Source organism: Alteromonas naphthalenivorans (assembly GCF_000213655.1).
Lineage (GTDB): Bacteria > Pseudomonadota > Gammaproteobacteria > Enterobacterales > Alteromonadaceae > Alteromonas > Alteromonas naphthalenivorans.
In genome coordinates this window covers 4,556,052-4,786,737 of the sequence record NC_015554.1, presented here as the reverse complement: position 1 = coordinate 4,786,737, position 230,686 = coordinate 4,556,052, and the positions used below count along the sequence as shown (strand labels likewise).

Below are 230,686 nucleotides of genomic sequence, written 5' to 3'. Positions count from 1 at the left end.
AAAATTTTGAGAAATACGATGTTAGCGACGCCATTGTAAAGGCAGGTCCTGGCAACTAATTCTTGCTGCGTTTTTTTAGGGCGCAGTTAGATGTTAGGGGAGGCAACCCTTCCCTTCCCAACCTTCATCACACTCAACGTGATTGATGTTTTGCCCGCGCTTAGCCGCGGGCTTTTTTCGTTTCCTATCTTGCGCGAGTTATACTAAAGGCGTACTGTAGCGTCCTTGGTAGTCGATAACGTTCTCACGTTAAAATACGCTCCAAACAAAAAATCAAAAAACGTTGTAGTAAGTCTCTTAACTACAAATCATGCCCTGCTACACCAATATATTGCACTATTTCGTTTAGAACCCTGTTTGTAAAGGAGCATGGATGAGCCGTCGTCCTATTACTGTTGTTATATTTTCCGGTTTTTTCTTACTGGGTATGTTGTTTATATTATGGGGTATTTTACTGCCAGATATTGCTGCCGACCTGCGTATGTCAGAGCTGGTAAGTGGTTTGTTCTTCTCGCTTTTCTCTTTGGGTATGATGGTGGGAGCCGTAGTTGGCGGTAAGTACGTTAGTCGCTTTGATTACATGCCATTGTTAGCATCGCTATTGGGTATAAACGCTGTTTTATTGTTGCTTATATCGTCATTACACGGGTGGCAATGGGTATTAGTGGTGGCCGTCGTTATAGGCATAGTGAGTTCCTCAATTTTTACTATTGGGCACACCTTAATTGCCCGCTTGTACGAAGAAAAGCGCTTTACCATGATGGGGCTGATGGACTTTATGTTCAGCCTAGGCACATTTGCTGCTTCGTTTTTTGTTACCTTGCTTTATCTTCAAGAAGAAAACTGGCGTAGACCAATTCAAGTGCTTGCACTATTTACGCTAGCCCTGTCGGCGTATACCTTTATGGCAGCGCACTCTCAAGCCAAATTGCTCCGAGGCCAACCAAAAGCGCAGCGTAAAACCCTCAATTTTGGTGCGGTAATTAAACAACCTATCTTTATATTTATGGCGCTGCTTAGTTTTGGCTATGGCGCGGTAGAGTTTGGTAACGCAAATTGGTTTGTAAGTTATGCGCAAAACGGCATTGGGTTTACCGGTGAACAATCTCGAAACCTACTTGCGTGTTTTACTGCAGGTATGGTTATAAGTCGGTTGGTTTTTCCTTTCTTACTGCGATTTATGTCGGTGCATCGGCTCATTGTCATATTGGCTACAGCGTCGTTGTGCGGCGTATTTGCCATTAAACTTACCACTGACCTGTACAGTATGGGCGCAGGTAACTTACTGTTAGGGCTTGGCTTAGGTGGGTTATTTCCACTTATGTTGTCAGCAGCCATGAATATTGATAGTGACAATGGCCCAGTATTATCTGGCATTTGTATTATTGGCAACTCTACCGGCGTGCAAGTGGCCTCTTTTTCTACCGGGTTATGGGCAAACTATGTCCCCCTTACTACTGCGTTTTGGGTAATACCTATGGGTGGATGTATGTTGTGGGTTGCTGCGTGGGCGTATAGCCGAATGGTAAAACAGCACGGTTACTCATGAAGGGGTAAATAGAACTCTGCTATTAAACCTTGCTGCGGGTGATTGCGTAGCTCCACACCACCATCATGCGCTTCCACAATACGTCTTATAATTGATAAACCTAAGCCAGAGCCCGATGTACTTCGGGCTTTGTCACCTTGCGCAAAGGGCATAAACACATGCTCTAATTCTGCCGCGGGAATACCAGGGCCAAAGTCGCGTATTTTACAGTAAACCCGTTTTTCATTACGGTTATAAAATGTGGAGATCACGATATTGTCGGAGCCGTAGCGAAAGGCGTTCTCGATAATATTATCGATAACCCGCTTCATGGCCACGCGGCGTAAATCAAGTAAGGGAATATCATTAAGCTTCAACGCGATATGATGCTTCTCTTCAATATGCCGCGCTTGCGCTAATTCGATAATAAGACTGTTTAGGTCGGTATTTTCTTTTATTTCTTCTGTGTCGTAGCGGGCGTAGTCGATAAATTGATCGATAATCGCATTCATATCTTCAATATCGTTAACAATGCCATCTTTTATCCAGTTTTGAGATTCAGGCAGCATTTCAGACGCAAGACGAATGCGTGTCAGCGGAGTGCGTAAATCGTGAGATATACCTGCCGTCATCAAAGTCCGATCATGTTCTAGCTGCTTGATGCCTTGATTCATGCGGTTGAAGGCGCGGGTAACTTGAATCATTTCCGTGCTGCCTTGCTCTTTAAGTGGCGCGGGGTGTTCACCTTTACCTACCGCTAATGCGGCTTTTTGCAAAGAAGACAGTGGCATGGTCATACGCCGCACAAATAGCCACCCACCTGCTACGCTGAGAATCCCAATCACCATCAAATACATGGTTAACGGTGAAATATTCGCTTCGTTTAAGCCGGTTATGGGAATAGCAATCCAGGTGTCGGGGTAGCGAGACAACGAGATCCAGACCGTATAAGGTGCGCTGGCGTCGGTTTTTTGCGAAACCGTACTAATTCGAACATCGGCAAGTTGCTCAATTTGTTTGCTTACTTGCGATGACATAAACCCATAATAAACCGCGCTTTCTAAACCTTTGGTTCTCGCTTTGCTGGCATCGAGTATTTGAATGTCGGTTTTGTCGTAATAGCGGGCTCTGCTGTCGTTATTGCTGACTAGCAAGTCTTCTGCTAATACCGATTTCACTTGCGTGGCAAGTAGGCTGTTGATTTGCTGGTAACTAGGTTGAATAAAATAATAAGTAACAGACAGGTAAGAAACGACTTGGTTAATAAGCAAAAGTACGCCAATCAGCATTACGGTTTGGCCAAATGCACTTTGAGGAACCAGACGCACTACTTCACCAGCCTATCTAAACAACCCATTTTTCCCATGGTTATTTATGCCTGCTCACCATCGGGCACGAATACATAGCCTAAACCCCAAACGGTCTGAATATACCTTGGGTTAGCGGGGTCTTTCTCTAGCATTCTACGCAGTCGAGATACCTGAACATCAATACTACGCTCAAGCGCGCTGTAGTCTCGCCCGCGAGCAAGATTCATAAGCTTATCTCGTGATAATGGCTCTCTAGGGTGGGTAACTAAAGACTTCAATACCGCAAACTCGCCGCTTGTGAGGGTAAGAGGGGTAGTACCCGCAGTCATTTCTCGGGTAGCCAAATTCAGTTTGTATTCGCCAAATTCGATAACTTGAACGTCTTTAGAAGGCGCGCCTGGGGCTTCACTATTGCGACGACGTAATACCGCCTTCGCACGTGCAAGTAACTCTCGGGGGTTGAATGGCTTAGGTAAGTAGTCATCGGCACCCATCTCAAGGCCAATGATTCTGTCTACTTCATCGCCTTTTGCGGTAAGCATGATGATAGGAAGTTCGTTGCCCATCTGTCGTAATCGACGACAAATAGACAAGCCATCTTCGCCAGGAAGCATTAAATCTAACACCATAAGGTGAAAGTTCTCGCGTTCAAGCAATCGGTCCATTTGCTCTGCATTTCCAGCGCTTCGCACCTGGTAGCCTTGCTCCACTAAATAGCGTTCAAGTAAGCTACGAAGGCGCATATCGTCATCGACAACGAGAATTTTAGACGTTTCCTGACCCATGACATGCCTTTAATAGTAGTTTTCTTCACTATAACGACTCGTCACCAAATACAAAAGAGAGGAATGCATGAAAGCCTTCCCCTCTTTGTTACAAATAGTGTCTGTTAGCAACTACTCAAAGCGAACGACATTAAGTGCTTTGGTGTCGGCGGTGCCGTTTAAGGTGTCGGAATATAAGGCAACAATTTGCTGAGAGCCTGTGTGTTCTTGCTCAAAAAAGGTATCTTGAACTTTTCCTGCAAACCCCTTCCAGGCCTTTGCGTATTTTGCTAAAAATGCCTCGTGCCCCCATTCCTGCTGACGTTGCTTAACTCGTGCAGGCGCAAAAAATATTTCAGCATCTAAGGCTTTCTTATTGGGTTTTTGCTCGGCTTTCCAATCGGTGGCACCAATAAGGGTTACTTTGGAAAGTTTATCACCAAGGGCGTCGCCAAGTGATGTGATCAAAGCACCGTTAGCAGCAAAATCGAGCAACCAGTATTGCTGATCTTTAGACAGTGTTTCTACATCGTCGTAGCTAAATACGTGGTCGTAGCAACCTGACGCTTTTACCATGTCTACATTTGACGCAGAGGTTAACCCAATGACTTGATAATTAGCATGTCTGTGAACTTTTTGATCTTTAAGCAGTTGAGCGGTGCCCAATGCAGTTTTGCTAGATGCACTAGAGAGCAATAATGACTCACCTTTGCTAAATTCATCAACAAAATCATCCAGCACAAACGAGGTCATATATAACGGACGGAAATTTAGCTGCCAAGCTTCACGGCTTTCATCATATCCAGGGTCAACGGCGCAGCGCAGATATTGGTCGTACACCGGGCTAATACTTTTACGATTTTCGTGAATATCAGAAAAACCATGGGGGGCGACCTTTCCGGCTTTGATTACCCAGTGGCTTGCCATAGGCAGGTAACCAAACACTTTTTCACCTGCTTTAATGTCAGCGTGGTTTGATGCCACCACAGTGGCAAATCCCCATACAGGTACAATGCCGTAACCTTCATCAGCGGGGAAAAACCCCCAGTAGCCCATGGTAAAGCCCAGCGCGGCATAAGTAATATTATTGGCTGAAAAACCAAAACTGTCAGTTTTAAGCAAAACCTCATCTTCAGCTAAGTCATTGGTAGACATGGTTTTGTCTACTACTTGGGTGGAGTCTATTTTGTCTTGTTTCACCCATATCTGCGTACTGGTTACGGTTGTCATGGCGTCACCTTTCATCTCATTTTAATAGACTACGATGCCGTACTTTGTATGGTTTTTCGACTTTAGGTTGTAAATAGATTGTTATAGGGGCGGCGAATACACTAAGTCGCAGGCATGCTTTTTTTCGATATAGCTGCGGCAGTATTGCGAATTTTCCGCTTTCGGTTAGCGTTCACCGCGAACGCAAGAAAGTAAAAACGACCACCACTGATAATCGAAAGCGGTGGTCGATGTTTTCGCTAGAAAGAATAGCTAAACATGACTGAGCCCGTTCGGCCCTCAGAAGGCTTAACCACTACAGAGTCGAACAAGTCGGCAGACGTGTAATACTCCTCTTCAAATAAGTTATTTACGCTGAGTAGTATGCGGTAGTTTTCAGCGTAACCGTTCACCAGGACCCTATTGACAGTTAAAAATATTTATTTTTAACGATCTCGGGGATCCTATTGATTGATCCCGCCAGTCTGTCAGCGTGGTTTCATGCCACGAAACAAGCAGCCAACAAAGCCACCCGTCGCCACTAATCTCGATGATGCCAATGAGCTCATTGGTGCATTGTGGGATAGGCTTAATGACCTCGAAGACCGACTGAATCAGAACAGTCGCAATTCATCGCGCCCGCCATCTTCTAATGGTCCGAACGTAACTCCATCTGCGCCAGCCAAAAAGCCGACGGGCCGCAAGCGCGGTGCGCAATCCGGTCATAAAGGTAGTAAGCGGATGCTGGCCGACAACCCGGCCACATGAAACAAACCTACTTTTGGCGCCTATACGGTGACAATGATGAAGTGGCCTTTACCTAGAGTCACAGCCAGGGCATGTTGCATGCCAAAGCCCAGTTACAGGACTTTACCGGTACCTTGCTTACCGATGGTTATACCGCTTATACCAAAACCGTTGAGCAGTTAAACCAACACGAACAACAGATTGTGCACGCTGCCTGTTGGGTACACATGCGCAGAGGCTTCGAAAAAGCCCTCGACAGTGAGCCTCACAGCGCGCAACAGGCCCTGGATATTATCGCCACACTCTACCGGCAACAACACAATGAGCCCCTCGTGACTGGCTTCGTCCGGTGGGTCTATCAACAGCGGCAGCGCACCGATTTACTGCCCAAATCTCCCTTCGCCAGGGCGCTCCATTGTGCGCATGAGCGGGAAAGCCAACTCAAGGTGTTCCTGAGTAACCCGGCGTTACCTCTGGACACCAATCATCTGGAGCGGGCACTGCGGGTAATCCCCATGGGCAGAAAAAACTATTTGTTCTGTTGGTCTGAACTCGGGGCTGAACAACTGGGCATATTACAAAGCCTGATGGTGACTTGCCGCCTACAAGGCGTGAATCCCTACCACTACCTCGTGGATGTATTGCAGCGTGTGGCATTGCATCCGGCCAAAGACGTTCTAGACCTCACCCCCAGAGTGTGGAAAGATAAGTTTGCCGATACGCCACTCGCATCCGATGTACAACAACACCGAAATCAAACACGCTCATGAATATCAACGACCTCACTCTGGAACAGCTCTACCAGCTCAACGACATGGTCTGTCAACGCATTGACCAAATACGCGCCCAACAAGAGCGAGAAGCCATCGCGCGTATTCGACCCGGTATGAAAGTGACTATCGAAGGGCCTGATGGACTAATCTTCGGGATTGCCCAGAAACTTAATCGTAAAACCATTATCGTGGCATCTGAAGATGGACAGCGGCAGTACAAGGTGGACGCTGGGTTGATAAAGCCTGTCAACGATCTGAATTAAACGCCTAACGGTCTATATTGATCGCTTACACTTAGCCTTATGGAACGGAATTGAAAACCCATTAGAAACGTTTTTCGATGGGCGATTTGAGCAATGGCAGCAAGCTCAAACTAAGCGCAATTTTGGCCGTAAATATATTGTTTCGCTTATCAAATTACCCGGGGTTTGCGAGTGGCTATTTGCCGGTGTTTATTTATCAGAAGGCATTTCATCGTCGAGCAGTGACGGAAAATGTCATTACAATGACACTGAGCTTACTGCCATAGGCGAGAACCATATTGGGCGGCTGGTAGTTCACTTTAAACGTACAGGGCGTAATTCGTATCCCACACCGGTGAAACCCTTTCTGGTAGAGCAACGATTCACTCTATTCTACCAGAGCCAATGGCGTTCCAAGATTTCTCCGACTTCAAGCGTGTATGCCTATCCCGAAGTGAAATAGAAATGCTATATCGACACCAATATCCCTCATGGGAGACAACGCTTTTGTTCTTAATTAGAAAATTGTTTCTAATTGATAAATGTAAAGCAGTATGTCGAATCTACTATCGGAGTGATGTTCCACAAATTTTTGATAGTTAGATATTCCAAAGTAACGTTAGCTTTACATTTTTGCGCTAGTTTTTCCCTTTAACCTCCAGACATAAGAGGAAACATTTTCTAAATTTGTATGCGTAATTTTCCAACTTCGTTTAGAAATCAAGGGTGACACTCGTTGTACAGAGGTCGCGGTAAAATTTAGAATTTGGCCTACAAAGTATTGATAAAGCGCTCTATGGTGTCTAAAAATCCGTCCGCAAATGCCTCATCCTCTAACAAAATCAACCTTAGCCAAAATAAAAAGTTAATTTCTCCATCAAATTCAGGATATTTGAGCAATCCATGCGTTGCATCTTTAAGCAAAAATACTTCTTGCTTTCGAGCGGGATTTAAGACCTTTTTTAGATGTCTGTACGTTTTTGCAACATCAGTGTTCCTGTCTTTTTGACCCAAAAGAACCAGTGTAGGCTGAGATAAAACAGAGAGTGGCTGCCTCGAATCAGATTTATAATTCCTTAGCAAAAAATGATATCTTTTTTCACTTACTACTTCGGATTTTTGAGAAGTTTCACGCAAATAACGCTCGTAACTTGGTTTTTCTTCAAGTAATTTAAACTCGCTGATGTGGTTTTGATAAGACCTTCTAATTTTACTTATCGAAGCTTTTTCCTGTTCAAGCTGTGTACGAGTCAGATACCAACTTTGCTCCTTCCAATTCAGTGCAATCCCAACTCCGATAATAAATCGAAGTCGCTTATGTTTATTGGCTACTTGCGGGATTACCCAACCTGCTTGACTAAAACCGATGATCCCGATTTGATCGATAGTAAAACCATATTGATGTCGCAATAATGAGATTGCGGATTCAACATTTACTTGCCGGTCTTTCATTGATTGGAATTGCCAGTCTCCCTCGCTATTTCCAACACCAGGCTTATCCCAGCTTAATATTGCATAACCGTTGTCCAAAAAAAGCTCCCAAATAGGGCGATAATACCCTTCAGCGTCAAAGTTCAATGGGCCGTCTCCATGGACAAAGATAGCAACTCCCTTTGATTTTAAGTCGCTCTGAGTTGGAATATAATGACCAGCCAACTTAGAATGTCCAGTATCGATCCATACTTTTTCAGCTTTACTTGAAAGCGAAACTACAACTGCTATTAAGAAGAGCATCAACTTTGAAACCATCGTTAATTCCGTTTTGTTGAAGAGAGAGAAATCATGAAAGAGCCATCATCGTCCTCGCCGGAAACTTGAACGAGAAAAGGAAATTCTTCACTCTTCTCATCAATAAATACTTGTAGCGGTGGACGATTCTCAGTTGATAATTGAATTTTTAAAAGTTCTTCACTGTCACTATCAAAATTTTCCGATTGAGGTAATTTAGTGATCTTGTAATTTATTGGTCTCTGCGCTTCGATATCATAGATTGTTACCTGACTAGGTACACCGTTTTGTTGTTTTAACCAAATAGGCAGGTGCATCAACGTTGTGTCAAATTTACTAATTGTTTGAAGAGCAGGGCTCTGACATTCTTGAACACTCGCAAAGAACGTGGACCCCAGGGAGAATGCCTCGCCTAAACCGGGAATCATAAGTACTGAAAGGTCACCGATAATCTGCTCAACTTCATCGCTTCCTTTCTCCTCTGCAGTTTTTGCTTCAGAGCAGAATGTGAAGTACTCTTGTCCCAATAGCTCCAGCTTTTTCAGATAAATTACGCCATTGATCTGTTTTTTTTCATTTGCGTGTAACAACCTCAAATCGCTCGAAAAAACCTCATTTACGATTGATGACACTCTTGAATCCTCCAACCATGACTCGGTTTTTAAATCATAGCTTTGCTCAAAAGCAATCTTTTCGGAGGACAATTGTGTCAAACTAATATTCGCGAAACCGATATGATCATTTTCGGAATAAATTTCATAACGTTTAACATATTGTTTGTTAAGATTATTTGAAAACGTACAGTTGGACGCGAGCAAGCTTAGTATTATCAATGCTCTGAATGTTTTAAGCATGTTTTGAGCTGTTGGTGATTTCATCGTGGCAATTACAGTATTAATAATATGATCGTTCATATTATTAATACTGCGCAATGTTCATTAAGTCAATATTTTAGGCGTTGTTGATCAAATAATTGCTTCTGTCCCTTTGGTGTCAGGCGCTCCAGCCAAGTAATCAGTTTCCTGACGAACAGGCATACCAAGCCCAATGACCTTATTCATTATCTTAACCCCAATTAACATTTCTGCGACCTGAGCATCATGACATCGTAGGCTCAATCGGTTACTGACTAAGGTTTTGTAACGATACATCGCGGTTTCTGAAAGCGAGCGTTGATGGTAACCACTTTCCTGTTTCCACTCTGCTAGCGTCAGCGCCGTCAGCGCTGAGTAGGCCTATCTTTCATCGAGGCGGGTTCTATAATGTTGGCAATACCTGATTGTCGCCGACATTTTCCAAACTCATTTGGGCAGCAATGACTTCGTGCGTGTCGCTGTCTACGGCGAGATGAAGTCTGCGCCAGCGACGTCGTTTCTCTCTTCCATGTTTATGGGCGTGCCATTCGCCTTCGTCATAAATTTTTAAGCCTGTGGCATCAACCACCATATGCGCGATGGGGCCACGGGAGCGCCTTTTATAACTCACTTCCACTGTCTTAGCTCGCTTGCCCAAACAGCTATAGCCCGGTGAACGGCAAGGCACATCCATTAACATAAAAACCGAATTTAAGAATCCCTCGGTCGCGCGCAACGGCAAACTCAATACCGCTTTTATTGTTAGGGCCGTTTCAATCGCCGTATCGGAAAAATGAAACCCTCGACCCCGACCGCCGTGATGCGTTTCGCAATGCCAACCATTAATGGCTTTATCATCTATCCAGAACGTTATCGATCCACGATTGACCAGCGCCTTGTTGTACGCCGACCAATTAGGTATCTTATTTTTCGCCTTGCCAATCATCATTCGCCACCATGAAATATGACGATCTGATCAGGTAAATGCAGCAAAGTTCAATTTAGGCAATAACGCCAATATTTTAGGAAAAAACAGTGAGAACAATAAATCACGAAAGACGAGCCAAAAAGAAAGCAATGATTGTCGATGCGGCATCGCATTGCTTTCGCAATCGCGGATTTCATCAAACTGGTATTTCTGACATCACGGAAGCAGCTAATTTGAGCGCAGGTGCGATATACGGTTATTTTGCTTCAAAAGACGAAATAATCGAAGCTGTAGCTCAACAAAGTGTTCTTGAAGTATATGAGTTTGTAAGAATTTTAAGTGAGTCAAAGAATTCGATTGCTCTACTTATAGAGGCTGCAAGATCAGAGGTTAGTTCTTTTCCCGACGCGCTTGAAGTCGAGCTTTATTCAGAGGCTATGAGAAACCCCTCAATCATGAAAATCTTTCAGGCGGCAGATACGGCATTTCGAAGCAAAATTGAAGAGATATGTATCGCTTATGGCCATTCAGCTAGTCATTCGAATACTATAGCCAACTATATATCTCTGGTCTTTGATGGGCTTAAGTTGCGTAATGCACTTAATCCACAAACAAATAAAAAGCAGGTCATCAAGGTTTTCGAGGAAATGCTTAAGTCAATGATTTAAAGATGAAATGAATGTCTCAAATTGAAGTAGTGAAGAGATATATTAAGTTTACAATAATTCAATCGTTGTGCGGTAAATAATAAGCTCCAACGGTCTTCTGAATATTGTTTTATGTAGTAACTATAGGATTTTAAATAATGTGTATGTTGATTAAAGCCTTACTTCTATCAACTTTAAGAGCTTTGAAATAAGGGGCCAGGAAATCGCATTTTTAAGTTAAATAAAGCTACTTTGCTTTCTCTTGCTAACTGTAGTGTCTAGGGAATATCGATAGCTTTTGCAAAAGAAGCGGTATTTGAAGTTTCGGGAGAGTTAAGTATTATTTTTTATATTAGGTAATGACAGCATTAACAGCAATAGCGGTAAACGTTGAATGAACATCTGACTAACTTTTTGGGTAGCGAAATTTCTTTAAAAAATGGCAAGGGCTATTAGCAAACCGTCTTTCGTTAAACGAACAACTTGTCGCAGGTTATTCAACTATTACGAGATTAAAATTATATGCCTTTAAACTGGTTTCCGGCTTCGTCTGCGCAGCGAACCATTTTCGCGTTTATAGTTTGTGTCTAATGGAGTCATTTTGAAGTTAAAGCGATGGGGAAATGTAAGCGGGCGTAAACTCAGGGCAACCGCATGAGTGCTCACTAATTAATCATGCCACTAAAACCCGCAGTTAGCACAGCTTCCAGATAGCTGGCTTTCATCCAAGCCCGTTTTTGCTTGGCGGGTATGCTGCCTTTTGATGACTCTGCCCGCAACATGTTTAGCGCTAAATGGCGTAGCATCGACCAGTTTTCGGCACCGTGATTCTGGTGTATCTGGCAGTCGTCTTCACCCATGCTGACATCCAGTACCCAATGCAAGCTGTTCTCTACAGCCCAGTGAGAACGTACTGCTTCGGCTAGTTGCTTCTCACTTAATGGTGCGGAGCTGATATGGTAGCGATATGTCAGTTCAGGTGCTTTGCCTTGTTGTTGGCGGAAGCTCATGCTCATGCCAAGCGTCTTTAACTCAGGCCATTGCGGGAACGCTTTGCTCACGTCATCAGCACTTAACACATGGTATGTCCGGGCTTCTATGCGACCCCGCTTTTGCTCGAAGGTTAAGCCACCAAGTGGTGCTTCCCGTGTCTCAGTAAACGCATCCTCGACTGCTTTACAGAGCTTGCCCTGATTGCTTTTGAGTGTGAACAGGTAATCACCACCTTGCTCGACTATTTGCTCTGCGATGCTGGTCTGGCAGCCCATAGCATCAATTGATACCAAGGTGTCCTGAACATCAAGTAACTGAATAAGCTCAGGGATCGCTGTAATTTCGTTCGACTTCTCTGAGGTTTTAACCTGACCTAAAACGACTTTATTGGTGCAGGCAAACGCGTTGACCATGTGTATCGTTGATTGGCGGTCACCGCGCTGGTAGGAGCTTCGCAGCGTTTTACCGTCAATCGCAATCAATTGTCCTTCGGTGCTTTCATGTACAGCCTGCATCCAGTTGATAAAGCAAACTCTAAACTGCTCTGGGTCGATACGCGAAATGGTACGGGCAATAGTGTCATCAACGGGGACGCCATCGCGCAAGTAACCATGTTGTTGGAACCAGCCAATATGACCGTCGGCATAGTCCCGGATATCGCTCCACCCTTCGGCTCCAGCGACGACACCACACAAGGTGATAAACAAAATATCCTCAAGTGGATAGGTCACTTTTGCTGATTGACGCGTGTCAGATAATTCCCCAAAGTGGGTGGTGAAGGCTTCGATATACATGGTTTTACTCCCCAAAAAGAGAGTATAAGATCACGACTAAACCGGATCGTCAAACTGATCGTTTAGTTTCCGCCAACTGGTCAATAAATATTCACGATCTCACCCTGGGCGTAAACTTAACCGAATAGAGTAGTTCTTGGCCAACGGCGTAAACATAGAACTACTATAAATCTTAAAAAAATCGACGTCATCCATCTATTAAAATAGTGAGTTTATCATCGTATGACTACTGAGTAATGAAATAGCAAGAAGCTTATTGCTCGCTATTTTATTGATGTATTTATGCTCAGCTAACCGCAAGCACACGCTCCTTATTTGCTCCGGCGATGTACTAAAGGTGCGTACTCAGAAGAGTTAACAATGGCCGTACTCACTGAATGTGAGCTTAGCCTTTCAGCTTATTCTTAATTTTCTTATGTCACTTCAATCTGATTAACCGTTTATTAACCTTATCTTGTATACAATGCGTCCAATTATTAAGGTACTTGCAATTTAGTTGGGATAGATATGTCGGTAAGGGAAGAGTTAAAGCAAATTTTATCAAATGTTCTAGAAATTGAAACAAGCCAATTCAAAGCTAATACGCCATTATTTGGCGCAATTCCCGAGTTTGATTCTATGGCTGTTATGTTGTTGCTCATAGAGTTTGAAAGAATATTTTCATTTGATATCGATAACGCTGAGTTATCAGCAGATAGTTTTTCTTCATTAGGTCAATTAGAGAACTTAATTATCCAGAGTAGAGCTGCAGCTTAATGAAACCTAGTTTCAAGCACAGGGCTATCAATAGTCTTATCACTCTTATCATCAAAGGCATTAAGAAGTTAGAGCTCCACCAGCGGCGGTGGCTGACGGAAAAGCTGGCGACATTAATTTTAGCTACTTCTTCTAAAACTCGTACAAGAGCTATAGCAAATATAAAGCGCGCATTTTCTAACCTTAGTAATAAAGAGGCTAGAGCGTTAGCAGTTAGTTCATATCAAAATATAGTGTATGGTGTTTTTGAGTCGTTTTGGTTAGATGAAATTGAAACCCACTTTGATATTGATGATGACGCAAAGATGTTGTTGTTATCAGGTGAGCCCCTTAGCGTCGCAACGATGCATATGAATTGCTATGAAATGGTGCCTTTTGCGCTTCAAAATCTTACTGATCGCTCTACCACTCTATCCAATATACCAGAGTTTTTACTATGTGCAGACGAAGTCTATACAAAGCATGGCATACGCTATTTTAACAAAAAGAATGGTAAGAGTTTTATTCAGTTACTTGGTGCTATTCGTAGTAATAAAGTTGTGAGCTTGCATAGTGACCATTTTTCAAACGATACTCAGGTCGAGTTTTTTAATCAAATGACAGGTGCGCCGACAGGTGTCGCTATGTTATCGGCTATTGGTCGAACTCCCGTTCTATTGGCGTATGCTGTTGCAGAAAGGTCAAATAGGTACCGTGTTTGTATTGAAACTATTTCAATGCAACCAGTCGAAAAATCCCCAATAGCTTTACAGAATATCATGCAGAAAGTCTATCATCGATTTGAAGATATTATTACTGAACATCCAGACCAATGGTACTGGTCATATAATCGATGGCGAAAAGCAAAATGTTGAAGCTATTAACGTCAACAAGCGACGGGAGTTTGCTCCGCTTATTGGCATACTTAGTACCACACAAACAACATTTACTCATTATAGCTTCTAGTTTGTTAGTTTTTAGCGCTGTTGATGCGGGTATGATTTATTTCATAAAGCCACTGATTGATGACGGTTTAGCTAAAACTGATAGTAATGTGTTGCAAGTTGGTGCGGCATTAATTTTTGCAATATTTCTTTTACGAGGGGCTGCAAGCTTTCTCGCAAATTACAGTATGGCGTATGTAAGCAATAGCGTAACTTATAAAATTCGCAATCAAGCCTTTGTTCATTTGATGAGTCTACCCTTGAGCTATTTTAGTCAACATCCAAAAGGCAAACTTATTTCAAAGATCACCTATGACGCTGAGCAATTAGCCAAGGCGACTTCTGAGACATTAGTTATTTTAATAAGAGAGTCCTTAATTGTATGCATCTTATTGGCTGTAATGTTTTATACCAGTTGGCAACTATCTCTGATTTTTTTGATTATTGGGCCTGTTATCGCTTGGGTCATTCATCAAGTTAGCGGGCGCTTTAAAGTAGTCAGTAAAAGTGTTCAGACAGCTATGGGGGAAATGACAATACGTTGTGAACAGGCAATTAACAATCATCAACAAGTTTTGTGTTTGGGGACTTTAGGAATTGAAGCGGAGCGTTTTGATAATATTAACAATAGTAACAGACGCCAAATGATGAAGTTGGCAAGCGCAGAAGCATTCAGTAATCCAGTTATTCAGCTTATTGCCTCACTTGCTATTGTTTTTGTTTTACTGTCATCTAGCATCCCCGGAGTGCTAAATACTCTAACCCCTGGGACTTTTACTACCATACTTGTCGCGATGGGCTCTTTACTACGCCCATTAAAACAGCTATCTAAGGTTAATTTACTATTACAGCGGGGCATTGCTGCTGCAGAGAGCTTATTTCAGTTGCTTGATGAAAACCCAGAAGTGGACTCAGGTGCCAAGGTTATCAAATCGCTTAAGCAGGGGATTTCATTTGAGCATTTAAGTTTCAATTATGTAAATAGCAAAACTCCGACCTTGCGGAATGTATCTCTAAGCATTCGCAAAAACACTTTTGTTGCAATTGTTGGTCAATCCGGCAGTGGAAAATCAACATTAGTTTCACTTCTATTGCGTTTACATACAGAAAATAACCCCAGTATTCTGATTGATGGTCAACCCATAAATGACTTTACGCTAAAAAGTTATCGAAAAATGTTTGCACTTGTTTCACAAAACGTCCAATTGATAGACGGAACAATCGCTGAAAATATTTGTTATGGCTGCACAGAGCAAGTCAACAAAGATGATCTTTTTAGAGCAGTGAAGCAGGCTTCTCTTTGGGATTTTATACAAAAACAGCCAAACAATATTGATACACCTGTTGGTGAAAATGGCTGCTTGCTGTCAGGGGGACAAAAGCAAAGAGTTGCAATTGCCAGAGCAATATTAAGTAAAGCGCCGATTCTAATTTTCGATGAACCTACTTCTGCTTTGGATGCCGCAAGTGAACAAAGAATTTTTAAAACACTTAATACGCTAGCTGAAGATAAAACCATTATTATGGTGACACACAACCTGGGTTTAGTTAGTCAGGTAGACCAAATCTTCGTGATGTCTAACGGAGAGCTAATTGATTCAGGAACACATGAGCAATTAATCAATAGATCTCGTCATTACTCATTGTTATATCAGCAGCATAATTCGGGGGGGGGAAGCAGGGTGAGATCGTGAATATTTATTGACCAGTTGGCGGAAACTAAACGATCAGTTTGACGATCCGGTTTAGTCGTGATCTTATACTCTCTTTTTGGGGAGTAAAACCATGTATATCGAAGCCTTCACCACCCACTTTGGGGAATTATCTGACACGCGTCAATCAGCAAAAGTGACCTATCCACTTGAGGATATTTTGTTTATCACCTTGTGTGGTGTCGTCGCTGGAGCCGAAGGGTGGAGCGATATCCGGGACTATGCCGACGGTCATATTGGCTGGTTCCAACAACATGGTTACTTGCGCGATGGCGTCCCCGTTGATGACACTATTGCCCGTACCATTTCGCGTATCGACCCAGAGCAGTTTAGAGTTTGCTTTATCAACTGGATGCAGGCTGTACATGAAAGCACCGAAGGACAATTGATTGCGATTGACGGTAAAACGCTGCGAAGCTCCTACCAGCGCGGTGACCGCCAATCAACGATACACATGGTCAACGCGTTTGCCTGCACCAATAAAGTCGTTTTAGGTCAGGTTAAAACCTCAGAGAAGTCGAACGAAATTACAGCGATCCCTGAGCTTATTCAGTTACTTGATGTTCAGGACACCTTGGTATCAATTGATGCTATGGGCTGCCAGACCAGCATCGCAGAGCAAATAGTCGAGCAAGGTGGTGATTACCTGTTCACACTCAAAAGCAATCAGGGCAAGCTCTGTAAAGCAGTCGAGGATGCGTTTACTGAGACACGGGAAGCACCACTTGGTGGCTTAACCTTCGAGCAAAAGCGGGGTCGCATAGAAGCCCGGACATACCATGTGTTAAGTGCTGATGACGTGAGCAAAGCGTTCCCGCAATGGCCTGAGTTAAAGACGCTTGGCATGAGCATGAGCTTCCGCCAACAACAAGGCAAAGCACCTGAACTGACATATCGCTACCATATCAGCTCCGCACCATTAAGTGAGAAGCAACTAGCCGAAGCAGTACGTTCTCACTGGGCTGTAGAGAACAGCTTGCATTGGGTACTGGATGTCAGCATGGGTGAAGACGACTGCCAGATACACCAGAATCACGGTGCCGAAAACTGGTCGATGCTACGCCATTTAGCGCTAAACATGTTGCGGGCAGAGTCATCAAAAGGCAGCATACCCGCCAAGCAAAAACGGGCTTGGATGAAAGCCAGCTATCTGGAAGCTGTGCTAACTGCGGGTTTTAGTGGCATGATTAATTAGTGAGCACTCATGCGGTTGCCCTGGGGGGGAAGAAGCACTGTCTGAACGCCATGCAACTATTACTACTTCACAACAGGAAAATATAACGGATGCAACAAGCAATACTTCAGTCATTACATAGCTTGCTATTTGCTCAGGCGAATATTCGCCCCAATGATAGAGCTCTTGGTGATAGTTCTGGCTGGCTGAGCTATCAAGCGCTGCAAAATCATATCAAAAACCTAGCAATGTCGTTCAGTTCTATCGACATAAGCAAAGGAGAGCGAGTAGTAATTTATTTGCCAAAGTCTAACCAAGCGGTGATGTGTATGTTCGCAACATCTGTCTCGGGGGGAGTGTTTGTTCCAATTAACCCTGTGTTAAAAGCGAAACAAGTGAATCATATCGTTGATGATTGTCAGGCAAAGGTGTTAATTACAACCCAGCAGCGGTATCAAACACTGTCAGAATCACTACCTAACTCAGTAGAGCATATTATCTTGATTGATAGCTGCAGCGCGGTGTTTGCGCAATCCATTCTAAGCCCATGTTATGTTCGAGATGAAACTTCTGCCTATAAACCTAAGGTATGTTTTTGGGAGCAATTTCTAACTTTAGCTAATGATTCTGTTGCGTTACCAACTGTGATTTCAACAGATATTGCTGCTATTTTTTATACATCAGGCAGTACAGGGGCACCAAAAGGTGTTGTCTTATCACACCAAAATCTAGTGGTAGGAGCTGCAAGTGTTTCACAGTATTTGGCTATAACCCCGTCTGACAGAGTGCTTGCTGTTTTGCCGCTAAGCTTTGACTATGGCTTTAGTCAGTTGACGACATCATTTTTTGCAGGTGGCAGTTGTTTTCTGATGGAATACTTATTTCCGCAAGATATTATTAACTCACTAGAACAGCACTCAATTACTGGTTTGTCGTTAATTCCTACCCTATGGAATAAATTATCAGTGATGAACTGGCCTGAAAGTGTTACTAAGCAGCTTAGGTATTTTTGTAATTCTGGAGGCGCAATGCCGAGAACTACGTTAGATAAATTGCTAGATAAACTTCCTACAAGCAAACCATTTTTAATGTATGGTCTAACAGAAGCGTTTCGATCTTGTTATCTCCCTCCAGAAGAGGCGACGTCTCGACCTAACTCATTTGGAAAAGCCATTCCCAATGCGAGAATATACGTCATAAATAGTCTCGGAGAGGAGTGCGAACCAGGGGAAGAGGGTGAGCTAGTACATTGTGGACCACTTGTCGCACAGGGATATTGGAATTCTCCCGCAAAAACAGCGCAACGTTTCAAAGCAGCACCATTTTCTAGATCCGAATTGAACCGACAAGAGTTAGCTGTTTGGTCAGGAGATATTGTTAAGAAGGACGCTGACGGATACCTTTACTTTGTATCTCGCAATGATGATTTGATCAAAACTTCTGGCTACAGAGTCAGTGCAACTGAGGTTGAAGATGTACTTTATGCTTGCTCCCAAGTTGAAGAAGCCGTAGTTGTTCCTGCAGATCACCCTGAATTAGGACAAGCTATTGTCGCTGTCGTCGCGGTTTCAGAAGATTACGACTTATTTGCGACAAGGCGTGCTATTGGTCGACACATTACTACCGAACTGCCTAACTTTATGAGGCCTAAATTTATCGACTTTTGGCCAGAACTACCTAAAAACCCCAATGGGAAGTTCGATAGGGCGAAAATTAAATCTAAATATAATCACTTTTTTGAGTAGTTGATTCGCAATGAATATCAATCAAACCGACTTTCAAGAGCTAATTGTCAACAATCAGCTAGTTTTTGCAGGCAAAACCGCTTCAGAAATTATTAACATTGCTGGTGACAGCCCTTGCTATATTTACGACCGCCACATGATTAGCCGAACGATTGAGCAGGTAAAAAGACTTTTACCAAACCGAGTTCACTTACATTACGCAGTTAAAGCAAATCCAATGTCTGCGTTAGTTTCTCATATTGCCAGCCAAGTCAATGGATTGGATGTTGCTTCGCATAAAGAGCTAATGATTGCATTATCTTCTGGTATGCCAGCAAATAAAGTGAGCCTTGCAGGACCTGGCAAGTCTGATAAAGAGTTAGTCGCTGCTCTAACCGCTGGTGTTGTAATCAATGTAGAGTCAGAATCTGAGCTGGCTCGAGTATCTGTCCATGCCAAAGAAATAGGCAAGAAGGCTAATATCGCTTTACGTGTGAACCCTGCATTTCATATTAGAGGTGCAGGCATGAAAATGACCGGTGGTGCCAAGCCATTTGGCGTAGATAGTGAAAAAGTTCCTAAACTTATCCAATCAATAAATCGTGAATATTGCCATTTTGTTGGCTTTCATATTTTTTGTGGCTCTCAAATATTATCTGCTGAACTATTGAGTGATGTCTATCAGCGTACCATTTCGCTAGCTGTTGAGTTATCAAATGCCGCGAAAGTTATACCAAAACAAATCAATATTGGCGGTGGTTTTGGTGTTACTTATTTTCAACACGAAAAGCCGTTAGATATTGCCAGGGTTTGCTCAAACTTAGCTATATATATTGATAAGTTACCGCCAGCGTTTACAAAAACGGAATTTCACTTGGAATTAGGAAGATATTTAGTTGCGCAAGCGGGCCTTTATTTGACCAAAGTGATCGACAAGAAAGTTTCAAGGGAGAAGAAGTTCCTCGTATGTGATGGCGGCATGCATCATCATCTAGCAAACTCAGGAAACTTTGGACAGGTGATCAGGAAGAATTACCCAGTGTTGATAGCTAATAAGGTTGATAGTAAATTCAAAGAAGAGGTGAATATTGTTGGGCCCTTGTGTACACCTTTGGATATCATTGCCACCAATATCAATATACCAAGTGCAAATGTTGGAGATCACATCGCTATATTAATGTCAGGTGCTTACGGAGCAACTGCAAGTCCCCAATCGTTTCTAAGTCGTGAACAAGTAACTGAGTTATTGCTGTAGTCATGCTTAAGTGAAGGAATTTGATGAATACCAGAGTCTTATTAATAGAAGATAATGTTGATTTGGCCAAAACCATTATTCAATTTCTAACCTTAGAAGGGTTTGATACCGACTATGTCGGTAATGGGCACGCAGGCTTTAATTTTGCCGTCAAGAATAAATATGATGTGTTTATCTTAGATATTAATCTACCTGGTTTAGATGGCCTATCCGTTTGTCAGAAATTAAGAAGTCAGGGAATTGATGCGCCAATATTAATGTTGACTGCACGTGGTACTTTATTTGATAAATTAGCAGGATTTGATGCAGGCACAGATGACTATTTGATTAAGCCGTTTGCACTAGATGAATTGTTAGCTCGTTTAAGAGCTTTGGCAAAAAGAAAAAGTGGCCAGAGTTTAAAACTTCAAGTTGCGGATCTTTGTATGGATATAGAGCGAAAAAAAGTAACTCGAGCTAACAATGAACTGATACTGACGCCAGTTTGTTGGACTATATTAGAATTCCTCCTGAGAAAAAGTCCAAATGTAGTTGATCGTAACGATTTAGTACAAACAGTATGGGGGGATGAGCCCCCTGGCAGTAATAATTTAAAAGTACAAATACATAAACTGAGAAAAATTGTTGACGGTGATAGTAAAATCTCATTGGTCGAAACAGTTAGAGGGCATGGATTTGCGATAAGGGAGCCCAATGAAATTCCAGAAGAGTATCCGTAAATTCATTTTGTCAATTCAGTCGACAATATTGATCGTGTTATTTATTGTTTACAACAGTGTTGCTATTTTAATGTTGGGTGAAGGCACTGAAATAACAATTGTTTGGATGCTCGATGATGAGATTGAACGATACAATATCGCTTATCAGAAAAGCAACAATGCAAAGTTACCACGTGATGAAGGGGTAATATTTACTAAAAACCCAGCTGACTTGCCTAATGAGTTATCAAACTATTTTAAAAAAAATGTAGAAGAGCCAGGTTATCAAAATATAGAACTTCAAGGTATAAGCTATATTATTGGTCTCAAATATTTACATGATAACAGTCCTATTTATGTCGTATTTGAAAATGATGAAGATTGGGAACAACTTAGCGAAATTTCTCATGAGATTACAACCTATATACTCGATACTGCAAGTCCGCTGCTTTTTGTGTTATCGCTTTCATTAATATTCGCTTTTTTCTTTATAACATGGATGGTACTACACTTTCTACGGCCTTTAGGCAAGCTAGAGCTTTGGGTTCGTAATTTGTCAGCGAGTAACATGCATGATGCGATTCCAGATTTTTCTTTTAAAGAATTAAACACGGTTGCCATCCCCTTCCAGCAATCGTTTATAAATATGGAAAATATTGTCTCAAAAGAGCAATTTCTATTGAAAACCACTAGTCACGAATTGCGAACCCCGATTGCCGTGGCGGGTATGAATGTAGAACTATTAAAGCGTTATTTATCTCAATTGATTATTTCCGATGATTGTCAAGAGACAGTACACCGAATAGAACGTGCCATTAAAGATATGAAAAAGCTTACGGAAACCGTACTCTGGCTCGGCTATGAAAATAGTGAGCCATTTCCAGAGCAACCGATTGCTTTAGATTCAATAATTACGGATATTATAACCGATAATTATCATTTAGTTGAAGGCAAAGATGTTGATATTAATTTATCCCTAACTCCATGTGTGGTGACTTTGCCAATAACACCGTGTCAGATGGCGATTAGCAATGTTATTCGCAATGCAATGCAATACACCCAAGCTGGATATGTCTTAGTTGAGCTTACAAACGGTAAAGTGACGATAAAAAATGAAGACAGTTTCGATTCAAGCTATGATAAATCAAGCTCTGACTATGGTTTTGGCCTTGGTTTAATCTTGGTAGAGCGAATTTGTTCTTTGATGCACTGGCATTACACCAATCAAGAAATATCTGGAGGGCGATTAGTTAAAATAGACTTTTTAGTCAATACCTAATTGGTAAGTGTCAGCCGTAGCTTTCGCTTAAGTATGTTAATTTGTTCCGAATACTATTGTTCTGGCTGGTTCTTTTCGAAAGAAACAGGTAGTTCGCATTTTCGGTGATGATTTTGTAGACTTCAAACTGACGATGGATGCTGAGCCGTCACTACTTTTGTTGTGTTAGCGAGCTTGGGCATAGGCTTGCTGATACAAAATTATGGCTAGGTCGTAGCTAGAAAACTGCTTTTTGAAAGCCACTTTTTTATTTGCCTTAGGTATGCCAAATCTACTGATATTTATTGATTACTATCGATGTTTTTGATGCTAACTACCTGCTACTACATGAGATCCTAGACTATGATACTGGGTGGAACTGGCTGACATTTTCCTATGTCTACTTGTTTACATTTGAAGGCTACATAAGGCGTCTATTATTTAGTGGTTGGCAACCCAAGCTGTCTTGGATGAGCTTTTTCGCTATCAAAAAGACTATTAGCAATAAGCCGCTAACTATGCAATGTTATTAAGGCCTTTTCGTGCTCGATAACCGTTACATATGATCATAGGTTATAAACTGGATGCGTTGTGGTGCAGGAGTTGATGACCAATGACATCGTACCCTAATAACGGCCGTTATAGCTGTTTTTCACTGATGTGCAGTGGTTGACATTCTGTTTCGACAGGTCACTGAAATCGATGCCCCTATAGTCGCTTGTACCAAGTGCGAAGTCCGTCTTATCCCAATATTGCATTTTGACTATATCGCGTTTTTCTATTGCAGTAGACAAACAATGCATTGCGAACCGGATTAAGGTCCATATCCTGCTCAACAACGACAATTAAACTATCGATTTGCTGAAGTCGACGGTATCCATGTATAGACGAATGTCGGCAAATTTAACAAATATCTTCACTCGTCCAATGCCTTCAACTAGGCAGCAGCCCAGCGGGGACCGCTGCTGTTTCCCACGATAAGTAAAGATGCCACTGCCCTACTAAGTCTTAGGAGAGTTTTCGTGCTCCAAAGCCGAAGCTCAGTAATAGAGTTTGTTGGCTTCATCTATGAACACCTTGTCAAGTGAGTAGTCGATTTTAGAGTAGTTTAAACATCTTTGTAACGCTAACAAATTTGACATAGATAGTGTCATTTCCTGAGTTATATAAGGCGACTAATTCATGCGATTAGAAATTTCTTTGAGCCGAATTAGTTGTTGAATGAAAAATGGTAAGGTAACGACTTTCTCACTGTAATCTAACACATAAATGAACAGGGCTAAAATAGTTCCAACTTTAGGTACACTCTTAGCTCCATCTATGGCTAACAACGGTGTTGCTATCAACAGTGCAATGGTACCTAACCAAATAATCCCAAAATTCAGTGTTTCTATATCTGACAACTTTACATTCCAACGCATCAGGTTAAGAAAATGGCTGCGCACCGCTGCATTTGTTCTCCCACTCAGGAAGTCTACTCGTTGCTCGAGTATTTGATTGTAGTGACTATGATACTGATATTGTTTACCTCCGGTTAAAAAGTACATTGTCGTCATCAAAAGCAGCAGACCTAGGCAAGCAAAGAATATCTCAAAATTTAGTGTCGCAATAACCGCCAAGGCACCAACTACACCAATTAAACTAAGGAAAATACCTGAAATGGAATGTTCAAAGAACTCTACAAGCTCAGTTAGCAAACTGCTTCGTGCACTGATTTTAGAGACAGACAAGCCTTGTTTCCTTCCACTAGATACCACTCTCGACGCTGTTTCACTGTATATCCCACTGTAAAGACGTGTATCGTAGAAGCGTCTAGCTGAGCCAATAAATAAACTGGTTATACCTAAAACCCCCAACATGACTAAACCTTTAAATTCACTGTTAACCAAATCATTGACTGCCCAACCGATAACTAATGGAAATAAAAGATCTAATAGAGATTCAGACACCACCAGAAGAAGTGTAAGTGTTATACGAAATGGATAGCGCTTAAATATAGCCTTTAATGAAAACAGTTCCTCAATCATTATCAGCTACGCCGGCGCAAAAACTTTCAAATGCCAACTTGGCGGCATCGGCATGCGGTATATTATGCTTTGCTACCATTTGCCAAGAGGCAATAAATAAGCCGTCTAACAACGCCATTAACCAATCAATGGAAAAATCTTTTCGAATACTGTTTTCCTTTTGACATTGCTTAAGCATCTCGCGTAACTCTTCGTCTTGTTGGCGATAAAGATCTTCAAGACTGAAATTATCCTCAACCAATGCATCAAGCTTCATAATAAATGTAAGCTCTTGGTGCATTGGCATTACCTTTTCAAACATCAAACGAATGGCATCGAGATAAGACGAAGCAGTCTTCTCTATTGAAGCTGTCACTGAATTGAAAGCTCCAATACATTGTCTTGCAACTGCTTCTATAAGCTGTTCGCGAGTGTCAAAGTGTCGGTAGAGTGTTGCTCGTCCTACTCCAGCAGCCTGCGCAACATCTGACAAACTAGTATTTTTGTTTTCGGCAAGTAAAACCATACCCGCTTGGATCAGGGCTATTCTTGAGCGTTCTGAGCGAGCATCAATTGTTGAAGTCATAGAGTCTCCTCTGCAATGAAGATAAAAAAAGCGTGAGACACACTTGTATCATAAAGTGTATGTATTTATGATACAAGTGTGTCTCATATTATGTAAAGCATTTATGTGTTGGAGAATAGTGTGTTTATAAATCGTAGATTGGTTCAGATTGGCGCATCGGCGTTGTTTATAATGACAGTACTCTGGATGCTCACCGAAGATGCGGTGGAACCCAATGATTTAGCAAGTCAGCAACCGATTCTTAAGGTTAGTACACTGGAAGTAACACCGATGGTTTATCGTGTGAAAGAATCCGTGGTAGGTGTTACTCAGGCTAGATGGCAGATTGATCTAATTTCTGCAGTAGAAGGGCGCGTAACTACCTTGAGTCAAGGAACTAAGCCAGGAGATTCGGTTGCACTTGACACTTTATTGGTAGAAATCGACGACACAAATTATAAAGCTCACTTAGCCAACACTGATGCCCAAGTAAAACAAGCGCAGCTGGAATTGGCGCGCTTGAAACATGAACAAACCGTCGTTGAGCAAGTTTCTGTGGGAAACAAGGTCTCGGATTTCGGACGCTTTGAGCCCCACATCGAAGCTGCAAGAGCCAATTTGCAAGCAGCAATTAATGCACGTGAACAAGCTCAACATCGCTTGACCGAAACCCATTTATATCCTCCATTTGAAGCAATAGTGTTTGAGCGTCGGGTTGTTCTTGGTCAGTGGGTTAATTCTGGCGATAGGCTTTTCACATTAATCGCTAGTGACAGTATTGATGTGCACATTGAGTTGTCACCTAGTCAAAAGAAGAAGTTGGGCACTTTGGATGATCAAACCGTTGTTTTTGTCATCGACCAATTAAAGCAAAAGTGGGAAGCGCGCTTACGCTACGAGATGCCTTCTAACTCTGAACTTACTCGGCAGTCACAATTGGTGTTATTTATTGAAGAGCCTTACGGAAAAGACAAGTCTCTTCTTCCTAATAGTATGGTTAGCGTAACCCTGATCGGACAGGAAATTGACCATGTTGTGTGCGCTCCAGCAACTGCGCTGACACCTGATGGTTATGTTTGGATAGTAGAAAATGGTCGTCTGGAAAAATCGCAAATTCGGATTCAAGAGCAGTTTGATGACCGCGTTTGCTTCCAATTTTTTAAACAGCCTGAAGCAACTCGTGAGATAGTGCGTTACCCGATTAGTACAATGTTGATCGGTCAGCAGGTAGAGCCCGTGACGGAAGATAGTCGAGGAGGTACGTTGTGAAGTGGTTAACTCGCTGGTTCCTTGATAATCCGGTAGCAGCCAATTTATTAATGGCTTTTATTCTTGTTTCCGGATACTTGACCATTAGTAATATTCGCGTGGAGAGTTTTCCTCAAACTTCTCCGTCGCGACTCAATATTTCTGTAGTTTACCCAGGAGCCACTCCTGAGCAAATTGATAGTAGCATCACACAGCGAATTGAAAATGCCATTAGCGGCGTGGCGGGGATTAAAAGCGTAATGAGCGCTTCTCACGCGGGGTATGCTGAAATTACTGTGCGTAAAACGTCAGGAACTGACTTGGATAAGCTGATAGAGAACGTGCGAAATCAGGTTGAAGCCATTGTCGGCTTTCCTGACAAAGCCGAACGTCCTAGGATCATCCCCGATGAATTTGGCAATTTGGCTTCATTTATAGTTGTTCACGGTGACGTAGATGAGAGCACCCTGCAACAGGCGACTAACCAGATCCAAAAGGCGTTAAAAAAGCATCCCGCGATCTCCAAAATTACTAATTTAGGTAAAAAGAAGAGCAAATTGTCGATTTGTCCAGATCCACACAAACTTCAACACTTCGGTTTAACTCCCGAGTCTTTAGCAGAGCAAATCTCCGAATGGTCACTCGAGTATCGAAGCGGAGAATTAAAAACTGAAAATGGCCGGATCACTTTGCGAGGCGATGGTTTCGCTGATAGCCTAACACGTTTGACGCAATTGCCTATTATCACTTCAGCGCAAGGAAAATTAGCTCTACGAGATATTGCGGACGTTGCGCGTATTCATCAAGAGGATGACAGTGTTGTTCGCTTTGCGGGTAAAGAAGCTGTTGCTCTAATGGTAGAGACCAGTAGTGAAGACAATTTGCTCAAGGTTAGTGAAGCAACTAAACACGTGCTCAGCGAAGTTCAACCACTGCTACCGACCAGTATTGAAGCCACCGTGATGGCAGATATGGCACCTTATATCACAGAGCAACTGGATTTACTCAGTAACAACGCCATTCAAGGCTTAGTCATCGTATTGGTTATACTCGGTATTTTCTTGGAACTACGCTTAGCTTGTTGGGTAGCGTTGGGAATTCCCGTTTCTCTCTCTGGTGCATTGTGGTTAATGGATTTACCACAGTTCAATTACAGCATTAACGACATTACTTTGTTCGGTATGATTTTAGTATTGGGTGTACTTGTTGATGATGCCGTGGTCGTCGGTGAGAGCATTCATGATGCGCGAAAAAAACATAGCGATCCTAAACAAGCAGCATGGCATGGCGTTAATGTTGTCTCAACGGCGACTACATTTGGTGTATTAACGACTATCGCAGCATTTTCGCCGATGTTGTGGATAGAAAATGAACTCGCGGAGATTCTCGCTGGGTTTTCCGCAGTTGTGATATTTGCTCTAATTTTCTCGTTGATAGAAAGCAAGCTAATACTACCATCACACCTTAGTTTTGTGTCACAAAAAAAATACGTGCCGAACTTGTTTGGTCGTTTTTTTATGGCGTTGCGTGAAGTTTGTCAGCGTGGACTGCAGTTGTTTTCTCAAAATCTCTTTGAACCTTCGCTCAAGTTCGCGCTTAGACATCAAGCCACGACTCTAATGTTATTCGGATCTGTTATGCTAATCGCTTGGGGAGGACTGGTAAAAGGCACTATTCCTGCGGTGTTTTTCCCCGAGATCCCAGGGCGGTATGGAACTGCAACCGTCATAATGGATCAAGATGCTTCACCAGAGTTGACCAATCGGAACGCAATACAAATGGAATCAGCAATAGCCTCAACCAACTATCGGTTGCAAAACAAATTTTCATTTGATCAACCAGTAATAACTAAAAGCTTGGTGGCCGTTGATAATGGCAAGAAAATCGAGGCAACTATTGAATTATCCAAGGCGGCTTTGCAGGGTATTCCCAGTCAGTCAATACTCGAAGCTTGGCAGCTAGAGACCGGATATGTTGAAGGCCATTATTCGATCGATTTTAGTTTAGCAGATGAGCCAGCGGGTGGGACTGCAATTGCTATATCTGCTAATACAAGGGAAATTGCTAAACAAGTAGCCGAGCAACTGAAAGGACACATCGAATCATTACCGGGTGTTGGAAACCCCTTTGATGACAGTCAAGCGGGTCGACGGCAACTCTCCGTGACCTTGAATGAGAGAGGCCAACAACTTGGACTTACTCAACGCGATCTGGCTGTTTTAGTCGGAGGGGCTTTTGGCGAAATAGAATTGCATCGTTTATTAGATGACGGTGAAGAAGTTTCTGTCATCGTGGCATTGCCAGAGCAGGCGAGGAAATCTGTTTCGCAGCTAAAAAGTACCAGGGTAGCTTTGCCGAATGGTGGGTTCGCCAGTCTTGGACAGGTAAGTGACATTAAATACAGTCGAACCCCTGAGGTGCTTTACCGTCGCAACCGCGATGAAGTGGTTACTATACAGTGGCGTCATAACAGGGATGTTAGTTCTCCAGAGTCTGTTTGGCAAGCGTTGGAAACTAGAGTATTACCAAATTTACTGCTCCAATATCCAGGCGTTAAAGTTACTCCTGTTGGAGAGTTTGCAGAGATTACTGAAGTGCAATCGGGATTTAGAAAAGCGTTAGTGATGACGTTATTTCTTATTTATGTATTGCTTGCTATTCCGTTGAAATCTTACTTTCAACCGTTGATCATTATGTCAGTTATACCTTTTGGTTTTGCGGGTGCGGTGTTAGGGCATGCGCTAATGGGCGTGAGCGTTAGCATATTGTCGTTGTTTGGCATGATGGCGATGACTGGGGTTGTGGTGAATGACTCTTTAGTACTGATGACACGGTTCAATCAACTTCATCGCGGTGGTATGCCTTTAACTGAATCACTTTTTGAGTCGGGTAAGAGTAGAATGAAAGCCATTTTCCTGACCACAGTAACTACGGTGTGCGGGTTGTTGCCGCTGCTGATGGAAAACTCAGAAACAGCTCAATATCTCAAGCCAGCGGCTATTTCGTTAGTTTTTGGCGAATTATTTGCAACGCCGATTACACTCATTTTAATTCCTGTTTTACTCGGATTAGGTAAGAAACTAAAGCTAACCAAAGCAGCCAAAGGAAACATAGATAACACGTTGGCGAGTTAAATTCTTAGTTGGGCTTGGCTTCCTGTACTAGTATCGAGGTTTGTTGCTTATAACCTGAAATATCAATTGAGTTTGCAGGTTGTGAATCGACCAGACTTCTCTAGACACTTAATTGCTTTATAACTATGTGTACTAAGGAGAAAAGATGTCTCAGCGATTTACAGAAGAATTTAAAATACAAGCCGTCAAACAAGTTACCGACCAAGGTTATTCGGTGGCAAGCGTTTCTGAGAGGCTGGGAGTGACTAGCAGTTCGCTGTATAACTGGATAAAAGCCTACGGCCCAGAGAGTGAAGAACATAGGCAGTCTCAAGAACAATCCGACCGAATTAAGCAGCTAGAGAAAGAACATAAACGCGTAACAATGGAACGCGACATCCTAAAGGAAACCATATTTTTCGCGGGCGAGTCAAAGAAAAATACGCGTTCATAAAAGCTAGGCTCAAGAATTACCCAATAAAACTAATGTGTGAAGCACTTTTAATACAACGAAGTGGCTTCTACGCATGGGTGGATAAACCGAAATCAAAGCGACAGTTAGAAGATGAGCGCCTGATGGGGTTAATTAAGCATTCTTGGCTAGAAAGTGGCTGTGTCTATGGGTATAGAAAAGTCACGAGTGACCTTAAGGATTTAGGCGAAGCTTGCAGCAAACATCGCGTAGCTAAATTGATTCGATTACATCGAAATGTTTTATAACTCTAGACGGAAGCATGGTGAAGCGAATAATATGCCTTCACTGGCTTATGAAAAGCTAGAAGAATTCAAACGAAAATCTGTCTAGTAAAGTCTGGTCGATTCACTTGTTAATTTTGAGCAACAACATAAATAAGTGAAGTTATGAATAACGCTTTGAATTTAATTGTTTTAATAGCATTTATATCTTTAATATAAAATTAAAGCAGGCAAGAGATGGCGTTTGAGGAATAAATATCAAAAAGAATTTGGTACGTTCTAAGTAACCATTTTAGTGCAATGTTGATAAGGAAAAATAGCATTTAAAATTCAAGAATTAATACTTTAGTCTAATTTCTTGTGTTATCTAAAATAATTAAATAAGGCTTCCTAGAAAGCCTGTTTTGAAATTTTTTAATGTTATATAAAATCTGTTAGAACTAATTATTCTTGAGAATTCAACCAATCCATTTGGTGGCCAGCACGACGCTTTCTATTTAGAATATCTTCCAATAGTGGAGTAAGAATAAGCTCCATGGCTAACCCCATTTTACCGCCAGGTACTACGAGTGTATTAATACGCGACATAAACGCGCCATCAATCATTTGCAGTAAATAAGGATAGTCAACATGCTTCATTTCACGCCTGAAGCGAACCACAACAAAACTTTCATCTTGCGTAGGGATTTCACGAGCACTGAAAGGGTTTGAGGTGTCTACAGTAGGTACACGTTGAAAGTTAACATGGGTTTGAGAGAACTGGGGCGTGATGTATTGGAAATAATCATCTAGCCCACGCACGATGCTACTCATTACCGCTTCACGTGAATGGCCTCGGTCGGTGGTATCGCGCACAATTTTTTGAATCCACTCAAGGTTTACAATAGGCACCATGCCTACCAATAAATCCACATGCTTGGCTACATCATTTTCTTCGGTCTTTACGCCGCCATGCAAGCCTTCATAAAACAGTAAGTCGGTATTTTGTGGTAAATCTTGCCATGGGGTAAAGGTGCCCGGCATTTGATTAAAAGGCACGGCTTCATCAAAGGTGTGCAGGTACTGGCGGAACTGGCCTGAACCCGAGCTTCCGTATTCTCTAAAGAGGGTTTCGAGTAATTCGAAATCGTTGGCCTTCGGGCCAAAGTAACTAATATGTCGGCCCTGTTCTTGGGCTTTGCGAATTTCCACTTCCATTTCCGGGCGAGTAAATCGGTGGAAACTGTCGCCGCCAACCACTGCTGCGTTCACATTTAAGTTTCTGAAAATGTGGCGTATAGCATTGGTTGTCGTGGTTGTTCCTGCCCCTGACGAACCGGTAATGGCAATAATTGGATGTTTTACAGACATAGAAATTCGTTTGAGAAATGACGGGTACTAGTTATAAGCCCACTGTCACCATTAATCAAGAGTTAGACTTAAGTAAGGGGTCGAGTGAGCAATTACCCAGCATATTTTAGCTATCTTTTTCACGGCTGTCGTTTTTATGATGATGTTGCAGTAAGCGAATGATTAGTCGAGCTTCTTCTTCATCTAAATCAAGTAGTGCTCGCATTCGCTCCAAGTGATTAGCATCGTGGTCGCTAAATTTCCCATCTTCCAATGCCGTACGAACGGTTTCTTTAAAGCGGTCTCTTTTTAACTGCATTTGAGCGGTAAAACTAGACGACAAAATACCTGCTGGAAGGGCATAAAAGCAGATGCCTAAAATGGTGATTAAACCACCAAAAAGTTTGCCCCCAGGCGTGATGGGAACAATGTCACCATAGCCCACAGTAGTGAGTGTTACCACTGCCCACCATAGTGAAGCAGGTATACTGCTGAATGCCTCAGGCTGCGCAGTGTGTTCAATGTAATAAATGCAGGTGGCAGCAATAACGGTAAACAACATCAGCACGCTGAGTGCGGCAATTAATGCATGAGACTCGTTTCTTATGGCAGTAATCAGCGTTTGCATCGAGCGCGAGTAGCGCCCAAGTTTTAATATTCGCAGCACTCTGAATACCCGTAATATCCGTAAATCTAGGGTAACAAACATGCTTAGGTAGAAAGGTAATATGGCAAGCAAATCAATCAGCGCCATAGGACTTTTAAGATAGTACCAGCGCTTTTGCCAAGGCGTATGCAATTGAACGTCTTTTGACGATGCTAGTGCCGAAGGCGGTGCTGCGCCACTACTCCAAATACGAAGTATGTACTCAAGGGTAAAAAGGCAGACAGAAATCACTTCAATAATGTGTAACTCTGTACCCCATTGTGAAGAGGTACCCGGCACGGTAGATAGCATCATAGTAGCGATATTAATCACAATGACAGTCACGAGTATCACATCAAAGTACTTACTTGTTTTGTGATGTGATTGAGCATCTTTATAAGAAGCTAAAATATTGTAGCAAGTGGTCTGAAGTGACATAAATGCCTTTGCGTTACAGGTGCAGTTTAATACTCTACCAAGAATCGGCAGGTAAGCAAAAATACACCGTTAATAAAATAAGGATTAACTATGAAAGCATGTCATTGGCTGGCAGTGGTAATGTGTACAGCTACGGTAAGTGTAAATGCAGATGAAGCACTGCATACCGAAGCTGCACCCACTATTGATGGGATAGCGAACGAGGCACTTTGGCAAGGGGATGATTGGTATCCTATGAATGAAGTGATCATTGGTGATACACCCTCTGCCAGTGATTTTACAGGAAAGTATAAACTTCGCTGGAACGAAGATGCCCTGTATTTGTTGGCTGAAATTCGAGATGACCATTTATCTGACACCTATGCCTCGCCCATAGAGCGTTATTGGGATGACGATTGTTTAGAGATATTCATTGATGCAGACGGCTCAGGTGGCGACCACTTCAACAACTACAATGCTTTTGCATACCACTTAGCGTTAGACAACCAAGTGGCGGATATCGGCCCAAGCATGGCAACAGAAAATAAGGGTGAAGCTGTGCCACAGCTTTATAACGACCATGTTGATAGTGCGTGGAAACGCCAATCAGACGCCCCGTTTGTGGTGCATTGGGAAACCGCAATAAAAGTGTATGCTGATGATTATGTGCACGGTGAATCCAACACCCCTGTAACGCTTAAAAAGGGCATGAAGCTAGGTTTTATGCTGGCTTACTGTGATGCCGACGGAGGCGATAGAGAGCACTTCATGGGGTCTCACCCTATAATCCCAATAGACGGGGATAAAAACCAAGGATACAAAGATGCGTCTGTATTTGATGTGCTTGAGTTAAAGTAAGCACGGGTTAATACAAACAAAAACGCCGCCGAAGTATAATTAGCTTAGGCGGCGTTTACATGAGCTTTTACTCAGCGTTTCTCTTAACAAGAGATTAAATAAGAGGCTCAATAAGACATCTACATGGCATCTATAAGCGCTTCGTCGGCACTAGACTCACGGGCAATGGCACGGTAGCCAATGTCGGTGCGAAAATACGCGTCTTTGAACTGAATTGCATTTACAAGCTCATACGCTTTTTGCTGCGCTTCAGTCACGTTATTACCCATGGCAGTGGCGCACAATACGCGGCCACCGTTAGTCACCACTTTGCCGTCTTCTAGTGACGTACCGGCGTGAAAAACTTTGCCGTCTAATTCGGCTGCATGCTCAAAGCCAGTAATTTCATCGCCTTTATCATAACTACCAGGGTAACCACCTGCCGCAAGAACCACGCCGATGGCGGCACGTTCATCAAACTCAATCGTTTGGCTATCAAGCTCGCCCTTACAGGCCGCTTGGCACAAAGCGACAATATCAGATTGTAAACGCAGCATAATAGGCTGGGTTTCTGGGTCGCCAAAGCGGCAGTTATATTCAATCACTTTGGGCGTACCATCGGCCATAATCATTAAACCAGCGTACAAGAAACCCATGTAAGGATTACCTTCTGACGCCATGCCTTCAACCGTTGGCATAATCACTTCTTTCATCACGCGATCGTGAATTTCTTGTGTTACCACTGGGGCAGGAGAGTATGCACCCATACCACCTGTATTAGGGCCTTTGTCGCCATTTGCGGCGCGCTTATGGTCTTGGCTTGTGGCAAAAGGAAGCACGCTTTTACCGTCTACCATAACGATAAACGAGGCTTCTTCACCATCTAAGAATTCTTCTACTACAACGCGGCTACCAGCTTCACCAAAGGCATTACCTGCTAGCATGTCGCGAATGGCATCTTCTGCTTCTTGTAGCGTCATCGCTACAATTACGCCTTTACCTGCTGCTAGGCCGTCTGCCTTAATTACAATAGGCGCGCCTTTTTCACGCACGTAAGCGATGGCTGGGTCAATTTCAGTAAAGTTCTGATATTCAGCGGTAGGAATATTATGGCGAGCTAGAAAATCTTTAGTAAAGGCTTTAGACCCTTCAAGCTGCGCGGCAGCTTGTGTAGGGCCAAATATCATTAAGCCTTCGTTAGTGAACGCATCTACCACACCTGCAACCAACGGCGCTTCTGGGCCAACAATGGTTAATTCAACATCGTTACCTTTAGCAAAAGACAGTAAACCAAGAATATCGTTTACATCAATTGCTACGTTTTCTAGCTTAGGTTCTATTGCGGTTCCAGCATTACCAGGGGCAACAAACACTGTTGAAACATCAGAAGATTGCGCTGCTTTGTAAGCTAGCGCATGCTCGCGGCCACCGCCGCCAATTACAAGTACGTTCATTAACTATTCCGTTTTAAGGTTTTGGTTTTACGACTTAGGTTTTATAAACTAGGCTTTTTAAACTTAAGCGTCATGCGATTACTCTCGCCAATGGCAAGGTACTTCTCACGATCTTGATCTTTTAATTTGAGGCTAGGAGGAAGCGTCCATACACCGCGCGGGTGGTCGGCTGTATCTTTAGAGTTTGCATTGATGTCACTAGCTTCTTCAAGCTCAAAGCCCGCTTTCTCGGCTGCAGCAACAACGAAAGAACGCTTCATATAGCCACTTTTCTTCATCGCTGCATCGTCAGCAGATTCAGGGAGTTCATGTTCTACCACACCTAGCACGCCACCAGGTTTAAGGGCTTTAAAGAAAGCACCAAATGCGTTGTCGATGCCTTCTTCACCTTGGCCCATGTACCAGTTATGAATATTACGGAAAGTAAGTACCACATCGGCACTACCAGGCTCTGCAATATCAAGGGCTTTGGTTGGGTGAAAAGCAGTGACTTTTACACCTTGATAAGGCGCGCTGTCTTTTACTTTTTGATTGAAGTTTTCTAGCGACTTACGGTAATAATCGTTGGTCGACTCGTCAACGAAGAAGTGAGCAGCAATGTACTGACCTTCTTTTTGAACCAAAGGCGCAATAATGTCGGCATACCAGCCGCCACCTGGTGAAATTTCAACTACTGTCATGTCTGGCTTAACGCCAAAGAATCGTAATGTTTGCTGAGGATTACGGAATTCATCACGTACTTTGGCTTGTGCTGAGCGGTGTTCGCTCATGGCTGCATCTGATATAGCATCGGCGCTAGCATAGGTTGCTGACATGCCAAGCGTGGCTGCGAGTACTAATTTGGCTAACTTCTTCATTGTTATTTCCTTATTATCATCGAGGGTAACGGCGATTACGTTAACTGCTAATACTGATAAACACCAGTTTCAGATTAAGCTTAACAACAAACTATGACACCTACCCGACACCCAACATGCTAAATCTGTACTCTGCCGTTTTGCTTTTTCTTGCTTCAGAGCTGAGAGTGAGAGTAGAAGGCATTCAAAACACGCGGTAAACCCATCCATGGGCACTCTGCCACAGCATCCATGCTGTGGAAGGTTTTGAATGCCTTCTACTCTCACTCCTATCAACCGGCGTCATGCTTATTAAGTACGAGATCAGTTTGCATTTAAACACGCGGTAAACCCATCCATGGGCGCTCTGCCACAGCATCCATGCTGTGGAAGGTTTTGAATGCCTTCTACTCTCACTCCTATCAACCGGCGTCATGCTTATTAAGTACGAGATCAGTTTGCATTTAAACACGCGGCAGACTCATCCATGGGCGCTCTGCTAAAGCATCCATGCTGTGAAGGTTTTGAATGCCTTCTGCTCTCACTCCTATCAACCGGCGTCATGCCTATTGGATTGTGAGTTTTAGCGTGTTCCGCACTTTTATTCAATGGCAACTGTAGAGCCTAGCTATCAAAAGAGGGGAAGTGAATGCCAGTACTAAACCCTCTGCGGCAAGGATGCCATAGGTAACCCTTCACCCATCTCTAACCAGCTATCTGTTTCCAAAGCACGGCACGCAATAAGCTAGCAAGATGTAGTAGTGAGTACGAGGGCGGAGCCCCCATGGACGGGTTTACGGCGTGCTCCAAACTCGTACTCGCTTACTGCATCATCTATTTTAATGGCGGAAGTGGCGCATGCCAGTGAACACCATGGCGATGCCGTGTTCGTCGGCTGCATCAATCACTTCTTGGTCGCGCATTGAGCCACCAGGCTGAATAACGGCTTTAATGCCAGCTTCTGCGGCAGCATCAATGCCATCGCGGAATGGGAAGAAAGCGTCAGATGCCATTACAGAGCCTGCTACTTCTAGGTTTTCATCAGCGGCCTTAATACCTGCAATTTTTGCAGAATATACGCGGCTCATTTGACCTGCGCCCACACCCACTGTCATACCGTCTTTACAATATACAATGGCGTTAGATTTTACGTATTTGGCAACTTTCCAGCAGAACATCAAATCACGAAGTTCGTCATCTGAAGGCTTAAGTTTGGTGACTACTTGAAGGTCTTCCATTTCAACCATGCCAAAGTCGCGCTCTTGAACTAGCAGCCCGCCGTTAACACGTTTGAAGTCGTAACCGTCTGTTAGTTGACCAGCCCAATCACCACACGCTAATAAGCGTACGTTTTTCTTTGTGCTGACAATGTCTTTTGCTTCGTCGCTAACGATAGGTGCAATAATCACTTCTACGAACTGACGATCCACAATCGCTTGTGCCGTTTTCGCATCTAACTCGCGGTTAAACGCAATAATGCCGCCAAACGCAGAGGTTGGGTCGGTTTTAAACGCGCGGTCGTAGGCAGACAAAATGTCTTCGCCAATAGCTACACCACAAGGGTTAGCGTGCTTAACAATAACGCAAGCTGGCTCTTCGAATTCTTTAACGCATTCTAGGGCAGAGTCGGTGTCGGCAATGTTATTGAACGACAATTCTTTACCTTGAAGCTGAGTGGCCGTAGACACTGACGCTTCTTGAATATCGTTTTCAACGTAGAAAGCAGCGCTTTGATGGCTGTTTTCACCGTAACGCAAATCTTGTTTCTTGCTAACCTGAACGTTGAATGTACGTGGGAATTCGCTGTGCTCATGTCCGCAGTCGTCTTCGCAATCGGTAGCATCAATACGTGCGCCAAAGTAGTTAGCAATCATGCCGTCGTATTCAGCAGTATGCTCAAACGCTTTAATCGCTAGGTCGAAGCGGGTTTTGTAAGTCAGTGAACCTTCGTTTGTTTCCATTTCAGCTAGAACGCGGCCGTAGTCGGCAGCTTTAACAACAATGGTTACATCTTTATGGTTTTTAGCCGCAGCGCGAACCATGGTAGGGCCGCCAATATCGATATTTTCAATAGCGTCTTCTAACGTGCAATCGTCGTTAGCCACTGTTGCAGCAAATGGGTAAAGGTTCACTACCACCAAATCGATTGGAGCAATGTTGTTTTCGACCATTACCGCTTCATCAATACCACGTCGAGCCAAAATGCCGCCATGAATTTTAGGGTGAAGGGTTTTTACACGGCCAGCCATAATTTCTGGGTGACCTGTGTGGTCAGACACTTCTGTTACTGGCAAGCCAGCTTCAGCGATGAGTTTAGCAGTACCGCCCGTCGACAGAAGTTCCACCCCAGCGTTATGCAGCGCGGTGGCGAAATCGAGGATACCGGTTTTATCAGAGACACTTAATAGAGCACGTTTAATGGGTTTTGGTGTTTGCATAAAATATAAGCTTCAAAGTTAAGAGTGGTGAAACAAAAAGAGCACCTGTAGGTGCTCTTCGGTGGGCTAGGCCCGGTGATTTTAGTTCATGCCGTACTGCTTCAGCTTTTTGCGAAGCGTGCCACGGTTGATTCCCATCATAATGGCAGCGCGGGTTTGGTTGCCGCGGGTGTAAGTCATAACTTCTTCCAGCAGCGGGGCCTCAACTTCGGCCAGTACCATTTCGTATAAATTATCGATGTTGGCGTTGTCCAGTTGCTTCAAGTATTTATTAACCGCTTGCTTTACTGAGTCACGAAGTGGCTTTTGTGCTTGCGTCTGAGAAGGCGTAGTTACTGTAGTAGTAAAAGGTGAAGTCACGTTTTGATCGAACATAATACTGTCTTGCTCTTAAGTTAGTCATTACTATGCTGCAGGAGAAATCTGTCGGGTTTCTCGATTCTGCAGCGCTTCAAAATAAGCGTTTAGTGCTTCAAGTTGCGCTGACGCATCCTCGATAGCGTTGAACGATTTACGAAATTGACGATCCGTATCGTGTTCCGAGAGATACCAGCCCACATGCTTGCGGGCAATTCTTACACCGGCGACTTCACCGTAGAAGCTTTGTACATTAGCGACGTGCTCGTGCAAAATCTCATACTGTTCAGACAATGGTGGTGGCTTTAGGTTCTCGCCAGTTTCTAGGTAATGCAGGATCTCTTTAAAAATCCAAGGATTGCCTTGAGCACCGCGACCTATCATCACACCATCTGCACCGGTACAATTCAGTACCTGTTGTGCTTTTTCAGGAGAGGTAATATCTCCGTTGGCAATTACGGGTATCGAAATTGCCTCCTTTATACGACGGATAGTGTCAAACTCCGCCTCTCCTTTGTACATACAAGCTCGCGTTCTACCGTGAACAGCCAGTGACTGTATGCCGTTTTGCTCAGCAATGCGGGCTATCTCAACCCCATTGCGGTTATCGGTATTCCAGCCGGTACGAATTTTAAGTGTTACAGGAACATCTACAGCATTAACCACTGCTTTAATGATTGATTCCACCGTGCTCGGGTACTGAAGCAACGCGGAACCTGCCAGTTTCTTATTCACCTTTTTGGCTGGACAACCCATGTTGATATCGATGATTTGCGCACCGTTCTCAACATTAAATTGTGCCGCTTGGGCCATAAGCTCTGGATCAGCACCTGCAATCTGTACAGAACGAATACCTTCTTCGCCCTCATGATTCATTCGTGCTTGTGATTTTGCGGTATTCCATACCTTTGGATTGCTTGAAAGCATTTCCGACACCACAAGCCCCGCACCCATACGTTTACATAGTTGACGAAATGGACGGTCAGTCACGCCAGCCATTGGAGCCAGCATCAAATTGTTATCTAACGTATAGGAACCAATTCGCATATTTCGCCATCTAGAACTGCACAGAATTTATACACCCGGCTAAAACGGGGCGCTAAGTGTACGTGTTTTCGCAATACTTGAAAAGGCTAAAAATCACACAAAATTTCACTCTATGGGCTTGACAGTGAAAAAAAACTGTAACATTAGCCATCTATCACCGTTTTGCAGAGTGAATTTTAATCAAATCTCTCAAAGGCCGCGAATTGAAAGGCATTGAAAGACAAAAAATTTACATTTAGGCGAGTTTTTTACCAGACACTCGCGCCCATTCTCCATCAATCGCGCTCTCATCAAGGGCAAAATCGCGGGTGTAGGCAGCTTCAATTTTGGTTACTTGTTCAGCAAGAATGCCGGAAAGGACGAGTAAGCCCGACGGTTTACAGTAAGATGAAATAACATCTTGAAGCTCTAGAAGTGGGCCAGATAATATATTCGCCATTACTACATCGGCCTCTAGCGTGGGTTGGTCAGCCGGCAGATAAACATCAAGCCTGTCTTCAACGCCGTTACGGCGGGCATTTTCTTGTGTGGCTTGAAGCGCTTGTGGGTCGATATCAATGGCGACGACTCGCTTAGCGCCTAATTTAAGTGCCGCTAGGGCTAAAATGCCTGAACCACAACCAAAATCCACAACCACTTTATTAGCAACGTCGATACCGTCTAACCAACGTAAGCACAGGGCAGTTGTAGGGTGAGTACCCGTTCCAAAGGCAAGGCCTGGGTCTAGCATCACGTTAACGGCATTAGGGTCTGGCACATCACGCCAGCTCGGGCAAATCCATAAGCGGGTACCAAATTGCATAGGGTGGAAATTATCCATCCACTCACGTTCCCAGTCTTTGTCTTCAAGTGGCTCTAGTTTGTATTTAAAATCTGAACCTAGAATGCGCGCTTTGCCTAATCGTTTAATGATGGCTTTCATGTCATCGGTGGCTTCAAACAAGCCCACCACTTGCGTGTCGGGCCACAGCATAATTTCACCAGGCTTAGGCTCGTACATAGGCGTGTCTTTCGCATCTACATAGGTTACCGCTTGCGAACCGTTAGCGCTTAGCATATCGCCAATTGATTCAGCGTATTCTGAGGAGGTATTTATTCGTAACTGTAGCCAGGCCATATTCAAACATGTTCAAAGGGTTTGGCCATATTGTACCGCTTGGCTAGTTAAAGCGAAATCATAATGCTGGTAGCAACCCGTCAATTTCCCGTTCGTTTTCCCGCTTTACACAATAATTTTATGTAAAAGTGCCTTTTTTCATCAAACTTAAGTCTACATTTAACTTTTATTAGCCATTGTTTTTAAAGGGTTTATATAATGGTTAAGTCTTTTGGAGAATGGTTATTTATTGGCAAGTGTTTATAGTTAATAGGTGTTCCATTACTATTTCACCTTATGCACTATATTGTCGTACTTTTTATTATTTTGTTCTCTTCCAACGCCGCATTTGCAAAGCAAATTGAGGTGGTCGTGGGCTGGACAAAACCTCCCTATGTTATCTCAGAGCAAGATTCCGGCTTTGAGTTAGAACTCGTGCGGGCAATATTGCTTGAAATGGGGCATGACATGGCGCCGATTTACGTTCCTTTTGGACGCACCGCCAGCATAATGAAAAAGGGGGAGGTGGATATTGGACTAACCTTAAATCCAGGTCACGATATTGACCCCGCTATTCTGACTGATGCATACGTTTATTATCAAAATGTTGCAGTAAGCCGCACTGACAGAAACTTTGAAATTCACGAAATACAAGACTTAGTCGGGCATAGCGTGATTGCTTTTCAAACGGCAATATCGGTATTGGGTGAAGAGTTTAAAGACACGTTAGCCCATCAAAAAAACTATATGGAGCTTGCACAACAAGACCGGCAGGTTAGTTTGCTACTGCTTGGCAGCGTAGATGTGGCTGTGATGGATAGAAACATTTTTCAATACGTTAAACATCAGCTGCCTGTCGAAAAGCAACACGACACAACAATACACGAGCTGTTTCCCGTTTCCGCCTACAGTGCGGCTATTTCTGACGAGAAACTAAGAAACCAGTTTAATGAAGTATTGGCGCTATTCATAAAAGACGGCCGGTACCAGTCTTTACTTGATCAATTTGGTCTATTTAATTTTATTGAAGATCAGCCCATGCAACCGGCTAAAAAGTTGAATTAAGCTAAGATGAGTTTTTGAGTCTTGTGGCCTACCACTTCTAACGTACTACCCTTTTCCTTCAAATTTTTAACCTAATGTCTCTGTCCGAAACGCTTATTTCTAGCGTTTATCGCTTTTTTTGTGTCTTCATGGGTCGTGTTTGCCGAATAAAATGATACTTTGAACCTAGTTACTCACATGTTGCGTAGAAGCTGTAACTACGAATGACCCAATTATGGACATGACTTTAAACTGAGCATAACAGGGCTTTCACTATATGGCCTCGTGTCCATGGCGAACGTCGATATAAGGCCCTCTTCATACACTTTTTTGTCCATGCCATTGATGGATTGGTATTTCGTACCCCAAAAACGTAGCCCACTATTGCGGTCTAAAGGCACTGCCTGTTAGAACCATCAATTGACAGCTACGAGGAAAATAAAATGTCCGGGCCTAAACAAAAGGAAACACTCAATGGACTTATGGCCTCGATCCCATTTCGGTTCCGCAAATGAGATTTTCCTTGTTGACGACAATATTTGAACAACCATTGGTTTCGGGATCTTAAAAAAGCAGATGGAAAAGGAGAAGGTGGCCGCGATCCAGAAGCCGACATAAAGCTTTTGGCCTGGAGCGGGCTAACTTCGAACTAAGCCTGACTGTTGGTGCATATTCTCATGCATCGCGATCACCTAATACCATCTAAGCCGATCACCTAATACTATCCATCGCGATCACTCAATACCATCGATGCAGATCACTTTTTGGTCAAAATGGTATTGAGTGATCGGCTTGAATGGTATCGTTCAATTTATACTCATTTTTGTCTATCCAGTAGGTGTTTTTAACCGTTATCCTTTTCATTTTTGATGATGAGAATAACCATGCCAACGGCACCTATTTCAATGCGTAAACTTAAAGAGATTTTAAGACTAAAATACGACTGTAAACTCAGTCATCGAAAGATAGCAAACAGCTTATCTATTTCACCTTCAATTGTTTCTAAATATGCCTGTAAATCAGCAGAGTTAGGTATCACTTGCTGGCCACTTGATGAAAATGGGATGATCATTCTCTGCAACGAGCATTCTTCAAAACAAAGCCCCGACTAAAAGGCTTTAGTATTCCTGACTGGTTGTTAGTTCAGCAGGAGCTGCGACCCAAAACCATGACGCTATTGCTGCTTTGGCAAGAATACAAAGAGCGACACGAGGAAGGATTTTACAGTTACACCCACTTCTGCCGACAGTACAAGGCATGGCTTAAATGTCAAAAACCGTCCATGCGACAAAACCATAAAGCAGGTGAAAAACTGTTTGTTGATTACTGCGGCCCAACTATGAATATTGTTGATGCTAGTACAGGTGAATACCGTACAGCTCAAGTGTTTGTCGCAGTTATGGGCGCATCTAATTATACGTATGCGGAGGCAACGTATAGCCAAAAGCTAGAAGATTGGGTGATGAGTCATGCTCGTTGTTTTGAGTTTCTTGGTGGTGTGCCAGAGCTGGTAATCCCTGACAACTTAAAAAGTGCGGTAACTAAACCTTGTCGATATGAGCCTGATTTAAATCCAACCTACCAACAATTGGCGACACACTACAATACGGTCATTGTGCCTGCTAGACCTTATAAGCCCAAGGATAAAGCCAAAGCAGAAGTGGGTGTGCAAATTGTCGAACGCTGGATAATGGCACGGCTTCGCAATGAAAGCTTCTTTAGCTTGCGCCAATTAAACCTAAAGATACAAAAACTGCTTGTCGACTTAAACCAGCGGAAAATGAAGAAGCACCCTGGTTCAAGGCTCAGTCAGTTTGAATCCATTGATAAACCTGCTCTCAAACCACTACCCACACAGGCTTACAGTTACACCTTAGTCAAACAAGTAAGCGTGCATATTGATTATCATGTCGAAGTTGAAAAACACTACTACTCAGTACCTCATACCTTGATCAAACAAAAGCTTGAAGCCCATGCCACAGGTCAACTGGTGACACTTTACCATCAGGGTGTTCAAGTAGCCGTTCATCCAAGATCACACCGAGAAGGTGCACACACTACGCTTGATCTACATATGCCAATAGCTCATCAAAAGCAGCAGCAATGGACACCACAACGGTTCGAGCGTTGGGCAGCTAAGTTCGGTGGTTCAACGGAGCAGTTTGTTATGCAATTGATGCAAGACTAAAAAGCATCCAGAACAAAGCTACCGTGCTTGTATGGGGTTATTAAGCCTAGGTAAGAAGTTTACTGACCAACGTCTTGAAGCAGCCTGTCATCGCGCATTAGCCACAGGTGTTACTCGCGTAAAACAAGTAAAAAACATTTTTAGAAAAGGGCTTGGATAAGCAACCCTTGCCACAAGCTCAAGGTGATTTACTACAAGATATTGATCATAAAAATATCCGCGGCAACAACTATTACCATTAATCAAAACTAACAAACCAAAGGAAATCTTATGCAAAATATCAATCAACAAGTCAATAACCAGTTAAGTAACTTAAAGCTAAGCGGTATACGTGATGCACTATTGCAGCAATATGAGCAACCCAATCTATACGTAGAACAAAGTTTCGAAGAGCGGCTAAGTTTATTGCTTGAGCATGAAATAACACAGCGTGACCAGCGTAAAATTGATCGCTTAACTCGTCAAGCAAAGTTCAGAGTTGGCGGCACACTGGCTCAACTAAACTATGGCGCAGCACGACAACTCGATAAAACTCAGATCCGTTCATTAGCACAAGGTGAATGGCTTCGCCTTCATCAAAACATCTTGATCACGGGCGCAACGGGGTGTGGCAAAACTTACCTCGCTTGCGCGCTTGGTCAAAACCACTGCCAACAAGGGAGTAGCGTTTATTATTTTAGGCTTAAAGAGCTATTAGAAAAGATGTTCTTAGCGCAAGCCGATGGTAGTTATCGAAAACTGATCAACAAGCTTAGCTCTGCCAATTTACTGATCCTAGATGATTGGGGATTAGAGCCATTAACAGCTCAACAACGCAGTGATTTACTGGAATTAATTGATGCGAGATATGACACAAAATCGACCTTAATTGCCAGCCAATTACCGATAGAAAATTGGTATGAAATGATCGGAGAATCGACACATGCTGATGCGATCCTAGATCGGCTTGTTCACGGAGCAATAAAGTTGGAATTAAAAGGCGAATCGATGCGAAAAAAACTAAATTCCTTGACTGATGGCGATCACTCAAGTTAGATTTTACTAAGGTCTACTGGCAGACAAAAAAGTGATCGGCTTGAATAGTATTGACCGATCGGCTTCATGGTATTACGCAGTTGGAACAGTTTACAGGTGTAGAGAGGGGGCCTTGGTAAGAAAGGATAAAATTTACGACGGTCTACATGGCGAATTCTCAAAAACCTCAACCAAATAGTCGATCATCGCTCTTACTTTGAGGGGTAACCGACGATCCGGCGCGAACAGCACATGCAGGCCGCCGAGATCCAGTGGAGGGTGATCCAATTCGAAAGCAACCAGAGCGCCACTGGCCAATGCCTCGGACACGATAAAGTTGGGCTGATATATGATCCCTTGGCCCTTAACGGCGGCAGCAAGAAGTGCGTCGCCATTGTTGGACATGAGGTTGCCTGTTACGGGCACCTGGATCTTACCATCTTGGCCGAATGCCCAGGTGCCGCCGCGTTGCGCTGAGGAAAGGCTGTAGCTCAGGCAATTGTGGTTTGAGAGCTCGGCAACACGGTTAGGGGTTCCATGTTTTTTCAGATACTCAGGCGAGGCACAAAGTCGCATCGGGCAATTGCCGAGACGGCGGGCCCTGAGGTCGCTGTCAGCGAGGTGTCCGATGCGGACAGTCAGGTCCCAGCTCTCTTTCAGCAGATCCTGTTGAGTGTCGCTCAGGCCAAGATCCACCTCCACCAGTGGGTAACGATGGGTGAATTCCGGTATTAACGGTGCAATGAAGCGTGTGCCAAAGGATAGCGGTGCATTCAGACGTAATCGACCCATGGCCTGATGCTGCTGGGAAGATACTTCGGACTCCGCTTCTTCAAGATCCTGAAGAATGCGCTGACAGGCCTGCAGGTATTCCCGTCCGGCATCTGTCAGTGATAACTGTCGAGTGGTGCGATGAAGCAGTTTCGTGCCGAGCCTGGTTTCCAGTGAATCCACATGTTTTGTGGCCATTGCCGGCGACATGTTCAGCTCCCGGCCGGCGGCAGACAGACTACCTCTGGACGCTGCCTGAACGAATACCTGCATGCTTGTGTATCGGTCCAGCATTTTATTTCCTACCTTTAGTTAAAACAGTTCCTTTTTTAAGTCCGTTCTCCTTTCCTGAGTATCAGTATAACCTGTTCATTGTGATATCTGAACTATTCAAACCTATGGAGGTATGTCGATGTCCACGCAGCCAAGAGTGCCTACCAGACAACCGGTATTTTTTATTCCCCACGGCGCTGGCCCTTGTTTCTTTATGGACTGGAGTCCCCGCAATACGTGGGACGGTATGGCCGACTTTCTTCGAAGCGTCATCGGGCGTTTGCCAGAAAAGCCGACGGCCATCCTCCTGGTATCCGCCCACTGGCGCACTCAAGAGTTTAGTGTGACCGCCGGCAGCCAGCCCGATCTCATTTATGACTATTTCGGTTTTCCGGACCACACCTATAAATTGACTTATCCGGCTCCAGGAGCGCCGGCATTGGCGCATCGCGTGAGTCGTCTACTGGTTGGGGCACAACAGAACACCCTGGAGGATTCCGGGCGTGGGTTTGATCACGGTATGTTTATTCCGCTCAAGGTGATGTTCCCCGAGGCAGACATTCCTGTGGTTCAGCTGTCGTTACGGCAGGACCTGGACCCCGAAGCACACCTGCAGGCAGGCAGAGCTCTGGCGCCACTGCGTGACGAAGGTGTGCTGATTCTCGGCAGTGGCATGAGCTTCCACAACATGCGTGGCTACGGCGACAAGCGGTTTACACCGCTCTCCGAGGCGTTCGATGACTGGCTGACGGACACTGTCGAAGGTGACTCCGGAATTCGTTATCAGCGATTGAGGAAATGGGTTCAGGCACCCCACGCCCTCGATTGTCATCCGCATGGAGACGAGGAACACCTGATTCCATTGCTCGTGGCAGCGGGTGCAGCGGGCGAGGAGCCCGGCAAGAAGGTTTATTCCGAACGGGTGATGGAAACCCAGTTATCAGCGTTTCAATTTGGTTGAGTGGGTGACGTCCCCTCAAAAATCAATGGCAAGAGGAATTAAATGATGAAAATTGAACTCACGGGCAAACAGTCGTTGGTCACCGGCTCTACCGCGGGCATCGGTTTGGCCATTGCCCAGGGGCTGGCCGAGGCCGGTGCCTCGGTAACTATCGTGGGTCGTGACCAGGCCAAAGTGGATAAGGCGCTGGCCGAGATAGCCAATGCCAGCGGTCGGGACGATGCAAAAGGCATTATCGCGGACCCGGGTACCGCGGAAGGTTGCCGGACCATCATCGAACAGCTGCCCGAGGTGGATGTTCTGGTCAACAACCTGGGTATTTATGGCGGCGTTCCATTCTTCGATATCGACGATGCTGCCTGGGAAGAGATTTTCCAGGTCAATGTGATGAGCGGTGTTCGACTTGCCCGGCATTACGCAACTGGCATGAAGGCTCGGGGCTGGGGGCGTATCCAGTTCATCTCTAGTGAATCGGCGTTGAATATTCCATCGGAGATGGTGCACTACGGGGTGAGCAAGGCGGCGCTTCAAGGTGTATCCCGGGGTCTCGCCAAGGTTCTTGCCGGAACCGGTGTGACCGTGAACAGCATCCTTCCCGGTCCGACCCGTACTGAAGGAGCCAAAGCCATGATGGCTGACCTGGCGGCTGAGCGGGGAGTCTCCCCGGAAGCAATGGAAACCCTGTTCCTGGACGAAAACCGGCCTTCCACGCTGCTCCGACGTTTTGCCGAACCGGAAGAGGTCGCCAGCCTCTGTGTCTACGCTGCGTCTCCCCAGGCCAGTGCCACCACAGGCGCCGCCCTGCGTGTTGAAGGTGGCATTGTGGAAAGCATTGCCTGAAATCGCCGGCCGGGACCACCCGGCCGACTCACCCACTGACAGTTGTTTTTTGAGGGAGGCATCATGAGTCTTCAGAAGAAACCCCTTGGGAAGTCCGGTTTGGAGATAGCCCCACTGGTATTTGGCGGAAACGTGTTTGGCTGGACAGCCGATGATAACCGCTCTTTTCAGCTACTCGATCGGTTTGTGGAGCAGGGCTTCAGCGCCATTGACACGGCCGACGTATATTCTGCGTGGGCACCGGGCCTTGAAGGTGGCGAGTCGGAGGCAGTTATCGGACGATGGCTGAAAAAGCGGGGACGTCGTGATGACGTCATTCTCATGAGCAAAGTCGGTATGCTGGAGCGTCGTAAAGGGCTATCTGCAGCCAACATCGAAGCTGCAATTGAGGATTCCCTGTCACGTCTGGGCACCGATTACCTCGATGTATACTTCGCCCACATTGATGATCAGGAAGTCCCCTTGGAGGAAACATTGGGCGCGTTTGACCGGCTGATCAAGGCCGGTAAGGTGCGGGCCATCGGCGCCTCCAATTATTCGTCCGATCGATTGGAACAGGCGCTGGCCGTGTCTCGTGATCATGGGTTCGCGCGCTATGAGCTGATCCAGCCCCTCTACAACCTGCATGACCGGGCCGATTTCGAGTCGTCGCTGGCGAAAGTCGCCAGCGAGCACAATCTTGGCGTGGTGAGCTACTTTTCTCTGGCCAGTGGATTCCTGACTGGCAAATACGCTCAGCTTTCAGACCTGGAAGGCAACCCTCGGGCTGACTTTCTCAACGGTTATTTCAGCGATCGTGGTCAGCGCATTCTGGATACCCTGATGGCCGTTTCGCAGGAGGCTTCAGCAAAACCATCCCAAGTGGCACTGGCCTGGCTGCTCCACCAGCCAGAACTGACCGCACCGATTGTCAGTGCAACATCGCTGTCTCAACTGGATGAGATATTGGCTTCGGTGAAATTGTCACTACCGGAAGAGATGCTTTCCAGGCTGGACGCCGCCAGTAGGCAGTGATATGAAGATGAGGCTGGAATGAGTGTGCATTCTGGCTTCATCCTCTTTGGTAACACCTTCAATGGTAATGAAACCCGCAATACGGAGAACCCAATCATGATCCACGATTCTCGTGAGCGGTATGGCGCTCTCACCAAACTGCTGCACTGGTCGATGGCCCTACTGGTGTTCTGGCAACTGCTCAAGTTTGGTGATCGAATCTTCGACGGAGAACACTGGGTCGGACAAACGCTGGTGCCCTGGCATGTCTCTATAGGTTCGCTGATGTTGCTGCTGATTCTGGTACGCTTGGCCTGGGCCGCTGGCCAGCGTCATCAGCGCCCGCAGCAAGATCCGGCGCAGGCTCTGCTGGTCAAGGCCGGTCATGGGGCGTTGTATCTTGGCCTGTTGCTGATGCCGATAACCGGGGTAATGGTCATGCTGGGTGGTGGCCACGGGATTACGGCTTTCGGTATCGAGCTTTTTGCTGAAGGCGAGGAAATTGCCTGGGCCCAAGCCCTGGGACAGCTCCATTCGCCAATCGCATGGATTTTGACCGTTTTGATTGTTGGTCATATTGGTATGGCACTGATTCATCACTTCGTGAAAAGAGACGATACGCTTAAACGTATGGTGTGATGAGGCAATCTCCAAAACCAAAAATTCTCGTTATTTCGCGACTTGATTGCGGAAACTCCGAATAGATCAATGAGGCAAACGGTTATTAGGCTAACTATATCTTAAGCTATCCAATTTTGTCGGAGGTCAAGTGCATCAGCGCTTATCCAGAGTAAAAAGTCGATCAGCTGCAATCCGGTTTCTGCTATCGCGGGCACAGTTCAAAGAGTGCTTTGCCGTAGTTAATCAGCCTGGCTTCAGGAACTCGGCACTGGCCGGACTACAGGTGGCTATCGCGGCGCTGGTTGTGCTTCCGCTGATCGAGCTATCCGACTTTTCGCACCTGATTGGATTTGCTTCGCTGGGTACATTGGTGGCTTTGTTTGGCCGTTTTGCGGCCCCGGAACGCCGGGGCTTTACGGTTTTCCTTTGTTTGCTCTGCCAAACCGCAACCGTTTTTGTGATGTCCCTGGTGGCCTGGCTGGAGTTGCCCATGGTTGGTCAGCTGGCCATTCTGGCGCTGTTGTGCGGTACGCTGTTTTACATCGTCACCGTTGGTGATTTCGGTCCGCCAGGTGCATTGATCTTCATATTCGCCGCCAGCGTTTCAATGGGCCAAGTGGATACCTTTGCCTCTGTCCTCGAACGTACGACTGCGACCGCAGTGGCCGCTGCTCTTGCCTGGCTAGTGGTGATGATCACCGACGTGTTCCGCCACGATACACCGGCGGCACAGGATTGGTTCAAAAGCCGGCCCGCCAGTCACAAGTTGATCGCCGTCGCGCGCATGGTGTTGGGCTCTGCCGTGGCGGCTTATGTTGCTTATGCGTTTGGCGGTCAGCACGCCGGTTGGGCGGCCATGGGCGCTGTCGCCGTGTTACAGGGTAGCCATTTGCATATCAGTATGAGCCGAGCCCTACAGCGCACCATAGGCAACGTACTCGGCGCTCTCCTTGTGGCTTTGGTGCTGCTAAGCCAGCCCTCTGTGTGGACCATTATTGGGCTGGTGGCGTTACTGTCGTTCGCTACCGAGACCATCATCGGATCGAATTATGGACTGGGCCAGGTTCTGGTTACGCCCATGGCTCTGTTTATGAGCTATCTGGCGGCACCAGACCTTGCTGGCATGGCGATGGTGCAGGAGCGGGTAGTAGATACCCTCATAGGGACCGCTGTCGGGATCTGTTTTGCGATTCTGTTTTCGACCCTGGACGACCGAGCTCATTTGCTAACTCATCACATAAATCGCGGAAGGTAAGTTGCAGTCACGGGCTGTTGGTTCTCGAACGCCTATCAAAACCTTGGTCTGTCCCAGATGCAAGAGAGCCAGTTTATGGGTAGTTCATAGGCCCTGAGTATCACTGAGAATGAATCGGACGCGGCGTTTTGGATTAGAGACCGCAATACGAGTGTGGGTTTAAGAATACGAGCGGGAGTGCCAGTTACTGGATCGGGAAAGAGATCACGGCGGCTTCAGTTGACCGATTCAATAAGCTCCCTTGTCACCACATCTTGGGGCTGATCTCAGCATAAATACAACCTTCCCTCATCACTACAATGTGGTTGGCACAGCGACAGGCGTTGGCGAGATCGTCGATAGCTATGGCAATGGTTTTGCCCCCGGCGACTCAGTTCCCGGATAAGATCGAACCCCTCGACCTAGCGGCCAAGATCCAGGGCTAAGGTCGGTTCATCGGGAAGGACCAATTGCGTTTCCTCGACAACGGTCATGGTAATCCAGACCCTTTGCTTCGGGCCTCCGGATAGCGCGTCCAAAGGGCGCTCTATCGGTTCTGACATGTTCACAACCCCGACTGAATCCGAGAATTACCCCTTTAAGCACGACATGCCCCTCAGCCTCAATGGACTTACCCCGATGCGTGTGACACACCGTAGCCTCAAATTGAACCCCTCGGACTCGGCCCTGAATGTTCGCTTTGCGACCCGAGCGGCCAAATTGTGGTAGCATCATTTGGGTAGCAAATCGGAAAAGCGTAACCTGCTATGCGTCATTGAATATCATGAGCTTACCGGAATATTACGTGTAACCGGAGGGCTAAAAGCGTGACACCCTCCCGGCCTTCAACCGCTCAATCTCATCCAGAAGCTCTTCGATAGTCGAATTCTGCGCCGCCACAATAGAACTCAGGCGATCAATCTGCTTGCGATAGTCTGCGATCTTCTGCTTATCGGTTCTTGCCCTGTTGTCTGTAGTACGCTTGCTGCTCCTCTTTTGCTCCGACTTAGAAGTTATGTAGGCTTGAACCTCAAGTATCAGCAAAGGGTACCTGTCCTTTTTCAAAGCTGAGGGATCTCGTCCCGCTTCTCTCGCAACGTTGTTTTGGGTAACAGCTGCCCCCAAAGGAAGGCGGATTGTCTTACCTTTTTTCAGCCGATCAAATGCATCCCTGAACTCTTGCTCTGCCGATTTCTTAACCGTTGACGACACTGAGATACACCTCTATCGCATAGATTTCTTTTTTCAAAGCGTTGAAACGTGGACTCTCGGAGGTCAGCGACTCGATTTTCTTTTCGTGAGCAGCCTTTAGTCGTCTCAAGGCTGGCCCATTTTCACGCTTAAAAATCGCATCTGTGCAGATGCCTCCGCCATCAGCCCCAGCACACTGCGCCATTGACTCAATACCACCATACTCACAGACCCCAGCCTTCATGCAGAATCCGGCCAGTGTGCGCCGACAACCAATATCGCCTTTGGCTATTAACTTCGTAAGCTGTTTTTCCTCCCCAGCTTCTACAAGATTGACAACCTTAATCGGGATCATCTGCTTAGAATGAGGGCGCACATTCTCAAAGCTATCTTCCACCACACTTGCAATCTGCCGGTAAATTGCCTTGTAGGACTCGACTATGACGGAAGTTTCAGCATCCGAGTTGAGTCTCAAATTAGTGAAATTGCGGCCATAGTAAAGCGTCATTTTTTGACTCACATGCTTCATGAGCCACTGTAAGCTTTGATCAGAAACCATGTTGGAGGCGAACATATTGACGTTGGTGGTGCGTCGCAACTGATGCGCCGCTAAAGGCCATTGAAGCCCGATGCCAAATCCTTCTCTATTGCCAATATTCGGGGTCATAGACACCGCAATTTTCCAATCCTCTTCTGTCACTGCCATCTCTTCTGGATCGAAAAAAAGCGGATAGCGATCAATGAAGGGACCCAGCCTTAATTGCCCTATAAGTTCGTTCTTGGAGTTTCGGTTGTTACCCTTTACTGGAAGCCACGGCTCCGTTCCGGCCAACGCGAGCGGCACAGAAGAACTATCCCATTCAGGCGCAGACTCACCCCCTGGGAAATACTTCAGCCTCCATTTAGCAATGGTGCTCGCCGCATCAACAGCCTTCTTAACGGTGCTGGGCACAACCCATCGAGCATCATCATCAGGATCAGTTTTCGTGGTTTCCCCAACCAACATTGCGATATCCCCCAACCTCTCGTCACGCTCGATGAGAAAGCAATCAGACCTGAGCGAGTTCACCTCATTCAGGCGCTGAAGGGAGAAGCTCATGATGTAAAATAGAGCCGCCTCTTTAACCATATTGAGATAGGCCGTAAAGCGGGTACTCCTGTAGATGAGAGGCGGTACGCCCAGCCATTTCTCGAAAAGCCCTGAAAGTCCATACTCCACAGAAAATCCTTCAAACCCTCCTGCAAACAGCACTCTTTTTTTGTAAACGTGCGGCTCATAAAAGGGTGAATGGTATTTAACATCCTTTACGCAAGAGGCGTTATACGTATACGCTTCTGATAACCAGCTGAATGCGCTTCCCAGCGCTTGCTCATGCTCGAAAAAATCGTCCAGGCACTCATTCAACCTCTTAACCTGGTACGCCCATATTCTGGGTGGAATATATGGAGTTTGAACCTTCTCATGACCTTTTATCTGCGACGCCAGGAGCGCCAAACCTCTCCCTCCGAATACCTCAAAGCCAAGAACATCTGATTGCAATCTCAATCTATGTAGAAAGTTGACGTAAACCTTAAAACTGGCGCACTGAAGAGCATCAGCAATCTCCTGATGAATCGCCGGAAACCTCTCAACGTCCGAGATCAGCACTCCCTTACTATCGCAGACGCTTGCAATCTTTGTCAGGGCTCCAAACGAGTAAACACAACTCCTAATTCGCCCAGGAAAAAGTCGCGGATGATAAAGCACCAAGAGCACAACCTGCTTGACAAGAAAGACATTCTCATCAGAAATCCCGTCCTTTTTAAAATTGAAGGTCGCAGAGCGCTCGAACGCCCGAAAGTCCCAGAAATCATCACCATATAGGGACAGCGGGGCACCTTCGCTGTCGACCGATACCGCCCAATCTCTGGGTGGCGGAAAGCATGGCGGTCGATACAACGGCGAGTCGACCGTAACCAACGTGGATGGCGACATAAAGCGCAAAGTGTCAGCGTTCATTACTGCTCCAGAAGCTCAATAATTGGGGCCCAATTAGGGTGGTAATCACCCTCTTCAATCCGCTCCTGCGCTTCTGACACCCAGCCAGCACGCCTGGAACTAGAGTTCTTAAACCACGACAATTTTTCGGATAACCGATCAACTACGACGTCAGAGGGCACCTCTTCACGACTCAGCGTCATGCTTGCCTCAATCGTCTTGAGATGCCGAAAGGAGGAAATGGACCAGATATAGTCTTCACTATCTACATCGCGATGATGCTTGCACCACAGGCAACCAGATGGATTGACACAGTTAGGTTCAACTATCCCCCCAGGTCTATCGGCCACCGATTCTGGGTCACCATTGCAACTGCTGGAAATCACCGACGCCTTGAGATCCTTTTGCTTGATAGGGTCGTGCTTGCTCCAAAACCGGGCAACCTCAACCATAGCTCGCTGCTGACTAGGTCGCTCGTATTGGTCCTTTAACACCTCCCGAGTATGCTGAGCCATATCTGCCGTTAATTCAGGGTCTCCTGAGCGGCGCAAAAGCCAATTCACCCTGGTGTTTCTCAGTTCTCGTGGTGTAACCCAAGCAAGTCCATGTGCTTCAAATAACTGCCGAAACGCCACAAAGTGAGTAAGCCCCGTTCTCGACACACTCTCTCCCTTGCCATAATTATCAAACTGAGGGAAAAAGTTTGGAGAATCAGGAAAGAAATGGTTCACAAAGGCTCGAAATCGCTCAAGAAAGGGCTTGTAAGACTTGTAAATTCGAAAGCTTACCTCACCTCCTCTCCTGTTCTTGTAACACCTTACCTGCCAGCTATCGCCGAGCGGCTTATACTTCAAGGCTCCGCGCCCCAACTCTCTAGCCTGAGTCAAATTCATGCCTGTCTGAGCAAGGAAAATCAGAAACTCTGCCTGGACTCGCAGGTTCACCAGGTGCCACCTTTTCGCTCCGCCCCTCCGGGGAGAAATATCACTGACCGCCTCTCGTCGCTTTAACGCTTCCCGATAGAGGACCTTTTTCTGATATGCCCAGCCAGGCTTGGGAGTAGCTGCCAACTCAAGCTCTTGCAATCCCGCATGGAGCAACACCTCATTGCCCTCAACCAGACCGGCTCGGATTGGGATCTCTAGGGGCAGGGGCCCATAAACAGCTTCCTTAGACAATCCTTCCGCGATATCGACCAGGAAATTCCCCTGCTTGAAGGTAGCCTCCAAGTTTTTCTTCTCAGCAATCCGACTGACCGCTTTTGGCGCTTCCTTGACGGCACGAAGGCGAGTCCTATTAATGAGGCGGACGGTTTCCGGTATGGAAAGAATGGAACCAAAAATCGACGACAGCGTCGCAGCCTTTATGTAGGCTGACTTCGGGCTCAACTTCGAACCCTTCTTCCTAGACTTAATGAACAAATACTCGGCGTACTCCAGGAAGTTGAATTCCAGCTTTGCAAGACTGAACGAGTGCTGGCCCTCATCCAGGAATCTCATAAATCCCACGAACGTAGCAAGGTAATGAGGCACCGACTTCTCCGATCGGCCAGCGTAAAGTCTATTCTCAAGCTCTTCTTTAACAGCTTGTAAAAGCTCCAACCTCTCTGTTCGAATCGCCCCTAGCGCTCCCACGGCAATTTTTTTGAACGCCAAATCCGCTCTCAAGCTCGCGCCGCCCCGATAAAGGAACCGTGTTAAATCTGACCTTGAACCATATCGGGGCGCATTCTCCTTATCTAGATACTGGATCAACAAATCAGGCGTCGTCATTGAATGTAACCTTATCGATTAATGTTTCGACGTTGCCAACTTTGCCGACATACAAATTGAAAAATTCGTCCGACAGCGCCTCCTTTACAGGCTCTTTTTCGATGAACTTCACATATTTCCAAGTTGTCGCCTCATCCTTGTGGAGCATGGCATCCCTAACAAAAACGATGGCATCGACCTGGCTCGGAAGGGCGCTCATTGCGAGTCGCATTAACTGGGTGCCAAAAGTGGCTCGTGTTTGGTGAAATTTAAAATCCCTAAATTGATCAAGCCCTGCCTCAGCCAGCTTTTCACGCAGGTAGCTGATTAGTTTTGTAAAGGACGTCTCGGAGTAGGCGTTTCCTCGCTCAGACAGAAACAGCAAGGTTCGATCTTCTTCGGAGGCCCTCGCCTGTCGACCAAGGCGTCGCGCTGAATAAGCATATCGCTCAAGCTGACGAACAAGCTCGGCAGGAAAGAGCAGCGCACCACTCACATCGTACTTGGTTTCAACACCTGTTCCAGGCCCCACCGCAATGCGCTTCATTGAGGGAATTGTCGGATCATCCAGGGCGTTATCGATGCTTGATAGACGCAGGGTGCGAATGGTCTCACTCCGAGCCCCAGTAAAGAAGCCAATCATGGTCATCAGGTAAAGCTCTACTTTCCCACGCTCGAAAAGAAAAGTAAGTAGCGCCGCTCGATTCTCATCCGTTAGAGGGGTCAGCCCATCCTCCAATGCCGCACCAACCCGCCTTCGATTCGGAATGGCCAACTCGCTTGAAGTCACAGACATCGTCCGAGAGAAGCCGACAGAGGTATAGAACTGGATCGTTTTAGACTGATCCTCCCACATGGACTTACGGTCAACCCAGCCATAAACCTGGGCCCAGCGGTAGAATTGAATGATCGCGCCCATTCTCGATGTGGCGGTGCTGGAGCTAACCAATCCGGCCTTCCGCTGTTCAATGAGAAATCCTCGGTACTGGAAAAGACAACGATCTTTCTTTCTCTTCGGAAAGTGTCGCCAATCCACCCCATGATCTTCTAGCCAGCAAGCGTAGGCTTTTAGGTGACTCATGTTTGAGGCCACTGTTTTGATATCGTTTCCTACAACGGAGTCTAACTTGTGGAGTGCATAAGCATTGGCCGCGAGCCAAGGCTCTCCGTCATCGAAGAATATGTGTGGCACCTTTGGCACTGGCTTTGAGCGACTGACCGGAACCCAAGAAACCTCCTGAGAACCCTTGTCGGTATCGAGAGCCATAGGCGTAATACTGACTCTTTCGAGCATCGCCATAATGAAGTCCTTGGTTGATCGATTGCCTACCCAATCCGGCTTGCAGCCAGAAATGTCGCATCCAGAGTCTTAAAAGTTCGCAGACTTACTCTTTGAAAGTCGAGCACCTCACAGCCGCCACCCTTTCGCGAAAATTGCAGCACCAGCCTTCAACCAGGGGCGCTCTGGTGATCATTACTGACTTCAGATTTCCGCAATCAAACAGCAACCGAATGTCCGCCTCTTGCATTTTCCCTATTTCGCCTCATCACTTTTCTGGTTTTGAATATTCCCAAGAGACGCCAACAGGCCCCGAATAGATCGAAGACCTAATCGCACCTCTCTATCGGCTCTGAGGTTTGCCTTAAGGTTGGGGAGATCACAGGGCTTTGGGAGCTGAACCCCAAGAACTCGGGCTACTTTAAGGGATAGGGTTTCCTGTTACCTGGCAGATCTTTGATAGCTTTTATAAGCCGTGACTCACCGAATCGCTGTAAAAGGTACAGCCACTCTCTTTGCCCTCTTTCATTGGTAATCAGAGCGGAAATTCTTCCTACCAGGGGCGGGCCTGAGGGCCCTCTGGCCGTGAGCGGCTAGCCCACTTCCTTGTCTATTTCTGGAAAGAAACTTAGGGTAGGCTCATTCCAATGTCAATAGTTACCACAGTATTTTGTATTCGTCATATGCTAGCATTCGTATGTATAATCGTTTCAATCCACTACTAAGATATTTAAAACTAAAATGTAGATATCTTAGAAACTTGGGGACAAACCACATGAAGGCTACGCTACTTTACGCTGCCGTTATTTTACTTTGCACCGCGTGTGCACCATCTAAGCCGAACACAAAAAATGCATCTGTTGAGCGTTCAGACGACAGGGCTTTTTCAGTAGCTGTTGAGGCTTGGTTAGATAAATCTGCACTAGAACAAGCGCAGGCTATAGCAGCAGGTGAGTTGTCATCCGAGGCGTTAGTAAAAGGCTATCTCGCTAGAATCGAAAAGCTTGATGGTGATGTAAATAGTATTTTGGCACTTAACCCCAATGCCATTGAAGAAGCCAGAGCGGCTGATTTAGCACGTAAAAATAGAATGCGTAAAGGGCCGCTGTTTGGTATTCCAGTGTTACTGAAAGACAATATTGAAACCAGTGAGCTACCTACTACCGCAGGCGCGATGGCACTTGTTGATAATGACACAAAGCGAGATGCCCCCATTGTAGCTCGCCTTAAAGCCGCGGGCGCCATTGTGTTAGGTAAAACTAACCTCTCTGAATGGGCTAACTTTCGGTCTGAATCTTCTATTAGTGGTTGGAGCGCCGTAGGTGGGTTAACCCGAAACCCGCATATGTTATCTCGTAGTGCTTGTGGTTCTTCGTCGGGTTCAGGTGCTGCTATGGCATTGCGTTTAGCGTCGTTAGCCGTGGGCACTGAAACCAATGGTTCTATTATTTGTCCTTCTTCAATGAACGGTATTGTAGGATTTAAACCCACAGTTGGGCTGTTATCTCGTACGCACATTGTCCCTATCTCATATACCCAAGATACCGCAGGTCCTATGACCGCAAACGTTAACGATGCATGGTTAATGGCATCAATCATGGCAGGTGTAGATACAAAAGATAGCGCAACGCTAGAGGCTAGCAAACACATGCTTAATGCACCGCAGCAAAGTATGTTGGCGACCGATTTAAAAGGCGTGCGCGTAGGCGTTGTGCGTTACCGTCAAGGGGATAACCCTCATGTGCTTTCTACTTATGAAAAAGCCTTAAATAGCCTAACTGCCGCAGGCGCTGAGCTGGTGGAAATTAGCGACTTCAAACAACCTGAAAGTTTTTGGGCCGACTCTTATCAAGTGTTACTTAGCGAGTTTCATTACACATTAAACGAATACTTAGAAGGCAGTCCAGCGGACATTCCTGTGCGCAGTTTGTCGGAACTTATTACTTACAATCAAGCAAGCTCTCGAGAACTTGCGCTCTTTAATCAAGATATATTCGAAAAAGCAGTGAATACAGATGACATTAATAGCCCAGAATACGCTTCGGCTCTAGCCTTGGTAAGAGAAACTGCGAGAGACAAGGGTATTGATGCCCTAATGGCACAACATAAAGTTGATGTACTTGTGGCACCCTCAAATAGCCCGGCTTTTCTGATTGATGGCGTGTATGGCGATCATTCCCCAATGGGGTTTATTGGAATTGGGTATTTAGCGGCCATTGCAGGTTATCCGCATCTTACTGTACCGGCAGGAGAAGTGAAAAACCTTCCGGTGGGAATTAGCTTTATTGGCAAGCAATGGGACGATGAAAAAGTGCTACGCATTGGCAGTATATTTCAAGCAAAGCATGGGGCCTATATAAAGCCTGGTTTGTTACCGAGCCGACTACATAACCCCGCATTGTTAGACGCTGTGAAGGGGCTGTAACTCGTTATAGACCCTTATCTCAAATGCATAAAAAAGCCCCAGCACACGTGAGCGAGACTGGGGCTTTTTTGATAATTCGAGTTACTAGCCTGGGCGTTTAACCCATGCACTACACCAACCATTGGCGTTAACCAATTTGTTAGGGAAGATGGCGCAAGGGCGGTGTTGTTCGCCGTCGGCACCTTGAATGTACATGCAGTTGTTACATTTAGCACCGTCTACAGTAGACGCCGCAGTGTAGTTTAATGCTTTCGCGCTTGGATCATCTGCTTGTAGTTGTTCTTGCGCATTCGCACGTAACGCAACGCTTCCTAACGTTAGGCCTATCAAAGATGTACCTGACAATTTCAGAAAGTCACGACGGTTTACAGACTTCATAATTCTCTCCAATTGAGATAATAACGATAATGATTCTTTTTTACTCAGCGCCTAAAACGCAAAAACCTGCCGCAAGGCAGGTTTTGAATGTTAATAATTATACTATAACCCGTGGCGTTTGGATCTAACACAAAGCAATAAATATTTGTTGATCTAGATTAACGAGTTTCACCTGAACAGCTAGCAAAATCAATGTCCTATAGCATCAACGCAACATTAGTTTGCGCGCCACTGGCAAAACATGAATTATTTTTTAGTTACGCTCGCCTGTGTTAAAGGCACATCGGGTTTTGCGTAAGCATATTGGGCTATCTTTTGCGTACTATGATAAGTGTCCAGACCCGAGATACATGAGGTTTGTAGTGATTCAAGATCTATATACCCATCTTCGGCAATAGCACTTTTTGCAATGTCATCTCCTGTAGTGCTGCTGCCCGCAATAAAGACCTCTTGGATTTCACCTATAATCATTTCCGTTTGATTACACAACGTAAAATGCTGTTCTACTTTAAGCCCCATCTTTATCGCGCTTTCTTTAACATAAGGCGCGCTGAAGTTCTGGCTAAACCAAGGCGTTAGTCCAACCTCATCGAACTCACTCACACCATTATCATACCGCGCAGATGTTTGATGTGCTTTGTCAGTCCAACTTGTATGAACATGATTTAAAGTGAACATACCTTGCTGCTTAATATTAGTCAGAGAATCTCGCTGTGCAGTGTGTGGGCGCATAATAATACCCAGCAATGGTGGGTTAGCCCCTACATGAACCACAGAACTAATAATAGCTAAGTTGTTAACTCGGCCATCGGTGGTGCCTAACAGTGAGGAAGATTTAAAGCCAGATAGACTATTCACAAAGTTGGCGCGATATCGTTGCGGCAAAGCATTGATATCCTGCAACGAAAAATGGGTACCACTATCAGCCATTTTCCTGCTCCGCAATAATATTTAAGTCTTCGCCTTGCTGATAGACGCCAAGTTCAATAGGTTGGCAACATACTTGGCAATCAAGTACCTGCACCTGACCCACATCATTAACCTCGTCAATTTCTACATCATTGGCTGCCATGCAATATGGGCAAGAGAATTCCATCGATCTCGTTAAGCTCATGATTTCCTCGTATGTGAATTACGTTGTGATAGTTATTACGAGTAAAGTAGAAAACTGGATTGACTGCCAATTAAGCCAGAATGACTTTACAAGCTACTACGCAAGCGCCTGTGCACCTACGCATGAAATAAAAAGGGAAAAGGTTGAATAATAGGGCTGTATAAATATACACTAATTAGTGTATGCAATAGTTTGGTTTTATAATGCGAAAAGATTTGCCACCACGATATTACTTAGCCCACTTTTTTGAGTTCTTAGCGTTCTTTAAAGGGGCGAATGCTGCGTTGTTAAGTGATGACGCTCATGGTTTTATAGAAAGCTTTAACCAGCTAGATGCTGACAAACAATGCATCATTGTGCGTGCGGCTAATCGTAAATATGCGGTAATTGACAGGTCGCAGTTTTCTTATGCAGAAATAGCTAACCCTCAACAGCAAATTGACGAGCTGATTGAAGCTAAGTGGTTCGGCGATTTGCACCATGCTTCGCTGCAAGATATTGCAGGCGTACTGACTAAAGACGCTATTTTAAGGCTGTTAAGTGAATATGGTGCAACCCAAGGTTTGGCATCATTAACCAAGCCCGTGCTTGTATCGCGCTTAGAAGCCTGCATTAATCAGCATGGGTGGCCTGAAGGGCTAAATGAGCATACCTACTTAGTGTGTTTGTTTGATGCACCGCTAAAATACCTACTATTCCTTTATTTTGGCAATACCAAAGGTAGGCTAAATCAATTTTCTATGCGCGACTTAGGCGTTATGCGTACACGCGGCGATTCAGTATCAGATATTACCCGTTTCGACAGTAAAGCAGATGCTGAAGCAGCTTGGTTTTATGCCAGCCAATTAGAAAAGCTTCCTTTCCTCTCTTCAGCGCAAGCTAATACATTAGCCAAAGAAACCTTCCCCAACAGCGATGGCGTATCAGCCATGTTTTATCGCGATCAGTTTCTTTATGCATTAGCGTTAAAATTATTAGACGAGCACCGAGAGCAGGCCCTTCTTTTGCTATACCAAGCCCAAAGCGATAAAGCGAAAGAGAAATGGATAAGAGAAAGCTATAAAGATGGCAACATTGATAGTGTAAAAGAAGTACTAGAACACATTATCGACTCACCACCTTCCGATACGCTGCTGGCCTTTGCTGAAGATTTCTATGCGAGGAAATACCACAAAAAGCGCACCAGTGCGGTGACGGATATGTTAAGAAATGCAAGCCGTACTATTGATATTGATGTTAGCCAAAATCAACAGGTAGAGCGTGGCGTGTTAGCTCATTATAAACGCTTAGGTATTGCCGGTTGGCGCACCGAGAATCGGTTATGGCGTAGCTTGTTTGGGCTAACCTTTTGGGCACAGCTATATGAAGAAGATACGCTGGTCACTGAGTTTGATAGACGGCCTCTATCGCTTAAGCAAAACAACTTCTACGCGCGTTTTGGCAGCAGTATTGAAGCCTTATTTGAAAGGTTAAATAGCGAAGATAAGTTTCGCCACCACGTGCATAAAATGGCGACCGCCCACTATGGCAAGGTGAATAGCTTATTCATGTGGAGCAGCCATTTGCTTGAACCTATCGATGCCCTAATCAAGCACGGCGAGCTTAGCGCCATTGTTAACCTGCTTCGAATGATGAGCGAAGATTTTGCCTCTTTAAGCGACGGCTTCCCTGACATCATGATCTTTGATGAAAAGTTGCGCTTTGAAGAAGTGAAAGCGCCAGGCGATCAGTTAAGACGCAATCAGTTGGTGTCTATTCAGAGGTTGCAACGTGCAGGGTTTGAGGTTGCCGTTACTTCGGTAAATTGGCATCGCGACCCTAATCAGCCGTATGTTGTGGTTGATATTGAAACCACTGGGGGCAACAACAGCTACAACCGGATCACTGAAATTGGCATGGTGAAAATTGTTGCGGGTGAGGTGGTCGATACCTATCAAACTCTAATTAACCCCCAGCGACGAATTCCGGCTACCATCACACGTCTTACTGGTATTTCTGATGATATGGTGGCTGATGCTCCATTATTTGTTGAGGTGGCTGAACGTATTGCTAGCTTCACCGACGAGGCGGTATTTGTGGCCCATAACGTTAACTTCGATTATGGCTTCATTAAACAGGAATTTGCACGATTAGAACTTCCTTTTAAACGCCCTAAGCTTTGTACGGTGAGAGAAATGCGCAAGGTGAATCCTGGGTTACCCTCATATTCATTGGCTAACCTCACTCGGCATTTCGACATTAAAATGGAGCAGCATCACCGTGCGCTCTCTGATGCAAAAGCGGCCGCTGCACTACTTGATATCATTCTAACGATGTCGGCTGAAACAATTAAATAAATGTAAGGTTAGGTAAGGCTAGAGAAGGTGAACATTTTTTCTAAATTGGCGTAATAGTAGTGTTAAATAACAAGAGCCGGAACTATGCGAGATACCGAAGAGCAACTTACACAAGAGCAGTACACAAAAGAGCGTCACTTTGAAAAAGGCCGTATTTCAAAAGAGCATTCTTCAAAAGAGCATGTCTCAAAAGAGCCCTCGTCAAAAGATTATCCATCAGAGCTCTATCCCTTAGAGCGCCATACTGAAGGGCATCTCACTGAGGTTGAACAATCTCGCGTCATTGAAATGGCGTGGGAAGATAGAACTCCTTTTGAGGCAATCGAAGACTTGTATGGCTTACCTGAGAAAGAGGTTATTAATCTGATGCGCCAGAATTTAAAGCACAAAACTTTCAAAAATTGGCGTGCAAGGGTGTCAGGGCGTAAAACCAAACACAAAACGTTACGCCCAGCAGGCGTAGAAAGAGGGTACTGCCCGTCTCAATATAAACCTCAGAGTGCGAATAAGTAACCTTCTATTGTGCTGGCTATTCTGTAGGTTTCAATGGCTTCACGGTAGTGACAGGCAGTAGCAGCATCATAAGTTGCTGGCGCCAAGGCGTGGGGAATAACTGGGTAGTGCTGTCATCTGCAGGCGTAGCTTGTGAATTTGTTGTTTATAGGCTTTATAGTAAGGGCAGCTTTCTTTAAGGCTTTCAATGCGACTTAACACCGAGTCGATAAAAATAGCAGGGCTACGTTGGGTGTTCTGCTTTAAATCTAATACTAGTTCACGTAACACATAGGCTTCCCACTCAGAGCGGTATTCTCGTTCTAGCTTGCTGGGCTCGCGAGAAAGCTCAGTGATTTGTTGGTGTAACTCCACGTCGTTTTCAGGCTTGTCGTAAAGCACACGCAAGGCAAGCAATACGTCGATAGACAGGCGTGAAACAGGGATTTGAGATTTTAGTTCTTCGTAACGTTTGGGCACCTTGTAAACCTTTTTACCTTAGCGGTAAATATTGAAAAACTTTGATTTCTTAGCGTTTGAGTTAGTAAACACTACCATACTTCACTCAGTATTTTTAGTAAATGGCAGCACGCACAAGTAGTTGTAATCATTAAATAAACGTAACCATTTAACGCTGAACTTTTGCATAGGAAGCTAACGTATTAACAAGTGCACTGTCAAAGTGCGTACGCGTTCTTGCTGTTTGGCCCATCATTTTGATGGGCCTTTTTTATTGCTCAAATGACACCTTTATACCTGCCAGCAACCGACTAACGCTATCTACCACATCGGCACGTATAAACCACTCTGTGTCATCAATAAGAGTAATATCACCGCTTATTTCAGCTGAAGCGCCATGACCCGTTCCCAAAAAATCTTCAGTCAGCTCAGCCCTAGGACCGAAGCCTTCGCTTACATAAGAATAGTGAGAAAAGTAGGATAAGGGATAATTTCGCATGCTCGTTTTTCCGCTCAAGCCAATAACAAACTTTGAACTTGAAGATGAAAGTTGCTGAATAGTTTCAATGAACAACGTTTGGGATGGCGTGTATTGAAAGCGATATTCACCCCGAATAAAGTTGTTGTCAGTCATACGCTCGATACTCACTTCGTAGCTATGGGTTTGCCCCATTTTTGCCGAGTATTCTAATTCAACATAATTGAGTTGGTGGAAACTATCAAATGCGCTGTTGGCGTTGGTATCGTCAAGTTCGCCAATAACCAATTCTATTTCGCTGTCCTCTTGCAAGGCATAAACACTGCGCATGCCTTTAATCCAGCCATCTTTAGATAGCCCTGACGAAGAAACTCGGCCCTTATAGGTGGGGATGACCCCCGCCTCCATTTTTCCATCAGAAAATTCATAGCGTAAATATAAACGCCTAGCGTAAAGGTAATCTGACGTATCACTACCAAAGGTATTATGGCTTGATGCAAAAGATTCTCCGGAAACCACAAAGCTATTTAACGACCACGCATCGTCAGAGGACAGGGAAACTGAAGGGTAATATCGCACTCTATACTGATTTCTATGATCTCGGTCTGAGCGTTCGTCAAAACGAAATTGCATGTCAAGCTTCTGTGAAAAGCTTAAGCGCTCGGCAAAGGCATTGGCGCATACGGAAAATAAGAGAACAACAAATACAGCTGCGTTATCTACCCTTTTCATTTCAGTCGAGTCCAATTCATCAATAAGTTAATTAAGCCTAACCAGCTTATACGGAACAAAGTGCGACTAGGGTAACTATTTCTGGTGGAAAAAACTGAAAAAAAAGCCGGTGAAAGACACCGGCTAAAAACTGGAGGTGGACTCCAATGAGGGTAAACACATAAAACACAACTAAAGTTTCAATAGCAGGGAGGGCTAGGAAACTAAGTTAAGTATATGCCCGCATTCCTCATTTGAAAAACCTTAAAACTTGATTGTCCTAATCGTAAAAACAGAATGAACTATATGAGCTAGTAATTGTTTGAGCATGGGCAGTAGAGCGCATAGCAAAACGGTACCGGTAGTCGCGAACAATTTAAGTCGTTTGGGAATATGTCTTTAGAAAAAGAAGGGATGTAATAGAAGTAAAAGCAGGGTGATAAAAGCAGTGCCGTGGAAAACACGGCACTGAATTTTGAAGCTGTTAGGCTATGCCTAGTTTCTTCTCAAGGTAGTGAATATTGGTACCACCGGCAAAGAAGTTTTCGTCAGCCATAATAGCGCGCTGTAAAGGAATGTTAGTTTTAATTCCCTCGATAACTAGCTCATCTAATGCATGGCGCATTCTGGCAATAGCTTCGTCACGACTTTCACCAAAGGTAATCAACTTACCAATCATGGAGTCGTAGAAAGGCGGCACCGTATAGCCAGCATAAATATGAGATTCCCAACGAATACCTAAACCGCCTGGCGAATGGAAAATATCAATCGTACCTGGGCTTGGGATAAAAGTTTTCGGATCTTCTGCGTTAATTCGACATTCAATAGCATGGCCACGAATTTGAATTTGCGATTGGTCGATAGACAGAGGTTGACCGGCTGCAATACGCAGTTGTTCTTTAATTAGGTCAACGCCGGTAATCATTTCAGATACTGGGTGTTCAACTTGAATACGGGTATTCATTTCTATGAAATAGAACTCACCGTTCTCATATAAGAACTCGAACGTACCTGCGCCGCGATAACCAATTTCGACACAAGCACGACGACAACGATCGCCAATCTTGTTACGCATTAGCTCAGAAATACCAGGTGCTGGTGCTTCTTCTACCACTTTTTGGTGGCGACGCTGCATAGAACAGTCACGCTCACCTAAGTGAATAGCATTGCCTTGACCATCGGCTAAAATCTGAATTTCTACGTGACGTGGATTTTCTAAGAATTTCTCCATGTACACAGTAGCGTTGCCAAATGCCGCGCCCGCTTCAGCTTGCGTGGTTTCAATAGCACTAATGAGTTCTGCTTCACTGCGAACCACACGCATACCACGACCACCGCCGCCGCCTGCTGCTTTAACAATAATTGGGTAACCAATGCGTTTAGCAATGGTTTTATTCTTATCATTGTCGCCAGTAAGTGGGCCATCTGAACCAGGTACACATGGAACGCCAGCTTTCTTCATAGCACTAATTGCTGACACTTTATCGCCCATCAGGTTAATGGTGTCTGCCGTTGGGCCAATGAAGATAAAGCCACTCTTCTCAACTGCTTCAGCAAAGTCGGCGTTTTCTGCTAAAAAGCCGTACCCTGGGTGAATAGCAATAGAATTTGTGACTTCTGCCGCCGCTATAATGCGAGGAATATTCAAGTAGCTTTCGGTTGCTGAGGCTTTACCGATACAAATCGACTCGTCTGCCAGCAACACGTGCTTTAAGTTTTTGTCTGCCGTGGAGTGTACCGCAACGGTTTTGATGCCAAGTTCTTTACAGGCACGCAAAATACGAAGGGCAATTTCACCACGGTTTGCAATGAGTACTTTATCTAGCATAGTACGAAGCCTGCTTATTCAATGATGAACATGGGTTGATCAAACTCTACTGGGTCTTGGTTATCTACCAGTATTGCTTTAACCACACCAGATTTGTCTGATTCAATTTGGTTCATCATCTTCATTGCTTCAATAATACAAAGTGTGTCGCCAGCATTTACGGTTTGACCTACTTCAGCAAACGGTTTTGCTGTTGGTGAAGATGCGCGATAGAAGGTTCCTACCATTGGTGATTTAACCACATGGCCTTCTGGCGCTGCAGGTGCCGCTGCTTGCGCAGGTTCAGCTGCCGCAACAGGTGCTGGAGCCGGAGCTGGTGCCGCATGAGCCGGTGCAGCAAAGCTATAGTTCATTGGCGCTTGAACGCCAGTTGGCCCGCGATGAATTCGAACAGACTCTTCGCCTTCAGTGATCTCAAGTTCGGCAATGCCAGACTCTTCCACTAATTCGATGAGTTTTTTGATTTTTCTAATATCCATGTTCAGTCTCTACGTTAATTTTTTGATTGCGGTAAATTGATGGCGGCGGTCAGGGCTAGTGAATAACCAATGGCACCAAGGCCAACAATGACGCCTGCCGCAACATCTGAGAAATATGAGTGATGTCGAAATGATTCACGGGCATGAACATTCGACAGGTGTACTTCAATAAACGGGATATTGACACTTAACAATGCATCGCGAAGTGCAACGCTTGTATGTGTGAAAGCAGCGGGGTTAATGATGATTGCGTCGATATTGCCCATAGACTGATGAATACGGTCGATAAGCGCATGTTCTGCGTTCGACTGAAAATGGGTAAGGGTGGCATCAGACGATTTTGCCTGCGCGCTCAGATCATCAACGATGTCCTGTAACGTTTGTGTGCCATACTTATCGGGTTCACGTTGTCCTAACATATTTAGGTTAGGGCCGTTCAGTAACAAAATATTCATTAAATTTGCTGCTATCTTCGGTAAAAAGTCAGTGTATTTGCTATTTCAGCAAAATTTTATGACAGTTGCACGAAAAAAAGACAATTAATCCGGTTGTTTATTCATTTAGACGTTGATTATAGAGGTAGTGAAAGATTTCGCAGCAAAATACTGGTCTAATCAGGTGTTTTCGACGCAAAGTTCTCTTCCCGGTCTATGCGTTATCACAGGTGCGTGGCGGTGTATAAGAATGTGACCATGTAATGCTAATGTGACTTTTATGTGCTGCTTATGTAACTAGTGGAGTTCAATTCGGCTCATTTTTTAACGCAAATGGCACCGACATGTACTTTCCTTCGTACTTGGCTGTGTACACGGCGAAGTGCAAATGGGGTAGTGATGAAAACCCTGTATTACCAGAATAACCAATGAGCTCTCCAGCTTTCACCTTTTGCTCTCTTGTTACCACCACACCTTTATATTTCAAATGATAATATTCGCCTGTGGTGCCATCGTCATGCAAAATAGCGACAAAATTCGCGTGCTTAGCAAACCGTTTAGAAGCGCCGCCTAATTGGCCATCATCTTTCGTATCTATTACCACACCATCGCGAGCGGCGAACACGGGAGTGCCAACCGGCGCCGCAAAATCTAATGCATAACAGCCCCCACCAAAACCTTGTACTACGGGGTAATTACTAGCTGGGCGCAGCGGCGGCAAATAAATCACTTCATCATTGTGCACAGCATTCAGCACTCCTGAAGTCCAGCTTACTTTCATAGAGTGCCAAAACCGTCGAGGGCTTTTTATTACTCCCATTAAAACAGGAGCGTCATTGTCTAAAAACACGTTGGATGTCGACCCGGGCGTAAGCCCACTGGTTGGTAAAGTAGACGCAAGCCCACTGGCTGATAACGTAAGCACAAGAGGCAGCGGTATCTTTCGCTGGGCATAAACTTCATAGTTGCCATTTGTGGGCGGCGAAATACTAATACAAAATCGATTAGCATCGTAGCAACCAAGCGCCTGGGTTGTCAGGTTTTGCTTCACGGTCTCTTGCGCCAATAGCGTTTTAGATGGCACGCACAAGGTAAGAATGAACAAAAGCGCGAGTGAAAACTGAGGCATTTGGGGCATAGCTCACCCTTGAATTACGGCGAAGAGTAATCACTCACCAATCATAATGTTAAAACGTATTTTCAACATGTTCAGCAAAGGCTGGCGCTTTCATAAATCCGGTTACCCGAGACTGCGTTAGCTCATTACCGCTCTCATCGAAAAATAAAATAGTTGGCAGCCCAAGAATAGAAAATTCATCCTGAAAGGCCGTATTATTGGCAGAGGTATCGGTTAAATCTATTTGCATCCACACGGTATTATTAAGCGCATTAATAACATTAGGATCAGGGAAGGTGTATATTTCAAACTCTTTACAGGCCACACACCAATCGGCGTACAAGTCCACCATCACCGTTTTGCCTTGTGAATTGGCTGTCGCAATTTGTTGGCGTAAATCATCTAAATTCTCAACGACAATAAATGTTGGATGAGCCAGCTGGCTGTGCTGCGTGGCAGTGTCTTCAGATGAAGTAAGGGTGTTATAGGCTAGCAGCGCACTGGCGAACAAACCTGCCGCAATAACCAACGTTCGCACGTACTTCAAAATGCCTTTTTGGCTCGCTTCGTTTACCACAAAATAATAACCAAATGCCCCTAAACCTAGGGCTGCCCACAGCAAGTTAATGTATTCGCTAGACCATGCTTTGGGCCACAAACGCTCTACAAATACGATGGCCACCGACAGCATCATAAATCCAAATGATACTTTTACCACGTTCATCCATTGACCCGCTCTTGGTAGCAATTTAGAACCTGTGATCCCAAATATAACAAGAGGAACACCCATGCCAATACTCAACATATAAAGCGAAATGAAGCCAAGGGTTAAGTCGCCGCTTTGTGCAATAAACAATAAAATGCCGGTTAATGGCGCCGTAGTGCATGGCGAGGCAATTAGCCCCGATAACGCACCCATAGCGAATACACCCGCCATGCTGCCAGGCGTTTGGTTGTTACTTAAATTAGTTAAGCGGGTTTGCCATTTTGCAGGAAGTTGAAGCTCGTATCGGCCAAACATGGCTAACGCCAGCAGAACAAAAATGCCAATAAAAATGCCTAGAATGAGCGGATGTTGAAGTGCAGCCTGAAACTGCATACCCGCCGACGCCACAATTAAGCCTAATATAGAATAGGTAATGGCCATGCCTTGTACGTAGGTAAACGTGAGCCAAAATGCGTTGCTGGCTTTTGCCTGTTTACCTTGGCCAATCACAATACCCGACACAATGGGGTACATAGGGAACACGCAGGGGGTAAAAGCAAGGCCTATGCCTAATGCAAAGAATAGCACCAAGGTGAGGGCTAGGTTTTCTTTGTTAATGAGCTTATCGGCCAGAGAATATTGAGACGCTTGAGAGCTACTCGGGTTCGTTTGCGAGAGACTCTGTTCATCTGTCGACATGGGATCAGCGCTGTTGCTCAAGACGCTGGCGTTAGCGTTGCTGGCAAGGGCATTCAAATAGACGGTTTTAATATTCGGTGCGTAACAAAGGCCCGCATCGGCGCAGCCTTGGTAGCGTATTTTTACTATACCGTCGTTGGTGGCTTGTGTAATAGGAACCGTTATCGTGACTTCATCATAAAATACTTCCGATTCGCCAAAGTATTCATCTTCAATGATCACGCCTTTGGGATAATGAGGTTCCCCAATGGCGGCTTGCTTAGCCACTAACTTGAATTGCTTTTTATAAAGGTAATAGCCATCGGCAATGGTAAAGGAAAGGCTTAAGGTGTCGTCTGCCTGATTGAAGTCGAATACAAAGGCTTGGTCTACTTTTAAGAATTCTTCTTGGTTGCTGAACACATCGTCGAACCCACCCAGGCTCTGATTTGAAGGCGGAGCGGAGGTTTGAGGCGAAGTTTGTGCCGTAATTTGTGTATTAGTTTGCGAATAGCCAGGCAGCGCAAGCGATGCTAAAAATAGACAACATGCGACAAAAGAAAATAAACGGGTGATGTACTTCATATAACGACTTTCTTTATCCTAAAGCTATTGGCCTATAAAAAGTAAGACCGAGATGTATACGCTATTCTTTCACAAACCCAGTTTAACACAGCTACCGTCGGTCGCTTGAGTTTGCCACTTAACCCAAAGCGTTGCACCTTCGCTTGTTATTATGGTCTTTACCCCAATACTATTCTATGACTAGATGAAAGAGGAAATGTTGTGCGGTTTTTATTTTTATTGTTTGCCATATTACCCATAGTAGAGATTGCCCTATTAGTTCAGGTGGGCGGGATAATTGGTGGCTGGAATACTATTGGGCTAGTGATATTAACCGCATTCATTGGTGCTTATTTTGTTAAGCGCGAAGGTATAGCAACATTACAAACCGCACAGGCCAAAATGCAGCGCAACGAACTGCCAGGTAAAGAGATGGTAGAAGGCCTAATGCTGGTAGTTGCAGGTATTTTATTGGTTACCCCAGGCCTAATCACTGACGTTCTTGGCTTTATGTTTGCCTTGCCAGGTTCTCGCCACCTTATTGCTTCGCAGCTAAGTAAACATATGAAACTGCGGGTAGTGACTCAAGCGGGCGGCTTTAATCAACAAGCTGGCGGTGCCCAGTATAACCCGTTTGAAAACCCATTTAATCAGCAACAGTCTGGTCAACCGGGCAGCTCAGATAATGGCGATGTGTTTGAAGGTGAATTTTCAGACAAAACCCAAAATGACCCAGACAAACGCCTTAAGTAATGTGTACTTTTGGCCTTAAGTGCAAGCTTTGAGCATTAAAATCAATTTTTTTACATTTTTTTGCTCAAAAACCCTTGAACTTGCATGGCTACTCCCCCATTTATCCTCGCAGACACGATTTTAACTGCTCGGCAACGAGCAACCCAAGCATACGACATACAAATAATTGTGTGTCGACAATCATTAACTTGAATAGTGAAATTTTCAGGAGACTTGAAAATGGCAATTCGTCCTTTACACGACCGCGTAATCCTTAAACGCGCAGAGCAAGAAAGCAAATCTGCAGGCGGTATCGTTCTGACTGGTTCAGCAGCAGAAAAATCTACACGTGGCGAGATTATCGCTGTAGGTAACGGCCGCATCCTAGAAAATGGCGATGTTAAAGCGCTAGACGTTAAAGTTGGCGACACCGTTATTTTTAGCGAAGGCTACGGCGTTAAAACTGAAAAGCTGGATGGTGAAGAAGTTCTGATCCTAAGCGAAAGCGACATTCTTGCGATTGTTGAGTAATGACAACTAACGTTAAACGAATTAAGAGAGGAATTTAATCATGGCAGCTAAAGAAGTACGTTTTGGTAACGACGCTCGTACAAAAATGCTTAAAGGCGTAAACACGCTAGCAAACGCAGTGAAAGTTACACTAGGTCCTAAAGGCCGTAACGTAGTACTAGATAAGTCTTTCGGCGCTCCTACCATCACTAAAGATGGTGTATCTGTAGCCAAAGAAATCGAACTTGAAGACAAGTTTGAGAACATGGGCGCGCAGATGGTTAAAGAAGTTGCGTCTAAAGCGAATGACGAAGCGGGTGACGGTACAACTACTGCAACTGTTTTAGCACAAGCTATTATCACTGAAGGTCACAAGTCTGTTGCTGCAGGCATGAACCCAATGGATCTTAAGCGTGGTATCGACAAAGCAGTTATTGCTGCGGTTGAAGAGCTTAAAGCCCTATCTACTGATTGTGCTGACAGCAAGTCAATTGCTCAGGTTGGTACTATCTCTGCAAACTCTGATGCAGAAGTTGGCGACATCATTGCTCAAGCAATGGAAAAAGTAGGTAAGGAAGGCGTAATTACTGTTGAAGAAGGTCAAGCACTTCAAAACGAACTTGACGTTGTTGAAGGTATGCAGTTCGACCGCGGTTACCTATCTCCTTACTTCATTAACAACCAAGAGAACGGCACTGTTGAACTAGACAGCCCTTTCATCCTATTGGTTGATAAGAAAATTTCTAACATCCGTGAGTTGCTTCCTACCCTTGAAGGCGTAGCAAAAGCAGGTAAGCCACTGATGATTATTGCTGAAGATGTTGAAGGCGAAGCCTTAGCTACACTAGTAGTAAACAACATGCGCGGTATTGTTAAAGTTGCTGCTGTTAAAGCACCTGGCTTTGGTGACCGTCGTAAAGCAATGCTTCAAGACATCGCTATTCTTACTGGTGGTACGGTTATCTCTGAAGAGATTGGTCTAGACCTTGAAAAAGTAGAGCTAGAAGACCTTGGTACCGCTAAGCGCGTAGTTATCAACAAAGACAATACTACTATTGTTGATGGTAACGGCGACGAAGAAGCGATAGAAGGCCGTTGTGCTCAAATTAAAGGTCAAATTGAAGACTCTTCTTCAGACTACGACAAAGAAAAGCTTCAAGAGCGTTTAGCTAAGCTTTCTGGCGGTGTTGCAGTAATTAAAGTTGGTGCTGCTACCGAAGTAGAAATGAAAGAGAAGAAAGACCGCGTTGAAGATGCACTTCATGCAACTCGCGCCGCGGTTGAAGAAGGCGTAGTACCTGGTGGTGGTGTGGCGCTAGTTCGTGCAGCAGCTAAGCTTGCTAGCCTAACTGGCGAAAACGAAGACCAAACTGTAGGTATTAAGCTTGCACTACGTGCAATGGAAGCGCCTTTACGTCAAATCGCTAGCAACGCCGGTGCAGAAGCATCTGTTGTGGTTAACGAAGTGAAAAATGGCGACGGTAACTACGGTTACAATGCGGGCAACGACACGTACGGCGACATGCTAGAGATGGGTATTCTTGACCCAACTAAAGTAACGCGCTCTGCACTACAGTTCGCAGCATCAATCGCTTCACTTATGATTACAACTGAAGCCATGATTGCAGATATACCTCAAGACGAAGCAGCGCCTGCAATGCCTGATATGGGCGGCATGGGTGGAATGGGCGGCATGATGTAAACGTCATGACTTAGTCTCATTAAGTCCTATAAAGCCCGTAAACCTTTGGTTTACGGGCTTTTTTTATGCCTTCTTGTCTCATAAGGTCTACTGGTATCGCACACAATCCTGAAGATTTTAGGGGTATTATGAGGGGTATCGTCATATGTAATTGTCTGAAATTTAGGGTATTATCGTAGCTGATACCCTGCATCATACCCCTACTTGCACCCACATTGAGGTGAGATATGGCTTTAACAGCGTTGGAAGTTAAGAACTCTATCTGTCCTGAAGGCAAGAAACAGACAAAGAAAAGTGATGGTAATGGTTTGTTTTTATTGATAAAAAGCAATGGTTCCAAGCTTTGGCGTATGCGTTATCGGTTTAATAATAAGCATCAAGAGTTGGCTCTGGGGCAGTACCCTACGATACCCCTAGTTGAGGCGAGATCAATGGCTGCCCAAGCACGAGCCCAGCTGGTTCAGGGGATTAACCCTGCTGATGAAAGACGGGCTAAAAAGAGGGAATCTAAAGCTGATGGCCGCCAATTTGGCGAGCTTGCGTTGACTTGGTGGAAGCAGCAGAAGTCTAGCTGGTCGGAAGACCACACCAATAAGGTTAAGCGCTGGATAACGGTTGATATGGCTCCATTATCAAAGCTACAGATAGATATGATTGATCAAGGGCATATCACAGAGCTAATGCTGTCTATCGAGGCGGCGGGTAAGCGCCGTGTAGCCCCCACAATCCTTTCAGTGATCAATCGTATCTTTGGTTATGCCTTGGCACACAGATATACCCGTATCAATCCTGCTCAGGGCTTACCTATGAGTGATATTCTCAAGCCTATGCCAAAAGTTAAGCACAGAGCGGCTATCACAAAGCCTTTGGCCTTAGGGCAGCTTATTCGGGATATTGATACAACTGAATCTGGCAGCTTTTGTACTGTAGAAGCGTTAAGGCTTATTCCCCGGTTATTCTTGAGACCTGGGGAAATTAGATGCCTTAAATGGGAATACATCGATTTTGACAATATGCTGCTGACAATACCTGGTGAAGAAATGAAGCGTGGCCGAGAACACCTTGTACCGCTTGCCGAACAAGTAGTGACTCAGCTTAAAAATGTTTATGAAGTAACCAGCTATTCGCCGTATGTATTCCCCAGTCAGCGTAATAGTGATCAGCCTATAAGTAAGAATGTGATGACCAATCGTTTGCGGGATCTTGGTTATGGTGCTGATGTAATGTCCGCACACGGCTTCAGGAGCACGGCATCGACGATTTTACATGAGCAGGGGTGGCACCATGATGTGATTGAAACCCAGCTAGCCCACCTTACAGGTACAGCTACTTCAAGGGCTTATAATCGCTCAATGTACTTAGCAGAGCGTACCAAGATGATGCAGGCTTGGGCTGATCAGTTGGATGCTCTGCGTGATAGGGATGATGTTTTACCAACTACGAGAGGGGAACCCTAGCAACCACATTGTCGCGCTGCCGCGGTAAACCTTTCAGTGCGATAAATAAGTAAACCGTATATATAAAGTGGTGGCTGGATAAGATTGGGGAATGAATCGGCTCTAGCTGGGTCACCTATACACAGTAATCCGAGGGATAGGCTATGCTTGACAGATTGTACCAAAAATGGTACTATTCGTGGTGATGGGTAAAAGCAGGAAAAAAGTCCCTGCGGTGTTCTATCGCTCTGACTCCGGCAGCGAGCCGGTGCGGGAATGGCTGCTGGCCTGTGCTGTAGAGGATAGGAAGTCCATAGGTGCGGACATTAAAACCGTTGAATTTGGTTGGCCGGTGGGGATGCCCGTATGCCGTCCTATGAAAGATGGTTTGTATGAAGTGAGAACCAACCTGACCGATAAGCGTATCGCCAGGGTCTTGTTCTGCTTCCATGATGGCAACATGGTGTTACTCCACGGCTTCATCAAGAAGTCGCAGAAAACGCCCAAGCCTGATTTAGACTTGGCCAAGAAGCGTAAGAAAGAGGTGGAAAATGGCTAAACAACATCAGCATGTCGGCTCTTCACTGGATGATCTGCTGCAAGACACGGGTGAGCTGGCCGAGGTTAATACGGTGGCCATCAAGCGCGTTATTGCCTGGGAAATTGCCCAGAAGATGGAGGCCGAAGACATCTCTAAGACCAAGATGGCCAAAATCATGGACACCAGCCGTTCTGCCTTGGATCGGCTGCTCGATCCCGAAAACACCTCAGTCACTCTACATACGCTGGATAATGCAGCTCGTGCTGTCGGTAAAACCCTGCGCATTGAGTTGAGTTAGTTTTTCATATTTATGGTCTAAAAAAGCCACCCGAAGGTGGCTAACCGGCGTGAGCGCCGAGGTTAAAAGGTATCAGGCAGCCACGTTTTTTGTACGCTGTCGTCTTGCGCCGACTTTTCTCCAAACCAATTGGCTATATCTTCTACAACAATACTTTTCTTGGCGGCGGTGTGCTGATTCGTCCAATCTTCGTTACGGTAAGTGCTAAAAGTATTCAGCAGCAAACCTTTGTCTTGCCTATTCAGGAAGTTGTCTTTGCTGGGTCGCCAGTGTTTCGCAAAATCAATCTGTAAATGATCGACCAAAGCATCTTGGTCGTGATGTGTGCCTCGGTTATTGATGCTCAGCGTAGCGGCCACGCAATAGGTAATCAACCGTTTCTTTTCTGATGCCGATAATTCCATGAAAGTGATTAGGCGTTTTCCTTCATCGGCTTCATCCAGCCAAGCGAGAGGCAATTTTTTCTGGAAGTTATTTAAGGCAGCATCGGCAGGAGTTCCATTAAGATCGTCACGGCTGGATTCGCTCACTACTTCATTAAAGTGGGCATCAATCAGTTGATGGCATCGATGGTAGCGCCCGGATAATACTTGCACACAAAGTGAGTAGTGCAGAATGTCTAAGGCCACATTCGGATGTTTTAACAAACACGCCTTGGTGATTTGCTGGCGATGAGCCGCGAGGTCATTTAGTAGGGCTTGGGAGTAAGTGGCTGCGGTTTTGTCTGTTGTCTCTGTTGTGGTATCAACTGCTTGCGCTTGGCGCTGGTGCCGCTGCACATCTTTTTTCAAGGCCAGCCCACGGATGATGGTTAATTTGCCGTGGTAATCAAAGGTCACGATACACCCTGCATAGCTCATTTGTTCGTCACTAAATCGCAGGTAGTCTTGGTCGCGCACTTCAATAGCCTCATCTAGTGCCTTTTCAACGATTTCAAATTTCTGTTCTAGTGTTTCCGGCCAGCCCTCGGCAATGCACTGTTCTTCCAGTTGCTCAGCTTGTTTGGTGAGCTGCTTAATTTGGTTGGATAGCGATTGCGGCACATCCGTCAGTTGTGGCTTCAATTGCACAAATTCACTGGCAGCCGATGTACCTAAGAGCGATATATCTACCCATGACCACGCTTCCTGCTTTTTGAGTTTATTGGCTTGGCGCGTCAGCTTCTGTTCAGCGAGTTGGTGAACCATTGCGTGGTCATTGAGGTAGGTATGATTTTCAAACAAATCCGTAGAAACTGCGCCACCGGCTTTCAGGTAAGCGGCCTTGCCAACAAAGGCACCGATACTGCTCGCCGTTGATACGGATTCATCCAATAACCAACTGCGTACTGCATTGGGGTAAATGTGGCGTTGCGACAGGTCTTTATAACAGGCTAATTGCTTTTTGTGATCTGGATGGACGGTAAACGCCATCAGACATTCCAGCGACAGCTTGCCTTTACGGAAATAATCCAAAAGTTTGGGTGAAACTTTCGACAGTGCCAGCAGTTTGCGTACCGACTGAATGGCCACCCCAAATCGCGCGGCAATATCTTCTTCACTGTAACCCTGATCGGCCAATGCTTTATATGCCAAAAAACGGTCGGCAGGGTGCATTGCCTCCCGCTGCGTATTTTCCGCTAACGAAATTTCTATGTGTTCATCCGTATTACTTTTTACTAAGCACGGAATCAGAAAATCGCTATCCAGTTCTTCACCATCAATCAAATGCCCGACTGCTGCAAAGCGACGGCCACCGGCTATAACCTGAAATTGATCGTTACCCACGGGCTCTACGACAAGGTTTTGCAACACACCTTGGCTACGAATGCTGGCAATTAGCTGTTGATCGGCAGCTTTAGTGGTTGTTACTTGACGGACATTTTTAGGGGAAATAGAGAGCTGTTGAAAAGGAATATTAGTAATCATGATAACCTCGACATATTGAAATAATGTAAGTAGAAGACAGGCGCTCAGTCGTTAAAAATCATTTTGTTACCGAGTGATTTTGCTCAATCAGATTGTTCAGCCACTGCCGTAAAAAGCTATTGAGTTCCTTGCGTAGCTGGGGGATAAACTTCCCTGGTTCTGGAAAGACTTGCTGATAGATTGGCGGTATCGACATTTCGAAGGTAAAGGCTTCTACCATCCGCTGTGACGGGTAGATCAACACCACCATTTCAGGGTCTTTGCACAGATCACCGTTTTGCTCAAAGTAATGCGCCAACGACACGGCCACGCCTTCCTCGTTACCAGAAGCGCCATCTAGATGGGGTAAACGCTCCACCACCCAATCCATCAATTCCGGTACTTCACTCCGGCGACATTGCCCTGCTACAGCCCCGGCTTTAGTCACAACCCCCAGCTTAATCAGCCGGTCATAGTTGGTTTCATATATCGTCTTTCTCATGACATTTTCCTCCCTTGTAATTAACGAGCGCAGCGCCCGCCTGCGCTCCTGACCCGCTGGCGAAGCGCGGGGGTAGCAAGTGGCCAGTGGCTCACCGGAAGCCGCAGCTAAGTGAGTGAGCGAAGCGAGGGAATCTGAACGGGTGAGGAAGCGCGAAGCCTCGCACTTGCCAGGCGCGAGGGGCAGTGCCCCTTAGCAACATGAGCCTGATATGGTCGAAATCACACAGCCGACCGGAGGGCGGAAGCGTTAGGGAGTATGAGGGCGACAGTTCCGCGCAGCGGAATGAGCGATTAGCGAACCCGGTAACGACCGGCCAACGCCAAGATAAGGCACTTGAATTATCGCAGCATTCACGAATTGATTAGCTCTCAAGCCTGCATAGAAGATATTCAAAAGTCGATAAACAAATTTTCAGGATTGCGCCGAATAGCCAACGGGACAGCGTGTACATAGCCTCGAAACCTATGAGCCAGTTATCAAGGGAATTGATCGACTACTACTAATCCCAAGCCGCACCTTATCTCAACAGCCCGGCCACAACGAACTATTCAAAGCAACTATCAATGCTAAATCAACACTTGACGTGGAAAACTTGTCATTAACTTATGCAGTTGTCGATGTTGCCTAAGATAATATTGAAAAATGTGTCGATGAAAACGATGACGTATTTATAGTCGGAAAATCACTTGTCGGTGCAGATGGTTACTACACAGACATTGCCAAGCTGCAGAAAAAATTCAGTGAACAAAAGCATTCGAAATTGAATTATTGATAACCCCTCGTCACTACAGACTTCTGTAGTGACGAGGGGTGAGAAGCTACAGTATCTCTGGGCTAGATAAACTTTTCTGAGATTATGAAACAATTATGGGGGTATTTTTTTCGGGAATTCGGCAACACTTCGCCCTAACAACGTGTGGCTATTGCACACTCAATAGCGCCCCGGCTCGGCTAGAGCCAACCCCAGTGCCCATGCAGTTAATGGGCTTCATTTAACCCGATAGAGGAGGAAATTACCGGTATAAAACGTAGTACACCGGATGCGTTAAGACTAAACGATACTGTATCCCACTGGAGACTGGTATTGTTGGTAATAACCATTCCGGGCTTTGAGGGAGTGGTGTCCCATGACGTTCGGCAACCCTGGTTGCCTCTCCATTAGTTGCAGCTAATGGACAGTCATAAACACTGACCAAATGCGATTACACCATTTGTTTTTACAGTGATGCGAACCGTTCTGAACAGTGAGTTGTCCGTTCTAGCCTTGTTGCTCACCGCTCTGAACAGTTGCTTGTCCGTTACCAGAATATCAGTCATCGTTCAGAACGGTTGTCTGTCTGTTTTAACGGTCAGTTTGAACGACAGAGCGTCATTAAGAAAACGTATCAAGCCCGGCCTTAGCACTGACGGACTCTCAAGTAAAAAATCACTATTCCCAAACAATTTACGAATTAATTTACTTTTCCATCTGAAAGGTTGATTGCCGATTTGGTTACAAGACTCAGTCAATAATTCTCGCCAGCATTGGCAACAGCGAGGACATTGTCGTGAGGGATCTGAATTATCAGCTTAAGAACCTGTGCGAGCACAACAAAGACGGCAGTCATAATACCCAAGGCAACCGCCATCAACTGTTGCAGACGATGGCAAATCATTTGTTTGAGTTGGGGTATCGGCGCATGAATGCCAACTCCCTCAAACCCAAGCATGTCGATGCGCTCATAGCACGTTATCTCAATGAAGGTTTAGCTGAAGGCACGATTAAGAATCGCCTATCGGCATTACGCTGGTGGGCTGAGAAAGTCGGCAAGCTTAATATCATCGCCAAAGACAATGCCCACTATGGTGTCGAGTCCCGCGTGTTTGTCACCAATGTATCCAAGGCTTGTGATCTGGATCGAGAACTGCTTAATAAGATTACCTGTGATCATGTGCGCATGAGTCTGGAGCTACAAAAAGCTTTCGGACTGCGCCGTGAAGAAGCTATCAAATTTATCCCTGAATATGCCGACCAAGGTAATTATATTCGCTTGAAGCCAACCTGGTGCAAAGGTGGCCGCGAGCGAACCATTCCTATACGCAATGAAGAGCAACGCGAAGTGTTAAACCGTGCGCGGTTGCTGGCGGGTCGGGGCTCATTGATTCCCAGCCATTTGATGTACGTCGATCAGATGCGTATTTACGAAGCTGAAACCAATAAGGTGGGTTTGCACAAAATGCATGGTCTGCGTCATCGCTACGCTCAAGAAAGATATCAGGAACTCACTGGGTGGCTGGCTCCGGCCTGTGGTGGCCCGACAAGAGATGAATTATCTGAGGACAACAAGCTAGATGATGCGGTGGCTCGCGTAGCCATCACACAAGAATTAGGGCATGGCCGCGAACAAGTAACAGCGGTCTATTTAGGAAGGTAGCCCTGAAACGATAAGTGTGCTGATCGGGCTTCGCCCAGGCCGCACGGCCTTCCCACCCTCGCCGGGAGCAGGGGTTGCAGCGTGACTGCAACCCCGCTGGAAAGGCTGAGAATGATACGGGCATCAAGGACTACTCGGCTAACGCCTGCGTTCCTCCTTGACGCTGAATTCTCAACAGCGAAAACCCTGTGGCTATTGCAGTCTCAATAGTACCCGGCAGAGTTTCTGCCAACACCAGGGTATAGCTACCAACTTCGGTTGCTGGTTGTACCACCCCTACGGGAGAGATGATGTCCCGTAGGGTCATCTTTCTCTTCTTTACTCACTGTTAGGAGAAAGATGATGGAATACTTGGAAATGCGTGGAGAGGTCAAACTGAAAGACGATGCCGATTTGCCAGTGGTGAGCCAGGTTTTAAACAAGTTAGTTGAAACCGAGTTCGTCGATGGGGGCTACATCGATATTCGTCGTAAAGATCCGACTATCAGCATTCACGCTGAAGGTACGATCTCTGAAAGTTACAGCCTTCGAGCGCAGTTGAAAAAGCTGCAAAATCAGTTGTCAGAGACATCAATGATTGGAGTCACCAGTGAACGATGGGAAACCCTCGTAGTACTGAAACACTCTGAGCCGGTATCGGCACTCAGTCTTGAACCTTATGATCTTCTGGTTATTGGCCAGTAACCCCTCGAAAAAAGTCTGGCTTCGGCCAGGCTTTTTTCATTTTTATCTCCCGTTTTTTTCTTTCTTTTAGCTTTGAAAGGTTTTCACTGCAATTCCATTTATCACATTCGTAACCTAAGTCTCGTTCTACAGATTGATTGGAGTGGTTTATGCCAGTAGTCAACGTTATTCCAGCCTCAGTGCTCAGTCTTATATTTTTAGCGCCGCCATTGCAGGCCATGGATGCCACAGATGTTGCTTTGCATGGCAAGGTGAAAGAAAGCCGCTATGTTGCGCAGTGGATAGGGCCGACTGAATCGCAATTGGATGTGATGGAATCTGTTCTCAGATTGATTGTTCCTGAACAGGTGACGACCGTTGGTTCAGCAATTCAGTATCTGCTCAAGCCTTATGGTTACCAACTCGACGATAAAACTGACGATGAAGAATCGTTAGATTTTTATGTGCTACTAACCCGGCCACTTCCAGAACCGCATCGAACGTTTGATCCGATTTCACTTTATGATGCCCTTGAGGTATTGGGCGGTGATAGTTATGAGGTTGTTATTAATCCGGTGTTGCGTACGGTGCGCTATCGCCTAAAGCCCGGACTTCAAGATTATGTCAGCGAAGAAAATTTGAATGACGCAAGAGCTGCTTGGGTAGAAGGCGCACAGGCTACATCTGTAGGTAAGCTGATAGAACCCTTATCCAATAAGGTACTGGTGTATGGCCCGATCAAATCAGGCGATACTTTAAGTGATATTGTCCTTCAACTCGGCATGACTGATTTCACAATGGATCAGCAGTTGGTTCAGGCTTTTCGCGCAAACCCCAATGCCTTCGCCAACGAGAATATGAATCATCTAGTCATTGGTGCATATCTGAATATCCCTCTATCTAACGATAAGCCTTTATCACCTGTCGAGGCTAGCCGCTTGGTGGATGAGCATTACCGCCTTTGGTTGGAGCAGGTGCAGCCATGAAAGCTATCACTATGAGCTTAGTCTTAGTCGTCATATCCAGTGTAGCTAAAGCGGCTGAGCCAATGAGCATCCCTGACAAATCGGAAACCCAAGTTACTCATACCCCTGCCGAGCAAACGCCCGACACTAAAACACTGGCAGGATATTGGTCACTCGAAGTAAAAGAGTATCAGCGCTATAAAGAATTGATGCGGGGGCCATTGGGTGTTTGGAGCCCGACGATAGACCCTTTACTGGCGTTGGGCATGTTTCCAGAAACTCCTGCCCAGCAACAGCGCTATGCCGAGTTGTACGCCCGGCAGGAATTTGAACTGACCGAACGTACACTGCGTTTTCAGCAGGCCTATCGCGACGCTTTCCAGCGTTTGTATCCGAACGTGGATACTGTCGATCAGCGTCTGCTTGCTCCGTATCGATTACACGAACAGAAAAAGGAATCAACCAAAGCTGCGCGCTGGCTGGCGAAGAAACAGTTTCAAGACGGTGATCGCGTAATGGTGTTTGTGCCATCGCGTTGCGGTCAATGTTCTTCCATGATTCCCCGCTTAATGAGCCTGGTCTCAGGAACCCGAAATGCCGGTATCGACGTGTATGTTCGCAACGCATCCGACGATGACGCAGTTCGGGCCTGGGCTCAGGCTCACCAGATTCATGCAAAACAGCTTGGCGACAATGTGCTAACCCTGAATCGTGATGAAGGTCTCTGGCAGCGCCTGCAAAACCGGTCTTCAAACAACACCAGTGCTGACATTCCGATTTATCTGAAACGCAATGGTCAGTTCTTCCAGCTAAGGGCAGAGGATTTGGGGCTATGAGTAAATGCGCAATTCGAAAGTTAGTGGTGGGCGCGACCCTGATGCAATCCATTTCCGTGGCCGCTCTGGATGACTTACCTATAGCCTATGTAGTGGTTGCCAAAGCCGCCAATGTGCCCGCCGATATTTTGTATGCCGTTGCTTTGGCGGAAAGTGGGCGATCTTATAAAGGCGTGCTGTTGCCCTGGCCGTGGACACTGAATGTTGAAGGTCGGAGTATTTTTTGTGAGTCACAAAGCGAAGCGATTATCTTGGCGGCAGAAGCAATCAACCGTAAGCAATTGGTTGATATAGGGCTAACCCAAGTGAATTGGCGCTGGCATCAGCAGCGCTTTAGCCATGTCGATGATGCGCTCGTTCCCATGCTGAACCTGAAAGCAGGGGCGGCCATTTTGCGCGAACAATTTGAGGTCAGCGGTGATTGGTGGCAGGCCGTAGGTCGATACCACGATCCAGGACAGGATAGCGAGTCTTTGGATAGCGCGGAAAACTATCGCCAGCGCGTAAAGCGACTATGGCGAGGGGCATTTTGATGAAGCGGGTTATACTCATATTCTGCTTAAGCTATATGCCAATGGCTCAGGCCGGTAGTCCGTTAATTGTTATCTACGATTCGGGCAACACTTCGCCTATCGCACCGTACTTACCGAAACGGTCAGGGCCTCAGCCGAAGCCACCTAAACCCTCTTCGGCAAATAAAGCTTTTCAACTACCCATCGAAACCCCGTCAATGTCACCTGGGTTTGTCAAAGTAACCGCCAAGCCACTCAAATATCTGCAACAACCGCTATTTCTCGTCGGCACCGATACTCGATCAAGGGCTTGGTTGGAAGCAAAGCACAGCCAGCTCGTAAAACTCAATGCCGTAGGCTTATTGATACAGGCCGATACATTGAAAGATATTCAGGCGATGCAAGCCCTGGCCACAGGTTTGCGATTAATACCTGCATCCGCTGAGAGTTTTGCCAAGCCGTTGGCGTTGAAGCATTACCCGGTACTGATCTCGAAGGATGGCTGGGAGCAATGAGCGACCGCTATGAGGTGGAAGTCTTATTGCGACCACCTGTGGAACTGGCTTCTTCGCTGGTATCGCTGTGCTCTGCGGGTATCATACTCAAGGCTCCACAAACCTTAATGATGCCGCCCAGTGTGGCGACTGTCAGCGCTGGGTGCTTATGTGCTTTATGCATCTGGAGAGGACGACAGGCGTGGAAGGTGTTGACCTACCAGCGCCACTTACGCCGAAGTCCCCGTTATGAAATGGCTTCCTCGCAAATTCCCGTGAGCCGTTCGGTCCTGTTTTTAGGCCGCGGTTTTCGTTGGACGCAAACCCATACTGAACGCTTGTATGCCGCCCGTGATCGACGTGCCGAGCATTACCTGCAACCCAGTGCATTCAAGCAATGGGTACGGAAAAAAGAAATTGAGTGGGAACATACGCCGCTGTTAAAACAGTTGGTAAAGTTGACTGCCAGAGATTCCGCGTTAAATCCAGTGAGGCCACCGCCCGCCAGTGGCGGCGATGCTGTGATTCATGGTGTCGGTATTGGCGGGGAGAGTAATGCCAGTATGCCCTTGTCGGATCGTGTCGGGCATATGGTGGTCATTGCTCGAACTCGCCACGGCAAAACCCGATTGGCGGAACTGCTAATCACCCAAGACATCCATCGCCGAGATAACTGTGTGATTGTGTTAGACCCCAAGGGCGATGCGGATTTGCTCAAGCGTATTCATATCGAAGCGCAACGTGCCAAGCGTCCCTTGCTCATCTTCCATTTGGGCTACCCCGAACTTAGCGCTCGCTATAATGCCATCGGTTCATTCTCACGTATTACCGAAGTGGCAACACGGATTGCCAGTCAGTTACCGGGAGAAGGCGATGCCAGTGCCTTTAAAGAATTTGCCTGGCAGTTTGTGAATGTGATTGCCGTAGCCTTGGTTGCCTTGGGCGAACGGCCCGACTTCCTGAAGATTCGCCGTTATATCACTGATATTGACCCGCTACTGATTCGCTATGGCCATTACTGGTTAGATCAACACGGTAATGAACAATGGCAGGAGGAGTTGGCTGAATTTCGTAATGCTATCAACGTTAAATCACTACCAAGAGTCGAGCAAGGTAAAGATCCGGATGCTATTGCACTGGTACGTTATCTGAAAACACAGGTGGAGTTCGACCAGGTATTGGAAGGCCTGATTTCTGCCTTTCGCTATGATCGGGAGTATTTTCAGAAAATCACCGTGGCGGTAAAACCGTTCTTGGAAAAGCTGACTACCGGTAATATCGCAGCGATACTGGCCCCCGATTTATCCGATGAACAGGATCAGCGCCCTGTGCTGGAATGGGCGCACGCCATTCGTGATCAAGCGATTGTGTACGTTGGCCTAGATGCTCTAACCGATCCAGAAGTCGCAAGTGCAGTCGGAGAGTCGATGTTCAGTGACCTTACCAGTCTGGCGGGGCATATCTATAAACACGGTATCGGCGATAATCCAACACAACGAAACCAGAAACCGCCGAACATCGTGATTCATGGTGACGAGTTCTCCGATTTAATCGGCCCTCAGTTCAAGACGCTCATCAATAAATCCGGTGGTGCGGGGTATGAGCTGAATCTCTATACCCAAACATGGAGTGACCCCATCGCAGAGCTGGGCAGTGAAGCTAAGGCCGGACAGCTTGCTGGCAACATCGGTACGGTAATGATTATGGGGGTTAAGGAAATAGCCACCTGCGAGATGTTCACCAAGCAACTACCGGAGGTCAGTGTTAGCGAAATTATGGCGGTATCTGGTGTCACGGATAATAGTGAACGCGAGGGTGGAATAAGTTTCACTTCTAATAATCAGGATCGGGTAAGCATCAGTCGTGTACCTATGATTTCTCCTGCGGATATTGTGGCCCTACCCAAAGGTCAGGCTTTTGTACTACTAAAGGGTAGCGAGCTTTGGAAAATTCGCATCCCCATGCCCTCAAAAGTAGACGATGATGAACTACCCGATGACCTGGGTGAAATGCTTCGCTTGATGCGCCAGGGCTATACTTCAGTCACTGACTGGGGCAGTTTTAACGGGCGTTGAGGCGCATGGCTAACTCATCTGAATATCGACCACCACCGCGCAAAGAACCTAGCCTGATCGGTAAAACTATATCCAGCACAGTAGCGCTGATTGTCTGGTTAATTCTGAGTTTGCTGATTTCCGTTATCATTGAATGGATTGGCATGATCTGGTTTTGGCCAGAACAGGGTGCCGATCATGCGAAAGCGGTACTCACCAGTGACCAAGGCTATCTCAATACCCAGCTCTACCAGAACTCGCTCAATGCCAAGCGCGCAGTCGCAGAAAATGCGAAAAGCGCTGTAAAATGGATTGAGAAGCAAACAGCATTCAAAAGACATTCACCTCGCTTTAATCCGAAATCAAGTAGCACTGTGAGTACCGTTAGCGAATGGAGCAGCAAATACTACCGAAAAGCAAAGCCCTACCTTGAAGCTGCAAGCACCGTCGCGCAAACCTTTGTCGTCCGTCTAGCATTGATTGTGTTTTCGCTGCCGGTTTTTGTTCTGGCTGGTCTTATCGGAGCTGTTGATGGTCTGGTTGAGCGAGACCTAAGGCGCTGGGGTGGAGGAAGAGAAAGCAGTAACGTCTTTAACCTCGCTAAACGATCTGTAGTGCCAGCTTTTGTTGGGGCTTGCGTGATCTATATCAGCTTGCCATTGAGTATTAATCCTGCGCTCGTGCTTTTACCTTTTGCATTGCTGCTTGGGTTGGTGGTGCGGATTAGTTTTGAGCGGCTAAAAAAATACTTTTAGAGCTGAGAAACAGGAATCTCTGGTTTCATATAGAAACGCGTGTTGTTACTGCTACAGGATATCTAGTCTTAAAGGCATGCGTGAAGGTTTAAACTAAAAAACTAATCGGTGCGATCTACCCGTATCAATTTCTTTTGCTACTTTAAAAACGTCATCAATTAGTTAGAATTTCTCCAAGCTGTTTAAAAACTAGAGCACTGTTCAAAATGCTAGTGTGATCTTCGTTGTAGCCAACAACTTTAACGGCCTCTTCTTGAGACTTCATTGATAACTGGCTAAGTAACGTGACGACACCATCGGAATTTGATGTGTTCAGCAAGCGTACGCCATCACCTTTGTATCCGAATAAAAGATAGTAATTCGATTGACTGGGAAGCTTTGTCTGGTGTAACGAAGAAAGATAAGGGCTTCCAGGAGCCATATCAAACCATGATGGGACGGCGACAGGCGCATTTTTCGCGCCCTCTGCTGCAGCATGACCTAGCCATGGAGTGGAAATAGTAACGAAGTTGTCTAAAACTACGCCTCGATCATTATTTTTGGAGAAATGATTGATAAACCCTCGTGCGACCAATCCTCCCATACTGTGGGCAACTATCGAAAAATTTTCAAAGCCGTAAATTGCTCTTAGCTCATTAAAAGATTGATTGAGATGTTTGCTAATTAGATCCAGCCTCATCCCTGAAGGGTATTGCACAATCCAGGGCTGAAATTTATCTCGATCTAGATGGTCGATGATATTCAGCCAATTATGGCCTGATCCACTAATACCATGTATAAAGATTACTGGTGTTTTTTGCTTCGTATAGGGCTCAAGGAAAAATATTCCGCTATTTCCCTGTTCTTGAAATTTTACAGGGTCCCACATGCCTAGCAATCCTATCTCTTCTTTAAAATAATTTGTTTCTACGATCTTGCCTAAATTTTTATTTTCTAGTTTAACTGATTGGTTAGTTTTCTCCGGAATAAAAAGTTCTGGAATGGTTGCTTTAACCACATCGGGCGCTTGAAGATGAATGTCAAACTGAGTAAGAGTTGTTCCAGGGAGTGCGTCTATGGGAGATGGCGATCCATACCAAGCTGCACGCTCATTTCCTTGTAAGGCGAAATCTCTATTTATGTCTTCAAAGGCGAATAAGTAATATTTGCCAGAAGATACCGTTAGTAAAAAAGGACTTTCACCATAAACAACAGCATAAGCTTCAGGAGAGCCAGACTGATCGTCTACTCTGTTGAGAGTAACAACAATGGGGTGGCTTGACGGAGCATCTGAGACAACTCTGCCTTTGATTGAAGAGGAAGCGTTTAGTCTTTTAACATCCTCATTTAGACCGATAAACATGCAGCCGGACATGGTCAAAACTACAAAGGCTACTAGTGCTGAAATTTTTGCCACGACTATTCCTATCTTTGAAAAAGTTCAAACGAATAAACTAGACGGAGCCTGTGATACAGGTCTAGTACCTTCGATGCTGCTACGTGTATTTAATAAGTAAGCTATTTATCTAAAATAAAATCTAGATTTCTACAATTGCCAAGCAAAAGTAATAGTTCCGTATTGAGTTAAGTTCTCTAGTGTTTCTTCAGTACCGCCACTTTGTATGAGATTAGAATCGGTTACAGCAAATGTTACGGACGCGCTTTGCCATGAAAACGCCAGCCCCATGGTTGCAGCGATGTATTCGTGATCATAATCGACAGAACGACTGTCCTCGAAGGTGTTTCCATCGGTAAATATCTGATTAAAAATGTATCCTGCTTGAAGGCCGCCGTATATATACCAGCCGCCATTAACGGCACTTGGGTTCGATGTTCGTGAGCTATTGAAAAGAGTAGTTGCGTATGACTCTATAAGATTACGTCCGTAACGAAAGGTTACTCCTGTGCTCATAGAGCTTTGAATTGTGCCGAGGGCAAAATCAGCATTGCTCAAAAAATCAAATCGTTTGGATTCTGATTCCCATACTCTCCATGTCCTTCCACGAGTGAACTGAAATACTAACTCATTTTCTAATTGAGTATCCCAACCTTGAGGCTTGTCAGCATCTACTATCTCATGGACAAATTTCTGTGCCTCTTCGCCAAGCGCTGCTGGGCCCACAATACCTATAGTTGTGCTTACCCGATCAGCATATTTTTCAGTGACAGCCAAGTAGCTATTAGTTAATGCAAGTACGGCTGAATATGGAAGTTCATTATCGTCAGGGTTTGCAATAGTTATATCACTCGGTGTGCTCATGGTTTGCCCAATCATATAGGCGTTCACTGCACCCAGTTTGTCACCTTTAGGCATGCTCCACATGAGCGGAGCCACCCAGAAATCACTATTAGGCATATCTTTAGTGGAACGGCTACCTACATCAAAAAAAGATAGATACAGGCCGTTGGTATAACCGTTGTCGTTACCAATGAATAAGTCATTGTCTAAAGTTACAGAAACCCAATCTATTTCTGCGTATACTGGTTTGCTTGCCAGTAAGAATAGAAATAGCACTAAAATATTATTGATATTCCATATGCTTAATATCTTGTGGCATGTCGAGATAAAGGCGTTCACTTTCATCATAAAATCTACCATTATGTCTAAACGAGCTACTTTTGATGTGCTTTGTCTATTTCCTTCCGAATGCCTTCAACCCATTGATCAAAAGTCGATTCGATATCTGCCCATGTAGACCATGGTGTTGCATTTACGAATCGACTACCTTGAGTATTTGCAACTGCAACTATATCAAGGCGATCACTCATGGCTTCTCTAAAATGCGCTTCAACAGTGACCTCACCCACGCTGATTGAAAATGGCACCATGGCATTGGTCACATTGGCGGCAGCATTGGGTGCTTTCAAGCCTGAAATATGCAGAGATATCCGAAGAGTATTTGGCTCCGAGCGAGTGCCGACTTCATAGCCGCCTTCACGAAGTGATTGAATCAAGCTATCCCGAAAATACGCCTGCATTTTTGCGAGTGTAGCCGTGTCTAATTCTTCCATATTTGGGTCATCATAGTTCACTCTTACAGGGTCGACGATAAACCGATTATATGCTTCGAATTTAGAAGTGCTTGGTCTGACGTACACTAATGTTGGCGAGTAACTTTCATCGAGCTCTAAGCCTGTCAAATCGGCGGCATAGGAATGATCTTTCACAACACGGCTAGTAGGTGCACATGCAGATATAAAAATCAAACAGAATATTGCTGGTAATATGGTGGCGCGATAATTCAAAAACATAGTTTTCTCCAGTAGTTAATTAATTCTTTCGGCTCGCTAAGTGTTTGTTCTCAGAATTCTCTTTGCAACATTTCAGCGTTGTGAAATTACTTCACACTCACGCTAAGTCTCCCTTTATCCAGTATGTCAATAAAAACCTTTGCGTTTGAAGTGATTGGTATTGAATGAGATTTTACTTTCTCAGTGTAGTTGGCTTGATTTTGTTTCCAAGAAAGATAAGTTTCATGATCCTCCAGTGGTATTTTTTGAAAACCTAAGGAGCACATTGACTTCGCCAAAATCACACTGCATGCAATATGTGTCTTTGCATCAATATCATTCAGTTCTACATCGGTAATCGTTTCGCTAGTTGCGTTGCGAATAATGAGTTCATCTATATGCAGCACCTTGCTTGCCTGATGATTCGAGGTGCCACTACAGGCTACCAGTAAAAACACCATGCTTCCCTGTACTACATTTTTTATTCTCATAAAAAATCCATTTTACGTTTCAAGCATTTATCGGCCGCGTTTCTTCTTTAAAGAAAAGACTATAGAGAACAGGCACAAAACCCAAAGTCAATACTGACCCAACAGCTAGTCCGCCCATTATAACCACAGCCATGGGAAACCACATAGCGCCACCAAATACAGCCATCGGGATCAAGCCGAGAATAGTGGTTAGTGTCGTCATAAGGATGGGGCGCATGCGAGCAAGACAAGCTTGGATAATAGCATCTTGAATATTTTTCCCTTCGTTACGCTCAATATCGATACGATCAATAAGTACAATGCCGTTGTTGACGATAATGCCGAACAAACTAAATACACCTAATAAAGCAGTAAAACTAAAAAATGCGCCGCTAACCATTAGTCCGAGAACAGCCCCAACAACCACTAGCGGAATAGTCAATAGAATAATGGCGGGCCTTCGGAATGAGTTAAACTGCAGCACAAGTAGAACGGCAATACCTACAAGCGCAAAAGGAAGGTTTTCCGCTAGAGCACCATTACCTTTGGCAGAGCTCTCTACTTCTCCCCCAATTTCGATACGGTAGCCTTCAGGCAATTCCAAATTTTCAATGAATGGCCAAACTTCATTGTGGAAATCTGTCGCCTGCTTGGTTCGATGTTTCCCTGATACCGTATAAGTGCGTTCTTGATCTAAGCGTTTAAATTTTCCTGGGGCAATATAACCTTCAAAGTCAGCCACTTGAATCAGTGGTATAGCCTCACCATTATCTGAGGCAATCGGTAATAATCGAAGCTGACTCCAGTCATCGCGTGTTTCATCACCACGTACAATGATTGGAATAATTTTGTCACCATCACGATAATCACTAACGGTTAGGCCATCAAAATATGTATTGAGGGATTCTGCAATGCCCTTATTAGTTATCCCTGCGCGCCGCGCTCGATCCTGATCGATATCAACGCGTGTTCTAATAACAGGCTCACCCCAGTCATTGGTTACACCAATGCTGCCGTTGACCTCACGCATTCTATCTTCAATTCGCCGACCTATCTGATAAAGCGTGCGAACATCTGGGCCGATAATACGATATTCGACAAGTCCGATTTCGCCTGCACCCAGAGACATGCGTTTTGATCGGCCACTGGCCTCGGGCAAGTTTTCAAGTATGTAGCTGTCTACTTTGTCTATAACATCAACGACATCCTTTACACTCTGCGTGTTTACTATTAAGAAAGCGACGTTATCAGCAGGGTCAGGGGGAGATAATGATAAGAAGAAGCGTGGCCCCCCGTAACCTACATAGGCAATAGAGCTTTCAATTTTGGGGTTTTCATCTTTGTCTGACAGCCAGTCTGCTAAGCGGCGTGTAACGCGCTCAGTCTCATTCAAGTGAGTACCAGCGGGAAAGTCGAGATAGACCAGAAATTGATTGCGTTCAGAGTATGGCATCATTTGCTTAGGAATAATGCCTAGCCCTAACAGCGATAAAAATAATAGAGCCACCATTAAGAGAACAAAAATGACCCGAAAGCCAAGTAGTTTGTTTAGAATGGCTCGGTAAATGTCATAGACTTTTCCATTATAGACATTGTTTTCCTTGTTCTCCTGTAAGTCATTGGCGGCGTTCTTATCCTTTAAAAACCAATAACACAGCGTAGGAGTCGCATACATGGCCAGAAACCATGAGGACAACAACGTAATAATAATGACTTGTGACAACGAGCGTAGATATTCGCCGCTAACATCGTTTGCCATCATCAATGGCATGAAGGCCAATATGGTAGTTAGAGAAGATGTGAATAGGGGCACTCCTAGGCCTTTTGCTGCTAACATGGCCGCTTGTTTCTTGTCTACACCATCATCCATCCGCTTGCGCATGTCTTCGGCGATAACAATACCATTATCAACCAGCAAGCCCAACGCAATGATAATTGCGGCGATAGACATCCTTTGAAGATCAATACCCCATAAGTTCATGATCACAAAGGACATCAAAATAGTGAGCGGCACAATGGCACTAACAATCAACCCTGTACGCAACCCTAAAAACAAAACTACGACGACGAGCACCACGCCAACGGTTTGATACAGGTTGCTTACCGCCGAATCAACAGATTTCGTGACTAGAGTTGGCTGGTAGGTGACATAATCTAGATCAAGCCCTAATGGTAATTCGCGCTTTAGAGCATTGACCTTGTCTGTTACCTCTACTCCAAAGTCTTCAATGTTGTAGCGAGGCACCATAGACACAGCAAGTATGACAGCGGGTTTATTATTAAAGTACGCGGCGTACTGAGATGGATCGACGTAGTCGCGGTAAATTCTTGCAATATCCTGAAGATAAACCACATCATTGCTATCGGGTACAGTCACTTGAATATTTTTAATTTCTTCGAGCGATAGTAAATTTCCAGAAGGTTCTATAGCGATCACTCGATTATCGGCATTAACGCTGCCGCCGGGTAAAACAATGTTTTGTGCAGCGAGTTGCTGCATCAAGCTGGCAAAAGGGACACCATATTGAGTGATACGATCCGCATTTATCTCTATATAAATACGCTCTGCTTGCACCCCCAGCACGTCTACTTTGCTAACACTTTCCATTGCGCTGATTTGATCTTGTAGATAATTGCTAACGTCGTGCATTTCACGCATGTTGAAAGCGTCACCAGTTAGGGCGAGGGTGATGACAGACACTCTTCCAAAATCATCGTTGACAATGGGGCCTTGAGTCCCCTCTGGTAAATTACCTCGAACATCCTGCATTTTGTTCCTGAGGTTCTGCCAAATGGGATCAAGGTCGAAATAGCTATCGTAAATTTTGGGTTGAATGATGACCTTGCCCGTAGTGACTGTGGTAGTGATCTTTTCTATTTCAGGAATTTCTTTGATCTTTTTTTCGAGAGGCTTGGCAATCAAATTTTCCAACTGGTCGGTTGGCATGCCTGGAAAATAGGCAGTTACCTGTGCATTACGAATCGTAATTTCAGGGTCTTCCTGAGAGGGCATTGTAAAGAATGTCTGAATACCCATCAGTGTTATAACGATGAGAGCCAATATGGTGGCTCGGGAATTGTTGACGGCGAATTGTGTAATTTTATCCATGACCTACCCCTTACTGAATAACAGCGGGTAGGTTATAGGTTGGCTCCCAGGCCTTAACCTTTTGCCCTTCATTAATAAATGGTACACCTGCTGTAATTAAGACATCACCGGGACTTAAGCCATCAATGACTTCGAGTTTATTGCCTCGTATATCACGGAAAGTCAGTTTGCGTCTTTGAGCAACTCCATCCTTTAAGACGAACACAGGCACTTCTTTTTCTAACGATGATTCATTTTCCACGGGAATTCTGACATCGAGTGCAGTAATGGGGATGAGGTAGACACTAGCGTCCGCCGCCTCCCCGTAGTTAAAGGTGACTTGCGCTGTCATGCCCGGACGAATGTCCTCCGTGGTTTGGGCCAATTCCACACTCACGGGAAACGCATTACCCTTTTGGGCTTTAGAACCGATCTTTGATACGGCACCGTAGACCGTGACACCTTTTAGAGTGGGGAACTGTACGCTTGTTGAGTCGCCATAACTAATCTCACGAATCAGCGTTTCAGGCATGAGCACTTCTACTTTCATCGCCCCTTGGCTTTGTAATTCGAAGACGGTTGAACCGGCAGCCACCTCTGTAAACGGCTCGATTGAGCGTGTAACAATTGAGCCATCAAACGGGGCTAAAAGCTCGGTGTTCTCTAAATCTTGTTGTGCGTTTTCAAGGTCAGTGACTGCCACATCGACATTACTGTTCGCTGCCGTAAAAGCCGCCTGAGCTTGATCTACAGACGCTTGGGCAACAAATTCTTTAGCCCTTAGGTTTTGCTGACGTTTAAGGGCATCAGATTTTTCTTTGAATTCAGCTCGTGCACTGGCCAGCTTAGCTTTAGCGGATTGCACGGCCAGCTCGTACTCTTTCTTTTCCAGAGTGGCTAATAACTGCCCCTTAATAATCTTCTCCCCACTAGAAACATCGACGCTGGCAACTCGGCCTCCCACACGGAAGCTCAATTCACTTTCATCAGTGCTCTCCACAGTGCCTGCTAACTGGCGGCTATTAGCTTTAGTGTTTTCAGTAATGGTCAATGTCTTGACAGAACGGACTGTATCTTCAACCATTAGCGGTTTATCATTGCAAGCTGAAACTAATAGCGTAAGCGCTGTGAATAGTATAATCCTGGGCATGTTTTTCCTCACAAATAACCTTATATAAATTATGTCATTAGCTAAAAAGCGTAACGTTGCTGTAACAAAGATGCTTAAAAGATCAATGAATGGCTTTCTTTTTGCCGGTGTAACTATTGTACCCATTTGCTTTATTATCGGTTGTTCAACAAATGGTTCACATCAACCAGCCACCACTGACATTAATATTCCTAAAGATTTTAAGAGTAGTGCCGCTCCTAGACAAGCTATTCAGTCAGATTGGCTAAAAACCTTCAATGATCCTTACCTCGATAAGCTGATATCAGAAGTCCTTACGAATAATTTTGATTTGCAGATTGCAGCCGCCAAGGTTGACTCAGCCGCTGCAGCGGCTAGACAAGCGGGAGCCTCGCTCACTCCAGCAGTTAATTTAGGCCTTCAAACCACGGATCGAGGTAGGGTCGAAGGAAGCTTGAGTGATAGCGAATCAAATGTTGGGGCTTCCCTGGATATATCCTGGGAGCTGGATGTTTGGGGCAGGATTAGAGCAGGACGCGATGCGGCCACCGAAGAGCTGCAAGCCTCTACACTTGATTACGAGTACGCCAAGCTTTCTTTGGCTGCTCAAACAGCTAAAGCCTATTTTCTCGCTGTAGAAACTGGACGGCAGGTCAGCTTGGCAGAGGACACTGTCGCGAATTTTGATAAAACAGTCGAAATCGCCTCAGCATTTTTCGATGAGGGGATGGTGGGCATTCAGGATGTGCATCTGGCTAAATCACAGAAAGCCAGTGCCGAGGCTTCCCTTGAGAATTTACGGGTGGCCTATTCGGATACTTTAAGAAGCTTAGAGGCCCTATTGGGACGTTACCCCTCAGCAGAAGTCGAAATCGCCGATGCCTTGCCAGCGCTGCCTGTGCCTGTGCCAGCAGGTGTGCCCTCAGAAGTGCTCGAACGCCGCCCAGATATAGTCGCCGCAGAAAGACGTGTTGCAGCGGCTTTCAAGAAAACTCAACAAGCTAAAGCGGCAAAACTTCCAAAATTAGCTTTAACCAGCAGTGTGGGCGGCACTGGGGGGAGCCTATCAGATGCTGTTAACCCTAATAATATGATTTGGAATGTTGTAACCAACCTGATGTTTCCCATTTTTGACGGTGGCAGTCTCGATGCACAGTTAGAAGCGGCAACGGCTAATCAAAAGCAGGCTTTAGCAAATTATCAAAAGACTGCCCTCAGTGCCTTTGTAGATATTGAATCGGCGCTCAGTAATGAAACAAGTTTGCGCAAACAAATTATTAATCTACGTTCTGCTTATGAAGAAGCAGAGCGGGCAGAGAAAATTGGCTGGGAGACTTACCAAAGTGGCGAGGGTAACTTGCTTGATGTTCAGCAATTGCAACGTTCGACGATTTCAGCGCTGAGTACACTGTTGAATACAGAACATGAACTTTTTGTACAACGAATCAATTTATATCTTGGTTTGGGCGGTGAAATATAAATCACTTTGGAATAATTAATGAAATCTATCAAATTAGCTTTTATAGGCTCAGTTGTTTCGATTCTGTCGGCTTGTGGTTCCGTCGATCAATGGGCGGAGAGCATTACTGCTGCCATTAAAGAAGCGCATCAATAGCATTCACTGACAGAGATAGAGTAGATGGATTTAACGATCACGTTTATTAAACTCTTTGCATGGTCGCTTTACCTTGTCGGGCCAATACTCCTGCTATTAGCTTTGTTAATTATTATTCTTGGTCAAATTGTCACCAAAATAGAAAAATGGGAAGCATTTAACGGACTTTATTGGTCGTTTATCACTGCTACAACTGTCGGATATGGAGATATACGACCGCTTAAAAAAATTTCCAAAATTCTAGCGATTTTTATCGCTTTTTTAGGTATTTTGTTTACAGGTACTATTTTAGCTGTAGCTTTAAAAACTGTTTCTATATCTTTGGAAAAGCATATTGATCCAGTAGTCATAGAGCGTATTAATGCTGACTTAGAATAAATTTCCGATTGTCTGCATCAAAGACATTGCAACAAAGCGAGAAGCAATGCCTAATTTTAGGTTGTTTTATGAATCAATTTTATGCCGATAACTTTTTAACCTTTACCATCGCAATCTTGGTCTTCTTTATTGGCGTACATACAAATAGGCGTATCCAGTTTTTACGAAAATACAATATTCCTGAGCCTGTAACGGGCGGCTTAATCGCGGCACTCGTCTCGTATTTTATCTATATCACTTTTCACACCGAAATCACCTATCAGCTTGATACAAGAGATACATTATTAGTTTATTTTTTTACTGGTATTGGACTGAACGCAAAACTGTCAGACCTTATTAAAGGCGGCAAACCTCTGCTAATAATGCTTGCCCTCACACTCAGTTATATCGTTATTCAAAATGTAGTGGGAATAACAGGAGCAACTCTGGTTGGTGCGCCACCTGCGGTGGGTGTTTTAGCTGGTTCAACCTCACTTATTGGAGGTCATGGCACCACTATAGCATGGGCTCCTGAAGTGGCGGCCATGGGTATTTCTAATGCACTTGAAATTGGAGTCGCTTGCGCCACTATCGGGCTTATTCTCGCCAGTTTAATTGGTGGTCCTATTGCTCACACATTAATAAATCGTTTTAAGTTAAACGCTGACAAAGATGATACCCCTGTAATGGGTATTCCTTTTGATGAAGAAGAAAGAGGTAACATCGATCATCTTAATTTGATGAGTGTTTTTTTAACACTGCATATCACAATTATAATTGGTTGGTTTTTGAATCATGCAGTTACTGATCTTGGCTTAAAGCTGCCCTTGTTTGTTACTTGTTTGCTAACTGGCATTGTTTTATCCAACACAATTCCTTCGATATTTCCAAATATACGCTGGCCAGCTAAAACAAAGGCGCTGGCTGTTATTTCAGATTTTTCGTTAAGCGTGTTCTTAACTATGTCACTAATGAGTATGCAGCTTTGGACTGTCGCTAGCTTGGCCGGGCCACTGATGCTTATTTTACTTATGCAAACTTTAGCGGCAGTTCTGTTTATACTTTTTATTCTATTTCCATTAATGGGGAAAAACTATCAAGCAGCCGTGCTAAGTTCAGGGTTTGGCGGTTTTGCCCTTGGGGCGACACCCACCGCTATTGCAAATATGACGGCTGTAACTAAGTCTCATGGGCCAGCACCTCTGGCATTTATTATTTTGCCTCTTGTGGCAGCTTTTTTTGTTGATGTTACCAACTCTTTTGTTATTCGGTTTGCGCTGAGTTTTTAGTTGCGAACATCTACATCAAGATTGCTGCTAATGGAGCTTGTTAAAAAACAGCTTATTAACGGTATGCGGCTGGCTTGTCGTACCAGAACTCACCGTTTTTTCCTATTGACCTGCCCAGTTCCAGTAACTCATTCATGTACACAGTGTCAAAGTCGACGGCACCATTGGCCACAAAGCGCGCTGGAATTTCGATAGTATTAAATTCGTAGTCGTCACGCTGAGATAAATAATATACCCTCTCGATGTCTGCATTACCTTTCCCTTGAAGCAAACCTTTGATGGTTCGTTCCGCAATTGAAAGAACCCCTACTTGGGAAGGCTCATACGTCAGGCGGCTATTCCCGTTTTGGATTAAATAGAACTTCCTGTCAAATGTTAGCCCACGAATTTTGTCGGCATACTTGAGACTAATCTGAACGGGATAAGCAAACACATTGCGAGTCACGCCACCATCTACGTGTAGCTCCGTATAGGTCTCGCCGTTCAATTTCCTCTCTATTGGCACGGGTGGAAACATAACGGGTATTGAAGCTGAAGCCAACATAATGCTCCGAATTAGCTCAACTGAGTCATCCGTAGATTGTTGTGCAATTTCACCAATGTCCCAGACCATGGGGCGCATAGCGTCTAAATGCGTTGTAATAATATAAAGCCCGCGACCCTCCTGCCTGTGGATTTCCGCAATTTTCGTCACAAGAGAGGGAGTAACGTAGTGTTCGATTTGTTCTTGTAGAGATTTAGTGTCTGCAAGTGCAGAACCGGATAAAAGACCCGTCAATATTTTTGGTTGATACACGTCATCACGCTTGATTGACGAGTATATGCTAAGCAATTCATCGTCGTAGTCGGTTCCCAAATAGGCGAACGGGGCGATAAGAGCGCCTGTACTAACGCCAGAAACAGTATCAAACGTTGGCCGCAGTCCGGATTCTGTCCATCCCGCAAGCAGGCCAGCGCCAAATGCACCGTTCGCGCCTCCGCCAGAGATCGCCAGCATATTCTGGGATACAGCTTTTTCTTTGTAGTATGGATGAACCTTTTTAAGAATTTCAGCCTCTTTGCGTAGACCTTCTTCAAACCCTGTTGGTAGGGTGTCGCCCCACCAGCGGATATTCTCTCCAACTTGAGAAGAGTCGATAGAGGAGTATTGCTCTTTCGATAAAGGCTGATGGTGTACGGTTTGGGCGCAGGCAGATAACAGAAACACCAAAGCTATAGAAATCACATGGCGGGAATTAAAGGTAGACATTCCAGCTCCAAATACGGTATTTGTGGTTTTGTAAACAAATCATATTCATATGTCATTTATGGTCTTCATGGCGGATTTCAGAGTCGGTGCCCTAAAACCAGTTATGGTTAATCTGGAATCATAACCGATATTTAGCTCCAACTTCGTCTGCTCATTCTGTTCGATAATCATCGAGGATGATCATTGTGCCGCATTACTATAGCCTTTATAAATGAATCTAAGTTTCTTCGCTGAGTTCAATATTAATAAGTAATATTGAAACTAGTCGCCAGCGCGATGGTTAGACCTTATATCTATTTCGCGTGCTTAACTTTTAGGGAGCGGCGTTTAGACAATAGCATTTGCTTATTCTCGTTCAGTATTGAAGAAACATTATTGGGATCGATACCCCATAATTCCGAAAGCTCAGGTACACACATACGATTTACGTCCCAGGGGTATAGCGATTGCTTATTGATTGAAGTGAATGGGCCGTCTGTCTCTAACAAGATTCGATCTTGTGGAATTTGAGATACCAGGCTCTTTCCTTTCTTCCCCTTCAGCATCAACGGGCCAACACTAAACCAGCAGCCAATTTCAACTGCTCGGCTAAGCTCTTTAGCAGTGCCAGAAAACCAGTGTAGGATGAAGGTGTTGTTGTATCTGAAGGGCTCTAGGCAATTCATGACTTCAGTAGCGGCCTGACGACTGTGTATCGATAAAATCCTTCCCCCATGAGTATCTGACAGTTTCAGTGCGTGGGTGAACACTTGTATTTGGTTTTCCCAAGAACTTCTATATCTCGATGAACCGTCGAGGCCAACTTCACCAACAAAGTCCGTTGAATGTATCCATTTGTCAAACAATGATAATTCACCGAATCTTTGATGGACTAGCTCCGGGTGTAGGCCAAGCCCCGTTTCGATGTTCGGACAATCCTTGACTAGATTTGCAGTTTTTTCGTAAGCAGACGGAGTGGTCGTAACAGATAATACAAAAGTACCTTCTCGCTTCGTGGTAGCCACTACCTCAATGGGATCTGGATACAGATCTAAATGGCAATGAAAATCCACTAAGCTACACCTTGGGCTTTAAGAAAATCATCAAGCTCCTTTAAACCACGCTGGGCTATATCATAGTAGGGTTGAATGTTTGAAATTGGCGCAGAGGAAAGCCCAGCACCCATCCAGCGACGAATACCTAAATCTTTTTCTTGTATGATCGCCATTGCGACTGCACGAACATCGTCAAAGCCAGAATTCTCCGAGTCCTTTTTACCCAGATTTTTGTAGACATAAGTGGTTCTATCCACCTCTCCCCACTTATGAAATGCTGATCTTCTAACTAAACAGGGAACACATCGACCACAATGGGTTTTCTTAAAAAGCAAGAATCTACCGCAGCTCGTTGACTGGTGAGCCAACTCCTTAATGAGAGATTGATTTTTGCACTCTGACAGCATTTCTCCCTTTGTTTTCAATGCGTAGGGAGTATCGATTTTTAGTCCGATATCTGCAGAATCAAAAATTTCCTGAATACCGGAAAGATAAGTTGGATGTGTTGTTCTTGTACTTAAACTGCCCACTCTCATGGGGGTTAGAGGTGTATTCAGCGAAATAAAACCATTTTCTGAGACTACTAATTCAGTATTGGAACCATTTCGATTTTTTAAGGATGATGTTGCGAGGGCGGCGTAGGCTAGGAAAGCTATAGACCGTGAACGCTGAGACGCAGGAGTTTCGCCATTTGGTACTTTGGCTTTATGACTCATTACGAGAGACTCGATGTCACTATGAATCTTTTGTGGAAATAGCTTTTGTTTGGCTTGATCACCTTGGACAACTTGGCTGATAGTGACGGGCTTTCGTCCATCTTTAATAAGATTAATTGCTCCAATAAGACTATCCATGCCTCCAGAGAAAAGTGTCAAGCAATCGGCATCGAATTTTTTCTCTGGTTTTGGTGGTTTTGGATAAAAACCTCCTTCAGAAAAACTGATATGCCAACGGTCTGTAGTCAGAAAATTTAGAGTTTTCTGAATGGTCTCTGCTTGTGATCGCCAGAAATCTGGATCAATTACTGCAATTGTAAGATCGAACTCTCTAGTCCAACCGTCGGGACTTTGTTTTCTGTGTCCAGCAGTATCAGCGCATACCACTGAAAGTGCGATTGATAAAAAGTCCCATGACCTTGAAGAGGGGTTAATTTTTCTTTTCCTAACTACTTCTGCAATTCCGTGACCTGCATACGCGAATTTCTTGTTGTCTGGAATGGAGTAAAGCTGAACGTCAAGATTCGATTTATGATCATCGAAATAAAATCCCTTTGGCCCACATACTATTTTCATCGCGTATAGTCCTCAAATACTTCGTATGTGTCTTCTAATACACTGCGGGCTAGCTGAGTAACCTGGTTCTGTGACAGCGAGGCTAGGTTGTTCCCTATTTTTTTAAATGAGGACTTCACCGTCTCGCGTACATACTCTTTTATCTGCTTTAACCGGCTTACTGCTGCTGCTGGATTGGGCGACTTGTCTTGTATGTGCTTCCCGACGTCTAAGGCAATTCTTTGATAAATATCGGTGGCAAGAAAAGTCTCTATGACCAAATACTTGTCGTTATCATTCAGCTCTAATAAATCAGCAACCGGGTTCTTATCTAATAGCTCGCTCAATGCGTCCTTGATAGATTCCCGTGAAGCTTCGGAATCCTGTGTTCCATCAATAGGTCTGACAGCTTCAATGATTGCATTTACAACATCATCGGAGTTTTTCGATTGAAAAGACAGCGCATTAAAGTGGTCAGATTGGGTGGTTGTTCGTGTGTCGGAAGATAATATTCCTGCTAAACCACCAGCAGTAGACGCAGTGCTACCCATTCTTCGCGCTGCACTTTTAGCCCCGCCATAACCTCTGGACACATATTGACGAATTCCATTACGCATACTGCTTGAGCTGCCATCACCAGCGAAAGCACCTAGGCTACTGCGCGCGCCTCCAAATCTCCCTGGAGGAGCGTTTAGCGGAGGGGGATTAGATTCTTTTTTATTGTCCCCGGCATTGTTATCTTCAGGACTTGATTGATTGTCGTCTTGACCACTCTGGCCAGCATCTGGAGTTTCCGTGGGGTTGTCAGCCCAAGGCGGTACCATCGGTATCCCTGAACCAGGGCCATTGCTTGAACTTGATGTTCCCATTATTCCTTACTCTTCTGAATTGCTTTTTTTACTGGCCCTGATACGTCTGACTTTGTCCAAACATCAAAAGGAATATCGACCCAATCCTCCTCAGCGATCTTTGGAACAATGCTTGGTTCGATTTGGCTTACGGGGCGCTCACTTAAAAAAGCTCCGAAACGTTTACCAACAGATTTATGAGACTGTCCAACGACTACACAGGCAGTTAATATGTCCGGTGCGCCCCACGATTGTTCGCGCGCGGCAATTTCCAGCAATTTATCCATTATCAGATTCAAATCTTCAGTTGCTAACTCATTAATTGAATCTTTAAGTGCTGTTGCCATGTCAGGTGTTTCTTTTAATGCACGCAAAATTTCTAGGCCACTCGATGAAAGTTGTTCATGGCTGAGGAGCAATGGAGAGTGTTCTCGACTGACATATAACGCACCACGAATATCAATATCAGCTAATTGTGGCTTTGAGGCAGCCCATTGTTTAAAGAACGGAGTATCGAATTCTGATGGCCAATCAATCTCTTTACCTTCTTCTAAGCTGGCTTCAATATCCTTCAGAACTGACGGGAGTCCCTCATCATTACTTGCACAAGATGTCGCAATTTTTTTGTAGGCATCATCTGAACCGCAACGCTCCAATAAAAGTATTTTTGTCAGAACGGCTTCATCAATCGCGATATCTTGGGCGTTGCCGATTGCTAGGCGAATTGATATGGCGTTTAGAAAACGCTTAATTAATCTGGGATTTGCATCAATGGCTGTTTCCGAAGACATTAAAGGTGCTAATCGATCAGCAAGATCGATCTGTGTGGATAGTTTTACGGGTATTTCGATATTGAGCTCTTGTGACAAGCCTTCCAGAAACTGTCTATCAACACGAGCACCTTTCCAGGTTTCAGACAACTGTCTGCATATCCTTTCTCTCAGTTTGTCTTTTTCGTGTTGTTCGATATTGCTAAGGTCGATGTACAACATGCAGAGGTAAGCTTTAATATCCTGTACACCGAGTTTGGGTACTTGAATAGGTATTTGTATCAGCTTATCGAAATAGTTGGTTACTAGCTGATCGTCTGGCATATCTTGAAAATGCTTTCTGACAGAATGGCGAATCATTTTTGTGTCAGCGGCGATAACAAAAGCTGTGTTTTTTAGGAAGAGGAATAGTCGCAGTGCTTCCAATGTAGAAATTGCAGTTTCTGGTAAGCAGCGATCTAAATCGTCAATGAGTACAACCAGCGTAACGTCAAGTTCTTCAAGTGAACTCTCGAAACCTCTTCTAATTGCTTCTATCTCTTGGGGAGGAGATTTTCTTTTCTTCGGTTTTACAAAGTTTTGCCCTTCTCGAAGGGCTTCGCTACCTGACTCTTTAGCAGACTTTAGGTCTTCTTCTGTAACTTCTCCATCCAGTAGAGCTTCTCCCGAGTCCCAAACTCTACCGAGAAGGCCTCCAATGGGTAGGCCAGTTAAGAGTGATGCGGCTACACCGCTGGTTGTTTTTGCTGCTCGTAACCAATCAATGCGGCGAAGCAAGTCTTTAGTCTTATCAATCGCTGTTTCTTGCTGTTCTGCCTCTTTTGCGAGTGTTCTAGCGATGACTTCCATCAACGCAGCTTTAGCATCGTCGTAACCCTGATACAACCAAGCATTGAACTCAACAAATATATATTTTTTTTCGTTGGGATTATCACAAGTGTTTTTTAGATTGGCTTGGACAAGTTTGATCATGGACGATTTTCCGACGCCCCAGCTTCCCGAAACGCCAATAGAAACAGGCTGCCCATTAGCCCTTGCGATAATCTCTGAAACCGTAGTGGCTACGGTAGAAAAATTAAGGAAATCACGATCGGTTTCATTGTCTGTCCACATCAATTTGTACCTTGATCAATTATCTCGCTAGAAACTTACTTCCTATCCTGAAAGCTTTTCGATAGTCCCCATTTTAACTATCCCTGATCATAGCTCCACCAAACAGGAGAATGATCATGCGCTATAGAGCACTTTTAGGCATTATCTCGGCCACCATCGCTACCAGCACACATGCAGTAACCGATCAGGAGCGCACGATACTCGAAAGACTGCATTCCGAGCTAGCCATTATCAGCTCCATCGTTAAGCAGGCTGAGCAGTCAGTCAACCAGAATGACCGGCAGCAGGTTGATTACATGCAGTTAAAGGCCGACTTGGAGCGTATTCAGGAGGGGGTTGGCGATATTTTGAGCAATCAGCGCCGTGAACCGCGATCCCTGCCTTCTATCTCTGGGGAGTACCGCTAATGGCGGTATCTGCCTCTCAGGAGGCTGCTTTCACCGGGGCAACCCTCGGTGTACCCATGAGCAGCTTCAACTTGACTATTTTACTGATCTTTTACTCCGTGCTCTACATTTGGGCAGTTTGGGTCATCTATACCCAGTGGAAAGCCTGGTCGAGGCGCAAAATAGATTTTTATGACTTCCTCATTCGCTCGGTCAGGCCGATATTTTTAACTCTGGTTTTGGGCTTCCTGCTTCAATGACTTGAGAATACTACTGACTTTTTAAACCTCGTTATTCGCTCCGCCACGCGACAGCAACAACGACACACAATTGGCTCACAACATAGGAGAACGCCAATGAATGTCTTAACTGTCCTGCTGTACCGCAAGCGGCAACGTGTTTATCAATTTGTTCGATCACGCTGGCAATTAGTTTGGTTTGGGCTGTTATCTATTACAGCTCAGGCCCAATTACCCACGCCGGTAAACCCGTCCAACGGTGCGCCCAATGGTAACTATCTGCAATTTATGGAGGGCTGGACAGGTGATGCTGTTGATTACATCGCACTGGCGATCTCCGGTGCAGGATTTTTATGGGTTGGCTGGATTCTACTCTCCAAGTTCAATGAAGCCAGAAGCTCGAACGATCCCGATTGGGGTTCTGTTGGTCTAACGGCGGTGATTGCAGGTGCGTTGCTGGCTGTTGTGTCGTTCTTCCTGAACGAAGCCGTAGGCATTATCTAGGAGCGCGGTTATGTCTATGGAACGCAATGAGCTTTTGCCACTGCGTCTGAATGCCGAGCCGTCGATATTTCGAGGCTGCTCGCTTTCAGAGTTGATGATGTTAGTGACTATCGGTGCAGTAGTATTGGTGCCTGCCAGTATCATTATTTGCGGATTGTTCGGTTATTTGATGATGGGTGTGGGAATTGGCCTATTGCTCGTCATCGGCTGGGTAGTCATTGGTGCCACGGTGCTGCAAAAGCTCAAGCGTGGTCGTCCACTGGGTTTCTACCAGTTGCGGCTGCGCTTATGGCTGGAAGACTGCCACCTGAAAAAGTCACCGTTCATTCGCCATAGCCGGGTTTGGGATGTGGGCCGGAGGGTGCGGCCATGAAAGATTTGTTATCCCTTCGCAACAATCAGGCGCGTAACCGGTTAATTGCTACTACCGATCACATACGTTCACTGCGCATAGCCATTGTATTTCTAACCTTAGTCATTGCTGCGTTGTGGTGGCGAAATGGTGTCTTGCAGGAAACGCGGAGGCTCTATATTCCCCCTGATCTGACGCAAGGTATGGTGACGCAGTTCGACAATGTGCCTGCACCATTGGTCTACACCTTCGCCTATTACATCTTTCAGCAACTGAATCGCTGGCCATCCGATGGTGAGAAAGACTACCCGCAACAAATCTACAAGTTGCAGGGTTTTATGACTCCGAGCTGTCGGGTAGCCCTCGAAGCCGATATGAACGAAAAGCAACGCTTGGGTGAACTTCGCCAGCGCGTGCGCAGTATTCAGGAAATTCTCGGTCATTCCTATTCCCGCTCGCGGGTGATATTCGAGAGTAACAGTTCCTGGCTTACTTGGCTGGATGTCAATGTCTCCGAATCTATCAATGGCCACCCCGTTAAAGATGTCAGGCTGCGCTATCCCATGCGGGTGGTGCGCTTTGATGTGGATAAGGAAGTAAATCCCTGGGGATTAGCGCTGGATTGCGACGAGACCATGCGACCTGAGTTGCTGACTGAGCTGCAAATTGGTCAACCCTTTATGCCGGAGGTGAGTCATGCCGTACCAGCGAAATAAACCAGCATCAATAATTGTGGCTGTACTTGTAATGCTGATTGTTGCCAGGTCAGCCTTTGCAGATCAGTTGCCAGCGGTGGAGAGGGTAGTCTGGGATAAGCGCCCGATTGCGGTACACATACAGCGCAATCAAGAACGCATTATTCATTTTCCCGATGATGTTCGATATTGGTTGCCAGACAGCTTAAAGCGCAAGGTATCTGTGGTCGCTGCTAATGGCGTTTTATATATCCGGGCAACAGAATCTTTTCCGGCCACACGCATCCGCGTTCAAGGTTTGATTGATCAGACCATCTATCTACTCGATGTGACGGCCAATTATTCTGAATCGGTCAGTGACGAGCTGGTGGTGATGAAGCCGGAGGCAGTGACCAATCGGGCGAAAGATCAGACTGATACCCGCAAAACTGAAGATTGGCGGGTGCGTTTAACCCGTTACGCTGCACAGCAGTTTTACGCGCCAGAGCGTCTATTGCGTGGCGACAGTCAGATAAAACGTATTCCTATTGATACTCATCAATCTGTGTCGTTAGTGCGTGGGCAGCGAGTCAAAGCCCACCCAATCGCGGCTTGGCAAGGAGGTGGTTTTACCATAACGGCGATAAAGCTACGCAATATCACTGAGCAAAACCTCCATTTGGTTTTTGACGATGGTAACAAGCACAATGCTATTGACCTGGCTTATGCACTGCGAGGAAGCTGGTTAACCGCTGTGACCCAGCATGATTTTCTGGGAGCCTCTGGTAAAGAGACTGATACCACCACCTTGTACTTGGTATCGGATCGACCCTTCATCGAGAGTTTGGGCGTAGTCCTTCATCCTAACGATCAGGTTAAGGAGGCAAGCGATGGCTGAGAAACGGATGAATCCGCTATTGATAGGCGGCGCAGTGGTCGCAGTGTTATGTCTGTCTCTGGTGATGTGCTCGGAGCGCAAAGTCAGCCATCAGCCTATCAATCAAGTGCCAGGCTATGATCCTGCCGCCAAGCGCGAGGATGGCGATACCCAAACCGATACTATCCGAGCATTACAGGCTTATGCCCGCGAAGCGGTCAGCAAAGCCGATGCCTTGCACGAGTCTACTGAGGATAAGATGGAACAAGTGCTGGAAAACCGCCAGCAACTGTCGGCACTGACGCACTCCAGTGAAGAAGCCCAGCAACAACTCGCGGATACCAAAGCAACCATTACCTCACTAGAACAAACGCTGGCGAGCTTGCAACGCGAACTGGCCGATGTGCGTAGCGAGCAAGCATTGGCAAAAACACCGTTAAACGAAGATAGCCTACCCATTGGTTTTGGGTTTGATGAGCAAGGTGTATTGCGTGATAACCCGAATCAGGGTGAGTGGTTTAACCCTATCGACTGGGTTGAGACGGAACCCGAAGGTGGCGAAAACAATCGCTTTACCGGCTTGTTGCAAGGCCCCACGGGCAACGCAGAACCTACCCAGGAACAGACATCGGTACCCAAATCGGAGGTGGTAATTGAGCCGGTGTATACCTTGCCCAAAGATGCCACGCTCACCGATGGGCTGGCGCTGACTGCATTAATTGGCCGTATTCCCGTTGAAGGCCAAACGCCTGACCCGTACCCCGTCAAAATCTATATCGGCAGAGAAAACCTGTTAGCCAATGGCCATGAACTGCCCGAAGTCGAAGGAATGATTTTCAGCGGTCTGGGATTTGGCGATTGGAATTTGTCCTGTGTGAGTGCACGGCTCATGTCTGCCACATTTATTTTTGAAGATGGCTCCATTGTGAATCACAGCAGTGCCGGGCAACCATTGGGCTATATCTCTGACCCCAGCGGCGTGCCGTGTGTTGCCGGAAGTTTTGTAACCAACGCGCCCACCTTTTTATCTCAACGTGTGGGGCTTGCCGCCATTGGCGCTGCGGGATCGGCGTATGCCGAAGCCCAGCAGCAGCGCCAAACCTCTGCACTGACAGGTACAACAACCAGCACAGTCAGCGGTGACATCAACAAACTGGCAGCAGGAGAAGCAGTTCAGTCGGCTACGGATGAAGTCAGCGAGTGGTTGTTGGCTCGACAAAAGCAAAGTTTCGATGCGGTGGTGGTAAATCCCGGTGCGGCGGTATCCGTGCATCTGGATCGTAGCCTACCACTGGATAAGAGTTCCATTATTAGGAGATTGCGCTATGCACAAGAGTCTACGCACGCTCACACTGATCTTGATTAGTGCGATATTTATTAGCGGCTGTGCCAGTTCCAAAAGCCGTGTGTTTGGTAAAGACATGCCGAGCATGAAAGCGATCCACGACAGCAAGTTTCAGCGGGAAAATTCCGCGCCAATACCCAGCCCAGAGCGCGAAGTACAGATAACGACTCCTGCAACCGATTCGGCTTTTCAGTGGCTACCAAATCCAACATTAACCATGTATGTGTTTCCCCATTTGAGTGGTGCAGGTCATCCAGTACCGGGCTATACCACGTTCTTCAAGCTGTATACCCAGGATCATATTGCCGCGCCGGGCGAATATACAGGGCGGGAGTGATTTATGTTTAAGGACAAAAAAACCAATCACTTAGTGACAGATAACGATGTGGCTAAGTTGTATCGCCGCCCTGAATCGCTATCGGACTGGTTGCCGTGGGTCGATTTTGATGAGGCAAGTCAGGCCTTCACATTGGAAGATGGTTACAGTGCTGCGGCTATGTTTGAGATTGTGGGTGTATCGACCGAAGCCCGATCCGAGCGATTTCTGGAAGAAGTGCAGGCCAATATTCAGACGTGTATTAATCATACGATTCCTGCCCATGACAATCCCTTTGTGTTGCAGTGTTATGTGTCCGACGAAGATTCTCTGTCTGTCTTATCCAAAAACCTTGATAAGTACGCTAGTGAAAGCCAAAGCCAATCGAATCCTGAGCATCAGCGGCTTACCAATAATTTTGTGGGTCGTATGCAGCGCCATTTTAAACACGTTACGCATAAAGGTGGCTTATTTGAAGATACCACGGTGACGGGTGGAGACTGGCGTGGCAAAGTTCGGCGAGTTCGAGTGTTTTTGTACCGCCGTCGAGATACCAAGGATCACTACAACATCGATCCAGTGACTGAGATTAATCAGGTGGCCGAGCGCTTTGTGACACAGATGGTTGCCACAGGTATTGGCATTCGTCGTTGTGATGACCAAGATTTATATGCTTGGCTGTTACGGTGGTTTAATCCAACGGCAGATATTACGGGCGGCGACCTGGACACATTGACGGAGTTGACTGAATTGCCCAAGCCGGAAGATCGACCCTTTGGGCATGACCTGTCCCAGCTTCTTTTCCTATCCCAACCGGAATCCGATCAAGAGCATGGTGTGTGGTGGTTTGACGACATGCCGCATCGCGCCATTGCCGTGGATGCCTTGCGTCGTAAACCCTTTCCGGGGCATTTCACGGGAGAACGACGCATTGGCGACAATCTCTATGCGCTGTTCGATAAATTACCCGAAGGTTGTGTACTGGCAATCACCATTACAGTGATGCCACAGGACAATGTTGAAAATCATATTGTCCAGATTCTCAATGCCGCCAAGGGCGAAACCGCCGAAGCGATGGCAGCAGAGCAGGATGCAAAAGAGGCATTGAAATGGATGTCCCACGGGGACTATTTGTTGCCGACAACTATGACTCTGTTTACTCGTGGCAGCGATTTAGGCGAACTGCAAAAACGCACCAATGAAGTCAATGCTTTGCTGCTGGCCAACGGCCTGCATCCTATCCGAGAAAAAGACGAGTTGTTGCCACTGGATACCTACATCCATCAACTCCCGATGAACTATGAACCTAAGCACGACAAACTGAGCCGTAAAAGTCGCTTAGTGTTTTCCAGTGATCTGGCCAATTTGCTGCCGTTTTATGGTCGCAGTAAAGGTACGGGCAATCCCGGTCTGGTGTTTTTCAATCGGGGTGGTGAGCCGCTGACTTTTGATCCACTCAATAAAGCAGACCGAGCCAAGAATGCCTTTGGTTTAGTCTTGGGGCCACCGGGATCGGGTAAATCTGCCTTGATGGTGTATATTCTGCTACAGGTCGCGGCCATTTATGGTGCGCGTATCTATGTGATCGAAAAAGGTGGCTCCTTCAAGTTATTTGGTGACTACTGCAAGTATTTCGGCCTATCGGTCAATCAAGTGACATTGCACCCCAAAGAAGACGTTAGCTTGCCGCCGTTTTCCGATGCCTATGAAATGCTGGAAAGAGAGGCTGCAAAGCAGCGTACCCTGAACAGCGAAGCCTCGCTGGATGCCTCAGACAGCGATGATGATGACGAAGAGCGCGATTTGCTCGGCGAAATGGAACTGAAAGCCCGCATTATGATTACGGGTGGCGATAGCAAAGAAGAAGCCTTGATGTCACGGGCAGACCGTCTGACTATTCGGCAAGGCATCATCAAGGCTGCGCAGGACAAGTTAGCGTCTGACAGTAAAGATATGGTACTCACCGAAGATGTGGTGGCAGCACTCAATCAAATTTCACTGGAGGAAGACAGTACACCTAAACGCCGGGAGCGAGCAAAAGATATGGCCGATGCAATGGCACTGTACTGCTCTGGCACTGCCGGTCATTTCTTCAATCGAAGTGGTAAAGCCTGGCCGGAAGCAGATGTTACTATTCTGGAAATGGGACTGCTGGCGAATGAGGGTTATGAAGATCAGCTCGCCCTGGGTTTTATGGGGCTGATGAATCAGATCAATGGGGTGGTGGAGCGTGAACAGTATTCTAACCGTCCTACCTTTGTTCTCGGCGACGAGGCCCACTTGATTACCACCAATCCGCTACTGGCCATATTCCTGGTCAAAATCGTCAAGATGTGGCGCAAGCTGGGTGCCTGGCTATGGTTGGCGACCCAGAATCTGGAAGATTTTCCCGACACTGCCAAAAAGCTACTCAGCATGTTTGAGTGGTGGATAGCGATGGTTTGCCCGAAGGAGGAAATCGAGCAAATATCCCGCTTCAAAGACCTGACCGACGAGCAAAAGCATATGCTGTTGGCTGCTCGTAAAGAACCGGGTAAATACACAGAGGGTGTGGTGTTGGCCGATACTCTTCAATGCTTATTCCGTAACGTGCCACCCTCACTGGCATTGGCTCTAGCTATGACTGAAAAGCACGAGAAGCAGCAGCGGGCAGGAATTATGAAGGCCCAGCACTGTTCGGAGTTAGAGGCGGCTTTTGCGGTAGCTGATGCTCTTGCGAAGTCTCGTTAGGCTGATTTGTCGTCATTTCTATTTCATTACATAAATGGTCGGTTTGATCTCTCTCGAACTCAAAACTTTCGATATCTTTTATCTCCTCAGTAAACTCAAATTTGGAGGAAATACAGACTTTTCCATCCTTCTTTATATAAAGGAATGACTTGTTTAGGTGCAGAAAGTAAGCGTCATTTGTTTCGAGAAGAATATCTCCCATGACGGTTTCACCATTCATTTTTAGTTGAGTACACTGGCGAATATATTTATGTTCTGATATTCCCTCTGTAATAGCTTTGCACGGAGGGTTGTCCATAATGGTGTCAATTTTACCGCCACCTAGCAAATAGCCAATTAGAGCGGGTAGTAGTAATAATCCCGTAAGCATTAAGACCGTATAAGAAATGAGGGATAGGACAAGATTGGCGAAGAAACCTATCATAGCGCCCGCAAGAGGTGACCATATATATGATCCTGCCACTCTATCAAAAAAATATCTAAGTCGCTGCTTTATGGTTTCCCTGAATTCGTCCAGATTATGTCGTTTTCTGTATCCGTAAGGGACAACCAATCCGATTACCATAAACAGTCCAATAGATACTAACCAATTGGCTGACATGAAATCGACTATTTGGATCTTAGATACTTTGTCAAAGAGTTCAAGATAACCAAAGATTGCCGAATTGATTACTTCTCTTACATCATAATTTCCGTTTAGGTTTCCCAGTTGCATTTTGATGATCATGCCTTTTTGATAGGACACACCAAAAATACTACTGATTATTGCTATCAGTCCGATGATTTTAGCTATACGGGTTAATATGCTCTGAGGGTTGTCTGAGCTAGATTCGACCATGAATATTTTCCTTGTTGTGTTTGAACGGGGATTACTACTACTGCTGTTCTCTCATCTGAATTATTTCAAAACTTACTTTTTTATCTGAACGGTTTTCCGTATTAACACCACTTAAAAACTCCGATGATTGAGCCATCAACACATTGGAGATCGCTGCAAGTGGCTATGCGAGCTAGGTTAGTAATATTCGCCATTATAATGGGCTTTGCTTGTGCGGGAGTACAGGCTGCATCAAGTCTGTGGCCTGAGTCAGTGTTGGTCGTTACTTCTGATAAATATCCGGTGGCTACACCGGATGCCTTCAAGAGCTATATCCCCAAAGTAACGCAATTAAACTTGGACAGTGTTTCCCAGGTAGAAAGACGTTTAAGCGAGGAGCTGCCAGCCAATGAAGAACTGGCAAAGGCTGAATTTCAACGGCGCGTTGAAGCCATCGGTAAAGCCCAGCTTGAATCTGAGCTACGCAATGCCTACCAAGCGGTGGGCGCTGCTATGGCCTATCGCCTAGATCGTTACCCGGCAGTTATCTTTGATGAGCAAGTAGTGGTTTATGGGCTGACCGATTTATCTCAGGCCCTCGAAAAATATCGCCAGTGGCGTTTAAGTTCCGGCGAGGTAACTGTCCATGAATAGGTTGCCTGTCATTGTCTTATCTTTATTAGCGGTTCTCAGCAACCCGGTTCGAGCATTTGAAGCCGAACCCACAAGACTAACATTGAGCGATATTACGCAGTCAATGACACTCGACCGTTCTTGCCTGAACTACTGCATCACAGGCGTGTGCGTCTGGTTGCGTTGCAGTATCTACGAGTGCTCGATAGAAACCAGCATTCGTGTTCGTCACTACAACCCTGATTTGGTCGTTAGTGTCTTTGATAAACCCGGTGACAATCCATGGGAGGAAGCCGAATCTATCTATGGTGATATCGAGCGCCAATTAACTGATTCTATTGTAGCGCTGTTTCATGGTGCAGAAGCTGGTGGTGGCCATCGTGTTGAGGGAGGAAATACGGCCACGGATCACAGCTTACGATTCAAAGAAGTTACAGCAATTGGTCACCCATTTAGTTCTATCACTGATTTCATCGGGGATAGTGGTTATTACTGTCCGTCAGAGGCCGAGTCGTTTCAACCGTACCTGTCATCTTCTCTGGATGCGTTGACGTGGCGCTTGGGTATCCCTGAATTGCTCTACATACATAATTTGATACCTGGCCGTCGCGTTGTCGGTTCTGGTATTCAGCAGCAATGGGGTGCTGTATGGCCGCGCACAGGCTTCATCAATCAGAAGGACGATACCAAGGCTTCGGCTGTGATAGCACAACGAGCAGGAAACATCGTTACGCAAACGCGACAACCCCATGTTTATACCGCACTGGATGGTAATGACTACAACAAAACCTGGCTGCCTGGAGAGCTGATAGAAAACGATCCCGATACAGGTGTCTGGCAAATGTTGGCACCGAAGATGGACACACAGTGCTATGTCTTCGGCGAAAACGATGTGTACCGACAGGCTTGGTCGTCTGGCCGTATTGCCCATGATAACCGATATGCCTTTTCTCTATGGCGACCTTACCAGTGCTGTGAAGCGCAAGGCGCTTATTTGTTTACTGTGCCACTGGAGATTTGCATATGAGGTTTAATCGATACTATTTTATCTCGGTCATTTTCGTTGTGAGCGCTCAACTATCCTTTGCTGAGCCAGCACCTAACGATGACAGCCTGTTTTACTACAAAATCGGCGGCGGTCGGGATATTGCCATTCCTCCCAGCCTGAATATCACAACGATAGATTTGTCATTGAATGCATCTGCTACCGCGTTGACCTGTAGCGGGTTCGACCCGATGGTGGCCATCGAGAACTCGCTAGACAATCTGAGAAATGGTGTTGATAACGCCGTGAATGCGCTGGAACTGGCGGCATCAGCGGCCATAGCGAATCTACCAGGCTACATACTACAAAAAGCTAACCCCGGCCTTTATGACCTGTTTCAGAATGCGCTGCTGCGTGCTAACGAAGCCTTCTCGCTAGCGACCAAAAGCTGTGAGCGCATTCAGTATGAAATTTCTAACGGCACTAACCCCTATGCCGAATGGGTAACGGTGAGTTGGGGCGATTCTTGGAAGCGCTCACTGGGTGTCGGTAACGCCAATATTCATGACGCGGTGGATGATGCAGAAGACGCTCATAACGATGGCATTGAGTGGGTGGGAGGACAACGGCGAGGCGGGCAAGATCAGCCTCCGATTCGTGTACTTACCGATGTGGCTACTGCAGGCTTAAATATCCTGTCACAACGGCCGCCGGAAACCACAGCCAATTTACCCAGTTCAGCGCCATTGGCCGATCACTTCGATGGGCCAAATGCAGTTGATGAATGGGTTAATAATGTACTCGGTGAGGTGGAAATTGGCATCTGCGATGGCTGCTCTAAGGGCGCTCGCTCCGGCAAGGGGCTGATTCCTTACATTGAACAAACTACCGAAGATATATTACCGCTGTTGGTAAACCTGATTGCGGGTGCTACACGTCCCACGCGGGATCACCTTAATGAGGTAGAAGCTCCTGGTGTCGCTATCACACTGCAAGTGATTCTCGCTCTTCGTCAACTCCCCGCACAGGAACGGTCGATTGTAGTTCATAAGCTGGCTCAGGAAGTCGCAGAAGCCAGGGTGATGGAAGAAGCCATGATTATACGGCGGTTATTACTGTCAGGCCGGAAAGAGGGATATATCGCTGCCAATAAAATTGCACAGAAAGAAGTGCAGATTGCCCTCGATGAATTAGAGGGAGAAATCCAAAATGTCATCTTTGAAAAAGATGCGCGCAATAAGTTTGTAACCTCAACTGTCGTCGAATTGTTGTTGCGCGACAATGCCGAGCGTCAGTCATCGCTCAACACGCCTGCCTCTACACCTGAAGATCCCCGTCCGTTGAGTAATGGTGGTGTAGAGCCATGATGAGATCGGTTTCAAATAAGCAGGGTTGGCGCTGGTTATTTACCTTGATTGCCTTGGTCGTACTGTTTATGGCTGGGTTGATTGTGAGTCTGTTGGTCAGTTCAAACCAGCTGCCTGCACATCAATTTGATGGGCATGCCTGGCTGGGATGGCGACTGCTGATTTACTGTCTGTTGATTGGCCTTTGGCCTTTTTTGATTCAACACCTATTAAATAGGCTCAAGATAAAGGCAAGGCAAAAACCAGCTCGACTACCTCTAGTGATACTGATTGTTCTCTATGAGTTGCTGATTGTGCAGAACCCTTTACAGACTCTATTGAGCTTGGGGAGTGCATAGTTATGGCTGTGGATAGCACACTCGAACTCTACACCACCTTATTTGGTTGGTTTTTCTATAACAGCATCTGGGATGTACTTGTCGCGACAGGTATGGTTTTTTTGCCTTTTCTGGGCATTCTGATTGATACCATCATTCGATCCTATGCCGGAGAAGACGCTGAAGAAGCAGGCAATACTACCTTACGGATTATCGAAGTGGAGTTTTTTATTGCCTTCTTCGTAATTCTGATAGCTGCGGTTCCGGCAACGCCATTAAATGCCGTTGATTTATCGTTTACGCCAAGGGCGGTAATCGGCACACCAGCACAGCCAGTAGCGACCGTCGCCAATTCGCGCACTACCTATGGTGGCGGTATTTCTTTCAATGGTGCGCCGGTGACCGTTAATGTGCCTGTGTTCTGGTTTGCCGTAATGAGCTTCAGTTCCGGTTTTAATCGTGCGGTGATGGAGGATGTTCCACCTACATTGGACTACCGAGGCTACGCCAATGAGTTGCGAGATGCCACTATCAAAGACCCGGAGCTACGCCACGAGATAAATGACTTTTTTCGAGACTGTTTCATCGAAGCGCGTTCAAAGTATCTGACTGAACGACCAGACAGTGCAGCGATTGATGCAATACTAAACCGTTATGGCGATACCGACCCCGACTGGATCGGTTCTCATGTTTTTCAGGATATTGCGGGGTATTACGATAGCCTGCGGTCAGACTCAATCAGGGAAGGTTTTCCCTGGTCGGCACTGAGAGATGTGGAATGGGATGCCAGCAACCATCCTGTTTACGGTAAACCTTACTGCAATGAATGGTGGCCTCGTATTCAGCAAGCGGTCTTGAACGATCTTGGTGACATCGATCTGCAATCGGCAGCGGCAGAACCCGGCTGGGATGCGGTGCAGCGGCGCGATGTGATTACGCAACTCGCCCTGATTAACTCGCCACCGCGCTGGACAACACGAGGCTATGACTTTGCTTACGGTAATCTGGTGGACTTCGAAGTTGGCGAACAAAGCGGTATTTTTGCTGCGGTACAGAATGCTGGGCAACAAGGCTTGGCGGTGTATGGGCTTGGTAAGGCGTCCATTTCCTTTGCCGCTTTTCTGCGCGTGTTTTTGGAAGCCGCTCCCATGGTTCAGTCGTTAGTATTGATGGGGCTGTATACGTTGTTGCCTTTCTTTATTCTGATCAGTCGTTACAAGTTTTCTTTGCTCATCATCGGAGCGTTAATCTTGTTCTCCGTGAAGTTTTGGACGGTGCTGTGGTTCTTTGCCTGGTGGATCGATCAAAACCTGATACAAGCCTTTTATCCTGATCCTGGCAGCATCACCACACTGTTCAGCACCGATCTCACACTGAAACGGATTATCCTGAACTTTCTAACAGGCGGCTTATATTTGATTTTACCCATCCTGCTTTCTTTATATCTCGGGCTTGCTGGAATTCGCGCTGCATCACAGTTGGAAGGGGCTACTCAGGCATTGACTCGCGGTACTTCAGCGGCAGGAAATGTCAGCCTGCGGAAGCCCAGTTTTAGAAATCGGTCTGCGGGCAAAAATAAAGGTGCCAAATGAGAAAGCTAACGATATTTACCAGTAGCTATTGCTGTCTCAATAGCACCTCCATACCACGATCACTGTGTAATTCAGGGTATGCAGCTATCTCAACTGAGGTGTTGAAAGATCAACTTGTTCACTCACCCAACCGGGGAGCTTGTTGCCCCACTGGGTCAGCAACTCCTTTTTTCACTCATTGATTTAGGAGACTTGCTATGAGTAAAACAACCCAAAATGAAAAAACCAACTCTGCCTCCGCAGAGGAAGTCCGATACTTTAACGAGTATGCGAATGGCATAGGCTATCTTAATGCTATCCGTGACATCAGTGGAGAGGGTAAACCTCCTCGCTATGCAGCTCAAGTATCAGTTATCCAGGGGCCTGCCGACAATGTGCATTATGAATATCATGATCTCATTGTGGGTGCAGAAACCGCTCTCGGTGTCATTCTTGAAAACCGGGAGGCCATCGAGTCAGACGATACGAAAGTGTTGATCCGGTTCAATATGGCCAACCCTCGCGCCAAAGCATTCATCTACAAACAAGGTGAACGTGCTGGTGAGTTGGGTTCTGCGATTGGTGGATTCCTGACGCGCATCCTTACGCTGAAAGTCAATAACGAACTTGTCTATGAAGACGACAGAGTTTTTGACGATCAGTCCGGATCTCATCAGGTCGCAAATGGATAACTAACCACATCGACAACAGGCTAACTTTTTAGCCTGTTGTCTTTTCCTTTCTTATGGGAACCACCGTTCCCATAAGGAGCTGGTTGTGTTCCCTTATTTTTTATCTGGAGCACAGTCATGGAAACTAACCATCAATCCAGTGAGAAGTATCCGCTGAATACGGCACTGGAAAAAGAAAATCAGATCATCGCTGAGGCCAAACAGTTACTTTATAAGCGGATGACTAATAGAAAATATGACGAATTCACTTCACCAGGCGCTGTAAGAGATTATTTATGTTTGCATCTGGCGGAGCGAAAATATGAAATTTTCTATTGTCTGTTCTTGGATAGCCAGCATCGGCTACTTGACGGAAAAGAACTGTTTAGAGGCACCATTGATGGCTGTAGTATTTATCCCAGAGAAGTCGTTAAGGCTACTTTGGAGATCAATGCAGCGGCTGTCATATTGGCTCATAATCACCCATCAGGGCTTGCTGAACCGAGCGCCGCAGATCGGCAGATCACGGATCGGCTCAAAAGCGCATTGGCATTGGTTGATGTTCGAGTGTTGGATCACTTTGTGGTCGGCGATCAAGATGTCATATCGTTTGCCGAACGAGGGTGGATTTAGCACATTGCTCTTAGCCCATGACACTACCGTGTCATGGGCTATTTCTGAAGTCTTTCCTGATAGATGCCGTCATATCGTTTAACGGGGTCAATTTCTCCCGTTCGATAGTTGTACCAGACATTGGTATCGGATTTTTCATCGGCATCAGGTTCAAAGTCTAAGGCGCTGAATGCAAATGATAGCACTCGCCAACAAGCCAAAAGTAATCCAGTGAGTAATGCAAACAATATAAGGAAAGACTTTTTCGCGTATTTCATGGCTTGTCTACTCTTTTTCCCGGCGTTTGAAAATGCAGGTTATTTCCGCGTCGCCTTCCGTACAGTTGACCAGCTCCCAACCCTTGGCACCGAGTTTATTCATTGCCTGGGTTAAGGCAGAGTCGTTCCCCATCAGCGGGTAGGTTTTAACAAGATAATACCAGTTGGTTGATTCAGCATGTACTGGCAAGACAAGTGATGAGATAAGCAACAGGGTTGTTGCCAGGGGAATGAGATATTTTCTGGACATTATCCTCTCCTTAGATAGATATCGAGAAGCTGATAATCCCTATGATACGCCTATGGAAATGCCCTTAAAAGTAGATTTTTAGCGATTTGAGAATTGGTAGCGTAGTTTGATTGGCTATTTATCCAGGTAAGGCTTTAATGCGCTCCATATCATATGAAGGTCAATCCCAGCATCCTCAGCGACCTTTATAAAGCGCAATCTTTCCTCGACACCTTGGTGAGTTTCCCACAATTTCCAAATTCGTAGCTCGGTGTCCTCGTCACAAGCGGGTGGTCTCCCTGTGCCAACACCACGAATGCTCAATGCACTACGGCGGCGGGAAAAGTCGGCTGCATGTGTGCCAAACAATCGTTGCATTAAAGCCAGGGGTGCGCCCATAAACAGATATTTGTCTTCCAGTTCTTTTTCTTCACGCAGAACTTCAAGCTCTGATAGTTGGCGTTGCAGCGCAGTAGTGTCAACTTCAATACTAAGAAAGCGATGAGCGCGGTGAATCAGAGAGTGCTGTTCGGCTAAGTTTAATTTTGACATGACATCAATTATTTCGTCGGGCAGATTACTGGTCTTGAAATGCATGGAATGTAAAATACCTGATGATGAAATCAATTTCTTAGCTGCAGCTTGAGCCATTTTATCTTCGAAACCTGACATCACTCGAAACTCCTTCGGTCCTTGAAAAACGGAACACATCTAATTCACAGATGTGTTCAGCGTATAGACAAAAAGAGAGTGATGCGTTTAGAAACTTTTCAAACGGAAAAGAAAATTATGCAACCAAGTTCACGGCTATTATTGATTTTTCAAAAATGTGAATGTTGTCACAACTAATAATCAACTGCGTAACAATTTGAAGAAAACACCTGTTATTAAAAAGGTAATAAAAATCTACTTTCTAGTCCGAAAAGTAATTGCTTGTTTGTGAACACGGGGTAAAGCAAAAATGAAAAATTAAATTTCTAACAAAATATTTTCCATCATGCTTAAACTTATCTGGTTTGTTCAGACTGTATTTTTCTTGGTTAGCATGTTGTTGACTGGATTATTTGCAATGTCGCTATCTGGCGCTGACTTTGAAGACGTGATGAAGACAAGTGAAAGTGATCACGCCATATTTATGGCGGGGTTGTTTATTCTTATCGGCTGCTGTATTGATGTTGGAAAATATCTCTTCTGGGTTAAGCGTCGAATCAGTCGATACTTCAAAATGCTCAGTCTTGTGTTGATGGTCTTCTCTTGGCTTGCCAGTTGCGCTTTTTTTCTCTCTTCAGAGGTGCGGCTAATTAAAGAAACGCAGCAACGGTCACCTGAATATATGTCACTTCAGCAAGAAATTGATGGTCTTCAGAAAAATATTGCTATCGAAGAACAGCTTCTGAATAAGAGGCTAGGAAGCAGTTATCACCGGCAGTGGGAGCAAGCTCAAAACAGTGCGGCCAGGATAGAGAGATTTCAAGCAGAGATAGCCGCGAAGCAATCAACTCTAGCACAGGTTGGGTTATCCTCATCGTTGAATCAGCTTGAAACTACCAAGCTGTTTACAGCCATTAGCCATACTCTGAACATCGATCTAGATACTGCCAGAACCGTTGGTTATGCCGTCTTAGCATTGCTGCTGGAGGTCAGCACCTTGGGTATGATTAGTTTGGCTGGTGCTGAGAGGGAAACTAATAGCTGTTTGCTCTCCCATCCTGCTGAGCATGAGCCTTTACCCGATAGTGACCCCGCCATTGATGCTGATTGTAGGCAAAAATTGGCCCAGCTCACCCTCGACATCCTAAATGGCAAGATTCGGCCCGTTCTGCGGGTCATTAAGAGTGCTGATTATGACCTGAGCCTGGATCAGATTCGGGCAGTGCTGAGTGACCTGCATTCTGCTGGAATTCTCGATACTGACATCCGTAATAGCTACAAGCTATCAGAAAGGGTTGAGCATTCGCTCTAACCTATCCATCTTGCCCTCTATTCCTGAACATTCCCCCTAACAAAGCCACTGTTTAGCAAGCAAACGTTATGACGGCGAAGCATAGCTGCCAACGCTATCGGAATTGAAAGTGACTGAAAGTTACCTGGGTTTGCATCCCAGTTGCATCCCAATCAGGTTCAACGCCGAAAACGGTCAAAAAAATCTGTTGGGTCTATAAAGGGGGGAAGGTGGTACCAGAGGCCGGACTCGAACCGGCACGCCCGCGAGGGCAAGGGATTTTGAATCCCTCATGTCTACCAATTTTATCGCTCTGGCAAGATAGAAGGGCTAAGCCTGTTGCCTTGCCTCAATCCATTCAATAATAGCGGCCTCATGCCAGCCCACTGAACGTGCTCCGGTGAGCTTTACCTGCTTTGGGAATTGGCCTTTGGCAATTTGCGCATAGATTGTTGATCGAGACAGCCCAGTTATCCGCTGGACTTCTTTCATGCGAACAATTTTGACACTCATATCGAATCTCCATATTTGTGTATAGCTTCATGCTATGCTCAAATATGGAAACAGCAATTTAAAACCGTGCAGGGTGTCTGAAAAGTTTTCTATTCTGCCCCCACTGGGTGAGCGACTTGCCTTTAACGACACTACTGAAATAAAAGCTGCTCAGTAGGCTTGTATTGCCGCGTATCTATCGGAATGGTGTCAAAAAACCAAGTTTAATCAGCTGCATCGTGTGTCGGTTGTCATGCAGGGTATAATGAGGGGTATCAATAACTTCCCATTATAAAATAGTTAAATATATCAAAAAGATATGTTTCATATGGGCGGCATGATGTAAGAATCGCCCCGCTTTCTAGGTCCTTATAAATCAAGGGCTTACAAGCGCTTTGAAACTAACTGTGGTACGTTTTGTGTCACGGTTAGTTTCACATCATTTCCTTAATCTTCTTTTACGATATTCCATCAGCTTCCCAATATCTACCCCTAAATTACACTCTCAATAATTAGCTCTGTATGCGCCTATACGATCTTGTAATGGCACAGGTATGCCTATAGCTTAGTGACTCTCAAAGTCTTCTCATAGATCTTCTCAGGATCTTTCGTGGGGTACAGGGGGGAGGGGGCGAGGTAATACCCTTCTTATGCGATTGCGGCGTTCCGTGACTTTACAAAAAAACGGGTGTTACGTTTGGTCATTTTTTTTTCGTAAGGTAAATTAGTCAAGGAAAGTGATAAACCAATACTAAGGTTATTGATAATGCAAAGGGAAATTGATCCACTAATCTTACAATTTGCAGATGAACACAAGACAGCTCATCAGATGGGCGAGGATGGTTTGTTCAGATATTCATTTTACTCTAAGGAATATGCTAGTAGGCATGCAGCGCTTTTTACTGATGGACTGCTCTACCACAATAACCCAGAGTCATTTAATGATCCCTTTGACTGTAAGTTTCATTTACGTTGGCCTGACCCTCTAATTGATAACGACGACCTTAAGGGATTCGTTAGTGATATCAATTTCATGAATGAGCTATACAAAGAAAGGGGAGTAGAACTACCAAGCAGGTCGATCGAAAGTGTTCTGTCAGATGAAAATATCAGAGAGGCACTTCGCAACGCCATTGCAGGAGAATATGAACAAACTAGAGTCTGTTGCTTTACGTCTGAAAATGATAACCCTCTTTTCTGGTCACATTATGCTAACTCTCACAAGGGATATTGCGTAAGGTTTGAAGTGACAAATAACCCTACAAGCGTTCTTCACAATGCCAGAAAAATAGTCTATTCAGAGGACTACCCCACAATAACGTTCCCAATTATGACGAAGGTAGTTAAAGCTTTGATTCCACTTTTCCGCAAGTCTGAAGAGTGGGATTACGAAGGTGAGTATAGGAGCATTTTTAGTCCTCACTGGGTGAACCAACTTGAACATAACGGAGAGTCATTACTACTTACCAATGACAATATCACGGATGTTTACTTTGGGCTAAAAATGACTGAAGAAGATAAGCAAGACATAGTACAACTAATCACTAATGGCCCTTTTAATCCACGCTTATGGCATGTTAAAACTCATCCAAGTCAATATAAGCTGGACTTCGAGACTTATAAGCCGTAACTGTCAAAAACTTATGCTGACAATATGACAGTGTCATAATCTCAAAAATCAGAGTTGTTGACAGTGGTGTGAGCGGGTGTCAAGATCTCTTACTTTGGTGGACGGAACAACAGAGCGTATTCGTGCCGTGTCTTATGCTTTTACTTTTTCTTGCTTAAGTCAGGGAGTCACAGAGACAAGTCACCAGCAGAGCCTGTGCGTTGTCTTCGTGTTTGGTCGAGTGAGCGTTGCGACTGGTTTGAAGATTGTCTTAGCGGCGTTCCTGTGATGCGTAGAGGTACCCTATGGGGGGCGTTGCGGCTTTGTCATTGTCGATTTGGACTCTCAGATTTTTATACCTAAATAGGCTCAACCTTAAAGGCATGAAAAAAATATTTGCATATAAATAAGTGTATCCATACAGTGTCTTCAAGTTATGCACACAGTAACTAAGGTTGAATATTCGAGCTTATTGATCGACTTAAGTTAAAGAGGTGAACATGCTACCAAGATACTCTGAACTTGATGATGCTAGGCCGCTAGTATATATAGACCAAAATGTAATAGACGCTTTGAGGAAGCAAAAACTACTAGGCATTATTCCAAATTTCCACAAAGACTTTCGTGCTGTGTATTCAGATGAAACGCTAAAGGAAATAAAACGAGCAGCGGATGGTGGAGGAGATGCAAAACCATTCCTACAAGTTTTATGTGAACTAGATGCTTACCATATAAGACGAGTCACCGATTCAAACTTTGTACCCCAGAATGAAATATTGATTCGCTCACTTTCTCCTTTTCAACTCTACGATGAATATGCCAACAACTTAAATCTCGAATATTTAATTGAGTCTCAAACTCTCATCAATCAAAAAATGATGGGAGGACTACCTGATATGTCACTTACAGAAATTGAGATGCACATAATTAACGCGTTTGAGAGGTTGCATGACGATATCTTGAAGCCGTTAGACGACCTCGGCGAAGACGGACTGCCTCAAGCATTTATTGATAACCTGAAAAAAAATATTGAGAGCAACCAAGAAGAGCAATTGACAAAATTTAAACGTTTAGTAAAGCAGAGTATTGCTGCATTTCAGACACAAGTCGATAGCAGCGAGCTTTCAATACTGCTTCAATTTAGGGAAAACCTGAATGTAAACCCTTTACGTCTAAACAATATCACGCCTCCCAATGTGGTTGAGCAAATTTGGCAGGAAGTAATTAAAAATGACGTAATGGCTAACTCAGAGGTAACGATCGAGCAGTTCTTTGGTGTAACTGAGAAAAGCCCTGCTTTTCCAGAGCATGACAACGCCCCCTCAGACCATGTAATTGGAGTTTATCAAATCCTTAATATGGTCGGTTATTATCCAGATAAGAAGCCACATGACTCAAATAGCTTTGTTAGTACTAGTAGCGATATGATGCACGCATCAATGGGCTATTATTGTTCAGCAATAATGAGTTGTGACGACAGGTTCGTTAAGAAAACTTCCGCTGCTTACGAGTTTCTGAATATACCAACACATGTACTTCATGTTGTAGAAGAAAATAAAAAGGTTACATGCTGAATTAATAAGGCATGATATTTAAGCAGTCAGTCTCGTAAATTCTCTAGACATACTGCTACAGTTCGTCCTTTTCATTATACGTACTGTTACTGTACAAGTTATACGTCAAAGACAATTGCTTGTGCCCTGCTAGCTTCGGAACAATGTCTTCAGGACAACCCACCTGCTCTAGCGCTGTCGCAAAGTAACCTTTAAATGAGCGTAGGCCTGTCTTGTAGCCTTCAATCTTTGGTGTGCTTCAGTAATCTTTAAGTTTGTCGTTCGGTTTGAAGAGCGGCCAGCAGAACGTCTACGTTGTCTTCGTGTTTGGTCAAGATGAACGTTGCGACTGGCTTGACGATTTTCTTTACAGCGTTCTTGTAGTGCGCAGAGGTACCCAATAGGGGGAAGTTAAGGCTTTATCATTGTCGATTAAGTGAGAAAATTTTTTATAAAAAACGCCCCTTAAAGAGGCGTTCTTCGCTAAGCCGAACTTATACTTACATGGCAGTGGCGACGTTAACGACACTGGCAAGATTGAATTCTGGCTTTTTAATTAATCCACTATCTTGCGCTTTCTTTAGAAAATCTAGTTGTTGACGAACATCGTTGCTTTGTTGCTTTTTTTCTTCAATTAGCTTTTCAAGTTCTAATGCTAAATCACTCATAATTAAATCTTCCTACTAAATAACGCTATGCTTGGAACCGACTAAAACGGCTTTGCCCATTTTATGTAAATAATCAGTGCAAAAATCGTGCAATAAATTTACAGACTCTCTTAACTCTCTATCATCTGTATAATCATCAATTTCTAGCCTCAACTCTTCTTGTAAGGTTTTTAGACTTATCATTCTGCTGTGGCTATGCCATCTATTATTATTACTGAGTATAGTAGCTATTTCTTCTGCTCTGGCTTTTTTCTCATCCTCTGTAACTTCTTGTCCGATTTTATCTGGGGAAGTACGGTGCTCTTTCCAGTCTTTAAACTTAAACTCAACTAACCACTTCTTTAGAAGTGATGTTGATAAATCTCGCGCTTGTTCATAATGCCTTAATGAGGCTAGATCTAAGCTATTTAGCATGACCAATTCTGCATTACTGAGAGGCTGTCCGATGCTCTTTTGAATTAACTCATTGCACTTGTCCAAATAACCGAGCGCAGGTACCCATTTCCCCTCATTATTTTGAACTTGAGGGTCTATCGGACCGAGTGATGAGGAATAATCCATATATATCTTATCGCCAGACATACACCAAATCGTTCCCGCGGACATCGCTACGTCAGGAACAAGAAAGTCAACGCAATCGTAAAAATTCCGAGACATTTCAACCATCTTTTCTACTGTCTCAGCAGAGCCTCCACCAGTCTGTAAAATTATGAGTAATCTGTCTTTCTTATCCTCATCAGACGCACACCCCTCAAGCTGGTGACGAAACGGATTCTTGGACCAAAACTCGATAGGTCCGTAATAGACCAAAATGTCGTGCTCAGGAAAGTGATTCTCCTGAATGTGCTCAATCCTGAAACTTAAAAAGGTATCAACTGAGCCATTTACATTGTAAATACTCATCCTTGAATTTATCGATCACTAACTAACTTACACTATTGTTAACAAATTTTACAAGCCGAATGACGTGGCGCGGGATTATACACAGTTGATTGCTTTATCTACAGCGTTCTTTAGTTTAATTAATTCATGACCTTTCGAGTAATACCCGTAAGACATCGTCTTTCCTCGCTCATGACCAACTATCTGAGCAGTGATATTCTCCTCTACACCAGCACGTTCCACCTCTGTTATGTGCATGTGCCTGAACGAGTGAAAGCCTTTGAGCTTGTCGTTAGTCAAAGGCTTTACCTTAAAGTTTGAGAATGTTCGGCTAGCTGTCTTGCTTCCAATAGCAAAGTCGTTATCTTCCTTGTCCTCGATATGAGCTAAAAACCTTTCACCTATTGCATCAGGTAGAGGTATAGTGCTTGTTGCTGCCATCGTTTTACCTTTCTCAATGTTTATCGAAATGACTCCGTCATCGACAACAACATGCTTCTTCTTTAGGTTGCATAGCATCGCTGATACTAACGCCTGAGTAGATGTCTAAGTCCACCAGCAAGCTGTAAATAGGTTTTCCCAAGAGTGGCCTCGTATCTTAGCTACTTCTTCTTTGGTGGATAGTTCTCGCTTTTCGGGATAGATACCTAAATCACATTCTTCAGGGTAGTTCTTTTGGCCACGTCTCATGTCTCGGGCTACTTCACTAAAATGAGCGCTTTGGACTTTGGTTGTTCATTGAGGATGTCTCGTTTCTTCTAGCCCGGCACGTGCAGCAGTATCATGGCTAACGTGAATGACCGACTAGTCAGGGCACTGGTTTATTAAGTGCTCAGGGGGGCTGCGTTGATATATCCAGATATTACCACGTAACTTTAGATGTTTTATGTTTGTCTTCTTGCTCATATAGATGCGTAATGTAGCCAACAGTGCATGCATTGTTGACCTTGTAACTTACTAAAAATAATCAAAAGATCTGATTGGTGATAGTTCGCTCGGTATGATGTAAGAATAGCCCTGCTTTCTAGAGCCTTATAAACCTTCTGAGACTAACTGAAATACGTTCTTTATCACGGTTAATTTCACATCATTTCCTTAATCTTCTTTTATGATATTCCAATATCACACATAGTTTACTGCTGCGACTCAATAACCTTTCCCTCTCGCAACAATATGGTATTAGCTGGCTCTGAGTGCTATTTATATTAAAATGCATATTAAATTAATTGGGTAAGTGAAATTTCAGCCGGCATAAAATTTTGGGCAGAAGTTGCCGGATGATGAATCTATTGATATAAAATGGAAATTAGCAAAGCAAGCTTCGGAAGTTTAGAAGAGTATCTTCATCGCACAGCATTACTTTCGAAAAAGTATTCGACTGTTACTTTGAGGTAGGTTGTTATCTGATTTATCATGTAAATAATTTTTGAATGAGGACAATGTCATTGGAAGATGTAAGTCAGGCGGAAGCTATACTGACAAGCGCTCATTACGTACATTCTATATGGATAGTGATGTTGGTGATAGGGTTAATGGGCGGAGCCTTGTCTTGGTTAAAAGACTGCAGTGAGGAGGATTCTGTTACAGAGCATATTATCTCGCATATGATAACGGGTGTGCTAGCAGTATTTATGGTTCCTCTTTTTTTGCAGATGATTGGCAGTACACTATTAAAAAACTTGTCTCCAGAGCATCATCAATTTTTTGTTTTTATAGGTTTTTGCAGTGCCGCTGGGTTTATCGCACACTCTTTTGCTTCTAGGGTATCTAATAAGATGTGGGAAGATACACAAGCAAAAGCCCAAGGAGCAGATAGAAAAGCCGAAAAAGCTTTAGAAAAGTCAGAAACTTCATACGTAGAAATGTTGAAAACTAGGTGTGGGGTGCTGTTTAGCTCGGAAGATTATGACAGAGCACTTGTTTTTCTTGAAGAGTTTTTAGCCGCAGTGCCCGATGACGTTAGTATGCTTTGGAAAAAGGCTTATATTGTTAAACGCAGAGGTGATATCGAACAAGCGTATAATTTAATAGACAGGGCTGTACAGCAGAGCGACAAAGCGATCGCCCTACTATTTTATAATCGAGCCTGTTATGCTGCTTTACTAAAAAAACCCACGGAAATTATTATTTCAGACTTGGATAAAGTATTCTCAATAGAATCAAAGGAAAAATCAATTAGTTATATTCAGGCCGATTTGGGTGAAGATCTAAAGCCCATACTTGACCGTATAGAGTTTGTTGACTACCTTAAGTCAAAAGGCGTGCAAATTGATTAGCATTAATTTGATTTGCCCCCGTAGCGTGATATTATCCTTAACCCTATTTCCCGCATCGTTTATATTGAAAGTTGTGGGTCTCTAAAACTGGAGGTGCTTATGGTTATTAGTAAAGTTCGTCAGGACGTAAAACCGCCTGCGTTTTAATTTATTTTTTATGGAGAAAGCCCCTTGTAGGGGCTTTTTCTTTTATATAAACAAAAACATTTGATAGGCTCTAGCACGCAATATAGGCACATTGAATGTGCCCAGGTTTACGTCTCGCTCACTTAATTTTAATTCCTTAATTTTGTGTAGGGGAAAGTCTAATCGGGTTTAGTCGAAACGGTACGACTCTCACTCAATTTTTGGAGTTCCAAATAAGCTAATTGCGATAAGTTTTTGAATTTTTCACTTACTCTATTGATAACTCTACTACGTCTTTTCTTGCTGCCACTCTAAGTGTTATTAGTATGGCATTGTCGTTTACATCGGTAATGTAATCTACAGTTTCGGGTAATTGTCCAAGTAATTCGACCGTGTCGTTTTCTAACATGTACTTCCACAACTGATAGTGGTCATTAATGCCGTAAACAACATCGTTTTTAACAATGAAATTCTGATGGCTACCTTGTGTTGTTAGTTCGGGTATTAGTTCGCTTTCAATCGCACCGGATAGCAAAAACCTAGAAAGCTAAATAGCTTTGACAAAGAGCGCTGAGTTAATCTTCAGCGCTTTTTTTGGTTAAAAAGGAAAGGTAAATATGGGTACTGGTCTTTGTTTGCATACCCTACGTAACTAGAATTAGATATTTGCTATAAGACAAAATTTTTAAAACTTACTGTACGTTTGCTTAAACACGATTACCTGCTATAAATTCAATAGTATAACTCTGAAAAATAATCGTTCGCCGCTAGCGTACATACATGTAACAGTGACTTGCTTGCAGCGAGCACATATAAAAAGAGCAACCTGAACAATGGATGTGAAGAACAGTGGCATAAGGAAGGCGTTACCTGTTTTAACGTTTACATTTTTCGTCTTTGCGCTAATTCTCGTCTGGTGTTTTTTTACCCTAAATCACAGTAATTTCTTTCATCAATTAAATGTTAGGCACTTTAAATACACGTCTGAATTAAGCGAACAAATTTCTGCGCCCGCAGAACTTTTTTCAGACGCGCACCCTGTGAAATTAGATGATATTCGTCAAACCATTCTCAACATTCGGGAGCAGCCTTTAGATTGTTTGTCGATGATTGGTAATACAGAGCGTTTTATCATGAAAATTATTGGCACAGAGTCGGTTATTGATATTTGTACTCGTGACGTTCAAAGTGCTAATAGTTCATTGGCTGCGCTGGCCGATTATGAAGCGGGTAATGTTAGTCAACAAACACTACAAGACCAGATAGTAAAATCGCTTAGGGATTTTAGAACAAACTCTTCTGACTTTGAGATACCCGTCGAGAAAACGGTAAATTTCGTGGCTAACATTACCCTCTCTATTATTATTTTGTCATCAATAGTGGTTTTGTTATTTGCTGCATTTATTTCTCGGGCTGTGTCATCGGGGCTTACCAGCAGGGAAGAGGCGATGAAAGCCCTAGCTGAAAGCGAGAAACGAAATAAACAAATGGCGCATACCGACGCGTTAACGGGCTTGCCGAACAGAAACTTGCTTGAACATACTGTAGACAAAGCCATTAATATGTCGGAGCGCAGTAATTTGCCCTTCGCGGTGATGTTTATCGATCTTGACCACTTTAAAGACATTAACGATAGCTTAGGCCACGCGTTAGGCGACACGCTTTTAATCACTATGGCGCAGCGAATTTCAGATGCAATTCGCGCTACCGATGTGGTGGTTCGTTTTGGTGGTGATGAATTTGTGGCGGTAACAGACTGTTTTGAATCAATTGAAACCATTGATTTCATTGCCCATAGAATATTAGACACTATCAGTAAATCTGTGCAGCTTGGCAATAACGACTACTATATCACTGCGAGTATTGGTGTAGCCTGCTACCCACAAAACGGCGCTAATTCCTCATTGCTGCTAAAGCATGCCGATACGGCAATGTACCAAGCTAAAGAGGCGGGCAAGAATCAGTATCAAGCATTCGATAAATTATCGGCCATTAAACAAAACCGCAAACTAAAACTGGTAAGTCAGCTTCATCATGCTATTGCTAACAATGAGTTTAGCTTAGTTTATCAACCGATTGTTAGGCTTGAGGATGGCGTGACAGTTGGGAGTGAAGCGCTATTAAGATGGACTAACCCAGATAACGAAGCCATTGGTCCCGATGAGTTTATTCCTATTGCCGAGCATTCGGGACAAATTATTGATATAGGAAATTGGGTATTACAACAAGCCTGTGAACAATGCAAAGCATGGCATGATGCAGGCGCTACGCATCATGCAATGGCAATTAATGTGTCATCACATCAGCTTAAAGATCAGCATTTCGCGCAAAGGCTCGCAGATATTCTGGCTAGCTTATCGTTGCCCGCAGAGTGTATACATATTGAGGTAACCGAGAATATTGCCATTATGGAAGAGCAAGCCTGCGTTGCATCGCTGTACAGGTTATCTGAGCTGGGTGTGCAACTGTTACTCGATGACTTTGGTACGGGGTATTCGTGCCTAAGCTATCTTAAGAATTTACCTTTTGATGTATTAAAAATAGACAAGAGCTTTATGCCTGCAAATAACACCATTGCCAGTACCATTATCGCCATGGGGCATGAACTGGATATGGAGGTGGTGGCCGAAGGCATTGAAACTGATATGTGTTACGCAATGCTACAGAAGCTAAACTGCCAATATGGGCAGGGGTATTTGTTCCAAAAGCCAGTGCCAGCTAGTGAGTTCGATATCTACAAGCAATACAAATGCAGTGTTCCTGAGCTAGCTTAATAGCGCAAACGGTATGTGCTTTTAGTCAGTTGGCTTAGCGTATTGCTATTAAGCCAACTCACTTGTCACCTAAGCAGGAACACAATTAGCTGGCGTGCTCTCAATCAATTAATCAATCAAATCTAATGTCATCACAACACGCGGTTGGCTGCTTGATACCGGCGGTGAACGATGCACTATTCCAGCGTTCTCATTACCTTGCCACAACTCTCCCTTTAGAATTGCGACATCACCCGTTTCCAAGGTTTGTATATCTTGTGCTGTACGATATAAACCCGAATGGTCATCGGTTAATGCGCCGCTTTTGTGGCCTAGCATTGTGCGGTCGGTGTTATCGTGTTCTAGCCACTGGCTGCCCGGTCCAACAAAGGTGGTCACTAAACGGCAAGATACTCTATCAACATGAAAACGAGGGCACATGGCCTTGTCTAATGTTGATAACCTAAAACCAATGGTATTAGCCTCAAACAAGCAGATAAACATGTCGACGAGCTCGGCTATATAGGTATGTAATTGGGGCGCAAAAGGTTGGCCGTCGGCTAAGGTGCGAATATAGGCTTCGGCTGAATCGGAACTTAATTGTCTTGCAGCAGTAAGCTTGCCGCCACCTTTTACGAAGGTAGCTAACGAGGTTAAAAAGGTATCGTCTAAGTGGCGTTGCCAAATCGCAATATTACACTCGTCGTTATAGATATCGGTAAGCACAATAGGCTCTACCGACGTACTCGACTTTTTAATGCGCTTATCAGTAGTCGGGGGGCTTTCGGTTAAGGGGTTAGCAGCTAGCGCTTGTGCCATTATAAACCCTCCCAACGAGGAAATGGATCGGGAAGGGTTCGCCAATAATCCACCCCCTTTATAAGGCTTTCATCGTCTAGTAAGCAAGTATCCAAGGTTTTGGTAATTGTGGCTTCATCAAGGTTTTGCCCAATAAAGACTAACTCTTGGCGCATGTCGCCGAAAGGTTCCATCCATTGCTTTTCTATTGAGGCCAAATATTCTTCATCTTCAGGCCATTCTGACTTTGGCAGAGCTTTCCAAAACATACCACCATAACCATAATGAGCAATACCACCGGCTTGGCTCCATTGTCCCGCACACTCAGGCCGCGAGGCTAACCAAAAGTAACCTTTGGAGCGTAGTAACTTTCCGTAGTTTTCGGTGGTATGCAAAAAGTTATAAAACTTTTGCGGGTGGAAAGGACGGCGTGCATGATAGCTAAAACTACTAATGCCATACTCTTCAGTTTCTGGCGTGTGTTCCCCCCGCATTTCTTTAAGCCAGCCTGGGGCAAGCTGGGCTTTCTCGAAATTGAATAGTTGTGTGCCAAGCACCTCATCAATATCGATATTGCCTTTATTTATAGGAATAATTTTTGCCGATGTATTTAAGCTTTTCAAAATAGCGGTTAAATTAGCAACATGTTCCTCGTCTACCAAATCAGTTTTGCTGACTAGGATAACATCGGCAAATTCAACTTGATCTACGAGCAAATCAGCGACACTGCGCTCGTCCTCTTCACCAAGGGATTCACCGGTTTCTTGTAAATACTTGGCTTCTTCGTAGTCTTTACTGAAGTTGACCGCATCAACCACTGTCACCATGGTATCTAAACTAGCAATATCTGATAACGACACACCGTCTTCATCGGCAAAGGTGAAGGTCTCTGCCACGGGAAGGGGCTCTGATATACCGGTAGACTCAATAAGCAAGTAGTCAAAACTGCCATCTGTCGCTAGGCGGTTAACCTCTAGAAGCAAATCTTCCCGCAACGTGCAGCATATGCAGCCGTTACTCATCTCAACCAACTTTTCTTCACTGTGATTCAGCGACACATCACTTTTAACGATAGAAGCGTCAATATTAACCTCGCTCATGTCGTTAACGATAACCGCCACGCGTTTGCCTTCACGGTTATTAAGAATATGACTAAGGACAGTTGTTTTACCTGCACCTAAGAAACCTGACAGCACAGTAACGGGGAGTTTATTACTCTTCATCGGAATTCGCTCAAAATATTTAAGGTTAATATTGTTATAATATAACATATCATTGCTGGCAAGTTCGAAAATAGTGAATTGGGGGGTATGGGCAGTTGAAAATGTAGTTAAGGTGGATAGATTTAACGTAAATTTATTTCTTCATTTAAGTATATTTCTAACGTTCTAAAAGCCTCAGGGCGATAGCTGCGGCAGAGGTTTTATTGTCTACTCCAAGCTTTTTGTATATCTGTTCAAGATGTTTATTTGCTGTCCGAGGACTAATATCAAGAATTTGAGATATTTCCCAACTCGTTTTACCAAAAGAAATCCAGTAGAGAACTTCAGATTCGCGTTTGGTGATAGGTAAATTTTCTTGTAAGTATGTAGATGTTTTGCTCGTCGAAGGTTCTACAACTTTAAGTAAGTGATAGGAATCTTGAATACCTAAATATTGAATGGGCAAAGGGGATAAAAAGCAGTTTATTGTCAATATAGCCGACTCTTTCAAGTCGCTACTTTGAAGCCAAGGAGCAAGCTTTGTTGAGATACTCGCCCACGGGCTAGTGTCCTTGCCACATATTTTTTCGATAAACTGATGAACATTTGGAGTTGCCCAAGACAAGCGGCCTTCAGGGCTTACACAAAAAGTATTGCTGCCCGTCCTATCAAGCGCACTTTGTGCACTCAAGGCGAGCTTCGCTGTTTGTATGTGGGTTTTTATTCGAGCGATGACTTCATCAGGGGAAATAGGTTTGGTGACGTAATCAATCCCTCCTGCATCGAAACCTTTTACTACATCGTCTATTTCAGTTAACCCTGTCATAAATATAATTGGGGTGTTAGGGAGTATCTTCTTCAGTCTCTTACAGGTTTCAAAACCATCCATTTCAGGCATAACGGCATCGAGAAGTACAACGTCGGGTTTAACTTTCTCAACAATAGCCAAAGCTTGAATACCGTTTAAAGCTACAAGCGCGGTGAAACCTTGGGTATTTAATGCGACATTTAACATCCCCAGCGACTCGGGGGAGTCATCGACAACTAGCACGACATCACTGATATTATTCATGAATACACTCACCTAAATATCTGATTATTTCTGGAAAGTTACATTGGGAAATATGTTGCTTTATATTTGACTCTACATCAGGCGAAAAATAATGATGGGTTTCTATTTCCGTTAGCTTGCTATTAAACCCAGATAGATACCCAATTTCAGCTAATGTAATCAATTCTCTGTAGTGGTCTGATGTGACGGGCGTTCGTAGCTGTTTTTTTGTCTGCGTTATGCTTGTGGTTTCATTGGGGGAATATTCCCAATTAAGCTCTAACAACTGCCCAATTTGATTGAATAGAGAGTCTAAATTAAACGGCTTTGAAATATACCCGTTATGCAGTTGGGTTTGGGCCGTATGGTGCTCTAACTCGCGAGCGTTGGCTGAAACCATGAGTACTGGCATCAACCAACTATCTATTCTTAGTGTTGACAGCAAATCCCATCCACTCGAGTTAGATAATTTTACATCTAATGTAACTAAGTCAATGTGGTGATTTTCTAATTGAGAGAACGCTTCCTTCTCATTTTCCGCTAGCAATACATTAAAACCAAGTGGAGTTAATACATCTTTAAGCAACTGCTGTTGATGAGGCTCATTGTCTATCACTAATATAGTTTTACGCGTGCCTGAGTATGCACAAACTTGTTGGCTATGATTTTCCGGCGTGGTTTGATGTTGAATAATGCGTGGAAGCATTAAGCGCAAAGTAAATGTTGAACCTTTCCCTAGTAAACTTTTAAAGCTTAGTTCGCCGCCCATCAATTCAGTTAATGAGCGAGATATCGTTAATCCTAACCCAGTGCCACCAATCGCCTGTGTATGTGTATTTCTAATTTGCTCAAAGGGCTGAAAAATGGTTTCTTTATGTGCTTCGCTTATACCGGAACCAGTGTCTACAACAACAAAGATCGCGACTTCATTTCTATATTGAACATCGAATCTAACGTTACCGGTCTCTGTGTATTTGATAGCGTTAGATATTAAATTAATCAATATTTGCCTAAGTCTTTGCTTATCGCCAACCACTACATCGGGAAGCTTTGTACTGATGTTAGTGTGAAAATTGAGACCTTTCTTACTTGCCTGCAATTCAAACATATCGATGAGTTGTTTCAGTATGGCTCTAATATTAAATTCATCACGGTGAAGTGTTAGGCGGCCAGCTTCTATTTTTGATATTTCCAACAGGCCTTCAATCAAGTTGGCGAGGTGCTCCCCATTTCTTCGCATGATGCCCATAGTGTCCCGTTGTTTTTCACTTAAACTACCGTCTTTACCTAAAAGCTGTGAATAGCCTAGCATCACATTTAATGGAGTACGTAGCTCATGGCTCAATCCCGCTAAATACCGGCTCTTGGCTTCATTTGCAGCCTCTGCAGCATTCTTTGCTTTTTCAAGCGCAATGGACGTTACTTCATGGGCTCCTATTTCATCGGCCAAAGCTGACGCTTGGGAACGAAGTTCCTTAAGGGCTATTCTGTTAGCACTTCTCGCTAAAATAAATAGCCAACTTAGAACACCGATAATAATAGAGAGTAAGAAAAATATTTTAATTAGCATATCTGCAAAGAGTACATTTGCATCTGAGGTAGAAGGTACTTGAAGGTAAACTAAATATAATATGCTGGCACTAACACAACTTAGCGCAAATGTTAGCGCTATAAATTGTGACATAGGGGTAGTTAAGGTTTTAAGGAGGTCGATACTTAAAAAGCGGTGAAAAAACACTTGGGATTGTGTGGAGAGCGTAGCTTCTGGCCTACATATATCTCCACACTTTACATCTAATGAACAGCATAGCGAGCAGATGACCCCACTATAGGCTGGACAAAAAGTTATATCCTCCTGCTCAAATTCATTTTCACATATGCAACATACACAGCTGGCTTGTGTAATAGCTACTTTATTATCAACCAAATAGTATTTACCACCGGTGAGCGTTCCAATGACAGGAACCAAGATAAAAGGTAAGAAAAAGGCAGCGTATGAGGCGAGAGCTTGAGTTGTTTCACCATACCAGCCGTAATGGCCCGTTATACCGATGAAAGAAGACACGAACATTGCGCCAATCCCCACAGGGTTAATGTCGTATAGATGAGAACGTTTAAATTCAATGTGTTTAGGGCTAATACCTAGCGGTTTGTTTATAATTAAATCAGCTACGACAGAACTTAGCCATGACAATACCAATACAGAATAAACGGATAACATGGTCTCTATCGTTTGGTATATGCCTAACTCCATTAACAACAATGCGATTACTACATTGAACATGGTCCATACCACTCGGCCGGGATGAGTGCGAGTTACACGAGAGAAAAAGTTAGACCACGCTAATGAGCCTGCATATGCATTGGCGACGTTAATTTTTAACTGGGAAATAACCACAAAACTACAGGCAAAGATAAGGCTTATAGTCGGGTTGTCAAAAACTAAGCTAAAAGCAAGGTTATACATGTGTGCAGGATCGTCGGCTAAGTCAATATCCATGCCTTGAGTAAGTGCAAAGTACGCTAGAAAAGACCCTAAAAATAACTTTAATGCGCCAAAAAGAATCCAACCAGGGCCGGCAGCTATCAAAGCAAACCACCATTTAAATCTGCCAGCTTTGGGTCTTTCCGGTAGAAATCTCAGAAAGTCTACCTGCTCACCAATTTGCGCAACTAAGGAAAGTAATATAGCTGAAGCACTTCCGAATAGAAGTAAGTTGAAATTGCCTGCCTCGGTTTCATTTTCGCCAATTCCAGTAAAAGCAATCCAGTCTTTGAAATTGCTGTCAGGATGCTGAAATACGAAAAAGAGAGGCACTAACTGAAGTATTACCCAAATAGGTTGAGACCAAACCTGAAATCGGCTTATATAACTAACCCCATGCGTAACTAATGGAAGTACTATTAATGCACTAATCACATACCCGATTTCCAAAGATATGCCAAATAGGATGTGCAAGGCCATCGCCATGATAGCTGCTTCAAGTGCGAAAAAAATGAACGTAAAAGAGGCGTAAATTAGTGAGGTTATAGTAGAGCCTATGTAACCAAATCCGGCCCCTCTGGTTAACAGGTCTATATCGACGCCGTATTTTGCCGCGTAGTAACTGATAGGCGTGCCGGTCAAAAATACAACAAACACCACTGACAAGATTGCCCATGCCACGTTAATGAACCCAAAATTAATTGTGGCGGCACCACCAATAGCTTCTAGTACGAGAAAAGAAACAATCCCGAGGGCAGTTCCTGCAACCTTATTCAAAGACCACTTTCGAGCTTTCTTCGCGGTAAAACGCAAAGCGAAATCTTCCATCATTTCATTCGCAACAAGTTTATTGTAACTGCGTCGGGTCGGAATTATTTTTTGATTAGATTGCATTTTAAAGTGCTACGTTTTTTTGAGTTATTACAAAGAAATACATTATTTATCAACGAACTTTCGTTGTTTAGATCTTCCCATCTTACATAAGTTAAACCACTTAACCATGCGTATTTATACGTAGGTGGTTGCGTGCTTTTGCGCATTCTTTTCATTGCATTCAAAACTCATAATGAACGTGTTGGAAATAAACACAATAAATAGAGCTCACTGACCATGTGCTGATTACTTTAATAAAGGAATGCAAATGAAACTAGCCCAAACATTAAAACCGGCCGCGGCCGTTGGATTTATCGCTTTGAGTCTCACAGGTACGGCGCACGCGGACGATAAATTTAAATTAACTGACAGTCTTTCGGTTACTGGCTTTATTGATATGTCGTGGTCGTCAGTTGACGTTGAAGGAGTTGGCACCGAACAGTCATCCGGTTTAGATCAATTCGAAATAGATTTTCTTTATAGTTTTGACAGTAAGTTTTCAGCGCAAGTTGACTTGGAATACCAAGACAACGGAACTGGAGAGGAAGTCGACATTGAACAAGCTTTTATTTCCTACGCAGTATCAGAAAATTTTAGTGTAAAAGCAGGACGTTTTCTTAGTTATACAGGTTGGGAAACGGAAGAACCAACGGGTCTCTATCAGTACTCAGGAACTGGCTATGCCGCATACTTTTACGGTGGTTATCAGCAGGGAGTTTCAGGTTTTTACAAGGGAAATGGCTACCAAGTTGCCTTGTCATTGGTTAACGATTTAGGGGACTTAGAAGGTGAGAACAGGGATACAGATCATCCTGCGTTTGAAGCAATGTTAGCAGTTACGCCCACTGAAGCCACAATTGCAAAAGCTTTTTATTCAAGCGACAAGCTCGACGGAACAGATGAAACTACCACACTGGTAAATTTGTGGGCCGCGTATATAGAAGGCTCTCTCACCCTTGCCGTTGAATATAACACTTCAGAAAACGCTCCAGCTTATGCCTATCGCTATGGCATCGATTCAGAAGCCTCTGGTTACTTAATCATGGGCAATTACGCAATGAACGATTTTGCTATTACTTTACGTTATCACGACTATGCAATCGATGATGCAAGTGGCGCAGAAGTAGAAGATGGCAGCGCTATCACGATTGCACCAAGCTATACCTTTACCAAAAACCTATGGGTGGTATTTGAATACCGAATGGGTGAACAAAATGGGGTAGATGTAGACCTTATGGCCCTTGAAGCACTAGTTACTTTCTAAGCTAATTCAATCACATTGATAAAAGGAATACTCAAATGAAATTTAAAAAGATCGCCCTCGCCAGCACAATTATAGTTAGTACATTTTGCTCTCAAATCGTGTTAGCGGCAGATACTATTAAAGTAGGTGTACTACATTCGCTGTCGGGCACCATGGCAATATCAGAAACAACATTGAAAGACACAGTGTTGATGATGATTGAAGAACAGAATAAAGCGGGCGGTATCCTGGGTAAAAAGCTAGAAGCTGTGGTAGTTGACCCCGCGTCAAACTGGCCGCTGTTTGCAGAAAAAACTCGGGAGTTACTGGCACAGGAAAAGGTCGATGTGATTTTCGGTTGCTGGACGTCAGTGTCAAGAAAATCCGTATTGCCCGTAATTGAAGAGCTCAACGGCTTGTTGTTCTACCCTGTGCAATACGAAGGGGAAGAGTCTTCGAAGAATGTGTTCTACACAGGCGCAGCGCCTAACCAGCAAGCTATACCAGCGGTAGATTATTTAATGAATGATATCGGTGCTACTCGTTGGGTTCTAGCAGGAACTGATTATGTATACCCACGCACGACAAACAAGATATTAAAAGAGTATCTGAATGCGAAAGGCGTTAAAGACGAAGACATTCTTATTAACTACACCCCATTTGGTCATTCTGACTGGCAAGGTATTGTTTCTGAGATCAAAAAGTTCGGCTCAACAGGCAAGAAGACTGCTGTGGTTTCTACAATTAACGGCGATGCGAACATTCCATTTTACAAAGAATTAGGCAACCAAGGCATTTCTGCAGAAGATATTCCAGTGGTGGCATTCTCTGTAGGTGAAGAAGAGCTTTCGGGCTTTGATGCAGCGCCTCTTGTTGGACATCTTGCTGCTTGGAATTACTTCCAAAGTGTTGAATCAGATGAAAATGATGAATTTATCGAAAGTTGGCAAAGCTACATTGGTGATGATGAACGTGTAACCAATGACCCAATGGAAGCAACTTATATTGGCTTCAAAATGTGGGTAAAAGCGGTAGAAAAAGCAGGCACTACAGATGTAGACGAAGTAGAGCAAGCGATGATCGGTATCGCAGTGCCTAATCTCACAGGAAGCATCGCAGTTATGAATGCAAACCATCACCTATCGAAGCCCGTGCTAATAGGCGAAATTCAAGAAGATGGTCAATTTGAAGTGGTTTGGGAAACACCAGATACAGTGATTGGTGATGCGTGGTCAGACTTTCTTCCGAGTTCAAAAAACCTCATGTCGGACTGGACTGCACCACTTCGTTGTGGAAATTTTGATGTAACTACGGGTAAGTGTTCGGGTTAGAAGTTTTAAAGAGAGTGGAGAAGCCTGGCTACTGACATACAAGTAGCCAGCCTCCATGACGTTAAGAGCCTGAATCCCAAACGTACTTTAAATAGAGTGTATTTACCACTGTTAGTACAAGAGCATCTAGAAGCGGCTTAAACGTTGTGCATTAAGCTTTGTATAAGAGGAATATAAGATGATTCGAACGCACACCCGGTGGGTTAGTTGGTTATTCATCTGCTTAATATGCTTGTGTAAAGCACCTGTATATGCACAAACAGCAGATGTTCAGACCGTTCAACCTAGCAATGAGAATGACGCTGCACTTTATTCACTCGCAGCTAAATTGCCAAGCGCGAAGTTGAACCAAATGGAATCTTTGGTAACAGAAATTAGCCAAGTTCCTCACCCAAAAACCCGAGAAATATTGTCACTAGTGTTGAACGGTGACTTGTACTATATCAAATCAAATAGGCTGCTTGTTGCCGCTATAAAGGTAGGTAAAGAGTACGAACTAACTGATGTATTGCATGACTCAGAACTCGCATCGGTTAAAAAGTCGAAAATTAGAAAGGTACGCACAAACAACCGACTGCGGGGTTTAATCCGAAGTGCTATCGCTGTACTAGACTTAAATTCCCCTAATAAGGATGTACGTCTACAAGCCGTAAAGCAGTTACTCGACAATCCGTCCACGATGGGGTTAGACGCTATCACGCTACGGCTTGATAAAGAAGAAGACCCAGAAGTGTCAGAATTAATGAATGTGGTGCTTTCATTAAACCAGCTAAAAACGGGTGAGCATCAAGCCAAACTAGTTGCTGTTAGTGATTTAGAAAGTAGTCTGCAGCCTGAAGTGCGAAATACCATGGCAAATATATTAAGGGAATTGCCACAAAGTCAGCGCAATGCGCAAGAAGCAGAACTAGCTGCGGCGCTCAATGAAGTCATTAAAAATATAGACGCAAAGCGCAGCCGCTACGGATTTATTGAAAATGTATTTTTTGGATTAAGTTTAGGCTCAGTATTATTGTTAGCTGCAATTGGCTTAGCAATTACTTTTGGCGTGATGGGTGTAATTAACATGGCGCACGGCGAAATGATTATGCTGGGCGCTTATACTACATATGTCATACAAATTACTTTTCCGTCCCTTATCGAATATTCGCTATTAATGGCTATTCCCGCTGCCTTTTTAGTTTCGGGGTTTGTGGGGGTATTAATTGAGCGAGGCGTAATTCGCTTCTTAAAAGGGCGCCCGTTAGAGACATTATTAGCTACGTTCGGCGTATCTTTAATACTTCAGCAATTAGTGCGTACGGTTTTTTCTCCACTTAATAGACAGGTGCAGGCGCCTGAATGGATGACGGGATCTTGGGTTATAAATCCCGTCTTTTCGTTAACCTACAATCGGCTATACATCATTATATTTTCGCTCGTTGTGTTTTTTACACTGATGTTAATCCTTAAAAAATCATCATTAGGTTTGCACGTTCGCGCTGTATCACAAAACAGGGACATGGCACGCGCGCTTAGTATAAAAAGTGACTGGGTAGATGCTGCTACCTTTGGTTTAGGTTCGGGTATTGCGGGTGTAGCGGGTGTAGTGCTTAGTCAATTGACCAACGTCGGACCAAACCTAGGTCAGGCCTACATTATCGATTCATTTTTAGTCGTTGTATTTGGTGGAGTAGGCAACTTGTGGGGAACGTTAGTTGCGGCTATGTCACTCGGTACAATTAATAAATTTCTTGAACCTATTACGGGGTCTGTGCTGGCAAATATTATCGTGCTGGTAGGCTTGGTATTGTTTATCCAAAAACGTCCGAAAGGCTTATTCCCACAAAAGGGTAGGAGCGCAGACTAATGACTAATTTATTAAACGTTTTTCAAGAGAAATTTAAAACGCTGAGCAACCTTCATGTAGTGGTGAGCGTCTTATTTCTATCAACCGCTTACGTAACTTTTTGTAATCTGGTTTTCGCTGACGGTGCTTTGTTACACGTTAGTGACTACACAGTAAGTCTTTTTGGAAAGTATTTGTGCTATGCACTTTTGGCCTTAGCCGTTGACCTAGTATGGGGTTACTGTGGCGTGCTTAGCTTGGGGCACGGCGCCTTTTTTACACTCGGTGGGTACGCCATGGGCATGTATCTTATGCGTCAAATTGGTGACAGGGGTGTTTATGGCAATCCCGACCTTCCAGATTTCATGGTTTTTCTCAATTGGACAGAAATTCCTTGGTATTGGGCAGGAAGTAGCAGTGCAATTTGGATGGTTGTGATGGTGTTTCTAGGGCCTGGGTTACTTGCCTTTATTTTTGGAACACTGGCGTTTAGATCGCGAGTAAGCGGGGTGTATCTATCTATTATGACCCAAGCAATGACATACGCCCTGATGTTGGCATTTTTTAGAAATGAAATGGGATTTGGTGGCAATAACGGACTAACCGATTTTAAAGAAATATTCGGTTTTTCTTTGCAAAACCCCAGTACCAAACTTGGGTTATTTGTTGCTACAGCCATTGCATTAGCAATTGGTTATGCCATTAGTCATTTTATAGTTTCTTCAAAAATGGGAAGAGTTATTACCGCTACGCGAGATGCAGAAAGCCGCGTTCGCTTCGTAGGGTATAAGCCAGAGCATTATAAAGTATGGATATTTGTCGTTTCTGCAATGTTAGCCGGTTTAGCAGGTGCCCTTTATGTTCCTCAAGTTGGCATTATAAACCCTGGTGAGTTTTCTCCGCTCAACTCAATAGAAATGGTGGTGTGGGTTGCGATTGGCGGACGCTGCACTCTTTATGGTGCGATCATCGGAGCTATTGTAGTGAGTTACGCGAAGACACGATTCACCGCTATTATGCCAGAAGCCTGGCTTTTCGCCCTCGGAGGACTATTTGTATTGGTCACGCTTTTACTTCCAAAGGGTATAGCAGGCTTGCTACCTAATATCTTCGACAAACTATCAATGTTTAATAGTGGGCCTACAACTTCAAAAGAAGAAGCTCCCTCCCATGTAGGTACTAAAAAGGAATTAGAATGATGACCGCTCAAACTACTAAGAGTCCTCAGCTTGCTAATAAAACTCCTCAGCTTGTTGGTAAGCATCCAGATACGCGCCATGGTGTAATTCTATACGTTGAAGATGTAAACCTAAGTTTTGATGGTTTTAAGGCGCTTAACAACTTGAACCTTTACATCAATAAAGGTGAATTACGATGCCTAATAGGGGCGAACGGTGCGGGCAAAACAACGTTAATGGATGTTATTACTGGGAAGACGCGGCCTGATTCGGGCAAAGTTAATTTCGGCCAAAACATAGATTTACTCAGTATGGACGAGTGTGAAATTGCAAGAGCAGGTATTGGACGTAAGTTTCAAAAGCCCACCGTCTTCGAAGCGCTCAGTGTATTTGAAAATATTGAACTGAGTCTGTCAGGTGATAAAGGTATTTGGGCATCTTTGTTTTATAGACTTTCCCCAGAGCAAAAAGACAGTATTGATAACATTTTGCGAACTATAGGGTTAGTAAATGAAGCCTATTATCCCGCAGGCCGATTGTCCCATGGACAAAAGCAATGGCTTGAAATAGGTATGTTATTGGCTGCCGATCCCAAGTTGCTATTAGTTGATGAGCCAGTAGCGGGTATGACGGGGCAAGAAACTGAACGCACCGCTGAACTTCTAACATCATTAGCGGGCGAACGCTCCGTGGTGGTAGTCGAGCATGATATGGCGTTTGTTCGCTCAATTGCTCGTCAAGTTACCGTGCTGCATCAAGGCTCTGTACTTGCGGAAGGCACCATGAATGATATCCAGTCGAACCCAGAAGTTATTCGAGTATATTTAGGCGAAGAAACTGATCATTAAGCATTATCAAACCTGTGCGAAGGCATTAACATTATGATAGAACTACAGAATATTGATCAACAATATAGCGGTACTCAAATTCTTTGGGATGTGAATCTGAAAATAGAAAAGGGTTCTCGAACCGTTATTATGGGCCGAAATGGTGTTGGCAAAACAACGTTGCTAAACGTCATTATGGGGCTGTTGCCAATAAGCGCTGGCAAGCTCACTATTAACAATAAAGATATGTCTAAAGCCTCGGTAGAGTCGCGACCAGAGATAGGTGTAGGCTATGTACCCCAGGGGCGTCATATTTTTCCTCAGCTAACCGTTGAAGAAAATTTGAAGATAAGTTTAAACTGCAAAAGGCAAACTAGTAAGACTATACCTGAGCATATATTTGAACTCTTCCCTGTTTTAAAGGAAATGTTGCACAGACGAGGGGGGGACTTGTCGGGCGGACAACAACAACAGTTAGCGATAGGTCGAGCGTTGGTGTTAAACCCTGATATTTTGATATTGGATGAACCTAACGAAGGTATCCAACCAAATATTGTGCAGCTCATTAGGGATGTGTTGTTGAAGTTAAATAAAGAGCAAGGGCTAACTATTGTGTTAGTGGAGCAAAAGCTTCCTTTCGCAAGAGCGGTGGGTGAAACCTTTGCATTGATGGAAAAAGGTCAGGTAATTGCTACAGGCGATATGCCGGATTTAAACGACGAACTTGTTAGTAAGTATTTAGCCGTATAGCTTATGTATTGAAATGGATGATATGAAACAAGAGTTTGTGAGTGAACAATTATCGGGTGCATCAAGTTCTGTAAATGAGGCCAGTGCAGTAAAAGGCCTCAAAAATAAGTGGTTGGCTAGCTTATTCCTAGAATTCGCCATTAAAAGCAATGTGTCTCAGCTAGTTAAAACTAGCCGTCACGGACCTTTGAATGTTCAGAAGGCATTTTACCCTGAAGGTGAAGATTGTGCGCATGTTTACTTGCTTCACCCTCCCGCAGGGATTGTTTCGGGTGATGAACTCAACATTGAAATTTGTATTCAAGATTCAGCGCATGCGCTTATTACTACGCCAGGCGCCAATCGCTTTTACCGAGCAAGAACCAATTTAGCAATTGGCGACAGTAAGCAAATACAAATAAGTAACGTTAACGTGTTAGGCAAGGGTGTTTGTGAAAACTTTCCACTCGAAACTATCGTTTATGAAGGCGCAGACGCAATTAACCAATTGGACTTATCGTTAAGTTCACAAGCACATTATATTGGCTGGGATATAAGTTCCTTAGGGTTACCCGCCGCTGGTCAGCCATTTAAGAAAGGCCGGTATACTCAACTAAATCGAGTGTTTATCGACGGTAAACTTAATTTTCATGACCGAATTAATCTAAACCCAAATAACAATGTTCGTGCACACGTTGCGGGCCTCAATAACCACTCCGTTTTTGCCACTATGTTGGCCCATGCGCCGAAAGTACGTATAAATGGGAATGAGAAAAGCCAGTTGGTAGAGCGCTTAAGAGAACAAATTGCACATACAGATGGCGTAGACAAACCTAGCCAGAAAGTGAGCGTAACTTACATAAGAGACCTATTAGTAGTGCGATACCTAGGCGACCATACCGAAGAGTGCAAAGCCATATTTACCAGTATTTGGAAAACAATCAGGCCAATTTACATCCAAAAAGAAGCTAATGTTCCTCGTATTTGGCTTACTTAAAAATAGAATGAAAAGGTAGCTTAGAATGGATTTATTACCCAGAGAGCGAGATAAGTTATTAATCTTTACTGCGGCTTTGTTAGCTGAAAGGCGACTAAAGCGGGGCGTTAAACTTAATTACCCTGAAGCAATGGCCTACATATCGATGGAAATAATCGAGGGCGCGCGAGACGGTAAAACCGTTGCAGAAATGATGGATTATGGCCGCACTCTACTCACCAAAGAGCAGGTGATGGAAGGAGTAAGTGAGCTTATTCCAGAAGTTCAGGTAGAGGCTACATTCCCAGATGGCACAAAGCTAGTCACTATTCATAACCCTATTATTTAAAAGTCTCAATTTTTAACAGGAGCATAGGCAAATGATTCCCGGAGAAATAAAAACAGACTCAGGCGACCGCGAGCTGAATGTGGGTAGACCTTGTATTAAGATTAAAGTGGCTAACGCGGGCGATCGTCCAATACAAGTAGGTTCTCATTATCATTTTTATGAAGTGAACAATGCGCTTAAGTTCGATCGGGAAGCCACCAAAGGCTACCGTTTAGACATTACCTCAAGTACTGCTATCCGATTTGAGCCGGGGCAAGAGCGCGAGGTAACTTTGATCCCTTACCAAGGCAGCCGCACGGTCATTGGATTTCAAGGTAAAGTACAAGGGGTATTGAGCTAATGGCAACTATCGATAAACATTCATACGCACATATGTTTGGTCCCACTATTGGCGATCGTGTTCGCTTAGGTGATACGGACTTATGGCTTGAAGTGGAAAAAGACTTTACCGAGTATGGTGAAGAAGTGAAATTCGGTGGCGGAAAAGTAATTCGGGACGGTATGGGGCAAAGCCAAGCAAGCTGTTTTGATACGCCAGACCTTGTAATCACGAACGTGGTTATTCTCGACCATTGGGGAATTATTAAAGCCGATATTGGTATCAAAGATGGCCGTATCGCTATTATTGGTAAAGCTGGTAACCCAGATGTTCAAGACAATATTGATATTGAAATTGGACCCGGCACAGAAATCATTGCAGGCGAAGGGCAGATAGTTACGGCCGGTGGTATAGACGCGCACATTCATTTTATATGCCCACAACAAATAGACGAAGCGCTAATGTCGGGAGTGACTACGATGATTGGTGGTGGAACAGGGCCCGCCACGGGTAGCAACGCTACCACTTGCACCCCTGGGCCTTGGAATATTCATAAAATGCTTCAAGCTACCAATGATTTTCCTATGAACTTTGGCTTCTTAGGAAAGGGGAATGCAAGTTTACCTATAGCATTAGAAGAACAAATAGAAGCAGGCGTATGTGGCTTGAAGCTGCATGAAGATTGGGGGACTACCCCCGCTTCTATCGATAATTGTTTATCAGTAGCAGAGCGATATGACGTTCAAATAGCAATTCATACCGACACACTCAATGAGTCTGGTTTTGTTGAAGATACGTTAGGTGCGTTTAAAGGGCGCACCATACATACTTATCACACGGAGGGCGCAGGTGGCGGTCATTCTCCCGATATTATCCGCGCCTGTGGTGAATCAAATGTCTTACCTTCATCCACCAATCCTACGCGACCTTACACAATTAATACCATAGATGAACACCTTGATATGTTAATGGTTTGTCATCATTTAGACCCGGCTATACCTGAAGATATCGCGTTTGCTGACTCTCGTATTCGTAAAGAAAGCATAGCAGCTGAAGATATCATGCACGACTTGGGGGCTATTAGCATGATTGCCTCAGATTCCCAAGCGATGGGTCGTGTGGGTGAAATGATTACGCGCACTTGGCAAACTGCACATAAAATGAAGCAGCAACGTGGCCCCTTAGCGCCGGATACTGAAAAAAATGATAACTTTCGATTAAAGCGGTATGTAGCGAAATATACAATTAATCCTGCAATTAGCCACGGCATTAGCCATGAAGTAGGTTCTATCGAAATAGGGAAACTCGCAGATTTAGTGCTTTGGAAGCCTGCCTTTTTCGGTATCAAGCCCGCAATGATAATTAAGTCAGGGTTTATTGCGGCAGCCCCCATGGGCGATGCGAATGCGTCAATACCCACTCCTCAACCCGTCTACTACAGACCAATGTTTGGTGCGCATGGATCGGCATCTGCTAATACTTCAATGACGTTCATGTCTCAAGCTTCTTTGGATGCTGGGGTACCAGATAAAATAGGTATGACACGTATGGTAAGTGCTTGCAAAAATACACGCAACATAGGCAAAGATGACATGATCCACAATAGTTGGCAACCTACTATTGAAGTGGATGCTCAAACCTATGAGGTGCGAGCGAACGGCGAGTTACTTACATGTGAGCCAGCAACGACACTCCCATTGGCACAGCTTTACTGTCTGTTTTAAAGGAATAAATAAATGTTACTAGCTTACACACGTCTATCGCATATTCATGAGAATATTGATGATTCTATTACCCTTGATCATGACACCCGAAAGAAAGCGCGGATTAAAAGTACCACAGACACGGGCATAGATATCGGCGTATTTTTAGAGCGAGGACATCCACTTCTTGTTGGAGAAATACTGAAAACTGAATGCGGTAAATATATTGTTGTAAAAGGAAAAGCCGAAGATGTGGCTACAGCTATTGCAGATGATTGGCTGAGCTTCTCGAAAATTTGCTATCACTTGGGCAATCGCCATACATCATTACAAATTGGTGAGCGGTGGGTACGCTTTAAGCCCGATCATGTTTTAGAAGAGCTTGTTGAAAACTACGGGTTAAGTATCAATAAAACACCTGCTGTGTTTGAGCCTGAGAGTGGAGCTTATGGAAAATCAGGCCACAATCATGGTCATAGTCACTCTCATGAGCATTAAATGAAGCCGGCTCCTCAAACTAGCCCATTACAACTTCAGCGACTATTACAGTTATGCAGCGCTAATCTACCGGTGGGCGGATTTTCATTTTCACAAGGCTTAGAGTTCGCTACTGAAAATGGTTGGCTTACCGACAGCGCGAGTACTGAAAGCTGGATAGAAGTGAATTTGGCAGAGTCTATCGCTCAGACCGACCTTCCTATAATCAATCGTTTGTATAAGGCGCTTAATGTAGGTGATACGAAGGCATTTATCTATTGGAATGAGCATATTGTAGCGTGTAGAGAGAGTCATGAGTTATTGCTATCTGATTTAGCTATGGGGAAGGCGTTAATGCGCCTAATGAATCAACTAGATGATTTTAATATCACTCCCTATTCTGGCCTTCTTGAAGGATTAGATTGTAGTTTCGTAAGCGCATATTCGCTGTGCGCTTTCACTTTCAACTTAGATCTTTTATTGGCCCAAAGTGGCTACTGTTGGACTTATATAGATAATCAAGTAGCTGCCGCGACTAAGCTAGTGCCGTTGGGGCAGACTCAAGCACAGAACCTCCTGTTTAGGTTAAGCAATAATTGCGAAGCGCTAATTGCTCGAGCAAATGATGTGAGTGACAACGATATAGGTAATAGCCTACCCCACTTAACGATGGCCAGTGCGTGGCATGAAAGTCAATACTCGCGGTTGTTCAGGTCGTAAGACCGAAACGAAATTAAATTAAAAAGATAAACCAGAAGAGATACACAAATTATGAAAAAACAAGTTTTGCGTATAGGTGTGGGAGGACCGGTTGGTTCAGGTAAAACAGCCCTTCTTCGTCAGCTTTGCCTTTCGTTACGAGACAAGTACAACATGGCGGTTGTTACGAATGACATTTACACCAGAGAAGATGCCGAATTTTTAACGAAAAATGACGCATTGGCTGCCGATCGAATAATGGGGGTTGAGACGGGTGGCTGTCCACACACGGCTATTCGCGAAGATGCCTCAATGAATCTAGCGGCTATAGACGAGTTACAGGCACGTCATAATGATCTCGATTTTGTATTGGTAGAAAGCGGTGGAGATAACCTTAGTGCTACTTTCAGCCCAGAACTTTCTGACCTAACCATTTATGTTATTGATGTTTCTGCGGGCGATAAAATTCCACGAAAAGGTGGGCCGGGTATTACAAAATCGGATTTATTAATCATCAATAAGATAGACGTAGCTGACTTAGTTGGTGCATCGCTAGAGGTAATGGATGCAGATACTAAAAAAATGCGTGGCGACAAACCGTTTATATTTAGCAACATGAAAACTCAGCAGGGCCTTGCAGACATAATTTCGTTTATCGAAAAGGAAGGCATGCTGAGCTTGTAAGACTTAACATTAATATTGAGGGATTAAATCATGAGATTACATTACATATTACTGAGCGCTTTTTTCTTTTTTACGAATACTGCGAATGCGCATACTGATACGTTTCTAGGGGAAGGCGCCCATCACAATTTTTACCACATACTATTTTGGGCAATATGTGCAGCAGTAGTGTTTACAATTTTTCGATGGGTACGAGCTAAGCGAATGAATAAATAGGTAAAGCTTATATTTTAGAGGGTTCAAAACCTACGGATATTATTGAGATAGTCGTAGGTTGCTTAAATTATCATAATGACTTACTAGTTCTTACACAAACCAGCATCTTTCATCCAGTTTGGACAGGTGTTCGCATCATCGCATCGCCATCTAACGCCACTCAAATCAAACTTATCTTTTAAAAGGTAAGGCTTAGATTCTAATCTTAGAATTTCAGTGTAGTGGTAATTTTCCCATCGAATAAAGCAGGCATGAGTGGTTGGCAACCTAGGGCGTATTCTTATTTCTATGCCATCGGGAACCACCTGTGTTATTAAGCAGCTAGTACTGCCACACTTATCCGCTTGAGCTGTAGTAGTGCTAAATAGCCAGAAAAAAACGGTTAAAAAAATGGTTATGCGCATGTGGGTATTAACGGAATGATTAAACTTAGTTTCATTATTTTACTCTTTTTGAATACTTAACTTACTTTGTTCATTTTAGTTAGTTATGCAAAGATTTCCTTTTTGATTCGTCAACGGGTTTTACTTAATAGGGTATACTTGCGTCAATTCAATCACTACAAACAGGCGGGCTAATGGCATCGGCATCTGCACTACATATTCTGGTTAAAACTGAAAAAGAAGCTTTTGCGATATTAGAGCAGCTTAAAAAAGGGAAAGATTTTAGTACCTTGGCTAAGCGCCACTCTACTTGCCCTTCCGGCAAAAAAGGCGGCGATTTAGGTGAGTTTCGTCGCGGCCAGATGGTAAAAGCGTTCGACGATGTTGTATTTAAAAAAGAAGTATTAAAGGTGCATGGCCCAGTTAAAACCCGCTTTGGCTACCATCTAATAAAAACCCTATATCGAAACTAGTGTCATCGAAACTAGTGCTATTGTAGCTACTATCAATGCAACTACTATCAATATAGCTAGGGCACCCAACGTTCGCCACAAACGCCATGCTTAGTATAAATACGGTACGGGCTGGTAGTGCTGTGAATATCTTGACGTAACGCTTTGCTATGATCTACTTCAATAAATGGGGTACTTGATGCTGTACCTTGGTTATCTAATACGTAGTAGCGTGAAGCGTACTCCGTTAATTGCATTTTATTTTCTTGAGCTACGTCGGTAAGGCGCACGCGGGTTACGGCTTTAAATCGAGTGTTGGGGTCGGTGATTGAGAGCAGCTTTTTATAAAAATAGCCTTTATCAGCTTGATGCTGAGAAAACGCATTAAGAACGTTAATTAATGCTTTTAGCCCAATGGCTTCGCGCTGCAGCATAAAATCGTGTTGGGTATAATTCGCATTTGCCGTTACCTGACCTGCGGTGTACACCTGCTCTTCTTCTAAGCTGGTTAGATAGTCTTCTCCCTCTTCATTGTAGTTGCTCAGCGCTGAAGTATTCATGTTAATCATGTAGTCACTAATACCAGCAGGTAGTACTTCAAACAACAATACGTCAGGGGTAACAGCGCCACGCTCTTCTGGGGTCTGCGGACCTTTAGGAATGCACTTGTCGGAAATGAAATAGTAGTATTGTCCGGCATCCATCGCCGTTGCCGTAGGCTGATATACGGTAAGCCCCGCCACAATAGCTAAACAAACCAAAAAACTTTTATACATAACGCAATTCCGCAACAATCAGGCATTGCATCATTGGCGCTGCAATACCGAAAACTAATGCCGCTATTGTAACTGGTATGAAAGTGCGCGCTATACTTTACTCATTTTTATTGTGGCTGCTTCTCTAAGGCTTCAATTTCACCCCACAAGGTTTCCGATTCTTCGGTTAATTTTGCGTAGGTTTTCATGTCACCGTTGCGTTGAGCCTGCATGGCTTTCTCCAACAAAATATTGTATTGCTTACGCATTTTTTTAGATGGGTTAGAATTAAAAATACCGAACATAGCCATACTCTCGTTAATTTTCATCTTTATACATCAGTGAAGTGTACTCTGATCATGCTGCATGCCTTAATTATTTGTAACTAAATCCAGCCAACTTCCTCGTAAATACTGACTCATTCATGAAATTAATGGCCGAGTTGTGATTTATTGTTTTTTCCTATGCCAACTCTATATGAATTCTAGTTATGAGTCGTAGCTAAATAATACTAGTTGAGTATAAGTATATATCGTAAGTTCTCTTGCTGAGTAATAACAATAGTCAACTTTAGACGCAATTTTTAGTACTCAGGACAAAGGTGTTTTAGCGCAACTTCGGAATGAAAATAGATTTGATTTCCAAAAGGCATGTTAAGCATAAGTGAATAAAATGGCTTGTTCATCTATAAAGGATGTCATTCTCGTGGAGCCTGGACGTGAGGAGAAGCGTGTGAAAATCATAGTATTAAACGAATCGAAAATACCGATGCCACTATCCAATGTGGAGAAGCGCTGTGCAGTAACCCCATCAAGTGTGCAACGTTTGGTGAAAAAAGGGGCACAGCTTCATATAGAAAGTGGGGCAGGTTTGTTATCGGGATATGCCGATAAAGAATATGTAGATGTAGGTGGAATTGTTATTGATGATGTGAATAGTGCATTATCAACAGCCGATATGCTTGTAAGCGTAAATAAACCGGCTGAATCCCAACTGTCGGTGATGAAAAAAGGGGCCATTGTGGTTGGCCATCTTGACCCTTTCTTTGAGCAACCGCTGGTTGAGTCAATAGCAAACAAAGGCTTAACGGCTATTTCAGTTGAAATGATCCCCCGCTCATCTCGTGCCCAAAAAATGGATGCGCTAAGCTCACAAGCGAGCCTTGCCGGTTATGTCATGGTAATGCAAGCCGCGAACTACTTACCTTCTATATTACCTATGATGATGACACCGTCTGGCACAATAAAACCCGCCAAAGTGTTCATTATTGGTGCTGGCGTGGCTGGCTTGCAAGCTATTGCCACGGCGAAACGATTAGGGGCGAATGTACTCGCCTACGACACGCGCCCCGTTGTTGCTGAGCAAGTGGAATCTCTAGGCGGTAAGTTTCTTAAAATCGATATTGGCGAAACGGGTCAAACTAAAGATGGCTACGCCAAAGAGCTTACCGATGAACAAAAAGCGAAGCAGCAAGACGCACAGCGTGATGCTATTGCTGATTCAGACATTGTTATTACCACGGCGCAGCTGTTTGGTCGCAAACCGCCAGTGCTAATTAGCAAAGAGACTTTGGCACTAATGAAGCCTGGTAGCGTGGTGGTCGATATGGCAGCCCAATCTGGCGGTAACGTTGAAGGTTCTGTGGCCGGTGAAGTTGCGCAGGTTCATGGTGTAACAGTGATAGGCACAGGTAACTGGAGCCAAGCGGTTGCCCGCGCAGCCACTGATATGTACGCGAATAATATTTATAACTTGGTCGATGAATTCTACGACACCGAAACCAACGCGTTTGGTTTAAATCTAGAAGACGATATTTTAAGTGGCTGTGTTATTGCTCATAACGGCGCAATTACCAACGACATGTTAACCAACGCCTACAAAGGAGCGTAATCATGGAGATTATCTATTTACTGTTTATTGTGCTGCTTGCTGGTTTTCTTGGGTTTGAGTTAATTCGCAAAGTACCTGCAACTTTACACACGCCATTAATGTCGGGCTCTAATGCTATTTCAGGTATTACCTTAGTGGGCGCATTGGCCGCGTCTGGTGGCGACAACAATGTGTTGACCACGGTATTAGGAACGGCGGCGGTAGCGCTTGCCAGCATTAACGTTGTGGGGGGTTACTTGGTAACCGATCGCATGCTAAGTATGTTCAAAAAGAAAGATAAAAAATAAGGAGTATGCAAGTGAATGATATCGAAACCATAATCAATCTTGCGTACGTTGTAGCCGCAGCGTTATTTATTTTAGGGCTAAAATTGCTTAGCCATCCAGATACAGCAAAACGAGGTAACTTTGTCTCTGCTGTAGGTATGTTGATTGCCGTTGTAGTGACCTTGCTCGACCAACAAATAATCACGTACCAATGGATTATTTTAGGTGTTGTTATTGGTGGTGCCTTTGGGGCGTGGAAAGCCAAATCGGTGGAAATGACAGCCATGCCAGAAATGGTCTCGTTGTTTAACGGATTTGGTGGTGCAGCTTCATTATTGCTGGGTTGGGCTACATTGTCTGGCATGAGCATGGTAGCACTTCAAACTGCTACGGCGTTTACGTACATTACCTTGTTCTTCACTATTTTAGTGGGGGGCGTAACTTTCTCTGGCTCCGTGGTAGCTTGGGGTAAGTTGTCAGGCAAAATGTCATCTAAAGCCGTGATTTTTACTGGTCTTCGTGAGCTTAGCGTACTGCATCTAATTGCTATGCTGGTGGTAGGGTACTTATTTACCACTGAACCTCAAAATACGCTGTGGCTGTACTGCGCGATTGCACTGGCGCTAAGCTTCGGCCTGTGGGCAACCATCTCAATTGGTGGCGCCGATATGCCAGTGGTTATTGCCTTGTTGAATAGTTATTCAGGGGTAGCGGCTACGGCGGCAGGTTTGGCAACCGGCAACACTATTTTGATTGTTACTGGCCTACTGGTAGGCGCTTCAGGTCTTATTCTCACTAACATTATGTGTAAGGCGATGAACCGTTCACTAATGAATGTGTTGTTGTCTGGGTTTTCGAAGCCGGTGGAAGCGGGTGAAAAAATTGAAGGCGAAATTAAGATTCTGTCTGCCCAAGATGCATTTTATGTATTAGAAGCTGCACAGTCGGTATTGGTAGTACCGGGTTACGGAATGGCAGTAGCGCAAGCGCAGCACGCAGTACGTGAAATGCAGTCACTATTGGAAGAGAACGGATGCACGGTAGACTATGCCATTCACGCGGTAGCAGGGCGTATGCCGGGCCATATGAATGTACTGTTAGCAGAAGCCGATGTTCCATACGACCAACTGTATGAAATGGATGATGTTAACCCGCGTATGGAAAATTACGACGTGGTGATTGTTATTGGGGCTAACGATGTGGTGAACCCTGCCGCAAAAGAAATGAAAGGTAGCCCAATTTACGGTATGCCGGTTATTGAAGCGTATCGCGCTAAAACCGTATTTGTGCTTAAGCGCTCTGCCAATGCTGGTTTTGCAGGGGTAGATAACCCGCTCTTCTTTAAAGACAATACCCGTATGGTATTGGGCGATGCTAAAGAAACTATTAACAGTATCGTGAGAGAGTTTGGTGACGATTAAGGTATAAAATATCAGTGGCAGGTATAAAATTGCCTGCCACTGTTTCTATCCCAGTTACAGTTCTTATACCTAAGTTTTTGTTTCTTTGTATTTTTATTATTTCCTATTAAATTCACCTGCCAGTCTGCACCATTTTTTTCTGTGAAAAAGATAAGACATTTCTTGTACAACGACAATAATCACCTTTACCATTGCACATGCTACTTTTGTCTAGTTTTTTAAAGGGATTGCAGTTAGTCAGATGTCAAATCAGTATTATCATATTGAAGTGTTTCAAGATCTTGTTTTAGTAACACTGCGCGGGCGGTGGGATATGAGCACTAACATTCAATATCTAGCAGCACTAGGCGATACGCTCAACGCTAGAAGAGGTCGAGCCTTTGATATCATAGTAGATATGCGTACATGGGAAGTGCCAGACTCTGTGGCTTTTGCTCGAATGAAAGCCCCTATTCAACTCGATAGGCGCAATCAAAGAAGCGAAGTATGGTTTGAGGACGAGACAACAAATGCCGAACATATCGCCGCTAAGTTCTTTAATGAGCAAAATTTCAAATTAAAGCGTACCAAGAACACGGGTGCGTTCCTTAAAACTATAGACCCTATATTTGACGATGAAGCAAAAGCGCACATCATTGAGTGGGCTACACGCCACGATCTCGATGAGCAAATCTGTCGATAAACAAAATTAGTCGAGACAATCGATATTTTACGTAGCGCCACTTTATACGTTGTCTATAATACCGCCCTATTTCGCATTAATTTCTGAACAGCAGCGTTCAGCATAGTTTTTAAAAGGTGACTACATTGTCAGATTGGAGCATTGAAGAAGCAGAGCGCGTCTATGGCGTGTCTCAATGGGGTGGCGGCTATTTTCAAGTTGGTGAAAATGGTAACGTGCATGTGACTCCAGTTCCTGATGATCCCAGTATTCGCATCGATTTTAAATCGGTTGTTGAAGAGATTCGAAAAGAAGGGGTTCAATTCCCTGTAGTGGTTCGTTTTCACGACATCTTACGTTCTCAGGTCGCTAGTCTGAACAAAGCCTTTCGCAGCTCTATTGAAGAAGCTGAGTATAAAGGACTTTACCAAGGCGTGTATCCGGTAAAAGTAAACCAGATGCGTGAAGTGGTAGAAGAAATTGTAGAGGCAGGTGCACCTTTTAACTATGGTTTAGAAGCGGGCTCAAAAGCCGAGCTACTTACCGTACTTGCCATGAACACCAACGAAGATTCTTTGACCATCCTTAACGGTTATAAAGACGACGAGTTTATGCGCCTAGCATTATTAGGTAGAAAGCTTGGTCGCAAAATAGTCGTTGTGGTTGAAAAGTACAGTGAATTACTACTGTTAGTAAAAGTGTCTAAAGAACTGAACATAGACCCTATTATCGGCGTGCGCGCTAAAATGACGGTGAAAGGCCGTGGTAAATGGGAAAGCTCTGGCGGCGAACGCGCTAAGTTTGGCCTTACTATTACCGAAATTATTAAAACTGCCCGTTATCTTGAAGAACAAGGTATGTCTCATTGCCTTAAATTATTGCATTTCCACATTGGTAGTCAGCTTACCGATATTCGTGCAGTAAAAGAGGCTATGACCGAAGGCGCGCGTATTTATGCCGATTTGCACAAGATGGGCTTCCCACTAGATTATGTTGATGTAGGTGGCGGCTTAGGTATTGATTACGATGGTAGTAACTCTACTAACGAGTCTTCTCGTAACTACAGCATGCAAGAATATGTGGCCGATGTAGTTTACGGCATGAAAGAGATGTGCGACCTAGAAGGCGTACCGCATCCAAATTTAGTGAGTGAAAGTGGCCGAGCTATCACTGCACACCACAGTTGTGTAGTAACAGAGATAGTAGGCGAAATTAAGTCGAATGCGGCACAAATCGACACGTCTGAAAATGAGAACGAACACGTATTTTTGAAAAATATGCGTGAGTTGTCAGACGATTTCGAGAATCAAACCAATATGCACGAAGTGTATAACGATGCGTCGCAATATAAAGAACAAGCTCTCGGTGCCTTTAAATTACGCGTATTGTCGTTGGAAGAATTGGCGAAAATTGAAACCCTTTACTGGGATATCATGGCGCGTTTGCAAGTATGGTATCGCAAAGAAGAATACGTACCTGAAGAACTGCAAGAGTTAGATTACAGCTTGTCTTCGCAATACTTGTGTAACTTCTCGGTATTTCAGTCGGCTGCGGATACATGGGCCATCGACCAACTGCTTCCCGTAGTGCCGCTTACGCGTATGAACGAAAAGCCTACGGTGAACTGCTCATTGGTTGATATTACCTGTGACAGTGACGGCAAAATTGATCAGTTTTCGATAGGCCGTGAAATTACTGATGTATTGCCGATGCACCCGCTTAAGAAAGATGAGCCTTATTATATCGGCTTGTTCTTAACTGGCGCATATCAAGATGTAATGGGTGACATGCACAACTTGTTTGGTCGCTTGAACGAAGTTCACATCTTTAGCTACGATGACGATCCAGAAGATTTTTACATTGAAGAAGTGGTGAAAGGCTCCTCAGTTGAAGATGTTCTCAACATTATGCAATACAACCCGCGGGCTATGGCGTCTGATGTGAAACGTCTTATCGACAGACAAGTGTCAGGTGGGAAAATTAATCCGAAAGAAGGTGTTCGCTGGACCGATTTTTACGAAAATTGCTTAAGCGGTTATACCTACTTAAAGCCTTAATTTCGGCGGGTTAACGTAAGAAAGCACGCAAGGTGGCGCTTAAAATTCCTATTCGTAATAGAAAACGGGTTTTAAGTGTCAGCCTATTCTTTAGCCTCAGCGTGTTTAAAATAACGCTTCCAAAACTCAGCCGTTGTGGAATTGATCATATTCGATTCGGCATTCATCAGCATCACATATCCGGTTTTATAATCGGGCGCAAACGCCACATCAGCACGATACCCTTTTACCCAGCCTCCATGGTAGTTAATGCGCTTGCCGTCAAAATCATAAACTCGCCAGCCTAGTCCGTAATGGGCGTCTTTTAGCATTTTTCGCCAACCTCTGCGCCTAGTTTCGCGCTGGGTTTTAACCCGTGGTGTGGTGACTTCCTTAATCATGTCGGGTGAGATCACCGTAGGGAACTCGCCCAGCAATGCTTGCAAGTAAATAGTCATATCAGTAATGCTTGCGTTTACACCTGCAGCGGGTGAAAAACGGTAGTAGTTACTTTCAACTGCACCTTCACGCCACCTGTCTCTGGCAATAGCAATGTGTGGGCGAGCCCAAGACGCAGAAGCAAGCAATCCGCCTTTTCCTACGCTAGCGGTATTCATGCCCAGTGGCGTAAAGAGCTGAGTTTGTACTTCCCGAGAATAAGACGAATAGTTGTTGGTAAGGTAATATTCGAGCGCACCAAAAAGTGCATTTTGATAGGTGTAGCATTCGCCGGGCACGCACAAGGGCTCGAGTTTACTCAATGAGGTTAACACCCGCTGCAGAGAATAATCAGCTTCAATTAAGTTGTCGTAGGCATTAGGCATAAAACCGCTAGATTGCCCCACAATATGCTGAAGCTGCAATGTTTCCATACCGTCCACATTGAAAGGAATATCAGGCAATAGGGTGGAAATGGGGGTGTCCCAACGCAAACGTTGTTGCTCAACAAGTTTGGCAGAGAGTAGTGCAGTGAAAGTTTTTGATACCGAAGCTAGGCGAAAGACCGTGTCTTCAGTAATGCGCTTTCCACCTTTATGCGTTCTGCCATAAACATACACTTGTGGCGCCTTGCCTTGCTCGTAATAAACAAAGGTATAGCCGGGCACATTATATTTTGCGGCCTCGCGCTGCACATAGTTGGCATAATCAGAAAGCCAATCGGCGCTTAAAGCGGGAAGTGTCACGAGAAGCGTGAAAAAGAATAGGCTAATTCTAATCAGGCGCGTTACTAAATTGCGCGTGGTTTGCAACATGAATTGGGCTCAGTAAGGGCGCACCCCAAAGGTGGCGGGCACTATTATTCTTACGCCATTATGCGTTCGCTAGTGGCGATTATCAACTCTACTGATATTTTACTGCCAGTTCCGATTTTGTCGCACCCTTGCAAGGGGAACAGGATACAATTCAATCTTAATAGCGAAGTGACTGTTTAAACCCGCACATCAATCCGAGCCATGGTATGAACACTGACATAAAAGATTCAGCGCACGTAGACAATGAGCACCGCGAAACTTACGCTAAAGCTAGGGTAAGTAGAGATGCCCGCTTTGATGGCCGCTTCTTTGTGGCGGTGAAAACCACGGGCATTTTCTGTCGGCCAATTTGCCCTGCGAAATTGCCAGATGAAAAGAACGTGGCTTACTATAACCACGCTGCTAAAGCCATGAGCGATGGCTTTCGTCCCTGTTTACGATGCAGGCCCGACAGTGCACCGTCTTCTTTTGCGTGGTTAGGGGTAGGCACAACGGTAACAAGAGCGCTAACGCTATTAAGTGATATACCCGTGCAGTCTATCTCCACCATTTCAAGCCGGTTGGGTATTAGTGAGCGTCACTTAAATAAACTCATGGTGTCGCATACGGGGTTGTCGCCCAAACAATATCAAGATTTACAAAGGGTGCTGTTTGCTAAGCAGCTACTACAGCAATCTACCATGAAGCTTACTGACATCGCGTTTAGCGCCGGATATGCTTCTACAAGGCAGCTTCAGCGAGCAGTGCAAACCTATTGCAAAAAAACGCCTACCGAATTACGAAGCAAACGCCATACTGCTTTGCCTGAAATATCTCTTAGGTTGCACTTCAGGCCACCTTACCACTGGCAGCAAGTACGTGAATTTCTTGCTTTGCGCGCTATTCGTGGCGTAGAAAAGGTGTCTGAAGATACCTACTGCCGTTATATCAGCGTAAAGGGTGAATTGGGGTTTATTAGCGCGACTTTTAACGAGAGCGCAAATGGCTTCGATGTAAAAATGCGTTTGCCAAATTTGGCTTACGTGTATAAAACGGTTGAACAAATCAAGCAGCTGCTCGATTTACATGCAGCCCCGGAGTTAATAGAAAAATCGCTATTAGCAGCGGGTTTGCCTGATAATCTTCTTACTAAAGGGTTGCGACTTCCTGGTACATGGACTGTGTTTGAAAGTGGGTGCAGAGCGATTGTTGGGCAGCAAGTCAGTGTGAAAGCCGCGATTAACCAAGCTGGGCTGCTTGCACAGCATTTAGGGGCGGTAGGCACTGAGGAACCCGTCGAGCAAAACCAACGTTATTGTTTTCCTGAACCCGAAGCGGTTGCCAATAGTGAGTTAACTTTTTTGCGTATGCCTAACGCCCGTAAGCTTGCACTTCGTGATTTTGCGGCTTTGTTTTGTAATGGTAACCAGCCTACTCATGATGAAATATTGTCAATCAAAGGGGTTGGTCAATGGACCTTAGATTACCTTAAGATGCGAGGTGAACGTAACCCTGATGTGTACTTATCTGGCGACCTTATTGTAAGAAAAATGGCTGAGAAATATCCGGTGTTGCCGCAAAAGGCTGCGCCATGGCAAAGTTACTTAACACTACAGCTGTGGCAGTTGAGTAATGGTTAACGTGTTGTTAGGTATAAATCTATCAGTAGGAAGAAGTCATGACAGTATGCAAAAGCTATCTTGAGTCACCACAAGGGCTTATTGAAATAGCGGCGACTAGCAAAGGAATTAGTGCGATTGCCTTTGTAGATAGCGTTAACGTTGACGGTGGCACTACCAGTAATGATTTCACTGAAGCGGCCAAAGCGCAGCTAGCGGCTTATTTTAATGGTAGCCTCACCCAGTTCGACTTACCTTTTGATGCCAAAGGCACTACGTTTCAGCAAGGGGTATGGAAGGCACTATGTGATATACCGTATGGTGAAACCGCCAGTTATGCAGATATTGCCAATAAGCTAAATAATCCTAAAGCGGTTCGTGCAGTGGGCATGGCCAACGGGCGCAACCCTATAGCGATAGTGGTACCCTGTCACCGAGTTATTGGAAGCAATAAAACCTTAACGGGATACGCAGGTGGGCTTGAACGCAAGCAATACTTATTAAAATTAGAAGGAGCGCAAGGCGTATTATGGGCTTAAGAGATATTGCTGCACTGTTATTGTTAGCGTCTATTTGGGGCGGTTCATTTATCTTTATGCGTGTGGCGGCGCCTGAGTTTGGTATTTATGTATTGGTTGCCATTCGTACCGTACTGGCTACCAGTGTGTTACTGCCTATTTTGATGATGACCGGTGGCGTGAGCCAAATTTTCAAGCATTGGTTTCCCATTGCTCTGGTAGGGCTAGCGAATACGGCCGTGCCCTTCGTGTTGTTCAACTACAGTAGTTTGCATTTAGAGGCTGGGGTTAATGCTATTTTAAACGCTACTGCGCCAATGTTTGGCGCGCTGGTCGCGTGGCTATGGCTGGGCGATAAACTTACTCCTACTGCTATAGCAGGCTTAGCTCTCGGGTTTTTAGGGGTGACGGTTATCAGCCAGCAAAAGCTAGGGGAAGGTGATATTAGCTTTGTGCCTATTCTAACTGCTTTACTTGCTACTACCTGCTACGGCATTGCGGCCAGCATGATGAAACGATGGCTACAAGGCGTGCGGCCTTTAGTGGTGGCGACAGGAAGCCAAGCGATGGCATCTATTATGTTAGCGCCGTTCGCGTTAAGTACATTACCAGCTACGATGCCAAGTGCTAATGCATGGCTAAATGCTGTGGCGCTGGCCATTTTAGGTACCGCTATTGCTTACATCCTATATTTCAAATTGATTGCCAATGTGGGCCCAGCAAAAGCGATTTCGGTGGCCTACATGGTGCCGTTGTTTGGCATTATTTGGGGGGTATTATTTTTGCAAGAACACTTGTCGTTACAAACCATTATTGGTGGGGTAATGATATTAACGGGTGTGGCACTCACCACTGGTGTGATAGGCATAATAAAACGTAGCAGGGCAGCCAAAACGGCATAGGCAATTTGTTTGCCCAGTTAAGAAGAGCGTAAGCATCACCTCAGTATACCAAATACAGCTTAATACAATTTAGTACAGCTAATACACGTGGTGATGCTAAGCGTTATATATTGAAGCTTGTACGCTAAATTTCAAACCAAAATTTAGCAGCTTACCTATTCGATAAGCTGCATACGCACTAAATTGTGACCATCTCTTTTCGCCTGATACAACGCATCTTCTGCATGGGCAGTAACTTCATTCATGCTACGAGTGGTAGCAGTGAAAGATACACCCAGGGAGGCGGTTAATTGAAGCTGCGGCGACTCACTTAACGGCGTTAATGTGGCAATGCCATGACGCAAGTTTTGTGCAGTATCGAAGGCTTCATGCGGGCCTGTTTGAGGCAGCAATACAATAAACTCTTCACTGCTCCAGCGACCCAGCACATCTTGCTCACGTAAGTGATCAGAAAGATACGCCACAACCTTATCTAACACATCATCGCCCGCATTGCGGCCATGGGCATCAATAATATGGCCAAAGTCGTCTACGCTGATTAAAATCACGCTAATAGAACGCTGTTCTTTTAATAACGATTGGTAGATAAGTTCTAAGTTAGTGCGGTCGGGCAAACGATTAGCATGACGCACAATTAAGTCGGGCTGCATGTCTCGTCTGAAATAATAAAGTAAGTTATAAATAAGCAAAAAGAGTGAGAACACAACCACTAACAATGTCACTACACTGAAGATGAAGGCTTGCGATATTTCTGTTTGTCTATCTTCTAAAGGACTTAGTAAAAATACCGTCCATCCAAACTGGTTCAATTTAACTTCGGCAATCAAAAAGTCTTTTTGATCGATAGTCACTAACTTGTTATTAAGGGCTTGCTCGTCTTGCACCGTGATTGGAAGGCTAGCATACCAAGGCAGTTCTGAAAGGTTGGTAAAATCAGAATACGATGCGACAAGAGAAGGATCGGAAGACAGCATGATGTCCCCCTTTTCATCTACAAAAAGAAAGTCGTAGCCGTACTGTTCTTTGTAAGAATCGAAGACATTAATGAAGCTGCGTAAGCTTTTTCCTACGCCAAAGAAGCCCAGAAAACGGCCATCTTCATCAAAAACTTTAAGGTCGATGTAAAAATGGGTGTCTTCCCATTTACCAATATCTGCTACTGCATCTTGTGGCCCGTCACGGTACTTAAAATACCAACTGACTTCGCCTTCAATTAAATCGATGGTGGTGCCATCGGAGTTAAATTGGCGTTTGGCGTTTTCGCTGGCAATAAAAAAAGATAAACCGAATTCTCTTTCAAGTCGGTTCAGGGTTTTAAATATCGCGGCCTCGTCAACCTCATCACCTTCCATTAGGGTGACTAATTCAGTGGAATGCCCTAATGCTTCAGACGTATGAAGTGGCTTTAATAACTGCTCGACAATAAGAGACACCGCTGGCGATAGTGACTGTTGCTGCGCTCTGCTTTGCTCCGCTACAATTTTAGAAATACTAAAATGTACTAGGGTAACAATCGCTAAAACCACGACCGCAAACAGCACCAATATACTTCGGTGAAGTGTTCGAAAAGTATTCACTGACTACGCAAGCTCCTTTGCTGCTACTATCCAATTCAGTTGAAAGGTAAAGTATACCCGTTGATTTAATGAACTGCTAGGTTGTTCAACGTAGATCTAGACTTAAGAATAACCCTTAAAAAATCAATCGCTGACATATAATCACGGCTTAGATACACTAAGCGCAAAATTCGTCTTCTAGATTTACGTAAAGGAATAGCATGGCATTTTCAGTGGTAGTTTTAGCCGCGGGTAAAGGCACACGCATGAAGTCTTCGTTACCAAAAGTACTTCACAAAGTGGGCGGAGTGCCCATGGTGCAACGTATTATCAACACCGTTCAAGCCATAGAGGCTGATAGTATCCATTTAGTTTATGGTCATGGAGGCGACAAGCTAAAGGCCACACTAACGGGCGAAAACTTAAACTGGTGTTTGCAAGAAGAGCAGTTAGGCACCGGTCATGCGGTGCAGCAAGCCGCACCTCACATCAATGATGATGAAGATGTGCTTGTGCTAGTTGGCGATGCCCCTCTTATACGTCAAGAAACCTTGGCTCAACTAAAAGCCGTAAAAGCCGAGTGTGATCTAGCCCTGCTAACCGTTGAATTAGACGACCCAACAGGTATGGGCCGAATTATTCGTCAAGACGACAACATTACCGCCATTGTTGAGCACAAAGATGCCACCGATGCGCAAAAGCAAATTTGTGAAATCAATACGGGCATGATGATGATGTCCGGAAGCGATTTAAAACGTTGGTTGGGCGCGTTAAGCAATAGCAACGCACAAGGTGAATATTACCTTACTGATGTCATTGAAATGGCAGCTAATGAAGGCAAGCGTATTCAATCAGCACAGCCCCAAGAAGTGGTTGAGGTTGAAGGCGTAAATAACCGCATTCAATTAGCACATTTAGAACGCGCATTACAACTTCGCCAAGCAAACGAATTAATGACCAATGGCGTAGCATTGGCCGACCCTCTACGTTTCGACCTAAGAGGCACGCTAACCACAGGGCAGGACGTAACCATTGATATCAATGCGGTAGTAGAAGGTAACGTTATTCTAGGTAATAACGTGACGATCGGGCCAAACTGCGTATTGAAAAATTGTGAAATTGCCGACAACGCGGTTATTGAAGCAAACTCTATTATCGAAGAAGCCATCGTAGGTGAAAGCTGCACGGTAGGGCCATTTGGTCGCTTGCGCCCTGGCGCTGTTATGCACGCAAAATCTAAAGTGGGTAACTTCGTAGAAATGAAAAAAACCATACTAGGTGAAGGAGCTAAGGTTAATCACCTTACCTACCTAGGTGATGCAGAAGTAGGCGCTAATGCTAATATTGGTGCTGGCACTATTACTTGTAACTATGACGGCGTGAATAAATCTAAAACCGTTATAGGTCAGAATGCCTTCGTGGGTTCTAATTCTTCGTTAGTGGCTCCCGTAACTATTGGTGACAATGCCACGGTAGGTGCTGGCTCAGTTATTACCACCGAAGTAGAGAGTGCGGCATTAGCCGTAGCACGAGGCAAGCAGCGTAATATCGCGAACTGGCCCCGCCCGACTAAAAAATAGCGAGTATGTAATAGCTTTAGGGCTTTTTACCACTTGATGGAAGGACAACTAAGGTTGTCCTTTTTTATGCCCGCTCGTTTCTACCTTCGTTCGCCTCTTTATTAAAATTGTGCAAAAAACTTGCGAAATAAAGTCGAATAGCTTACATTTCTTTCACTTTGTAAATCATAGCTTTCGTTTTGAAAGTTATGATTCAGGAATAGTGTAGAAATAGTCTAGAAATGGTGTAGAAAAAGCACTGTGCTTTTCGTCATGTCGGGGTTGAGTTTGAAAACGAGTCGTTCTGTAGATCAGCGCCGCGCTGGCATTATTAAATGGGTAAATACTCACGGCTACGCGCAAGTTGAATTCCTCGCGGCCCAGTTCAGCACATCTGAAGTGACCATCCGAAAAGATTTAGCCGCCTTGGCAGACCAAAAAAAGCTTATTCGCCAGTTTGGCGGTGCCGCGCCATTGCCTGCTTCTCATGCCGAAACCAATGTAGTGAATTTACCTTCATCGATAAAACAGAATATAGGTAAGCTTGCTGCTAATCGCATTCAACAAGGCTCAAAAATAGTATTAGATTGCGGCAGTACTATCGCAGCGCTTTTACCTTGCCTTCGTGACATACCCAATCTGGTAGTGATGACCAATGCCTTAGATGCAGCGAGTCAGCTGACCAAAAGCAACAACGAACCCACTATTTTAATGACAGGTGGTACCTGGGACTCGGCATCTCGTTCATTCCAAGGTGCAATGGCCGAACAATTAGTATCGGCATATAGTTTTGATATAGCGTTTATTGGGGCGGCAGGTATTGATGTAAGTCGCGGAACGACTACCTTTAATGAATTAACAGGGCTTACTCGTGCCATGGCACGTGCTGCCCATGAGGTTGTGGTAATGGCAACGTCAAATAAACTTTCGAACAAAATGCCTAATTTAGAATTGGGCTGGGAAAATATCTCTACCCTTGTGACTGATAATGGCATTAGTGACGAGGATAAATATCTAATTGAACAACAAGGCGTAACGGTGCTGGTCGCTGCGCAAAACGGAGAGTAATTATGTGTGGAATTGTCGGTGCTGTTGGCGAGCGTAACGTTGTTGAAATTCTATTAGAAGGCTTAAAGCGACTTGAGTATCGTGGTTACGACTCTTCAGGCGTGGCCTTATTGCAACAAGATGGCACACTAAATCGCATAAGAAGTACCGGTAAGGTACAAGAGTTGGTAGACATTATTGCCAACGACGAAGCACTAGGGACTACCGGTATTGCTCACACACGCTGGGCTACCCATGGCGGTGTTACTGTAGCCAATGCCCACCCACATTTCTCTAGCGACCGCGTTGCGGTAGTGCACAACGGTATTATTGAAAACTACCAAACCCTACGCGAACAGCTTTCAGCAAAAGGCTATGTATTTAGCAGCGACACTGACACCGAAACCATCGCCCACACGGTTCATGAAGCATTAGATGCCGGTAAAGACTTATTAGAAGCGGTTCAAACCTCCGTTAAAACATTCCACGGCGCTTACGGTACTGTAGTTATCGACAAAGAAGATGTGGGTCGTATGGTCGTAGCGCGCTCTGGTAGCCCGTTAGTGATTGGTTTAGGGCTTGGCGAAAACTTTGTTGCGTCTGATCAAATGGCACTGTTGCCCGTTACACGCCGTTTTATCTTTTTAGAAGAGGGCGATGTTGCCGATATTACTCGCCGCACCATTGCTATTTATGACAAAGACGGTAATGCCGTTGAACGTGAAATTATTGAATCTAACGTTGAACACGACGCCGGCGATAAAGGCGCTTACCGCCATTATATGCTCAAAGAAATTCACGAGCAGCCGGTGGTAGTGCGTAATACGCTAAAAGACAGGTTAACCGAAAATGGATTAGCGGCAGATGTGTTTGGAAACGGTGCCGATGATATTCTTAGTAAAATTAAACATGTGCAAATTGTAGCCTGTGGTACCAGCTATCATTCGGGTATGACCGCCCGCTACTGGTTAGAACAATACGCCAATGTGTCGTGCAATATCGAAATTGCATCAGAGTTTCGTTACCGTAAATCGGTAGTGCACCCAAACAGCCTGCTTATTACTATTTCTCAGTCGGGCGAAACAGCCGATACTTTAGCGGCACTACGTTTAGCCAAAGAAATTGGGTATAGCGCAAGTTTAGCTATTTGTAACGTACCGGGTTCTTCGTTGGTTCGCGAGTCAGACTTAGCGTTTATGACCCGTGCAGGCGCCGAAATTGGCGTGGCATCCACCAAAGCATTCACTACCCAGTTAACCGCGTTCTTAATGCTAACCTTAGCGTTAGGTGAGAAAAACGGTATGGCAGAGAGTGACACGCAAGATATTATTAGTGCACTTCAAAGCTTGCCAGCCAAGCTAGAAGAAACCCTTACCATTACTCAAGGTATTGAAGATTTAGCCGAAGAATTTGCCGATAAACAACACAGTTTATTCTTAGGCCGTGGCGATCAATACCCTATAGCCATGGAAGGTGCGCTTAAGCTAAAAGAGATTTCTTACATTCACGCTGAAGCCTATGCATCAGGTGAATTAAAGCACGGCCCTTTGGCACTTATCGATGATGAAATGCCGGTTATTGTGGTTGCGCCTAATAACGAATTGCTAGAAAAGCTTAAATCGAATGTAGAAGAAGTACGCGCTCGTGGCGGCATTATGTATGTGTTCGCTGATAAAGACGCCGCGTTCAAAGGTGATGACACCATGCGTGTAATCAACGTGCCACACTGTGAAGCGCCTATTGCCCCTATCATCTATACCTTGCCGCTACAGTTGTTGTCGTACTACGTGGCGTTAATTAAAGGCACGGATGTGGACCAGCCTCGTAACTTGGCGAAGTCAGTTACTGTGGAGTAGTTCTCCATAAGCGGCTGAGGAGTCTCTTTTGTTGTACCATATTTTAGGTACCGTGAGCGCAGTCGCTTTTTTGCTGACGTGGTACGGGTTAGCAAAGCAAATCGCCAATATAGAGGCGCTTCGTAAAAATCATCTGCCCGCTACCCAAAGCTTGTCGGTAAACCAGTTTGCCTCAAGCTTTTTTGCGTTTTATGCCAATTTTATCTTCGGTATTGCGATAGAGCCGCTTAGTCATTATCTCGTGTGGACTCGCTTTGGTGCGCTCCTTCTGATATTGGCAATCCTTTATCAGATTTGGCGAGACAGGCGGTCAATCTCAACTGGTTTTATCGTCAGTTTGTGTGCCGTTGCTTTGGTGATAGGGCTCTGTTCTATAGGCTTTCGTCCTTACCCCAATCTGGCCAAACTCGGGGCTAACAGCTTAATGTTGGTAGTAACAGTGCTACTTGTGCAGGGCACACTACACCAAATAATGGTGTTAAGACGCAGTCGGGTTATCGGCGCGCTGTCGCCAACTCTATTTCGCAGTATTCTAATTAAAGATGTCACTACACTCGCGTTCGCATTTACGATGCCTATTGCCGTCGCTTGGCCCCTTATTCTTCTTAATGGAGCCAGCGTACTCACTCGCGGTAGCTTGCTCATTCAAATGAAAAGAATAAAAAATGTTCGAAGCACCGTTTAACGTGTCCAGCTGTCCACTTCCACTAAACTTCTAAACTAACAAGAACGCTGCCAGCTTAAAGTAGGAAGCTAAAACGGTCAGAATAAGAGCAAGTTCTTGTATATAGCACTAAACTAGACAAAGACGATTACGCACCGTTTGGATGAGTTGTATAAGTTCGTGTTACCTCTAGATCTAGATATCTCTAACTATCAATAATGGATTTTTCTTGAAGGAACCCAAATGAAAAAAGCTATCATGCTATTCACTTTGTTGTTTAGTGCTGTAGTTACAACGGCTAAGGCTCAATCAGTTCCTGGAACCGATATTTTTGTCGCGGATCTGTCAGTGCAAAATGGACAGCTCAAGTTAGGGGAGCTCAAAAATATCACCAGCCGTAAGGGATATGATAATCAACCTTATTTTGTGGATGATAATCAAAGCCTGCTCTATACCTCTGAAATAGGCGAGCAAACCGATATTTTAAGGTACAACCTTAAAACCCAAGAAATTGAAAATTTAAGTAACAGCCCTGAAAACGAATATTCTCCCACTCCGATGGAAAATGGTACGGAGTATTCTGTGATATATGCTGTTGATGGTAAACAAGAGTTGTGGGCGTATCAGTTGAACGGCGAACAAAGGCGGCCTTTGTACTCTGGTGAAGCATTGATTGGCTATCACGCTTGGGTTGACGATAAACAGGTGCTGGTAACTGTTCTAGAAGGTAAGGGTATGAATTTACAAACCTTCGAGTCGGAAAAAAGCAATTAACCGAGGTTTATCCACTTACTGGCCCGAGCTTGTATAGAATACCGGGAAGTCAAAATATGAGCTTCAATACGCTTATTGATGATAAGCACTGGTTGATGCAATTGGATACCCAGACTGGAAAGGTGCAAAAGCTAGTGGAACTGCCTAGAGAAGCACTTTATTACACCTGGACAAGCGATGGCAAAGTCATTGTCGCGAGTGAATTGCAACTCTGGTTCTGGAATAGCCAAGCAAAAAAATCTACGCTTAGCGCTTTTGCGAAAATTGGGGCTTCCTGCCCTAGCGGAGCCAGCCGTTTAGCAGTAAATATGCAGCAAACAAAGTTGGCTTTGGTCTGTGATGGTGAGAGCTTTTGAGCCGTTAGCAATAATTGGGTCGCAGTTATTTAAACCTAAAATCGCTCTAACCTTTTTAACCCCAATCTTTATTAACCGGGCTTTTTAGCCAAGAATATGGTGTGCTTACTTCCTTTACCCTTGCGTGCTCTGGCAATGCGAGTACTCACTACGTAGCCTGCATTTTTTAAGCGAACGGAAAACAAGTAATCAGGCCCAGCAGACCATATGGCTAGCATGCCATTGGGTTTTAGCACTTCATAAATATCTTCTAAACCATCGATTGAATAAATCCAATTATTGTCAGAATGGGTTAACCCTTCAGGGCCATTGTCTACATCCAATAATATGGCGTCGTAGGTGGGTGTTTTAGAATTTAAAAGGTGTTTTACATCACCTACTTTAACATTCGTTCTAGGGTCTTGAAGTGGGTTTTTAGCGCAGTTACCCAGTGGGCCTTTGTTCCATTCAACCACCTCAGGAATTAATTCGGCCACAGTGACTTGTGAACTAGGCGTCACTGCTTTTAGCGCCGCTGCAAGGGTGTATCCCATTCCTAAACCGCCTACCAAAACGTGCGCATTAGGTGTGGATTTAAGATGCTCGCAGCCCATTTGAGACAGCTCTTTTTCTGAGTTGTATACACGGCTATTCATCAACTCGCCACGAATACCGGATAGGCGAATACTGAATTCTTCATCTCGCTGAGAAAACGTTAATTCACCACCATTATTTGGAATTTGAGCTGTACCTAATTTAACCCATGGAACCATGTGAAGGCTTTTCCTTTTGACCGCAATTTTATGCTTGAACTGAATCTAGGCGCGCAGAATAGCACATTTGCCGAGCATTGATGGAGTTAGCGCCTTTAAAGGCGCAAAGTGAAAATTGAGTAAATAGGGTCAGTGTTAATTAACCTTGAAAGTACACTGACCCAATATTTTTTCTATCGCCTTTTATCGGCGATACATCGCGGGTTCACCCTTTTTAGGGGTGCTGTTTTTGATAAACTCACGTAAGTCTTGATTAGACTGTTTTAAATCGTCTCGTCGCAAGTACATCATATGCCCGCTTCTATAGCCTTTAAAGCTTAAACGGTCTTGCATAATGCCGCTTTGATCAAGCTGCCACATAGTATATTTGGCATCAAAATAGTTGGTGGCGCCGTCGTAATAACCTGCTTGAATCATCACATTTAGGTATGGGTTTTGTGCCATGGCAAGACGTAGGTTTTCGCCAGATTTATTGCCACTTCTGTCCCAGGGGTGAACATCGCCAAACATATTGTATTTGGTGTCAGTTTTGTAATTTAACTCTTCTCGCAAGTAGTAATTAATGGCGGGAGTAAACGAATGTAGCCACGACGTTAGTTCGGCCCAGTAATCGGGTCTATCACCCGCTTGCTTAGCATCTATACCCAAATAGCGGCTATCTAAGCGGCCGAGTGTTTTACCTTCATCACGCAGTAACGATTTCCAAAAATAGGCGGTGCTGACATCAAGGTTGTTTTGTGAAATCGCGTCTTGTGATAAGCCTGAATAACGTGCCATTTTTGCAAGCACGTTTCGTTTTTCCTCAGCACCAATAAAGCCACCTTTCGCCAGCGCTGGAATAAGTGTGTTGATGGTAAAATCTTCTACTTCAGGAAGCAGTTCGGTTAAGTCTTTATTTTGGAGTTCAGGGTCTAACTTTTTGTGATACCAGGCGGTTGCAGCGAAATAAGGTAGGCGATTCGCGGCTTTTACTGGGCCATTGCGTTCAATACCGATATCGGTAGGTGATACTAATATTACGCCATTTAAATACATCCATTGGCGGTTTTGTAATTCAAGGGCTAAACCCGAAACCCGAGTAGTACCATAGCTTTCACCAATGAGGTATTTAGGCGAACGCCAGCGGTTATGGCGAGTAACAAAGGTATTTACCCAATCTGCAAGGTAGCTGATATCAGCGTTGACGCCAAAAAACATGCTCTTCTGTGCGTCCTTTGAAGGCATTTCACCTTCTTCATTCTTAAGTACGCGGCTGTAGCCAGTATTAACGGGGTTAACAAATACGATGTCTGCTACATCTAATATTGAATATGGGTTCGTCTGCACGCCATAAGGCTGTACGGGGTAGCCTTCATCATCAATATTCAAAATTCGAGGGCCAGTATACGCCACGTGCATCCATACTGATGCTGAACCCGGACCACCGTTAAAAGAGATGACAAGCGGGCGAGACCCATTGTCTTTTATATCGGTGCGCTGATAGTAGGTGTAAAACAAGGTCGCGACCGCGTCATCCTTGCTATTCCACACCGGTTGCGTGCCTGTTGTAGCGCTGTATTTCACGCGCTTACCTAATATTTTAGTTTCATGCTCGGTTACTACACTACTATCGATATCGATAGTGCGTCTATGTGTTTCTTCTGCTGCATTAGCGGTAATAGCGAACAATGCCACTAAAACAAACCACATAGCTTTGCTTTTGATTATTGAATTTATTGAGTTCATCGCGTTTTCTTGTCGTTGTTATTCATTTAATAAATGCCACGTACCTCACTATACCTTGCCGCAGAGGTATAGTGATATTTGCACGATAAAATAGCTAATATTTCCGACTTATGCCTATGTGCCTTCCAGCTGAATAGAAAGTGATGGCATAAGCGAGTGTAGCTAGGAAATGCGCGAAATCCCAAATGCTCGTGCTACGAAAAAAAGCAATTAAATATATCAGTAAAATAAGAATGGCAGTGTTTACACTGCCATTCTATACGTTAAATTTTAACGACTTCCTTTAGAAATATCCCCTCACACCAAGTGCAAAGCTGCGGCCAGGTCGTGGAGCTATATCCTTAAGGAATGAAGTATGTACTCTGGCTTCGGTATCGGTCAGGTTTGTGCCTTTCAAATACACTGAAATATCTTGATTAAGTGCATCTAAGTCGTATGACACGCTGGCATCTACTAGGGTATAGCCATCGGTTGCGGTTTCACCTTCACCAATACGGTCTTGCTCTTCGTAACGTGTAATATCTAGGTGAGCACTTAATCGTTCAATTTTGTAACTAAACTGCGTACCAACTCGAAGCGGTGGAGTACGAGGTAAGTCACCTCCATCTTGCAAACGTGCTCTCACGTAGTCGGCAAATACTGTGGTTTTGAATTCATCTGTAGTTTGCCAAGCAACTTGTGCTTCAAAACCATGTAATATCACATCATCAGTTTTGAAAATATAGACTGGCAGTTCATCAGTGTGCTCGTCGTGATCATCACCCTCTTCTTCGCCATGGTCGTGTCCGCTTTCAGCAAAAAGGCCGGTATTGGTTTGGTAGTAATAGTTGTCGATTTGGTTATAAAACGCATTTAATACAAATCCTAAGTTACCTTCTGTTTTACGTAAGGTAAGGTCGATATTATTCGCAGTTTCAAGTTCAATACTGCCTTCACCAAGCTCGATATGCGCTTCGCCTTCTTCTTCATGAAGGGCAAATAAAGCCCCAACTTCATAAGTACTGGTGCCAATATGGGGGCCAAATGAAAGTAGCTCAGAGGCTGATGGCGCGCGCTCTGAACGAGATACTGAGATTCCCACGTTGTAACCTGGTGCGAAGTCCCATACCAAACCCGCCGAGATGCTTAATGCAGTAAATGATTCATCGATAGGGAATACCAAGGTGTCTTCATGCTCGTCGTCGTGGGTATCTTCATCATGCTCGTCGTCGTGGCCCTCATCTTCATGATCATCATCGTGTTCTTCATCATGATCATGGGTATCTAAAGAAGGTAATAAAACGTTATCCGCTTCCAACGATACATGTTCTATACGGGCACCGAGTTGAATGAGTACATCATCAAAGCGCTTTTCTTCCATGATAGCCATCGCAATAGTTTCAGTCACCGAAGGGGGAGTAAAGGCTTCTTCTCCTTGGGCTGATGCATCGCTGTTTTTATAATGAAAGCTCACCGCGCCATTCCAGTCATTTATAGGAGCGTGTAAAACATCGAGTTTTAACTCATGGGTTTCATTTTCAAACAAGGTGCCTGCTTCACCTTCTTCAATTTCAGCGTGTTCGTAGTCGGTAAATCCGCCACGTAGCTGAATTTGTTTTACCCAACTGCCTGCAATATTGTATTCACCTTGAAGTTGAACACGGGTTTGCTCAAGGTCGGCAAAAACAGATTCATCCTCATGATGCGTTTCATCAAGTTCTTCCTCGTGGTCGTCATCATGCTCTTCTTCGCCATGGGTATGGCCAGGAATGCCGTATTCACGATTAAATTGCTCAACTGAAAGCCCTACATAGCCTTTATCGAACAAATAACTGGTGCCAACGGTAAAGCCACTCGACGCTTCGTTACTGTTCTCTACAACTCTTGACTGCTCTTCATCATGCTCTTCTTCGCCATGATCGTCGTGCTCTACTTCAGGTGAAACAGGAACATCATAGTCGTTAGATTCGCGCCAATAGCCATCAGCATAAAAGGCGAAAGACTCATTCCCTGTGGTTACATTGAAAGAGCCAAGCTGTTGATCATCAACCGAGTTGGTTTCAAGTAACCATTCGCCTCGCGTTGTACTATCAGTTGGTATGCGACCATCTACTACATTCACAACACCGCCAACCGCGCCGCTACCGTAGAACAAGGTTGCAGGGCCACGAAGTACTTCGATTTGCTGAGCCGTTGAAGCCTCTGATGCCACCGAATGATCAGGGCCTACTCGTGAAACATCACTCACGTCTAAGCCATTTTGCGCAATAAGTACTCTAGGGCCACTTAATCCACGAATTACCGGTGTACTGGCTACTTTTGCGTGGAAGCTAGTGTGTACACCGGCCACTTTTTCTAAACTATCGCCTAGGGTGGATGTTTGTTGGCGACGAAGGGTATCGCCCGCTAACACACTCACCGGTGATGCAGACTCCATCACTGACAAATGAATGGGCGTAGCAAGTACGTCGACCACTTCAATTGGAGAACGATTTAACGTAAGTGAAAGTTGCAGCGGCTCGCCTTCAGCCAGCGTAATATCTTGATGAAGATGCGCAAAGTTCGGTGCTGAAATATGCAACTCGGCTTTGCCGTTGCTAACGTCATGAAGCGAGAACTTACCTTCGCTGTTGGTTACCGTACGCTGGTTTGTTCCTTCTACTTCTACCTTTGCACCTACTACGGCACTTCCATTTTTATTCAGCACAGTGCCCTCTATATTCTGTGCTAAAGCGCTGGTCGACAATAATGCGCTTACTAATGCTGCTACCTTGGTAACCCTAACCATTCTTAACCCCGATACTAAGTTATAATTTTAATCCTATTTATTGTTATGTTATAATGTATCAAAATGCAATCAAAGAAAATGAAGAATTAGTTCAAGATCGAGAAGCGTCCAAATTTAAAGTACAACCACTTACTCGTTGTAATCAACGTTTCCCGAAGAGGCGCTTAAGTGTATACACTCTACTTCGGTAAACATTAAAGTCGCTCACCATTGAAAAAATTTATAAAAAGGTAGATTCATGAAAAAGCCCTGTTTAGCAGTCTCTTTACTCTTTTTTTCTAGTGTAGGATTTGCCGTAAATGCACAGCAGCATGTGCATGGGCAAGGCGAGCTTTTAGTTTCTCAAGAGGGCAGCATGCTTCACCTTCAGCTTGTATTACCTGCCGCAGATGCCCTTGGCTTTGAGCACGAGCCTGAAACGACCGAGCAACTAAATAATCAAAATTTGCTTGCCGAACGTTTCACCTTAAATACCAACGTGATTGATGTAGAGGGTAAATGCGAGTTAGTGGGTGTTGAGCACACATTAGAAGCGCATGAAGACCATCATAAAAGCGACCATGAAGATGCTCACGAAGCGCACTCGGGTGATCACGACGAGGCGCACAAGAGCGAGCATGCTTTGCACAAAGAACATGACGAGCATGAAGGGCACGATGAACACGAAGAAGAAAATCATCAAAATATTGAAGTTGAATATCAATTTCACTGTGATGATGCGGTATCTGGTATTACCGTTACCCTATTTGAATCGATGCCATCGCTAAGTGCTATCCAAGCTCAGTGGATCACTGAACGTGGACAAGGTCTTTCTGAGTTATCTGCCGGTCAGCCAACGTTACGCTGGTAAGCTAAAAATCTGGTAGGTTAAAAATAAGGAACCATACTGAATGAATTTTCAAAAAATAAGCGATAAAGCTGCCATAGCACTGTCTATGCTATGCGTGGTGCACTGCTTATTATTTCCTGTTTTATTACTTCTTCTCCCGCCGCTAGCGGGCATATTAGCTTTAGATGACGAGTTGTTTCATAAAACGTTGCTGTTCTTCGTAGTGCCCATCAGTGTTATTGCACTCATGATGGGCTACCTTTACCACCGAAATCACACCATGCTTTTGGTGGGTGGTGTAGGGCTATCATTGCTTATTTTAGCCGCAGTGTTAGGGCACGATGTGTTGGGCTAATACGGTGAAGTGGTGTTAACGGTAATAGGGTCTAGCTTTATTGCATTTAGCCATATTCGAAACCTAAGACTACGCCGCCAAACAGATAATGAAACCGATTACCCGCACATCATTACACATAAATAACGGCGTCCAGGAAGGGTGTGTATGACATCAGGCAAGCTTGAAAAGTTAAGTGCTATTCCAACCAATATTATCAGTGGTTTTTTAGGCGTAGGGAAAACAAGCGCCATTTTATCCTTACTAGAGGCTAAGCCAGAGCATGAGCGGTGGGCTGTTTTAGTTAATGAGTTTGGTGAAATTGGTATTGATGGTGGCTTTTTTAAGGGCGTACATACCGAACAAAGCGGTGTGTTTGTGCGTGAAGTACCCGGCGGCTGTATGTGCTGTGCTTCAGGGTTGTCTATGCAAATTGCGCTTAATCAGTTACTTGCACGCGCTCGACCCCATCGTTTACTCATAGAGCCTACGGGGCTAGGACACCCAAGGGAAGTCTTAGAAGTGTTATCAGCCGATTATTATCAAGAGGTGCTTAATATTCAAAAGAATATCACCTTGGTAGATGCCCGAAAGCTCACAGATATACGCTATACACTGCATGATACTTTCAACCAGCAAATTGATGTTGCGGATATTGTCGTAGGTAACAAAGAAGATTTATACCAAGATGAATCTAAACAGTTGCTCATTGATTACGTTGCTAACCGCCGCGACCCCATGCCGGATATTGTTTTTGCACAGCATGGGAAATTAGCGCCATCGTTGCTAGAGGGGGCTTCTGATGTGGTTAAAGCAATGAAGCAACCTATACCTCGTCATTCTCATGGTGACGAATATCACACCCATGTAAACACTGGTAGCGCTCAACACGATCATCAAGATCATCACCACCATGAGCACAATCAAGCTAGTAATATTAACGAAGCGCCCCTACCTGAAACCGGCTTTGTTAAAATTGAAAATAGTGGAGAAGGCTTTCAAAGTATGGGGTGGCGTTTTTCACCTTATATTGTCTTTAACCGAAACGCGTTACATGAATGGTTAGGCAAGCTAAAGGTGGAAAGGCTTAAAGCAATAATGATCACCCATGAAGGTATTTTTAGCTACAACATTGTAGACGATGCAATATCAGAAAAAGAATTGGATGATTGTTTAGAAAGCCGTATAGAAGTAATTTTTAATGAATTGGATGCTTGTGATGCAGATACTTCTAAATCGAACGCCGGCGACATTAGCGAGCTGTGGGAGCAGCAATTAGTTGCATGTCAGCTAGATGAAAACTAAATGCACTCTGCAATAAATGTTTACGAAATACTCACTAAATTCCCTTTAAATGCTTAGGAGAATAGCTAACGCAAACCTGTCAGCGTTTGTGAAAAATAGCATCTATTGTTCTTGATAAACCTAGTGAGCTCGAAAGTCATCAGGCTGACCATGGTAAGCCTCAATGTCGTGCACGTTAAGGATATACGCTGAGGTTCCAAGGGGGTCTTCAAACATACCCTGTTCTAAAATACCCGTTAACGTAAATGCATCGGCTAAATTGTGATGGGCAAATCCATCGGGCAGTTGTACAAAAATAATTTGATTGGGTGGTGGAGGGGGAAAGTGAATACAAGCGCCGTAGTAAGGCACCACGAAAAAGCTTTGTAGTGTGCGATCTTCATTCACTTCTATCGGTACAATAAAGCCGGAAATAGAAATCGCTTTGCCTAAAATGGTGTGTACTATATTGGTTGAGTGAAGGGCTGAAATGTAATTTTCATCGCTACTGGCTTGAATAGATAATAGCAATTGATTCGTTATAGACTGAACGGTGCCGATTTGGGTAGGCGATAAGTCACTTGTGTCGTTCCCTGATTGATATCGACGTAAGGTGGCTTCTTCTTGTTCTGGCAGTAAGTCTTGCCAACCTAAGCGCACTACACTTTTTTGTTCAACTTCTTGGCTGAATAAGGCCTGTAACTCAGGGTTGCTGGTCTGATAAAGTGCTTCGCTAGTGTATAACTGATGTTTTATGCTGGGCCAATATAGTTGAACTAGCCTGGCGAATACACTGCCAGCCACTAAGAAAACGAAAAGAAGTAGTACTATCTTCAATGGTTTGCGCTTAGCGTTAACTGCAGCCAGCTCGTTTTCTTTAGCAGCGACTTTACTCACTCCTTTATCCACTTTTTATGCTGAGCGTAGTTCAATTTTCTGACTCAGTGAAAAAGGCTTCCCATCACTTAATCCATTTATTTGGATAGAGATGTGCGATTGGCCTGGGCGCTTTACCGTAAACGTTAAGTTATAAACGCCAGAGTCTTGTTCCAGTAACACAGCGCTATCTCCCACTATTTCTACGCCATCGCTACCTATAAAACTAACGTTTACATCACGATAGCGTAGCGGTATTACGTAAGATATTTTCGCTGTGGCGGCTTCATCAATAATAACGTCTACCTGTTTAGCGTGTTTAACCGACAGGGTTTTGAACTCCGACGCCTGATAATGTTGCTGAGCAAGGGGGTGTAACCGATTAAAGCCAAAGCCCAAATTACCGCCGCCATGTAGGTCGCAAGCATGTGCGGCAGAAACCACTGTTAAAGAGGCTAGCAGGGCAGATAATAGTTTATTAAATCGTGTCATCAATTATCCCTCGTATGGTTTCACATTGACGTGCTCTAAACGGTACGCCGCGGTGCCCATCGCATTTTCAGTGGTGTCGATAGCCAAGGTGCCTTCGAACCAGAATGGATCGTACAAACTTTCCAGTTCAACACCTTGCTCAATACTCACGTAAATAATTTGATTGGGCGGTGGTGGAGGCATGTGAATGCATGCACCGAAGTAAGGTACGATAAAAAACTCTGTGACCATTTGCGATTCGCTGCTTTCAAGCGGAACAATAAAGCCAGGAATACGGATGGGTTTATTCTCAAAGGTTTTAACGACTTGCGTTGATGTCAGCGCTTGTTGAAAGCGATTGGTAGTTTCGTTATCAAAATCTTGATTGCCAAAGGCTTCCACGGAATCTTCTTGAGAGCCGTCTTCAATACCAGCTAAATAATCTGGTGGATTTAACAGCGCCGCCAAATCTTCTTCAGGCATTAACTGCGTCCATTCCACCTCTTGATAGTCAGATGCTTCGATATCTTCAGCATATGTTGTAGGATAAAAAAGCATGCCTGTTATCGCGACAAAAATACCAATGCGGGCGCGTAAGAAGAACTTCATCATTTTATTTAGCCAAGAATTATTATAACGGTTAGTATAAAACGTTATAACATAACATGTCTGGGTTGTACATTTGTCGTCTGACTGAGCGTGCCCTTATAGCAAAGTAGGCTTAGTTTTGGCTTGAATGGCGACCTAAAAGCGTTAGTGTCAGCTACATCCACTCTTACGCAAGCATCGCGTAATGCAAAAAGGAGATGATTCACATTGTCAGCAGCACCAGAGCAACCTTTGAAAAATGAAGCACACGCCAAAAAGGCAGTGCCTAACCACGGCAATGCTATTGCGCTTAATGACGTTAAATATCACTATGCAGATTCAAACAGCAGTGGACTGCATATACCTACGTGGAAGGTGAATTATGGTGATCGTGTTTTCTTACATGGTCATTCAGGCTCTGGCAAAACCACCTTGCTTAATCTGTTAGCAGGGGTGCTAACGCCACAAAGCGGCGAGTTATCGTTACTGGGCAAGCCATTTTCCGCCTTGCCTGCCAGGCAGCGCGATAAGTTTCGCGCGCAGCACATTGGCGTGGTTTTTCAGCAATTCAATTTGATTCCCTACCTAAGCGTGCTTAAAAATATTGAGCTGGCCACATATTTTGCAAAGGCAGGCAAAACCAATGTGGCCGATGCGGCCGAAGCATTGCTGATAGGGCTTAATTTGCCCGCTACTATTCTTCATCAGCCCGCTAATTCACTGAGTGTAGGGCAGCAGCAGCGGGTAGCCATTGCCCGTGCATTAATCAACAAACCAGAAATATTACTTGTAGATGAACCCACATCTGCCTTAGATGCCGCCGCACGAGACGCCTTTATGACCATTCTTATCGATATGTGTAAGCAGCAGAACACAACACTGATATTTGTAAGTCACGATATGTATTTGAAAAAGTTTTTTGAAACCAGTGTAGAGATGTCCTCGCTAAAACAGTCCTCGCTAAAACAGCCAGCGGAGGCCAAGTAATGTTAGTGTCGTTAGCGTGGAGTAGTTTAGGTAGTCGCAAAAAATCAGTGATATTAACGTTTCTTTCGTTGCTGATTAGTATCAGTGTATTGCTAAGCGTTGAGCATATTCGCCAGCAGGCAAAAGAGAGCTTTAACCGAACTATTTCAGATGTTGATCTTATCGTTGGCGCCCCAAGCGGTCAGCTCAATCTCTTGTTGTATTCAGTGTTCAGGATGGGAAGCCCCACCAGTAACATCAACTATGCAAGCTATGAAGCACTGCAGGAAAGTAAATTAGTAGCGTGGGCAATTCCTATCTCTTTAGGAGATTCTCATCGCGGCTTTCGGGTAATGGGCACCAACGATAACTATTTTCAGCATTTCAAATTTGGTAACAAGCAAGCGCTCAGTTTTCAAAACGGTAAAGCTTTCGCGAGCTTATTTGAAGCGGTGATAGGCGCCGATGTGGCCAAAGATCTAGGGTATAAAGTGGGGGACAGTGTGGTGATTTCTCATGGTATTGGTAACACCAGTTTTACCAATCATGACAATACCCCTTTCACTATCACCGGCATACTTTCAGCCACTGGCACGCCAGTAGATAAAACCGTGCACGTAAGCTTAAACGCCATTGAAGCTATTCATTTATCGGCTTCAAAGCAAAACCAATTGCTCAACGATGCAAGCTCGGTAAATACCACGCCAGACAGTGTAACAGCGGTCATGCTTGGGCTAACCTCAAAGTTTGCGACCTTCAAACTTCAGCGCGATATCAACAACTACAAAACAGATAGGCTTATGGCCATACTGCCTGGCGTGGCGCTAACCGAGCTTTGGCAAATGATGGGTACGGTAGAAAACCTACTGCGAGTAATTAGCATTTTAGTGCTTATATCTTCATTGTTTGGCTTATCGACTATGTTGTTAGCTTCCATGCAGCAACGCAAAAACGAAATTGCCGTACTGCGGGTGTTAGGTGCAGGGCCTGGGGTTATTTTTACCTTGGTGTTAGTAGAAGCGTTAATTTTAGTATTGTTAGCGATTGTGGCGGCGATTGGGCTGCTTAGCGCAGCGTTAACCTTATCGAGTGATTGGCTTGCGTCTCAGTATGGTCTATTTTTAAGTGCAAATTTGCTTACAATAGAGACGTTAAAAGTGGTAAGTGTGATTACTTTGGCAGCCATTGTTACCTCGGCAATTCCTGCATTTGAAGCGTATAAAAACGCGCTGCATAGCTCCTTATCTGCCAAGTAGCCGGGTCTGCAAAGTGCGGGGTCTGCTAAGCAATGCCCGATATCGCGTATATCGGGTGAACCATGGCAAAGCCTTTCGGCGTATATTGAGTTTGCGATACACTGCAAAAAACGTTTACGAGGTTAGCCATGTCACTACCCCTTTCACTACTCGATCTTGCCCCTATTTCCGAAGGGCAAAGCATAAGCGATGCATTAAGTAACTCGCGAGAGTTAGCTAAGCAAGCAGAGCGCAGTGGGTATCAACGAGTGTGGTTGGCAGAACATCACGGTATGCATGGCGTGGCGAGCTCTGCTACCGCCGTTATGTTAGGTAACATTGCCGGCGCAACAAACCATATTCGTGTGGGTGCAGGTGGTGTAATGCTGCCAAATCACGCACCATTGGTTATCGCCGAGCAATTCGGCACATTGGAAACCTTATATCCTGGGCGTATTGATTTAGGGCTTGGCCGAGCCCCAGGCACCGACATGGCTACCGCTAAGGCATTGCGCCGCAATCTTAATAGCAACGCACATGTAGACACCTACCCCGATGACATAAAAGAGCTTCAACATTATTTAGGTACGCCAGTGCCTGGGCAGAAAATTATCGCTGTGCCGGGTGCCAACACACATATTCCGTTATGGTTGCTAGGTTCTAGTTTATACAGTGCGCAACTGGCCGCGTCGGTAGGCTTGCCTTATTCTTTTGCGTCGCATTTTGCACCAGAGCAACTGTTCGATGCCTTGCATGTGTATCGTTCAATGTTTAAACCATCAGAAACCCAAGAGTCGCCCTATGTGATGGCGGGGGTAATGGCGGTAGTGGCCGATACCGATGAAGAAGCGCAATACTTGTTTACCTCGGTTCAACAACAGTTTATGAATATGCGCCGAGGGCTTAACAAGCCGTTTGCTAGACCCGTAGACGATTTATCGGCAATTTGCAGCGAAGCAGATTACGCCATGTTGTCTCATGTATTACGTTATGCACTGGTGGGTTCAAAAGCCACGGTTGCCGCACAGTTAGCTAAATTTGTAGAGGCAACTGAAGTGGATGAGGTGATTGTTTCAATGCCAATTCATAACGTAGAGGCACGACTAAAAAGCGTGGTGCTTTTGGCCGAAGTAGAGGGGTAGAGAGTTAGAAAAACCTGCTAAGAGCAGGCTTTTTACCTATAGCAACGGGCGTTATTTCTTATTCGCAAAACGCTCAATAAGCGCCTTGTGCTGCGGGAATTTTTCTAGGGCCTGTTGATCTTTGCTGCATATATTTCACTCAGCAGTACATGGGTAGCCACATCATCGAAAATGCCAGTGATACCATGCTGGCATAATTCCTTGCTAACTTTTCATACCTCGTTGATATTGAACGATAATGCTTTATTCGAGCAAAGGCGTTTTCAACTAGGTGGCGATATTTATAGAGGCACCAATCAACGCTGCCTTTGTCTATATCTTGGCCATAGTTCCGTTTCGGTATGACGGAGATACCTCCTTTGGCTTCAATATATTCTCTTAATGCGTCACTATCGTAGCCTTTGTCACCTACGAAAATGTTTACTTCCCTTAAATGGTCAACCAGACTTTGAGCCCGAGCTATATCATTTCTCTGGCCTTCTGATAGTTCAAAATAAATTGGAAGCCCACCACTATCCACGGCTAAATGAATTTTTGTGGAGTTACCACCTCGGCTTTTTCCAATGCACTCATTATCCTTAGTAGCTGCTCCGGCACTATGCTGATGAGCTTTGACAATCGAACCATCAGCAAAGACCCAGTCGTAATCAGCCAGTTTGGCTAACTCATTGAATAACATATTCAATAAACCTTTCTTCGACCATAAATTGAATCGGCGATAAACGGCGCTCCAACCGCCGAATTCTGTTGGTAAATCACGCCAAGGAATTCCTGTTCTCAGCCGGAAGAGTATCCCTTCAAACGTCATTCTATGTTCTGGTTTATTGTAAATGCGGCCTGTACTCTTCATTACTTGAAGTAGCTTTTGCCACCGCTTATCAGTTAGCATTAGTCTCGGCATGGTAGTGAGTTGTTCTTTTACTTTTGGCGAAGCAAATTATAACTCTTTACCATGCTGCTCAAAAACCAATCACGAAAGATCAACACGCCTTAGCAACTCATGCTGAAAAACTTCAATCATATCTTCAGGTTCCCACCCAGGGGATACCGCTTCGCTCACCAAACCATAGTCGCCATCGGTTAACTCGGCCGCTTTATAAGTGCCCCCAGGTACAGCAAGCTGCAACTGCTGGCCATTGGCAATATCAGGCCCTACTACCACTTTTTCGTAATGGCCATCTGGGTAAATCATATGGTAAGTAATGGGCGAGCCCATATGGTAAAACTCAATGCCATCGGAATACTTAGTATGAAAATGGTCAATACTATTGTCGTTCGTAAGCATATAATAAATAGCGGTCATGGTGGTGCGTTCACCACGCGCCGTTGTTACTTTGTCTCTGTGATCCGCTTTAAAGCTTTGGCGAAAATACCCACCTTCGAAGTGATGAGAGAGGTTGAGTTGTTCAATGACTTGTTCTTTCGTTAACGTCTTCATATTATTGTTCGTCATTTTCTGGTTCCTCATTTCGTTGTTAGCGATAGGCGAAAAGCTTGCCAGGCATAGGCTTAAACCTATACCTAGCGTTGTCATTTTTTTGCTAGAACATATATTTGGGGGAGTACTAGGGATAAGAGATTTTATTCGCCTCATAATATGGTTATTATCCTTGATAGGTTTAGCCGTAACGGGTTAGGCATTTTATATGGCCCTTAAATTATAATGGGCTCCAAATCATAGATGGTTAGTACGCTAGGGCACTTTTTAACGCTTAATCTAGCGCAAACTACCTACAATCACACTGATGGGTGTTTTAAGCCTATATTATACGAACTTCAGCTATGCAGCGAAGTCGATTAACACTATGATATTTCAAACTAATCACCTACTCACAAGCTTAATAGTTGGGCTAAATAAAGATGAAAAAAACGTCACTACTCATTGTGAGTATACTCCTTTGTTTTGTATTTCACGCTCAGGTTAACGCTAAACCACTACGTGTGGTCATAATAGAAACGGGTCCTTTACCGGTAGTGATAAATACAAAAGATGCCTTTATCGATGAACTTACGCTGGTTATGCCCGATCATGAAATAGACGTAGAAATATATAATGCAGAGGGTCTAGAAGAAAAGGCGAGGTCTATTGTGGAAACAATCACCGAGCAAGCAGCGCCGGACCTGTTAGTACCAATTGCTACGCTTGCCACTAGGGCGGTTTACAACTTTTCCGCTGCGGCTGAGATTCCTACTTTATTTATGACAGTGGCAGACCCTGTAAAAGAGGGCATAGTCACTGCGTTTGGCGAACATAGCACGTCAAACATAACCGGTGAATCTCACGTATTAGATGCCAAGGTGAAGTTGGATATGCTTGATGGCTTACTAAAAGCCTCTGCACTGGAGGAACCCATCACTATTGGGCTGGTGCACTCAGAATACCCATCTTCAAAAAGTTCGGTAGAAAGCCTGTTAGCACTCGAGAGTCAGTATGATAACGTGAAGTTTGTGACGGTGAGCACCGCCTATGTTGAAGGCACTTTAGGGTTAGGTGCTATGCGTGCTGGTATAGTGGAAGTGCTTAAAGAAAAAGTAGAAACATCTGGCCTCGATGCTTATTGGCTTTCCACTGGCCCCTTGCTTCAAGCCGACGATCTCATTAATGTTATTTACAAAGAAACTAAACTATTACCGATTTTTGCCGAAAGTATAGAGTCTGTACAGCAAGGTGCGTTACTTGGCGTTGTAGCAGATGAAAAGAGTATCGGTAAATCAGGTGCATTACGCGCCAAGAGGATCTTAAGTGGCGAGAGGGCGAATACCATGGCTGTCACTAGAATGGATAAATACACAATAGGGGTGAATGTATCTACCGCCATCAAGATGCATATTCCTATTCCGTCGTCGTATTTAAAGTTATCGAAAGATCACGTTTATCAATAAAGAGTAGTACCAGATATCTATGCGAATTAAGTCGAAACTTTTAGCTATTTATATCCCCATTCTGTTTACAGGGATGGCGCTAACGGGCTATTGGGCCTATTTGACGGCTTATGACTCAGTGAGAGAGCGAGAATATCAGTTACTTACTCAAACCTTATCACTAACCTTTATTGAATTTGTGCGAGAGCGGCACGAATTGCTGGTGAATTCGGGTTTGGAAAATGTACCTGTATTTCGAGATGCCTATCAAAAAGAGGTATTTGACGAGCTAGCAGAGCTTCATCAATCAACCGGTAAGCATTTTGCGGTAAGTGATAAGACAACGGGTGCTGAGCTATTTAGCACCTATGAAGAATGGGCACCCATCAATACTGCCAACGCCACCATCACCACTATTAATGCTACCGATATTGCATTTGGTGAATCTGAGTGGAGAGACCAAGATGTACTCTTTGCCTGTAGCAAGTTCGACCCTTGGAACTGGAAGCTTACGGTTAGCCAATCTACCGATGAGCTCGAATCATCATTATCAAAAATAGCTTGGCTAACCATCGCTATTACCTTGTTTACGGTTATTTTAGTGAGTTTATTCATAGGGAAAATTACTCAGTATTTTGTGGTATCCCCAATTGGCAAAATTAAAGATGCAACGAGCAGTATTGCCGGTAATCACAAGCGGGTTAGCATTGATGTAAGCGGCAAAGATGAACTGAGTGAATTAGCCCAAGATGTAGAGGCCATGTCAGCAGACATCGAAAATTACGTGGAACGGGCACAAGCTGCCAATAAAGCCAAAACGGACTTTCTTGCCGTGATGAGCCACGAAATTCGCACGCCGTTAAACGGTATTCAAGGGCTTGCTACTTTATTGCTAGACACGCCGTTAGATGACAAGCAAAAGCAATATGCTTCAGATTTACGTTCTTCAGCCACCATTCTTGCCAATGTGATAAACGATGTACTCGATTTATCTAAAATTGAGTCTGGCATGTCAGAAGTTGATGTGACCGAATTTAATTTAGATAGCATGCTGAACGATCTTATTACCTTGCTAGGTATCAATGCGAGTGCAAACCACACGCGGTTAGAATATAAAAGTAAGAATTTGGACTCGGTAATGGTCACGAGTGATGTGACTAAACTGCGCCAGATAGTGATTAACCTAGCCAGTAACGCCATCAAATTCACACATAAAGGCACGGTGACGGTTACAGCAAGCCTTAAAAAGGTAGCTGGTCCATCGGTAGAAGAAAATCGTTTAGTCATTTCTGTGAAAGATACAGGCATTGGTATAGAACCCGATAGGCTTGAACATATTTTCGATAAGTTTACTCAATCTGATTCTTCTATTTCACGTCGTTATGGCGGCACAGGTTTAGGTTTGTCCATTGCTAAAGAGCTCTCACAGATACTAGGTGGCGATGTTAAAGTAATGAGCCGAGTGGGTGAAGGGTCGTGTTTTACTATGTCTGCTATGGTTAGCGCCCGCACTATTGATAGCGCGTCACTACAAGAAGCGCAAAGTAACCTAGATAAAAATACAATCCTTAAACCGGGTATTAGCGTACTACTGGCAGAAGATAATGCGATAAATGCCGTGGTGGCTCAGGCACTACTAGAACAGCTTGGGTGCACGGTTACTCATGTCGACAACGGTTTAAAAGCGGCAGTTAAAGTTGAAGAAGAGACCTTCGACGTTATCTTTATGGATATTCATATGCCAGTGATGGATGGTGTTGAAGCCACTAGGCGTATTCGAAGTTTACCGAGTGACGTAAGCCAAATTCCTATTATTGGGCTTACAGCAGAAGCCTTTAAAGAACGCCATGATGCCTTTAAACAAGACGGTATGAACGACGTAGTCACTAAACCTATTACCATTGAGGCATTAAAAGGTAGTCTACTTAAGCTAGCCCTATAGAAGCGTCTATACTTACTGAAAGATATTACCCGTGTCTGGAGAAAAAGGTGGAAGTGGTAAGAAAGCATAAAGAGATTTTAAGACTTCGAGTTGCTCTTATAATCGGTGCTTTGTTGCTTGCCTCTTTCATCTTGGCGGATATGGTGTTGTTACCTTCCCCTTTGTACGAGTTTTATCTTCAAAATCGCCTTTTGTATCAAATTCCAGTTATCTTTGCGGTTATCGCCCTTTCGTTCTCTCGATTCTTTTATGCTGCCAGAAGCTGGATTTTTGCAGGGCTGATGGTGATGTTAACTTTTGCAAATTATGTACTTATTTATCAAAGTTGGAGGGTATACGAATTTGCTTTTCCTTACGAGGGCACCATTTTATATGCATTCTATTGTGTATTTGCATTAGGAGTTACCTACAAGCTGGCGTTGGCAGCATCGGCTATAAGTATCGTTGGATTTATTGGATTAATGGCAATCGCGCCTGTTTATGGCGACCGCGTCATGATTTCAACGTCATTTGTGGTTGGCTCGTTATTTATATGTGCTTACGCAAAATATCGTTTAGACAGAATAGTTATTCTTTTAAAATCAACAAATAAGAAGTTAAACACCTTAAGTCGTGAAGATCCGTTAACCAATCTTCTTAATAGACGTGCGTTGATGAAAGAAGGCGAGAGATTACTGTCGCTTAGTAAAAGGCAGAACCTTTCTTTCGCTGTTTTTATGCTCGATTTAGATGACTTTAAGAAATACAACGATGCCTTTGGTCACCAGCAAGGTGATGATGCCATTGTGGCGCAGGCTGATGTGATGCGCGCAGTGTTTCAACGGCAAACCGATATTCTGGGTCGTTATGGCGGCGAAGAGTTTATGGTTATCGTCAGTGGGGTTTCTGCAAGGCAAGTAGAACAGAGTTGCCAGCAAATACTCGACACTTGGGATGAAAAAGCCTTACCGCATGCACCAAATGCATCAGCGAAAACCGTCTCATGCTCTATTGGTGCTGTGGTTGTTAATAATGTGAAAAAGCAAACTCTAGAAGGCTTAATCAACCAAGCTGATAATGAGCTGTATCAAGCAAAGGCTGCGGGGAAAGGGACTTATTTACTATCGACGCTAAGTGAAATTAACGTCGATAGTTAACGCAGAAAACATAAGCGATAAGCTTAAAGTTTAACGATCATTTTCCCTTTATTGTCGCCAGAGAATAGCATCTGTAAACCCTCTACTGCTGATTCGATACCCTCAACCATGTGAGAACGATATTGAATCTTTCCTTGTTGTACGTAGGGCGATAGCTTTGCAACAAGTTGAGGTACTTCGCCCCAATGATCAGGCATAGCAAACCCTCGAACGTTAATGCGCTTTTTAATTAACGGTATCCAATTTGGGCCGGGAGCCGGGTTTTCAGATTGATAGTCGGCAATCATGCCGCAAACCACAATACGGCCATGCGTATTCATACGATTGAAAATATGGTGCTGAATAGGGCCGCCGGTGTTTTCAAAGAATACGTCAATTTTATCGGGGGTGAGCTCAGTTAATTTTGCTTCTAAATCGTCAGTTTTATAGTTTACTGCTCCGTCGAAGCCGAGCTCGTTGACAATCCAATCTGCTTTTTCGTCACTGCCCACTACACCAATAACGCGAAGGCCGTCAGCTTTTGCTAGCTGACCTACAATTGAGCCCACCGAACCCGCAGCGCCAGTGACAACTAAGGTTTCACCTTCTTTAGGCTCACCAAAGTTATATAAGCCTGTGGTAGCAGTTAAACCAGGCAAAGCGAATACGCAAAGGGCCATCTCTTCGGTAATACCGGGCTGTAGCTTGTTGAAGCCTTCACCATTACTGACCAAGTATTCTCGCCAGCCGGTCATTCCCATGACTTTGTCGCCAACAGAAAAATCAGGGTTGTTCGACTCAATTACTTCACCCACACCGCTTGAGCGCATGACTTCACCAAGCTCAACAGGCGGAATATAACTTTCACGATCTTCACTCATCCACCCTAGCATTGCTGGGTCGAGCGACATGTAAGTTTGTTTAATCAGTATTTCACCTTTACCCGGGGAAGGAATATCTTGCTCACGAGTTTCGAACAAATGGGAGCCTATTTTTCTATCGTTTGGGCGATTGACCAATAGAATTTCTTTATTGCTAGACATGTGAATCTCTCCTTAGGCTGTTGAAATTATCTTGTACCACTGTTGTGGGGCTAGAAACTGCTTATACAAGCGTAATCACTAGAAAGGTCAAAAATAGCGTGATTAATCAAGTCTTCTCCAATTGAATATAGTGATAGGTAAACTCACCCGTTCACAAATAATGTCAATTTTTGCAATCTATTATTTTCAAAGTTTTTACATCTTCTTTAATTGTGCCGCTAAAATTGTAAAAAATGCGATAAAACAGCGTGAATGGCGTTAACTTGCATTGAACAAAACATACCGTAATCGTAGAATGCGCCACTGCATATTTCCTGTTCTATAAGAGTATTTTTATGAAGCAATATTTTTCTTTACGCGCCTCTGTATGCTTAGCACTAGCCTCTATGGCATCTTCTTCTGTGCTAGCTGCTGGTTTCCAAGTAAACGAGCATAGTGCGAATGGTTTGGGTCGTGCCATGGCGGGCCAAGCGGCGAAGCCAGAGAATGCCTCTATTTTAGCAACCAATCCAGCTGCGATTGGTGTATTTAAAGAAGCTGAGTTTAGTGCATCAGTAAGCTTTATAGACCCGAATGTAGACATTTCCGGTAATGTGACTTATTCATTTGGGGATACCCTAGTTGGTGGTGGCGTTGCTAAAGAAGATAATATTGCTGAGACAGCATTTGTTCCAGGTTTCTTCTACGTTTCACCTATCAACGACAATTTTTCTGCTGGTGTAGGTGTTTTCACCACTTATGGCCTCCGTTCTGATTACTCTGATGATTTCGGCGCTTTACATTTCGCTGATACTGCAGAAGTTAAAACCGTTACGGTAAACCCAGCTGTGTCTTATAAAGTGAACAAGCAGCTTATGGTCGGCTTTGGTTTAAACGTGACGTATGCAGAAGCTGAAATTGGTTCAGGTGTATCTAATACATTGGCAGCTACCATTGAAGGTTTAGAACCAACCGCACAGGCTTTAGGTATAACACTTCCCTCTCTTAACGCTGGATCGTCACTGTTTAGCATGGAAGGTGATGATGTGGGCTTCGGTTGGAACGTAGGTGTTTTCTGGCAGCCTAGTGAGTTAACTAACATCGCGTTGTCTCATCGCGCTGAAACAAAACTAGAGTTGGACGGGGCCGTATCATCAGAAACGCCTGTATTCCCGATAGAACTCAACCAGCCTGGTAGCCTAGACTTAAATCTTGCGGCTATTACAGAGCTTGCTATCGACCAGAAAATTGATGACCAGTGGTCTGTTCAAGCGAGTCTTACCTTCACTGATTGGAGTACCTTCCAAAAACTTGAAGCTAACTTAGAAGATGGCGAAAATTTCCTTATTAAAGAAGAAAACTTTGACGACTCATGGCGCGGATCTATTGGTGTAACGTATATCCTAAATGATGAGTTTACTTTACGTGCAGGTTACGCTTACGACGATGGAGTAGTATCGGTGGAGAATCGTTCATTGAGTATTCCTGATACTGACCGTCATTGGATATCAGGTGGTTTAACTTATACTATGAGCGAAAACACATCGATTGACGCTGCGTATGTATTTATTGATGGTCGCGAAGCGTATATTAATAAAGATAGAACTATCCTTAGCGATGTTTTACCAAATACAGACTTCACCACTAACTTTACAGGTACGCAGTCAGCAACAGCACATATTTTAAGTGTACAGATGAACACACGCTTTTAAGCTAAATCATCAAAAAGTGGCAGCGTATTGGTTTGCTACTGACTGACGAAAAAGGCCTAAACGCAAGTTTAGGCCTTTTTAGTGAAAGCGATTAATTCGTAAAATCTAAATTTCAGAGAACCAATCTTGCAAGCATGTAATGGCTGCGCTTATTTTAGCAGGAACCAATTCCCGCTTTGGCGTAACCGCATATACGGTGTAATCAGGTAACGACCAGTCAGTGAATAGCTGCTTCATTGAACCCTCACTAAGTAAGTGGCGCACCTCTGGTTCAGGCAACACTGCATATCCAAGCCCATCACGGGTAAGCTGAATTAAGGTCTGCATTGAATCAAGCTCAATACGGCTCGACGTTAGCGGCACTTTATCAAACTTGTCGTGCTTCATTACATATTCTTCTATATGACGGTGAGAAATATAAGAATATTCTTGAAGAATTTCGGGCGACTCAAGAGGCGATTTTGCCAAAGGGTGGTCAGCCGATACACAAAGAATTCGTCGCCATGTGGCCAACTCTAAACTGCTGAAGTTAGTATCAGACACTGGGGTGAAGCCAAGCAGTAAGTCGGCACCGGAAACAATAATGTCTGTAGGTTGGTCGGTTAGCGTCAGCGATACATTTATTTTTGGAAAATCCTCACATAACTTCTGCAAGGGCTGACTTAATAAGCCTCCACCAAAACCTTCTGGGGCAATAATATTGACTTTACCTGAAGGCGCATCTTGAAGCGTTTCAATACGCTCTTGTGCTTCAACCGCGGTATCTAACATCTTTTTGCTGGTGTCGTAATAGATCCTTCCAGCCTCGGTAAGGCTCAAGTTTCGGGTATTACGGTTAAATAAACTCAGCCCAATGTCTTGTTCAAGTTTTCTCAGTTGTTGGCTAATGGCCGAAACGGTCATATGCAGGTTTCGGGCTGCAATACTCATGCTACCGCTTTCAGCGACCTCAACAAAAATTTGCAGAGAGCGAAGTAGTTTCATGTTCATTGGTATTTGTATCCTCATCGATACGAGTCAGTTGGTCTCGCGTTGCTTTTTTAAGTCCTTTTATCTCCTATAAATGTAATCCAATAAGGGTAACTACACATCCATATTCAGCTTATGAAACTGCAACTAAGCGCGTTTTATTCTATTGAGGATAAAGAATTAGTTTAAAAAGCGAAATAAGATAGTCTTTGCAGAATGTCATTTGTTAGGGGGGTGTATCCAGTGTTTTTAATATTTGTAAAATGCGGATATAACACTTTCTTTAACACTGAAAACTGGTACGTTAAGAATAAAACAGCGAAGAGCGAGCATGCTATCGCTCTCCACTCGTTCCACTAAAAATCAAATAAGAATGGTGATTATGAAACTTCGCGTTATTTCGCTTCTGCTGTGTATGTCATTTGTTGTGGTGATATCAGGGTGTACTACAACTTCAACTAACACGACACCTCAATATGGGCCTGCTACTTTCACGGGTGATGAATTTACTGCGGTTGTGGTTGCATACGCGCCAGAAATGGAAGGTATTTTAGGTAGGATTGCGTCCGATCCAGATGCACAAATTCATACTACTACCACAATTAAAGGCATTACTTACCGAATTGGCACCTATCATGACGAGCCAATATTGGTTTTCGCTACTGGGATGAGCATTGCAAACGCGGCAATGTCTACGCAAATGGCACTCGATTATTTCCCTGTTAAGCAAGTGGTCTATATGGGCATTGCGGGCGCGGTGAATCCAAAATGGCAGCCGGGGGATGTTATCGTACCCGAGCGTTGGTACTACCATGACGAAAGTGTATATACCAACGAAGACCCAGAAAATCCTGGTGAATACGTGTTACCCGCCTATTACGAAAAATTTATGGAAGAGCAGCCTGCTCGTTTAGCAGCCGACCCTCATTATCCTAAATATAAGCCTTTTCACTTTATCCACCCAGATGAAGTATTGATTGTAAAAGACGGTATGGATAAGCCACAAGATACGCCTTATTTCACTGCCTCACCAAAGCTACTAGCCGCGGCGAAAACAGCAATGGCTGAAATGCCAATTCAACGTATTTTGGATGAACGTGATGCCAAGCTTCATGTAGGTGGAAATGGTGTTACCGGCTCGGTGTTTATGGATAACCGAGAGTATCGTAAATGGGTTAGAGATGTGTTTACTGCTGAAGTCACCGAAATGGAATCTACTGCGATTGGCCAAGTGTGCACAATCAACAATGTGGACTGGGTTATTATTCGCGCTATTAGTGACTTGGCGGGTGGCCAAGAAGGCGTGAATACAGAAAATTTGTATGATAAAGAAGTGTCTCGTGTAGGCGCGAATGTATTATTTGCTGTGCTAGACGAGTTAGCTGAATAGATAGATTCTGATCTATTCAGAAGGCTACATAGATCAGTAGCCGAGGATGAATAACATCCTTTCAAATACAAAGGGCGAGGCAGACTTATTACGTTATCGAGTTTGCCTCGCTTTTTTGTTTTCTCTTTAGCTTTTTAGCGAATAGTACGCACCATATTGATGGTGGTGGTAGCCAGTTTCACTTCCACAAGAAACACCACAAGCGCACAAATTAGAAACATCATTGCTAATATAAATAGCGAAATGACGGGTGTTTTTAAATCGACGAACCACAACGAACCCGCAAACAAAGCCACAATTACAGTACACACCATTAGCCCCGAGGCCACGCATAAGCCAATGGCCCAGTTGATGACTTTTACTCTGCGCCAAAGTACTTTTATTTCTCGCTTTGAACGGTCGACAATATGCGGGTCTGATAGGGTATGTATTTGTCTTTCCGCTACTCTTACCCTGTCTGATATTCTGCCTAGGCGAGACGACATAACATTTAAAAAGCCTGCTATACCCGTAAGTAAAAATACAGGAGCTACCGCAAATTCAATAAGTTGGGATAGGCTAGGTATTAAGGTATCCAAAAATTCCTCCGGTAATGCATGACTACTGTGCTATCGCTAATACGAAGCTTATACGTAACTTATATAGCTTAGCCCACTAACGAGCATAAGTAGTTAGTATAAGAGCTCGACATAAGTGCTCGACATAAGAGCTATGCATCAGTAGTTAACATAAGTAGTTAACATAAGTAGTTAACATAAGAGCTAGGCGGCGAGTTAACGGCTGCAACCAGTTCCATACTTAAGCGATGCCCGCTCTAGGTGGGTAAGTTATTATTTTTACTATTAATCGCTAAATAGTTAACGATACAATTAACCTTATAGTTAGCACCAATGTTGTGGTCGAATGACACACATTATACGTATGTTAATCTTGCCAAATCTTTAGAAAGGACAAGCAATGAGCTCCACATTCAGGTTATTTTTACATAGCCTTAGCACCGTGACAGTGGTGTCGTTTTCTTCTTCTGCCGCCGCGCAAATCCCAGAGGGCGCAAACAGTGGCAAAAGCATAGCGTCAATAGAACGCGTGGTAACAACGGGAAGTAGAATTGCGAATTCCACTGCAAATTCAGGGTATGTGGTGTCTACGGTTTCAAGCGACGACATAAACTTTGTGTCGCCAAGCCATATACAAGAAGTGTTGAATTTTATTGCAGGCGCTGGTGTTCAGCGAGGTAATGGGCAGGAATACCTACCTGCATTACGCTCGCCAGTGCTTACCGGTGCTGGGGCGTGTGGCGGTATACTGGCCGCTGAAGATAACATTCCCTTACGCGCAGCAGGCTTTTGTAATATTAACGAGCTGTTTGAAGCGCATGGTGAAATGGCAGAACGCATAGAGGTGTTAAAAGGTCCTGCTTCCCCCTTGTATGGCTCTAACGCTATTCACGGCGTGATTAATGTTATTACCCCCGATGTTACCCAAGATACTGCCTTATATGGAATTGATTATGGTTCTTATGGTTATAGCAGGCTGAAACTGCGGCAAGGTAAAGACTTTGGTGAGTCTGGTATAGGCATTAACGCGAGTATTACCCGCGACGGCGGGTATCGAGACGAAGAAAGTGTAGATCAAGAAAAGGTTAATCTCAGGCATCGATACGAAGTTGATAACCTAAAACTAACCAGTGGGTTGACGTACACCCATTTAGATCAAGAAACCGCCGGTTACATTACCGGATTTGAAAGCTATAAAGATGAAGATATCGCCCAAGGTAACGACAACCCTGAAGCCTTTCGAAAAGCGAAAAGTTTACGTGTATGGAGCAAAGTAGATATGGCGTTAAGCGGCGACAACGCACTGTCTATTACGCCGTATTATCGCGATCAAAGCATGGAATTTCGCATGCACTTTTTACCTGGTACACCGCTTGAAGAAAATGAGCAAGAAGGGTTTGGTGTACTTTCCCAGTATCACCATGTGGTGAACAACACGTTGAGTTTTGATGCCGGGTTAGACGCTGAATATACCCAAGGTAGCTTGGTGCAGGCACAAGATGGCGCTACGATTGGCTCTGCATTCTTAGTGGAAACCGTACCGGCGGGGCTTCATTACGATTATCAGGTAGACGCTACCCTTTATGCTCCGTTCATTGCGTTAAATTGGCAACAAGCGTCGTGGGCGGTTTCTTTAGGGGGGCGTTATGAATATATGGACTATGATTACACCAACAATATGCTATCGGGTCGTACCCGCGACGATGGCACCGAATGTGGTTTTGGTGGATGTCGGTACGCAAGGCCTGAAAGTGGCACCAACGATTACAGTAACTTTAGCCCTAAACTCTCGGTAAGTTTTCAAAGTAGTGAAACAACCCAATGGTATGCAGGGTTATCTAGAGGTTATCGTGCCCCGCAAGCGACAGAGCTTTATAGGTTACAGCGCGATCAACAAATTGCCGACTTGGACTCGGTCACCGCCACCAATGTAGAAGTGGGTGTTAAAGGGCAACACAAAGCATTTAGCTATGTGGTGTCTGCTTATAGCTTAACCAAAGACAATGTGATCTATCGTGATAGTGATTTTTTCAATGTAAGCAATGGAGAAACCTGGCACAGAGGGGTAGAGCTAACCCTAAACTATCAAATCAGCCAAGGGTTTGATTTCGCGTTTGCAGGCAGCTATGCCAAACACACCTATGAGCACAATGAAATTGTGGGCGAAGTCGATATTAAGGGCAACGATATTGATACGGCGCCAAACCTGACCTTCAATGCTCGCCTAGGGTACAGCTTTACCCAAAGTACTCGGGCTGAACTCGAGTGGCAGCATGTCGATGGGTATTATACCGATGCTGAAAACCTTAACGAGTACGAAGGTCATGATTTATTGAACCTACGGGCCTCTTGGGCAATTTCGCCTGAACTTTCAGTGTATGCACGAGTAAATAACTTGCTCGATACCGCCTACGCTGAACGGGCCGATTACACGTCCTTTACCGCCGATAGATACTTCCCTGGGCGGCCAAGAAACGTAATGTTCAGCGTTGATTATCAGTATTAGTTAAAACCATTATCTACTCTGGTATAAAAAACGGTAGCGTGTATCTCACGGTTACCGTTTTTTTTCGCCTTTTTTATCGTACGCCTTACTAGAACCAACCTGTCAGGCTTGCGAGAAAATGCGTTCAGGCGTACTGTTAACCCCACATATGCAGCGAATACCTTTAGTCGCGCCAGGTATATCATTTCAATAATTTTGGATTATGAAAGATGAGATACGTGGAATGATTAAATTATAGGTAAACCCATGCAAAAAATAGTTGTTGTCGGTGGTGGCGCTGGAGGTCTTGAACTTGTAAGCCGCTTAAGCCGCACCCTCGGGAGAAAGAACGAAGCAGAAATAACCCTAGTTGACAGAAGTCGCACTCACATTTGGAAGCCCTTGCTTCACGAAGTGGCTGCTGGCGTTATAGACAAGCACTCTGATGGCGTTGATTACGCTATTCATGCTGCGGCACACCACTATCGCTTTCAGTTAGGGAGTATGTGTGCCATTGATGCAGAGGCCAAAACTATCACGCTTGCGCCATTATTCGATGATGAGGGAGTGTCGATATTACCCGAACGTAAAATACCTTACGACCAATTGGTATTGGCGATTGGTAGTGTCAGTAATGACTTTGGAACGCCAGGCGTTGCGCAAAATTGTTACTTTCTTGATTCATTGGTTCAAGCTGAACGCTTTCACAAAGGGTTGTTGAATCAGCTAATTCGTATTAATCAGCAAGAAGATGAAAATAGCTTTATGAAAGTGGCTATTGTGGGCGCGGGCGCGACGGGTACTGAATTAGCCGCTCAGCTTCATCATGTTGCTAACTTATCGAAAACCTACGGCATGCCGGGTATGTCAGCGTCCCGTTTAAAGATAACTATTGTAGAAGCGGGAGAGCGGATATTACCTGCGCTACCTGAGCGTATCGCCAATTCTGCTCGTAAGGCGCTGCATAAACTCGGTGTAGACATCAAAGAAAGCACCATGGTGGCAGAGGCTGATGAAAATGGCCTTATCACGAAAGATGGTAGCCGCGTGGATGCTGATTTAATGGTATGGGCGGCAGGGGTGAAAGCGCCGGATTTCGTCACCGAAATGGGTATTTTTGAGACCAATCGCGCAAATCAAATTCTTGTTAATAAGTACTTACAAAGCACTGGCGACAGTAACATTTGGGTTATTGGTGACTGTTGTGGCTTCAAACAAGAAAACGGTAAATGGGTACCACCTAGAGCGCAGTCTGCGCATCAAATGGCAGACACGGCGGCAAACAATATTATTGCATTGCAGCGGGGTAAAGAATTAAAAGGCTATGTCTATAAAGATTATGGCTCGCTAGTGCATTTAAGTAACTACAGCACCGTAGGTAGCTTGATGGGGTCGTTATCAAATTCAAGTATGTTCATTGAAGGGCGTTTAGCCAAGATAGTTTATATCTCTTTATACAACATGCACCAATTTGCAGTACACGGAAAGCTAAGAGGCGCACTAAAGCTGCTACTTAAGAAGCTGAGTTATGCCATTAGCCCTAAATTAAAGCTACATTGATTTACAAGGCATAACTCATGTCTGGGTAAGTTATATCTAGCCTGTAAACGTAAAAAGCCCGCATCAGCGGGCTTTGTTATTTTATAAGTGTAGAACGTTACTGTTTAATACCTTCAACGTGAAGAGAAAGCTCAACGGTTTGTGACGCGGGACCTAAGTCATAGTCAATGCCGTAGTCTTTTAGCGCAATAGAAGTAGTGCCTGAAAAACCAGCTCGATAACCGCCCCACGGATCGCTACCTTCACCAATCTTTTTGGCTTCAATAGTCACGGGCTTAGTCACACCATGCAGCGTAAGGTTACCCATGATGTCTAACATGCCGTTGCCTTTGTCAGCCACTTTTGTGCTAACGAATTTAGCTTCTGGGAAGTCATCTGCATTTAAAAAGTCGTCGCCTCTTAAATGCTTATCTCGTTCTGAATGGTTTGAATCTATACTATCGGTCTCGATAGTCACTGAGACAGACGCTGTAGCAGGGTTATTTTCATCGTAGCTAAATGTGCCTTTAAAGTCGTTAAAGCGACCGGTTAGCCATGAGTAACCTAAATGCTGAATTTTGAAATTAACTGATGCATGAGCACCTTTGGAGTCAATAATATAATCAGCGGCGTGAGCTGAACTTACCGCTGTATTGAGTGCTGCGGCCGTCACTAGTGCAAGTGTTAACTTCTTCATAAAATCTCCTTAATATCAGTGTTTAGCGAAGCCTCAACATCTGCTTCAGCGTGTCGTCTTTATCAATGAAATGGTGTTTCAATGCTGCCAGCCCATGTAAAGAAGTCAGCACGATTAATGTCCAAGCCAGGTAGAAATGCACCTCGCCAGCCAGGTCTTCTTGATTTTCAATAAACTCACCAAACCCTGGTACCGCAAACCAGTTGAATACATCTATAGCTCTGCCATCGGCAGTTGAAATAAGATAGCCCGAGGTAAAAAGGGCTAAAAGAACAAGGTAAATGGCGCGGTGTCCTAATTTACTGGCTAAGTTGTCAAACTTGTTGCCAAAGGTCGGTGGTCGCTGGGTAGAGATGCGCGAAACCAGCCTAACTAAAGTCACAGTAAACAACAGTAGCCCTACACTTTTGTGCCAATGGGGCGCGGTTTTGTACCAATCACTATAGTAGGTTAAATCTACCATCCATAGCCCTGAGGCAAACATACCTACCACAACCAGAAAGGTGAGCCAGTGAATTAAGATGAGCCAAAGAGGCCAGCGTTTTTTCATAAATGAATGAGCAATAGAACCAAATTTTAAAATCAGTCTACTGAAACAATTCAAGAGTGAATATTGCAAAGCTTATAACAGTGCGTTCTATTTATTAGAATGAATGCGTAGGGTGTAACATCACTTAAATTTAGTAATTAGAAAAAAAGCGATAAATCGTCTAAAAATTGAGGCGGGCTTAAGTGATAGTGAATAAAAAAGCCATATAGTATTAAGTAAGGGTGAGTTAACCCCTTTTTTAAATGTTGCTGGAGTTCTTCTTTTGAATCTTTTGCTGTTGCTACTCACAATGTCGTTCTTAGTACCTGAAAATGGTGCTGGCAATGTATTGAGCAAAGAGATTTCACAAGTATCGAATGACATTAGCATTCAATATTTAGCCTCTTCAAATCTAGATCAAGCCAGTGATAAAGACGAGCTTGATGATGGCGCCTACTTTTTAAGTGCTTTCTTCGCGAGTAGCAAGGTTCCCAATACTCGCTTTTTTACTTACACACTTCTCAGCGATGCAGACTATGCAGCGCACCCTATTCGCGCGCCACCCCACTTTAGTTAAACAAAGTTTTCATCCATCTATCTAATTTGTTTACTATTTTAAGGGGAAGGTAATGCATACCTTACAACTTCATAAAACCGATGCCGCCGATCGTCTAGCTTGGCCTGTTGTTGAAAATAAAGTGTCTGTCACTTCGTCAGCGATGGCGGTGTTCACAGATTTCAAACAATACATGCCACACGTGATTGACGAAAATGCACCTGCTACACGCGTTGAAAAAATCATGCGTCAATCTCATGTCCGTATGATGCTGGTGGTAGATGCCAATAATGCATTCACCGGCATTGTTACGTCACAAGACGTAAGCGAACAGCATATTGTGCAGAAAATTGCTGAATTAAAAGTGCCTAGAGATGGGTTAGTGGTGCGTGATTTCATGCAGGCTAAAACGTCACTAATGTCATTTGATTTCACAGAATTGACAAAATCGTCAGTCGGGGATGTGGTAGAAACCCTTAGAGACTATGGGCAGCATCATTGTTTAGTGCTCGATAGAGATTCTCACGAGGTGCGCGGTGTTATTAGCGTAAGTGATATTGCTCGAGAATTAAGAGCGCCTCTTGATGTTCAAGATAAGCCTACGTTTTCACAGTTGATTCGGGTGTTAGCTGCATAGCTTACTCCGTTTACCCCTGCCAAATGCCACGGCAGAGGCTTTGACTATGCCCGCATCACGCTTGTAATTGCTTCACTTTACCATCATGCCCTCACAATATTGAGGGCGCGATGGTTTACTACATTTCGAATTTTGAAATCATTGACTATAGTTTGATTGTGAAGCATTGAAGAGCGGAGAATTATGAAACCAGTACATGGCTCATTTGTAGTTACTCGGTGCGGTAATATTATGCTTACTCAAGCTTATGGCCCCTGGAATAGTGAGTGTGTCAATGGCTTAGTGCTTGATTACCGAGATAAGTCTATCGATATGCATGGCAGTAATTGGGGTGATATTGTCGTTCTTGAAGGGGAGTCCCTGCTTATTCCCGATGCCGAAAACCTTCTGGCTGAACGTATATCCGCAGTACGTCACCTTGGGTTAACACATCTAGCGTTGGTACTTGAATCATCCTTAGTAAAATCAACCACCCGAAATCAACTTGACGCGGTATACCGTCAAACCGGTGTAGACTTTACTTTCTTTGATACCTACCCGGAAGCAAGGGCGTGGTTAACTCAACTAGGTTACACTCTTGATGAAGATGCTGAGCGCTTTCATTTTGTAAAAACCAAACAACATTGTCAGTAGCTGTAGGCGGCTCGGCAAGTTGGAATGATTTTCGCAATATTCTCGATAAGTAAGATGTTTTAAACGACTGAAATCGAGGCCAAACTATGATCCATAGCACCTATCCACCCAGTGTTGTTATAAAAGCTTTCACTTGGGCTTACCAAGAAGTTGGCTTGAATCAAGCGGAGGCTGCTGATTTACTTGGCGTTTCTGAAACATCCCTATCGCAAACAACGCTACTTGGGTTCGAGCATGGCACGACAGAGTATCGTAGACAGCTCTCTTTCATCCGTATGTATCATTTACTCATTGCGTTGTCAGAAGGGGACAGTGCGTCCATGCAAACATGGTTTCAGCAATACCAAAGTGAAATAAAAACCACGCCTAAAAACTTGTGTTTTACATCAGATGGGATTGAAAGAGTCACTGATTACTTACGAGAGCTAAAGCAAACTGTTGAGCTAAGACCAAGTCTGTCACATTTACGAAGTGCTAACGCGAACTCTACCGCTAGAGTGGTTACGCACTAAAGGCAATAATTTGTGCGCTATTAGATGAAATGCTTAACACGATTAAGCGAGCTCGCCCTGAGCGTCTAATTTGTTCACTTTGTTTATGAAGTTAAAGCAGGCTTCAGGCTGAGTGTTAATTATCATATGACCCGCATTGGGGATAATTTCAGCCATGCTGTTGGGAAGCGATGTAGCAATATATGACATATGCGCATCGGGAGATAAGATAGCGTCTTGTTCACCATACAAAATACCCACCGGGCAGGAAATTTTTTCGTAATGTTCAAACTGTTTATACAAGCTTTCCGTTGATGCTACCATGTCACAGCTAGCTTGATAAAAACTCTCTGAATGCAGCGCTAGCGCCCCACCGCTTTCAATTCCAAAGTTCGAGGGTACCCGCTCTGGGAAAAAGATTTGAGCGAATTGTTTCTTTCCAAAAAGTATACGCAGCGGCGCGGCCAATGTACGACTGATAACCCTGCGCAACCCTTGATAAGGAATGTACAGCATAGATAATGGACCTGGTCCTTTCGTTAAGGGCACGGTTGAGGGGCAAAGCAGCGAGACAGATTTAATTTTATCCGGTGCGTCTAGTGCCATACGTAAAGCAATAGCGCCTCCCATAGAGTGCCCAGCGACATAAGCGTCACGTATGTTTAACTGCGACATCCAATCTAAAATAGTGGCGCTTTGGACGTTGAAATCTGCTGGTATGTTACGATGACGAGTAGAAAAGCCACTTCCAGGGCGGTCAATACTGTATACGGTATAGTGCTTAGCTAACTGATTCGCTAAGGCTGTAAAATTAAGCGCATTACCGGCCAGCCCATGAATAAGAATAAGGGTAGGGCCTTGCCCTTGTTTGGTGTAGTGAATTTTTTCATGCTGCACATTTAAAAATTGGCCTGGTGGACGGAAGTTTTTTTCGATTTTTTTATCGATATGCTGAGTGAAAAGCCACGACGCCAGTAACAGGCAGAAGATAAGTGCGACAATAATATAAATGACCACCACAATATGTTTCCTTTATTAGCGTAATTAGTAAGCTAATAAGAAATGAATAAACAGTCAATGTAAGCCTTTTTCCATGGGGCTGGGTGCAACGCATAAACTGTCAAATAACTTACAAGTGAAGAATATAACCGTTAAGCTATGATTACGATTACCCCTACTATTACGCTAGAAGATAGCGACATTGAAATGCAAGCCATCAGAGCACAGGGCCCCGGTGGGCAAAATGTCAATAAAGTGAGCAGTGCTATCCATCTGCGCCTTGATATACCTGCCTCGTCTTTGCCGCAAGAGGTAAAAGATACGCTGCTAAATACAAAAGACAGCCGAATTTCTAACGATGGCGTGTTTGTGCTAAAAGCGCAGAATTCTCGAACCCAAGAACAGAACCGGGAAGATGCTATTGTGCGTTTGAAAGCGTGGATAGTCAGTGCCACCAAAAAACAAAAACCAAGGAAGGCAACCCGCATGAGCCGTGCGGTAAAAGCAAGACGCGGCGAGGCCAAAAAGCAACAAAGTGTGAGAAAGTCTATGCGGAAAAAAGTGGATATTTAAGCGACTTTAGCCTAAAGTATAGCTCTTCAGCGACGTCGTTTCGTGAAATGAATGGAACATTCTACGTATTAATGAGTTAGATACGAAAAATATACGATTAAAGAATACGTTTTGCGCTCAAGCTGTTGTGGATATTAGGGAATTTCTTCAATGACACGGTCTGACATTATACCTATGGTACTTTTCGCTGCCATCGTTGTCTCGCTTGGGATAAATACGCCACAAGCCGCCAACGAAATTATCGCGAAACTCTTCGGTAAAACTATTTCAAATAGCGAACTACAACCTAGCCAAAGTGATGTAGATCGCTTCCAGTCAATTCTTAGTGACAAATCTGAAGTTGAGATCCGTAAACTTTTAGCTCAGCGTGCGTTAGGCACTAAAATTAGCGAATCTGTTATTGCTGACTTTGCCGACGAGAACAATATTGAGCCTTCAAATAGTGAAGTTGAGTCTGCTTACGCGGTTATAAAAACCTGGACAGTCGATTTAAGCCACAATGCTGAATACTCAGATGAAGAAGTTGAACGTTATCGTTTAGCCATGGCAGAAGGCATGGCTAAGAGTTGGAAGGTGTCTAAGTCACTGTATGAAACCTTTGGTGGAGACGTTGTTTTCCAGCAAAGTAATCCGCTTACCCCCGTTGGTGCCTATAAGGATTTGTTCGAGCAATATCGCTCACAAGGCGAGTTTGTCATTTACGATCCTGTTTTCAAAGCGGCTTTTTGGGAGTCGGTAAGAATGCGTTACTCTAATGTACTTCCTCAAGAAAATATTGATTATTCATCACCTTGGTGGGAAGCTGGACTCAATGCCTCTGGTGATTAAGATGTCTTCATTACGCTGTTTTGTATAGCTTTTTTAGATTTTTGAATTAAATGAAACACCCCGCCTAAAGCGGGGTGTTTTTGTTTGTGGAAAATTTTTTATCGCTTGTTGGGAATAAACTCTGAGGTTCATTCGTTATTTAAGTGTCTTTGATGAAAAACAGGAAATAAACGAATGAACAAACTACATACTGCTTTAATTGTTGCACTAGGTCTTACTTCAAACGTGGCGCTAGCTCAGGCTGTCGATACATCTGTTTCAGTGTTCAATAGCACCCAAGCTTCAACCAATGTATCTGGTGAGCAAGCAAGTGCTACTCAGTCAATGTCCTCACAAACTTCAGCTTCTGCAAACGTAGATGCACAGTCAAATAGTGTTACAGAAACTGAAGCTAGCAGCGAAACGCAAAACGCAGACCAGGCTGATGCTACTGCCACTACTAACGACACATCAGAAACATCTGATGCGGCAAGCGGCGAAATGCTTACTCAACTTACCAGTGCCCAAAGTGCTCTAGTAGGCAGCGGTGCGGCAACGCAAACCATTGCTTCTAATGCTGCAGGCGCCTTAGATATTACCGCTTCAACTGCCACAGATATGGTATCAGGCGCCGTTGATAGCAGTGTTTCGCAGGCGGCGGATGTCAATGCCATAGTCTCCTCAACACTTACCCAATCAGTTGAAGCAGTAGCGCAATCGCAGGTTGAAGAAAGCGTGGCTAGCCAGGTATCTGGCCAAGTAAGTGGGCAAATCGAAAATACGGTTTCCACCACCGTTGAAAACACGGTGAGCGGAAGTAATGCTGGCATTTTGAACCAGTAAAAGTCACGCGGTTCAAGGTAATAGACGAATCTTGAACCGCCGCCACCTCTGGTTATTCCAATAACTATGAAGGTTATATAAACAAGGGGGGCGCTACTCCCAGCCCCGCCCTTACTTCCATGTGTTAATTCCGTGAGCATTCGATTTAGTAGGACACCTGCATGAGCCTTAAAACCTCCACATCATTATTAAGCGTATTAAGTCTATCTATTGCATTAAGCTTAATTGGCAAAATTGCCATGGCGAGTCAGTCAGAAAACAGCGCAGAAACTGACGGACACAAGTTGATAAAAGTGACTGGAGAAGCCTATATCGGTGCTCATCACGACTCAAATGTGAACGTTAGTGAACTTGATACGAATACCGACACATCCGACTCAGCAATTAAAGGGAATGCGAAGCTTAAGCTAGCGTTAATGCCTACCGATAAATGGCAATTCAGTGCGTCTGCACAGCATAGTGAAACGCGCTACAATGCACTGTCGAATTTTGACCTAGCTATCACTACCTTGTCGGGCGAGGCGAGTTACCAATTGTCTTGGACTAAAATTGGCGTTCATCACTATTACGCAAATGCTGACCTTGATAACAATGCTTTTCTCACTTACCAACAAAGCGGTGTTTCATTGGCCAACAGTGCGTTTACGCAAGGTTACTGGCGATTAAGTGTCGACACCATCGATAAGTCGTTTGAATCGGTGCCAGAGCGCGACGCCGATGCGCTATCTAGCCGCATTGACGGTTTCTGGTTTTTTAAAAACCAAAGCTTTATGCAATTGGGCGCGAAATATCAAAATGAAGATGCCTTGAACCAAGCGTTCGACTATTCCAGCTATGGTATTGACGCCAGTTATGCTTACCCCGCCAGCTTGTGGGGTAGCGCACTCGATATCAAGCTCGGTTATGAAATGGAAAACAGACACTATGGTCAAGGTAGCCTAAGCAGCGAGCCTACTGCTTCAGGAGCACCTTTCAGTGAGTTTGAACAACAAGGCGGCAGGCGACGAGAGGATGATAGGCATGTTTTCAAAGCGAGCATAGAATATGCTGCTATGGAGAACGTAGATTTTATCGTAAGCACGCAATACAAAGACTATGGTTCAACCTTAGTATCGGCAGACTATCAAGAAACCATTGGTGAAATTGGTGTTAGATTTCATTTTTGATAGCACAATAGCATTCACTGTTGATTTAACTAATGGAGAATACCTACGCCAAAAACCGGGTCTCGTCCCGGTGCTCCAGCATCTATAGCTTGGTCGCGCAATGTGACTAACGCTTGGGCTGGATTTGAACTAGCGCGAAATAGACAGGCATAGCGGGCTGAAACAAAAGGCGTTGCCATCGATGTGCCGGTCTCACGGCTAGTCGTACCATCTGGATGTGCGACTTCTACTGAAACACCGCTGGCCGCAAAATCAACATAGTTACCTTGATTGGCCCATCGATAGATAGCGTGGTTATTGTCTACTGCTGTTACCGCAATAGTTGACGGGTATGCCGCGGGAAACAAAGGCGGAGAGGCTGGTCCTTCGTTTCCAACTGCTGCAATAATTTGCACCCCTTGCTCACTGATTTTTTGTATAACGTTGGCCAGTACCGAGTTTTCTGGCCCTGCTAAGCTCATATTAATAACATCAACCTGTTTGGCGACTAAATAGTTGAGACCATCAATTAATGATAATAAGGTCGCGCCCTGACTAATACTGTTTCGCGTATAAAAGACGCTAGCGTTATAGAGGTGACTTCCTGCACGCATATTATCTGCCAATAAGCTGGCTACTGACGTACCGTGTACTTGGGTAGTTGGTAAAGCTTGTGGAAGAAAAGGCTGTTGTTCAATAACAAGGTGTTCCAGTGCTTTGTGGTTTTGCGCAATGCTGGTATCTATCATTCCAATACGAACAGGTATTTGGCAAACGCCTGGTTTATCAGTAGTTGTAATGTTAGCTAGCATGTCTTGGTTGTTGTTTTTGATTTTAGCGCTTTCTGCTGCGCCCATGCCTTGCGTTAAATAAATATGATTACGACCTACTTGCGTTTTTAGTGTTTCCGGTAAGCTGTTTCTTATTTGAGACAGTTCATCGAGGCTAGTATTAACCTTTAAACGGTAAATCCATTGGTCTATAGCGGCTAAATGGCGAGACGATTCAATGGTGATGTCGGGGTGAGAAAAGTGAGTTTTGTCAGCCTCGCTACCGACAACTAACCATTCTCTTTCCAATGCTAAAAATCCATCAGGGGCTTTTACTTCTTTTAGTACAAGAGTGCCTGAAGGCGAGGTAAGGCTTAGGGGCGATGGAACAGAAAATTGCGGGGCAGGTATGTTAGCTAAGGTGTCAAACCTACTTTCAACACCTTGTGTTACCTGAGTTTCAAGCACATCTCGCACGGAGCCTACATCAACGGGCACGCTATCAATGATAGGCCTGACGGGTTCGATTATTTGACGGCCAATAGTTAACTGGGCGCTGGCATTTAAGCTTAACACGCTGCCCATTGTAAATATTAAGCCGCCTACTACGCGCTGACAAAGCGATCCGCACTTCATAATTTTACCTCACTTGCTTTGCGGCTAAACCCATACAGGCATCACCGGGCCCAGCGTGCTTGTTACTCATCGCGAAGGACTCGGTCAACCTATCCATAAATAAAGCTGGCATAAAACGTGCCCTTAATGATGGGATAACCCTTTTCTCGTACTTAATTAACGTTTGTTGATGTAAAAAATTCCCTTTCCTTGGGAATAAATCACGGCATCAAACGTTAACTAGGTATAAAGCATGATTTCATAGGAAGTTGTATGAAAGAAGAAGTGACTGAACTCGTTCCATCATTAAGAAAATTTGCGTTTTCACTTACCGGCAATATACATGATGCTGATGATTTACTGCAAAATACGATTGAGAAGCTACTGACTAAACCTTTGCCACAAGATGCCACATTAATGGCATGGGCATTTCGAGTTTGCCGCAATTTATGGATAGATGAGTATCGTGCGCAAAAAGTAAGAACAAGTGCGGCGGTTAGCCCTGAATTGCAGGCTAAAGATGAGGCGCATTTGGACGAAGCCCTTTCAGGTGGCATTACGCTAAAGCAAGTAAGTAAAGCCATGGGGGAATTACCCCCAGAACAACGAGAGACCTTGTCACTTATTGCTATACAAGGAATGAGCTACGCAGATGCTTCTGAGGTACTTGAGGTGCCTGCTGGGACTATTATGAGCAGACTTGCTAGGGCAAGAAGCAAACTCAGTAATATGCTAAACCCACAACAAGAGGTGGTGTTATGACAATATCTGACGAAATGCTTTGTGCATTTTTAGACGCAGAACTTAGCGATGACGACATGGAATATGTCAGAACTGCTATTGCCAGTGATCTTGCACTGTCAGACCGCTTAGCGTCTTTAGCGCAGGTAGACATGATGGTGAAAGCAGCGGCTGATGCTGCAACGCAAAAACCTTTACCTAACAGCGTAGTGGCATTACTTGCAGATGATGCGACCTCAGAAGCCTATCTTAAGCAAGCGGATTTCGACTCAGACCATGTAAGTGCAAGCCAGGCAAGTGAGGAGAGCATACCAAGCAACGTTACTTCGTTTAATCGCAAAGCCCAAGACGCTAAACGTAGTGGGAAGTGGAAAGTCCCTTTATCGTTAGCGGCTGGAGTGGCGTTAGTGGCAGGGCTAACCTTGATGCATTCAGAGTATACAGACCCCCTTGATCCTGCTGGCACTTCGTCAACGAATAACCATTGGGCGAATGTATCTACAGCCCTCGATAATAATTTAACGGGTGAGATGATGGTAACCGATGCGGGCATGGAAATAGTGCCACAACTATCATTTATGAATAATGAATCCCAGATGTGTAGGCAGGCGCAGATACAAGGTGAAGATGAGTTGAATATCATGATTGCATGTAAAAATGCCCAAGGCATTTGGCAACTTCATGCAAGTAAGCTGATAACAGCGGGTCGCGATAAGAGTGAGTATCAAACGGCAAGTGCTAACAAAGTGCTTGATGAAGAATTAGATTTGTTAATGGTGTCCGCACCGTTAAACGCAGAGCAAGAGCAGCAAGCTATTAATCATGGGTGGCAGTCTAAGACTGCCGAAGGAGTTGTTAATGAAAACTAAACTTATAGCGTTTCTAGCAGTGATGGTAATGGCGGGGTGCGCGAGCCAACCCGATTATCGACAGGCATCTAATGGCGGTTTCGGGTATACCGAAAGCAAATTAAGTGAAACCCAATACCGTGTTCATTTCAAAGGTAGAGGGTCTGATAAGAGTAAGGCTATGGATTATGCCATGTACCGTTCAGCGGAACTGACTTTACTGAAAGGGTATGATTGGTTTGTAGTAACCGATCGGGAAACCATGGTAGATAAAGAGCGCGTACAAACATCACCTCAGGTTGGCTTCAGCCAACGCTATGCGCGAGTAACTGAATGTGGCGTTATTACTTGTAGAACGTCTTATCATCCTACAACCCAGTTTGAATCTGGCATTTTCGTAGGTGGTTCGCAAAAGAGCGAAATCGAAAGTATTTTGAATATTGAGATGGGAAAAGGTACTCGACCTACGTCGTCTGCGAGTTTTGATGCAAGAGAAATTAGCAACAACTTAAAACCTGATACGGAATCTTCACCTTAAGCACTTACAAGGTTCTTAGCCTTAACGGTTAGGTTGTGTTATGTATAAAAAAAGCCCCGAATGGGGCTTTTTTTGTGCTGCAAGCCGTTAAGGCTTAGGTGAAGTGCCTAGTTGAAATGTTTATCCACTTCTTTTTCGGCTTCTTCACGGCTTTTGCCATATGTTTGCTGAATCTTGCCTACTAGCTCTTCACGACGACCATCAATTACGTCTAGGTCATCATCGGTAAGTTTACCCCATTGCTGTTGTACCTTACCTTTCATTTCTTTCCAGTTGCCTTCGATACGATCATTGTTCATATGTTGCTCCTTTAAAAAGAATAACCGAGTGGTTATTGTGAACTGCACTTAATAAGTAGCAATCCCCATTCCAAACACTAACATTATGAATAATATAGTTTTTTGTGGTTTATGAACAAAGGGCTATTGCCAGCGCTCTGCATTATTTACATGGCGCTGAAAGTCATACAGGGTTTTATGATTATGCGGCACAATAAAATGATAGCTTCAATACTCATTAAGCAAGTTGCTTCGCAAAGGCTTCAACATCTTGACGCTTATCTATCTTATGCTGGTCTTCACTGCGCCCTTCACGCCAATAGCTGCTAATGTACACTTGGCTGTGGGGCACCTGTTTTTCGTCCTTAAGCCACGAACGAATTTTTCTCATTTGAGAAAATTCACAGGCAACCCATACAGCAGGGGTTCCTTGTTGCCAGTCAATACGCTGCAAGGCGTCAGACAATGTTGCTTCTTTTTTAGATACCCACTTAATCGATACGCCTTCAGGCTTTTCTAGCGTGGTAGCATCGGTTTCATGTTCAATAGCTATAACTGCAATGCCTTTAGTATGGCTAGGAAGTGCTTGTAAATAGTTTCTAATACTGGGCAGCGCTGTCATGTCGCCTGCGAAAAGTACCCAGTCATAATTCTCTGCTAACGCTTTACTGCTACCAGGGCCTGCAATAGTTAGCTTGTCACCTTCTTTTGCGCTTAGCGCCCATGCGGCGGCGGGGCCAGTTACTCCATCTTTTGCATGCACTACCATATCAATGGACATTTGTGCTTTTTGTCTATCGAAGCTGTTTATCGTGTAGGTACGCATAGCAACGGGTTTATCTTTGGCAGGCTGAACGACAGGGTCACCATTTAAATCAAAAAGTAACTTAACGTAAGCGCCAGGGCGAGTTTCTGGGAAGTCTTCTAATGTAGCGCCGCCAAGGACAATACGTTGCATGTTTGGTGTTATACGGAAAGACTCGATAACTTCAACAACACGAGGTGCGGGTTTAGACATGATTTTCTCCAAATACGACAGTGGGCATAGCTTATTTGATAATAGTTCTCATTTCCATTTCTAAGAGTGGGATGAAATCTAGCTAATAATTCTGGTTTTTAGAAAAGTAGGCCGTATTACGAAAGAGAGGATATTTATTATAGGCAAAAAGAAAGGGGCTAAAGAGCCCCTTAAGAAAAACACAACATAACTTGGAAAACACATTTACACTTCACAAAGCCAACACACTAAATGACTCCATGTATTAGTAAGAGCGGTGAAATAAAGAAAAGTTCAGCAAAATATAAAAATAAATAAAAAGTTTTTAAAATATTTATTTCCAGAGCCTCTTTTATCATAGGTTTAGTGGTTTGAAATAAAGGTAAGACCCTAAAATAAAAGGTAAAAATATAAACTGACAGGCAAAAAAATGCCCGCCAAAGGCGGGCTAAAATCAGAGGTATATAAAAGGCCGGGAAGGGCCTTAGAGGGGAGAGGCATGCTGTCGGGTGACAGCACACTAATAATATCGATGACATTACTAGTGTTCCTCGATATGGCTATTGCTGAAGGCGTAATGCCGGGTCAACAGAGCCAAATAAGTTACAATCCTTTGTTGCACATGGACATCAATGTCTGTGCCAGTGATGTGGGCATCCAGTAGTAATCGCGATGAAAGCGCTAGCTACTCTGCATCCTGCAGGCCTTTACGACTTAATCCAAGTCGCCATCACACTCAACTGGCGCAAAAACAGATAATCGGTCATTCACGTCAACAACTTCCTTAAGCAAATCAACTCACTCCGTGGTGATTGCTTTGTCGACATCAATGTCAACCTTGCTCGTCATCAAGACGCATCCTTTTTCAACATCCGTGTTGGCGTTAAACGTATTTAACTTTCCGATAAACAACAGAGCGACGTTAACCTTGCTATCAATCCTTGCATCCCTGGCCGACGAATTTCCTTTTACGTCCAATGTTGTCAGCCTGCGCAGATAAAGTCTGTAATGTCATGGTTACCTTCGTGGTAACGGTATGCCTTCCTAGCATCATGTTTACGTCTGTTGTTATCCGTTAGTCTAATTAATGCCAAACTTGTGCCAAAATTTAGCGTCGTTTAAATATAATAGTAAATTATTGATATAAATCTATTTTATTCTAAATTTAAAACGTTTGGCATTAATTGGGCGTATGTTTAAAAAAAAGGGTGGGAAATTTTTTCCTACTGTCGTGTCGTTTCTTACCGAATGCACATACACAATAACAATCAGTGTTACCTTGCTTGAAAATATGCTTGTTTACTGTTCAATATATAATATAATAAAAATCTAATATATTAAGGTTTTTGATATGAAATTAGCAATTGATATGCTTTTGCATGTAAGCACGCACAAAGGGCGATGGGTTTATTTTTTTCTCGCCGTGATAACGGCATTTGCCGCTTTTCAAATGCGGTTAATTCAGATTGATACCGATCCTGAAAACATGTTGGCGGAATCTCATCGTGCTCGTACCTTTCATAATGAGGTAAAGCAAACCTTTTCCATGCACGATGCGATAGTGGTTGGTTTGGTGGTGCCGGAAAAGGGTGCCAAAAGCGATGAGGCCATAAGCGGCATATACACGCCAGACGCCTTAGCAGCCATTCACCAAGTGACTGACCATGTACTGGCTATAGAGGGTGTTATTAGCCAAGACGTCATGTCGTTTTCAACAGTAGACAACATTAAGCAAGGTAGTGACGGGAGTCTTGAGTTTTCATGGTTAATGGCCAGCCCACCTGAAACCGCAAGCGCAAGTGCTGAACTACAAAAGTCTATCGAAAGGCTGCCGTTACTGTACGACACGCTGGCTGCGTCTTCAGGTAACGCTGCTGCTATTTATATCCCTATTGCCGACAAGAATGAAAGTTATCGCATTGCCCAAGATATTCGCGCTTATTTAACGAATGTTGACACGGCAGGCCAATGGCACATCACAGGCTTACCTGTTGCTGAAGATCAGTTTGGGGTAGAAATGTTTGTGCAAATGGCTATCGCTGCACCTGCGGCTGGTGCCATGATTTTTATTCTTCTGTTCTTATTTTTCAGAAATTGGTCGCTTATTACTGCGCCCATGATAGTGGCGATGGCTACAGTTATCATTACCATGGGTGCTCTCATTGGCATGGGATTCACTGTGCACATTATGTCATCCATGATTGCTATTTTTCTCATGCCAATCGCGGTAGTCGACTCAGTACACATATTGTCTGAATTTTCCGACCGTTGTAAGCCAGGTGAAAATGCAGGTAAGGTGATCACTCACGTGGTTGAGCACCTGTTTAAGCCCATGCTGTTTACCTCACTCACTTCATCAGCAGGCTTTTTCTCTTTAATGCTAACCCCTATACCGCCCGTGCAGATCTTTGGTGCTTATATTGGCTTTGGCATTTTATTGGCATTTTTGATTACTCTTACGTTTATCCCTGCTTATATTTCCCGTATGTCGCCCGCGGCATTAAGCAAACTTCAAGTCGCGCTACATCAAAATGAAGAAGCAGATAATAATGAAGGCAGTACCACGTTACTAAAACGTACCGTTACTAAACTACGCTACATCGCGCTAAACCACAGAGCGCTGATTATTGCTGTATTTGGTGCAATTACCCTAGTATCAGCGTGGGGAATTACGCAAATTAATATCAACGACAACCCTGTGCGTTGGTTTAAACAAGACCATGAAATAAGGGTGGCAGACAGGGCCTTAAATGCAGAGTTTGCGGGCACGTACAATGCTTATTTGGTCATTACAGATACCAATAAAAGCATTGATGCTATCAAGGTATTAAATGAGGCAAATTTACCATCAAGTTTAGATGAATGGGTTGAGCAAACTCAGGTGTCGATAAACCAGAGCGACGATGCTAACAAAATGTCGGAACTTGCCATGCGTATTGATGATGCGCTATTTAGCAATCTCGACGATGATGAACTAACCGCGTTAGACAACTTATTGCAAGTCGTTGATGCCGCGAATGGGAATGCCAATACCTTCCAACAGCCCGCAGTACTTGCGCATATTGAGAAGTTACAAGCGTACCTAGATACTCAACCTTTAATTGGTAAATCACAGTCTTTGGTTGATGTAGTCAAAGTGGTGAATCGTGAGTTGCGCTCAGGTAATGAGGTAGACTACGCATTGCCCGCCAACAACCGAGGCGTGGCACAAACCCTAATGCAATATCAGTCTTCCCACCGTCCTCAAGACCTGTGGCATTTTGTCACGCCGGATTATCGCCAAACGCTGATTTGGCTACAGCTAACCAGCGGTGACAACCAAGATATGACGAATGTCATTTCGCTTGTTGAAGATTACTTTGCTAATAACCCACTACCAGAAGGGCTAAGCTACGACTGGGCAGGTAAAGCCTACTTAAATGTGGTGTGGCAAGAAAATATGGTAACAGGCATGTTGGAAAGCTTGCTTAGCGCCTTTGTCATTGTATTTGTGATGATGGTACTACTGTTCCGTTCTTTAGTTTTTGGCGTGCTCGCTATGCTTCCCCTTACCATCACGATTACCTTTATTTACGGGCTTATTGGCATTGTGGGTAAAGACTACGACATGCCTATTGCTGTACTTTCGGCGCTTACCTTGGGGTTATCTGTGGATTTCGCTATTCACTTCCTTGCTAGGGCGCGTGAAATCTATAAGGAAACGGGTAGTGTGCCAGACACCTTAGACGCTATGTTCGATGAGCCTGCCAGTGCAATAACGCGAAATGCGTTGGTGATAGCACTGGGCTTCACCCCTTTACTGCTAGCGCCGTTAGTGCCTTACATAACGGTGGGTGTTTTCTTGGCGAGTATCATGGCGGTTTCTGCCTTGGTGACTTTGTTGGTCTTACCCGCGGCCATGGTATTTTTAAAACGTTGGGTTTTTAAAGGAGCTTAATATGCGTAATTCAATGCTTCACATCACAAATGTTAATCGCGTTTTCTCTGGTATGGCACGCGCTAATACTCACATCAACACTAAAACCTCCAACTCGAGTGTTCGTGTTTGGTTAACGAGTATGTTGCTACTTTGCTTTTCTTTTGCCGCGGTGACTCCCGTTACCGCGAATGCGCAAGAAGACGTGGCGAGTATTATTGCGAAGTCAGAAAAGGCCGCCTATTACGCAGGCAATGACGGTAAATCAATGGCGCGAATGATCATCGTAGATAGTCAAGGGCGTAAACAAATGCGTCAGTTCACGATTTTGCGTAAAGACGTGCTAAACAATGAAGGTACTGAAAGCGGCGACCAAAAAATGCTGGTGTTTTTCAGCCGCCCAACCGAAGTAAAAGGCACGGTGTTTAGAGTTGAAAAGCACACCAACATTGATACCGATGATGATCGTTGGTTGTATTTACCGGCCCTTGATTTAGTAAAGCGCATTGCCGCTGGCGATAAACGCACCTCGTTTGTCGGTTCACACTTTTTTTATGAAGATGTGTCGGGCCGTGCAGTGTCAGAAGACAACTTCACTATGCAAAATACCACCGATACCCACTATGTGTTACGCGCAACGCCTAAAAGCGCCGGTAGCGTAGAGTTCTCTCATTATGTCGTAGAGATAGACAAGCAAACCTACTTGCCCACGCTAATCAACTTTTTCAAAGGAGATGATAATTACCGCCGAGTTGAAGCGGTATCAGTAGACACAGTTCAAGGGTACCCAACGGTAGTACGAAGCAAGGTGTCTGATTTAGCATCAGGGGGTTATACCTTAATGGAATTTCGCGGTATTCAGTACGATATTGCGTTGCCAGACAGCGTGTTTAGCGAACGTAGCTTGCGAGTGCCACCACGAGAGTTTGTGGAGTAATCGTGATGCGGGCAGCACAGCTTTTTTCAGGGAAATACTTTGTTAGCGCACTTTTTGAGGTCGGGCTACCGGGAATAGCGCTACTTGCAATAGTGCTGCTGGGAATAAGTGTTTCAACTCCGGTGTATTCACAAGCACTCCAGAATGAAATTGCACAAGATGTACCCGCTAAAACTGAACAAATCGACAACCCCGAGCCTGCTAGTGACGATAGTTTGGAAAATGAAGGGTGGGATGATAACAGCTGGGGCAACGAAGGTTGGAGTGACGATAATTGGGATAGCGAAGACTGGGGCGAGCAGGACAATAGCGCTACCGCTTACACCTTAAGTGGATTTGTCGAGTTAGCGGCAGGAAACCGAGTAGCTACTGACGCTGCCATTGATGCTAGCAGCACCTTACGAGATGCAAGAGTGCAACTACGCGCTGATTACGCGCTAGCAGCATCGAAACTTAGTTTTCGGGGCGATGCGTGGTACGACGGCGTTAAACATCAACGAGAATTTCAGATACGTGAGCTAGCATGGCAAGGCAATCTTGCTGCTTTGGGCCAATGGGGCAATGCTTTTGACCTGAAAATTGGGCAGCAAGTACTCACTTGGGGAACAGGTGATTATGTCTTTCTAAACGATCTTTTCCCAAAAGATTATCAGTCATTTTTTTCTGGCCGTGATGATGAGTATTTAAAAGCGCCCAGTGCTTCTATTAAGTTATCTGGGTATTGGGAGGCCATAAATATAGATGTTGTGGTGACACCAGAATTTGAACCTGATATCGGTATTACAGGAGAAGTCTTTTCCTTTTTTAGCCCCCAAGCCGATGAAAATATCGCGCCAGCGTATACCGTAAGTAATGAGAATACGCCTAGTGGTAGTGAAGTGGCGTTGCGGGCGCATCGCACATTTAGCAGCTCGATTGGGAGTATTGAGGCTGCGTTATACGGATATCGAGGTTATACCAAGCAACCCACCGCCGTAGATGAATTGGGTGCGCCGCGTTATAGCCGCTTAAATGCCATTGGCGCCAGCGTCGTTATGCCATTGGGTAAAGGGATTGCAAATGCAGAGTATGCGTATTACCGGAGTGTGGAAGATAGTGAAGGTACTGATCCATCTGTGAGTAATTCCCAGAGCCGCTTCTTACTGGGTTACAGCCAAGAAGTGATGGCTAATGTAACCGGCGCTGTGCAGTGGTATACCGAAGCCATTCAACATCATGATTCACTATTGACTCATTCACTCTACCCAGAATATGAGCAAGAAGCGTATCGCCATTGGGTTACAGGTCGTATTACATGGCAGGCGTGGCGACAAACCCTCACTATCAATAGCTTTCTATTTTATTCACCTACGGATAATGATGGTTATTTGAAAGCTAGCGCCAGCTATTCGCCGACTGATAAATGGCAGGTTCGAGGCGGAGTAAACCTATTTAGCGGCGAAGAAACACATACTTTCTTTGCTCAATTCGAAGATGCCAGTAACGTCTATTTTGCGTTTAGGTATTTTTATTAGTTTGCGCAGCAAACAAATGTAGTCGTAAATTTTGTACAAATTAACTGGGTGCGATTATTTAAGAGGAAATGATAATGTCTCAGGAAAAAGCATTGACCGCTTTTGCGGGCTTCATGGTGTTGTTGTCGGTTGTGTTAACCGTATGGGTTCACCCAAACTTTGTATGGTTTACGGTGTTTATTGGCGCCAACTTATTTCAGCAAAGCTTTACCGGCTTTTGCCCCGCCACACTTTTTTTTAAAAAGGTATTGGGGCTAAAAAGCGAAAGAGAGCTGGCTCAACAGCAAAACTAGTTTAACGATAAGCGAATTTAAATATTCGCGAAGGCACTAGTTAGGCTTAAGCGTTGATGGCTAGCTACGCTTACCAAGAACCATACATAGGGTTAGGCAAAATAAACAAGCTAGTGCCGACTTCAGGCAGTATCGCTGGCAGATAAGCATCTTCCTGCGTTACCCCTTGAAAATCTTCAATATTATCGCCAATTTGCATAATAATATTATGCGGTTTGTTCCAACCCTCACTTGCCGTGTCATTCGTGAGCGAGCAAGCTGGCGAGCCTTGCTTTACGGCATTACGACGGCGGTCTTTATCGTTCACAATGTACTTATGATCAACGGCCTCTTTGTCGGCAGGTAATCTGCCCATAATACAGGTGTTGCTTGGTGTAAGCGGCAAGCCCATGGCGAGCAAGTTATTCCACGTGTGGCTGTCTAAGGTTTTATCGCGGTTAGTAATAAGGGCAATTTTTCCACCTCTTTCAATCACGGTTGTTAGAAACTTATCTACACCGGGAACTAACGTGGCTTCTTCCCTTTTTATCCATGCGTTCCAGCTTTCGCTTGAATACCCCAAGCCTTTTGACTCACGCTCTTCTTGATAAAGGCTGTTATCTAGCACGGTTTCATCTACATCTAGCACGATTACGGCAGGCGTTTGCTGATTTTCAAAGGTTGCAGGCAGTGCGGCGGTAGCTTGCTTATAAACATAGGCGCTAAGAAGTGGATACTCTTTACTCTGGCGTTGGTATTTCACAGCGTTAGATAAAGAAAAAGACGCTTCTGGCGCAGCGTCCGCTACGCTGGTGTCAGCCTGTGGGGTAGTAACACAGGCTGATAGCGCGCTTAGCGCCAAACAAGACACGGCAATAGGTCGCAGTGCGGTCTTAAGAGAAGTCGAAGCAGTGGTAAACATGTTTATAGTCCTTGCTTGGCGGTAACGGTTTATCTTCGCCAATGAAAATTTTGATGCGTTACTTTGACACAAAACGTTCCGGCTTCAAAATAAAGGTAACTTGCCCGAGCCTCACTTTGTCGTATTACTGATAAAACTAACTAGCGCCGGGCCTAATGCTTCTGCAAAGTCTCAGGCAAAGTCGAGTAAATCGGTGCCAAAGAAGTTATCGATAATGCATCGCCATTCACCGCTGTCGTTTCGCTGCATCACATACACCGCTCGTTTGCCGTCGCAAGGTAATGTGTGGGGAGCGGCTTTTGGCACTAGGTAAAGCTTAGCGATTACTAACGCCACATCACCCGCTTCAATTACAATTTCATCGCCGGTGGTAACGATATGCTCCGGCATGTATTTGCGTTGGAAAGTTTGTAGTGCGCTAACACAATCGTGCTGGGCTGTGCCTTTTAGCGGCGTAGATACCACCTTGGCATTATCGCCATAGCAGGCGCTAACCGAAGCTGGATCGTTTTCGTTTACCGCGTTATGCAAACGGGCTAATAACTGAGTGATGTTGTTCATGGCTGTCGTCTCGTTTGTTTTTACCGCGAAGACAGACTTAAGAAAAACCCGCCTTGGCGGCGGGTTTTAGTGATGTTTTACGTACGCACTAACTTTCCCGCCAATTATTAATAATAATAGCGAGGAGGATAATTGAGTTTAACGCCAAACCTTGGCGCGGTGCTGAAAACAGCAATGTGCGTAATGTCATAACCGCAGTATTTAATTTGCCGAATAAAAAGTCAATGACTTTGTGGGGTAGATTCTCATCGCTTAACAGATGATGTGCTAGGGCAATCGAAACGCGCGGTAAACCCATCCATGGGCGCTCCGCCACAGCATCCATGCTGTGGAGGGTTCCGATAGCCCTTGCACACCATCTATACTGAGTTCGTACGGTAGTAATCGGCAAGCCCGTAAATGTTCCAATGGGCTCTGCTGCCGCATCCTTGCGGCAGAGGGTCATAAGGCATGCGCTCCACCCTCACGCTGAAACTTAACATAGCTAGCTACTTCGGCACAGCATCCATGCTGTGGAGGGTTCCGATAGCCCTTGCACACCATCTATATTGAGTTCGTACGGTAGTAATCGGTAAGCCCGAATAGGTTCCAAAGGGCTCCGCTGCCGCATCCTTGCGGCAGAGGGTATGAGACTCGCTCTCCACCCTCACTCTGAAACATAGCTGGCTACTTCGCCACAGCACCTATGTTTTGGAGGGTTCCGATTGCCCTAGCACACCATCTATATTGAGTTCGTGCGGTAATAATCGGTAAGTCTGTGAATGTCTGGAAGGGCGCGCTCCGCTTCCAAGTTTTAGCAATATGTAAAATTGTTACCCATTCGAATCGGTTTGTTTTAATGTCGTAGATGAAATTAAAAAATAACAAATATAGATGCTTTAGGAGAGAAACGAATGCGGGTAAGAAAATGTAGCGTTACAAAAGCCCTTCCTAAAAGTGCGGTGGCATTTGCTGTATGTGCAGTAGGCTTAAGTACTACTTTATTAAGTGGCTGCAATCCCGCACCTGAAGATGCGCCTAAGCATGCACAGCAGGCTAGTGTTGATAAGCCAGAAAGCGTTAAACAGCAAGAAGATAAGCGACTTGTCGCGTTTATAGAGGCGCGTTTTGATAGGTTGGTGGCACAAAGCCCAAATCTCCAATCTTACCTAGGTATTAACAATGGCGCGCAATCTACGTGGAGTGACACGTCTGATGCGTTTGCTCAAAAGCAGTTAGAAAACACAAAGGCCGATCTGGCTAAATTAACTGCCGAATTCGACCGCAGTGACTTAAGCGACGAAGGTAAATTGAATTTTGATTTGTTTAAGCGAGAGCTAACTAACGAAATTGAAAATGCAGCCTTTCGTAAGCAAAGTTATGTGGTTGATCAGTTTAGAGGTCAATACACTTCAGCCATTACCTTGCTTAAAAATAATCACCGTATTGTGAATGAAGCTGGTGCACAGGCGTATATAAATAGGCTTGTAGGTTTTGAATCGCTCATGGACGATATTGTAGCGAGAATGAAAGACCGGGCAGCCTTTGGTGTGTTACCGCCTGCATTTTCGTTTGATTCAATGATCAACGACGTGAGTGCTATGTTAACCGGTGCACCTTTAGATGCCCCGGTTACGAGTAGTAGCAAGCTTCACCCCTTGTATGCAGACTTCAAAGAAAAGTTAGCCGCACTGCATTTAGAAGAATCAAAAGAAAATGCATTGCTTGAAGAGGCTAGTAGCGCGCTTAAAGGGCCATTTAAAAGAGGCTACAGCAGCTTACTCGCCACGTTGAAACAACAAAAGCCATTACAAGCTAACAATGATGGTGTTTGGTCGTTGCCTAACGGCGATGCTTATTACGCGAATCGAGTAAAAGCTGAAACCACATTAGCGTTGTCACCAGAAGAAATTCATGTGATTGGTTTAAATGAAGTTGCACGTATTCATCAACAGATGCAGCAGATAATGGATGAGGTTGAGTTTACGGGAACACTACAAGCTTTTTTTGAATTCATACGCACCGACCCCAATAATTTTTATGCCAATAACGACGAGGGTCGAGCGGCGTTTTTGGCTGATGCAAAAGCGCAAACCAGTGAAATCTTTGCCGTTGCCGATCAATATTTCCATACTCTGCCAAAAGCGGATTTAGAAGTACGTAGAGTAGAGCCTTGGCGTGAGAACTCTACGTCTATTGCGTTTTATAATCGTCCCAGTTTAGATGGAAGCCGTCCTGGTATTTACTATGCTAATTTGGCTGATATGACAGGGGTTCAAAAGTATGTGTTCAAAGCGATAACTTATCATGAAGGCGTGCCCGGCCATCATTTTCAAATTGCCCAGGCACAAGAACTAGAAGGGCTGCCGCGCTTTAGGAAGTATTTAGGTGTAGGGGCTTATATAGAAGGTTGGGCCTTGTATGCAGAACAATTAGCGTTCGAGATGGGCTTTTATAAAAACCCATTGCATAATTTTGGCCGTTTGCAGAATGAGCTTTGGCGAGCGGTTCGCCTAGTGACCGATACCGGTATTCACTACAAACGCTGGTCGCGAGAACAAGCCATAGAATACTTTGTTACCAACACCCCTTTATCACCACAAGACATTGAAACGGAAGTAGAGCGTTATTTTGTAAATCCAGGGCAGGCGCTTTCATACAAAATGGGTATGCTAAAAATACTGGAATTACGTGAAAAAGCGCAAGCGCAGATAGGTGATAACTTCGATATTCGCGACTTCCATTCAAGCGTACTGGGTGCTGGCGCATTGCCTTTGGACGTGTTAGAAAAGCGGGTAGAGCAATACATCAACACTAAACAATAATAGCAGAAGGACAATGCCCTACTTCTTCTCTGCGATCGGCGGTATAAATATCTGTAGGTGAAACATGAATGTATTAACTTCTACAAGTTATTTCCTTTTGATAACTATTGGCTTAGTTGACGTTTACGCGTCAGCAGAGACTATTGAAATAGATAGCATAAAATACACATCGTCCATTATTGAAGTAGGGGCTGGGCAACCATCGATTATCGCGTCGGATATTAACGCTGATGACAACCAAGATGTGATAATCGCGAACGCGTCTGATAATAATATTATCACTTACCTTTCAGACGGGAAGGGTACCCTAAACCGCGGCGGAATTTTTGCTGCAGGGGATAGCCCTTCTGGGTTAGCGATATCAGATATAAACGCAGACGGACACGTTGATGTGGTTGTTGCCAATCATGAAACTTCGTACATTACTGTGCTCTTTGGCAAGGGGGATGGAACCTTTGTCGAGCCGCCGCATTCCCCCTTAAATATTAACGTAAAGCCTCATCCCCACGTTGTGAAATTGAGTGACATTGATGGTGATGAAACGCCAGATTTAATTGTAGATAACAGAAGCCACAATGGACTTCTGGTACTAAAAGGCTTAAGTGCAGGAAGATTTAAAACGCCTGGTAAGGTTATTAACGCAGGTGGAGACCCATACCGAGGGTTTGCTGTTGGCGACATCAATAACGATGGTTTTGAAGATATGGTTACTCCAAATCAGCGAGATATTGGCGTATTGGTAAATACTGGCGATAAGCAAATGCGCTTTTCTTTAAGCAAGTTAGCCCAACCGGAATCGCCCTTTGCTATTGAACTTGCTGATATGAATGGCGACGGAAACCAAGATGTCATTGTAGCGACAAATGAAAGTATGATTACCATTATGCTCGGCGATGGACGCGGTAATTTTCTAAAAGGCGCTAAATCAGAAATTAGCGCTTCAGCAGGCGCTAAACAAATTGCCACGGGCGATATAAATGATGACGGAATTGATGATGCGTTAATCAGCAGTTGGTCAGGTGAAGTGCTTGCAATATTGGGAACTAAGTCGTCATTTAAGTCTATCAGTTTCAAGCACCCTCAAATTTCAAACCCCTGGAGCCTTGCCATTCTCGATATAAATCAAGATGGTAAAAGTGATTTTGTCATTGGAGATGGTGACAGTAAACGGGCTGCTGTGTATGTTAGTAGCAATGACTTGTAGGCGTTGAGTTATTTAGTGTAGCTTTTAAGTAATCAACAGCGTCAGAAATAATATTCGTGCGCTAATAAAAGGGATATTTTGACAGAGCTTACTGTCGAAGATGTTGAAAAGTACCTGAATTCACTTGGTTCGCAGGGCTGGGAAATTATCGACCTAGATTTTCAAATGGACCCGACGATGCTCGTTGGTCCTATGCCTTTGCTTAAAGTGGCCAAAAGACCTAAAAAACAATGCTAACGCTAGTTTAGTTAAACTGAAAAGGAAGCAGGATATACAATGTTTTTACCAGAAAATGAACTTGATGCCGGATCAGTCGTGCTGGTGCCTTTGCGGGAAGAACATGCTGATGATTTGGCAGACGCTGCGAGTGATGGAAAACTATGGGAGCTCTGGTTTACTTCGGTGCCACGACCAGACGCTATTGACACTTATATTTCTCTGGCATTGCAGCAGCAAAAAGATGGCTTGTCCCAACCCTTCGTGGTGGTTGAAAAACTAAGTGGGAAAGTGATCGGCAGTACCCGTTTTTGCAATCTAGATTATGCAAACAAGCGAGTAGAAATTGGTTATACCTGGTATGCAAAAAGTCATCAGCGCTCGTCGGTAAACACGGAATGTAAATTAGCGCTACTGAACCATGCATTCGAGGTGCTTGACGTTATTGCTGTTGAGTTTAGAACTCACTGGCACAATCTTGAATCGCGTAAGGCAATTGCTCGTTTCGGCGCAAAACAGGATGGGGTACTTAGGCAGCATCAACGTCTACCAGATGGTTCGTTTAGAGACACAGTGGTATTTTCCATTATTAATTCTGAATGGGCGGCGGTAAAAAATAACTTAGTGTACAAGTTGGCAAGTTTTCGACAATAGAGCCACGTGATAGCGCTAATAACAAGGTGAGTCATGACAAAAATCGTGGTATTTGGAAATTCAGGTTCAGGAAAGTCTACCTTGGCTAAGAATTTGGTAAAGGGGCACCACATCGCTCATTTAGATTTGGACTCGGTTGCTTGGGCGCCTTCTAGTTTGCCGACAAACCCACCTAGTCGTTTGCCTATCAGCGAATCAAAGGTGCTTATTGAAACTTTCTTATCTAAAAATACATCGTGGGTTATTGAGGGTTGCTATTCCGATTTGCTCGCTGAAGTCTTGCCTTCTGCCGATGAGCTCATCTTCTTAAATCTACCCATTAACCTTTGTGTAGAAAATGCTAAGGCTCGCCCATGGGAACCTCATAAGTATGCGTCTAAGCAAGCGCAAGATGCGAATTTAGATATGTTGATAGACTGGATAAAGGACTATGAAAATAGAACGGATACCTTTTCCAAGCAAAGTCATCAAGTCTTGTACGATAGTTTTGAGGGAACCAAAACCATGTACACCTCAAACAGCCACAGTGAAAGACAATGAAAGATAGCGAAGCACAGTGACCTACGACGAGTTTAATCAGTTTTGTGGTGGCTTAAAGGCTACAACTTATGTAATGCAATGGAATAACTCCCATGTATGGAAGGTGGGCGGTAAAGTATTTGCCATAGGCGGTTTAGGCAAAAACGGTGAACCCGCTTTTATTTTCAAAACCTCAGAGCTTAATTACCATTTTTTGAGCGAGAAACCCGGGTATCGCCCCGCGCCTTATTTTGCGTCTCGGGGCATGAAATGGATCCAGCAATTTGGCGGCGATGAAACTCAACCTAAAATTGAATTTGAACAAAGTGTAGAAGCACTCAACGAAGAGTTGAGCTACTACTTACACGAGTCTTATAAATTAGTGTCGCTAGGACTTACTAAGAAAAAACAAAAGGAACTAGGGTTGAGTTAATCTTATAGCTTTGACTATAACACTCAATTACCGGAAGATAGGGCGATAATTTAACATGGCCCGCCAATCGTTAAAGGCCATTAATAACAGGGTAAGACCATGCCAAAGGCAAGTGAAATTAAAAAGAATCACACCATCGTTTATGGTGGTAAAACGTGTATTGTGAGAGATATCGAACGTTCAGTACCTCAGGGCCGCGCGGGTGGTAGTATTTATCGCATGCGTATGTACGACGTGGTTAGCGGCGCTAAGTTTGATGAAACCTTCAAAGATTCAGACATGCTAGAAATGGCTGATTTAGTGCGTCGCCCAGTGATGTTTTCTTACATAGATGGCGACGAGTATGTATTCCTCGATAACGAAGATTACACGCCGTACCACCTAAACAAAGAAAGCATTGCTGACGAAGCCTTATTTATTAACGAAAAGACTGAGTCTATTCAGGTGTTAATTGTAAGCGATGTGCCAGTGGCGCTAGATTTACCAATGAGTGTAGAACTAGAGGTAACTGAAACCGACCCTTCTATTAAAGGTGCGTCTGCAACCTCGCGGACTAAGCCTGCTACGTTATCGACGGGGCTAGTGGTTCAAGTGCCTGAGTACATCAGTACTGGCGAGTGGATAAAGGTAAATACCGAAGAGCGTAAATTCCAAAGTCGCGCGTAATATTTATTTAAGTACGATTTAAAAAAACGAGGGCGCATTGCGCCCTCGTTTATTATTGCTATATCACCGCTATGCGACAGTGGCATTCCCGCAAGCGGTCATTTCGCCACTGCCTATATAACTAGATGTTTGCTACAACAGCGTTGTAGAAAGCTTCTGGGCTAGTTGCTTCGTTTGCTGCAACTGATAGTGCCATTTCAGCACGAACAGCAGTAACAACATCAGCACGTGCCGCTTCGTTTACTTCTAAAATATCAAGCATTGCCGTTAGGTGTGCGCCTGAACCTTGGCTAGTTTCTTCAATAATGTTGTTAAAGTTATTTTGAATGAATACCGCCGCAGTAGCCATTTTACCTTCACAAGAATCAGCAGATGATACTTTTGAAGAAACCGCAGTCGTACCTAAATCCCAAATGATGTTTGAAATGGCAGCAGCTGTGCCATTGTCATCAAAAATAGCCGCGCCAATACCACAGTGTTTCCACGGGTTGATGTTGTCGTCAGCCGATACGTTTCCAGCAATGGCAGTAGTCGTAAGAAGTGCAGCAAGCGTTAGTTTTTTAAACATTGTTATATTCCTCTGATTGTTATTAGTAATAATGTGAAATGAGCAAGCCGAAGTCAGTACCATGCTTGTTATCAATATTGGCTCTCACATCCCAGCGCTGATTAATTGAATATCGCGCGGTAATAGAGAGGTAATGTTGATCCTTCGATGGCTGGTTCACAAACCATTGTTGTCCTACTGCCAATGACATTGCTATTTCAGACGTAACATGTGCTACGCCTCCCACTTCTGAACCCACAGCGATAAAGCCGCCATTCAGATTAGAGCTGGTAATAGAAGTGCTGAGCGCGGCATAACCTACAAGGTTGTGACGAAAGGCCCAAGACTTCCCAATAAAACTGTCGATATAACCTGCGCCGCAGTGGGTACAGTTGTTAGCCTGTTCTCTGTAGCCAAAGGCCAGTTTCCAAGCCCAATTGCTATCAAGTGGCAATCCAGATTCAGACGCATTAAGGTTAATAATTCGTACTGGCGTAAACTCTCTTACTGCTAACTCTTCACCCTCTAGGTAACGAAGACGAAGATTAAAGGTGGTTAGCTCAGAGTAAGGAATTCGCCCCGCATTCAGCGTGAGCAGATCGTAATAATTGGCCCTAAAGTTCAACTCCCCCGCCACGTCGCCTGATGGTGTGTCGTATAAACCAAGACCAATACGCGTGGTATCTTGTGCTTCATGAGGAGGGCGTCTATCTATGCTTTTCCAGTTTGGTTTAACGGGTGCCATACCAAACCGTTTTATCATGGCTTGCCGCTTTTGTGCTTGTTGTATAGTGGTGAGGTCGTCTTCTTTTTGTTCAATAAACGCAAAGTAGTCGTAAAGGGTATCGATAACCCGTATCGCCGATGCGTCACCTAAAGCAGCAAGTTGCTGTTGCGTGTCTTTAGGCGCACTTTCTAGAATTTGCAGTAAGGTTTGCTGTTCCTTGCTGGTTAATTGTTGCCAGCGATCATAAAGTGTTTGCTGACGTGAACCATGGTAGATAACGTCATTAAACATTGTACGGCTAGTTTGATGGCGTTGCATCATTACCACTAAATCAAATGGCATCACCCACACCTTATTGGGGGCAATCAGAGATTCATCGAAAACTAAGCTGAGTAACTTTGCTAATTGGTAGGCACAGTTTTGCTCAAAGAAGTAATAGGTCATTGTGGCATTTTCTAGCTCCCATAAATGGGCAAGTAGAAATTGAATATCGTCTTGGGATAGGGCAAGTTTATATTCCCACATATCGCGAAGCTCGGTTTCGCTATAAGTTAAATGATGATGGTGGTATTGCTGGTTAGAGAACTTACCTTGATAGCCACCCAATATGCCTTTAGTGATGTAAACCAACTTGTTTTCGTTATCGGGTACTTTAGCCCCATAAGAGAAGGTGTTATCGAGTAAGCCGTCTTCTGATTCGCCATTAAACTTTAAAAATACATGACCAAACATCGACGCGGGGTTACCTAAGTAGCCTGAAGCAAAAATAAGGCTGGCGCTGTGGGTAGAAAAAGCATCTAAATAATCTTCATACTTTGGACATGCCACGTCAGGGAAGCTAAGTGTGGGTAACTGTTTTTCTATAAAACGTTTACGTGCGGGAAATTGACACTGGCTTTTTGGGTTTTGTGAGAAGGCATGAATAGTCGCTTCAAGTTCCGAAAGTGGATTTTCAAAGCCATTTTCTGCTAAATAGAAGTTACTGCCATTGTGGTGTAGCGTTACTGCGGTTTGCTCAGCATGTAATAGCTGCTTCCACACCTTGTGTGATGCTAGGTTATTTATATGTTGAGACGCATCGTTAGCGTAAACTAGCGTTACGGTACACAAAAATACTATGCAACAGCGGGTGAAAAAGGAATACAACGCAACTTCCTAGACTAAATCCATTTAAATTCGCGACAACGACGTAAAATAAACCGTTTCGTTGCGCAATGAAGATTGCAGAATATGCCTTCGCTGCAGGGTATATACAAGTTCCAATTACAGATAATTTGTTACTAATTGCTACTAGGTGCCTTAAATTTCGCTTCAAAAAGGTGAGGTTAAAACCATTTTCTTTCACCTCGTTTGTGCTTGAGGGAAACTAAAAATCAATAAATTAAAAAAGGAGGGCTGTAATTGGATCTCGTTACTTATTGGCTAACCGCTGATGGCGCTATCTCGTTAACTACCGCCGCAGTGCTAATAGCAACCTCTACGATGACGTCCTTGATAACCGCCACCTTTGGTATTGGCGGTGGCGTGTTGCTTATTGCGGTAATGGCGGGAAGCTTGCCAGTATCTGCACTTATTCCTGTGCATGGGTTGGTACAGTTAGGTTCAAACGGCAACCGAGCACTAATGACCTTTCGTTATGTTGATTGGTCTATGGTGAAGTTCTTTTCGTTTGGGGCGTTGTTGGGGGCGGTGCTGGCTACGTTTATAGTCGTGCAATTGCCCTTAGTCGTAATCCAATTTGCTGTAGCGGGTTTTATCTTATTTTTGGTGTGGGGCAGCAAACCAAAAGCGCAGGAAATGCAGCCCGCTGGGCGAAGTCTAGCGGGGCTGGTCACCACGTTAATCTCTATGTTTGTGGGGGCTACGGGGCCGCTAGTTGCCGCGTTTGTGCATCGGAACAATTACAATAAAATGCAGATAACCGCCACCATGGCCTCGTGCCTTACCTTTCAACATGGGTTAAAAGCGTTTGTGTTTACCTTTGTAGGATTCTCCTTTTTTCAATGGCTAGGATTAATTTTTGCCATGATTATAAGTGGCGCAGTGGGGACTTACGTGGGGCTAAAAGTACTCAAGAAGATTCCAGCCGATAAATTTCTCGTGCTGTTTAAGGTTATCGTTACCTTATTAGCAATCCGCTTAATTGTGCAGGCAGTGTCTGATTTAGTGTAGGTCAGCTTGTTCGATGTTGTTTGCCTATGAATTACTCAACGAAAGCGTGATAGGCGAATATCTTCGCCTATCACTTTACCTTTTTTATCGTAATTTACATGTTGGCTCGCTTTGGGAGTGGGCCAGTGAATAGTGGTCGCTAAAAGCGATAGCTCGCTGAGATCTGCCATTCTCTGCCAGTCCCAGGCAGTTTATCTCCTACCGCAATATCGGCATCTGATACGCGGTTAACACCTGCGGTATGAGCGGTATAGTACTTATCAAGCGCATTTTGAAGCTGTACCGACACGCTAAAGGCTTGAGTAAGTTGCCAGCGTGCGCCCAAATGTATAAGTCCGTAACCTGATGTACTGCTTTCATTTTGTAGGGCAGAGGTATGATTCTGTGCACCCACTAAATGAGACGTAACTGACAACATAAGCGGCGATTGCATAAGCTCGCTTTGCCACTCAATACGGGTAGTTAATTGCTCAGGGGCAATGCGAAATAACCCGTCGTCTATATCGTCTCTATTACCATGGCTCAAACTTGCTGTAGACGTTAGAAGCAGGTTGTCAGATAGCTTACCGTTAATCGTAACGTCTAGGCCTTTAATAACTGCGTCGGTATTCGTCCATTGAAACGGTGTATCAGACCCCATCATGGTCGAGAACATAACCGCAGCTGCATTGCTGCTCGGGGTGCCAGTAATATAGTCTTCTATGTCTTGATAATAAAGTCGTGGTGAAACGGTCCAGTCATTTTTGCTGTAAGTAACACCAAACTCAATTTGACGCGCAGTTTCGTTATCGAGTTCAAGGTTACCAATGTAATTGAACCCGTCTGCCATGCCGCCTGTAATGCCTAATGGTAACCAGGTGTAACGTTCATAATAATTAGGCGCGCGGTTCTTTTGGGAGATACCCGTAAAGACTGTCACCGTTTCGCTTACGGGTATTTGAATAGTCGCTGCCGCATCTAGCATATTGTAGGTTTCACTACGTTCGGCGGTGTTGAAGTTAGACGCTAGTGTGGCCACCGCATCGTTCATCATTACCATGTTAGAGTCTATTGCATCAG

219 protein-coding genes, 1 tRNA gene and 4 pseudogenes (2 of these 224 only partly in view) are annotated in these 230,686 nt (G+C 44.5%); 133 read left to right on the top strand and 91 right to left on the bottom strand.

The window, feature by feature from the left end; genetic code table 11:
• Both AMBT_RS20910 and AMBT_RS20905 read left to right on the top strand, forming a co-directional pair.
• A protein-coding gene (locus tag AMBT_RS20910; protein WP_013786662.1) for a phosphoenolpyruvate carboxykinase crosses the window boundary here: on the top strand, positions 1-59 show its 3' end. The gene continues 1,504 nt to the left of window position 1, outside the view; the window shows 59 of its 1,563 coding nt (coding positions 1,505-1,563); its start codon lies beyond the left edge, outside the window; it ends in the stop codon at positions 57-59.
• A gap of 314 nt (positions 60-373) precedes the next feature.
• Positions 374-1,549 (top strand): MFS transporter, encoded by a 1,176-nt coding sequence (locus AMBT_RS20905; RefSeq protein ID WP_013786661.1) that lies wholly within the window; start codon positions 374-376, stop codon positions 1,547-1,549.
• On the opposite strand, the gene envZ is transcribed toward AMBT_RS20905, so the two are convergent.
• From envZ to AMBT_RS22660, 4 genes are all read right to left on the bottom strand, one after another.
• On the bottom strand, positions 1,540-2,856 hold the full coding sequence (envZ, locus tag AMBT_RS20900) for a two-component system sensor histidine kinase EnvZ (protein ID WP_013786660.1): 1,317 nt from the start codon (positions 2,854-2,856) through the stop codon (positions 1,540-1,542). The genes AMBT_RS20905 and envZ overlap by 10 nt on opposite strands.
• Before the next feature lie 44 nt (positions 2,857-2,900).
• Positions 2,901-3,623 carry an osmolarity response regulator transcription factor OmpR gene (gene ompR / locus AMBT_RS20895; protein ID WP_013786659.1) on the bottom strand — a complete coding sequence of 241 codons (723 nt, stop codon included), beginning with the start codon at positions 3,621-3,623 and terminating at the stop codon, positions 2,901-2,903.
• Between the two features lie 111 nt (positions 3,624-3,734).
• The gene (locus tag AMBT_RS20890; RefSeq protein WP_013786658.1) at positions 3,735-4,832 is read right to left on the bottom strand and encodes a DUF2855 family protein; all 1,098 of its coding nucleotides are present in this window, start codon (positions 4,830-4,832) and stop codon (positions 3,735-3,737) included.
• Between the two features lie 239 nt (positions 4,833-5,071).
• Positions 5,072-5,224 (bottom strand): hypothetical protein, encoded by a 153-nt coding sequence (locus tag AMBT_RS22660; RefSeq protein ID WP_013786657.1) that lies wholly within the window; start codon positions 5,222-5,224, stop codon positions 5,072-5,074.
• Between the two features lie 88 nt (positions 5,225-5,312).
• Here AMBT_RS22660 and AMBT_RS20885 point away from each other — a divergent pair.
• The 3 genes and pseudogenes from AMBT_RS20885 to AMBT_RS20875 form a co-directional block, all read left to right on the top strand.
• A pseudogene (locus AMBT_RS20885) lies at positions 5,313-5,564 on the top strand (DUF6444 domain-containing protein); the annotation flags it as partial.
• A pseudogene (locus AMBT_RS20880) lies at positions 5,555-6,328 on the top strand (IS66 family transposase); the annotation flags it as partial. The pseudogenes AMBT_RS20885 and AMBT_RS20880, both read left to right, overlap by 10 nt.
• Positions 6,325-6,594, top strand: coding sequence for a hypothetical protein (locus AMBT_RS20875; protein WP_013786654.1), 270 nt, complete (start codon positions 6,325-6,327; stop codon positions 6,592-6,594). The pseudogene AMBT_RS20880 and the gene AMBT_RS20875, both read left to right, overlap by 4 nt.
• A gap of 750 nt (positions 6,595-7,344) precedes the next feature.
• On the opposite strand, the gene AMBT_RS20865 is transcribed toward AMBT_RS20875, so the two are convergent.
• The 3 genes and pseudogenes from AMBT_RS20865 to AMBT_RS20855 all read right to left on the bottom strand — a co-directional run bounded on the left by AMBT_RS20865 (position 7,345) and on the right by AMBT_RS20855 (position 10,098).
• Positions 7,345-8,322, bottom strand: a complete 978-nt coding sequence (locus AMBT_RS20865; RefSeq protein ID WP_013786652.1) for an alpha/beta hydrolase family protein — start codon at positions 8,320-8,322, stop codon at positions 7,345-7,347.
• A gap of 2 nt (positions 8,323-8,324) precedes the next feature.
• Entirely contained in the window at positions 8,325-9,215 is an 891-nt protein-coding gene (locus AMBT_RS20860; protein ID WP_013786651.1) for a hypothetical protein, read from the bottom strand.
• Positions 9,216-9,266: 51 nt separating this feature from the next.
• Positions 9,267-10,098, bottom strand: a pseudogene (locus AMBT_RS20855) (IS5 family transposase).
• Positions 10,099-10,190: 92 nt separating this feature from the next.
• On the opposite strand from AMBT_RS20855, the gene AMBT_RS22055 reads away from it, so the two are divergent.
• Positions 10,191-10,751, top strand: coding sequence for a TetR/AcrR family transcriptional regulator (locus AMBT_RS22055; RefSeq protein ID WP_013786648.1), 561 nt, complete (start codon positions 10,191-10,193; stop codon positions 10,749-10,751).
• 644 nt (positions 10,752-11,395) lie between these two features.
• On the opposite strand, the gene AMBT_RS20845 is transcribed toward AMBT_RS22055, so the two are convergent.
• Positions 11,396-12,517, bottom strand: coding sequence for an ISAs1 family transposase (locus AMBT_RS20845; RefSeq protein ID WP_013782999.1), 1,122 nt, complete (start codon positions 12,515-12,517; stop codon positions 11,396-11,398).
• A gap of 507 nt (positions 12,518-13,024) precedes the next feature.
• Here AMBT_RS20845 and AMBT_RS20840 point away from each other — a divergent pair.
• The 8 genes from AMBT_RS20840 (at position 13,025) to AMBT_RS20805 (ending at position 22,038) form a co-directional block, all read left to right on the top strand.
• Positions 13,025-13,273, top strand: coding sequence for an acyl carrier protein (locus tag AMBT_RS20840; RefSeq protein ID WP_013786647.1), 249 nt, complete (start codon positions 13,025-13,027; stop codon positions 13,271-13,273).
• Positions 13,273-14,127, top strand: a complete 855-nt coding sequence (locus tag AMBT_RS20835) for a lysophospholipid acyltransferase family protein (protein ID WP_013786646.1) — start codon at positions 13,273-13,275, stop codon at positions 14,125-14,127. Before AMBT_RS20840 ends, AMBT_RS20835 begins: the two co-directional genes overlap by 1 nt.
• The gene (locus tag AMBT_RS20830; RefSeq protein WP_013786645.1) at positions 14,121-15,890 is read left to right on the top strand and encodes an ABC transporter transmembrane domain-containing protein; all 1,770 of its coding nucleotides are present in this window, start codon (positions 14,121-14,123) and stop codon (positions 15,888-15,890) included. Before AMBT_RS20835 ends, AMBT_RS20830 begins: the two co-directional genes overlap by 7 nt.
• Before the next feature lie 91 nt (positions 15,891-15,981).
• A complete protein-coding gene (locus AMBT_RS20825) occupies positions 15,982-17,103 on the top strand; it encodes an ISAs1 family transposase (protein ID WP_013782999.1) in 1,122 nt (373 codons plus the stop codon).
• Between the two features lie 89 nt (positions 17,104-17,192).
• The gene (locus AMBT_RS20820; RefSeq protein WP_013786644.1) at positions 17,193-18,827 is read left to right on the top strand and encodes an acyl-CoA ligase (AMP-forming), exosortase A system-associated; all 1,635 of its coding nucleotides are present in this window, start codon (positions 17,193-17,195) and stop codon (positions 18,825-18,827) included.
• Positions 18,828-18,837: 10 nt separating this feature from the next.
• A complete protein-coding gene (locus AMBT_RS20815) occupies positions 18,838-20,061 on the top strand; it encodes a pyridoxal-dependent decarboxylase, exosortase A system-associated (protein ID WP_013786643.1) in 1,224 nt (407 codons plus the stop codon).
• Positions 20,062-20,084: 23 nt separating this feature from the next.
• Entirely contained in the window at positions 20,085-20,780 is a 696-nt protein-coding gene (locus tag AMBT_RS20810) for a response regulator transcription factor (RefSeq protein WP_013786642.1), read from the top strand.
• Complete coding sequence (locus tag AMBT_RS20805; protein WP_013786641.1) at positions 20,755-22,038, top strand: sensor histidine kinase; 1,284 nt, start codon at positions 20,755-20,757, stop codon at positions 22,036-22,038. The genes AMBT_RS20810 and AMBT_RS20805 overlap by 26 nt, the downstream gene beginning before the upstream one ends.
• 1,154 nt (positions 22,039-23,192) lie before the next feature.
• Here AMBT_RS20805 and AMBT_RS20800 read toward each other — a convergent pair.
• Together AMBT_RS20800 and AMBT_RS20795 are read right to left on the bottom strand one after the other, a co-directional pair.
• A complete protein-coding gene (locus tag AMBT_RS20800) occupies positions 23,193-24,044 on the bottom strand; it encodes an ABC transporter six-transmembrane domain-containing protein (protein ID WP_013786640.1) in 852 nt (283 codons plus the stop codon).
• Complete coding sequence (locus tag AMBT_RS20795) at positions 24,037-24,609, bottom strand: TetR/AcrR family transcriptional regulator (protein ID WP_013786639.1); 573 nt, start codon at positions 24,607-24,609, stop codon at positions 24,037-24,039. Before AMBT_RS20795 ends, AMBT_RS20800 begins: the two co-directional genes overlap by 8 nt.
• A gap of 171 nt (positions 24,610-24,780) precedes the next feature.
• On the opposite strand from AMBT_RS20795, the gene AMBT_RS20790 reads away from it, so the two are divergent.
• The 4 genes from AMBT_RS20790 (at position 24,781) to AMBT_RS23215 (ending at position 29,669) form a co-directional block, all read left to right on the top strand.
• The gene (locus AMBT_RS20790; protein WP_148259138.1) at positions 24,781-25,857 is read left to right on the top strand and encodes an efflux RND transporter periplasmic adaptor subunit; all 1,077 of its coding nucleotides are present in this window, start codon (positions 24,781-24,783) and stop codon (positions 25,855-25,857) included.
• Positions 25,854-28,970, top strand: a complete 3,117-nt coding sequence (locus AMBT_RS20785; protein WP_013786637.1) for an efflux RND transporter permease subunit — start codon at positions 25,854-25,856, stop codon at positions 28,968-28,970. The genes AMBT_RS20790 and AMBT_RS20785 overlap by 4 nt, the downstream gene beginning before the upstream one ends.
• 145 nt (positions 28,971-29,115) lie before the next feature.
• Positions 29,116-29,403, top strand: a complete 288-nt coding sequence (locus AMBT_RS20780; RefSeq protein WP_013786636.1) for a transposase — start codon at positions 29,116-29,118, stop codon at positions 29,401-29,403.
• Between the two features lie 32 nt (positions 29,404-29,435).
• Positions 29,436-29,669, top strand: a complete 234-nt coding sequence (locus AMBT_RS23215) for an IS3 family transposase (protein WP_013786635.1) — start codon at positions 29,436-29,438, stop codon at positions 29,667-29,669.
• Between the two features lie 420 nt (positions 29,670-30,089).
• On the opposite strand, the gene AMBT_RS20770 is transcribed toward AMBT_RS23215, so the two are convergent.
• Complete coding sequence (locus AMBT_RS20770; protein ID WP_013786634.1) at positions 30,090-30,995, bottom strand: phosphoribulokinase; 906 nt, start codon at positions 30,993-30,995, stop codon at positions 30,090-30,092.
• A 106-nt stretch (positions 30,996-31,101) separates the two neighbouring features.
• On the bottom strand, positions 31,102-32,058 hold the full coding sequence (locus AMBT_RS20765) for an ion transporter (protein ID WP_013786633.1): 957 nt from the start codon (positions 32,056-32,058) through the stop codon (positions 31,102-31,104).
• Between the two features lie 90 nt (positions 32,059-32,148).
• Here AMBT_RS20765 and AMBT_RS20760 point away from each other — a divergent pair, with 90 nt between their 5' ends.
• Complete coding sequence (locus AMBT_RS20760) at positions 32,149-32,895, top strand: sugar-binding protein (RefSeq protein ID WP_013786632.1); 747 nt, start codon at positions 32,149-32,151, stop codon at positions 32,893-32,895.
• 119 nt (positions 32,896-33,014) lie between these two features.
• On the opposite strand, the gene purD is transcribed toward AMBT_RS20760, so the two are convergent.
• The 6 genes from purD to prmA form a co-directional block, all read right to left on the bottom strand.
• Positions 33,015-34,328 (bottom strand): phosphoribosylamine--glycine ligase, encoded by a 1,314-nt coding sequence (gene purD, locus AMBT_RS20755; protein ID WP_013786631.1) that lies wholly within the window; start codon positions 34,326-34,328, stop codon positions 33,015-33,017.
• 41 nt (positions 34,329-34,369) lie between these two features.
• Complete coding sequence (locus tag AMBT_RS20750) at positions 34,370-35,185, bottom strand: class I SAM-dependent methyltransferase (protein WP_013786630.1); 816 nt, start codon at positions 35,183-35,185, stop codon at positions 34,370-34,372.
• Between the two features lie 818 nt (positions 35,186-36,003).
• The gene (gene purH / locus AMBT_RS20745; RefSeq protein WP_013786629.1) at positions 36,004-37,602 is read right to left on the bottom strand and encodes a bifunctional phosphoribosylaminoimidazolecarboxamide formyltransferase/IMP cyclohydrolase; all 1,599 of its coding nucleotides are present in this window, start codon (positions 37,600-37,602) and stop codon (positions 36,004-36,006) included.
• An 81-nt stretch (positions 37,603-37,683) separates the two neighbouring features.
• Positions 37,684-37,977 (bottom strand): DNA-binding transcriptional regulator Fis, encoded by a 294-nt coding sequence (fis, locus tag AMBT_RS20740; protein ID WP_012520109.1) that lies wholly within the window; start codon positions 37,975-37,977, stop codon positions 37,684-37,686.
• A gap of 30 nt (positions 37,978-38,007) precedes the next feature.
• Entirely contained in the window at positions 38,008-39,006 is a 999-nt protein-coding gene (gene dusB / locus AMBT_RS20735; RefSeq protein WP_013786628.1) for a tRNA dihydrouridine synthase DusB, read from the bottom strand.
• Between the two features lie 235 nt (positions 39,007-39,241).
• Positions 39,242-40,123, bottom strand: coding sequence for a 50S ribosomal protein L11 methyltransferase (gene prmA, locus AMBT_RS20730; protein WP_013786627.1), 882 nt, complete (start codon positions 40,121-40,123; stop codon positions 39,242-39,244).
• Between the two features lie 351 nt (positions 40,124-40,474).
• Between prmA and AMBT_RS20725 the strand changes: the two genes are divergently transcribed.
• The 3 genes and pseudogenes from AMBT_RS20725 (at position 40,475) to istB (ending at position 44,369) form a co-directional block, all read left to right on the top strand.
• The gene (locus AMBT_RS20725; RefSeq protein WP_232363161.1) at positions 40,475-41,167 is read left to right on the top strand and encodes a substrate-binding periplasmic protein; all 693 of its coding nucleotides are present in this window, start codon (positions 40,475-40,477) and stop codon (positions 41,165-41,167) included.
• Positions 41,168-42,030: 863 nt separating this feature from the next.
• Positions 42,031-43,576, top strand: a pseudogene (gene istA, locus AMBT_RS20720) (IS21 family transposase).
• Positions 43,577-43,604: 28 nt separating this feature from the next.
• Positions 43,605-44,369 (top strand): IS21-like element ISShfr5 family helper ATPase IstB, encoded by a 765-nt coding sequence (istB, locus tag AMBT_RS20715; RefSeq protein ID WP_013782552.1) that lies wholly within the window; start codon positions 43,605-43,607, stop codon positions 44,367-44,369.
• A gap of 132 nt (positions 44,370-44,501) precedes the next feature.
• On the opposite strand, the gene AMBT_RS20710 is transcribed toward istB, so the two are convergent.
• Positions 44,502-45,392, bottom strand: a complete 891-nt coding sequence (locus tag AMBT_RS20710) for a LysR family transcriptional regulator (protein WP_232363241.1) — start codon at positions 45,390-45,392, stop codon at positions 44,502-44,504.
• A gap of 133 nt (positions 45,393-45,525) precedes the next feature.
• Here AMBT_RS20710 and AMBT_RS20705 point away from each other — a divergent pair, with 133 nt between their 5' ends.
• The 5 genes from AMBT_RS20705 (at position 45,526) to AMBT_RS20685 (ending at position 50,062) form a co-directional block, all read left to right on the top strand.
• Positions 45,526-46,353 carry a DODA-type extradiol aromatic ring-opening family dioxygenase gene (locus AMBT_RS20705; RefSeq protein ID WP_306305700.1) on the top strand — a complete coding sequence of 276 codons (828 nt, stop codon included), beginning with the start codon at positions 45,526-45,528 and terminating at the stop codon, positions 46,351-46,353.
• 42 nt (positions 46,354-46,395) lie between these two features.
• Positions 46,396-47,193 carry an SDR family NAD(P)-dependent oxidoreductase gene (locus AMBT_RS20700; protein WP_007105034.1) on the top strand — a complete coding sequence of 266 codons (798 nt, stop codon included), beginning with the start codon at positions 46,396-46,398 and terminating at the stop codon, positions 47,191-47,193.
• Between the two features lie 63 nt (positions 47,194-47,256).
• On the top strand, positions 47,257-48,207 hold the full coding sequence (locus AMBT_RS20695; RefSeq protein WP_007105033.1) for an aldo/keto reductase: 951 nt from the start codon (positions 47,257-47,259) through the stop codon (positions 48,205-48,207).
• Between the two features lie 18 nt (positions 48,208-48,225).
• Complete coding sequence (locus AMBT_RS20690; RefSeq protein ID WP_013786621.1) at positions 48,226-48,825, top strand: cytochrome b; 600 nt, start codon at positions 48,226-48,228, stop codon at positions 48,823-48,825.
• A gap of 130 nt (positions 48,826-48,955) precedes the next feature.
• Entirely contained in the window at positions 48,956-50,062 is a 1,107-nt protein-coding gene (locus AMBT_RS20685; protein ID WP_007105030.1) for an FUSC family protein, read from the top strand.
• A gap of 401 nt (positions 50,063-50,463) precedes the next feature.
• Here AMBT_RS20685 and AMBT_RS23210 read toward each other — a convergent pair whose 3' ends face one another.
• From AMBT_RS23210 to AMBT_RS23235, 6 genes are all read right to left on the bottom strand, one after another.
• Positions 50,464-50,604 carry an ATP-binding cassette domain-containing protein gene (locus AMBT_RS23210; RefSeq protein WP_013786620.1) on the bottom strand — a complete coding sequence of 47 codons (141 nt, stop codon included), beginning with the start codon at positions 50,602-50,604 and terminating at the stop codon, positions 50,464-50,466.
• A 256-nt stretch (positions 50,605-50,860) separates the two neighbouring features.
• Entirely contained in the window at positions 50,861-51,253 is a 393-nt protein-coding gene (locus AMBT_RS22750) for a hypothetical protein (RefSeq protein WP_013786619.1), read from the bottom strand.
• Positions 51,237-53,231, bottom strand: coding sequence for a hypothetical protein (locus AMBT_RS20670; protein WP_013786618.1), 1,995 nt, complete (start codon positions 53,229-53,231; stop codon positions 51,237-51,239). Before AMBT_RS20670 ends, AMBT_RS22750 begins: the two co-directional genes overlap by 17 nt.
• Complete coding sequence (locus AMBT_RS20665; RefSeq protein ID WP_013786617.1) at positions 53,231-54,982, bottom strand: hypothetical protein; 1,752 nt, start codon at positions 54,980-54,982, stop codon at positions 53,231-53,233. Before AMBT_RS20665 ends, AMBT_RS20670 begins: the two co-directional genes overlap by 1 nt.
• Positions 54,969-56,261 carry a tyrosine-type recombinase/integrase gene (locus AMBT_RS20660; RefSeq protein ID WP_013786616.1) on the bottom strand — a complete coding sequence of 431 codons (1,293 nt, stop codon included), beginning with the start codon at positions 56,259-56,261 and terminating at the stop codon, positions 54,969-54,971. Before AMBT_RS20660 ends, AMBT_RS20665 begins: the two co-directional genes overlap by 14 nt.
• A 395-nt stretch (positions 56,262-56,656) precedes the next feature.
• Positions 56,657-56,746, bottom strand: coding sequence for a hypothetical protein (locus tag AMBT_RS23235; RefSeq protein ID WP_470211218.1), 90 nt, complete (start codon positions 56,744-56,746; stop codon positions 56,657-56,659).
• 269 nt (positions 56,747-57,015) lie between these two features.
• On the opposite strand from AMBT_RS23235, the gene AMBT_RS20655 reads away from it, so the two are divergent.
• Positions 57,016-58,665 carry an amidase gene (locus tag AMBT_RS20655; RefSeq protein WP_013786615.1) on the top strand — a complete coding sequence of 550 codons (1,650 nt, stop codon included), beginning with the start codon at positions 57,016-57,018 and terminating at the stop codon, positions 58,663-58,665.
• An 84-nt stretch (positions 58,666-58,749) separates the two neighbouring features.
• Here the strand turns inward: AMBT_RS20655 and AMBT_RS20650 are convergent, their stop codons facing one another.
• The 3 genes from AMBT_RS20650 to AMBT_RS20640 all read right to left on the bottom strand — a co-directional run bounded on the left by AMBT_RS20650 (position 58,750) and on the right by AMBT_RS20640 (position 60,157).
• The gene (locus AMBT_RS20650) at positions 58,750-59,043 is read right to left on the bottom strand and encodes a high-potential iron-sulfur protein (RefSeq protein WP_013786614.1); all 294 of its coding nucleotides are present in this window, start codon (positions 59,041-59,043) and stop codon (positions 58,750-58,752) included.
• Between the two features lie 246 nt (positions 59,044-59,289).
• Positions 59,290-59,973, bottom strand: a complete 684-nt coding sequence (locus AMBT_RS20645) for a flavin reductase family protein (protein WP_013786613.1) — start codon at positions 59,971-59,973, stop codon at positions 59,290-59,292.
• Entirely contained in the window at positions 59,966-60,157 is a 192-nt protein-coding gene (locus AMBT_RS20640; protein WP_041452638.1) for a zinc ribbon domain-containing protein, read from the bottom strand. Before AMBT_RS20640 ends, AMBT_RS20645 begins: the two co-directional genes overlap by 8 nt.
• A 203-nt stretch (positions 60,158-60,360) precedes the next feature.
• On the opposite strand from AMBT_RS20640, the gene AMBT_RS20635 reads away from it, so the two are divergent.
• Together AMBT_RS20635 and AMBT_RS23020 are read left to right on the top strand one after the other, a co-directional pair.
• Positions 60,361-62,493 (top strand): exonuclease domain-containing protein, encoded by a 2,133-nt coding sequence (locus AMBT_RS20635; protein WP_013786611.1) that lies wholly within the window; start codon positions 60,361-60,363, stop codon positions 62,491-62,493.
• 288 nt (positions 62,494-62,781) lie between these two features.
• A complete protein-coding gene (locus AMBT_RS23020) occupies positions 62,782-63,006 on the top strand; it encodes a TIGR03643 family protein (RefSeq protein WP_049791853.1) in 225 nt (74 codons plus the stop codon).
• A 66-nt stretch (positions 63,007-63,072) separates the two neighbouring features.
• Here the strand turns inward: AMBT_RS23020 and AMBT_RS20625 are convergent, their stop codons facing one another.
• The 7 genes from AMBT_RS20625 to AMBT_RS20595 all read right to left on the bottom strand — a co-directional run bounded on the left by AMBT_RS20625 (position 63,073) and on the right by AMBT_RS20595 (position 70,460).
• Positions 63,073-63,465: a hypothetical protein gene (locus AMBT_RS20625; RefSeq protein ID WP_013786609.1), complete on the bottom strand. Its 393-nt coding sequence runs from the start codon at positions 63,463-63,465 to the stop codon at positions 63,073-63,075.
• Positions 63,466-63,715: 250 nt separating this feature from the next.
• Entirely contained in the window at positions 63,716-64,555 is an 840-nt protein-coding gene (locus tag AMBT_RS20620; protein WP_232363160.1) for a hypothetical protein, read from the bottom strand.
• A 562-nt stretch (positions 64,556-65,117) separates the two neighbouring features.
• The gene (accC, locus tag AMBT_RS20615) at positions 65,118-66,461 is read right to left on the bottom strand and encodes an acetyl-CoA carboxylase biotin carboxylase subunit (protein WP_013786607.1); all 1,344 of its coding nucleotides are present in this window, start codon (positions 66,459-66,461) and stop codon (positions 65,118-65,120) included.
• Positions 66,462-66,475: 14 nt separating this feature from the next.
• On the bottom strand, positions 66,476-66,940 hold the full coding sequence (gene accB, locus AMBT_RS20610) for an acetyl-CoA carboxylase biotin carboxyl carrier protein (protein WP_013786606.1): 465 nt from the start codon (positions 66,938-66,940) through the stop codon (positions 66,476-66,478).
• A gap of 14 nt (positions 66,941-66,954) precedes the next feature.
• The gene (gene aroQ, locus AMBT_RS20605; RefSeq protein WP_013786605.1) at positions 66,955-67,395 is read right to left on the bottom strand and encodes a type II 3-dehydroquinate dehydratase; all 441 of its coding nucleotides are present in this window, start codon (positions 67,393-67,395) and stop codon (positions 66,955-66,957) included.
• Between the two features lie 286 nt (positions 67,396-67,681).
• Positions 67,682-68,512 carry a M23 family metallopeptidase gene (locus tag AMBT_RS20600; protein WP_013786604.1) on the bottom strand — a complete coding sequence of 277 codons (831 nt, stop codon included), beginning with the start codon at positions 68,510-68,512 and terminating at the stop codon, positions 67,682-67,684.
• Between the two features lie 49 nt (positions 68,513-68,561).
• The gene (locus tag AMBT_RS20595) at positions 68,562-70,460 is read right to left on the bottom strand and encodes a protein-disulfide reductase DsbD (protein WP_013786603.1); all 1,899 of its coding nucleotides are present in this window, start codon (positions 70,458-70,460) and stop codon (positions 68,562-68,564) included.
• Positions 70,461-70,661: 201 nt separating this feature from the next.
• Between AMBT_RS20595 and AMBT_RS20590 the strand changes: the two genes are divergently transcribed.
• From AMBT_RS20590 to AMBT_RS20565, 6 genes are all read left to right on the top strand, one after another.
• The gene (locus tag AMBT_RS20590; protein WP_013786602.1) at positions 70,662-71,192 is read left to right on the top strand and encodes an FxsA family protein; all 531 of its coding nucleotides are present in this window, start codon (positions 70,662-70,664) and stop codon (positions 71,190-71,192) included.
• A gap of 219 nt (positions 71,193-71,411) precedes the next feature.
• The gene (locus tag AMBT_RS20585; protein ID WP_013786601.1) at positions 71,412-71,702 is read left to right on the top strand and encodes a co-chaperone GroES; all 291 of its coding nucleotides are present in this window, start codon (positions 71,412-71,414) and stop codon (positions 71,700-71,702) included.
• Positions 71,703-71,742: 40 nt separating this feature from the next.
• Entirely contained in the window at positions 71,743-73,383 is a 1,641-nt protein-coding gene (gene groL, locus AMBT_RS20580) for a chaperonin GroEL (protein ID WP_013786600.1), read from the top strand.
• 227 nt (positions 73,384-73,610) lie between these two features.
• Positions 73,611-74,840, top strand: a complete 1,230-nt coding sequence (locus tag AMBT_RS20575; RefSeq protein ID WP_013786599.1) for a tyrosine-type recombinase/integrase — start codon at positions 73,611-73,613, stop codon at positions 74,838-74,840.
• Positions 74,841-75,024: 184 nt separating this feature from the next.
• Entirely contained in the window at positions 75,025-75,378 is a 354-nt protein-coding gene (locus AMBT_RS20570; RefSeq protein WP_041453189.1) for a type II toxin-antitoxin system RelE/ParE family toxin, read from the top strand.
• Positions 75,371-75,658 (top strand): XRE family transcriptional regulator, encoded by a 288-nt coding sequence (locus AMBT_RS20565; RefSeq protein WP_013786597.1) that lies wholly within the window; start codon positions 75,371-75,373, stop codon positions 75,656-75,658. The genes AMBT_RS20570 and AMBT_RS20565 overlap by 8 nt, the downstream gene beginning before the upstream one ends.
• Before the next feature lie 62 nt (positions 75,659-75,720).
• On the opposite strand, the gene AMBT_RS20560 is transcribed toward AMBT_RS20565, so the two are convergent.
• Both AMBT_RS20560 and AMBT_RS20555 read right to left on the bottom strand, forming a co-directional pair.
• Positions 75,721-77,565, bottom strand: a complete 1,845-nt coding sequence (locus tag AMBT_RS20560; protein ID WP_013786596.1) for a ParB/RepB/Spo0J family partition protein — start codon at positions 77,563-77,565, stop codon at positions 75,721-75,723.
• Positions 77,566-77,623: 58 nt separating this feature from the next.
• Complete coding sequence (locus AMBT_RS20555; RefSeq protein WP_013786595.1) at positions 77,624-78,046, bottom strand: DUF6908 domain-containing protein; 423 nt, start codon at positions 78,044-78,046, stop codon at positions 77,624-77,626.
• Positions 78,047-79,596: 1,550 nt separating this feature from the next.
• On the opposite strand from AMBT_RS20555, the gene AMBT_RS20550 reads away from it, so the two are divergent.
• Positions 79,597-80,463: a phage integrase N-terminal domain-containing protein gene (locus AMBT_RS20550; RefSeq protein WP_041452637.1), complete on the top strand. Its 867-nt coding sequence runs from the start codon at positions 79,597-79,599 to the stop codon at positions 80,461-80,463.
• Between the two features lie 130 nt (positions 80,464-80,593).
• Here AMBT_RS20550 and AMBT_RS22655 read toward each other — a convergent pair whose 3' ends face one another.
• Complete coding sequence (locus AMBT_RS22655) at positions 80,594-80,770, bottom strand: hypothetical protein (RefSeq protein ID WP_013786592.1); 177 nt, start codon at positions 80,768-80,770, stop codon at positions 80,594-80,596.
• Positions 80,771-80,802: 32 nt separating this feature from the next.
• Between AMBT_RS22655 and AMBT_RS20545 the strand changes: the two genes are divergently transcribed.
• The 7 genes from AMBT_RS20545 (at position 80,803) to AMBT_RS20515 (ending at position 86,742) form a co-directional block, all read left to right on the top strand.
• On the top strand, positions 80,803-81,147 hold the full coding sequence (locus tag AMBT_RS20545; RefSeq protein WP_202945449.1) for a hypothetical protein: 345 nt from the start codon (positions 80,803-80,805) through the stop codon (positions 81,145-81,147).
• A gap of 149 nt (positions 81,148-81,296) precedes the next feature.
• Positions 81,297-82,112: a PFGI-1 class ICE element type IV pilus protein PilL2 gene (gene pilL2 / locus AMBT_RS22050; protein WP_013786590.1), complete on the top strand. Its 816-nt coding sequence runs from the start codon at positions 81,297-81,299 to the stop codon at positions 82,110-82,112.
• Positions 82,109-82,927: a TIGR03759 family integrating conjugative element protein gene (locus tag AMBT_RS20535; protein ID WP_013786589.1), complete on the top strand. Its 819-nt coding sequence runs from the start codon at positions 82,109-82,111 to the stop codon at positions 82,925-82,927. The genes pilL2 and AMBT_RS20535 overlap by 4 nt, the downstream gene beginning before the upstream one ends.
• Positions 82,924-83,460, top strand: coding sequence for a transglycosylase SLT domain-containing protein (locus AMBT_RS20530; RefSeq protein WP_013786588.1), 537 nt, complete (start codon positions 82,924-82,926; stop codon positions 83,458-83,460). The genes AMBT_RS20535 and AMBT_RS20530 overlap by 4 nt, the downstream gene beginning before the upstream one ends.
• A 41-nt stretch (positions 83,461-83,501) precedes the next feature.
• Positions 83,502-83,954, top strand: a complete 453-nt coding sequence (locus tag AMBT_RS20525; protein ID WP_202945448.1) for an integrating conjugative element protein — start codon at positions 83,502-83,504, stop codon at positions 83,952-83,954.
• Positions 83,951-86,008: a type IV conjugative transfer system coupling protein TraD gene (gene traD, locus AMBT_RS20520; RefSeq protein WP_041452636.1), complete on the top strand. Its 2,058-nt coding sequence runs from the start codon at positions 83,951-83,953 to the stop codon at positions 86,006-86,008. The genes AMBT_RS20525 and traD overlap by 4 nt, the downstream gene beginning before the upstream one ends.
• A gap of 5 nt (positions 86,009-86,013) precedes the next feature.
• The gene (locus tag AMBT_RS20515) at positions 86,014-86,742 is read left to right on the top strand and encodes a TIGR03747 family integrating conjugative element membrane protein (protein WP_013786585.1); all 729 of its coding nucleotides are present in this window, start codon (positions 86,014-86,016) and stop codon (positions 86,740-86,742) included.
• Positions 86,743-86,896: 154 nt separating this feature from the next.
• Here the strand turns inward: AMBT_RS20515 and AMBT_RS22045 are convergent, their stop codons facing one another.
• The 6 genes from AMBT_RS22045 to AMBT_RS20485 all read right to left on the bottom strand — a co-directional run bounded on the left by AMBT_RS22045 (position 86,897) and on the right by AMBT_RS20485 (position 94,594).
• The gene (locus AMBT_RS22045; RefSeq protein WP_013786584.1) at positions 86,897-88,138 is read right to left on the bottom strand and encodes an esterase/lipase family protein; all 1,242 of its coding nucleotides are present in this window, start codon (positions 88,136-88,138) and stop codon (positions 86,897-86,899) included.
• A 129-nt stretch (positions 88,139-88,267) separates the two neighbouring features.
• Positions 88,268-89,308, bottom strand: coding sequence for a lipid A deacylase LpxR family protein (locus tag AMBT_RS20505; RefSeq protein ID WP_041452635.1), 1,041 nt, complete (start codon positions 89,306-89,308; stop codon positions 88,268-88,270).
• 26 nt (positions 89,309-89,334) lie between these two features.
• Positions 89,335-89,973 (bottom strand): DUF3313 family protein, encoded by a 639-nt coding sequence (locus tag AMBT_RS20500; protein WP_013786582.1) that lies wholly within the window; start codon positions 89,971-89,973, stop codon positions 89,335-89,337.
• Between the two features lie 86 nt (positions 89,974-90,059).
• Complete coding sequence (locus tag AMBT_RS20495) at positions 90,060-90,443, bottom strand: hypothetical protein (protein WP_013786581.1); 384 nt, start codon at positions 90,441-90,443, stop codon at positions 90,060-90,062.
• Between the two features lie 19 nt (positions 90,444-90,462).
• Positions 90,463-93,531: an efflux RND transporter permease subunit gene (locus AMBT_RS20490; protein ID WP_013786580.1), complete on the bottom strand. Its 3,069-nt coding sequence runs from the start codon at positions 93,529-93,531 to the stop codon at positions 90,463-90,465.
• A gap of 10 nt (positions 93,532-93,541) precedes the next feature.
• Complete coding sequence (locus AMBT_RS20485) at positions 93,542-94,594, bottom strand: efflux RND transporter periplasmic adaptor subunit (RefSeq protein WP_158306781.1); 1,053 nt, start codon at positions 94,592-94,594, stop codon at positions 93,542-93,544.
• A 97-nt stretch (positions 94,595-94,691) separates the two neighbouring features.
• On the opposite strand from AMBT_RS20485, the gene AMBT_RS20480 reads away from it, so the two are divergent.
• From AMBT_RS20480 to gltS, 3 genes are all read left to right on the top strand, one after another.
• Positions 94,692-96,119 (top strand): efflux transporter outer membrane subunit, encoded by a 1,428-nt coding sequence (locus AMBT_RS20480; protein ID WP_013786578.1) that lies wholly within the window; start codon positions 94,692-94,694, stop codon positions 96,117-96,119.
• A gap of 159 nt (positions 96,120-96,278) precedes the next feature.
• On the top strand, positions 96,279-96,632 hold the full coding sequence (locus AMBT_RS20475; protein WP_013786576.1) for a potassium channel family protein: 354 nt from the start codon (positions 96,279-96,281) through the stop codon (positions 96,630-96,632).
• A gap of 68 nt (positions 96,633-96,700) precedes the next feature.
• Positions 96,701-97,900 carry a sodium/glutamate symporter gene (gene gltS / locus AMBT_RS20470; RefSeq protein ID WP_013786575.1) on the top strand — a complete coding sequence of 400 codons (1,200 nt, stop codon included), beginning with the start codon at positions 96,701-96,703 and terminating at the stop codon, positions 97,898-97,900.
• A gap of 55 nt (positions 97,901-97,955) precedes the next feature.
• On the opposite strand, the gene AMBT_RS20465 is transcribed toward gltS, so the two are convergent.
• The 5 genes from AMBT_RS20465 to AMBT_RS20445 form a co-directional block, all read right to left on the bottom strand.
• Positions 97,956-99,149 (bottom strand): patatin-like phospholipase family protein, encoded by a 1,194-nt coding sequence (locus tag AMBT_RS20465; protein ID WP_013786574.1) that lies wholly within the window; start codon positions 99,147-99,149, stop codon positions 97,956-97,958.
• Between the two features lie 293 nt (positions 99,150-99,442).
• Positions 99,443-100,153 (bottom strand): Qat anti-phage system TatD family nuclease QatD, encoded by a 711-nt coding sequence (gene qatD / locus AMBT_RS20460; protein ID WP_232363240.1) that lies wholly within the window; start codon positions 100,151-100,153, stop codon positions 99,443-99,445.
• A gap of 47 nt (positions 100,154-100,200) precedes the next feature.
• The gene (gene qatC, locus AMBT_RS20455; RefSeq protein ID WP_013786572.1) at positions 100,201-101,475 is read right to left on the bottom strand and encodes a Qat anti-phage system QueC-like protein QatC; all 1,275 of its coding nucleotides are present in this window, start codon (positions 101,473-101,475) and stop codon (positions 100,201-100,203) included.
• Complete coding sequence (qatB, locus tag AMBT_RS20450) at positions 101,472-102,323, bottom strand: Qat anti-phage system associated protein QatB (RefSeq protein WP_013786571.1); 852 nt, start codon at positions 102,321-102,323, stop codon at positions 101,472-101,474. The genes qatC and qatB overlap by 4 nt, the downstream gene beginning before the upstream one ends.
• Positions 102,323-104,185, bottom strand: a complete 1,863-nt coding sequence (locus AMBT_RS20445; protein WP_013786570.1) for a KAP family P-loop NTPase fold protein — start codon at positions 104,183-104,185, stop codon at positions 102,323-102,325. The genes qatB and AMBT_RS20445 overlap by 1 nt, the downstream gene beginning before the upstream one ends.
• Before the next feature lie 116 nt (positions 104,186-104,301).
• Here AMBT_RS20445 and AMBT_RS20440 point away from each other — a divergent pair, with 116 nt between their 5' ends.
• The 9 genes from AMBT_RS20440 to AMBT_RS20400 all read left to right on the top strand — a co-directional run bounded on the left by AMBT_RS20440 (position 104,302) and on the right by AMBT_RS20400 (position 111,608).
• Entirely contained in the window at positions 104,302-104,592 is a 291-nt protein-coding gene (locus AMBT_RS20440) for an integrative conjugative element protein, RAQPRD family (RefSeq protein ID WP_013786569.1), read from the top strand.
• Positions 104,592-104,831 carry a TIGR03758 family integrating conjugative element protein gene (locus AMBT_RS20435; RefSeq protein ID WP_013786568.1) on the top strand — a complete coding sequence of 80 codons (240 nt, stop codon included), beginning with the start codon at positions 104,592-104,594 and terminating at the stop codon, positions 104,829-104,831. Before AMBT_RS20440 ends, AMBT_RS20435 begins: the two co-directional genes overlap by 1 nt.
• Positions 104,832-104,927: 96 nt before the next feature.
• Complete coding sequence (locus AMBT_RS20430) at positions 104,928-105,314, top strand: TIGR03745 family integrating conjugative element membrane protein (protein ID WP_013786567.1); 387 nt, start codon at positions 104,928-104,930, stop codon at positions 105,312-105,314.
• A gap of 10 nt (positions 105,315-105,324) precedes the next feature.
• On the top strand, positions 105,325-105,687 hold the full coding sequence (locus tag AMBT_RS20425; protein WP_013786566.1) for a TIGR03750 family conjugal transfer protein: 363 nt from the start codon (positions 105,325-105,327) through the stop codon (positions 105,685-105,687).
• Positions 105,684-106,382 carry a PFL_4703 family integrating conjugative element protein gene (locus AMBT_RS20420; protein WP_013786565.1) on the top strand — a complete coding sequence of 233 codons (699 nt, stop codon included), beginning with the start codon at positions 105,684-105,686 and terminating at the stop codon, positions 106,380-106,382. The genes AMBT_RS20425 and AMBT_RS20420 overlap by 4 nt, the downstream gene beginning before the upstream one ends.
• Positions 106,363-107,238: a TIGR03749 family integrating conjugative element protein gene (locus AMBT_RS20415; protein ID WP_013786564.1), complete on the top strand. Its 876-nt coding sequence runs from the start codon at positions 106,363-106,365 to the stop codon at positions 107,236-107,238. Before AMBT_RS20420 ends, AMBT_RS20415 begins: the two co-directional genes overlap by 20 nt.
• On the top strand, positions 107,231-108,583 hold the full coding sequence (locus tag AMBT_RS20410; protein ID WP_013786563.1) for a TIGR03752 family integrating conjugative element protein: 1,353 nt from the start codon (positions 107,231-107,233) through the stop codon (positions 108,581-108,583). The genes AMBT_RS20415 and AMBT_RS20410 overlap by 8 nt, the downstream gene beginning before the upstream one ends.
• Entirely contained in the window at positions 108,543-108,899 is a 357-nt protein-coding gene (locus tag AMBT_RS20405) for a hypothetical protein (RefSeq protein WP_013786562.1), read from the top strand. The genes AMBT_RS20410 and AMBT_RS20405 overlap by 41 nt, the downstream gene beginning before the upstream one ends.
• Before the next feature lie 3 nt (positions 108,900-108,902).
• On the top strand, positions 108,903-111,608 hold the full coding sequence (locus AMBT_RS20400) for a conjugative transfer ATPase (RefSeq protein ID WP_013786561.1): 2,706 nt from the start codon (positions 108,903-108,905) through the stop codon (positions 111,606-111,608).
• Here the strand turns inward: AMBT_RS20400 and AMBT_RS20395 are convergent.
• The gene (locus AMBT_RS20395; protein ID WP_041452634.1) at positions 111,535-112,446 is read right to left on the bottom strand and encodes a hypothetical protein; all 912 of its coding nucleotides are present in this window, start codon (positions 112,444-112,446) and stop codon (positions 111,535-111,537) included. The genes AMBT_RS20400 and AMBT_RS20395 overlap by 74 nt on opposite strands.
• Before the next feature lie 165 nt (positions 112,447-112,611).
• On the opposite strand from AMBT_RS20395, the gene AMBT_RS22040 reads away from it, so the two are divergent.
• The 7 genes from AMBT_RS22040 (at position 112,612) to radC (ending at position 118,602) form a co-directional block, all read left to right on the top strand.
• Positions 112,612-113,079, top strand: a complete 468-nt coding sequence (locus AMBT_RS22040; protein ID WP_158306780.1) for a TIGR03757 family integrating conjugative element protein — start codon at positions 112,612-112,614, stop codon at positions 113,077-113,079.
• Positions 113,072-114,085, top strand: coding sequence for a TIGR03756 family integrating conjugative element protein (locus AMBT_RS20385; protein ID WP_013786559.1), 1,014 nt, complete (start codon positions 113,072-113,074; stop codon positions 114,083-114,085). The genes AMBT_RS22040 and AMBT_RS20385 overlap by 8 nt, the downstream gene beginning before the upstream one ends.
• Positions 114,082-115,410, top strand: a complete 1,329-nt coding sequence (locus AMBT_RS20380) for an integrating conjugative element protein (protein WP_013786558.1) — start codon at positions 114,082-114,084, stop codon at positions 115,408-115,410. The genes AMBT_RS20385 and AMBT_RS20380 overlap by 4 nt, the downstream gene beginning before the upstream one ends.
• Positions 115,407-115,748, top strand: coding sequence for a hypothetical protein (locus tag AMBT_RS20375; protein WP_013786557.1), 342 nt, complete (start codon positions 115,407-115,409; stop codon positions 115,746-115,748). The genes AMBT_RS20380 and AMBT_RS20375 overlap by 4 nt, the downstream gene beginning before the upstream one ends.
• A 2-nt stretch (positions 115,749-115,750) precedes the next feature.
• The gene (locus tag AMBT_RS20370; protein ID WP_013786556.1) at positions 115,751-117,319 is read left to right on the top strand and encodes a conjugal transfer protein TraG N-terminal domain-containing protein; all 1,569 of its coding nucleotides are present in this window, start codon (positions 115,751-115,753) and stop codon (positions 117,317-117,319) included.
• A gap of 197 nt (positions 117,320-117,516) precedes the next feature.
• Complete coding sequence (locus tag AMBT_RS20365) at positions 117,517-117,990, top strand: DUF3577 domain-containing protein (protein ID WP_013786555.1); 474 nt, start codon at positions 117,517-117,519, stop codon at positions 117,988-117,990.
• Positions 117,991-118,107: 117 nt separating this feature from the next.
• Entirely contained in the window at positions 118,108-118,602 is a 495-nt protein-coding gene (radC, locus tag AMBT_RS20360; protein WP_013786554.1) for a RadC family protein, read from the top strand.
• Between the two features lie 38 nt (positions 118,603-118,640).
• Here radC and AMBT_RS20355 read toward each other — a convergent pair whose 3' ends face one another.
• The 3 genes from AMBT_RS20355 to AMBT_RS20345 form a co-directional block, all read right to left on the bottom strand.
• The gene (locus AMBT_RS20355) at positions 118,641-118,859 is read right to left on the bottom strand and encodes a hypothetical protein (protein ID WP_013786553.1); all 219 of its coding nucleotides are present in this window, start codon (positions 118,857-118,859) and stop codon (positions 118,641-118,643) included.
• Positions 118,860-118,866: 7 nt separating this feature from the next.
• Positions 118,867-119,109 (bottom strand): DUF4177 domain-containing protein, encoded by a 243-nt coding sequence (locus tag AMBT_RS20350; protein WP_013786552.1) that lies wholly within the window; start codon positions 119,107-119,109, stop codon positions 118,867-118,869.
• Positions 119,110-119,223: 114 nt separating this feature from the next.
• The gene (locus AMBT_RS20345; RefSeq protein WP_013786551.1) at positions 119,224-119,760 is read right to left on the bottom strand and encodes an STY4526/YPO1902 family pathogenicity island replication protein; all 537 of its coding nucleotides are present in this window, start codon (positions 119,758-119,760) and stop codon (positions 119,224-119,226) included.
• Positions 119,761-120,085: 325 nt separating this feature from the next.
• Here AMBT_RS20345 and AMBT_RS20340 point away from each other — a divergent pair, with 325 nt between their 5' ends.
• Positions 120,086-121,051 (top strand): hypothetical protein, encoded by a 966-nt coding sequence (locus tag AMBT_RS20340; protein ID WP_013786550.1) that lies wholly within the window; start codon positions 120,086-120,088, stop codon positions 121,049-121,051.
• Between the two features lie 210 nt (positions 121,052-121,261).
• On the opposite strand, the gene AMBT_RS20335 is transcribed toward AMBT_RS20340, so the two are convergent.
• A tRNA-Leu gene (locus tag AMBT_RS20335) sits at positions 121,262-121,348 on the bottom strand.
• A gap of 12 nt (positions 121,349-121,360) precedes the next feature.
• Positions 121,361-121,543, bottom strand: a complete 183-nt coding sequence (locus tag AMBT_RS20330; RefSeq protein ID WP_013786549.1) for a helix-turn-helix transcriptional regulator — start codon at positions 121,541-121,543, stop codon at positions 121,361-121,363.
• 745 nt (positions 121,544-122,288) lie between these two features.
• Here AMBT_RS20330 and AMBT_RS20325 point away from each other — a divergent pair.
• The gene (locus tag AMBT_RS20325) at positions 122,289-123,152 is read left to right on the top strand and encodes a DUF2971 domain-containing protein (RefSeq protein WP_013786548.1); all 864 of its coding nucleotides are present in this window, start codon (positions 122,289-122,291) and stop codon (positions 123,150-123,152) included.
• Between the two features lie 479 nt (positions 123,153-123,631).
• Positions 123,632-124,705 carry a hypothetical protein gene (locus AMBT_RS20320; RefSeq protein WP_013786547.1) on the top strand — a complete coding sequence of 358 codons (1,074 nt, stop codon included), beginning with the start codon at positions 123,632-123,634 and terminating at the stop codon, positions 124,703-124,705.
• A gap of 479 nt (positions 124,706-125,184) precedes the next feature.
• Here AMBT_RS20320 and AMBT_RS22650 read toward each other — a convergent pair whose 3' ends face one another.
• From AMBT_RS22650 to AMBT_RS22645, 4 genes are all read right to left on the bottom strand, one after another.
• Positions 125,185-125,352 carry a hypothetical protein gene (locus tag AMBT_RS22650; RefSeq protein WP_013786545.1) on the bottom strand — a complete coding sequence of 56 codons (168 nt, stop codon included), beginning with the start codon at positions 125,350-125,352 and terminating at the stop codon, positions 125,185-125,187.
• Between the two features lie 15 nt (positions 125,353-125,367).
• Complete coding sequence (locus AMBT_RS20315) at positions 125,368-126,255, bottom strand: SDH family Clp fold serine proteinase (protein ID WP_013786544.1); 888 nt, start codon at positions 126,253-126,255, stop codon at positions 125,368-125,370.
• A gap of 75 nt (positions 126,256-126,330) precedes the next feature.
• A complete protein-coding gene (locus AMBT_RS20310) occupies positions 126,331-126,753 on the bottom strand; it encodes a tyrosine-type recombinase/integrase (RefSeq protein WP_013786543.1) in 423 nt (140 codons plus the stop codon).
• Positions 126,754-126,780: 27 nt separating this feature from the next.
• Entirely contained in the window at positions 126,781-126,924 is a 144-nt protein-coding gene (locus tag AMBT_RS22645) for a hypothetical protein (RefSeq protein ID WP_013786542.1), read from the bottom strand.
• Positions 126,925-127,679: 755 nt separating this feature from the next.
• Here AMBT_RS22645 and AMBT_RS20305 point away from each other — a divergent pair.
• Positions 127,680-128,510 carry a YEATS-associated helix-containing protein gene (locus AMBT_RS20305; RefSeq protein WP_013786541.1) on the top strand — a complete coding sequence of 277 codons (831 nt, stop codon included), beginning with the start codon at positions 127,680-127,682 and terminating at the stop codon, positions 128,508-128,510.
• Between the two features lie 394 nt (positions 128,511-128,904).
• Here AMBT_RS20305 and AMBT_RS20300 read toward each other — a convergent pair whose 3' ends face one another.
• On the bottom strand, positions 128,905-129,171 hold the full coding sequence (locus tag AMBT_RS20300; protein WP_013786540.1) for a hypothetical protein: 267 nt from the start codon (positions 129,169-129,171) through the stop codon (positions 128,905-128,907).
• Between the two features lie 505 nt (positions 129,172-129,676).
• Between AMBT_RS20300 and AMBT_RS20295 the strand changes: the two genes are divergently transcribed.
• Entirely contained in the window at positions 129,677-131,410 is a 1,734-nt protein-coding gene (locus AMBT_RS20295; RefSeq protein ID WP_158306779.1) for a putative bifunctional diguanylate cyclase/phosphodiesterase, read from the top strand.
• Between the two features lie 108 nt (positions 131,411-131,518).
• Here AMBT_RS20295 and AMBT_RS20290 read toward each other — a convergent pair whose 3' ends face one another.
• From AMBT_RS20290 to AMBT_RS20275, 4 genes are all read right to left on the bottom strand, one after another.
• On the bottom strand, positions 131,519-132,208 hold the full coding sequence (locus tag AMBT_RS20290; protein WP_013786538.1) for a DUF1826 domain-containing protein: 690 nt from the start codon (positions 132,206-132,208) through the stop codon (positions 131,519-131,521).
• Complete coding sequence (zigA, locus tag AMBT_RS20285) at positions 132,208-133,410, bottom strand: zinc metallochaperone GTPase ZigA (protein ID WP_041453178.1); 1,203 nt, start codon at positions 133,408-133,410, stop codon at positions 132,208-132,210. The genes AMBT_RS20290 and zigA overlap by 1 nt, the downstream gene beginning before the upstream one ends.
• Before the next feature lie 157 nt (positions 133,411-133,567).
• Positions 133,568-134,461: a response regulator transcription factor gene (locus AMBT_RS20280; protein WP_013786536.1), complete on the bottom strand. Its 894-nt coding sequence runs from the start codon at positions 134,459-134,461 to the stop codon at positions 133,568-133,570.
• Positions 134,454-137,819, bottom strand: a complete 3,366-nt coding sequence (locus AMBT_RS20275; protein ID WP_013786535.1) for a hybrid sensor histidine kinase/response regulator — start codon at positions 137,817-137,819, stop codon at positions 134,454-134,456. The genes AMBT_RS20280 and AMBT_RS20275 overlap by 8 nt, the downstream gene beginning before the upstream one ends.
• A 247-nt stretch (positions 137,820-138,066) precedes the next feature.
• Here AMBT_RS20275 and AMBT_RS20270 point away from each other — a divergent pair, with 247 nt between their 5' ends.
• From AMBT_RS20270 to ppiC, 14 genes are all read left to right on the top strand, one after another.
• Positions 138,067-139,062, top strand: a complete 996-nt coding sequence (locus AMBT_RS20270; protein WP_012519291.1) for an outer membrane beta-barrel protein — start codon at positions 138,067-138,069, stop codon at positions 139,060-139,062.
• Between the two features lie 35 nt (positions 139,063-139,097).
• Positions 139,098-140,372, top strand: a complete 1,275-nt coding sequence (gene urtA, locus AMBT_RS20265; RefSeq protein ID WP_013786534.1) for an urea ABC transporter substrate-binding protein — start codon at positions 139,098-139,100, stop codon at positions 140,370-140,372.
• Positions 140,373-140,550: 178 nt separating this feature from the next.
• Positions 140,551-142,221 carry an urea ABC transporter permease subunit UrtB gene (gene urtB / locus AMBT_RS20260; RefSeq protein WP_013786533.1) on the top strand — a complete coding sequence of 557 codons (1,671 nt, stop codon included), beginning with the start codon at positions 140,551-140,553 and terminating at the stop codon, positions 142,219-142,221.
• Positions 142,221-143,399: an urea ABC transporter permease subunit UrtC gene (gene urtC, locus AMBT_RS20255; protein ID WP_013786532.1), complete on the top strand. Its 1,179-nt coding sequence runs from the start codon at positions 142,221-142,223 to the stop codon at positions 143,397-143,399. The genes urtB and urtC overlap by 1 nt, the downstream gene beginning before the upstream one ends.
• Positions 143,399-144,226, top strand: coding sequence for an urea ABC transporter ATP-binding protein UrtD (gene urtD / locus AMBT_RS20250; protein WP_013786531.1), 828 nt, complete (start codon positions 143,399-143,401; stop codon positions 144,224-144,226). Before urtC ends, urtD begins: the two co-directional genes overlap by 1 nt.
• 33 nt (positions 144,227-144,259) lie before the next feature.
• Positions 144,260-144,955 carry an urea ABC transporter ATP-binding subunit UrtE gene (urtE, locus tag AMBT_RS20245; protein ID WP_013786530.1) on the top strand — a complete coding sequence of 232 codons (696 nt, stop codon included), beginning with the start codon at positions 144,260-144,262 and terminating at the stop codon, positions 144,953-144,955.
• A gap of 22 nt (positions 144,956-144,977) precedes the next feature.
• Complete coding sequence (locus AMBT_RS20240; protein ID WP_126873993.1) at positions 144,978-145,931, top strand: urease accessory protein UreD; 954 nt, start codon at positions 144,978-144,980, stop codon at positions 145,929-145,931.
• A 25-nt stretch (positions 145,932-145,956) separates the two neighbouring features.
• The gene (locus AMBT_RS20235) at positions 145,957-146,259 is read left to right on the top strand and encodes an urease subunit gamma (RefSeq protein WP_012519284.1); all 303 of its coding nucleotides are present in this window, start codon (positions 145,957-145,959) and stop codon (positions 146,257-146,259) included.
• Positions 146,260-146,290: 31 nt separating this feature from the next.
• Positions 146,291-146,599: an urease subunit beta gene (locus AMBT_RS20230; protein ID WP_013786528.1), complete on the top strand. Its 309-nt coding sequence runs from the start codon at positions 146,291-146,293 to the stop codon at positions 146,597-146,599.
• Complete coding sequence (gene ureC / locus AMBT_RS20225) at positions 146,599-148,302, top strand: urease subunit alpha (RefSeq protein ID WP_013786527.1); 1,704 nt, start codon at positions 146,599-146,601, stop codon at positions 148,300-148,302. The genes AMBT_RS20230 and ureC overlap by 1 nt, the downstream gene beginning before the upstream one ends.
• A gap of 12 nt (positions 148,303-148,314) precedes the next feature.
• Positions 148,315-148,779, top strand: coding sequence for an urease accessory protein UreE (ureE, locus tag AMBT_RS20220; protein ID WP_013786526.1), 465 nt, complete (start codon positions 148,315-148,317; stop codon positions 148,777-148,779).
• Positions 148,780-149,478, top strand: coding sequence for an urease accessory protein UreF (locus AMBT_RS20215; RefSeq protein ID WP_013786525.1), 699 nt, complete (start codon positions 148,780-148,782; stop codon positions 149,476-149,478).
• Between the two features lie 51 nt (positions 149,479-149,529).
• The gene (gene ureG, locus AMBT_RS20210) at positions 149,530-150,141 is read left to right on the top strand and encodes an urease accessory protein UreG (RefSeq protein ID WP_013786524.1); all 612 of its coding nucleotides are present in this window, start codon (positions 149,530-149,532) and stop codon (positions 150,139-150,141) included.
• Positions 150,142-150,934: 793 nt separating this feature from the next.
• Entirely contained in the window at positions 150,935-151,213 is a 279-nt protein-coding gene (ppiC, locus tag AMBT_RS20205) for a peptidylprolyl isomerase PpiC (protein ID WP_013786522.1), read from the top strand.
• A gap of 56 nt (positions 151,214-151,269) precedes the next feature.
• Here ppiC and AMBT_RS20200 read toward each other — a convergent pair whose 3' ends face one another.
• A complete protein-coding gene (locus AMBT_RS20200) occupies positions 151,270-151,968 on the bottom strand; it encodes a hypothetical protein (RefSeq protein WP_013786521.1) in 699 nt (232 codons plus the stop codon).
• A 107-nt stretch (positions 151,969-152,075) separates the two neighbouring features.
• Complete coding sequence (locus AMBT_RS20195) at positions 152,076-152,276, bottom strand: DUF6435 family protein (RefSeq protein WP_013786520.1); 201 nt, start codon at positions 152,274-152,276, stop codon at positions 152,076-152,078.
• 403 nt (positions 152,277-152,679) lie between these two features.
• Here AMBT_RS20195 and AMBT_RS20190 point away from each other — a divergent pair, with 403 nt between their 5' ends.
• The 5 genes from AMBT_RS20190 (at position 152,680) to speA (ending at position 158,242) form a co-directional block, all read left to right on the top strand.
• A complete protein-coding gene (locus AMBT_RS20190; protein WP_013786519.1) occupies positions 152,680-153,837 on the top strand; it encodes an NAD(P) transhydrogenase subunit alpha in 1,158 nt (385 codons plus the stop codon).
• Positions 153,838-153,839: 2 nt separating this feature from the next.
• Complete coding sequence (locus AMBT_RS20185; RefSeq protein ID WP_013786518.1) at positions 153,840-154,124, top strand: NAD(P) transhydrogenase subunit alpha part 2; 285 nt, start codon at positions 153,840-153,842, stop codon at positions 154,122-154,124.
• An 11-nt stretch (positions 154,125-154,135) separates the two neighbouring features.
• Positions 154,136-155,524, top strand: coding sequence for an NAD(P)(+) transhydrogenase (Re/Si-specific) subunit beta (locus AMBT_RS20180; RefSeq protein WP_013786517.1), 1,389 nt, complete (start codon positions 154,136-154,138; stop codon positions 155,522-155,524).
• A gap of 241 nt (positions 155,525-155,765) precedes the next feature.
• Positions 155,766-156,206, top strand: coding sequence for a hypothetical protein (locus AMBT_RS20175; protein ID WP_013786516.1), 441 nt, complete (start codon positions 155,766-155,768; stop codon positions 156,204-156,206).
• 125 nt (positions 156,207-156,331) lie between these two features.
• Complete coding sequence (gene speA, locus AMBT_RS20170) at positions 156,332-158,242, top strand: biosynthetic arginine decarboxylase (RefSeq protein WP_013786515.1); 1,911 nt, start codon at positions 156,332-156,334, stop codon at positions 158,240-158,242.
• Between the two features lie 83 nt (positions 158,243-158,325).
• Here speA and AMBT_RS20165 read toward each other — a convergent pair whose 3' ends face one another.
• Complete coding sequence (locus tag AMBT_RS20165; RefSeq protein ID WP_013786514.1) at positions 158,326-159,474, bottom strand: serine hydrolase domain-containing protein; 1,149 nt, start codon at positions 159,472-159,474, stop codon at positions 158,326-158,328.
• A gap of 206 nt (positions 159,475-159,680) precedes the next feature.
• Here AMBT_RS20165 and AMBT_RS20160 point away from each other — a divergent pair, with 206 nt between their 5' ends.
• From AMBT_RS20160 to AMBT_RS20150, 3 genes are read left to right on the top strand one after another with little or no spacing between them, the layout of a single operon-like run.
• On the top strand, positions 159,681-161,093 hold the full coding sequence (locus AMBT_RS20160; protein WP_013786513.1) for a DNA-3-methyladenine glycosylase 2 family protein: 1,413 nt from the start codon (positions 159,681-159,683) through the stop codon (positions 161,091-161,093).
• 38 nt (positions 161,094-161,131) lie between these two features.
• Entirely contained in the window at positions 161,132-161,611 is a 480-nt protein-coding gene (locus AMBT_RS20155) for a methylated-DNA--[protein]-cysteine S-methyltransferase (RefSeq protein ID WP_013786512.1), read from the top strand.
• Complete coding sequence (locus AMBT_RS20150) at positions 161,602-162,492, top strand: DMT family transporter (RefSeq protein WP_013786511.1); 891 nt, start codon at positions 161,602-161,604, stop codon at positions 162,490-162,492. The genes AMBT_RS20155 and AMBT_RS20150 overlap by 10 nt, the downstream gene beginning before the upstream one ends.
• Before the next feature lie 155 nt (positions 162,493-162,647).
• Here AMBT_RS20150 and AMBT_RS20145 read toward each other — a convergent pair whose 3' ends face one another.
• Positions 162,648-164,069: a sensor domain-containing diguanylate cyclase gene (locus tag AMBT_RS20145; protein ID WP_013786510.1), complete on the bottom strand. Its 1,422-nt coding sequence runs from the start codon at positions 164,067-164,069 to the stop codon at positions 162,648-162,650.
• Between the two features lie 200 nt (positions 164,070-164,269).
• Here AMBT_RS20145 and glmU point away from each other — a divergent pair, with 200 nt between their 5' ends.
• From glmU to AMBT_RS22035, 6 genes are all read left to right on the top strand, one after another.
• Complete coding sequence (gene glmU / locus AMBT_RS20140; protein ID WP_013786509.1) at positions 164,270-165,628, top strand: bifunctional UDP-N-acetylglucosamine diphosphorylase/glucosamine-1-phosphate N-acetyltransferase GlmU; 1,359 nt, start codon at positions 164,270-164,272, stop codon at positions 165,626-165,628.
• A 267-nt stretch (positions 165,629-165,895) separates the two neighbouring features.
• Positions 165,896-166,675 (top strand): DeoR/GlpR family DNA-binding transcription regulator, encoded by a 780-nt coding sequence (locus AMBT_RS20135; RefSeq protein ID WP_041453172.1) that lies wholly within the window; start codon positions 165,896-165,898, stop codon positions 166,673-166,675.
• Between the two features lie 2 nt (positions 166,676-166,677).
• The gene (gene glmS, locus AMBT_RS20130) at positions 166,678-168,510 is read left to right on the top strand and encodes a glutamine--fructose-6-phosphate transaminase (isomerizing) (RefSeq protein WP_013786507.1); all 1,833 of its coding nucleotides are present in this window, start codon (positions 166,678-166,680) and stop codon (positions 168,508-168,510) included.
• A 28-nt stretch (positions 168,511-168,538) separates the two neighbouring features.
• Positions 168,539-169,195, top strand: a complete 657-nt coding sequence (locus AMBT_RS20125) for a hypothetical protein (protein WP_013786506.1) — start codon at positions 168,539-168,541, stop codon at positions 169,193-169,195.
• A 222-nt stretch (positions 169,196-169,417) separates the two neighbouring features.
• Positions 169,418-169,948 (top strand): TolB family protein, encoded by a 531-nt coding sequence (locus AMBT_RS20120; protein WP_013786505.1) that lies wholly within the window; start codon positions 169,418-169,420, stop codon positions 169,946-169,948.
• Between the two features lie 56 nt (positions 169,949-170,004).
• Entirely contained in the window at positions 170,005-170,304 is a 300-nt protein-coding gene (locus tag AMBT_RS22035; protein ID WP_013786504.1) for a hypothetical protein, read from the top strand.
• 71 nt (positions 170,305-170,375) lie between these two features.
• On the opposite strand, the gene AMBT_RS20115 is transcribed toward AMBT_RS22035, so the two are convergent.
• The 3 genes from AMBT_RS20115 to AMBT_RS20105 all read right to left on the bottom strand — a co-directional run bounded on the left by AMBT_RS20115 (position 170,376) and on the right by AMBT_RS20105 (position 175,548).
• Positions 170,376-171,056, bottom strand: a complete 681-nt coding sequence (locus tag AMBT_RS20115; RefSeq protein WP_013786503.1) for a spermidine synthase — start codon at positions 171,054-171,056, stop codon at positions 170,376-170,378.
• Between the two features lie 183 nt (positions 171,057-171,239).
• Positions 171,240-172,745, bottom strand: coding sequence for a S10 family peptidase (locus tag AMBT_RS20110; RefSeq protein ID WP_041453171.1), 1,506 nt, complete (start codon positions 172,743-172,745; stop codon positions 171,240-171,242).
• Positions 172,746-173,064: 319 nt separating this feature from the next.
• A complete protein-coding gene (locus AMBT_RS20105; RefSeq protein WP_013786501.1) occupies positions 173,065-175,548 on the bottom strand; it encodes a TonB-dependent receptor in 2,484 nt (827 codons plus the stop codon).
• A 238-nt stretch (positions 175,549-175,786) separates the two neighbouring features.
• Here AMBT_RS20105 and AMBT_RS20100 point away from each other — a divergent pair, with 238 nt between their 5' ends.
• The 3 genes from AMBT_RS20100 to AMBT_RS20090 all read left to right on the top strand — a co-directional run bounded on the left by AMBT_RS20100 (position 175,787) and on the right by AMBT_RS20090 (position 178,016).
• Positions 175,787-176,398 (top strand): ZrgA family zinc uptake protein, encoded by a 612-nt coding sequence (locus AMBT_RS20100; protein WP_013786500.1) that lies wholly within the window; start codon positions 175,787-175,789, stop codon positions 176,396-176,398.
• A gap of 40 nt (positions 176,399-176,438) precedes the next feature.
• Entirely contained in the window at positions 176,439-176,732 is a 294-nt protein-coding gene (locus AMBT_RS20095) for a MerC domain-containing protein (RefSeq protein WP_013786499.1), read from the top strand.
• A gap of 147 nt (positions 176,733-176,879) precedes the next feature.
• Complete coding sequence (locus AMBT_RS20090; RefSeq protein ID WP_013786498.1) at positions 176,880-178,016, top strand: CobW family GTP-binding protein; 1,137 nt, start codon at positions 176,880-176,882, stop codon at positions 178,014-178,016.
• A gap of 120 nt (positions 178,017-178,136) precedes the next feature.
• Here the strand turns inward: AMBT_RS20090 and AMBT_RS20085 are convergent, their stop codons facing one another.
• The 3 genes from AMBT_RS20085 to AMBT_RS20075 are packed head-to-tail and all read right to left on the bottom strand — an operon-like array spanning position 178,137 to position 179,954.
• Positions 178,137-178,892 carry a DUF3299 domain-containing protein gene (locus AMBT_RS20085; protein ID WP_013786497.1) on the bottom strand — a complete coding sequence of 252 codons (756 nt, stop codon included), beginning with the start codon at positions 178,890-178,892 and terminating at the stop codon, positions 178,137-178,139.
• 15 nt (positions 178,893-178,907) lie between these two features.
• The gene (locus tag AMBT_RS20080; protein ID WP_013786496.1) at positions 178,908-179,363 is read right to left on the bottom strand and encodes a hypothetical protein; all 456 of its coding nucleotides are present in this window, start codon (positions 179,361-179,363) and stop codon (positions 178,908-178,910) included.
• Positions 179,364-179,366: 3 nt separating this feature from the next.
• A complete protein-coding gene (locus AMBT_RS20075; RefSeq protein WP_013786495.1) occupies positions 179,367-179,954 on the bottom strand; it encodes a DUF3299 domain-containing protein in 588 nt (195 codons plus the stop codon).
• A gap of 204 nt (positions 179,955-180,158) precedes the next feature.
• Between AMBT_RS20075 and AMBT_RS20070 the strand changes: the two genes are divergently transcribed.
• The 3 genes from AMBT_RS20070 to AMBT_RS20060 all read left to right on the top strand — a co-directional run bounded on the left by AMBT_RS20070 (position 180,159) and on the right by AMBT_RS20060 (position 183,273).
• Complete coding sequence (locus AMBT_RS20070) at positions 180,159-180,917, top strand: ABC transporter ATP-binding protein (protein WP_013786494.1); 759 nt, start codon at positions 180,159-180,161, stop codon at positions 180,915-180,917.
• A complete protein-coding gene (locus tag AMBT_RS20065) occupies positions 180,917-182,152 on the top strand; it encodes an ABC transporter permease (protein WP_013786493.1) in 1,236 nt (411 codons plus the stop codon). The genes AMBT_RS20070 and AMBT_RS20065 overlap by 1 nt, the downstream gene beginning before the upstream one ends.
• Positions 182,153-182,280: 128 nt before the next feature.
• Complete coding sequence (locus tag AMBT_RS20060) at positions 182,281-183,273, top strand: LLM class flavin-dependent oxidoreductase (RefSeq protein ID WP_013786492.1); 993 nt, start codon at positions 182,281-182,283, stop codon at positions 183,271-183,273.
• Positions 183,274-183,412: 139 nt separating this feature from the next.
• Here AMBT_RS20060 and AMBT_RS20055 read toward each other — a convergent pair whose 3' ends face one another.
• Together AMBT_RS20055 and AMBT_RS20050 are read right to left on the bottom strand one after the other, a co-directional pair.
• Entirely contained in the window at positions 183,413-184,174 is a 762-nt protein-coding gene (locus AMBT_RS20055) for an IS5 family transposase (protein WP_013783868.1), read from the bottom strand.
• 69 nt (positions 184,175-184,243) lie between these two features.
• Positions 184,244-184,726, bottom strand: coding sequence for a cupin domain-containing protein (locus tag AMBT_RS20050; protein ID WP_013786491.1), 483 nt, complete (start codon positions 184,724-184,726; stop codon positions 184,244-184,246).
• A 407-nt stretch (positions 184,727-185,133) separates the two neighbouring features.
• On the opposite strand from AMBT_RS20050, the gene AMBT_RS20045 reads away from it, so the two are divergent.
• From AMBT_RS20045 to AMBT_RS20035, 3 genes are read left to right on the top strand one after another with little or no spacing between them, the layout of a single operon-like run.
• Complete coding sequence (locus AMBT_RS20045; protein ID WP_013786490.1) at positions 185,134-186,156, top strand: ABC transporter substrate-binding protein; 1,023 nt, start codon at positions 185,134-185,136, stop codon at positions 186,154-186,156.
• A 19-nt stretch (positions 186,157-186,175) separates the two neighbouring features.
• Positions 186,176-188,077, top strand: a complete 1,902-nt coding sequence (locus AMBT_RS20040; protein WP_013786489.1) for an ATP-binding protein — start codon at positions 186,176-186,178, stop codon at positions 188,075-188,077.
• 47 nt (positions 188,078-188,124) lie between these two features.
• Positions 188,125-189,213, top strand: a complete 1,089-nt coding sequence (locus AMBT_RS20035) for a GGDEF domain-containing protein (RefSeq protein ID WP_013786488.1) — start codon at positions 188,125-188,127, stop codon at positions 189,211-189,213.
• Between the two features lie 23 nt (positions 189,214-189,236).
• On the opposite strand, the gene AMBT_RS20030 is transcribed toward AMBT_RS20035, so the two are convergent.
• Positions 189,237-190,235 (bottom strand): NADP-dependent oxidoreductase, encoded by a 999-nt coding sequence (locus AMBT_RS20030; protein ID WP_013786487.1) that lies wholly within the window; start codon positions 190,233-190,235, stop codon positions 189,237-189,239.
• Between the two features lie 335 nt (positions 190,236-190,570).
• Between AMBT_RS20030 and AMBT_RS20025 the strand changes: the two genes are divergently transcribed.
• Entirely contained in the window at positions 190,571-191,926 is a 1,356-nt protein-coding gene (locus AMBT_RS20025) for an OmpP1/FadL family transporter (protein ID WP_013786485.1), read from the top strand.
• Positions 191,927-192,031: 105 nt separating this feature from the next.
• On the opposite strand, the gene AMBT_RS20020 is transcribed toward AMBT_RS20025, so the two are convergent.
• Complete coding sequence (locus tag AMBT_RS20020; RefSeq protein ID WP_013786484.1) at positions 192,032-192,916, bottom strand: LysR family transcriptional regulator; 885 nt, start codon at positions 192,914-192,916, stop codon at positions 192,032-192,034.
• Positions 192,917-193,277: 361 nt separating this feature from the next.
• Here AMBT_RS20020 and AMBT_RS20015 point away from each other — a divergent pair, with 361 nt between their 5' ends.
• A complete protein-coding gene (locus tag AMBT_RS20015) occupies positions 193,278-194,285 on the top strand; it encodes a 5'-methylthioadenosine/S-adenosylhomocysteine nucleosidase (RefSeq protein ID WP_013786483.1) in 1,008 nt (335 codons plus the stop codon).
• 134 nt (positions 194,286-194,419) lie between these two features.
• Here the strand turns inward: AMBT_RS20015 and AMBT_RS20010 are convergent, their stop codons facing one another.
• Positions 194,420-194,863 carry a DUF2721 domain-containing protein gene (locus AMBT_RS20010; protein WP_013786482.1) on the bottom strand — a complete coding sequence of 148 codons (444 nt, stop codon included), beginning with the start codon at positions 194,861-194,863 and terminating at the stop codon, positions 194,420-194,422.
• Positions 194,864-195,242: 379 nt separating this feature from the next.
• Between AMBT_RS20010 and AMBT_RS20005 the strand changes: the two genes are divergently transcribed.
• Entirely contained in the window at positions 195,243-197,348 is a 2,106-nt protein-coding gene (locus tag AMBT_RS20005) for a TonB-dependent receptor (RefSeq protein WP_013786481.1), read from the top strand.
• A gap of 246 nt (positions 197,349-197,594) precedes the next feature.
• On the top strand, positions 197,595-198,887 hold the full coding sequence (locus tag AMBT_RS20000) for an NAD(P)/FAD-dependent oxidoreductase (RefSeq protein WP_013786480.1): 1,293 nt from the start codon (positions 197,595-197,597) through the stop codon (positions 198,885-198,887).
• Positions 198,888-198,984: 97 nt separating this feature from the next.
• Here AMBT_RS20000 and AMBT_RS19995 read toward each other — a convergent pair whose 3' ends face one another.
• The gene (locus AMBT_RS19995; RefSeq protein ID WP_013786479.1) at positions 198,985-199,563 is read right to left on the bottom strand and encodes a YceI family protein; all 579 of its coding nucleotides are present in this window, start codon (positions 199,561-199,563) and stop codon (positions 198,985-198,987) included.
• Between the two features lie 22 nt (positions 199,564-199,585).
• Entirely contained in the window at positions 199,586-200,113 is a 528-nt protein-coding gene (locus AMBT_RS19990) for a cytochrome b (protein WP_041452631.1), read from the bottom strand.
• 289 nt (positions 200,114-200,402) lie between these two features.
• Between AMBT_RS19990 and AMBT_RS19985 the strand changes: the two genes are divergently transcribed.
• The 4 genes from AMBT_RS19985 (at position 200,403) to AMBT_RS19970 (ending at position 202,430) form a co-directional block, all read left to right on the top strand.
• Positions 200,403-200,669 carry a hypothetical protein gene (locus AMBT_RS19985; protein ID WP_158306778.1) on the top strand — a complete coding sequence of 89 codons (267 nt, stop codon included), beginning with the start codon at positions 200,403-200,405 and terminating at the stop codon, positions 200,667-200,669.
• A gap of 52 nt (positions 200,670-200,721) precedes the next feature.
• Positions 200,722-201,285 (top strand): CBS domain-containing protein, encoded by a 564-nt coding sequence (locus AMBT_RS19980; RefSeq protein ID WP_013786476.1) that lies wholly within the window; start codon positions 200,722-200,724, stop codon positions 201,283-201,285.
• 183 nt (positions 201,286-201,468) lie between these two features.
• Positions 201,469-201,918: a hypothetical protein gene (locus tag AMBT_RS19975; RefSeq protein ID WP_013786475.1), complete on the top strand. Its 450-nt coding sequence runs from the start codon at positions 201,469-201,471 to the stop codon at positions 201,916-201,918.
• A gap of 86 nt (positions 201,919-202,004) precedes the next feature.
• Entirely contained in the window at positions 202,005-202,430 is a 426-nt protein-coding gene (locus AMBT_RS19970; protein WP_013786474.1) for a hypothetical protein, read from the top strand.
• A 42-nt stretch (positions 202,431-202,472) separates the two neighbouring features.
• Here the strand turns inward: AMBT_RS19970 and AMBT_RS19965 are convergent, their stop codons facing one another.
• Positions 202,473-203,429: an alpha/beta fold hydrolase gene (locus AMBT_RS19965; protein WP_013786473.1), complete on the bottom strand. Its 957-nt coding sequence runs from the start codon at positions 203,427-203,429 to the stop codon at positions 202,473-202,475.
• Positions 203,430-203,567: 138 nt separating this feature from the next.
• On the opposite strand from AMBT_RS19965, the gene arfB reads away from it, so the two are divergent.
• From arfB to AMBT_RS19945, 4 genes are all read left to right on the top strand, one after another.
• The gene (arfB, locus tag AMBT_RS19960; protein ID WP_013786472.1) at positions 203,568-203,981 is read left to right on the top strand and encodes an alternative ribosome rescue aminoacyl-tRNA hydrolase ArfB; all 414 of its coding nucleotides are present in this window, start codon (positions 203,568-203,570) and stop codon (positions 203,979-203,981) included.
• Between the two features lie 150 nt (positions 203,982-204,131).
• Entirely contained in the window at positions 204,132-204,809 is a 678-nt protein-coding gene (locus tag AMBT_RS19955) for a hypothetical protein (RefSeq protein WP_013786471.1), read from the top strand.
• Between the two features lie 174 nt (positions 204,810-204,983).
• On the top strand, positions 204,984-205,631 hold the full coding sequence (locus tag AMBT_RS19950) for a RodZ family helix-turn-helix domain-containing protein (RefSeq protein WP_013786470.1): 648 nt from the start codon (positions 204,984-204,986) through the stop codon (positions 205,629-205,631).
• Between the two features lie 161 nt (positions 205,632-205,792).
• Positions 205,793-206,797: a hypothetical protein gene (locus AMBT_RS19945; RefSeq protein ID WP_013786469.1), complete on the top strand. Its 1,005-nt coding sequence runs from the start codon at positions 205,793-205,795 to the stop codon at positions 206,795-206,797.
• Positions 206,798-206,826: 29 nt separating this feature from the next.
• Here AMBT_RS19945 and AMBT_RS19940 read toward each other — a convergent pair whose 3' ends face one another.
• Positions 206,827-208,182, bottom strand: coding sequence for a S8 family serine peptidase (locus AMBT_RS19940; protein ID WP_013786468.1), 1,356 nt, complete (start codon positions 208,180-208,182; stop codon positions 206,827-206,829).
• Between the two features lie 252 nt (positions 208,183-208,434).
• Between AMBT_RS19940 and AMBT_RS19935 the strand changes: the two genes are divergently transcribed.
• The 3 genes from AMBT_RS19935 to AMBT_RS19925 are packed head-to-tail and all read left to right on the top strand — an operon-like array spanning position 208,435 to position 210,288.
• Positions 208,435-208,923 (top strand): RNA polymerase sigma factor, encoded by a 489-nt coding sequence (locus tag AMBT_RS19935; RefSeq protein WP_013786467.1) that lies wholly within the window; start codon positions 208,435-208,437, stop codon positions 208,921-208,923.
• The gene (locus tag AMBT_RS19930; RefSeq protein WP_013786466.1) at positions 208,920-209,771 is read left to right on the top strand and encodes an anti-sigma factor; all 852 of its coding nucleotides are present in this window, start codon (positions 208,920-208,922) and stop codon (positions 209,769-209,771) included. Before AMBT_RS19935 ends, AMBT_RS19930 begins: the two co-directional genes overlap by 4 nt.
• Entirely contained in the window at positions 209,761-210,288 is a 528-nt protein-coding gene (locus tag AMBT_RS19925; protein WP_013786465.1) for a CC0125/CC1285 family lipoprotein, read from the top strand. Before AMBT_RS19930 ends, AMBT_RS19925 begins: the two co-directional genes overlap by 11 nt.
• Positions 210,289-210,395: 107 nt before the next feature.
• On the opposite strand, the gene AMBT_RS19920 is transcribed toward AMBT_RS19925, so the two are convergent.
• Together AMBT_RS19920 and AMBT_RS19915 are read right to left on the bottom strand one after the other, a co-directional pair.
• Positions 210,396-210,587, bottom strand: coding sequence for a CsbD family protein (locus AMBT_RS19920; RefSeq protein ID WP_013786464.1), 192 nt, complete (start codon positions 210,585-210,587; stop codon positions 210,396-210,398).
• A 217-nt stretch (positions 210,588-210,804) separates the two neighbouring features.
• The gene (locus AMBT_RS19915; protein ID WP_013786463.1) at positions 210,805-211,584 is read right to left on the bottom strand and encodes a siderophore-interacting protein; all 780 of its coding nucleotides are present in this window, start codon (positions 211,582-211,584) and stop codon (positions 210,805-210,807) included.
• 478 nt (positions 211,585-212,062) lie between these two features.
• Here AMBT_RS19915 and AMBT_RS22640 point away from each other — a divergent pair, with 478 nt between their 5' ends.
• The 5 genes from AMBT_RS22640 to AMBT_RS19885 all read left to right on the top strand — a co-directional run bounded on the left by AMBT_RS22640 (position 212,063) and on the right by AMBT_RS19885 (position 218,223).
• The gene (locus AMBT_RS22640) at positions 212,063-212,227 is read left to right on the top strand and encodes a hypothetical protein (RefSeq protein WP_158306777.1); all 165 of its coding nucleotides are present in this window, start codon (positions 212,063-212,065) and stop codon (positions 212,225-212,227) included.
• 687 nt (positions 212,228-212,914) lie between these two features.
• Positions 212,915-215,500: an efflux RND transporter permease subunit gene (locus AMBT_RS19900; protein WP_013786460.1), complete on the top strand. Its 2,586-nt coding sequence runs from the start codon at positions 212,915-212,917 to the stop codon at positions 215,498-215,500.
• 1 nt (position 215,501) lies between these two features.
• Positions 215,502-216,416 (top strand): outer membrane lipoprotein-sorting protein, encoded by a 915-nt coding sequence (locus tag AMBT_RS19895; RefSeq protein WP_013786459.1) that lies wholly within the window; start codon positions 215,502-215,504, stop codon positions 216,414-216,416.
• A 5-nt stretch (positions 216,417-216,421) separates the two neighbouring features.
• Positions 216,422-217,930 (top strand): hypothetical protein, encoded by a 1,509-nt coding sequence (locus tag AMBT_RS19890; RefSeq protein WP_013786458.1) that lies wholly within the window; start codon positions 216,422-216,424, stop codon positions 217,928-217,930.
• Positions 217,931-218,004: 74 nt separating this feature from the next.
• On the top strand, positions 218,005-218,223 hold the full coding sequence (locus AMBT_RS19885) for a YgaP family membrane protein (RefSeq protein WP_013786457.1): 219 nt from the start codon (positions 218,005-218,007) through the stop codon (positions 218,221-218,223).
• Positions 218,224-218,293: 70 nt separating this feature from the next.
• Here AMBT_RS19885 and AMBT_RS19880 read toward each other — a convergent pair whose 3' ends face one another.
• The 3 genes from AMBT_RS19880 to AMBT_RS19870 form a co-directional block, all read right to left on the bottom strand.
• Positions 218,294-219,124 (bottom strand): HAD family acid phosphatase, encoded by an 831-nt coding sequence (locus AMBT_RS19880; RefSeq protein WP_013786456.1) that lies wholly within the window; start codon positions 219,122-219,124, stop codon positions 218,294-218,296.
• 171 nt (positions 219,125-219,295) lie between these two features.
• The gene (locus tag AMBT_RS19875; RefSeq protein ID WP_013786455.1) at positions 219,296-219,685 is read right to left on the bottom strand and encodes a YybH family protein; all 390 of its coding nucleotides are present in this window, start codon (positions 219,683-219,685) and stop codon (positions 219,296-219,298) included.
• Positions 219,686-219,773: 88 nt separating this feature from the next.
• Positions 219,774-220,130: a hypothetical protein gene (locus AMBT_RS19870; RefSeq protein ID WP_148259136.1), complete on the bottom strand. Its 357-nt coding sequence runs from the start codon at positions 220,128-220,130 to the stop codon at positions 219,774-219,776.
• 448 nt (positions 220,131-220,578) lie between these two features.
• Between AMBT_RS19870 and AMBT_RS19865 the strand changes: the two genes are divergently transcribed.
• The 7 genes from AMBT_RS19865 (at position 220,579) to efpL (ending at position 226,181) form a co-directional block, all read left to right on the top strand.
• Positions 220,579-222,489 carry a DUF885 domain-containing protein gene (locus AMBT_RS19865; protein WP_013786453.1) on the top strand — a complete coding sequence of 637 codons (1,911 nt, stop codon included), beginning with the start codon at positions 220,579-220,581 and terminating at the stop codon, positions 222,487-222,489.
• 64 nt (positions 222,490-222,553) lie between these two features.
• Positions 222,554-223,693: an FG-GAP repeat domain-containing protein gene (locus AMBT_RS19860; protein WP_013786452.1), complete on the top strand. Its 1,140-nt coding sequence runs from the start codon at positions 222,554-222,556 to the stop codon at positions 223,691-223,693.
• A 78-nt stretch (positions 223,694-223,771) separates the two neighbouring features.
• Entirely contained in the window at positions 223,772-223,930 is a 159-nt protein-coding gene (locus AMBT_RS22635; RefSeq protein WP_013786451.1) for a hypothetical protein, read from the top strand.
• Positions 223,931-223,969: 39 nt separating this feature from the next.
• Positions 223,970-224,563, top strand: coding sequence for a GNAT family N-acetyltransferase (locus AMBT_RS19855; RefSeq protein WP_013786450.1), 594 nt, complete (start codon positions 223,970-223,972; stop codon positions 224,561-224,563).
• 33 nt (positions 224,564-224,596) lie between these two features.
• Positions 224,597-225,103: an AAA family ATPase gene (locus tag AMBT_RS19850; protein WP_013786449.1), complete on the top strand. Its 507-nt coding sequence runs from the start codon at positions 224,597-224,599 to the stop codon at positions 225,101-225,103.
• A gap of 16 nt (positions 225,104-225,119) precedes the next feature.
• Positions 225,120-225,515, top strand: a complete 396-nt coding sequence (locus AMBT_RS19845; RefSeq protein ID WP_013786448.1) for an MmcQ/YjbR family DNA-binding protein — start codon at positions 225,120-225,122, stop codon at positions 225,513-225,515.
• 99 nt (positions 225,516-225,614) lie between these two features.
• Positions 225,615-226,181: an elongation factor P-like protein EfpL gene (efpL, locus tag AMBT_RS19840; RefSeq protein ID WP_013786447.1), complete on the top strand. Its 567-nt coding sequence runs from the start codon at positions 225,615-225,617 to the stop codon at positions 226,179-226,181.
• A 121-nt stretch (positions 226,182-226,302) separates the two neighbouring features.
• Here efpL and AMBT_RS19835 read toward each other — a convergent pair whose 3' ends face one another.
• Together AMBT_RS19835 and AMBT_RS19830 are read right to left on the bottom strand one after the other, a co-directional pair.
• Positions 226,303-226,749 carry a DUF3015 family protein gene (locus tag AMBT_RS19835; RefSeq protein WP_013786446.1) on the bottom strand — a complete coding sequence of 149 codons (447 nt, stop codon included), beginning with the start codon at positions 226,747-226,749 and terminating at the stop codon, positions 226,303-226,305.
• A gap of 22 nt (positions 226,750-226,771) precedes the next feature.
• A complete protein-coding gene (locus tag AMBT_RS19830) occupies positions 226,772-228,601 on the bottom strand; it encodes an Lnb N-terminal periplasmic domain-containing protein (protein WP_013786445.1) in 1,830 nt (609 codons plus the stop codon).
• Positions 228,602-228,856: 255 nt separating this feature from the next.
• Between AMBT_RS19830 and AMBT_RS19825 the strand changes: the two genes are divergently transcribed.
• Positions 228,857-229,627: a sulfite exporter TauE/SafE family protein gene (locus AMBT_RS19825; RefSeq protein ID WP_013786444.1), complete on the top strand. Its 771-nt coding sequence runs from the start codon at positions 228,857-228,859 to the stop codon at positions 229,625-229,627.
• A gap of 139 nt (positions 229,628-229,766) precedes the next feature.
• Here the strand turns inward: AMBT_RS19825 and AMBT_RS19820 are convergent, their stop codons facing one another.
• Positions 229,767-230,686, bottom strand: the 3' end of a protein-coding gene (locus AMBT_RS19820; protein WP_013786443.1) for a TonB-dependent receptor. Its footprint extends 1,174 nt past the window's final position; only the last 920 of its 2,094 coding nucleotides appear in the window; its start codon lies off the right edge, out of view; it ends in the stop codon at positions 229,767-229,769.

Coding starts and splice junctions, on each gene's coding strand:
- AMBT_RS20235 (WP_012519284.1), top strand. CDS start 145,957: ATGGATTTATTACCCAGAGAGCGAGATAAGTTATTAATCTTTACTGCG.
- AMBT_RS20875 (WP_013786654.1), top strand. CDS start 6,325: ATGAATATCAACGACCTCACTCTGGAACAGCTCTACCAGCTCAACGAC.
- AMBT_RS22650 (WP_013786545.1), bottom strand. CDS start 125,352: ATGAGTGATTTAGCATTAGAACTTGAAAAGCTAATTGAAGAAAAAAAG.
- aroQ (WP_013786605.1), bottom strand. CDS start 67,395: ATGAATATTTTGTTACTGAACGGCCCTAACCTAAATATGTTAGGACAA.
- AMBT_RS20635 (WP_013786611.1), top strand. CDS start 60,361: ATGCGAAAAGATTTGCCACCACGATATTACTTAGCCCACTTTTTTGAG.
- AMBT_RS20650 (WP_013786614.1), bottom strand. CDS start 59,043: ATGAAGTCTGTAAACCGTCGTGACTTTCTGAAATTGTCAGGTACATCT.
- AMBT_RS20690 (WP_013786621.1), top strand. CDS start 48,226: ATGAGTGTGCATTCTGGCTTCATCCTCTTTGGTAACACCTTCAATGGT.
- AMBT_RS20585 (WP_013786601.1), top strand. CDS start 71,412: ATGGCAATTCGTCCTTTACACGACCGCGTAATCCTTAAACGCGCAGAG.
- ppiC (WP_013786522.1), top strand. CDS start 150,935: ATGGCATCGGCATCTGCACTACATATTCTGGTTAAAACTGAAAAAGAA.
- AMBT_RS20780 (WP_013786636.1), top strand. CDS start 29,116: ATGTCTCAGCGATTTACAGAAGAATTTAAAATACAAGCCGTCAAACAA.
- AMBT_RS22035 (WP_013786504.1), top strand. CDS start 170,005: ATGAGCTTCAATACGCTTATTGATGATAAGCACTGGTTGATGCAATTG.
- AMBT_RS20475 (WP_013786576.1), top strand. CDS start 96,279: ATGGATTTAACGATCACGTTTATTAAACTCTTTGCATGGTCGCTTTAC.
- AMBT_RS20465 (WP_013786574.1), bottom strand. CDS start 99,149: ATGTCTACCTTTAATTCCCGCCATGTGATTTCTATAGCTTTGGTGTTT.
- AMBT_RS20320 (WP_013786547.1), top strand. CDS start 123,632: ATGCTACCAAGATACTCTGAACTTGATGATGCTAGGCCGCTAGTATAT.
- AMBT_RS20005 (WP_013786481.1), top strand. CDS start 195,243: ATGAGCTCCACATTCAGGTTATTTTTACATAGCCTTAGCACCGTGACA.
- AMBT_RS19870 (WP_148259136.1), bottom strand. CDS start 220,130: ATGACCCTCTGCCGCAAGGATGCGGCAGCAGAGCCCATTGGAACATTT.
- AMBT_RS20665 (WP_013786617.1), bottom strand. CDS start 54,982: ATGACGACGCCTGATTTGTTGATCCAGTATCTAGATAAGGAGAATGCG.
- AMBT_RS20395 (WP_041452634.1), bottom strand. CDS start 112,446: ATGGTCGAATCTAGCTCAGACAACCCTCAGAGCATATTAACCCGTATA.
- AMBT_RS20325 (WP_013786548.1), top strand. CDS start 122,289: ATGCAAAGGGAAATTGATCCACTAATCTTACAATTTGCAGATGAACAC.
- AMBT_RS20430 (WP_013786567.1), top strand. CDS start 104,928: ATGAATGTCTTAACTGTCCTGCTGTACCGCAAGCGGCAACGTGTTTAT.
- AMBT_RS20840 (WP_013786647.1), top strand. CDS start 13,025: ATGTCGGTAAGGGAAGAGTTAAAGCAAATTTTATCAAATGTTCTAGAA.
- AMBT_RS20110 (WP_041453171.1), bottom strand. CDS start 172,745: ATGTGGTTTGTTTTAGTGGCATTGTTCGCTATTACCGCTAATGCAGCA.
- AMBT_RS20555 (WP_013786595.1), bottom strand. CDS start 78,046: ATGAGAAAGACGATATATGAAACCAACTATGACCGGCTGATTAAGCTG.
- AMBT_RS22040 (WP_158306780.1), top strand. CDS start 112,612: ATGCGAGCTAGGTTAGTAATATTCGCCATTATAATGGGCTTTGCTTGT.
- AMBT_RS20150 (WP_013786511.1), top strand. CDS start 161,602: ATGGGCTTAAGAGATATTGCTGCACTGTTATTGTTAGCGTCTATTTGG.
- AMBT_RS20865 (WP_013786652.1), bottom strand. CDS start 8,322: ATGGTTTCAAAGTTGATGCTCTTCTTAATAGCAGTTGTAGTTTCGCTT.
- glmU (WP_013786509.1), top strand. CDS start 164,270: ATGGCATTTTCAGTGGTAGTTTTAGCCGCGGGTAAAGGCACACGCATG.
- AMBT_RS19955 (WP_013786471.1), top strand. CDS start 204,132: ATGACACGGTCTGACATTATACCTATGGTACTTTTCGCTGCCATCGTT.
- efpL (WP_013786447.1), top strand. CDS start 225,615: ATGCCAAAGGCAAGTGAAATTAAAAAGAATCACACCATCGTTTATGGT.
- AMBT_RS20280 (WP_013786536.1), bottom strand. CDS start 134,461: ATGAATAATATCAGTGATGTCGTGCTAGTTGTCGATGACTCCCCCGAG.
- AMBT_RS20230 (WP_013786528.1), top strand. CDS start 146,291: ATGATTCCCGGAGAAATAAAAACAGACTCAGGCGACCGCGAGCTGAAT.
- AMBT_RS20440 (WP_013786569.1), top strand. CDS start 104,302: ATGCGCTATAGAGCACTTTTAGGCATTATCTCGGCCACCATCGCTACC.
- AMBT_RS20375 (WP_013786557.1), top strand. CDS start 115,407: ATGATGAGATCGGTTTCAAATAAGCAGGGTTGGCGCTGGTTATTTACC.
- AMBT_RS20105 (WP_013786501.1), bottom strand. CDS start 175,548: ATGGTTAGGGTTACCAAGGTAGCAGCATTAGTAAGCGCATTATTGTCG.
- AMBT_RS20815 (WP_013786643.1), top strand. CDS start 18,838: ATGAATATCAATCAAACCGACTTTCAAGAGCTAATTGTCAACAATCAG.
- AMBT_RS19990 (WP_041452631.1), bottom strand. CDS start 200,113: ATGAAAAAACGCTGGCCTCTTTGGCTCATCTTAATTCACTGGCTCACC.
- pilL2 (WP_013786590.1), top strand. CDS start 81,297: ATGCCAGTAGTCAACGTTATTCCAGCCTCAGTGCTCAGTCTTATATTT.
- AMBT_RS20525 (WP_202945448.1), top strand. CDS start 83,502: ATGGCTCAGGCCGGTAGTCCGTTAATTGTTATCTACGATTCGGGCAAC.
- AMBT_RS20195 (WP_013786520.1), bottom strand. CDS start 152,276: ATGAAAATTAACGAGAGTATGGCTATGTTCGGTATTTTTAATTCTAAC.
- AMBT_RS20530 (WP_013786588.1), top strand. CDS start 82,924: ATGAGTAAATGCGCAATTCGAAAGTTAGTGGTGGGCGCGACCCTGATG.
- AMBT_RS19995 (WP_013786479.1), bottom strand. CDS start 199,563: ATGAAGAAGTTAACACTTGCACTAGTGACGGCCGCAGCACTCAATACA.
- urtC (WP_013786532.1), top strand. CDS start 142,221: ATGACTAATTTATTAAACGTTTTTCAAGAGAAATTTAAAACGCTGAGC.
- AMBT_RS20165 (WP_013786514.1), bottom strand. CDS start 159,474: ATGTTGCAAACCACGCGCAATTTAGTAACGCGCCTGATTAGAATTAGC.
- AMBT_RS20795 (WP_013786639.1), bottom strand. CDS start 24,609: ATGACTTCAACAATTGATGCTCGCTCAGAACGCTCAAGAATAGCCCTG.
- AMBT_RS20185 (WP_013786518.1), top strand. CDS start 153,840: ATGGAGATTATCTATTTACTGTTTATTGTGCTGCTTGCTGGTTTTCTT.
- AMBT_RS20405 (WP_013786562.1), top strand. CDS start 108,543: ATGCACAAGAGTCTACGCACGCTCACACTGATCTTGATTAGTGCGATA.
- AMBT_RS20620 (WP_232363160.1), bottom strand. CDS start 64,555: ATGCAATTTCGTTTTGACGAACGCTCAGACCGAGATCATAGAAATCAG.
- AMBT_RS20420 (WP_013786565.1), top strand. CDS start 105,684: ATGAAAGATTTGTTATCCCTTCGCAACAATCAGGCGCGTAACCGGTTA.
- AMBT_RS20490 (WP_013786580.1), bottom strand. CDS start 93,531: ATGGATAAAATTACACAATTCGCCGTCAACAATTCCCGAGCCACCATA.
- AMBT_RS23020 (WP_049791853.1), top strand. CDS start 62,782: ATGGCGTGGGAAGATAGAACTCCTTTTGAGGCAATCGAAGACTTGTAT.
- AMBT_RS19985 (WP_158306778.1), top strand. CDS start 200,403: ATGTCGTTCTTAGTACCTGAAAATGGTGCTGGCAATGTATTGAGCAAA.
- AMBT_RS20535 (WP_013786589.1), top strand. CDS start 82,109: ATGAAAGCTATCACTATGAGCTTAGTCTTAGTCGTCATATCCAGTGTA.
- AMBT_RS19865 (WP_013786453.1), top strand. CDS start 220,579: ATGCGGGTAAGAAAATGTAGCGTTACAAAAGCCCTTCCTAAAAGTGCG.
- AMBT_RS20480 (WP_013786578.1), top strand. CDS start 94,692: ATGTCATTAGCTAAAAAGCGTAACGTTGCTGTAACAAAGATGCTTAAA.
- AMBT_RS20890 (WP_013786658.1), bottom strand. CDS start 4,832: ATGACAACCGTAACCAGTACGCAGATATGGGTGAAACAAGACAAAATA.
- AMBT_RS20310 (WP_013786543.1), bottom strand. CDS start 126,753: ATGCTATGCAACCTAAAGAAGAAGCATGTTGTTGTCGATGACGGAGTC.
- AMBT_RS20790 (WP_148259138.1), top strand. CDS start 24,781: ATGACAGTACTCTGGATGCTCACCGAAGATGCGGTGGAACCCAATGAT.
- AMBT_RS20090 (WP_013786498.1), top strand. CDS start 176,880: ATGACATCAGGCAAGCTTGAAAAGTTAAGTGCTATTCCAACCAATATT.
- AMBT_RS20820 (WP_013786644.1), top strand. CDS start 17,193: ATGCAACAAGCAATACTTCAGTCATTACATAGCTTGCTATTTGCTCAG.
- AMBT_RS20155 (WP_013786512.1), top strand. CDS start 161,132: ATGACAGTATGCAAAAGCTATCTTGAGTCACCACAAGGGCTTATTGAA.
- AMBT_RS19980 (WP_013786476.1), top strand. CDS start 200,722: ATGCATACCTTACAACTTCATAAAACCGATGCCGCCGATCGTCTAGCT.
- AMBT_RS20290 (WP_013786538.1), bottom strand. CDS start 132,208: ATGGCACAAGCGCTAGCTGCTAACCCCTTAACCGAAAGCCCCCCGACT.
- AMBT_RS19860 (WP_013786452.1), top strand. CDS start 222,554: ATGAATGTATTAACTTCTACAAGTTATTTCCTTTTGATAACTATTGGC.
- AMBT_RS19975 (WP_013786475.1), top strand. CDS start 201,469: ATGAAACCAGTACATGGCTCATTTGTAGTTACTCGGTGCGGTAATATT.
- AMBT_RS20655 (WP_013786615.1), top strand. CDS start 57,016: ATGAAGGCTACGCTACTTTACGCTGCCGTTATTTTACTTTGCACCGCG.
- AMBT_RS20345 (WP_013786551.1), bottom strand. CDS start 119,760: ATGTCAGGTTTCGAAGATAAAATGGCTCAAGCTGCAGCTAAGAAATTG.
- prmA (WP_013786627.1), bottom strand. CDS start 40,123: ATGGCCTGGCTACAGTTACGAATAAATACCTCCTCAGAATACGCTGAA.
- AMBT_RS20385 (WP_013786559.1), top strand. CDS start 113,072: ATGAATAGGTTGCCTGTCATTGTCTTATCTTTATTAGCGGTTCTCAGC.
- AMBT_RS20515 (WP_013786585.1), top strand. CDS start 86,014: ATGGCTAACTCATCTGAATATCGACCACCACCGCGCAAAGAACCTAGC.
- AMBT_RS20200 (WP_013786521.1), bottom strand. CDS start 151,968: ATGTATAAAAGTTTTTTGGTTTGTTTAGCTATTGTGGCGGGGCTTACC.
- AMBT_RS20370 (WP_013786556.1), top strand. CDS start 115,751: ATGGCTGTGGATAGCACACTCGAACTCTACACCACCTTATTTGGTTGG.
- AMBT_RS19855 (WP_013786450.1), top strand. CDS start 223,970: ATGTTTTTACCAGAAAATGAACTTGATGCCGGATCAGTCGTGCTGGTG.
- AMBT_RS20505 (WP_041452635.1), bottom strand. CDS start 89,308: ATGATGAAAGTGAACGCCTTTATCTCGACATGCCACAAGATATTAAGC.
- AMBT_RS20435 (WP_013786568.1), top strand. CDS start 104,592: ATGGCGGTATCTGCCTCTCAGGAGGCTGCTTTCACCGGGGCAACCCTC.
- AMBT_RS19940 (WP_013786468.1), bottom strand. CDS start 208,182: ATGAAGTGCGGATCGCTTTGTCAGCGCGTAGTAGGCGGCTTAATATTT.
- AMBT_RS22655 (WP_013786592.1), bottom strand. CDS start 80,770: ATGACCCTACGGGACATCATCTCTCCCGTAGGGGTGGTACAACCAGCA.
- AMBT_RS19895 (WP_013786459.1), top strand. CDS start 215,502: ATGCGTAATTCAATGCTTCACATCACAAATGTTAATCGCGTTTTCTCT.
- AMBT_RS20340 (WP_013786550.1), top strand. CDS start 120,086: ATGCTTAAACTTATCTGGTTTGTTCAGACTGTATTTTTCTTGGTTAGC.
- AMBT_RS20240 (WP_126873993.1), top strand. CDS start 144,978: ATGAAACAAGAGTTTGTGAGTGAACAATTATCGGGTGCATCAAGTTCT.
- AMBT_RS20750 (WP_013786630.1), bottom strand. CDS start 35,185: ATGAAGAAGTTAGCCAAATTAGTACTCGCAGCCACGCTTGGCATGTCA.
- AMBT_RS19885 (WP_013786457.1), top strand. CDS start 218,005: ATGTCTCAGGAAAAAGCATTGACCGCTTTTGCGGGCTTCATGGTGTTG.
- ureG (WP_013786524.1), top strand. CDS start 149,530: ATGAAAAAACAAGTTTTGCGTATAGGTGTGGGAGGACCGGTTGGTTCA.
- AMBT_RS20565 (WP_013786597.1), top strand. CDS start 75,371: ATGGCTAAACAACATCAGCATGTCGGCTCTTCACTGGATGATCTGCTG.
- purH (WP_013786629.1), bottom strand. CDS start 37,602: ATGCAAACACCAAAACCCATTAAACGTGCTCTATTAAGTGTCTCTGAT.
- AMBT_RS20365 (WP_013786555.1), top strand. CDS start 117,517: ATGAGTAAAACAACCCAAAATGAAAAAACCAACTCTGCCTCCGCAGAG.
- AMBT_RS20645 (WP_013786613.1), bottom strand. CDS start 59,973: ATGGCTGATAGTGGTACCCATTTTTCGTTGCAGGATATCAATGCTTTG.
- gltS (WP_013786575.1), top strand. CDS start 96,701: ATGAATCAATTTTATGCCGATAACTTTTTAACCTTTACCATCGCAATC.
- AMBT_RS20660 (WP_013786616.1), bottom strand. CDS start 56,261: ATGGCGATGCTCGAAAGAGTCAGTATTACGCCTATGGCTCTCGATACC.
- AMBT_RS20415 (WP_013786564.1), top strand. CDS start 106,363: ATGCCGTACCAGCGAAATAAACCAGCATCAATAATTGTGGCTGTACTT.
- urtB (WP_013786533.1), top strand. CDS start 140,551: ATGATTCGAACGCACACCCGGTGGGTTAGTTGGTTATTCATCTGCTTA.
- groL (WP_013786600.1), top strand. CDS start 71,743: ATGGCAGCTAAAGAAGTACGTTTTGGTAACGACGCTCGTACAAAAATG.
- AMBT_RS20030 (WP_013786487.1), bottom strand. CDS start 190,235: ATGTCTAGCAATAAAGAAATTCTATTGGTCAATCGCCCAAACGATAGA.
- AMBT_RS20670 (WP_013786618.1), bottom strand. CDS start 53,231: ATGAACGCTGACACTTTGCGCTTTATGTCGCCATCCACGTTGGTTACG.
- AMBT_RS23215 (WP_013786635.1), top strand. CDS start 29,436: ATGTGTGAAGCACTTTTAATACAACGAAGTGGCTTCTACGCATGGGTG.
- AMBT_RS19900 (WP_013786460.1), top strand. CDS start 212,915: ATGAAATTAGCAATTGATATGCTTTTGCATGTAAGCACGCACAAAGGG.
- AMBT_RS20000 (WP_013786480.1), top strand. CDS start 197,595: ATGCAAAAAATAGTTGTTGTCGGTGGTGGCGCTGGAGGTCTTGAACTT.
- AMBT_RS20075 (WP_013786495.1), bottom strand. CDS start 179,954: ATGATGAAGTTCTTCTTACGCGCCCGCATTGGTATTTTTGTCGCGATA.
- glmS (WP_013786507.1), top strand. CDS start 166,678: ATGTGTGGAATTGTCGGTGCTGTTGGCGAGCGTAACGTTGTTGAAATT.
- AMBT_RS20045 (WP_013786490.1), top strand. CDS start 185,134: ATGAAAAAAACGTCACTACTCATTGTGAGTATACTCCTTTGTTTTGTA.
- AMBT_RS20445 (WP_013786570.1), bottom strand. CDS start 104,185: ATGTGGACAGACAATGAAACCGATCGTGATTTCCTTAATTTTTCTACC.
- AMBT_RS20425 (WP_013786566.1), top strand. CDS start 105,325: ATGTCTATGGAACGCAATGAGCTTTTGCCACTGCGTCTGAATGCCGAG.
- accC (WP_013786607.1), bottom strand. CDS start 66,461: ATGCTAGATAAAGTACTCATTGCAAACCGTGGTGAAATTGCCCTTCGT.
- AMBT_RS20705 (WP_306305700.1), top strand. CDS start 45,526: ATGTCGATGTCCACGCAGCCAAGAGTGCCTACCAGACAACCGGTATTT.
- qatC (WP_013786572.1), bottom strand. CDS start 101,475: ATGAAAATAGTATGTGGGCCAAAGGGATTTTATTTCGATGATCATAAA.
- AMBT_RS19835 (WP_013786446.1), bottom strand. CDS start 226,749: ATGTTTAAAAAACTAACGCTTGCTGCACTTCTTACGACTACTGCCATT.
- AMBT_RS20410 (WP_013786563.1), top strand. CDS start 107,231: ATGGCTGAGAAACGGATGAATCCGCTATTGATAGGCGGCGCAGTGGTC.
- AMBT_RS20160 (WP_013786513.1), top strand. CDS start 159,681: ATGAACACTGACATAAAAGATTCAGCGCACGTAGACAATGAGCACCGC.
- AMBT_RS20600 (WP_013786604.1), bottom strand. CDS start 68,512: ATGCCCCAAATGCCTCAGTTTTCACTCGCGCTTTTGTTCATTCTTACC.
- zigA (WP_041453178.1), bottom strand. CDS start 133,410: ATGAAGAGTAATAAACTCCCCGTTACTGTGCTGTCAGGTTTCTTAGGT.
- AMBT_RS20380 (WP_013786558.1), top strand. CDS start 114,082: ATGAGGTTTAATCGATACTATTTTATCTCGGTCATTTTCGTTGTGAGC.
- qatB (WP_013786571.1), bottom strand. CDS start 102,323: ATGGGAACATCAAGTTCAAGCAATGGCCCTGGTTCAGGGATACCGATG.
- ompR (WP_013786659.1), bottom strand. CDS start 3,623: ATGGGTCAGGAAACGTCTAAAATTCTCGTTGTCGATGACGATATGCGC.
- AMBT_RS20770 (WP_013786634.1), bottom strand. CDS start 30,995: ATGTCTGTAAAACATCCAATTATTGCCATTACCGGTTCGTCAGGGGCA.
- AMBT_RS20330 (WP_013786549.1), bottom strand. CDS start 121,543: ATGAGTGTCAAAATTGTTCGCATGAAAGAAGTCCAGCGGATAACTGGG.
- AMBT_RS20560 (WP_013786596.1), bottom strand. CDS start 77,565: ATGATTACTAATATTCCTTTTCAACAGCTCTCTATTTCCCCTAAAAAT.
- accB (WP_013786606.1), bottom strand. CDS start 66,940: ATGGATATTAGAAAAATCAAAAAACTCATCGAATTAGTGGAAGAGTCT.
- arfB (WP_013786472.1), top strand. CDS start 203,568: ATGATTACGATTACCCCTACTATTACGCTAGAAGATAGCGACATTGAA.
- AMBT_RS20710 (WP_232363241.1), bottom strand. CDS start 45,392: ATGCAGGTATTCGTTCAGGCAGCGTCCAGAGGTAGTCTGTCTGCCGCC.
- urtA (WP_013786534.1), top strand. CDS start 139,098: ATGAAATTTAAAAAGATCGCCCTCGCCAGCACAATTATAGTTAGTACA.
- AMBT_RS20270 (WP_012519291.1), top strand. CDS start 138,067: ATGAAACTAGCCCAAACATTAAAACCGGCCGCGGCCGTTGGATTTATC.
- AMBT_RS20640 (WP_041452638.1), bottom strand. CDS start 60,157: ATGAGCTTAACGAGATCGATGGAATTCTCTTGCCCATATTGCATGGCA.
- AMBT_RS20570 (WP_041453189.1), top strand. CDS start 75,025: ATGGGTAAAAGCAGGAAAAAAGTCCCTGCGGTGTTCTATCGCTCTGAC.
- AMBT_RS20400 (WP_013786561.1), top strand. CDS start 108,903: ATGTTTAAGGACAAAAAAACCAATCACTTAGTGACAGATAACGATGTG.
- ureC (WP_013786527.1), top strand. CDS start 146,599: ATGGCAACTATCGATAAACATTCATACGCACATATGTTTGGTCCCACT.
- AMBT_RS20100 (WP_013786500.1), top strand. CDS start 175,787: ATGAAAAAGCCCTGTTTAGCAGTCTCTTTACTCTTTTTTTCTAGTGTA.
- AMBT_RS20215 (WP_013786525.1), top strand. CDS start 148,780: ATGAAGCCGGCTCCTCAAACTAGCCCATTACAACTTCAGCGACTATTA.
- AMBT_RS20700 (WP_007105034.1), top strand. CDS start 46,396: ATGATGAAAATTGAACTCACGGGCAAACAGTCGTTGGTCACCGGCTCT.
- fis (WP_012520109.1), bottom strand. CDS start 37,977: ATGTTCGATCAAAACGTGACTTCACCTTTTACTACTACAGTAACTACG.
- AMBT_RS20825 (WP_013782999.1), top strand. CDS start 15,982: ATGTATATCGAAGCCTTCACCACCCACTTTGGGGAATTATCTGACACG.
- AMBT_RS20050 (WP_013786491.1), bottom strand. CDS start 184,726: ATGACGAACAATAATATGAAGACGTTAACGAAAGAACAAGTCATTGAA.
- urtE (WP_013786530.1), top strand. CDS start 144,260: ATGATAGAACTACAGAATATTGATCAACAATATAGCGGTACTCAAATT.
- AMBT_RS19950 (WP_013786470.1), top strand. CDS start 204,984: ATGAACAAACTACATACTGCTTTAATTGTTGCACTAGGTCTTACTTCA.
- AMBT_RS20495 (WP_013786581.1), bottom strand. CDS start 90,443: ATGAGAATAAAAAATGTAGTACAGGGAAGCATGGTGTTTTTACTGGTA.
- AMBT_RS20095 (WP_013786499.1), top strand. CDS start 176,439: ATGAATTTTCAAAAAATAAGCGATAAAGCTGCCATAGCACTGTCTATG.
- AMBT_RS19875 (WP_013786455.1), bottom strand. CDS start 219,685: ATGAACAACATCACTCAGTTATTAGCCCGTTTGCATAACGCGGTAAAC.
- AMBT_RS20545 (WP_202945449.1), top strand. CDS start 80,803: ATGATGGAATACTTGGAAATGCGTGGAGAGGTCAAACTGAAAGACGAT.
- AMBT_RS20120 (WP_013786505.1), top strand. CDS start 169,418: ATGAAAAAAGCTATCATGCTATTCACTTTGTTGTTTAGTGCTGTAGTT.
- AMBT_RS20015 (WP_013786483.1), top strand. CDS start 193,278: ATGAAACTTCGCGTTATTTCGCTTCTGCTGTGTATGTCATTTGTTGTG.
- AMBT_RS22640 (WP_158306777.1), top strand. CDS start 212,063: ATGCTGTCGGGTGACAGCACACTAATAATATCGATGACATTACTAGTG.
- AMBT_RS19880 (WP_013786456.1), bottom strand. CDS start 219,124: ATGTTTACCACTGCTTCGACTTCTCTTAAGACCGCACTGCGACCTATT.
- AMBT_RS20040 (WP_013786489.1), top strand. CDS start 186,176: ATGCGAATTAAGTCGAAACTTTTAGCTATTTATATCCCCATTCTGTTT.
- AMBT_RS20830 (WP_013786645.1), top strand. CDS start 14,121: ATGTTGAAGCTATTAACGTCAACAAGCGACGGGAGTTTGCTCCGCTTA.
- AMBT_RS20860 (WP_013786651.1), bottom strand. CDS start 9,215: ATGAACGATCATATTATTAATACTGTAATTGCCACGATGAAATCACCA.
- AMBT_RS20060 (WP_013786492.1), top strand. CDS start 182,281: ATGTCACTACCCCTTTCACTACTCGATCTTGCCCCTATTTCCGAAGGG.
- istB (WP_013782552.1), top strand. CDS start 43,605: ATGCAAAATATCAATCAACAAGTCAATAACCAGTTAAGTAACTTAAAG.
- AMBT_RS20695 (WP_007105033.1), top strand. CDS start 47,257: ATGAGTCTTCAGAAGAAACCCCTTGGGAAGTCCGGTTTGGAGATAGCC.
- AMBT_RS20485 (WP_158306781.1), bottom strand. CDS start 94,594: ATGGTTGAAGATACAGTCCGTTCTGTCAAGACATTGACCATTACTGAA.
- AMBT_RS20315 (WP_013786544.1), bottom strand. CDS start 126,255: ATGAGTATTTACAATGTAAATGGCTCAGTTGATACCTTTTTAAGTTTC.
- AMBT_RS19890 (WP_013786458.1), top strand. CDS start 216,422: ATGCGGGCAGCACAGCTTTTTTCAGGGAAATACTTTGTTAGCGCACTT.
- traD (WP_041452636.1), top strand. CDS start 83,951: ATGAGCGACCGCTATGAGGTGGAAGTCTTATTGCGACCACCTGTGGAA.
- AMBT_RS20760 (WP_013786632.1), top strand. CDS start 32,149: ATGAAAGCATGTCATTGGCTGGCAGTGGTAATGTGTACAGCTACGGTA.
- AMBT_RS20905 (WP_013786661.1), top strand. CDS start 374: ATGAGCCGTCGTCCTATTACTGTTGTTATATTTTCCGGTTTTTTCTTA.
- AMBT_RS20055 (WP_013783868.1), bottom strand. CDS start 184,174: ATGCCGAGACTAATGCTAACTGATAAGCGGTGGCAAAAGCTACTTCAA.
- dusB (WP_013786628.1), bottom strand. CDS start 39,006: ATGCGAATTGGTTCCTATACGTTAGATAACAATTTGATGCTGGCTCCA.
- AMBT_RS20805 (WP_013786641.1), top strand. CDS start 20,755: ATGAAATTCCAGAAGAGTATCCGTAAATTCATTTTGTCAATTCAGTCG.
- radC (WP_013786554.1), top strand. CDS start 118,108: ATGGAAACTAACCATCAATCCAGTGAGAAGTATCCGCTGAATACGGCA.
- AMBT_RS19930 (WP_013786466.1), top strand. CDS start 208,920: ATGACAATATCTGACGAAATGCTTTGTGCATTTTTAGACGCAGAACTT.
- purD (WP_013786631.1), bottom strand. CDS start 34,328: ATGAACGTACTTGTAATTGGCGGCGGTGGCCGCGAGCATGCGCTAGCT.
- AMBT_RS20575 (WP_013786599.1), top strand. CDS start 73,611: ATGGCTTTAACAGCGTTGGAAGTTAAGAACTCTATCTGTCCTGAAGGC.
- AMBT_RS20800 (WP_013786640.1), bottom strand. CDS start 24,044: ATGATTGAGGAACTGTTTTCATTAAAGGCTATATTTAAGCGCTATCCA.
- ureE (WP_013786526.1), top strand. CDS start 148,315: ATGTTACTAGCTTACACACGTCTATCGCATATTCATGAGAATATTGAT.
- AMBT_RS19945 (WP_013786469.1), top strand. CDS start 205,793: ATGAGCCTTAAAACCTCCACATCATTATTAAGCGTATTAAGTCTATCT.
- AMBT_RS20500 (WP_013786582.1), bottom strand. CDS start 89,973: ATGTTTTTGAATTATCGCGCCACCATATTACCAGCAATATTCTGTTTG.
- urtD (WP_013786531.1), top strand. CDS start 143,399: ATGACCGCTCAAACTACTAAGAGTCCTCAGCTTGCTAATAAAACTCCT.
- AMBT_RS20020 (WP_013786484.1), bottom strand. CDS start 192,916: ATGAACATGAAACTACTTCGCTCTCTGCAAATTTTTGTTGAGGTCGCT.
- AMBT_RS19915 (WP_013786463.1), bottom strand. CDS start 211,584: ATGTCTAAACCCGCACCTCGTGTTGTTGAAGTTATCGAGTCTTTCCGT.
- AMBT_RS20810 (WP_013786642.1), top strand. CDS start 20,085: ATGAATACCAGAGTCTTATTAATAGAAGATAATGTTGATTTGGCCAAA.
- AMBT_RS19920 (WP_013786464.1), bottom strand. CDS start 210,587: ATGAACAATGATCGTATCGAAGGCAACTGGAAAGAAATGAAAGGTAAG.
- AMBT_RS20175 (WP_013786516.1), top strand. CDS start 155,766: ATGTCAAATCAGTATTATCATATTGAAGTGTTTCAAGATCTTGTTTTA.
- AMBT_RS20080 (WP_013786496.1), bottom strand. CDS start 179,363: ATGACACGATTTAATAAACTATTATCTGCCCTGCTAGCCTCTTTAACA.
- AMBT_RS20845 (WP_013782999.1), bottom strand. CDS start 12,517: ATGTATATCGAAGCCTTCACCACCCACTTTGGGGAATTATCTGACACG.
- AMBT_RS20025 (WP_013786485.1), top strand. CDS start 190,571: ATGAAGCAATATTTTTCTTTACGCGCCTCTGTATGCTTAGCACTAGCC.
- AMBT_RS20355 (WP_013786553.1), bottom strand. CDS start 118,859: ATGAAATACGCGAAAAAGTCTTTCCTTATATTGTTTGCATTACTCACT.
- AMBT_RS23210 (WP_013786620.1), bottom strand. CDS start 50,604: ATGTCAGAACCGATAGAGCGCCCTTTGGACGCGCTATCCGGAGGCCCG.
- AMBT_RS20115 (WP_013786503.1), bottom strand. CDS start 171,056: ATGGTTCCATGGGTTAAATTAGGTACAGCTCAAATTCCAAATAATGGT.
- AMBT_RS19970 (WP_013786474.1), top strand. CDS start 202,005: ATGATCCATAGCACCTATCCACCCAGTGTTGTTATAAAAGCTTTCACT.
- AMBT_RS20065 (WP_013786493.1), top strand. CDS start 180,917: ATGTTAGTGTCGTTAGCGTGGAGTAGTTTAGGTAGTCGCAAAAAATCA.
- AMBT_RS20765 (WP_013786633.1), bottom strand. CDS start 32,058: ATGTCACTTCAGACCACTTGCTACAATATTTTAGCTTCTTATAAAGAT.
- AMBT_RS20350 (WP_013786552.1), bottom strand. CDS start 119,109: ATGTCCAGAAAATATCTCATTCCCCTGGCAACAACCCTGTTGCTTATC.
- AMBT_RS20275 (WP_013786535.1), bottom strand. CDS start 137,819: ATGCAATCTAATCAAAAAATAATTCCGACCCGACGCAGTTACAATAAA.
- AMBT_RS20835 (WP_013786646.1), top strand. CDS start 13,273: ATGAAACCTAGTTTCAAGCACAGGGCTATCAATAGTCTTATCACTCTT.
- AMBT_RS19935 (WP_013786467.1), top strand. CDS start 208,435: ATGAAAGAAGAAGTGACTGAACTCGTTCCATCATTAAGAAAATTTGCG.
- AMBT_RS20595 (WP_013786603.1), bottom strand. CDS start 70,460: ATGAAGTACATCACCCGTTTATTTTCTTTTGTCGCATGTTGTCTATTT.
- AMBT_RS22645 (WP_013786542.1), bottom strand. CDS start 126,924: ATGAGACGTGGCCAAAAGAACTACCCTGAAGAATGTGATTTAGGTATC.
- AMBT_RS19925 (WP_013786465.1), top strand. CDS start 209,761: ATGAAAACTAAACTTATAGCGTTTCTAGCAGTGATGGTAATGGCGGGG.
- AMBT_RS19850 (WP_013786449.1), top strand. CDS start 224,597: ATGACAAAAATCGTGGTATTTGGAAATTCAGGTTCAGGAAAGTCTACC.